This is a genomic window from Streptococcus sp. X13SY08, assembly GCF_001182825.2.
Lineage (GTDB): Bacteria > Bacillota > Bacilli > Lactobacillales > Streptococcaceae > Streptococcus.
In genome coordinates this window covers 519042-749727 of sequence record NZ_LFYO02000002.1, presented here as the reverse complement: position 1 = coordinate 749727, position 230686 = coordinate 519042, and the positions used below count along the sequence as shown (strand labels likewise).

Sequence of the window (230686 nt, the reverse complement as noted above, 5' to 3'; positions counted from 1 at the left end):
TTGGGTCAGAAAAATGGAAAGAAAAGCTTTTCTCACTTTACTTTTGAGCTATACGCAGGGGAATAAAAGGTCTGGAGACAGACTTTTTAAGGTAGAATACCTGAAAAGAAGAACGTGGAGGCAACATCGAAAACGTCATTTATGATGATTGATCGATGTTTGTCCCACTCTTTTTTCTTTATAGGATTTGATTCTGCGGTAGGAGTCCGCCACTTCATAGAGGACGATGAAAAATGAGGTAATGAGCAAGGCTTGTGCTAGCCAACCTGTCCAAAAGTGGAAGGAATTGTTGGCGATGGCAAGAATTATGATAGCTAGGCGAACAAGTATAAAGATTCTTGTCTTCATGAATGAAACCCTCCCTTGGTCTAAAATTTACTTGAGTAGAAGTGACCAAACCAAAATTTGATAGAATGCATGGACTGGAAATGAGTGACGTTTATTAGGTTGGAAGTAAGTGTATGTCTGAAGCGTGCTTGTCCGACTTATCTCATCAGAACGAATTCTTCAGAACCGGTTGGATGGATGGCTACTGTAGAGTCAAAATCGGCTTTGGTAGCTCCCATCTTTATGGCGATTGCGAAACCTTGCACCGTCTCATCGACACCGTAGCCGATGCCATGTAAGCCGACGACTTTTTCCTCTGGGCCAGCTATAACGAGCTTGAAGCGAGTCAATTGGCGGTGGTCAGCCATGGCTGTGTACATAGATGTAAAGTTAGAAGTGTAGCAGGACACTTGCTCTTTTCCATATGCTTCGATGGCTTCTTCTTCGGTCAAACCGACCGTTCCGATAGCAGGGTGACTGAAAATAACGGTTGGAATAGTGGAGTAGTCCATCTTCGCATTCGTTTTCCCATTGAAGAGTCGTTCAGACAAGGTACGGCCTGCTTTGATAGCGACAGGTGTCAATTCTTTCTCACCTGAAACATCGCCTAAGGCATAAATGCCAGGTGCAGTGGTTTCTTGGTACTCATTCACTTTGATATAGCCACGATCTGTTAATTCGACACCGGCAGCCTCCAGATTGAGCTGATCTACGTTAGGTTTACGACCAGCTGCCCAAAGGATTTGCTCTGCGCTGTGAGTACTACCATCTTCAAACGTAATTTGAATAAGACCGTTGTCCAATTTGTCTAATTTTTGTGGAACTTTATGAGTATGAAGGTTGGGACCGCTTTTAGCCATTTCTTCCATTAATGTTTCAACGATAGAATGATCAAAACTCCGCAATGGACGATCGCGACGGACGAATAAATCGGTTTCTACCCCTAACTGATGTAGGACACCAGCGATTTCTACAGCGACGTAACCGGCACCCACAACGGCAATAGATTTTGGCAGAGTTTTCCAAGCAAAAACATCGTCCGAAACAATTCCCAATTCACTTCCGGGAATGTTTGGAACAGTTGGCCGTGCACCTGTTGCGATGACGATATGCTTGGCTTTAATCAATTCCCCGTTGACTTCAACTGTATGATTGTCGACAAAGCGAGCGTAACCCTTAATTAGTTCCACGCCGTTTCGCTTAAAAGAGCCATCATAGGAATTGCGTGAACGCTCAATATAGGCTTCGCGGTTCTTTCGCAAGGTTGCAAAATCAAAGGTCACATTTTCTGATGTAAAGCCATACTCAGGACCATAATGGCGGATGGCTTCAGAAATAGTAGCTCCGTACCACATGATTTTCTTGGGAACACAACCAATATTAACACAGGTTCCGCCTAGTAAATTTCCTTCAATGACAGCGGCTTTAGCACCATGTTCTCCTGCTCTGTTCATGGTTGCAATACCACCAGAACCGCCACCGATTGCAATGATATCAAATTCTCTCATACGCTCTCCCTCGTTCATTTATTTCTGCCTTCATTTTAGCCTTTTTCAAGTTTTTCTGCAAAAATCTGCTACGCTTTCTTTATAGATTTGTGAGAGACTGTTCGATAAAACGCAGGAAACATTTTCTTGTTTTTTCTAAAATTATTTTATAAAATGCTTGCAAAATATTTTGTGTTGATGTATTATAAAATTAGTACAAGCATGCTACTTGAAAGAAAAAGGAGAAACCTATGTTTCAATCAAAAAAAGAGAAAATTGCTTTGTTTTCCAGTTTAGGAGTTGCAGGAGCAGCTCTAGTCGGTGGTGCTCTGCTTTTTGGCGGAAACGCAACACCTAGTGATACAGATGCATCAGTGATGCCATTGACTTACCATGTGGCTAAAGAAGGATCAATTGCCTCATCTACACTTTTGGCTGGTACAGTGTCAGCTGCGCAAGAACAGTACGTTTGTTACGACTCTTCAAAAGGTGATATTAGTGAGGTTAAGGTCAAACAAGGAGATCAAGTTCAGGTTGGTCAAGCCTTGGTCCAATATGATGTGACGGAATTGCAAGCCAATGTTGATACAGCAGTTAGAGGCCGTGATAAAATTGGACGCCAAATTCATGACTTGCGAACAAATGGTCAGACAGTTGATCTAACAGGAGATGCAAGCACGGATAATTCTGCCGTATCATCTGCACAACGAACAGTTGATATGCAGTTGCAAGATTTGAACGATGCTTATGCAGACGCGCAAGCAGCAGTGGATAAGGCAGTGTCAGCTGTTAACGAAGCAACTGTTACCAGTAATGTAGCAGGTACAGTGGTAGAAGTACATCAAGATATTTCAAAATCAAATACTAGCACCAACCAAACAGTTGTGCACATTGTTAACCAAGGAAGTTTGCAAGTGACAGGTAGCTTGACAGAGTACGATTTGGCAAATATTGCTGTTGATCAAGAAGTGAAAATTACTTCAAAAGTTTACCCAGAACAAACATGGACTGGTAAAATTAACTATATCTCTAACTATCCAGAAGGTGAACAACCATCATCATCAGCGGGTGGTTCTGCACCATCAGGTTCTAAATATCCATTCAAAGCCACTTTGACAAGTGAAGCTGGACCGCTCAAACAAGGTTTCACTGTTAACATTGAAGTGGTTAATAATACCAAACATATCTTGGTTCCAGTCACCGCTGTTGTGACAGAAGATGACAAAAACTTTGTGTGGACCATTGTAGATGGCAAAGCTAAAAAAGTAGAAGTGACCTTGGGCAATTCAGACGCTACCAACCAAGAGATTACAGCTGGCTTGAAAGCGGATGACCATGTCATTTCTATCCCAATGGATAGCTTAAAAGATGGTCAAGAGGTAGAAGCGAATGAAGAAACGGTTAATTAAGCTCAGCCACATCAATAAAAGCTATAAAAATGGGGACCAAGAACTGCATGTTTTGAAAGACACCAGTCTTGAAGTGGAAGAGGGTGAATTTGTCGCCATCATGGGACCATCAGGTTCTGGGAAGTCTACTCTTATGAACATTATTGGTCTCTTGGATCGATCTAGTTCTGGTCAATATTTTCTGGAAGAAACAGAAGTGAGTCAACTTTCTGGGAAAAAATTAGCGGAGGTTCGTAATGACCAAATTGGTTTTGTCTTCCAACAATTTTTCCTCTTATCCAAACTAAACGCTTTACAAAATGTGGAATTGCCTTTGATCTATGCTGGTGTTCCGAGTGCAAAACGTAAGGAATTATCCAAACAATTTTTAGAAAAAGTAGAATTAGCGGATCGGATGAAACACCTCCCATCTGAACTTTCAGGTGGACAAAAGCAGCGTGTAGCCATTGCGCGTGCCTTAGTGAATAGTCCAGCGATTGTACTTGCGGATGAGCCAACCGGTGCTTTGGATACCAAGACAGGAAATCAAATTATGGATTTGCTGACTGAGCTCAATCGTGAGGGGAAAACCATTATCATGGTCACGCACGAGCCTGAGATTGCAGAATATGCCACTCGAAAAATTGTTCTTCGAGATGGTGTTATTACCGAGGATGCACGCAAGGAGGTTCGCTAATGGAAAATTGGAAATTTGCCCTAAAATCCATCCTTGCCCACAAAATGCGGTCGCTGTTGACCATGTTGGGGATTATCATCGGTGTTACTGCAGTTGTGGTGATTGTTGCTCTTGGTAATGGTGTGAGTACTAACATTTCTGATATCGTAGGTGGAGACCAAAAAGATATCAATGTTTATTTCAATAATACACCAACAGAAACAACGCAAGATGGGCTTATGGCCTTTACAGAGGGGACAAATGTTAGCACGGAAGAGCAACCGACATTGACGGAAAATATCCTAAACGGACTGTTGACGGTTGATGGGGTGGATAATTATTATACGAGTAATTCAACCTCAAGTGAAGTGAGTTTTGGGAATAAGAAATCAGAAAATAGCTTTATAAAAGGTGTCAGTGATTCTTATTTCGATATCAAAAAATATGATGTAATTGCTGGAAGAAAGTTCACACAGAATGACTATACTAAATTTTCTCGTGTCATTATGTTGGATAAAGGACTGGCTGAGAAATTGTTTGGAGATGCTTCATCCGCTCTCAATCAAACAATCAGTTTTAAAAATCATAATTATCTTGTCATTGGTGTCTATAAAGATCCCGAGGCAGGAACAGGACCAAACTTAATGGGCGGCGCGTCTGGCGGTAACGCCGTTGTGACCAATACGCAATTGGTAGCAGAAGAAGGTGTTTCGGAAAATGCTGATCTATTTATACATACGGAAGATGTGGAACATGCTAGCGAAATCGGATATGCTGCGGCAGAGTATTTGACAAGAGCAACAGGACTAAAAGAAGCCAAATACGATATTTATGATATGTCAGCAGTAGCAGAACAGTACAGCAAAGCTATGAGTGGCATTACCCTCTTTATAGGTTCTGTTGCCGGGATTTCTCTCTTGGTCGGTGGTATCGGAGTGATGAATATCATGTTAGTATCGGTCACAGAACGCACGCGGGAAATTGGTCTGCGCAAGGCACTTGGTGCAACCAGAAGCAATATTTTGACACAATTCTTGATTGAATCCATCGTACTTACGACTCTCGGTGGGGGTATTGGGCTCTTATTGGCACAAGTCGTTGTGATTTTGGTCAACGTATCAGGTACCATGGGTGAAGGTGTCAAGGCTGTGATTTCAGTTCCAGTCGTGTTAGGTAGTCTTGCTTTTTCAGCAGCAGTAGGGATTGTTTTCGGTGTTCTCCCTGCAAATAAAGCCTCTAAGTTGGATCCTATCGAAGCCCTTCGTTACGAATAAGAATAATAGGAAAAAGTTCAGTCTCTTAAAAGGAGGTTCTCTATGAAGAAAGCGGCATTGCTTGGAATAGGCACGCTAGCGCTGTTCACTTTGCCAGCTTGTGGTAGCTGGTCAGATAAAGAAGCCAATAAGAGTGAGGAAATGGCGCGAGTATCAGAAGATGGAAATTTTTCAGTTGAGATTGGAGATAGTGAGATGATAACTGTCTTGAATGGAGATGGAAAAAAGTATTAGAGACAAAAAATCAAGATGTCTTGGAAGCATTTTCGGAGTATATCACTGATGAGATTGAAGAAACAGATTCTCCCTATGCAGTATTTGATAGTCCACCTAAAAATGCTATTGTAGATTATCAATATGTTCTCAAAACTAATTCTGGTAACAAAATTCATTTTTATCTCTATCAAGGTGAAGAGGATATTTATATTGAAAATATCCCGCTCATTGGCTCTATTAAGCTGCCGTTGGCAGAATCTGAACGCAATTGGTTAGAAACTCCTGAAACATGGCAAAAATAGGAAAATAGTGGGACAGAAATAGCTGAATGGATCTCCAACCGATTAGCGTTTCTTATGCTTGATTATCGGTCTAAAATACTCGCCTATTGCGATTTGAACAAGAAAAAGAGTCTGGGATGTTTGTCCCAAACTCTTTTTTGCAGTCTAGTTTTTATCTTCATTGATATCCAAATAGCTAGATTTCTGAGAGGAAACGTTTTTGTTGTAAATGTTACTAATTAACGATAAAATAAGATGAATAAATAAAATATGTCGCAGAAAAAATAATTGAAATTACTGCAACGCTTGTTTGGATTGTCTGTTTCTCCATTTATCAGTGGTTTTATGCTCATGAGCGGTTGATGGAAGTTGCTCGTCTCTATGGTGCATAAGTAGTACTGAGCGTGTATGTTTATTCTCGAAATAAACAGTAATATGCTTAAATGCTTATTTATTGCTAAAAATATTTTTTTACACTAAAACACGACTAGAAACTCCGCACATTTGGTGAGTTAGCTAGTCGTGTTTTTTGATGTCTATTATTTTGAAGTTTTCAAATGGATGAATTTTCCATCTTTTACTTCAGTATAACCTACTTGATCGACCAAAAATTCTTTCATTTTTTTGTAACTTCCTTGGTCTTCTTTGGGTAGTTGGTCACCGAGTTTAGGGATTTTAGCTAATTCAGCTGCATCAGCTTTTTCGTAGTCAATAGCCACTGTTTGGACAACATAGGTATCCTTGTAAGCTATCTTGTAAGACACCCCTTTAATGTTTGAATACTGAGCGAAACTATCTTGCATTAATTCTTTAGCTTCTTTGGCAGATTTGATGCCTAGATTAGAGTAGAGGTTGGTTGATTCGATGGTTTGCTGTAAAATTTCATCCTGACTATAGCGATAAGTAATACGTGAATCTGTCACTTCCGTGATTAATTGAAAATATCCTTTTTTTCCAGTAAGGGAAGAACAAGCTGTTAGTAGAAGGACAGCAAGTAAAGCAGTAAGAGAGAGAATAATTGATTTCTTCATAACAATATCCTTTTTTATAGTAGGTCTCAGTATAACAAAATTATTGTTAGATATCAATTTAGACTTATTTCAAAACCAGTATGGATTTGTTATAATGAATAAAAGATAAGTAGTGAAGCATAGATCATGATTGCCATTTACAATCCCAGTAAGCAGACATTTTTCAAAAACATCGTCAACTATCTAGCGAATCATGAAGAAGTTATTTTGCGAGAAATAAAAAGTGCATTTCCTGAAAAGAAAAATCTTGAGCACAGTTTAGAAGAGTATATTGATGCGGGCTATATTGTGCGTAACAATCGCCGCTATTCCAACGCTTTTGAGCTAGTGACAGACAATGATCAGCTAGCATTTGGTCAAGAATTTTTTATAGATACAGAATCGCCTGTTTTTGAAGACGTGAAGAAACGATTTATCTGGCAGGATTTGACTAATGAAACCAACGCGGTTATTTTGCGAGAAGCAGTAGATTTCTTGCAGGAAGAACTGACCTTGCAAGGGTATTTTTATCGCTTAAAAGAAGCTCTGCCATTGTCTCCAAAGCAACAAAAACTTTATGATTTGCTGGGTGATGTGAATCAAGCCTATGCACTCAAGTATATGACGACTTTTCTATTGAAGTTTGCGCGTAAGGAGCGGGTGATTCAGAAACGTAAGGATATTTTTGTCGAGGCATTAGCTATTTTGGGCTATATTGAGCCTGTTGATGCTCAGTCTTATACTTTGAAGATGGAGTTGGACAAGGAAAGAATGCTATTTACTTCTTGCTCAAACGCTTAGACTTTAGACTAGAATGGAACGTAAACATGTTGCTAGTATTAATAGTCATTGGGACATCATTTTTAGTTCCTTTATATTATGAAAAAGATGATATTTATAAGGATATTAAAAACCTTAGTGTTCTAAGGTTTTTTGCGTTTTTCACGGGAAAATTGTTCTTTTAGCTGATGGAGTCCAAATGCAATGTGGCGAGGATGATTTTCTTTCCAGATTTGATAACGGGTGTCAATCAAGAGTCGGATCATTCGATCTAGCATTTCTTGCTGCGCTGGCGTGAGATTTTTCTGATTTTGACGGATGAGACGTAGCTTTTGTAGTGTGTCAACAGTCAAATCGCCAAATCGATAGATGCCTGCTTGGGTAAGCATTCCGAAAATCAGGTCGAAAAATTCTTTTAATTCCTTTTCGGTCAAGCTAGACATCCAAGTTTTCAGGGTTAAGTCCATTTGCATGCTATTTGGTGAGACATTTTTGACGGGCACGAGTGCTCTACGTTTGACAGTCCAAGTGAGGAGAAGATGCTGTTTGAGACCTGTCACATTACTTTTTACGATATGAGTCTCTTGAGGCGTCAGGAACATTTTTCCAATTACGGATTGTTGGGGGATGATGGAAACAATCTTAGATTGAATTCGAGAAAAACCTTCTGAATCTAGTACGCTTTGGTGCAAGCCAGGACCGTCAAAATTGTAGACAGTGGTTACTTGATTTTGCAATGCTATGTCCTGCTGGCTAGCAGCATAGATGGCTAAATTACCTCCTTTGGAATGACCAGCAATTGTAAACATTCCTCTCGGGAGACTTTCTATCAATTTTTTCAAATAGTTTCGTGCGGAAGTTTGGGCAGGTATTTCGGTCATATAGGCCATATGAAAATCTTCCTTCCAACCGATGATGGTGTCATCTGTTCCTCGGAAAATGGCGAGATATTGATTGGGTTTCAGCTTAAAGCAAAGTGCTGCAAACTGTTTTTGCTGTTCCAGATTGTAATCATTGATATAGCCGAAAGCATGAAGATACTGAAAGCGGCGGCTTTTAGCTATCAAATCCATGAGTCGCAGACGTTCCTTGGTCACCATAGACAAGGGAGGATAGTGTCCTTGGAATTTTTCGTAGAAAAGATGAGCTAGCTTGTCTAGTCGAATGCTTTTTTCCACAGAAAAATCATAGGGAATTAATTCATCAAAGGGCAGATAAGCCAATTCAGTCAAGACAAGGATATCCAGCTCGTTGATCGCCAAATCATAAAAGGTGTCAAAGGAGGTTTCCTCCACGTAATTTAGTAAATTTCCCATAGCGTCTCTTTCTTGTTTCTCACCTCATTATAGCCTAGAGAAGAAAGTTTTGCAAAAACTGACAAAAGTGTGAAGTCAAAGCTACTCTTTTAACTATATTTTGAGGTGAAAATACTTTATAATAGAAAAAAGAACGAACGAAGGAGTGCCTCTATGCAAAAGATTTTAATTGTGGAGGATGATGCGACAATCAGCCATTTGGTGACGGAAAATTTGAGGAATTGGGGCTATGAAGTCGCAGAGGTAGAAGATTTTCAGGCTATTTTACAGCAGGTGAGAGATTTTAGTCCACACTTAGTATTACTTGATATTCCCTTGCCCTTTTTTAATGGCTATTACTGGTGTCAAGAGATTCGGAAAGAATCGCGTTTGCCTATCATTTTTCTATCTTCCCATGATCAACCTATGGATATTGTCATGGCTATCAATATGGGGGCGGATGATTATGTGACCAAGCCTTTTGATATGAGTGTTCTTTTGGCAAAGATTCAGGGACTATTGCGGCGTACCTATGACTTTATTGGCGAACAGACAGTTTTGATATTTGAGGATATTTCCTTGGATTTAAAGACCATGCAAGTGACGTTTGCTGGACAGACAGAGGATTTGACCAAAAATGAATTTCAAATTTTGCGGGTGCTATTTGAGAGGCCGCAAGTCATTGTCAGTCGCGACGAGCTCATGAAAGAGCTATGGAATAGCGATTTGTTCATTGATGACAATACTTTGACGGTTAATGTGGCACGCTTGCGGAGAAAGTTAGCGGATATGGGGTTGGAAAATTTGATTCTCACCAAAAAAGGAGTCGGCTATGGGATGGTTAAGCATGGCTAAAGATAAAAAAATGATTCGATTTTTTCTTTCTTGGATGCGAGACCGAGCGCCTTTCTTACTGGGATATGTTGGATTTTTTCTAATTTTACTCATGATTAGTCAGGTTTTTAACTTAGAACGAGAGTTGACGCGTTATGTATTACTCTTATTGTTCATTATTGCTCTTTTGACTAGTTTGGTTGATTTACTAGGACAGTGGCGCCTTGTTGAACGGATTCTTCATGACGAAATAGTCGTCTCAAGTAATGTAGCACAAGTCACTTTGCAAGAACGTTTAGCACAAGTTAGTCAACGCGTCAGGGAATTGGAATATCAGGTTCGTCAAGATCGTGAAGATTTAGAAGATTATTACACTATGTGGGCGTATCAGATGAAGACACCTATCGCGGCCGGCCAGCTTCTAGTGGCTGATTTAGAGGCGGGACGTCATAAGCAGGCCTTGACTCAAGAAGTTTTTAAAATTGAGCAGTATACAGGTCTGGTCCTCAACTATTTGCGTCTGCAGTCCTTTCACGAGGATTTGCTCTTGGAAAAGGCAGAGCTGGGTGGCTTGGTTCATCAGGTTGTCAAAAAATTTTCAATCTTTTTTATTCAACAGCAGATTAGTCTGGAATTGGGTAATCTTAATAAAATTCTCGTGACCGATAAAAAATGGTTTAGTCTCTTACTGGAGCAATTTTTATCCAATGCTGTCAAATATACACGAAATGGTAAGATTTCCATCTACTTAGATGGTGAAGATTTAGTGATTGCAGATACCGGTATTGGCATTGCTAAGAGCGATTTGGAACGGGTTTTTGACCGTGGATTTTCTGGTTATAATGGTCGGTTGACTCAACAATCATCTGGTTTGGGTTTATATTTATCGAGAAAAATCGCAGATCAGCTGGGTATTCCGCTGATCCTGACTTCAGAAGTGGGCGTAGGGACAGAAATTCGTTTGAGATTAAAACAGGAACAGTTGTCGCTAGATTAACGATGGGATTCTTACAAAAATGTAAGGAAAACGCAAGTTAAAGCTATGGTTGATGGAAGTGGAAAAGCGTAATATAAGGCTATAAACGAAAGATAAAAAGAGAGCTATCATGACACTTTTAGATGTGCAACATGTTAAAAAATTTACCAGTCTCGTTTCCAAGCTAACCAAGTCGAGGCGCTTAAGGATATCCATTTTACTGTAGATGAGGGTGAGTATGTCGCTATTATGGGTGAATCAGGTTCTGGTAAATCCACTTTGCTCAATATTTTAGCCATGCTGGATAAGCCGACCGCGGGAAATGTTTTGTTCAATGGTCAAGATACGCAGACTATTAAAAATAAAGATGTGTCAAATTTTCGTCGAGAAAAACTAGGATTCGTCTTCCAAGATTTCAATCTATTGGACACTCTGTCTGTTAAAGATAATATTCTCCTACCCTTAGCGTTATCACGGGTGCCTATTGGAGAAATGAACAAACGAGTGTTGGAAGTTCTTAATCAGCTTCACATTGCCAATCTAAAGGATAAAATGCCCTACGAAATTTCAGGTGGTCAGCAGCAACGGGTAGCAGTAGCGCGTGCAATCATCACCGATCCAGAAATTGTCTTAGCAGATGAACCGACTGGAGCTTTGGATTCCAAATCAGCTGCCACACTTTTGGATGTTTTTGATGCTATCAATGAGATGGGACAAACTATTCTCATGGTGACACATTCAACGACTGCAGCCAGCCGTGCCAAACGTATCATTTTCATACGTGATGGCATTCTCTATAACCAAATTTTCCGCGGAGATAAGACCGACCAAGAAATGTTTCAGGCTATCTCTGATACCTTAACCGTCATGGCGAATCGAGGTGAGTGATATGTGGAAAATGACACGGAACTTGGCCTGGTCCAATCTTTTAAAAAATAAAAGACTTTATTCCCCTTTTGCACTGGTAACGATACTCTCTGTTGCTTTATCCTATCTATTCATCTCCTTGACATTCAATCCTAACCTTGCTCAAGTATATGCTGGAGATGCTGTGGTACGGGTCATGAACTTTGGCATGGTCGTGGTCATGCTGGTTGTTGCCCTAACCGCTTTATATGCTAATAGTTTTGTCATTAAAAATCGTTCCAAAGAATTTGGTCTTTATAGCATTTTGGGGCTTGAGAAAAAGCATTTATTGTTGATGACGACCATGGAAACCATGATTTTTGCAGCTATAACTGTAGTGTTTGGTTTATTGCTTGGTGTGATTTTAGATAATTTATTTTATGCCATCTTACTAAAATTGATGCGGATGCCAGTTGTTTTGGTTTCCACTTTCCGGCTGTCGACTCTAGTCCTTGTCTGTCTTTACTTTGCAGCCATCTTTTCATTGACGTCTATTTTAAATGCGGGGAAATTAGGGCTAACCACTTCTTTGAATTTGGTTAGAAATCAGCGCAGAGGTGAGGGAAAAGCTGGACTTTTTGGATGGTTGTTCAGACCATTTTGGGGCTTATTCTCTTAGGAAGCGGCTACTATTTGGCTCAAAGTGTCCAGTCACCTGTTAATGCCATTGTCACTTTCTTTGTTGCTGTCATCCTAGTTATCGTCGCTACTTATTTGCTTTTTAATGCTGGTATTATTACTTTCTTGCACTTCTTGAAAGGTCGACCAAGCTACTATTATAAACCTACTAATTTTATCTCCGTTTCCAACCTGATTTTCCGTATGCGAAAAAATGCTATGGGTCTTGCCACCATCACCATTTTATCGACCATGGTGTTAGTGACTTTAGTTGGTGGTATCAATATTTTTACTGGCGGCTATGATTACGTGTCTCAACAAAATCCTAGTGATTTCAGAATCGAGCTAAGTAATGTGAGTCCCAAAGACGGTAGTCAAAATCTATCAAATGCAGAGCGAGTCCAGAATTGTAAGGACGGCTTATTGGAAAAAGCTAATCTGGGCAAGGTCACGAGCGATACTTATATCTATCGCATGAAATTTTTGAAATCCATTCAAGATGAGCAGCTCGAGACGGTCGATCAGGAAATCATATCTGGGAATTCTTTTGAAGTTCAGGGGCTGATGTATATCTTTTCAGTTCAAGACTATCAGAAAATGACTGGAAAAACCATTGAACTTTTAGATGGACAAGCTCTCTTTTTCGGAAATAATGTGTCCTTGAAGTCTGGTCAAGCTCTTTCTATTGATGGTCAAAAGGTAACCATTAAAGATGTTCTTTCAGAAAATTTCTTAACGGGAAAACTGTCAAGCTTTGCAAGCATGGTAACTCCACAAACCTATTATTTTGTTGTTCCAGATGTTGCAGCTTACCTAGATTCTAGTACAGAACAGTACTATATCGCGATTGATTCTGATTTGAGTGATGAGGAACAAATTTCTCGACAAGGTGATTTTAGTGATCTTGCGCGTAAGGGGTTGGATGCAACTGATTTTAATAGTGCCTTTTCTTATTCGGCTAGATCAGAAATGATTAAAGGATTCTTTGCCCTAGCTGGCTCCCTCTTCTTTATTGGGATGTTTCTATCATTGGCCTTCTTAATTGCAGCCATTTTGGTGATTTATTATAAGCAAATCTCAGAAGCATATGAAGACCGTGATCGATTTGTAATTCTGCAAAAAGTTGGCTTGGACAAAAGCCAAACTAAACGCAGCATCAGCAAGCAAGTGCTAACCGTCTTTTTCCTACCTATCGGTATGGCTGTACTGCACTTGGCCTTTGCCTACAAGATGCTCTATAAAATTCTAATTCTTCTAGGCGTAACCAATGAAGCCTATATGCTGCAGGTCACCGTTTTGACAGTTCTTGGATACGTAGGCATTTATTTGCTGGTTTATATGATTACTTCAAAATCCTATCACCGCATTATTGAGCAATAGAAAAGTAGCCCCTGTGGCTACTTTTTTGCCATAATTTGCTATAATATAGAAAATCAGACAGCAAGGAGAAATTCATGACATTTGAAGAAATTTTACCAGGACTCAAAGCTAAGAAAAAGTATGTGCGCACAGGATGGGGCGGAGCGGAGAACTATGTACAGCTCTTTGACACCATCGAAGTCAACGGCCAAAAACTAGAAGCAACACCCTATTTCCTTATCAATGTGACAGGTGAAGGGGAAGGATTTTCCATGTGGAGTCCGATCCCATGCGATGTACTGGCTGAAGATTGGGTGGAAGTGCATGACTAAGCGCGTCCTTATCACAGGCGTGTCCAGTGGGATTGGCCTTGCTCAGGCGCGTCTTTTTTTGGAAAATGGCTACGCAGTCTATGGCGTTGACAAGTCGGGTAAACCAGACTTGTCCCCTTTGACGGGAGAATTTTATTTTTTACAGTTAGACCTAGCGACAGATTTGGCCGCGCTCTACGATTTTGTAGCTGATGTAGATATCCTATGTAATACCGCTGGAATTCTCGACGACTATTTGCCTCATCTAGACCTTTCTGAAGATGTCTTTGAACAAGTTTGGACGGTGAATTTTTTAGCGGCTACTCGCATCACTCGTCATTATTTAGTCAAAATGGCGGAGAAAAAGTCAGGGATCATCATCAATATGTGCTCCATTGCTAGTTTTCTGGCAGGTGGCGGTGGCTCTGCTTACACGTCTTCTAAACATGCCTTGGCTGGCTTTACGCGTCAGTTGGCACTGGATTATGTCAAAGAAGGGATTCAAATTTTTGGCATTGCACCAGGCGCAGTCAAAACAGCTATGACAGCGGCTGATTTTGAACCAGGCGGCTTATCTGATTGGGTCGCAAAAGAAACCCCAATCGGACGCTGGACTGAACCGAGTGAAATCGCAGAGCTGACCCTCATGCTGGCTTCTGGCAAACTCGCCTCCATGCAGGGTGAAATCGTCAAAATGGATGGCGGTTGGAGCTTGAAATGAAAAAATACGTAGAAATCGGTCTAGGGAATATATGGTTTATCCGCACCGAATTTGAAAATGAAGATGGTAGAGAACATGAAGTTAAAGGAATTGCTGGTCCTATCAAACCGATCTCTTTCTATTTACGCTTGTGGCTAGGTCGGACGGTATATATTTTGGACCTGCGTGAGGGTTTTAAGAAACAGCATAAAAACCGAAAAGCCTTCAAACTGCTGGTTGGCATCGCCTCAAAGTAGCAGTAGGGGAAATCAAAATGACTCTGCTTATTTTAATAATTGCAATTGACAAGCAAGAAGGAAGAAAATATGACACCAGAAAAGATGTGGCAAGCTTATAAAGCTATCAATCCTGATATTGGTGATGAGGTGGATGCTTGGGCTTTTGGAGATGAGCCAGATACGTTAGCTCAGCTAGTTTTGGAAGGCGTAAAGACTGCGACAGCTTCTGATTATGACCAACACCTTTATTTCGATGAAGCCATTGGATAAATTGGTGATACCAGTCTGATTATGGATAGTCAAGGTAAGGCTGTTTGTATCATTGAGACGACGAAAATTGCTCTTGTTCCCTTTAAAGATGTTCCTAAAGAGCATGCAAAAAAAAGAGGGAGAAGGTGATTTGTCTTTGGAATATTGGCGTCGGGTTCATGTGGCATTATTTAGCAAATGGTTGGCAGAAATTGATATTCTTTTCTCAGAAGATAGTCTGATCGTTTGCGAAGAATTTAAAGTAGTTTATCCAGAGGGGAAATAAGGTGAAAAAATCAATCTTTATCTTACTAAGAGGATTGCGTATCCTAACAGCTTGTACGAATCAGACCAATATTTCAAAGGCAGAAGCAGCCATCACTCAAAAAAATCGGCGTCTGGCATCACTTATTCCAATCTTTTGGACTCAAACAGTCAAGCCGACTTGGCAAGAGCTTTGGAAAAAGAGTTGCCTAAAGTGGATGTTGACCGATTTTTAGAACAAGTGACGTTTTACAACGATCATGTACCGACAGACAGTTTAGTTCAATCGGGATATGGTCATTCAAAAGAACTTGTACCAGGGTATGATGTTGCTTCAATCAGTGAAAAATGGTTTCAACAATTTCCGAATTTTTCAGGTTTTAACTGTCGCTTGACTGCTTTTAGCTTACTCCACTCCTTGATATCGGTAAAAAACACCGGTGGTTTCGACGATAGCCTTCTCTTTACGGATAAGGATGCTATAGCATCTGCTCCCAAAAATAGTGCCTTTACAGATCGGGAAATAGCAGATTTTAAGACCCTTTTTGGGGCAGTTGCAACGGACAATATCACGGATACAACTCTTCATAGCCAAAAAGTCCAAGCTTACTGGAAGCAGCAGGGAGTTGAATTTCATACAGGAAATCTCCGCATGATTTCTGTCTGGTTTCATGACCAAATAGATCCAGATGCGACTAAATTATTTATTGGACATGTAGGTGTTTTAGTCCCAGCAGAAGAAGGGGTCTTATTCATCGAAAAAATTTCATTTGAAGATCCATATCAGGTCTTGAAATTTGCAAATGCAGAAGAGGTTGTGACCTATTTGATGGATAAATACGATGTGGATACAAGCGGCTCTACCAAACCATTTTTGATGGAGAATGACCAACCTTTATTAGTCGACAAATAAGATATTAGATCAACATGAAAAAAAGAGCCGAAAGGCTCTTTTTTAGTCTAGTTTCAAAGCATCTTGGTTAAATGGAATAGAGGAGTCATACGGATTGTGGCGAAGTTTGAAATGTTTGACATCTTGAATGGTCTGCGTACCTGCTAGTTGCATGACCATTTTCAATTCCTCGTTAATTTTTTCAAATACTTGTCGTGTACCAATGCTACCGCTCATGGCTAATCCATAGATAACAGGTCGTCCAAGCGCTACCAAATCAGCACATGATGCCAAGGCTTTAAAGACATGTTGGCCGCGACGAATGCCAGAATCAAAGACGATTGGAACACGTCGGTCAACAGCTTCTGCCACCTTTTGTAGAGAATCAAAGGCAGCAGGTCCCCCATCCAATTGACGACCACCGTGGTTGGTAACCCAAATACCAGAAGCACCAGCCCCTAGGGCACGGTACACATCTTCAGCACATTGAGGACCTTTGACATAGACTGGCAAGCCAGAGTATTGGGCAATGTATTCAACATCTTTTGGTGACAGGGCTTGCTTAGCAGATTTGTAGACATAATCCATGGTTTTTCCGGCACCATTTGGGAGGTATTGGTATTCTTGCACGATGGGCATACCGACTGGAAAGACAAAAGCATTACGTTTATCCACTTCGCGATTACCACCGACAGTAGCGTCAGCAGTAAGGACAATGGCTTTGTAACCTTCTGCCTTGACACGGTCCATGATATGACGGTTGATGGCATCATCTTTACTGTAGTAGAATTGGAACCAGTGAGGTGTCCCATCTAAGGCTTGAGAAATTTCCGGCAAGTCCATAGTAGCATAGGAGCTAGTGGTATAAATCGTTCCAAAATCACGAACTCCTTTAGCAGAAGCAGCCTCTCTTTGTTCATTGGCTAATTTGTGGGCAGCCACAGGTGCCATGATGATGGGAGAAGTCAATTTGTCGCCATCAAAGGTCACTTCAGTCGAAGGATTTTCAACCTCCTTAAGAGAATGCGGAACAATCAGTTTGTGATTGAAAGAGCGAATATTCTCATGTAATGTAAAAGTATCCTCTGCTCCGCTTGCAATATAGCCGAAAGCTCCCTTTGGGATAACTTGTTGCGCCATCTTTTCCAAATCAAAGACATTGATAAAATCAACAGGTCCCTCTGCTCTACTAGTAGCAAATGTCATCATATTTCTCCTTTTATAAAAAAATTGTAATTCGCAAATAATGAGAACTCTCACTGATGCAGATTATCACGGATTTTTTAATAATCAAGTAATTTGTCTGAAAATTGAAAACGTTAACTTTTTGATTGAAATATTCATGCAGTTTTCAAATGTACTTGTACAAAAGAAAAAATAAAATAGCTTTTGTGAAGACAGCCGTTTTTAATTGTAAGTGTGCTATAATAAAGAAAACGTGCAAAAGGAATTGACGATGATTACCAACGAAATAAAGAATAAAATTGATTCTCTTTGGGAAATGTTGTGGACAGAAGGATCAACAAATCCATTGACAAACATTGAACAATTGACCTATTTATTGTTCATGAAAGATTTAGATAACGTGGAACTTGTAAAAGAAGCAGATGCAACACTTTTAGGGATTCCATATAATGGTATTTTTCCAGTGGATAAGCCAGAATATCGCTGGAATGTATTCAAAAATATGGGGAATGCACAGAATATGTATCAGCTGATGCAGCAAGAAATCTTCCCATTTATGAAAACAATTCAGGGGAATCAAGATGATACTGCTTTTTCTAAATATATGAAAGATGGCATTTTCCAAATCAACAAACCTGCAACATTACAAAAAGCTATTGCTGCCTTGGATGATTTACCAACAGATGATAAGGATATTTAGGGGACACTTATGAGTACCTATTGTCTAAGCTTGCGCAAGCTGGAACAAATGGACAATTTAGGACACCTCGTCATATTATCAAGATGATTGTAGAGTTGATGCAACCTACGATTCATGATGTGATTTCCGATCCAGCCATTAGTTCGTCAGGCCTACCGTTCTTTTAATCAGTTGTTACCGGATCTTACACTTTGCAATTTGCTGGATAATCCCAAAACCGACCATACGAGCCGGATGGTTTTTTCAACCTATCCGACAATGCTCAATGCTATTGATCAGATAGAAGGTGAGCAACATGGAAAATTATTTACAGTAGGCCATTTTGATTTGATTATTATTGACGAATCTCATAGAAGTATTTATCAAAAATATAAATCGATTTTTGAGTATTTTGATGCCAAAGTTGTGGGATTAACGGCAACTCCTCGTGACGATATCGACAAAAATACATATCAATTTTTTATTCTTGAAAATGGTGTGCCTACTTACGCTTATGATTTGAAACAGGCTGTAAAAGACCATTATCTGGTTTCCTATCAATCGATTGAAACAAAGTTGAAATTACCGACAGATGGCTTGCACTATGATGATTTATCTGCTGAGGAACAAGCCTATTTTGATGATCAATTTGAAGATGATGTACCACCAAAAGACATTGATGGCAATGAGTTCAACTTTCGTATATTCAATCAATCTACTGTAGAGATTGTACTGCAGGAGTTGATGGAAAAGGGGTTTCGAACGGCATCAGGTGACGACATTGGAAAAACCATTATTTTTGCAAAAAATCACGCTCATGCTGACTATATTAAAGAAATTTTCCACCAGCGTTGTCCAGAGAAAGGAAATGATTACATAAAAGTCATTGACTATAGTGTAAAGCATTATCGGCAATTGATTGATGAATTTTCGATAAAAGAACAGGAGCCTCAAATTGCTGTATCGGTTGATACGCTGGACACGGGTATTGATGTTCCAGAGGTTGCCAATCTCGTATTCTTCAAAAAAATTCGCTCGAAGATTAAATTTTGGCAGATGATTGGTCGAGGAACACGTCTTTGCACTGACTTATATGGACCAGGCATAGATAAAGATTTGTTTTTCATTTTTGATTATGGAGATAATTTTGATTATTTCCGTGAAGATAGTCAGACAGGTATGGGAAATGAGGTTTTGCCATTGACACAACGACTCTATAATATTCGAGTCGATTTGATCCGTGAGTTGCGAGCTTCTCAGTTCCAGAATGCAGAACATCAGAAATTTAGAGAAGAACTGATTTCTCAAATAATCCACAAACTTCAGGGGTTAAATAATGAGGATTTTAGAGTACGAATGAACCTGAAAACAGTGATAGCTTATAGAAATTCAGAATCTTGGAATCAATTAGGAATCATTGAAAGTGAGGAAATTAAAAATAATCTTACTCCTTTGATACTTCCTGACGATGATGATGAGTTAGCCAAACGGTTTGATGTGTGGATGCATTGCATTGAATTAGCAACACTGGTTAATGGAAGTGCTAGTCTACACATTAAACAGGTTATTGTGACAGCTAAAAGTCTACAAGCGATTTCTAATATTCCTCAAATATTTGCAAAGTTAAGTCTAATAAAAGAGATTCAAAATGAAGAATATTGGTCAACTGTCACTATTCGAAAATTAGAAAAAATTCGAACAGCATTGAGGGATTTTCTGCAATTTATTGATAGAGATTCGAAAAAAATTTATTATACAAATTTTGAAGACGGAATTCTCTCTGTTGTTGATGATCAATAAGCACTCTTGGACGTCAATGATTTAAGGAGTTATCGTGAAAAAGTTGAGTACTATTTAAAAGAACATTTGCATCAAACAGCAGTCTATAAGCTTTATCACAATCAAGAATTAACGGAAACAGATGTCGAATCTTTGCAAGAAATATTCTGGAAAAAACTAGGATCAAAAGAGCAGTATGAGAGAGAATTTGCTTCTAAATCCGTTACACGATTGGTTAGGGAAATCGTTGGTTTAGATAGAAAGACAGCTATTGAAGCGTTTTCTCAATTTCTTACTAATCAAAGTTTGAATAGTAATCAAATTGAGTTTATTAAGTTGATTGTAGATTATATTATAAAAAACGGATATCTTGAAAAAGAGAAGCTCCAAAAAGAACCCTTTAAGTCTTTTGGAAGTTTAGTGCAGCTGTTCGAGTATCAACGCCCTGTGTTACAGAGTATTATCTATACAATTGATTCTATCAATGAGCATGCGGAGAAAGAAGTTTCTTAGTTGTACAAATCCAGCGCTTGCTGAATGTATATGATATAATAGAGTGATTTTAATCACTCTATTTTGTTTAAAGAGGAATGTATTATGAGCAATTACGCAATTATTTTAGCAGCGGGTAAAGGTACTCGCATGAAGTCAGATTTACCAAAAGTCTTGCATCAAGTAGCAGGAATTTCTATGTTGGAGCATGTTTTTCGTGCAGTAGCAGCTATTGAACCAGAAAAGGTTGAGACCATCGTGGGGCATAAGGCAGAGCTCGTTCAAGAAGTATTGGAAGGCCAGTCTCATTTTGCCCTCCAGTCTGAGCAATTGGGAACCGGACACGCGGTTATGATGGCTGAAGAAGCCTTGGCAGGTCTCGAAGGCCAAACTCTGGTTATTGCTGGGGACACGCCGCTCATCACAGGCGATAGCCTCAAAAATTTGATTCATTTTCATGTCAGCCATAAAAATGTGGCAACTATTTTAACGGCTCAAGCGGATAATCCATTTGGTTATGGACGTATTATTCGGAACGCTGATGGTGAAGTCCTTAAAATTGTGGAGCAAAAAGATGCCAATGATTTTGAAAAGCAAGTCAAAGAAATCAACACTGGAACTTATCTTTTGGATAACAAACGCCTCTTTGAAGCCCTAAAAGATATCAATACTGACAATGCTCAGGGAGAATACTATTTGACAGATGTCATTTCTATTTTCCGTAAGGCGGGTGAAAAAGTCGGTGCTTATACTTTGCGTGATTTTGATGAAAGTCTTGGAGTGAATGACCGTATCGCCCTTGCGACAGCCGAAAAAGTGATGCGTAAGCGGATCAATGAAAAGCATATGGTTAACGGAGTCACATTTACAAATCCAGAATCTACTTATATTGATATTGATGTGGAAATTGGCGCGGAAGCGGTGATAGAAGCCAACGTTGTGCTAAAAGGGAATACTTCGATCGGTGAGCGTACTGTTTTAACCAATGGCACGCGCGTGGTCAATAGCCAAATCGCTACGGATGTCGTTGTGTCTAATTCGGATATTGAGGATGCTGTGATTGAAACCGGTGTAACGGTGGGACCGTACGCCCATATTCGTCCAGGTTCTACTCTGGGAAAAAATGTTCATGTGGGAAACTTTGTAGAAGTTAAAGGATCAAGTCTTGGAGAAGGCACGAAAGCAGGACATTTGACTTATATTGGAAACGCTCAAGTTGGCAGTGATGTCAATTTTGGTGCGGGGACTATCACAGTCAATTATGATGGCAAAGGGAAATATAAGACCACCATTGGGAACAATGTCTTTATCGGCAGCAATTCGACCATCATTTCCCCGATTGAAATTGGGGATAATGCGCTCGCTGCAGCGGGTTCTACTATCACTAAAAATGTACCAATTGACGCAGTTGCTATCGGTCGTGGTCGACAAGAAAATAAAGAAGGCTATGCGAAACGCCTTCCTCATCACCCAAGCAAAAAATAAAGAAAAGGATGACAGGCTACCTGTCGGAAAATCGTATGCAATTTGAAGAAAAAACCATTCATCGTAAGGAAATTTTCAAGGGACACATTTTTGATGTTGTTGTGGATGATGTGGAATTACCGAACGGTCTCGGTCAAGCCAAGCGAGAATTGATTTTCCACAAAGGAGCTGTCTGCGTCCTTGCAGTCACCCCAGAAGATAAGCTTATTTTAGAGGTGAAGCTGGTAGCGAAGAAGCAGCCGCTCTGCGTGAATTGGAAGAGGAAACTGGTTATACATCAGATTCTTTGATGTTACTCTACGATTTTTACTCTGCCATTGGCTTTTGTAATGAACGTTTGCGCCTTTACTTAGCAGATAACCTGGTCAAGGTAGAAAATCCGCGTCCTCAGGATCAAGATGAAGTGATTGAGCTTTGCTATGTGACCCTTGAAGAAGCCAAAGAAATGATTACTTCAGGTCAAATCTGCGATGCCAAGACCATCATGGCTATTCAACATCTTGAATTGATGAGAAAGTAGGGGACCATGCGCAAACCACTTTTAACAGATGATATTATCGAACAAGCCAAACGGAAGAAACGATTTGGTTATTATGAGCCAGAGTTGGATGATCACTACGACGAATATGACGATGACTATGATGAAGACGAGTGGGACGAATTTCAGAACCAAGAAACCTATCATGGCTATGAGGAGGGTCAGACTATTCGAATTCCTGTTGAGCAATCTATTATCAAAAGCCGTCGCATTGAAACCATAAAAAAAGATCGGTTCCGCTCAAAGGTCAATAAAATCCTCTTTTGGGTCATTGTACTGGTCATTGGCTTCATTGTCGCCGTTATTTATTTTTAAATTAGAAAGAAGTTCATGAAATTTGGAATTATCGCGGCCATGCCGCAGGAGTTGAAGATTCTCCTACAATCATTGGAAAACCGTGCGGAAGAGACGATTTTGGGAAGGACCTATTACACAGGTTGTCTCGGTCAGCATGAGGTTGTCCTTGTTCAGTCAGGGATTGGAAAAGCCATGTCAGCCATGTCGGTCGCCATTTTGGCGCAGACATTTGCCGTAGATGCTATTGTTAATACAGGCTCAGCCGGCGCAGTAGCAGATGGGCTAGCAATTGGCGACGTTGTGGTGGCGGATAAATTAGCTTATCATGATGTGGATGTTACAGCTTTTGGTTATGCCTATGGGCAAATGGCAGGGCAGGAACTCTATTTTCCGGCAGATCAAGCCTTGCTTGAAAAGTTAGAGACCGTTTTAGCAGAGCAGGAAATCAACAGTCACATCGGATTGATCGCGACAGGGGATAGCTTTATTGCAGGTGCAGAAAAAATTGCGGATATCAAAGCACATTTTCCGGAAGTATTGGCAGTTGAAATGGAAGGAGCAGCTATTGCCCAAGCCGCTGTCAACGCAGGAAAACCATTCTTGGTCATTCGTACTATGAGCGACACCGCTCAGGGCGACGCTCACATTATCTTCGGCGAGTTCATTATTCAAGCAGGCGAGCGCTCAGCCCAAACTCTGTTGAGATTCTTAGCAAAATAAAAAGTCTGGATTATCCAGACTTTTTTCTTATTCAAAATGATAATCTTTGATGATTTCGATAGATTCAATTTTGACATCTGTCGTGGGCTTATCGCTACCATCTGTTTCAACAGCTGCGATTTTATCAACTACGTCCATGCCTTCAGCCACTTGACCAAAGACGGTATAGCCTCCATCCAAACTTGGATTGCCACCATTTTTGTAGGCTTCGATGATTTTAGCAGGGACTTTGCTGCTAGAAAGTTGGCTTGATGCGTCCGCAGGATTTTGATTGATGAAGAATTGGCTGCCATTTGTGTCTGCACCAGCATTTGCCATGGAAAGAGCACCACGGATATTGTATAAGAAAGCTGATGGCTCATTTTTGAAGCCATTTCCGGCATCTATCTTTTTATATTTTCCAGACCAGATCGATTGGCCTTCCATACCAGTTCCGTCAGGATCGCCACCTTGAATCATAAAATTATTGATGACCCGGTGGAAAATGACACCGTCATAATAGCCGTCTTTGGCATGAGTTAGGAAATTTTCCACAGCCAGCGGAGCTTGTTCTGGGAAAAGCTTCAAAGTGATATCGCCCATGCTGGTTTTGATGTTGACTGCAGCCTCATTATCTGCCACTTCAGAGGACAATTGTGGGAATTCTGCATTGGGATTGTTGATGGCATAAGCTAAATCTTTGGCATATTGGCTAGAAGCGGTCGTGTCACTTGATACCTCAGTAGAAGTTTGGTTTGCATTTGATTTCATTTCTTGGTTTTGGCTAGAACAAGCCGTCAAAAATAGGGCTGAGGCTAACCCAAGGTAGAGCATTTTTTTCATAAGAATCCTTTCTGAGTGAGAATGTCCGATTATAGTCCACATTATAGCACAAAAACGCCCTCTGTGATATACTAGACACACAAATACCACTCTAGCAAAGGAAAGATATGTACGAAGATTTTGAAAATAAACCCTATATTTGGCCAGAGCGTGACTTAGCAACAGAAGATTTTAAGTCTGTTCCAAAACGGAATATGGAATCCTTAGGAAATGACCTTCTGGCAGGTGATATTATTCTTTTATGGCGTATTGCCTTTGATACCTTCACAAATGAATCTTGGTTTCCTAAATACTTCGAGTATATTTATGGTATCAATGCACCTGAGCGTTTGAAAATGCTCCTAGACCGTGGATTTGCTTATGAAGAAACAGCTTTTGACTCTCTCAACCATCTCAATTCTAGTATGAAACGGAAAATATTGAAGGAAAATGGAGTGGCAGGACTGTCAAAAATGAAAGTGGCAGATTTAAACCAAGCTATCAAGGACAACTTGACTGAGGCTGAACTGGCTACCTATTTTACAGTACGTGGACTGAACTTAACTGAGAAGGGAGAAAGGGCTCTAGCAGCTAATCAAGAGGTGATTGATCGTCATCCTAAGAAGAAATTTTAAGAAGTAAAAAGGAGCTGAAGCGCTCCTATTTTCTATTTTTTAGCTTTATTGGCTTTTTTACTGATGTCTTTTTCAATAGCTTTTCATGCTTTAAAGGCTTCTTTAGCACGACTTGTAGCATCTTTTGTGCTTTCTGTTGCAGCTTTTTCAGGATTTTCTTTGACAAGTGCAATATAGTCAGCCTCCTCTTCTTTGATCGCCTTCATGTAATCTGCTTCCATAGCTTGGATTTTTTTCAATACATCGGCTTCATATTTTTTAGGATTTTTGGCAACCATATCGTAGATGTGAGAAACGGTCCAATACCAAGAGTTTTTATTGTAGTCTGTGCTGGTGTCTTGGTAGGCACTATAAGTGTCTGTGATGTTGCCATACTAAGGCAAGTAAGGAGCGTAACGTGGGCTACCAATAGATAACCACATGACACCTCCGCCTAATTCCGCAGGAACTTCTGGTTTGAGTTGAAAAATATGGGCTTCCATGACATTTTGATTGGAGATAGGATAAGCGTAACCGTCAATAGCATCTTTAGAGCTTGGTTTTCCTTTGCTATCCAATTCCATTTGGTCAAGTGGTTTAAGCTCTAAGTTTTCAAAACGGTTACGCTATAGAGCCATGGCGTCTTCTAAGTCAAACTTCTTATTGGTGCTTTGTAGAAGTTCGTAGTAATCGTCTCTATAAGTGACTTTACTATCAGGGTCCAGACTCTTGATACCAGAATAGGAACGAGAACGGTTGGCATCATCTAATGGTGGGTTGTAAGACTGTGCTACATGAAATTGCCCATCGATTTCTTTGTAGCTGTTAGCTGTTTTCGCGAGAGTTTCGATGTCTTTTGAGGCAATGACATGTTCATTATCTGAAAAATCTACATGGCCGAGGAAGAAAGTATTAGGAAAGACAGCAAACTTATCATCTGGGAACTTGATGGCAACATACTGATGGCCTGATAGGATTTCCATATACCAAATCCCTTCTTTATCAGCCAACACAAGAATATTACCTTCAGCAGTGCCCTTTTCATCTACCACTTTGGCAATCATTTCAATTCCTTCTCGAGCAGTTTTGACATGCGGCAAGATCAAACTAGCCATAGATGACTCGGCGAGACCATCTTCCACATAGGGATCGATGGCTAAGATTTTATTATTAGCTGAGGCAGAGACAGTGGCAGACATGGATACACCGAATTCATTAAAACCAGCTTCGTCTTAGCGCCAGCTTTATTTTTCTTAGCATCGTGGACGATAAAGGTTTTGTTGTGATGAGGTTCAAGATCCTCTGTTCGACCATAATAGGCTGTACCATCAGTGGTCAGATTTTTTCCGATAATAAAGCCCGTGCAAGCAAATGTTGTAGAAGAAGTGCTGGACAGTGCAAGAATGCTCAAGAATGTTAGAGCGGTTTTTTTACCTTTCATAAAAGGCACCTTCGTAAATGTTTTTCAATAAGATTATAGCGCTTTCGCAAAGAAAGTAATGTTAAATTTTTGGCAAAGGCAAAATAAATAAAGAAAATACAACAAAATGGATGCTTTCTGAAAAACTATCAAAAATGTGATAAAATAAATAAGATAAGACTTAGTAGAGGAAAATATGAAGAAAAATTCGAAAAAAGGAAAAGCTACTCGTCGTCCAACCAAGGCAGAGGTAGCACAAAGACAAAAGATTCAACAAGTTCTCTTGCGACTTTTGGGTGTTTTTTTATTGATTTTCGCGGCGACAAGATTGGGTGTTTTTGGTGTCACTGCCTATAATCTGGTCCGCTTTGTAGCTGGTTCGACGGCCTATCTTTTAATTGCAGGTCTGGTAATTCTGCTCCTTTTTGGACACAGGCTAGCGCGCCACGAGGGAGTCATTTCAGGATTTCTTTTGTTTATTGTGGGAATATTGGTTGAATTCCAAGCCTATATGGATTGGTATTTTAAGGGCGCTGATTTATTTGGTCAGACCTTTCAAGTTGCCATTTCTGAATTGACCAACTTCCGTGTTAGCCAATTTTTGGGTGGAGGAATGCTGGGTGCTCTCGTCTATATGCCCATTTCTTTTCTTTTTGCCAATGAAGGTTCCTTTTTAATCGGTGCCCTCTTGATCGCTTTTGGCCTATTTTTCATGAGTCCTTGGACAGTTTATGACTTAGCTGATTTTGTGGCTATGGCACGGGAAAAGCAAAAGGAACACGACCATGTGCGGGCTGAAAAACGCGCCATTCGCCAGGAAGAAAAGCGTCTTCGTATGGAAGCACAAGAAGCTGCGCGTGTAGAGGCGGAAGCTCAAGCTGCATTAGTAGCGGAAGAAGAGGCTTCTCGTCAGGCTTTACTGGAGTCAGAAGCAATGGAGAAGCGGGCTATCGATATGGAGACAGGAGAAATCCCATCTGGTTCAACTTTTGATGAGGAATTTTCAAGAGATTTCGAACCGCAGATTTCGACTTATGAGCCCTATGCGGATGAGATTGAAAACATTGATTATCCAGATTTTCCAATGGAAGATTTACCGTTCCAAACAGAAAATGAATTTCCTGTCCTCTTAGCTGAGGATGAGGAATTTCTAGAAGAGACGGAAGTAGTAACGCCTGTTCGCAAACAACCCACACTTAAAGAACGTTTAGCCTATAAATTACCATCTATTAATCTATTTGCCCCAGTTAAGGCGACTAGTCAAGTCAATGAGAAAAAATTAGTTCGCCATAATATCAAGGTCTTGGAAGATACCTTTGCCAGCTTTGGGATAAAAGTCGTTGTAGAACGCGCGGAAATCGGACCATCCGTTACACGCTATGAAATCAAACCAGCAGTTGGCGTACGTGTCAATCGGATTTCTAATTTGGCGGACGATTTGGCACTGGCTCTAGCTGCAAAAGATGTACGAATTGAGGCACCGATTCCAGGTAAATCTCTTGTCGGTATTGAGGTGCCAAATGCAGAGATTGCACCCGTTTCCTTCCGTGAACTATGGGAGCAATCAAAAACAGATGCTAACAAACTGTTGGAAGTTCCGCTTGGGAAGGCTGTTAATGGCTCTGCGCAGACTTTTGATTTAACTCGTATGCCGCATCTATTGGTAGCCGGATCAACTGGTTCAGGTAAATCGGTTGCGGTTAATGGGATTATTTCAAGTATTCTTATGAAAGCGCGCCCTGATCAGGTTAAATTCATGATGATTGATCCCAAAATGGTTGAATTATCTGTTTACAATGATATTCCGCATTTGCTGATCCCTGTTGTAACTAATCCTCGGAAGGCTAGCCGTGCCCTCCAAAAAGTGGTGGACGAGATGGAAAATCGATATGAGCTTTTCAGTAAAGTCGGCGTGCGAAACATCGAAGGATATAATGCCAAGGTGGAAGAATTCAATAGCCAGACGGAAGAAAAACAAATTCCCCTGCCGCTAATCGTAGTGATCGTGGATGAGTTGGCGGACCTTATGATGGTAGCCAGTAAAGAAGTCGAAGATGCCATTATTCGTTTGGGACAAAAGGCGCGTGCGGCTGGTATTCACATGATTTTGGCGACCCAACGTCCATCGGTTGACGTCATTTCCGGTCTCATCAAGGCAAATGTCCCATCTCGTGTCGCTTTTGCCGTTGCATCTGGAACGGACAGTCGGACTATCTTAGGTGAAAATGGGGCAGAGAAACTTCTCGGACGTGGCGATATGCTTTTCCATCCCATCGGTCAGTCTGCGCCTATGCGCTTGCAAGGTTCCTTTATTTCAGATGATGATGTCGAGCGTATCGTAACCTTTATTAAGGACCAAGCAGAAGCGGAGTACGACGAAAACTTTGATCCAGGAGAAGTATCTGAAAATGATAGTGATTCCTCGGGCAATGGCGGAGCTACTGAGGGAGATCCTCTTTTTGCAGAAGCAAAGGCTCTGGTTATTGAGACCCAAAAAGCTAGTGCTTCTATGATTCAAAGACGTTTGTCAGTTGGCTTTAACCGAGCAACTCGTCTCATGGAAGAATTAGAAGAGGCTGGCGTTATCGGACCAGCTGAAGGCACCAAGCCTCGAAAAGTATTGGAGAAATAACATGAACTCATCCAGCATCCATCATGTAGCCATTATCGGACGTGATTACGAAAAAACAAGAGAATTTTATGTGGACAAGCTTCGTTTTGAGCAATTGGATGAGCATATTCGTCCAGATAAAGATGACATCCTTTTTAATGTCAAAAAAGGAAATTTTGTGCTTGAAATTTTTATTAAGTCCCAAGCTCCCTTGCGGCCTATTATGCCAAATCCAGAGCATACAGGTTTGCGCCACCTCGCTTTTGCAGTCGACGATGTTGAAGCCTGTCTAGCTGAATTTGATCGCTTGGAAATCCCGCATCAAGGTCTTCGGATAGATGATTTTGATGGAAAGAAAATGGCTTTCTTCTTTGACCCAGATGGTCTGCCGCTTGAAATCCATGAATAGAAAAAACTGCCTTGCATTGCAAGGCAGTTTTGTTTAAGACTTAATAAAAAATAGTGAAATCATCAGAGCTAGATACATAAAAAAGGTCAGTAGAAAGCCTGCTCTCCAGAAAAATTTGAAAAAGCGATGATATGAAAATTCCCCACGTTGGAAAAAAAAATGAATCGCAATGGCGAGAGCTAGAAGTGACAAGGCTAGCACGAGATGGGGAAGTAGACTATGATAGAAAGCCTTGTCAGAGATGAGGTAAAATTCCACTGCAAACATGGGAAAGGCAATATCCGCAAAATTTCGCCCTTTTTTGCGCAAGCCAAAAAGTTTGACGATGATAATAGAAACCGTCAAGGTTAAAATCGGAAATAAAATTGCTGCAATTTTCAAGAATATCATAGTTTCATTCTATAAAAAATCTGGCAAAAAGTAAACTTTTATCTGGGAATTCATATTTTTATTTGACATTTTCTCCAATCTCTGTTAGAGTAGCAGAGTAATGAAGTGTTAAATGTATCTGGATTTGTTCCCTACCTTTTCTATTTTTTTACAAGAAGTTTTTTAGAAAGGTTGTGACAAACATGATGCAAGGTACTGTAAAATGGTTCAACTCAGAAAAAGGCTATGGCTTTATTTCTGCAGAAAACGGCGCAGACGTATTTGCCCATTTTTCAGAAATCCAAACAGATGGATTTAAGAAATTGGAAGATGGACAAGCGGTAACATTTGAAATCAAAGAAGGTCAAAAAGGCCCTCAAGCAGCAAATATTACTGTTGTTAAATAAGAATAGAGGAGAGCGCTGAAAGGCGTTCTTTTTTATGAAAAAATTAACTTTTTCTCTTGCTTTTTCTAAGGATAATCTGTATAATAGGAAAGTATGTGAAAATCACATACTTGTGGGAGGTAAAAATCTTTAATTACCGCAAAAACCACAATAGGAGGATTTTTAAGATGGCTAAGAAAGTCGAAAAACTTGTAAAACTTCAAATTCCTGCAGGTAAAGCTACTCCAGCTCCACCAGTTGGACCAGCACTTGGTCAAGCAGGGATCAACATCATGGGATTCACAAAGGAATTTAACGCTCGTACAGCTGATCAAGCTGGTATGATTATTCCAGTTGTTATCTCAGTTTATGAGGATAAATCATTTGATTTCATCACAAAAACACCACCAGCTGCTGTATTGTTGAAAAAAGCTGCAGGTGTTGAAAAAGGTTCAGGCACACCAAACACAATTAAAGTTGCTTCAGTAACTCGTGCGCAAGTACAAGAAATCGCTGAAACAAAAATGCCAGATTTGAATGCTGCAAACCTTGAGTCTGCAATGCGTATGATCGAAGGAACTGCTCGTTCTATGGGATTCACTGTTACTGACTAATCTGTCAGACAGCCCTAGACCCGCTCAACTTCATCAGATCCGATGAGTGACTGACGTGGGAGATGAAAGTCGTATGACCACATTACAAGGAGAATTAAAAAATGGCTAAAAAAAGCAAACAAATGCTTGCTGCTCTTGAGAAAATCGACAGCACAAAAGCTTACAGCGTAGAAGAAGCTGTAGCACTTGCAAAAGAAACTAACTTTGCAAAATTTGACGCAACTGTAGAAGTTGCTTACAACTTGAACATTGACGTTCGTAAAGCAGACCAACAAATCCGTGGCGCTATGGTATTGCCAAACGGTACTGGTAAAACTGCTCGCGTATTGGTATTTGCACGTGGTGCTAAAGCTGAAGAAGCTAAAGCAGCTGGTGCTGATTACGTTGGTGAAGATGACCTCGTTGCTAAAATCAACGGTGGTTGGTTGGACTTCGACGTGGTTATCGCTACACCTGACATGATGGCACTTGTTGGTCGTCTTGGTCGTGTGCTTGGTCCACGTAACTTGATGCCAAACCCTAAAACTGGTACTGTAACAATGGATGTTGCAAAAGCAGTTGAGGAGTCTAAAGGTGGTAAAATCACTTACCGTGCTGACAAAGCAGGTATCGTTCAAGCGGTTATTGGTAAAGTATCGTTTGAAGCTGACAAATTGGTTGAAAACTTCAAAGCTTTCAACGATGTTATCGTAAAAGCTAAACCAGCTACAGCTAAAGGTACTTACATCACAAGCCTTACAATCACTACAACACAAGGTGTTGGTATCAAAGTTGATACAAACTCATTGTAATTAGTAAAAATAAAAGATCATCTTCGGATGGTCTTTTTTGTGTTGAAATAGTATAATGAAGAAAGGGAGGTCAGTATGAAACAAGCCAATAAAGAAGAAATGTATAGCTACATTAGTCAGCTTTATAATTTACCAGATGGGATTATTTCAATTCAATTGAAAGAAATACTTTTTGACTTTGCTTCGCGTTTAGATAGGACGGAAAATCTTTATATTTTTGCGGGTCAATTATCAAGGTATGTGAATGTAGAAATAACTGCTTTGACGTATCGATCACCCAAAGAATTAGTAGACTTATCACGCTATCTCATTAGCTTAGCTGAAAATCGTCGTATGGCAGATATGGGACTTAGTAAGTACTAAAAGGAAGACTTGGTAATGAAACTAGATAAAAAATGAGATGGTTTGGATTTTTTCAAATTATTTTTATGATTTTTTAATGATGGTATGCAACATCACTATTGTGGCAATTGGTTCTATATTTGATCTATACAGTCATTGGGCTTATCTAGAGGAAGAATAATACTTTTAAAAAAGAAAATAAGAAAAATGGAGGAAAGCATATGAGTGATTACAAGAAACCAGTCGTTTGGCGTTGGGAAGATGAGAATGAAAATCGAGCAGGAAATCGCCCAACTGCGGGTAGTCGATTTGAACAAATCCTACCAAAAGGTGAAAAGCCTCTGCAAGTTTACTCATTGGGAACACCCAACGGGATCAAGGTAACTATTATGCTTGAGGAACTAAAAGCGGCAGGGCTTAACCTTGATTATGACCTGTTCAACATCAATATTGGTCAAGGCGATCAATTTGGTTCAGATTTTGTAGCACTCAATCCCAACTCAAAAATACCAGCTATGTTGGATCAAGAAACAGGAATTCCTGTTTTTGAATCTGCCAATATTCTACTTTATCTAGCTGAAAAGTATGGGAAATTGTTACCAAAGGATATCAAGCAAAAGACAGAAGTACTCAACTGGCTATTCTGGCAAACAGGAGCGGCCCCTTTTGTCGGTGGTGGATTTGGTCATTTCTTTCATTATGCGCCGACAGAGCAGGAATATCCTATCAATCGCTATACAATGGAAACCAAGCGTCAATTGGATTTGCTCAATCAATTATTGGCAGAGAGACCTTATGTAGCGGGGCAGGATTATAGCATTGCCGATATATCCATCTGGTCTTGGTATGGCCGATTAGTAAAGGATGAGGTTTATCCAGGAGCTGCAGCATTTTTGGATGCTTTTGCCTATCCACATTTACTCACATGGGCTGAAAAAATCGCGAAACGTCCAGCTGTTCAGCGAGGATTGGCAGCGGATTATCAATTTATTTAGCAAAAAACGATTAGGATTTTTCCTAATCGTTTTTCATTGTTTAAATTGTTTCCAGAGCGACTTTTCATAATAAAAGTGTAAACCAACAACGATGGCAATGCTGATGGCTAAGACGACAACACTAAGTTTCCACGGAAAAATAAGAGCATCATGATGAGCTGTCCACCCCCTCGGTTGAAGAGTTGGCTGACATTTTGCCATGTGAGTGTCAAATGTTTATAGTCTTTTTTGTAGTAGGAAAGCGAGGTTGGATAGGATGCTAGCATGATTCCTAGAACCAAGATGAAAATTAGGAAAGGGTGAAGTCCCGCAATCAAGCTAAATAATTCAAACGTTAGAACAGGTATAAGAGTTTGCACGGACCACAGGACAAAGAATTTTTGTCGCAGAAAATCGTGAAAATCAATTGGTAGTGTTTTTAGGAAATAGAAGTTATCTCGTTCTAGAGACATGCCCACCATGGTGAAAGCACCAGCAGTCATATAACCCAATGCCAGTCCGACAACGAGTACCAATCCAAAGAATTCTAATGAAACTTTAGAGAAGAAGTTGTTTCCATTTAGGAGTTGGGGAATAAAAAACATGAGAAACATAAAAGTGGACATGAAGCTAGTCATAATCAAGGTTGGGTCCTTGAGTGTACCCAAGTGATGTCGAATCAGAGTAGATTTTAGGCTGGCATTAGTATTGTTTTTCTTCTTGCGAACCGTCACTTTCTTGGTATCAATGGCGGCTAGTTGTTGGTAATATTGAGGAATAGCTTTTTTTACCATTAGGAAGCCGAAGAGGACCAGCATGGCTAGAAGTATCCCATAGTGCAAAAAGCTAGCACTTGAAAAAGGCGCGCGAGCAATGTGGTAAAAACCAACGATAACTGGGGTTACGGGTAAATCAGGAATGGCGTTTGCTTTATCCAAACCATCCATACTCATATTTTGCATGAAGAGGATCATCCCTACCGCACCGATGCTAGAAAGTAGCATAAGAGCAGTTGAAATCATATTCTTTTGACGCACTTTTATCAGCATACGTCCCAATATATGGACCAAAAAATTAGAAATGAAGATGCTTAAAAGAGCCAGTACGATGAATTGCAAGAGTGCAAATGGGACGGCAAGAAAAGCGTTTCCTAAAATCCTCCAGTAGCCGATGATGAACAGTGATAGAGTCGGCATCAGAAAGGCCAAGTTGAGCCCGATGGAGGATAGGAGCTTAGCTAGGTAGATTTCTCTTTCTGTCACTGGAAGTGGAAGATAGAGCTCAGTATCGTGACTGTTATAGAAGACCGAGAACATGGTAGAAAAAGCCGATGTAATGGACATGAGGAGGAAAATAAAAAGTTGGAATAGAGTAAAATAACAGCGAGTTGCTGAAACAGAATGGATTTGTAAGCTTCCTTTGGTTTTTTCAGAGGGTTTTTAGCATTTTTCTTGCGGACTTTTGCCAAAGCTTGTGGGTTGGAATAGAGGAGATTGACTTTAGTCAATTTCCAAACATGTTTCCAGTTCATCTTATTCACCTGCACTTTCTTGCGGCACATCCTCATCATGGCGGGCAATCAATTGTAGATAAATTGTTTCCAAGTTTTGGTCAGGATAGGCTTGACGTAATTTTTCCAAGGTTCCAATGAAAATCAATTCACCTTTTTTGAGGATTCCAATACGGTCGCATAATTGTTCTGCGACGGACAGGATATGGGTTGAAAAGAGAATGGTCCTTCCAGATTCTGCATGTTTGCGCATCATTTCTTTGAGGTCAAAAGAGGCCTGAGGATCTAGACCTGTCAATGGCTCATCTAAAATCCAAATATCAGGATTAGGAACGAGAGCACCGATGATAATGACTTTTTGGCGCATACCATGCGAGAAGGAATCAATGGTTTCATACTTGCGGTCCGCGATATCAAAGAGTTTAGTTAATTGATCGATACGTTGTTCTGCCACAGCCTTGTCTACATCGTAAATTTGCACCAAGAAATGCCAATATTCGTCGGCGGTAAGATTGAGGAAAATATCAGGTGAATCTGGCACATAGGCGATTTTTTTCTTGATGTCATTGCGATGCTCTGCTAAGTTCATCCCATCTACAAAAATCTGACCGCTTGTCGCTTCGATAATAGAAGTCAAGAGGCTGATGGTGGTCGTTTTTCCGGCACCATTATGACCAATTTCGCCGTTTTCAATGGTTAAATTGAGTCCTTTTAAAGCCAAGGTAGTGTCGTATTGCTTGCTGACTTGTTGAAATTCAATCATAAGTTCCTCCTGAAGTCTAAGTGACTATCTAGTTTTATTACACTATTTCATTCATACAAGTCAAGCGTTTTCAAAAAAAGAGTTTGGAACAAAAATCGTTCCAAACCCTTTTTGACTAGGGAATGCAGTAGTCGTGAAAAAGATTTGATAATCTGTAGGACTAGTCTTTCCCTGTACAATTCTTAGGTGTGTTAGCATCGAGCAACTTCAAACTTATGACCAGAGTTGAGATGTGAAATCTGGATTGCAAATTCTTTTTCCTGTCTATATTGCTGTTCAATTCATTTTTCAGCTTTAACGATCAATATCTTCCTCTTCTTGCCAAACTAAAAGGTCCATTAGGACCTCTTAACTACACGATATAAAATTCTTGATTTTTAAGGCTGATTTCACTAACAGTTGCGTATTTTTTGAGGGTTTTGAGATCGCTAGGGTGAGTGACCAAGGTAATTACAGCACCTTTTTTTCCCATTCGCCCTGTTCGACCAGAGCGGTGAGTATAAGTCTCTTTGTCGCGAGGGACATCAAAGTTAAGTATGCATTCCAAATTGTCAATATCCATGCCACGTGCTACCAAGTCAGTTGCTAAAAGAAGCGTTATTTGGTGCTCCTTGAAGCGCTCAATGATGACCTTGCGGAATTTGACATTGACATCGGAGGCAAGGGAGATAACATTAGCTTGGTTATAGCTTAAGCGTTCTTCAGCAGCTCCTAAGTCTGATAGACTATTAAAGAAGGTCAGGGCACGAAAATCAGGAAGATTGGAGAATTTACGTAACAATTCTAAGCGCTCACGTTTATCCACCATCATATAATAATGTTTGATATTGTCCAAGGGCTCGCGGGTCAAGTCAATAGTCACCAAATCATTTGCCAATTTATCGCGGTCGAATTTCGCTGTTGCACTCATATAAACTAGTTGATGGTCTTTGGGTACGTAATGAAGGATTTTTGCAACAAATTGGTACTGTGAATCACTAAATAATTCATCGAATTCATCCAAAATAATACTATTGATAGAGAGCATTTTTACTTTTTTAAGTTTGATGAGTTCGAAAATTCTTCCTGGCGTTCCAATCAGAATTTCTGGGTCTTTTTTGAGGCGTTCAATTTGTCGTTTTTGACTAGAGCCAGACAGGAAAAGTTGAGGAGTTAAGCCGATTGGCTCTGCCCAGGTTTTACAAACTTCAAAGATTTGTCCTGCCAATTCAGTGTTGGGAGCTAATATGAGCAATTGTTGCGCTTTCTTAGGAGTCGGCTTGAGCAAACTTGGCAGCAAGTAAGCCAAAGTCTTGCCTGTACCAGTGGGGCTAATTCCCAGAACATTTTTTCCTGATGAAATAGGCTCAAAAACCTCTTCTTGAATCGGTGTAAAGCTGGTAAAGTGCAGTTGATTTAACTGGTCTTGCCAGATTTGAGGGAGTTTATTGTACATGTGTATCCGCCTTAAAAATGATGCCTGCGTCTTGACGCATGGAGTAAAGAGTTTCGTGGACAACTTGTGCATCGCTCAACCATTTTTGAGCCAAATTCCAGTCCTGATTTTCAATTACTTGGGCAAATGCTAGCGTCTCTTCCTGCATTTGATGGCTGGCTGCTTGGATGGAAAGTTCAGTCGTACTTCCGTCATGTTTATGGAAAATAGCAGAGCTAATCCATTCACAAGAATCAAGCACCAAGGTGCCATCTGCTGTGTAAATTTCATTGCCACCAAAAGCAGAGATATTTTTCCCCGGACGAATGGTGACCTTAAAATCAGGGTACGTAAGAACGCCTGTTCCATTCAAATCTACAGAGTTAGGCAGCTGTTGTGCAGTATAAGTAGAAGCGTTTGGTTTACCTAGTAGCCCGACAGCTGCATAGAGGGTATAAACACCCAAATCCATGAGAGCACCACCTGAGAAATCCGCGGAGAAGATATTTGGAATCTTTCCTGCTAATAAATCTTTCATCTTGGAAGAATACTTGGCGTAGGTAAACTGTCCGCCCAAGATTGTCTGGCTGTCTAAAAATTCTCGGATGGTCGCAAAGGCTTTTTCGTGGTAATTGCGGGCTGCTTCCAATAAGAAAACATTATGTTCTTGGGCAGTCTTGGTGAGAATAGCTAGTTCTTCAAGGGTTGACACCATCGGCTTTTCCACGATAACATGCTTTTTAGCTTGCAGTGCAGCTTTTGCTTGCTCGAAATGAAGGGAATTTGGGCTAGCGATGTAAATGACGTCTAAGTCAGAAGAGAAAAACTTATTTACATCTGTAAACAATGTTATATTTTCATAGGATTGGGCGAAAGTTTTAGCTGTCTCCAATTTACGAGAATAGACAGCTGATAAGGTATACGAATGACTTAATGATACAGCTTTAATAAATTCATGACTGATTGGACTGGTTCCGATAATACCAAGTTTTAGCATCGAATCTCCTTTATAAATAGAATGGGTGATTTAGTAAGAGACTCCACATTTATATAAGAAAGAGCTTTCATAAAAAAAGTGGGAGAACTTCTACAATTATGAGGGTTCTATCTTTCATTATACCATGATTTCTGTTAAAATAGTGAGAGAACAAATTAGGAGAAAAAGATGACAAGAAAACCGATTATTATTGGTGTTACAGGTGGATCTGGAGGCGGTAAGACTAGTGTATCTCAGGCTATTTTAGCTAATTTTCCAGATGCAAAAATAGCTATGATTCAGCATGGCTCTTACTATAAAAATCAAGATCATTTGACCTTTGAAGAACGTGTCAAAACCAACTACGATCATCCTTTGGCTTTTGATACTGACTTCATGATTGAACAACTCAAGGAATTGATTGCTGGTCGTCCAGTGGATATTCCAATTTATGACTATACACAACATACACGCAGCGAAAAAACCCATCGTCGAGAGTCGCAAGATGTTTTTATCATCGAGGGGATCTTGGTTATGGAAGACGAGTGTTTACGTGATTTGATGGATATCAAAATCTTCGTAGATACAGATGACGATATTCGGATTATCCGTTGTATCAAGCGTGACATGATGGAGCGCGGACGTAGTTTAGAAAGTATCATTGAGCAGTACACAATCCAGAAGGAGTGACCAATGTCGTGCCTATCGACTTGATCAACACAAAAGTAGAAAGTATTTTAAGGGAGCGAAATTAAGTGCCAAAACAAAGAATGTTACCACATATTATTCTAGGAGTGATGTCTACGGGCGATGAATTTGTCCTAGGCAAACATATTGTAGAATATTTTCAAGCAGAAGTCGGAGAATTCTGGCAAGCTGCACATAGCCAAATTTATCCAGAATTGAAACGGATGACCAAAGATGGTTGGATTACAGTTCATCCTGTTCCTGGCAACATCAAGGAAAAGCAATATAGTTTGACAGACCTAGGTCGTGAAAAACTAAGTGAGTGGATGGAAGAACCAAACCGTGATACGCCACAGCACCGCGATATCTTTTCATTGAAAATGTTTTTCATTAAGAAAATGGATGACGAACGTATTCCAGGAATGATTGAAGAGCAAATCGAAGTCTTGAACAAACACCTCAAGCGTCTGGAAATCCGCAAGGATACTCTCTTTTCAGATCCAGAATTCATTTCCAACAACTACGGTCATTATTTGATTTTGAAACGTGCCATTGCGCGTAACCGTGCACAAATTGCCTGGTTAGAAGAAAATCTAGAAGAATATCGTATTTTACAAGCGAAGAGAAACTAGTCCGAAAGGATTGGTTTTTCTATTTGATAGTCAAGAGAGTCTGAAATCTATGGCAGAAGGAGGAAACTAGTCCAATATTTTGGCTAAATGAAATATAGAAGAATATGAACATTAAACAATTTTTCATGCTACTTTTATTATTTTGGAATGTTTTTAGCTTTCTAGTGTATGGCTTAGATAAAGGAAAAGCCAGAAAAGGGATCTATCGGATTTCAGAAAAAAAATTACTGCTAATAACCTATTTTTTTGGGGGCGTGGGTGCCTATATCGGTGCTTATTTCTTTCACCATAAGACAAGAAAATGGTATTTCCAGATAGCGTTCATTGCCGGAGTCATTCTTGATTTGGCTCTGTTTTATATCATCTGGTCTTGGCGTTGATGACCTACTGTGAAATCAATGAATCAGCTTATTAACGAAAGCGAAACGAATGATAGATGAGAGTTGACGAATTTCAACTCTTTTTTAGTCAATCTATGCTATAATAAGACCATGATGAAAAAAGAAAAAATTGCAGCGTATACATTATTAAATGCTCAGTTAGAGGCACTTTTAGAAGGTGAAACCAATGCTTTGGCTAATTTGTCCAATGCATCAGCCCTCTTGAACCAAGCTCTGCCTCGCTCGGTTTTTACAGGTTTTTACTTATTTGATGGGGAAGAATTGATTTCGGGACCCTTCCAAGGTGGTGTTTCCTGCGTTCATATTGCCCTTGGAAAGGGTGTCTGTGGAGAATCAGCTCAAAGACAGGAAACCATGATTGTTGAAAATGTAAAAACGCATCCCAATTACATTTCCTGCGATGCGACGGCTATGTCTGAAATTGTGGTACCTATGATGAAAAATGGTCATCTCTTGGGTGTGCTGGATTTGGATTCTGAAATCGTTGGTGATTATGATGCTATTGACTGCAAATACCTGAAGGCATTTGTGGACATCTTAGCTGAGAAAACGGAGTGGAATTTTGCTATGTTTGGAGAAAAAGACTGATGTACCAAGCCCTTTATCGTAAATACCGCAGCCAAACTTTTGAGGAAATGGTCGGTCAAGAAGTGGTAGCGACCACACTTCGTCAGGCTAATGAGCAGGGAAAAATTAGCCATGCCTATCTCTTTTCAGGTCCTCGCGGAACAGGTAAGACATCGGCTGCTAAAATCTTTGCCAAGGCTATGAACTGTCCCAATCAAGTGGCTGGTGAGCCTTGTAATGATTGCTATATCTGTAAGGCCATCACGGAAGGTAGTTTGGAAGATATCATTGAGATTGATGCGGCATCTAATAATGGTGTTGATGAAATTCGTGATGTCCGTGATAAGTCAACCTATGCACCCAGTCTTGCGACTTACAAAGTCTACATCATCGATGAAGTTCATATGTTGTCAACGGGGGCTTTCAATGCACTCTTGAAGACATTGGAAGAACCAACTGAAAATGTGGTCTTTATTCTGGCGACGACTGAATTACATAAGATTCCAGCGACTATTTTATCGCGCGTACAGCGTTTTGAATTCAAGTCCATCAAGACTATTGATATCAAGCGACATTTAGCTTGGATATTGGATAAAGAAGGCATTACTTACGACGATGAAGCCTTGTCTATGATTGCACGCCGTGCCGAAGGTGGTATGCGTGATGCCTTGTCTATCTTGGATCAGGCTCTCAGTCTCAGCTCTAATCAGCATGTGGAACTAGCAACTGCCGAGGAAATCACAGGTTCTATTAGCCTGCGTGCCTTGGATGATTACATGACCCATATTCGTGAGAGACGAGCGACCGAGGCATTGCAAAACTTGGAAACCATCTTTGACAACGGAAAGAGTATGACGCGCTTTGCAACCGACTTGCTCCATTACCTGCGCGATCTCCTCATGGTGCAAACAGGTGGTGACAATACGCATTCTAGTCAGGAATTTTTGGAAAACTTAACCTTGCCTAAGGAACGTATTTTCCATTTGATTGAGCAGGTTACCAAGGGATTAGAAGATATCAAGTCCAGCCCGCAACCAAAGATTTACGCAGAGATGATGACTATTCGGTTGACAGAAGAAGAAGTGCAAACGGCACCTGCATCTGATACGCCAGCGCCAGCCCATTTGTTGCAACAAATTTCCAACTTAGAACAAGAAGTCCAAAAATTGCAGGCACAGTTGGGACAATTATCCAGCCAACCAGTGGAAGTGAAGGCCGCATCTCGTAAGCCACAAGCTAAGAAAAAATACCGTTTGGATACCAATAAGGTTCATTCCATTTTGCAAGAAGCCATGGAAAATCCAAGTCAAGCTCGTGAAAATCTGACCCGCTTGCAAAATGCTTGGGGAGAGGTCATTGAGAGCTTATCGGGTGCCGACAAGGCACTCCTTATGCAGAGCAGACGATGAAAAGAGACAACCTCAATACCATGTTTGGTAATATCTTGAGCGCTGCTGCTGGATTCTCACCGCAGATTTTAGCCATTGCGCACGAAGATTGGACGGCCATTCGCGCAGAATTTTCTGCCAAGGCTAAAGGGCAAAAAGCTACACCAAAAGAGGAAGAAGCACCACTAGTTCCTCAAGGATTTGAATTTTTACAAGATGATGTGACCGTCTTGGAAGATTGAGGATGAAAGCAAGATAAAAGTCAGCCAAATGGCTGACTTTTTGCTATACTATAGCTATGAGATTTTCACAGTTTATATTCCTCGCTATTTTTACAGGACTCGCTACTTACTGAATGAATGATGCTATTTTGACTGGGCAATATTTTTGGGCTCTCTTATATGGATTTTTCGTCTTTCGTAATCCCCGATTTAGCTATCGCATCACCAAATTTATCCGTTTGGTCGAGCTATCTGGCCCCATCACCAAGAAGAAAGACTAATCTCTCCACCAGAGAGAATTTTTTCTGTCCCATTGTCCAGCTTGACTACCAGTTGGCCGTTTTTTGTTAGGTCAATAGCAGAACCACTATAGTTTATGCCTGTTTCTGCAAAGGTCACTTGTTTACCAAGAACGAGTGATTTTTCCTTGTAGAGAGTAAATAATTCATCTTCTGTCATATCAAAAAAATTTTGCCACATGCGGACGATGAGCTGGCTGCGCGTGATAGAAGGTTGTTCGGTGAAGAGACTGCCTGCCCGCTCTGCTATCTCCTGTGGAAAATCAGTCACATGAAAATTGATGCCAACCCCGATAATGAGGTCTGTGACAGTTTGGGACTCGATATCGGAGATGCCCTCTGTTAAGATCCCCGCAATTTTACGGTTGCCAAGATAAATATCGTTAACCCACTTTATCTGAGTAGATATTTCTGTTAGGTCTTCAATGGCGAGAGGTGGAGAGACATATAAATGCCGGCAGTATCGGTAAAAAAGGTGCGTCCAAATCGTCCTTTTGCAGCACCTTGCTGGGGAGCTAAATAAAGGCTAGGTGTGGCATGCCCTGCTTCCAGACCAGCGCGTGCGTCTATTTGTGTAGATTGACTTTTTTCAGAAATATGGACAGGGAATCCCAGTTCCGTTTCTAAATTTTCCTGAATATACAAGTCACCAGTACGCATGGTATATCCGCTATGACGAGAGGAGTCTATGGAGACACCTTTCTTTTCTAGTTGTTGAATTGCTTTCCAAACAGCTGTGCGAGAAATGCCCAATTCTTTGGCAATATCTTCGCCACTAATGGTCTGATGTTGATCAAGCAACATAAGATAAATTTTTTCGTAGGTTTTCATACTGTTAGTATACCATATACAGTTAAAATCCTTGGTTTTCAAGCCTTTAAGGAATTGGGGAAAAACGTTTTTGAATACGCTTTTCTACAGGTATAAAGTCAGCAGGATTTGTTTTAAAAGGGGCTCTATCTGGGGATCAAGGGACTTGGGCGACAGAAGAAAGTCATTTCCCGATGATTCAAATAAATTTTTTCATACTATTCTCGTTAAGTTATTTTTATTTTGCCTATGGCAGAAAAAAGAGATCAAATGGTATAATAGGATTCAGAAAAAAGGAGAAAATAATCAATATACTTGATTACATTGTGAAATTAACCAATACCCCATCTCCAACAGGCTTTACAACGGAGATTATGAACTATATCAAAGCTGAAGTAGAGAGCTTTGGCTATGAGGCTGTTAAGACACCAAAAGGTGGCGTCATGGTTTCTGTCAAGGGTTAAAATGACCAGTCTCACCGTGTGGTCACAGCACATTTGGATACACTTGGTACCATCGTTCGTGCGATTAAGCCTGATGGTCGCCTCAAAATGGATTTGGTGGGCGGATTTGGCTATCCATCTATCGAAGGGGAGAATTGCCTTATTCATGTTGCGAGCAATGGGAAAACCTATACAGGGACCATTCTTATGCACCAGACCTCCGTTCACGTTTATCATGATGCCAATACTGCTGAACGCAATCAGACAAATATGGAAATTCGTTTGGATGAAAAAGTGACCAATGCAGATGAGACGCGTGCTCTGGGCATTGAAGTGGGAGATTTTATTTCCTTTGATCCACGTACAACGGTAACAGAATCAGGATTTATAAAGAGTCGTCACTTGGATGATAAAGTCTCAGCGGCTCTCCTTATTCACCTCCTGAAAGTCTATAAAGAAGGAGGCGTGACGCTTCCATACACAACTCATTTTTATTTCTCAAATAATGAAGAAATTGGATATGGTGCCAATTCCAGTTTGCCAGCTAAGATGGTAGAGTACCTGGCAGTGGACATGGGAGCAACGGGGGGATGATCAGCAGACAGATGAGTACACGGTTTCTATCTGTGTCAAAGATGGATCGGGCCCCTACCACTATGAATTGCGTCAGCATTTAGTTGCCTTAGCAAAAGAAAACAACATTCCTTATAAATTGGATATTTGCCCTTACTATGGAAGTGACGCTTCAGCAGCCATGCGTGCAGGTGCTGATGTGAAACATGCCTTACTCGGTGCTGGTATTGAGTCAAGTCACTCCTATGAGCGCACTCATATGGATTCTGTTCAGGCAACAGAATCCATGGTAGATGCTTACCTCAAATCCAAAATGGTTGATTAAGACAAGAAAAAACAGGTTCGAGCACTCGAGCCTGTTTTGTTATTTTAAATATTGCCTGAGAAGGTGTCGCCATAGCAAAGTCACCAGCAGCATTGTATTTAGTCGTCAAATCACGATAGAATGATAAGTCGATATAAACTTTTTGGTCAGCGGGACAATAGAAAGGACCAGCTTGGGCACTACCAATATCGCATCCGCTAGTAGGTGTTTGACCATCATAGAGAACGAGAGTCGCTGGGGTGTAGGTCAATCCCTCATCAGCAAATGTCTGTTTCCAAAAATCTTCTGTCGAGCCAAAGACCTTGCTGACAAACTCCTCATCTTGATCGGAGACGGATGAAGTTGTCTGGCTGCTTTGGTAATTGCTTTGATAACTATTGGTTCCTAGTCCGATGAAATCTCCTAGCCCACTTCCTCCTGCAAAGACCATGAAGAGGATAATGACAATAGCAATCCATTTTCCTTTACCAGAAGACATGAGGAGACGAAGGAGCATACCCATGCCAGCGCTTGAACCACCACCTGAATAACCTCCAAATCCAGATGAGGACTAACCACGACGATCTTCCACGTTTTTACTTTGCTTTAAATCATCAATTTTCATATGATTCTCCTAGCTTTGCTTTATAGTTTTATTATATAGGAAGTTGCCTAAAAAGAAAAGTGAAAGGGCTTTATTTAAAGGTCTGTGTCACCGAAGCAGTTCCGTTTTCATAAGAAATACTTGCTCAGGCACCATTTACAAACGTGATTTGTGGAGGTAGGTGACCACAGTCAACATCATAGAGTATTGGAATCCCCAAATCTTGAGCCAATTCTTGATAAACATCAAGGTAGGAGTAGTCTGCTTGATCATTGTTCATGGGCGCGTGTTTGAGTATCTGTCGAGCGGACACGGTCTTGTTGCCAAGTACTAGGTAATACTTGGATAGTATACCCTCTTTCTTTCATCCGAGAAATGGCTTGTTCTAAGAGCGGATGCAATTCTTTAGAGACTCCTGACGAAGGAGCAGTGACACCGATTGTAGCTTGTTCTGAAAACGAAGGGTATCGAATCATAACAAGTCCTTTCTCATTTTAAATTCCATATATCCAAAACCGAATGGCAAAAAGTAGCAAGAGATGAAGGGGATAAAAGAGATAAAAGCCCCATTTGACCCAGATTGGTGAGTAACCGCGCTCGCCATTATAGGAAAGAAGGAGTGGGATGACGCAAAGAATTCCTAAGGCAGATAGTGGGAGATAGATAGACACCAACCCAGGATATTGGTAATAAGCTACCCAGTAGTTAAAAGACATGTAGAGCAAAAGAGCGATGAGTGGGAAAACTGGCCTTTTCTTTTGCGTCCGCATATAGTAAAAAAGGAAGATGAGAGGCACACCTTGTGGTCCCCAGTCAGAGTAAAAGGACAGTGCTGTAAAGACAATTAAGAGTATAAACTGTATTATTGGATGGCGGTAGCGTTCGTAAAAAATTAGATAAACCAAGCCTAAAACTAGCGTGAAAAAGATGTTATTGCCCCAGTTGAGTGGCTGTCCTCGGAGAACATCAAAGGCATAGTGAAATGGGAGCACAGATCTACGATTAAAAATGCCATGATTGGAAAGGTTAGAAACCCGATAAAAAGAGCTACATAATATACGGTTGGATGTGAAGCTTGCAGGGCAAAGGCATGTGCAATATGATTGAAAAACATGGCTCCAACTGCGATGAGTTTCAGATGAAAAGCATTTAAAAAGTAAGAAATTGATTTTTTTATTGGTGGGAAAGAAAAGAAATAGTATAATAGAGAAAAATGGAGGTGATCTATGTCAGATAATCGCTTAGCATGGGATCAATATTTTGCAGCGCAGGCGCTCTTGATTGCCAATCGAGCAACATGTAGACGTGCCAAAGTCGGTGCAGTTTTGGTCAAAGATAACAAGGTCATTGCGACTGGATATAATGGCTCTGTGTCGGGAACAGAGCATTGTTTGGATAATGGTTGTCTTATGGTAGATGGTCACTGTGTGCGGACCATTCATGCGGAAGTTAACGCTATCTTACAAGGAGCGGAGAGAGGTATTCCGCAAGGATTCACAGCCTACGTCACGCATTTTCCCTGCCTCAATTGCTCTAAACAGCTTCTACAGGTAGGATGCAAGCGCGTAGTCTATATCAATGAATACCGAATAGACGATTATGCCCGCTATCTTTATCAAGAGAAAGGTTGTGATTTAGTCCATTTACCATTAAAAGAAGTTAAGCAAGCTATTCTGGATGCAGATTTTATATAAATAAAGCAAATAGAAAAACGATTCAGTCTATGTTGCTAGTTGCTTTTAAAGGAGAATTTGTAATGATTTATTCTAAAAAACACAAAGAAGTATTTTAGAATGGATGAACTACTTGGTAAACTTTTTATTTCATTGTATCTTAATATTAAAAAGAATATAGACATGATCATTTAAGGAGGTAATGTAATGAAACATAATCCATTGTTGAAGGGTCTACTGCTTGTGATATTGCTCTTTGGTGGCTGGATGTTGGGAAGTCCAACTCCTCCTTTGCAGAGAATTTGGCTTTGGCTTGGAATTGGTCAAACGATTCCAGTTCAATGATGCAAGCTATCGAACAATTTTACGGTGAGAAATCAGATTACATTACCTATAAGAAAACTGGTGTTCTAAAAGGACAAATTGGTCATTATGAAAGTATGATTAATCCAGAATATCATCATATTGGTATGGGGACTTTTATTGGCAACAGTCAATACTACCGCTCATCCGCGCAAGCATTTTCGCTTAAAACTGGTTTAAATGAAAGTGCGACAGGACAATATGGATTAGTTTCTCAAACCATAGAAGTTCAGTCAAATCGTCTAAGAGATACGAAAATCGACCTAAAAACTCCTACTATTGGTGTCGGTACGACGCAGGTCGCTCAATTTAGTTACCAATACAATCATTGACGGTTTTCAAAATGGTAGCGTTGTGCCACAATTCCCAGCTATTCAATGGTCTTCATCTCAAACGACCATTGCCAAGGCAGATACAAATGGAATCATCACGGGGTTGAAGGCTGGAACGGCAACCATTACAGCGTTGGCGGAATTTCAGTGACTAAGGATATTGTTGTAGAAGCTTCTACTGCCAATCAACCAGCCACAGATCCGACAACGTCATTGGCAAATGCCATTGCTATGCATCGCCTTTACAATCAAAATAATCATGAACACTTCTACACTTCGAATATCAATGAGCGAGACACGCTGGTAAGAACCGGCTGGGGAATATATGAAGGGATTGGTTGGTATGCACTAACTAGCGGTGCACCAGTCTATCGTCTCTACAATAAATCGCTTAAAGACCATCATTACACCACCAGTGAAAACGAGAAAAATACTCTGGTTTCTGAATATGGTTGGACCGATGAAGGAGTCGCTTGGTATTCAGGTGGTTCTAAGCCACTTTATCGTCTTTTCAATCCTCGCCTAAAGTCTGGTTCGCACCATTATACCACCAGTGAAAATGAGAAAAATATGCTGGTTGACCAACATGGTTGGAAATACGAAGGCATTGCTTGGTGTGGTGTCAAATAAAATTGTAAAAAAATAGGTGCCAGATAGAAGGCACCTATTTTTTTACAGATACAAATGTTACAAGCTATAAGGGAAGAGATTGAATAAAACACTATGTAAAGGAAGTATTTCTCAGTAGGATAAAGCTCATCTTGTAACTATTTTTCTTTTGCTGCTATTATTTTTGGTCTGAATCCTTAGAAAATTCCTATTTCAGTGGTTTTTGTGGTACAATAGTAAACGTTATTGAGTCCCGATAAGACATTCTGAGAGAAGGAATACACTCGTAAAAACCAACTGTCTTTACTCGCAATAAATGTTGCCAGTAAAGAACTTTCTTTCAGTCGGTTCTTTGTAACTCAACACCATTGTCAGACATGTCGTCTTCGTCAATGGACGCTAACCACTATGGTGGTCTAGCTAGTTGCCTTGTTAGTTGAAATCTCACTTACGATCGAAGTTTGGTTTCACAGTCGTAACTCGCTAAATCTTATAGAGAGAAGCGAATAGGTAACTTCTTCTTTTATTCTCAGCACAACTGAGGAAAAAGTAAGAATCAAAAATTAGGGGGGACATTTTTATGTCAGAACGTAAACTTTTCACGTCTGAGTCAGTTTCGGAGGGGCATCCGGATAAGATTGCAGATCAGATTTCAGATGCTGTTTTGGACGCAATTTTAGCAGAAGATCCAGATGCACACGTAGCAGCCGAAACTTGTGTATATACAGGTTCAGTTCATGTTTTCGGAGAAATTTCAACCACTGCCTATGTGGATATTAACCGTGTGGTGCGTGACACGATTGCAGAAATTGGCTATACAAATGCAGAATATGGATTTGCTGCTGAGTCAGTTGGTGTTCATCCATCTTTGATTGAGCAGTCACCGGATATTGCTCAGGGTGTGAATGAAGCTTTGGAAGTACGAGATGGTGAGCAGGACGAACTTAGTCTAATTGGTGCAGGGGACCAAGGTCTCATGTTTGGATTTGCCATTGACGAGACACCTGAATTCATGCCATTGCCAATCTCACTATCACATCAATTGGTTCGTAAGTTAGCAGAACTTCGCAAGGATGGCACCATTAGTTACTTGCGTCCAGATGCCAAATCACAGGTAACTGTGGAATACGATGAAAATGACCAGCCAGTCCGTGTGGATACGGTGGTTATTTCGACTCAACATGATCCAGAAGTAACGAACGAACAAATTCGTGAAGATGTCATCAATCAGATTATCAAGGCAGTTATTCCAAGCAAGTATCTTGACGACCAAACGAAGTTTTTCATCAATCCTACAGGACGCTTTGTTATCGGTGGTCCTCAAGGGGATTCTGGTTTAACAGGTCGTAAAATCATTGTGGATACTTATGGTGGTTATAGTCGTCATGGTGGTGGCGCCTTCTCAGGTAAAGATGCGACAAAAGTGGATCGTTCAGCATCTTACGCGGCTCGCTACATTGCCAAAAACATCGTTGCTGCAGGCCTAGCTAAAAAAGCAGAGGTACAGCTGGCCTATGCTATTGGCGTGGCACATCCAGTCTCAGTACGTGTTGACACTTTTGGGACGTCCACTGTGTCTGAGTCAGCTTTGGAAAAAGCTGTGCGGGAGAATTTTGATCTTCGTCCAGCAGGGATCATTAAAATGCTTGACCTCAAACGCCCAATTTATAAACAAACGGCGGCTTATGGTCACATGGGACGCACTGATATCGAACTACCATGGGAAAAATTAGACAAGGTAGAATCTTTAAAAGCAGCAGTATTATAAGATAAAAGGAGTTGGCTTGCCAACTCCTTTTAAGTACAATTATAATGGTTTTTGCTCTTCTTTTGTTGCAGCCTCTTGAAGAAGGTGATTATAGTTATTTTCATCTTCTTGATTGTCGCGAACAACTTTTGAAACCGTGAAAGAAGAGGAGACCAGACCAACAGCTCCTATTAAATAGTAACCTTTAACCATAAGAGGTTCTTTAAGCGTGTAAAGACCAATTAAAATCAATGCAGCAAAGAAAAGGAAGGATCCCCAAGCCATAAAAGTGAAGGCAGGTGTGTTACGGTAGACTTTCTTTTTCATCTTATTCATAATATTCTCCAAAATATTTTCTGATAGGAATACTATAACCTAGATGGATAGAGAAAACAATACAATAAACTGTAACGGCGGAAGAAAAGGGATGATATCAGGTTTAGTGCTAGCGGTCTTTTGAAAATTATGGTACAATGAACCGTATGTCTAAATGACAAAATGAAGAAAGTGTTTTAGTTTGTATGAGAAAAATTGTAATTAACGGCGGAAGGCCTTTGAAGGGACAGGTCACAGTTAGCGGTGCGAAGAATTCAGTCGTAGCATTGATTCCTGCCATTATTTTAGCAGATGGAGTGGTGACACTAGACGGCGTTCCAGCTATTAGTGATGTAGATAGTTTGATTGATATCATGGAAACGATGGGGGCAAACGTTCGTCGCGATGGCGAAACACTGGAAATTGACCCACGTGGAGTCCAAGATATGCCGATGCCTTTTGGAAAAATCAATAGCTTGCGTGCATCTTATTACTTTTACGGTTCACTTTTGGGCCGTTTTGGTCGTGCAGTGGTTGGTTTACCAGGTGGTTGTGATTTGGGACCTCGCCCGATTGATCTCCATTTAAAAGCTTTTGAAGCTATGGGAGCTAGTGTCAGCTATGAGGGTGCCAATATGCACTTGGAATCAAACCCTGGAAAAATCCATGGTGCTCATATCTTTATGGATACAGTTAGTGTGGGTGCGACCATCAATACTTTATTGGCTGCGGTCAAGGCTGAAGGCCGCACAGTGATTGAAAATGCAGCACGTGAACCAGAAATTATTGATGTGGCGACTCTTTTGAACAATATGGGCGCCCATATTCGCGGTGCTGGAACGGATGTTATTGCGATTGAGGGTGTCAAAGAATTGCATGGCACACGCCATCAAGTCATTCCAGATCGCATTGAAGCAGGAACTTATATTGCTCTTGCAGCGGCAGCTGGAGAGGGAATTCAGATTAATAACGTCCTATATGAGCATTTGGAAAGTTACATTGCCAAGTTGGAAGAAATGGGCGTGCGAATGACTGTTTCACAGGATTCTATTTTTGTCGAGCAGCAAACGGATTTGAAGGCTGTTACGATCAAAACATCACCCTATCCAGGTTTCGCAACCGATTTGCAACAACCTATTACACCACTTTTGCTGAAAGCAAAAGGAAGTGGTCGTATCATTGATACCATTTATGAAAAACGGGTTGGTCAGGTGGCAGAATTGGCTCGTTTAGGAGCAGATATTCAAACGACAGGTTCCTACATTTCTTACAAAGGTGGAAATCGTTTATCGGGTGGTCCTGTGAAGGCGACAGACTTACGTGCTGGTGCAGCTATGGTCATAGCCGGTTTAATGGCTGATGGACAAACTGAAATTACCAATGTCGAATTTATCTTGCGCGGCTATTCTGATATAATTGAGAAATTGACAGACTTGGGTGCAGATATTCGTTTAGTAGAAGAATAAGGGGGGTTATCTCCTTTTTAGGCAACATACCATGGAGACGTTGACAAAATTGGCTCAATTTGCAGAGCTCGAAACTTCACGTCTTTATCTAAGGCCTGTTCGCTATAGATAGTGACGGACAAAATTTTTACAAAATTGCTTCTAACTCTGAGAATTTACGTTTTATTTTTCCTCAAATGATGAGCGAAAAAGAGAGTCAGCATATGCTAGTTCATATTTTTATGAAGGAACCCTTGGGAATTTGGGCAATTTGTCTGAAAGATAGTGTGCAGAATATGATCGGAGTTATTCGATTGGAGAAGCTGAATGTGCAAGCGAAACAAGCGGAAATTGGTTATTTTTTGTATCAGGATTTTTGGAATCAGGGCTTGATGACAGAAGCACTGCGAACCATTGTCTATCTTTGTTTTTATGAATTTAGTCTCCGAGAAATTTTACTAAGAACTCATTTGGAAAATAGAGCCAGCCAGCGTGTAGCAGAAAAAGTTGGTTTCAGAGCCAACCGACAATACAAGGGAAGTGACCGCTATACTCACAAAATGCGGGATTATAAGGACTTTATCATGAGGTCCTCGGATTTTAAATTAGAAGAGGAAGAAATAGAATGATTACTCTTAAATCACAACGTGAAATTGAAGCGATGGACCGAGCAGGTGATTTTCTTGCTAGCATTCATATCGGTCTACGTGATGTGATTAAACCAGGTGTGGATATGTGGGCAGTTGAAGAATATGTCCGCAAACGCTGTAAAGAAGGAAATGTGTTACCGCTTCAAATCGGTGTGGAAGGTCATTTGATGGACTATCCTTACGCGACTTGCTGTGGCTTAAATGATGAAGTAGCACATGCTTTTCCACGTCATTATTTGTGGACGTTTCAACCTCGGATTTTAACAATGTTGAGATGATGAAAGAATTCACTGAAAATTACAAGGGCGGTTTGGCGGATTCTTGCTGGGCCTACGCTGTTGGTCAAGTGTCCCAAGAAGTAAAAGATTTGATGGATGTGACCAAAGAATGCTTGTACATTGGTATCGAGAAAGCGGTCGTTGGCAACCGCATTGGGGATATCGGTGCAGCTATTCAAGAGTATGCGGAAAGTCGTGGCTATGGCGTTGTTCGTGATTTGGTAGGACACGGTGTTGGACCGACCATGCATGAAGAACCAATGGTGCCACACTATGGTCGTGCTGGTCGTGGACTCCGTCTTAAAGAGGGAATGGTCTTGACGATAGAACCAATGATCAACACTGGTACCTGGGAAATTGACACAGATATGGAAACAGGTTGGGCACATAAGACGCTTGATGGTGGACTATCTTGTCAATATGAGCACCAATTTGTTATTACCAAAGATGGACCTGTTATTTTGACGAGCCAAGGTGAAGAAGGAACCTATTAGAATAGTCAAGGAGTGAAAAAAATGGGAAGGACCCTGAGAGAATCGAAAGTTAAGAAATTTGTTTCTTCCTTTTTGAGTTTTTATCAGAGTGCAGAAACGGATATCACAAGTGTAGCAGTGGGTTACTATTTGACGGTCTCTATTTTCCCCATCCTTATGACGATGGCGAGCTTGTTGCCGTACTTGCAGTTTGATGTAAAGCAGATTTTAGATTTCATCAAAGATTTTATTCCTGTAAAACTTTATCCAACGGCTGCAAATATCGTCACATCTGTGCTCAGTAGACCTTCCCCTACTTGGTTGGGAATTTCCATTGCCACTACTCTATGGACTATCTCTCGTTCCATGAATGCCTTGCAAAAGGCATTTAATAAAGCCTATGGCGTTGAAAAGCACCGCGATATGATTATTAGCTACATCGTAGGATTTTTCTTGGGAGTAGCGATTTATGCTCTGATTACACTTAGTGCCATCATGGTTGCCTTTGGTAATACGCTTTTGCAGAGCTTGATCAATTGGTTGCAGTTGGAAGATGGATTTTTCCGTAGTTTGCTCAATCAAACAGAATTGGCTGTTTATGTGACCCTCTTTTTAGGGTTGGTCCTGCTTTACTTTTTCTTGCCAAATGTGCGCATACGTAAAATGCGTTTTGCTCTTCCGGGTGCCATCTTTGTTATGCTGGTCATGGGCACGGTAGGTCAATTTTTTGGTCTCTACGTTGAAAGTTACGCAGATAAATTATTGGACTTTCGCTTCGTGACGGCAGTGATTATTCTTGTCTTCATGTTGTGGTCTGTCTTTTTAGCTAATATTTTGATTATCGGTGCCGTTTTAAATGCGACTATTCAACACTATTTTGTAGATGAATTTACCCATCGCAGAGGAGATGTTATTTCCGTTTTCCAACGAATGAAACAAATTATAAGTAAAAAAGAAGAATCCTAATGTCTCATTAAGGTTCTTCTTTTTAGGATGATTTTTGTTGCAAATACAAGAAAATTCGCTATAATCACAAAGAGGGGGAGTGTCAGAAGAAACTCAATTGCTGGAGTCGTTTGTCGTGCACGGGTACAGCAATCGTGGGGATTCTTCTGTTAACTATGAAAGGAATAATTGAATCTATTGGCAAAAGGAGAAAAACATGAAAGTTATTGTTGATCAAGAGTTTTGGGACGTATTTCCAGATGCTCAAATTTCTATTTTAAATATTGTTGGTTTGGATAACCACATTGACGAGAGTAAGAATCCTTATTTTCAAGACTTGCTCACTAAAGCTAGTCAAAAGGCACAGGATTTTATTCAAGAAGAAAGCTTTACTGAAAATGATGTCATCAAAGAGTGGCGGGAAGCCTTCACCAAATTTAAAACCAAAAAAGGAGCTCGTTCTTCTATTGAAGCGCTTTTAAAACGGGTTAGCCAAGAACGTGATTTTCATCCTACCAATCCTTTAGTAGATCTCTATAACAGCATTTCACTTTCCTATGGCTTACCGTGTGGTGGTGAGGATGTGGACTGTATCGTTGGAGATATGCATCTCGGAAAAGCTAAGGGTGGCGAGGCACTTTTCCCATTGGGAGCAGAAGATGACTCTCCAGCTCTACCAGAAGAAATGATTTACTATGACGATAAAGGTGCGATTTGTCGTAATCTAAACTGGCGTGAAGCTAAAAGGACTATGTTGGCAGAAGACACCCAACATGCTGTTTTGGTGATTGAAGCCATCAATGACACACAAAAAGAGCGAGCGCAGGAAGCGGCACAGGCTCTTAGCAAACTATTGACAGATTATTTCGGGCAAGAGGTGTCCATCGTACACTTGACTACTGAACATAGGGAAGTAGAATTATAAATGAAAAAAGAGAATAGTGGACGGCTATTCTCTTTTTATTTTATTTGTCACCAGCAGTGAATACAAAGAGCTTACTGAGAACGTAATTGAAGACAATGACCAGAACTTGGGAGATTAAAGTAGCAACAGCATTGACCTTTTGGATATCGTGTCCAACAAATTGTCCAATGATTTGTGGGAATGCGTCCACGAAAATATAGGCTAGAACCATATCTAGGAATAAGGTCGAGATGCGGGCTAGCACAAATTTGATCATTCGTTTGAGCCAACCACTAGATTTTTGTTTGAAAACAATACGATCATTGGTAAAAAATGCGAAAGTGATAGCTACACAGTTGGCGATGAAGACCACTAGAAGTGTCTGCGGAATAATGGCAAACAAAATGGTCCGAGTGGCAATATAAACTAGTGTAGTAGCCACTCCGAAAACTAAATAGAGAAAAACTTCATTTTGCAGTAATTTTTTTAGATGTTTCATAGTGATAGTCTACCATTTTTTTGCTAAATATGCTATACTAGACGGGTTGTGAAAGCAACCCTTGGCACTTCCTCCCTTTAGCCAAGCATATTATACGCGGTTTAGCCGCCAAAGGAGAAACTTATGGATATAAATAAATGGACTGCTCGCGATCTGGCACAAACAGCGCTTGTTGCAGCGATTTACGTGGTACTGACCGTTACTCCACCGCTTAATGCAATTTCTTATGGAGCTTATCAGTTCCGCGTATCAGAAATGATGAATTTCTTGGCGTTTTACAAGCCTAAGTACATTGTCGGTATTACCATTGGCTGTATGATTTCCAATCTCATTGGCTTTGGCCCAGTGGATATGGTTGTTGGCGGTTTATCGACCTTGGTATTTGTGGCATTAGGTGTCCTTCTCTTTCATCGGTACATGGCAGAGCGGGTATTCGGGGGACTGTTTAACAAAGCCTTTTTCTACTTTTCACTTTTCTTTTCTTTGTCTATGTTTACCATTGCCTTGGAATTGAAAGTCTTATATGATTTACCATTTTTCTTCACTTGGTTTACGACAGGAATCGGAGAATTGGCATCGCTCTTGGTCGGAGCCCTTGTCATTGAAAAGTTAGCAAAAAAAATCGATTTTACAAAATAATGACCCAAAATGGGAGGCAGGTCTGAGAGCAATCTCAGGCCTTTTATTTGTGATTTAGAAGGCATGAAATAGCTTACAAGGCAATAATTCTTGTGATATAATAGACACTATGGAAGAAAAATATTTGAAAATCGCTCAAGATTTGGGCGTAACGATTAAGCAAATTGAAACGGTATTGACCTTGACATCCGAAGGCAATACCATTCCCTTTATCGCGCGCTACCGAAAGGAAGTAACGGGTAATCTGGATGAGGTTGTCATCAAGACCATTATCGATATGGATAAGTCTTTGACAGCTCTTTCTGAGCGTAAGGAAACAGTTCTTACGAAGATCCAAGAACTTGGGAAATTAACACCTGAGCTTGCAAAAGCTATTCAGGAAGCAGAAAAATTAGCTGATGTGGAAGAACTTTACTCTTTCCCTTGGCGCGCCTCATTCTACAAAATGTGTCAGATTTGGAAAAACAAGCTGAGAATTTTATGACTGAAGGATTTGACACAGCTGTTAGCTGTTTAGCTGGAGCAGTGGATATTTTAGTAGAAGCCATTTCTGAAAATACCAAACTACGTTCTTGGACTTATCAAGAAATTCTCCAAAACTCAGTCATCGTTTCAGAACTCAAAGATGCTGCAGCAGATGAAAAGTTAGTTTTTCAGATTTATTATGATTTCTCAGAAAAAGTCGCTAAAATGCAAGGATATCGTACTCTTGCTCTCAACCGTGGAGAAAAAATTGGGGCTCTCAAAGTTGGTTTTGAGCACAATCTGGATAAGATCTTGCGTTTCTTTGCAGTTCGTTTTCCACAAAAAAATGCCTACATTGAAGAAGCGATTGCTCAAGCTGTTAAGAAAAAAATCATACCAGCCATGGAACGTCGTGTACGTACAGAATTGACAGAAGAGGCAGAAGAGGGAGCCATCAAGCTTTTCTCTGAAAATCTGCGCAATCTCATCTTGGTACCACCTTTGAAAGGCAAGACTGTTTTGGGATTTGACCCTGCATTTCGTACAGGTGCTAAGCTTGCAGTGGTGGACCAAACTGGGAAACTGTTGACGACGCAAGTTATCTATCCTGTCAAACCAGCTTCAAACGGTCAGATTGCTCAAGCTAAAAAAGATTTAGCAGACTTGTTGGGGCAGTATGATGTTGAAATTATTGCTATCGGAAATGGGACTGCTAGCCGTGAATCTGAAAGCTTTGTAGCAGAAATTTTGACAGAGTTTCCGGATATTAGTTATGTTATTGTCAATGAAAGTGGCGCTTCTGTTTATTCTGCTTCTGAATTGGCACGTCATGAATTTCCAGATTTAACGGTTGAGAAACGCTCTGCTATTTCCATTGCAAGACGTCTCCAAGACCCACTAGCAGAGTTGGTTAAAATCGATCCAAAATCTATTGGTGTTGGTCAATACCAGCACGATGTGAATCAAAAAAAACTGAGCGAAGGTCTAGATTTTGTCTTGGATACGGTAGTCAACCAAGTCGGTGTCAATGTTAATACGGCTAGTCCAGCCCTCCTTGCTCACGTAGCAGGACTCAACAAGACCATTTCTGAAAATATTGTTAAGTACCGCGAAGAAAATGGTGCATTGAAAACCCGTTCTCAGCTGAAAAAAGTACCACGCTTAGGCGATAAAGCCTTTGAGCAAGCTGCAGGATTTTTACGCATTCCAAATGGCGACAATATCCTCGATAATACTGGTGTCCACCCAGAGTCTTATAAGGCAGTTGAGGAACTCTTTGATTTACTTGATATTGCTATTTTAGATGAAGCTGCTCAAGGTCGATTGCAGGCGGTAAATGTAGCTGAAACAGCGGAGAAATTGGGTATAGGTCAAGAAACTCTGAAAGATATTATCGCCGATTTGCTCAAGCCTGGTCGCGATTTGCGAGATGATTTTGCAGCTCCTGTTCTTCGTCAAGATGTTCTAGACTTCAAAGACTTGCAAATTGGGCAAAAATTGGAAGGCGTAGTTCGTAACGTTGTGGACTTCGGTGCCTTTGTTGATATCGGGATTCATGAAGATGGGCTCATTCATATTTCCAATATGAGCAAGACCTTCATCAAGCATCCAAGTCAGGTCGTGTCAGTGGGTGATTTGGTAACCGTTTGGGTGCACAAACTAGATCAGTCGCGTGAAAAGGTTAATTTGACCTTGGTGGCCTCTCGTGAATCTCACTGATTATGTTCAGCAAGTCTCTCTCGAAGATTTCGGAAAGCCTTTTAAGCATCAAGCGTATTGGAATAATCGATTGCGCTCCACAGGTGGACGATTTTTTCCGAAAGATGGTCATCTAGATTTTAATGTCCAAATGTTAGAACAACATGGTTTCGATGTATTTCGGAAGATTGTTCGACATGAACTTTGCCATTACCATCTTTATTTTGAGAAAAAGGGGTATAAGCATGGCGATCATGATTTTAAGGATTTGTTAAAAGCAGTTAATGGGTTGCGCTATGCACCAGCTTTGCCCTTGCAGGCTGGAATTGTTCGCTCCTATTATTGTCAGACATGTGGTCAAGTCTATGTGCGAAAGCGTCGTATTGACCTTGCTAAATACCGCTGTGGAAAATGCCGTGGTCTTCTTATCAAAGAATAAGTTTGAAATCAGTCCTTGGGCTGATTTCTTTTTCAGTGAGCATGCTATAATAGTATAGAGAATTGAGGTGAGTGTATGGGAAAAGAACAAGAAAAGCGCTTGATAGAGTTGTATGAAAAAGGTATCTTGACCAAGGAAGAGGCGAGAGCCTGTTTTTTAGAGTTGGCAGAAGAGGGCGATTTCACTTTTGTCGAGGAACGTTCCAAGCTCAATTTTACTCTTCCCAGCTTCAAGGTCTTTTCTTCCTCAAAACGTAAGCAAGAGTACAGTTTTGATACCATCGAAGCCATGACTATTCGCCTAACAGAAGGGCGGATTCACTTCATTAAAAATAAAAAAGATCAAATTCATTTGTCCATTTTGTATCCACATGAGGCGGATTTAGCTAAATTGGCACAAATTTTTATTGAGGAGGAGAAGCTGCTCTTTGAAACAGGATTGCCTTGTCAGTTAACGTTTGCCTTACCGGAAAAATGGATGTCGGTGTTAGATTTGGATCTGGGTTGCGCGGATGCACGCTTGGATTTTCTTCCTTTTGAAGATATTTCTATTCATAGTCAGACGAGCAAAAAACAACAGGATGTCCGTCTGACTTCTACAGGTAGTTTTTCTCAATTTATGACAATCCAGCTAGCACATGCCCATGTCCAAGTACAAGTTCCTAAAAAACAAGGTATTAAAGGACGAGTAGAAGGGGAGATAATTTTTTACATTTTCAAATGAGAACGACAGATGGTCTCTTAACGATGAAAGGAATATAGATGTTAGGATTTTATAAAGAACGACAAGGAAGATGGATTAGTGGTGTCTTTGCAGGTATTGCTAAGCGTTTTGTTTGGGATCCAAAATGGTTGCGTGCCTTGTTCTTGGCGATACTGATCTTTGTTGATCATAAATTTTTGTTAGTGCTTGCTTATGTAGCCTTAGCCTATTTTTTACCCTACAGACACCATGGCAGTAAAAACTCCAAAAGAAATGTGGGATGCCTATGACAAAGAAGGTCATCAAGTTAGGGGAGTCCTGCTTAATCGTGCAGCCTTCCCAGATGGAAGTGGCTGGTATCATATGGCTATCAATGTATGGGTCTGCCATGAGGATAATAGCTGGCTTTTTGTGAGACGCGCAGCGACAAAGGAACATCATCCCAATGTTTACGAAGTAGGAGCGGGTGGTTCTGTTTTGGCTGGTGAGACAGGGAGACAGGCAGCAGAGCGAGAGCTTACGGAAGAGACGGGCTTAGTGACCAAGGAATTGGAATTCCTTTTTGGGTTTAGTGAACCGCAACACTTGACCAATTTTGAAACCTATCTTGCAACAGTGTCTGGAAGCAAGGATATTCGTTATCAAGAGGGTGAAACGGACGACCATGCTTGGGTTACTAAGGAAGACTTGCCAGCTTTCTTAGAAAAGCAATTGGTTTTTCAAAATCAAAAAGAGCAAATATTGGACTATATACAGAAGGAAAGCGAGTAATCGCTTTTTTTTCATTTCTTTACAAAGGAAGAAAGCGTCTTCTTGTGATATAATGTTAGGGAATAGAAAAGAGAGGTAACTATGGTTGTTTTAGTAAAAGATTTGACGGACAATGTTCGTGTAGAATGCGCATATGGTACCGAAGAATCCTTGAAAAAAGAAATCAAAACGGCTGATATTTCACGTCCTGGGCTTGAAATGACGGGGTATTTTGATTACTATTCTCCTGAACGTCTCCAGCTGATTGGGATGAAGGAGTGGTCATATTTGATGGCCATGGCCAGTCACAATCGCTACCAAGTACTTCGACGAATGTTTCATCCAGACACGCCGGTTTTTGTGGTGGCGCGTGGTTTGGAGATTCCAGAGGAGATGTTTCAGGCTGCTAAGGAAGAAGATATTGCTATTTTGCAAGGTCACATGCCGACTAGTCGACTTTCTGGAGAATTAACCTCTTATCTAGATTCTCGTTTGGCTACGCGCACGAGCGTCCACGGTGTTTTGATGGATGTTTATGGCATGGGAGTCTTAATTCAGGGAGATTCTGGAATCGGTAAAAGTGAGACTGGCCTTGAGTTGGTCAAGCGTGGACACCGTATGGTAGCCGATGATCGCGTCGATGTCTACGCTAAAGACGATGTGACCCTTTGGGGTGAGCCTGCGGAAATTCTGCGCCACTTATTGGAAATTCGTGGCGTCGGTATTATTGACATCATGAGTCTCTATGGTGCCAGTGCTGTAAAAGAATCCTCCGAAGTTCAATTGGCTGTCTACCTCGAAAATTATGATAAAGGGAAAATCTTTGATCGGTTGGGAAATAGTGGCGATACCATTGAAATTGCGGGTATCGAAATTCCACAAATTCGTATCCCTGTAAAAACAGGTCGCAATATTTCCGTGGTCATTGAGGCTGCAGCCATGAATTATCGCGCGAAACAAATGGGCTTTGACGCAACCAAGAGTTTTGAACAGCGCTTAGCTTCTTTGATTGAAAAGAATAAGGAGGAGAACTAAGAATGGATCCCATTGCATTGAAATTGGGACCGCTAGAAATTCGTTGGTATGCACTCTGTATTGTCACTGGCTTGATTCTAGCAGTTTACCTAGCTTCTAAAGAAGCGCCGCGTAAGAAAATATCGTCCGATGATATCTTAGACTTTATCCTCATTGCCTTTCCCATCGCCATTATTGGAGCACGTCTTTATTATGTCATTTTTTCTTGGGATTATTATAAGGATCATTTGGCAGAGATTTTCGCTATTTGGAATGGGGGAATCGCTATTTATGGCGGTTTGATTGCAGGACTTTTAGTCTTGATTTTCTTCACTCGCCATCGCTTTATTGATACATGGGATTTCCTTGATGTAGCAGTTCCGCCTGTTATGATTGCACAAGCTATTGGTCGCTGGGGAAATTTCTTTAATCAGGAAGCCTTTGGTGCTAAAGTTGAACATCTGAACTATTTACCAAGTTTTATTCGTGATCAGATGTATATTGATGGTAGTTATCGTATGCCAACCTTCCTCTACGAATCACTTTGGAACCTTTTAGGGTTTATCATTCTTGTAATTCTGAGACGACGTCCACACTTCTTTAAACGTGGCGAAATCACTCTTTTTTACCTAGTTTGGTATGGAATTGGTCGTTTTGTGATTGAAGGGATGCGAACAGATAGTCTCATGCTTGGTGGTTTGCGTGTCTCTCAATGGTTATCTGCTTTCCTGATTCTCTTGGGAATTGGTTTATTCCTCTATCGTCGCAAAACAAAAGAACTCCCTTGGTATCAAGCCTAAATTGTTTTGTTGGTTAATTGTACCCTCTCATTTAAAAGGAGAAAATATATGATTATTGAAATTTCTGTTTTGTTAATTGCACTTGCTTTTGTAGCTATTGCAGTCTATGTCGTTCTATTATTGAAAAAGATTTCTGCAGTGACGGATGAAGCCCAGCAGACTTTGATGTATTAGTGGACGATGTCAATGGTAAGGTTGAAACTTTGAATCCATTATTTACAGCTGTTGCAGACTTATCTGTATCCGTTTCAGACTTGAATGCTTCAGCCCGTGGATTAACCTCAAAAGCAGCATCAGCTGGTAAGACAACTGCTAAAGTGGGTGGCTCGCTTTCAGCAATTAATGTTGTCTCATCTCTCTTTAAGAAGAAAGGAAAAAACAATGGCAAAGACATCTAAAGTATTGACAAGCTTGATTTTAGGTGCAGCAGGTGGAGCAGCAGCAGCTGTGTTTCTTGCAACTGAAACAGGCAAAAAATTTAAAAACAAGGCTGTTACTTTTGTTAAAGATTATCAAGAACATCCAGACGAAGTCAATGCAGACATCCTTCAGCGTGCCCAAGATTTGAAGGACCAGGCTGTTGACAAATATAATGAGGTCAAAGGACAGTTTGAATCTGGAGAATTGACAGTGGATGATTTAGTCCAAAATGGCAAAGAAAAGGCGACTGTCTTGAAAGATCAATCGCTTGAAAAATTTGGACAACTGAAAAGTAAATTAGCAGATCAAAAAGAATCTACTACAAAGGATATGGAAGAATTTGTAGAGGACGAAGTAGATCTCGCTGAAGATATTGTTGTCCAAGACGAAATCGAAATCAATTTATAAGAAAAAGCATTGGGCACCCAATGCTTTTTTGTCACTTTTGTAAAATCGTTTAGGAAGCTTTTTTCTTGTTGTAAACAAGGCAAGACTATTGACTTTGACTTTCTAAAAAAGAATCTCTGTCTCTACAAAGGAATAAATAAAAAAACGATCTAGCGACCGTATTTCTTTTTGCGAAACTTTTGGTATTGTCTTTTGGTAGCAAATTGTACCAACTTTAATCCTAGTGCACCAGTAGCAGTGGCTAAAATGAAAGCGATAAAAATTGGAATCTCTAACGTCAAATAAATATAAGCTGAAAAAACAGTAAGAATTGCAAAAATAGTAATATTTACGAAAAATAAAACTTCTCTTAACTGTTGTTGTTGATAATTGCTTGCATGGTATTCTTGGTAGCTGACCAGATTCTCTTTCGGGGTAGTGTTCTCATACTGGTGGTCAGACCTATAGTTTGGTAATGCCATAAGGTCTCCTTTATTTCTGCCTTACGATGATACCATAACATTACTGGTTTTATGTGTCAGAAATGTTACAGAATCATGACAAAGAAATGAGAAAAGTCAGATCATTAAAATCTCTGAAATCACTCATCACTATGCAAAGATTTTGATATACTATTCACATGAAAAATATAATCATTACAGCAACGGCAGAAAGCCTTGAGCAAGTTAAAGAACTTCTGGCAGCAGGAGTTGACCGCATTTATGTAGGTGAAGCGGACTATGCTCTTCGTTTGCCTAAAACATTTACTTATGAAGAATTGCGTCAAATAGCAGAGCTCGTTCACGAGGCTGGTAAGGAATTGACAGTCGCAGCCAACGCCCTCATGCACCAAGAAATGATGGATAATATCCAACCTTTCATGGAATTGATGAAGGAAATCAAAGTGGATTATTTGGTGGTGGGAGATGCAGGCATCTTCTATATCAATAAGCGTGACGGATACAATTTTAAGTTGATTTACGATACGTCCGTTTTTGTGACCTCTAGTCGCCAGATTAACTTCTGGAAAGACCATGGTGCAGTTGAAGCAGTCTTGGCGCGTGAGATTCCATCAGAAGAACTGTTCGATATCTCCGAAAATCTAGAAATTCCAGCAGAAATATTGGTCTATGGCGTATCTGTCATTCATCATTCAAAACGTTCTCTCCTCCAAAATTATTACAATTTTACCCACAGTGAGGAGACTGATAAGTCTAAAGAACGTGGTCTTTTCTTGTCAGAACCTGGCGATCCAAAAAGCCATCATTCTATTTTTGAAGACAAGCATGGGACCCATATTTTCATTAACAATGATATCAATATGATGAGTAAGTTGACTGAATTGGTGGACCATGGCTATTGCAACTGGAAATTGGACGGAATTTTCTGTCCAGGACAAAATTTTGTGGAAATCGCTAAGTTATTTGTCCAAGCAAAAGAAATGCTGCAAGCAGGTCCGTTCACTTACGATCAAGCCTTTTTATTGGATGAAGCTGTGCGTAAATTGCATCCGGCTGAGCATGGGTTAGATACTGGATTTTACGAATACGACCGCAATAAGGTCAAATAAATAAAAAAAGTGATGAAGATTGAGTTGCTGTTTCAAGGCTTCATCACTTATAAGATAAAGAAAAAACATCTTACTATCTTGTAAATAGGCAACTCTATGTCTGATGGCTACGTCACATCAGACAACGCCAATTCTTATGGGAAATTGGCTAAGAGTTGCACTAGATATCCGTAGAAAGATTGGCTTTCTACGGATATCGTCGGAGATGGGATATGTTTTTGTTAAAAATAAAATGAAACTTACTATCTTAAAAATAGAAAGAAAAAATTGATATGTCATTGATTATGGTGCAGACGCTGTCTTTGTAGGTGGTCAAGCCTATGGATTGCGTAGTCGTGCGGGAAATTTCTCCATGGAAGAATTGAAGGAGGGCATTGACTACGCGCATGCGCGCGATGCCAAGTTTTATGTAGCTGCTAACATGGTGACGCATGAGGGAAATGAAGAAGGTGCGGGTGCTTGGTTCCGCGAGTTGCGTGATTTGGGACTTGATGCCGTCATTGTTTCTGATCCAGCGCTCATTATGATTTGTGCAACAGAGGCCCCAGGCTTGGAAATCCATCTGTCTACTCAAGCCTCTTCAACCAATTATGAAACCTTTGAATTTTGGAAACAGTTAGGCTTGACACGTGTTGTCTTGGCGCGTGAAGTCACCATGGCAGAGCTAGCAGAGATTCGCAAGCGTACCAGCGTAGAAATCGAAGCTTTTGTTCATGGTGCTATGTGTATTTCTTACTCAGGACGCTGTGTTTTGTCTAATCACATGAGTAATCGCGATGCCAACCTTGGTGGCTGTTCCCAATCTTGTCGTTGGAAGTATAACCTCTATGATTTACCATTTGGGGAGGAACGTCGTTCCATCAAAGGAGAGGTGCCTGAAGAATTTTCCATGTCTGCAGTTGATATGTGTATGATTGACCATATTCCAGACATGATTGAAAATGGTGTGGATAGCCTTAAAATCGAAGGACGCATGAAGTCAGTTCACTATGTTTCTACTGTTACGAACTGCTATAAAGCTGCGGTGGATGCTTATTTGGAAAGCCCAGCTAAGTTTGAGGCCATTAAGCAGGATTTGATTGATGAACTGTGGAAAGTGGCGCAACGTGAATTGGCAACAGGTTTCTACTATCAAGCTCCAACCGAAAATGAACAACTTTTCGGCGCTCGTCGCAAAATCCCACAATACAAATTTATCGCAGAAGTTGTTGATTCTGATAAAGCAACGATGAAGGCTACCATTCGTCAGCGTAATGTCATCAATGAAGGGGACCAAGTGGAGTTCTATGGTTCAGGTTTCCGACATTTTGTGACGAACATTCAAGATTTGCATGATTCTGAAGGAATGCCAATTGATCGTGCCAATCGTCCAATGGAACTTTTGACTATTAATGTGCCTCAGGAAGTCTTTCCAGGAGATATGGTTCGTGCCTGCAAATCTGGTCTCATCAATCTTTACAAGGAAGATGGACAAGCCGTGACAGTACGAGCCTAATACTGAATCAAGCGAGCAGATGCTCGCTTTTTTGGTATTCCGAAACTCAAAAAGAGTGGAACCGTTTGTCCACTCTAAGAGTATGTGAGTTAATTTGCAGTGTTGCGGCGGCGGATGCTGAGATAGGCACTGCCAAAGAGGAGTAGAAATCCGCTAATAGCGATCATACTTGAATCTTCTTGTCCCGTAGTAGGGAGTTTTGCTGAGCTTGATTGAGAAGAAGATTAAGATTTGACACTCACCATTTGAACAGTAGCTTGTTGAGCATCTTTATGAGAAATGATGTGTGCTTGTCCAGTTTTATCCTCCTGTTCATCAGTAAATGCGGTCAAATCAATTCCGAAAATAGCGTTACTTACCCAACGATAGAAATGAATGGTATGAGTTTTGTTCAGTGGATTACCTGCGAAGATTGGTTGTCCCATAAAATCTCCACTGATGGCAACAGTCTTGTTGGCTAAACCTTCATAACTTGGCAGCAGGAATCGCTTCAATCCAGCTGCCCGAATTAGCATAGGAGAGTGCATTTGCATTGTAGCCACTAGTATATGGATTGCGATCATCTAAGCTGATGTTCATCAAACCTTCATAGGCATAGCCATTTTCTTCATCGTTCATGGCTGCATCAAATCCTGAGAGTAAACCAAGTTGCTCTAAGCGTGCCATGGCTACTCCGCCCATAATGATAACAGGTTTTTTGCCCAAAATATCCTTATCGAATTGGTCATTATCCAAGACAATGACATCGGCATCTTCTACATTTGTCACGACTTCAAATCCCATTTGCAATAAACCTAGTGTGACTTCTGAAACAGAGTGAAAGCCAAGACCTTGATTAGGATTACCAGGTGCGTAGATTTTCTTAGGTTTCATGACTTGCCCAATCGGTTTTTTATTGGTTGCTTGTGCAAATAATGGATAGAGGCCTACCAGCTCTTTGATAGTAGCTTGATCTACAATAAAGCCATCGTCTGTCAAGTAAACAGATTTTCCATTTTTAAGGGCGTAATTGACAGATTGGACAGCAGGAAGTGAGTTATTGGAAATAATATAATAGGATTGTTTACCTAATTCCGTAGTTCGAGGAGCTTGGGAAATGGTTACGGGACCTAATTTTCCATCGAATTGCCCTGCTTGATAGATAGCGTCAGCTTTGAAACCGCGCATAGCTGGGAAATTCATGACTAACTCGGCGTACATAGCAGGCCATTCAGATTCATTGGAACCTTTATAGAGCACATGGTTGGCATAGCCACGTTTGGCTTGTGCCATGTCAATGACCAAATCGCCTTTTTTGTATTCAGCAGTGTCTTCTGTTAACTGGCTGAGGAGAACACCATTACGACGGAAGTAATCAATCATTTTGAAGGCTTGGTCAATATCATTTTTGGCGGACAATTCCATCGGAATGACATAATAATCAGGGAAGAAAGTTGCGTGGTCACCCTTGATAAGGCCTTTGACCGTACCATCAACTGTTACCAGAGGTGTTTCTGCAGAAAGTGCTTCAACTTTATTGACATCGCGAGAATAGTAGCGCAAGCGATTGACCATCAACCTATCACTGTTTTGTAAATCATAATCAATTCCTGCAAGGACTGCAAAGAATCCAGCCTTGTAGGATTCTTGATTGGTTTCAGGGACTTCAATGGTGTGTCCTAAAATACCATGATAGAGTGCATAGACCGCAGTATAGCCTGAAAATGCATCATCCCATCCTGAACCGTAATCGAATTTCGGAATGATGTAACCTTCGTATTTAGAGTTGGTAATACCTGCTCGCCCCATAGCACGAGCTTCTGCAACCAAGTCATCTTCAAAGATATCGTATTCAAAGTTTGGGTCATGTGGAGGAGTAGCGGGTTCAATCAGAAATTCTTTGACAAAACCGTGGATATCAAAGACTGCGATCGGATTCCATTTTGTCATCTGTTCTACAATAGCTCTGGTTTCAGGATTGGTTTGATAACCTGTATCGCGATTTGGATCTAGCCCATTTGCCAGAGCTCGGGTATTATTGACATCCCCATCAGGATTTTCAGTGAAGTTGAAAAGTAATATGACTTTTTCCAGCAATTTCATGACATCAATTGTCACTTCTTTTGGTTGGTTATGTTCATCTACAGCTTGGTAGCGAATAAGGGATTTTTGAGCAAATTCTTTGAAGAGGCCCCGCACAACATCAATACCAGGCTGCTCATCAGCGTGTGTATTGTTGATGAGAATGGGTAATTTGTAGTCAAATTTTCCTTTACTTTGAGCTCCGCTATTTTCTTCTGTAACGAGCTCAATTGCTTCAGTTGTCGGCGCAGCAACTGGCTTAGGCTCATCAACAGGAGATACTTCGCCACTTAGATTTGTTTCCTGTTGGTTCATAGCAGAGCTGTCAGATGCGGTAGCTTCAAGCACTGTGGGCTGCGTAGTCAAGCTACTAGGTATGCTTGTATCCATGCTTTTGCTTGCTTCTTCTGCTTTTGCATGTTGGGCGAGTGCAAGGCTGCAGACCAATAAACAAGAAGTGGACACTCCTTTTAAAAGTGTCTTTTGTGCTACTGTAAACTTTTTCATGAGAACCTCCTTTTTACAGCGTTTGTAAACGTTTTTGACGATATTCTAGCACAATCAACTGATGAAAACAAGGTTGAAAATAAATATTATTATGCATAAAATGGAGCGTGTTGCATAATCATTAAAATAGATTGATTTAGTCGTTTGAATTATACAAAAATAAAAGTATATTGTACTATTTATAAAAAAATAAAAAGAAAAAATCTCCAAAATTGGAGATTCACTAAGATTATTTTGAAAACTTTTGTGAGTTGCGAATGGTATCAGGCACCATACGAATGCGTTTGATATCGTCAATTTGGATGATGCTTCCCATATTTTTTGAGAAATTCTTCAAGACCAAGCGTCTACGTTTTTCATCAAATTTAACAATGTCACCCGTGAAACTCTTATTGCCATAAATAACATGGACAGCAGCTCCCTTGTAGAGGGCTAATTGGATGGTATTGATGTGGTTGATTGCTTGCTCTTCTTGGGCATTGATAGTGATAGGTGCTAATGGTGATGCTGTATTTCCAACAAAATGATTGACATGCCCAACCAAGACTTCCAAAAACTTTTTCATGGTAAAATCCTTTCATCCCTGATACAATAATCTTACCAAATTTTTGAAAAAAGACAATATTTTTTCGAATATGTAATAGAGTAGTAAAGAAAGGACACATGTCTTATATCGGTTATGACATGTGAAATGATTCCAATATGGCAGATTTTACATTTGAAATTGAAGAAAAACTTTTGGTTCTATCTGAAAATGATAAAGGCTGGACCAAGGAGCTCAATCGCGTTTCCTTTAATGGGGCACCAGCAAAATACGACATCCGTACTTGGAGTCCTGACCACACTAAGATGGGGAAAGGCATTACGCTTTCCAACGAGGAATTTCAAGTTTTAGTTGATGCATTTTCCAAATAAAGAAAGAAGCTTACATAAAGTAGGCTTCTTTCTTTAGTGCGGGCTGAAGAGCTTTGGCGATGAGAATAACCACTACAATCTTCAGAATTCCGGTTAAAATAAAGGGAATAACCGTCCAAGCGAGTGTGTCTGTCCAACTAGCCCCATTGAAAAATTTGAAATATGCAGCGCCACCCAAGAGTACAAGCGCTACTCCGAGGCAATTTGCCAGAAAGATACGAATGATAGAGCTGTCTAGGTATGTGAGGTTTGCTGTCACCAGTGCGTAAATCAGAAATGCCCACAAAAAGCCACCTGTCGCACCAAAGAGTGCTTGAAAACCGCCACTTCCTCCAGCAAATACAGGAAGACCAATGGCACCTAGTGTTAAATAAAGTGCGACGCTAGCAACAGCTTCTTTAGGATAATAAAGCGTTGCAATCAGCCCGATAGCAAGTGTTTGTAGAGTAAAAGGAACTGGTCCTAGTGGGATACTGATTTGAGAGAGGGCAGCGATGAGAGCGGCCCCAATAGCAGCATAGGCAATAGATCGCGTAGATGAAGAATTCATTTTGTTATCCTTTTCTATTTTTTTGGTTAACAAAAGTTTAGCGATTTTTTAAGAAGAAGTCAATATCTTGTGGTCGGACGTCACAAACAAAAAAATCTTGGACAAAAATAGGCTGCCATTATCCTAAAAAATAAAAATGATCACAGTCCAAAGAACCTTGTCGTTCTTTTCTGTGATATAATAGAAAGGAATTTTTCCAGAATGAGGTAGTAAAGTGACAAAGAAAGAAAATAGTATGAAAACACGAAAAGAGAGCATGATTCCGCGTCGTTTGTATGTTCTGTTTGGTCTCGTAATTTTTCTGTTTTCAGTTCTTATTGCGCGTCTGGCATATATGCAAATTGTGAATCAGAAATTTTATAGCGATAAATTGACAACTGCGAGTCAAAAAACGATTACGAGCAGTTCTGTTCGTGGGCAGATTTACGATGCAAAAGGTATTACCTTGGTGGATAATCAGGTAGAGCAGGTGGCTGCTTTCACTCGATCCAATACTATGACGGCTCAACAGATTAAGCAAACAGCGCAGGAACTTATTCAATTTGTAACGGTAAATGATGTATCTGTTTCCGAGCGGGACAAGGCAGATTACTATTTGGCAGATAGTCAGACTTATCGTGATGTTGTGGCAAAATTGCCAAAAGACAAGCATTTTGATGCGGACGGCAATTTTTTACCAGAAGCAACGATTTATGCCAACGCCGTAGCCAGCTTGACGCCAGAGCAAATCACTTTTTCAGCAGATGAAGAAAAAATTGTTGAGCTCTTCACTCAAATGAATGCAGCGGGTTATTTTGAAACGGTCCATTTGGTGACCCAGCCCTTGACGGCAGAACAAATCGCTAAGATTGCTGCCGATGAAAAGAATCTTCCCGGTGTTTCTACCACAGCCAATTGGAATCGGGTCGTTTTGCCGACTTCGCTAGCTTCCGTCATCGGAACAGTGACAACAGAGCAAGCTGGTTTGCCACAAGAAGATGCCAAGGAATATTTGGAAAAAGGTTATGCCCTCAATGACCGTGTGGGAACTGCTTATTTAGAAAAGCAATACGAAGATGTTCTCCAAGGTCGACACGAGAAGAAAGAAATCGTGCTGGACCGAAATGGACAAGTGGAAAAAATTGAAACCGTACAAGAAGGTCAAAAGGGCGACAATATTAAGTTGACCATTGATCTTCAATTCCAAGATGGAGTCAATAATATTCTCAAGCGTCATTTTGATAGCGAATTAGCGACAGGTAGTGCCCGTTATTCCGCTGGTGTCTATGCGGTTGTGCTCAAACCTAAAACTGGCGATGTTTTAGCAATGGCTGGCTATAAGCATGATGTTGAGATCAATCAAGTAAAAGAAAATGCTCTCGGAACAGTGACGGATACTTTTGTACCAGGGTCTATTGTCAAGGCAGCAACCATTACTTCTGGCTGGGAAAATGGAGTGATTTCTGGGAATCAAGTCCTGACAGATCAGCCAATTCAGTTTGCAGGCGGAGCGCCGATTAATTCTTGGTTTACAGCCTATGGGAATCAAGATATCACAGCTGTTCAAGCCTTGCAATATTCATCCAATACTTATATGGTGCAAATTGCATTAAAAATGATGGGTCAACCATATAGTTATGGCATGTATCTAAGTGAGAATGAACAAGTCAATACTGCTATGGAAGAGCTTCGAAAATCCTTCGGTGAATACGGTTTGGGATCTTCAACGGGTATTGATTTGCCGCTTGAGTCAACAGGTTATTTGCCGTCGGAGTATGCTATTTCTAATTTTATTACCAACGCCTTCGGTCAGTTTGATAACTACACACCGATGCAAATGGCTCAGTATGCAGCAACAGTTGCTAACGGTGGTAAACGTGTCAGCCCACACTTAGTTCAAGGCATTTATAGCAATAAAGAAGACGGCTCACTTGGTGATTTAATCGAGGTTGTTTCTGGAAAAGAACTAAATCAAGTTGCTATTTCAGACCAAGATATGGATTTGCTGCAAGAAGGATTTTATCAAGTTGTAAATGGGACAAGTGGTTTTACAACTGGTAGAGCGATCTCTTATGGTGCTTCTGTTCCAATCAGCGCCAAAACGGGGACAGCCGAAACTTTTGTCACGACAGCAACGGGGCAAGTTTTGAATGCGGTCAATACCAATATCGTTGCCTATGCCCCAAGTCAAAATCCACAAATCGCGGTGGCGGTTGTCTTGCCAGACTTGACAGACTTGAATTCCTCTACTAGTAAGGCAATTACAACTGAAATTATCAATCTTTACGACTCGCTCTACCCTATGAATTAAGGAAATATATGTTATATCCAACTCCAATTGCCAAACTCATTGAATCCTACTCAAAATTACCAGGAATTGGTATCAAAACGGCGACTCGTCTAGCCTTTTATACTATTGGTATGGAAGATGATGTAGTCAATGAATTCGCCAAAAATCTTTTGGCAGCTAAACGTGAACTATCTTATTGCAACATTTGTGGAAACTTGACAGATCAGGATCCATGTGGGATTTGTCAGGACCAGACGCGGGATCAAACTACGATTCTTGTCGTGGAGGACAGCCGTGACGTATCCGCAATGGAAAATATTCAAGAATACCATGGACTCTATCATGTACTACATGGGCTCATTTCTCCTATGAATGGAGTAGGTCCAGATGATATCAATCTCAAAACCTTACTGAAGCGTCTCATGGATAATGAGGTCACAGAGGTAATTATTGCCACCAATGCAACAGCAGACGGCGAAGCAACCTCCATGTATATCTCTCGCGTCCTCAAGCCAGCGGGAATCAAGGTTACTCGTTTGGCACGAGGTTTAGCAGTAGGTGCAGACATCGAATACGCAGATGAAGTGACCCTGTTACGTGCCATTGAAAATCGGACAGAGTTATAGCTCAAGGAGGCTTAGTTTCTCATGGGCTAACGCCAAATCCCACGGGACTTTGGCTAAACTCTGCACTAAGTTTTCAAAATGAGTAAGGTCGACTCTTTTTGAAAACTGTCGCCGATTAAAGTTAGTTCGTCGCTAGCTATAGCTTATTGAAGCAAGGCTTTCAATGGGCTAACGCCAAATCCCATGAGAATTTGGCTAAACTCTGCACTTGATTTCATGAAATTGTCACAGTTAAAAATCAGACTTGAGACCGATGGAATATTTTTTGGAATGAGATATACTAAACTCAATCCTAAATATTTTCATAATCTCCTGAAGACACCAGCCAGACAGTTGGTGTTTTTCTGTTGCAATTTTGAAAAATAGTAGCCAAAAATGGACCGAATTGTTATAATGGAGAGTAACCGAGAAATTAGATTTTGAAATGAAAGTAGAGAGAATCATGTCTAAACAAACCTTAGTATTACTCTATGGCGGTCGTTCTGCGGAACGCGAAGTATCTGTATTATCCGCTGAAAGTGTCATGCGTGCTATCAATTATGACAAGTTTTTTGTCAAAACCTATTTCATCACACAAACGGGCGACTTTATCAAGACCCAAGAATTTTCAGAGAAACCATCTGCAGATGAAAAACTCATGACCAATGACACGATTGTGGCTGCACAAGCGATCAAACCAAGTGATATTTATGAAGAACAGGCGGTTGTTTTTCCAGTTCTCCACGGTCCCATGGGTGAAGATGGCTCTATCCAAGGCTTCCTAGAAGTTCTCAAAATGCCATATGTAGGAACCAATATCTTGTCTTCCAGCGTTGCCATGGACAAAATCACCGCTAAGCATGTCTTGGAGTCAGCTGGTGTGCCACAAGTGGCCTATACTGTATATGTTGAAGGTGCTGATTTGGAAAAAGCTATCGCAGATACATTTCAAAAGCTATCCTTCCCTATTTTTGTCAAACCAGCCAACATGGGCTCATCAGTCGGTATCAGTAAAGCAGAAAATGAAGTGGAACTTCGCTCTGCTATTGATTTGGCTCTCAAATATGATAGTCGAATCCTTATTGAACAAGGTGTCTTGGCGCGTGAGATTGAAGTTGGACTCCTTGGAAATGCTGATGTCAAAACGACAGAAGCAGGTGAGGTGGTAAAGGATGTAGCCTTTTATGACTATCAGGCCAAATATATTGACAACAAGATAACCATTGATATTCCAGCGCAGATTGATAAGGCGATTATGGACCAAATGCGTGATTATGCTGCAAGAGCCTTTCGTGCAATCGGTGGATGTGGCTTGTCTCGCTGTGATTTCTTCCTAACGGAAAGTGGAGAGATTTTCCTCAACGAACTTAACACCATGCCGGGGTTTACCCAGTGGTCTATGTATCCTCTTCTTTGGGAAAATATGGGACTTGCTTATCCAGATCTCATCGAAGAATTGGTGCATCTTGCGCAAGAAATGTTTGACAAACGTGAAAGCCATCTGATTTAGTCTTTTCAAAATATGATATAATAAAGGAGCGTGAGCTCCTTTTTGTGAGCCAGTCGGGACAAAGAAAGGATGACGGTAGCAACCGTCAAAATCATAAAAATGAAATTAACTTTACATGAAATAGCAAATGTGGTTGGTGCTAAGAATGATGTGACTATTTTTGAGGATGTAGCTGTTGAAAAGATAGAATTTGATTCGCGTTTGATTGGAGAAGGAGATCTCTTCTTACCCCTTCAAGGTGCGCGTGATGGTCATGATTTTATCGAAGTTGCTTTTGAAAATGGAGCAGTAGCGACTTTCTCAGAAAAAGAAATGTTAGCACATCCTCACCTATTGGTAGACAACTGTTTAACAGCTTTTCAAACTTTGGCGGCCTATTATTTAGAAAAAACAAGAGTCGATGTCATTGCAGTGACTGGATCAAATGGCAAAACGACCACTAAGGATATGATTCACGATATCCTAGCAACGACTTATAAAGCTTACAAAACGCAAGGCAATTACAACAATGAAATTGGGCTACCTCATACAGTCCTCCATATGCCTGATGATACAGAAAAAATTGTCTTGGAAATGGGGCAGGATCACATGGGAGATATCCATCTTCTTTCCGAGATTGCTAAGCCGAAATTGGCCGTTGTGACCTTAATTGGTGAAGCTCATTTGGAATTTTTTGGCAGTCGTGACAAGATTGCTAAAGGCAAACTCCAAATTGCGGACGGGATGACCAGTGGTTCCACTTTAGTAGTGCCTAGTGATCCTATCGTAGATCCCTACTTACCGATGGACCGTCATGTGGTACGTTTTGGAGAAAGAGCAGAGCTGTCTGTGTCAGAGTTATGGGAATACAAGGACCGCTTGATCTTCGAGACCAATTTCCTAAATGGCACGATTGAGCTTCCGGTGACTGGAAAATACAATGCGACAAATGCTATGGTGGCAGCCTATGTAGCCAAGCTTGAAGGCGTATCAGAGGACAATATCCTCTCGGCGCTCCGCCATTTACAACTGACCAAAAATCGAACCGAATGGAAAAAAGCTGGCAATGGTGCAGATATTTTATCAGACGTTTACAATGCCAATCCGACAGCCATGAAACTGATCTTGGAGACTTTTTCTAGTATTCCTGCCAATGATGGTGGCAAAAAAAAGGTCGTTTTGGCGGACATGAAAGAGTTGGGACCAGATTCAGTGGCCCTTCATAATCAGATCATCATGAGTTTAGCACCCGACCTGATTGACACAGTGATTTTTTATGGGCAAGACATAGCAGAGCTAGCACAATTGGCTAGTCAAATGTTCCCTATCGGGCATGTGTATCACTTCCAAAAATCTGACGAGATGGACCAGTTTGACCACATGCTGGAAAAAATCAAAGACATTCTTCAACCCAAGGATCAAATCCTGCTCAAAGGTAGCAATTCTATGAATCTCAGTAAGATTGTCGAAGAGTTAGAAAAATAAGCTTAAAAATCACTAGGAACTTCTAGTGATTTTTTGGTATAATGGAAAACAGCGAAAAAGAAAAGGAATAGTCATGAATCATTTTTTCCAAATTCAGAAAGAGCAAGCCCCGATGTTAACTTTATTTTGGCATGTTAGTTTGCTAGCTGTGATGCTGATTTTAATCGTTTTTTCTTATAAATACTATTCAAATCAAAGATTTGTACGTTTTTTTCAATTTCTTCAGATTCTTCAATTGATTAGTCTCTATTCTTGGTATAGCTGGGGACATTTTCCGTTGGGAGAGAGTTTGCCTCTTTATCATTGTCGTATTTGTATGTTTGCTATGCTATTGTTACCGACTGGAAAAATCAAGCAATATTTAGCCTTGCTAGGGATAGGTGGTGTGACCATGGCTTTGATTTATCCTGTCATGGATGCCTACCAGTTCCCTCATCTTACTATCTTTTCATATGTAATTGGCCACTATGCTTTATTGGTCAATTGCCTGGTCTATTTATTAAAACATTATGATTCAAGTGCTTTAACTCTCAGACAAATTGCTGGTTGGACATTTGGTTTGAATTTATTTTTGATTTTTGCAAATGTTTTGACAAAGGGAAATTATGGCATGCTCATGGATCCGCCCTTGATTAGTGGTCATCTGCTATGGCTGAACTACTTGGTGATCAGTCTTGTTCTGGTGACGGTGATTTGCCTCCTTAATGGATTATTTGGTCAATTATTCGAGCGCACGCGAGAAAATATAACTGTAGAAAAGTGATTGACAAGAAGTATCATTGAAAAAAGGAAGGTTTTTGGGTATAATAAGAGAGTTGCAAAGTGTGCAGCTCTTTTTTGCTGTGCGTTAATAAAGAGGGAATTCCAGTGTAAATAGTCATTAGAAATCAAATAGAAAAACGACAACCTAGCTCTGCTATGAAACAAAGAAAAAGGAACGAATATGTCATTACAAGACGAAATTAAAAAACGCCGAACTTTTGCTATCATCAGTCACCCAGATGCTGGTAAAACAACAATTACAGAACAATTGCTCTATTTTGGGGGTGAAATTCGCGAGGTGGGTACCGTAAAAGGGAAGAAAACTGGTAATTTCGCAAAATCCGACTGGATGGATATTGAGAAGCAACGTGGGATTTCTGTCACCTCATCTGTGATGCAGTTTGACTATGCAGGAAAACGTGTTAATATTCTTGACACACCTGGACATGAGGACTTTTCTGAAGATACTTACCGTACCTTGATGGCGGTGGATGCTGCGGTCATGGTTGTTGACTCTGCCAAAGGTATTGAGGCGCAAACGAAAAAACTTTTTGAAGTTGTCAAACACCGCAATATTCCAGTCTTTACCTTCATCAATAAATTGGATCGTGATGGACGTGAACCCTTGGATTTGTTGGAAGAATTGGAAGAAGTGTTGGGTATTGCTAGCTATCCTATGAACTGGCCAATTGGGATGGGAAAATCTTTTGAAGGTCTTTATGATCTGCACAATAAGCGCTTGGAGCTCTATCGTAGTGAAGAACGTTTTGCTAGTCTGGAAGAGGGGGATCAACTTTTTGGAAACAATCCATTCTATGCACAAGTCTTAGAAGATATCGAACTCTTGCAAGAAGCAGGGAATGAATTTTCACAGGAAGCGATTTTTAATGGAGAATTGACACCCGTCTTCTTCGGTTCAGCCTTAACAAACTTTGGTGTGCAAACCTTCCTAGATACCTTCTTGGAATTTGCGCCAGAACCTCATGGTCATAAGACAGTAGATGGAGAGATCATTGACCCATTAAACAAAGATTTTTCAGGCTTTGTTTTCAAAATTCAAGCCAATATGGATCCTAGACACCGTGACCGCATCGCCTTCGTACGCGTAGTTTCAGGTGAATTTGAACGTGGTATGTCTGTTAATCTACCTCGTACAGGAAAAGGAGCTAAGTTATCCAACGTGACACAGTTTATGGCAGAATCGCGTGAAAATGTGGAGAATGCAGTTGCTGGTGATATTATCGGGGTTTACGATACAGGAACTTACCAAGTTGGTGACACTCTAACGGTAGGTAAAAATAAATTTGAATTTGAACCATTGCCAACCTTTACACCAGAGATTTTCATGAAGGTTTCTGCTAAGAATGTCATGAAGCAAAAATCCTTCCACAAAGGAATTGAACAATTGGTACAAGAAGGAGCTATTCAGCTCTATAAAAATTACCAAACGGGCGAGTATATGCTTGGTGCCGTTGGTCAGCTTCAGTTTGAAGTTTTCAAACACCGCATGGAAGGCGAGTACAATGCCGAGGTAGCGATGACGCCAATGGGTAAAAAGACTGTTCGCTGGATTAAGCCAGAAGACTTAGACGAGCGCATGTCTTCAAGTCGTAACATTCTGGCCAAAGACCGCTTTGATCAGCCTGTCTTCCTCTTTGAAAATGACTTCGCCCTCCGCTGGTTCGCTGATAAATATCCTGATGTGGCGTTAGAAGAGAAGATGTAGAAAAGGTCCGAGGGACCTTTTCTAGTGGCGGATGAGGAAACACGGAGTGTTTCTACCTCTCCGCAAGCTTTGAAAATCAAGTTAAAACAGCGTTAAGTCGCTTCGATGAACTTCAGTTCTATCTTCAGCTCCTTGCCTAGTTTTATTCTTGACTTTCTTTGCCTATTGTCTTACTCACAAGGCTCTCCAAAAAAATCAAGCGATAATTTGTTGACAGCTACTGCGTACAGAATTAGGGTGCTTTTCTAGTGAGGATTAGAAAAAGTTGAATGGCTTTTCTACATCAGTGCACAGTCTACAAATAGATTGTCTCTAGTTGGAGCTGGGAAGACCGCAGGTCAGTCAGTATTCCAATTGGACATTGCAATTATATCTAACAAGTCTGCAAGGCTTGTTTTCTTTTATTTTTAATCTATTTTAATGTGTGCTATACTATTTTTAGAAGAAAGCAGGTGGAATATGAAGGAAGCATTATTAGTTGTGAATCCAAGTGCAAGGGGCGAAAAGGCAAAAGAATTTAAGGAGCAAGCCCTTGCTAAATTGGAGCAATTTTTTGACAAGGTTCAAGTCAAAGAGACTAAAAAGGGTGGCGACGCTCGTGATTTTGCACGCCAAGCTGCTCGGGATGGCCTAGATACCGTCATTGTGATGGGAGGCGATGGGACAGTGAATGAAGGAATTTCAGGTCTAGCAGAGGAAGACTATCGTCCGAACTTTGGTTTTTTCCCATTGGGAACGGTCAACGATCTGGCGCGTACTTTAAAAATCCCTCTTAATCCTGCAGACGCCATTGAGGCATTTGATGTATCAAAAACCAAGCCACTTGATATCGGAAAAATCAACGACCACTATTTCATGAACGTGGTAGCCATCGGTATCATTCCGGAAGCTATCAATGGTGTTTCTGTGGAAGAAAAAACTAAGTTTGGGAAGTTAGCTTACTTTATGTCTGGCTTTAAAAATATGATGCAATCTACTAGCCATGATTTTACACTTACCATTGATGGACAGGAAAAAAACTTAACTTCATCTACTATTTTGGTTGGTTTGACCAATTCTATTGGTTGGTTTGAGACACTCTTACCTGACGCAAAGGTGGATGATGGACTCTTGCACCTCATTTACTTAAAAGATGGTACTATGCTGCAATCTCTCCAAGCACTTCCTAGTCTAGTCAGCGGTGTTTCCGCGTCTAATGATAATGTTGGATGCCTGACCTTCAAGGAAGCCACGATTTCTACAAGATTTTGCCATCTCACCTGACTGTTTATGTATCAGAAAAAGCCTGATTTCAGGCTCTTTTACTCTTTAAATTCATTTTAGTAATGCTTTTAATTGCTGTTCGAGTTGGGCAGTTTCTGCGATTTCAAGATAAAATTTTCCGCCGCCCTCTATCAATTTTTTGATGAAAGGGAGTCGTTTAAGAGTAGGGTGTACTTGCGTGCTAGGCCATTGGAGGATGATATGATCATCCAAGGGAATCGTAACAAATGGTAACTTCAATTTATCTAAGCGCTCTTGTAGCGCTTTTTGTTTGGTCAAAAATTGGCTGCGCAATTGCCCTGTATTGCGAGCAAACATGCCATTGTCAATGTAAAGAGATAGCGCCTTTTGCATGATAAGATTGGTGTCATAGTCAATCAGAGACTTGAAACGCAGAAAATCTGCAACTAAATCATGAGGCAGAACGCATCAGTATCCAAATAATGTAGCGGAACTTGCCTTGTGCTATCAAAATCTGCTAAATAATCATCCTCGATGATATAGACTTGATATTGTTCTGCCAAGCGAACAATTTCTTTTTTTTGCTCTAAAGTATAAGAGGATCCTAATGGATTATGGAGTCGTGGAATGGTGTAAAAGAAGCGGAAATTTCCAGTTGCAAAGTAATTTTCCAGTTTTTTCAAGTCTATTCCTGAGAAATCGCGTTCAATCGTTTCATAGGGTAAATCCTGCTTATCCAAGAGTGCCTGCATACGATCGTAGGTTGGATCTTCAAGGAGAATCTTGGCGTTTTTTTGAGAATGGCAGAGCTGGGTTAGAATATGGAGTGCCTGTTGACTACCAGAGGTGATGACAAGCTGTTCTTTTTTTGCGTAGACATCATAATCCACTAGCAAGTGCTGTAAGGAGACGATTAATTCTTCTAAACCTTCCTGTTGATGGTAGTAGTTGAAGAGGTAATTTTCTCGCCCAACTAAACTTTCATTGAGGCAAGTCCGAAAATCCTGATAAGGAAGAAGAGCAAAATCGTCTGGATTGAGCTGAGCTTCCTGCTCCTGAAAATCCTTATCTTCCAAAATGTAGTAGCCGCTTTTTTCTATAGCATAGATTTTATGGAGGTATTTCAGCTCCAACATGGCTTTTTGAACCGTATCTTTACTACAATGATAGGTCTCACTTAATTTACGGATGGAAGGCAGTTTTTGCCCTCGTTTGAATTGTCCATTATCAATTCCTTTAGTAATGTCTTTTACAATTGTCTGATAAATCGCCATAAGCTGTCCCCGTACAGATATGAATTTCCTCTATTGTACCGCAAAACGATTTCCATTACAATAAAAAGAAAACTGGAAAGGAATCTTATGGCCAAGCGTATCATAGTCGCCAATGATCTTCCTGGTATTGGAAAAGTTGCCTTGGCGGCCAGTCTTCCCATACTGAGTGCCTGCCAGATTGAAACAGCTATTCTGCCCACGGTTCTCCTATCCTCACATACAGGTGGATTTTCTCAGCCTCATATTGTTGATCAGACCGAGCTTATGGCACCGTTTTTAGGACAATGGCAGAGCCTAGAGCTTGAGCTGGATGGTATATTGATTGGCTATTGTCGTAGCAAGAAGCAGCTAACTCAGCTAGAGGATTTTGCCAGAAAAAACCAAGTTCCTATTGTGTTAGATCCTGTAATGGGGAATCATGGGCGTTTGTATTCTGGATTTACCCAAGACTATGTCCTACAAATGCGTCACCTAGCTCAATCAGCGGATGTTCTGATACCCAATTTGACGGAAGCAGCGCTTTTAACAGATCAAGCATATCTGGGGGGCACATACGAAGAGAAAGATGTGGCAAAATTACTTCATGAACTAGCAACATTAGGAGCCAAAAAGATTATTCTAACAGGAATTTCTTTTGAGAAGGATCGGATTGGCCTTGCCTATTTAGATGCTAGAGAGGATCATCAGCAACCACATTACATCATGACTTCTCGGAAAGTAGGACATTTTTTTGGAACAGGAGACATCCTATCAACTTTAATCGCAGTGGCTTTTGTAGAGAATATTGAGTTGCGGGATGCCTTTCCAGTCTTCCTTAGATTTTTAGACCAAGCTCTAGCTTCCACCATAGAAATAGATAGAGACCGAAAATGGGGAGTCTTTTTTGAACCTCATCTTGGTCAACTCGCTCTTGATATTCAAGCCTTAAATGAAAGAAAATAGAAAGAAGAATATTTATGAAAAACAAATCCCTCCGTACACTTGTCGAGACCAGCCTCTTTGCCACTCTGATTTTTATTAGTGTCTATGCTTTGCGGATTCCAGTTGGCGCTCAGTTTATTCACTTTGGAAATGCTCTGGTTGTAGTTGGCGTTTTGCTTTTTGGTTCCAAGCGAGGGGCCCTTGCAGCAGCGATTGGTTTAGGAATGTTTGATTTACTGACAGGCTATGCTTCAGTGGTTTGGATTACCATTTTAGAATCTCTCGTCGTCTGCTTGGTTCTTCAGCAGGAATAATCGCTGCCGTTACTAAAATTATTCTTAATCTTTTCAAGTATACTTTGACAGGTGTGCTGGTGGTTAATCTTGATGTAGCTTCATCATTTGTTGCGGCGATTGCTAAAATTACAGGAACCTTTGGCTCAGCCCTTGTGACCGTCATCTCGGTACCTATTCTCTATCCTATTTTAAAAAATATGATGAAGAAGTAATCTAATATTCTGCGAGAAAGTTATTTTGTTTCTCATGAATCTGTTTTTCGATTATAAGACCATAATAAAATACTCCTGAGTCTAGCGTGTAGATTCAGGAGTATTTTTTATACCATTCTTATCAGTACTATTTTTGTTGTTATTCGTGCGTCTATCCTTTTTCTTTTGCAGAAAAATGTAACCCCACAGCGGTAGCAAACAAGATCATACCGTAGGCACCCATCATATTTGTAGAACTGTTACGATGTTCACCAGTGCTGGGCAAGTGTTTTCCAGTGTTAGCAGATAAGGTTACAGGTTGTGTAGCAGTATCAGCTTTTGTTGACTCAGTAGCATTACGCTTAGGATTGATAGTGAGTTTGTTGTGACATTAGCTTCTAATGATAGTGTCTTTGTTTCAATGGCATGGTCAGTTCCTTGTTCAACCTTGGTAACGACAATAGTTTTATCGGCTGAGGTTGCATTTTTTGCCTCAATCTTTAACGGCTGGACCTCTCTAGAAACAGTTTCTTTAGGTTGTCCATTTTCGACGGTCCAAATACGGGTGATCGTGATTTTATTGACACCATCTTCAGTTGATTCAACGCTGTTTAACCGTTTTTCACCATCTGTGATGGTAACATTTGGTTTGGCTACATGGTACACTTCGTCCAGTGTATAAGTTGTATCATAGGTGCGTTGGATAATACCTTGATTGCCATCAAGAAGCTCCCATTTAGTTTCTATAGTTGGTTTTGCACCTAATAATATCTTATGATTTTGGACAGCAATGGCTTTTTCAACTGAGCGTGGGACTAAAATGTGATCGCGCTTTTGTTCAAATAATTTATTATATAATGCCGCAAAATAACCTTCCATTTTAGCCCAAGGATTGGCTAAACGATCTGCAAACGTTTCACGGATTATTTGATCAACACCATCTTTGTCCATTTCAACGGGAATGACACCATCTTGTCCACTGAGGTGAGCAGTTTGTAAATCTTGTTGCGTTAAACGGATATATTGGGTATAAGGTTTTCCATAAAAACGTTTCATTAAATACTGTGACCAGCCTTCAGCAAAAGCCTCAGCGTTTGGTTGGTTACGATTTTCTGGACTTTGTTGACTGACGTATTCCCATATATTCTGATTTGTTGGGAAATAAGTGGACCATAAATCAATAAACTCTTTGGTACTAGAGAAACCGTAAACATGCTGACTTGGTTGATTTTCAATGGTTTGATTTTTGTTTAAATCTGTTTTTTCTAAAATAGTACCACTGGATGTATCAATAACGTGACCTAATTCGTGGAGCAATGTTGCCAATAAAGATTTCGGGTTTTTATTTGCTTCTTCTCTATCTGAATAAATTAAGTTAATTTGTTGGTTATTAGATACATAACCTAATGTAGATAGATTCATGGTGCCATCATCAACAATCCAATTAACGCTTGTAAACATACGACGGACTTCAGTTGGTAGTTTATCTTTCACTAATTGGTCAACTTCATTTCGAACATCGGCTTTATCTGTTGACCCGACCCAATCTAAGCGAATATAATCGCGTGCGTTATTATAACGACGTGTGATTTGTTCAAAATTGGTTTTAACTTTGTTGTATTCTTGTTGCTTCGCATCATCGAACTTGTTAAGTTTCGTTAGTTCAGTTTTTGCTAATTCTACACGCATCATATCAGCTTTTAAATCTCCATACATAGCGTCAGTGATACGTGTGGAATCATAAAAGCGTTCGTAATCATCTGCAGCTGTATCTTCATTAGATTCTGTTAAGCCACCGTTACCGACGTTTGCCAAATGGAAGTTATGAGCGACGTTATTAATATCTTGAGACGATAATATAAATATATTATCATACAATACTCAATCGTCTGTCATAGAGTATTTTTGACGGAATTCTGTATTTGTAGGATTTAAAGATTCTGATGTTAACTTGATGTTTGCTTGGTCGTTTCTTAATTCACCAACTTGCATAATCTCACGAATGGTCGTTTCTTGTGCAGACATGGTAGCAGCATCTGGTTCTTTTTCTGTAAATAATTTATTTTCAGCTACAATAATTCGATCACTTGGGACTTCGTTGTCATTATTTGTGGTCCAAAAGGAATCATCAGTCCATTTGGATGTTTGATCTTTAGTATGATGATGAAAGCAAGGCATCATCTGTGACAGTTTCAATTTTATAGACGGTTGAAGTAGAAGTTCCTCCATCATGTCCTTCAATAGTCACATCTTGACCATATGGTGTATTCACATCTAATTCATATTCAGTTTTTGCTGGCTCCGTAGTTTGGATCTGTTCATTTGAAGGAGGAGTACCAACTTCTTGTGTAGTAGGGGTTGGATCGACGCGAGTTTCTGTAACGTCACCATTATCAGTTGTGGTTAGTTCAATTTTACCTGGTGTACCTTGTTCTACTGTTTTTTCTTCATCTAAAGGCAATGTTTCTGATGGGATGTATACAATCGGACTTTCGACAGGAATGGAAACGTGACAACATCCAATAGAATGCTGTATGGTGACAAAGTTAGTTTACTGCATTATAAATATAATTTCAAATTTTTAGCATCAAAAATTGTATAAAATTTCATTATGGTTGCTATTCTATAAATTTTTAGATTAATTATTAAATCAGCAAACACAACAATGATAGCGGCTGCAATATAAAAATAGAAAATATAGATATAAATATTTATGCGCAAAAGAATTCAAGAGAAGTATACTGGATAATAGAGGTAATAATGAAATAGCAGGGAATGTTGCTTCTAGTCAAGCGGATATGTTTTGATTGAGGAAAAGGACTGTGAAATTCTGCTTGGAAATAAAAAGGGCTTAGCTCATATCTTTCTGTCAGGATGATAAAAATTGCTTTAACCTATTCTCAAGAGTTTGAACCTCTAGCCACTGAGTACTTTCAAACAAATCATAAAAAAAGAGTTTGGACTAAAAGTAGTTCCAAATTCTTTTTTAATTCATACAAAAGACAATAGCACCATATTGGAGAAGGCTAGCCAAGATGATAAAGAGGTGCCAAATCATGTGGAAATAGGGACGTTTCTGGGCGTAGAAGATAGCACCGATGCTGTAAGAAAGTCCTCCTGCTAACATCAGTAGCCAAAATGCTGAACCTGTTTGTGATACGATAGCAGGAAAGATTATGACAACCAACCAGCCCATGATGAGGTAAAGAGTCAGGCTGAATTTTTCATTCACCTTTTTTGCAAAAATTTTATATAAAATACCAAAGGCGGTCGTTCCCCACTGAATGGTCAAAATGAGGTACCCGAGCCAATTATTCATCAGTGTTAACACTACTGGAGTGTAGCTGCCGGCAATGGCGATATATATCATACTATGGTCAATAATCCGTAAAATATATTTGTGGAGACTGCCATAGGACATGGAATGGTAAATGGTCGACGACAGAAACATGAGAAAAAGACTGACAATAAAGATAGATACGCCGACTGCTTGGATCATCCCCCCATGATTATAGCTATAAATAGCAGAAATAGGTAGTAGAATCAACATAAGGAGCGAGCTGATAGCGTGGGTCACGGCGTTGCCAATTTCCTCTCCAAAAGACAATTGTTTGGAGAATCTAAAGGTTTGATTCATCTTGAACCTCCTCCAATTTTTGCATAGTTTGTAAGGTTTTTTGATAAGAGCGAATGGTCGCACAGGCGTGGGCAATCACGGGATGGACCTCCGATTGACCTTCTTGCAGGCAGGTCATAAAATCATCATAGAGCAAATCCGCCGACCGTTCTTTTGATAGCAGGTCAATCATGGCGCAAATATCTGCAATGGCAAAAACAGCCTTCGCAAGACTGATGACGATGAGGCGCGCCACATGGTGCTGATTGTATTTTTTCTTGATGGGTTTTTCCAGATGACCATGCTTGACATAATTATTAATCATGGAAGGTGTCAGTGGTTTTTCGTTTTTGGAAATAGCAGAGATGGTCTGCTCATTGACGTAGAGCAAAACTTGGTCTAAATATAGATCAAGTTGCGGTAGCTCTACCCATTTTGGCAATTTTTTCATAAGCACCTCTAGTTAATCTAGTTTTAATAACTAGATGATATCATTTTTGAAAAATATTCGCAAGAAAAAAGTGAAAGTCAAAAAATATGCTACAATAAAAGCATGAAAATCTTACTTCCAAATGCTAAAGAATTAAATACTAATTTAGATAATAGTCCCTTTGAACACTTGTCTGTGGCTAGCCAAGCAGTCCTCGATGTTCTCTTAGCCATGTCTGAGAAGGAGTTGGCACATTTCTTCAAAATTAATGTCGATAAGGCACAGCTAGAATGGGATCGTTTCAGACGAATAGTAGCCCAACAAGCTAAATCCTACCCAGCTTGGCAGCTCTATGATGGTCTCATGTACCGCTATATGAAGCGGACAGATTTGACGAATGAGGAAATCAACTATCTCCGCCAGCATGCCTTTATCACAACTGGACTTTATGGTCTTATCAATGTCTTTGATTTGATTTCGCCTCATCGCTTGGATTTTCAAGGCAGTTTAAAAATTGGCAAAACTTCTCTCAAACAATATTGGCGCAGCCAGTATGATGAGATCGTTGCAGATGATGACCTTATTTTATCGCTTTTATCTTCCGAATTCGAAGGCGTCTTCTCGCCAGTCATTCAAGAGCGTATGGTCAAGTTAGTTTTTATGGAAAATCGTGTTGGAAGTCTCAAAGTTCATTCTACTATTTCCAAAAAGGGGCGCGGGCGCTTTTTGTCGTACATGGCGGAGCAACAAATTCAGAGAATTGAGGATATCAAACAATTTAATGCTGATGGATTTTCTTATCGAGAAGATTTGTCAGAGGATAGGAAAATTGTCTTTGTAAGAAATGTTGACTAAAAAGAGAGTGGGATGAAAATTGGTAAATCATTGTAAAATGATGGTTTACCAATTTTGTCTCCACTTTTTATTTTTAGATAATACATTTAAAAGTTCTATCTCTAGATTTCTTTATTCCCATCTCTGCACACTTGATTAGGGGAATTGCTATCCCTTTGGGTGGAAGGAATAAGAACTTCCCATCAGCCATTGCATAGAACAACTATTACTCAAAAAATGAACCGAGGCTGGGATTTTATCCCAGCCTATTTGACTCTATTTTTACATTCATTTCTCCAATTTATTGTTGTAATTTTAGTAAATTGGAGGTGGAGTTAGCTACTGAAACAGGATATCAAGTTACTTGACAGTGACGTTTAAGCGGATGATAAAAAACAAAGACGTTGATATATCAAAGTTTTTAACTTATTTTTGTATCTTGACAAATCTTCTAATCTATTTTACAATCCAAAATTGTATTATATATATAACACAGAAATACAAATGCAACAACAAGGAGGTTATTTGTTTAATGAAGCAAATAAAAATTTGTCGTTATTCGACATTTGCAGTAGCAGTATTGGCTAGTGTTAGCTTATCAGTAGGAGTATCAGTGTCGGCAGTTGAACCTGCGGAATCTTCTATTTCTAATTCAGTCGCGGTAAGTCAAACAGAGAGCAAGCAGATTCCAACGGTTGACTCATCTTCACAGTTTTCAAAACAAGAGAACACGTCAGCTATTGGAGAAACAACCACTGTGTACAATGTTAAGGGGGTTCAAGAAACTGTCTGGGCTGAGGATGTAAAAGCACCGGCGATATCTGAATTCACAGAAGATACAGAAGACAAAGGTATTTACCGTACAGAATACAAAGAAAATCAAGGCTGGTACGATATTACTAAGGACCAAAACAATGGAATAGATCGTTTGCTTTGTGGTCCTGCAACGGCAGGAAATATGCTTCACTGGTGGTTTGACCAAAACAAAGAAGAGATTGCGCAATTTATAAAAGAGAAACCAAACCAAACCAAACAAAATTGGTGGTAAATGGGGAAACTGCTTTTGATTTACAGGAAGCTATCAACACAAAAAATTCTCAAACGGATAGTGCATTATTTAAATATTTCCGTGAGAAAGTTTTCAAAGATCTTTCGAGCAAAGGTCATGGAATCATGTCGGATATTGCCTTAGATTTATTCATCAATGGTTACCGTATTAATTACGAAAAAGGACAGTATCAAAACCCAACTGATACGACTACAGACAAAGGAAAAGCAATGGCAGGTGCTTTCTTCCAAGATATTTTTAAACGTGGAAGCGAAGCAACACATTTGACGAAGCGCTATGATTTGAAAAATATGGATATTGTCCAATTTGGAGAATTAATCAAACAGGAGTTGAAGTCAGGAAAAGCGTTAGGTTTATCTCATACTTATAACAACAACCATATCAGTCATGTAATCAATGTTTGGGGAGCTGATTTGATAAGTCAGGAAAAATCACTGCCATCTACGTAACAGATTCTGATGCCAATACCAACGTAGGCATGCGTCGTTACCTTGTAGCAGATATTGGACAAGGGGGAAGTGTTTCTGGAAAAGCCATTACAGTTGACAATAAAGGTGCCCAAGTAATCAATCTCTTCACGTTGTCAAGTGGAAAAGAGCAATGGACGAAATATTTCGCTGGAAAGTAATGTATTGAAAGAGTGAAGACTCAAAAAGGGGGGCGATCAGACGCGAATTTAGAAAACAGTAAAATGTTCATCTAGGAACGCTAAGTCAAACTTCACCCGCACGGCAATTTCAGATATTGAGAAACGAGACTTCGTTAAAAAATATCCGCCGTATCACAATCTTCTGTGAAACCGAAAGCAATCATCAGCCCTGTTCAACCACAATATTCAAGGGCAGTAGCAACAGCAAAACCTTCTATTTGGGAACCATCTGACAGTTGGTATGGACGGAAGGTTAGGTTTAACAGTGGATAAAATAGAAATAAGATTTTTGCGGAAAACATCAATCTGCAAAACCAATCCAATAAGAAAGTCATCTTTTGCTTATGTTAAGGCGATGGATGACTTTTTTTATTCTTTTTAACTTTAAAATAAACAGAGACTCGTCTCAAAGGAGCAACCTAACACAAGCTTTAGATAAAAAAGCCAGCCCCCTTTAGGACTGACTAGTGATACGTGACTCATTTAGCTGATAAGAGAACGTTTAGTCTGATATTCTTTATTTGATGGAAGAGATAATCGCTTCCATAGTTGGTCGCAAAGGTTCAACTTCAGACGGTAAAGTTCCGAAAAATAAAGTAATCAATTGTTCATTGATATGAACAATGTAGACATTGATAGCTGTATTCCAAGTTGGGTCGCTGGAGTCGATATATTCAATCAAGTAGGCTTGGTGCTGACCGACAGTAACGGGAGTAAGTTGGGGATTTTCAGAAACGTTGGCAGCATATTCTTGAGCATAAACTGCTAAATCAACGGTATAGCCCGTGGTGGATTGACTAAATACTCCAAAATTGACTTGCTTGTCTATCGACGAATAGTAAGCACTGTTAGGATCTTGGTTGGCATCTTTATTATATTTCCAAATACTCAGAATGGAGGCAGTCAAATGGTTGTTTGGTATAGGAATAGTTTGGTCCAAAACAGCTGCTTTACTTTCAACAGATAGATTCTTCCAGTCTTTTATAGCCGCTTCAAGATATTTTTTTGTTGCCGCTTGATTTTCTTTGGGACTTTGAAAGTTAATTAAGTGATAAGAGTCTCCCTCTTCGTAATAGGAGATATAGACGATATTTTTTATTCCAAATTCAGTAATCGTCTTTTCAATAAGATAGCCTGTTTTTCCTTCAATTGTCGCTTCCTTTGGGATGGCATTTTTTAATTGCTCATTTGTTTGTGAGTTTTTTAAATCGTAAGTCACGAATTCTGCCAAGCTGAGTTGGATGTCGTTTTTTGAAAATTGATGGGCAAAAAAAATAGGCATCTTTCAAAGGGGATTCAAGAGCAATACTATTTTTGGGAGAAGTAACAATTTTTTCAGGATTGTTTTGTTGAGACCAACCTTTTGGGGCTTGAACTGAAAAACGACCGGAATCTGCTACAAATTGCTCTGTACGAATTTCTTGATGATTATTCACAGCATTCAGAGAAGAAGTGATTTCTGGTTTTTCAGATTTGGTGGACTTAGAATCAGTCGACGAACAAGCGGTAAGTGCTAGTAAGCTTAATCCGAGTCCAGCAAGGTAATAGATGTTCTTTTTCATAGACGTTCCTCCTCCATCATCATAGCACAAGACAAAGTGCTTTTCAAGATACAAAAAACCTGATTTAATCAGGTTTTTTGTCGTATGGGATGTCTATTAGTTAGATTTTATTCATTAGACACTATCAATTGTATTTTACCAGCTAGCTTCAGTAGCAACTGGACCTTTTTCAATAGCTGCAAGAAGAGCATCTGCTTGTTTTTCAAGATTTGCAACAACTTCTTCAGTAGGAATGAATTGTCCGTCCATCCAAGCTGAATCGTTGACTTTTGTCATTGTCACTTCATTAATAAATTGTGTACGGATAAATGGAAGAAGGGCGCGATATTGAGCGGCAGCTTGTTCGTGACCACCATTTGCTAAGATAGAGACTGTAGAAAATTTATCGTGAAGAATTGACGGATTATGTGGATCTGACAAATCAAGTGCACGACTCAACCAGTCAAGAGCATTTTTCACGACGCCTGGGATAGCAAAGTTGTAAGTTGGTGAGAAAATCCAGATGGCATCTGCTTCACTAACCAGTTGGCGAGCAGCAGCGATTTCTGGCAACACTGGTGTTTCCAAATCTTGGTTAAACAATGGGAATGTGCTAAGATCAAGGCAAGAAACTTCTGCTTTCCCCTCGAGCGCTTTTTCACCAGCTTTGGCAAATTGTTGTACGAAAGAACCTTTGCGCAGTGAACCAACTAAAAACAATACTTTTGTCATATCTGACTCCTTAAAATAAAAATATTTTTTAAACAATAGTAGTAGCCTACCAAAAATATCGCTAATTAGCAATAGTCTTTGACTTAATTTTTAAATTTTTTCAAAATAGTTGCTAATTGTTCCTGCTCTTCATCAGTTAAAACAGAAAAAATAGAACCGATATTATCGTAATGCTCCGGCAAAATAGCGGCAATCAGTTCTCGACCTTCGGGAGTTAAACTCACACGGAAGGCACGTTTGTCTGACGGATCAGGAACTTTATTGATATAGCCATCGCGAATCATATTTTTTATCACGACGGTCATATTGCCAGAAGTGCTCAAGAGTTTTTCAATTAAATCTTGAATCCGCAAATCTCCCTTGTTGTAGAGTGCCTCCAATACTCCAAATTGAGCAAAGGTAAGATTGTTTTTGGTGATTGTTTCTGCCTCTTGCTTGCGAATGACACCGGCAGCACGGCGGAGTACAACTAGGCTGTGCAATGCTGTTTTGTGTTGTTCTAATGATTGTTCAATTTTATCCATACTACCATTTTAGCGCTAAATCGTGATTTTTTCAATCATAATTATATGGAATTGTGAAAAAATATCGATCTAATTTCAATTGAAAGTATTTTGGGAGAAAAAATTAAAAACCTCTCCGAGAAAGAATAGTAATTCAAGTGAAGTTATAGTATAATATTCTTGATATGAAAAATTCTAGAAGAAGAGAAAATCAATCTGGCTTTCCTATTTGGAAGCAGATGTTTATTGGTTGTTTGATCATACTTATTGTCGTTTTGTTTTCATTCTTCTTTATTTTAGAAGAGACAGCAAAGCCGTTTCAAGAGGCTGAAAATGTGGCTGTGACGATCGCCAAGCAATATGTAGATTTGAATGACATTATTCAGGTAGAGATTTATAATGGCAGTCAGACTTATTACAGTGTGATAGGGCGCAACCAAGACGGTCAAGAATTATTGGTTTTAGTGCCTCAGCAATCATCAGATATCTATGTTTATGATATGGCAAATGGGATTTCTAAGGAAAAAGCAGAGCAAATAGCGAAAGAAAATGGTGCTGACCAAGTTGAAAAATCCACGTTGGGATATGAGAAGAATCGTGCGATTTGGGAAGTCAAGGCTGGAAGAACTTATTATCTGATTGATTTTGAAACAAGTCAGTTGCTCGAAAAGGAGGGAATATGACAAGATTATCCAACCGTGTTCTTGAAACGGAAGAGAGCATAACCTTGGCAACAAGCCAGCGCGCGCGTGACTTGCAGGCGGCAGGAAAAGACATTATTATGTTGACGCTTGGAGAGCCTGATTTTGTGACGCCAAAGCACATTCAGGATGCAGCAATTGCTTCTATTAAAGATGGCAGTGCTAGTTTTTACACTGCTGCTAATGGCTTACCAGCATTGAAGTCTGCTATAGGAAACTATATGGAAAATTTCTATGGCTATAAGGTTGCTCCTAATCAAATCATGGCAGCAACGGGTGCTAAGTTTGTCCTGTATGCCTTTTTTATGTCTATTCTGAATGAAGGAGATGAAGTCATTATTCCGACGCCTTATTGGGTGTCTTATGCAGACCAAATCCAGATGGCACAAGGGAAATCGATCTTTGTCGAGACAAAGGAAGAGCATGATTTTAAAGTTACAGTAGACCAATTGAAAGCTGCTTGGACGCCGAAAGTAAAAGTCCTCTTGATTAATTCACCCTCCAACCCAACTGGTATGATTTATAGTCGAGAAGAATTAGAAGCTATTAGCAACTGGGCAGTTGAAAAAGATATTTTGATATTAGCAGATGATATCTATGGTCGCTTGGTTTACAACGGCGCGACCTTCACCCCGATTTCGACCATTTCTGAAGCCATTCGTGCACAGACCATCGTGGTCAATGGGGTTGCCAAATCCTATGCCATGACAGGCTGGCGCGTGGGCTTTGCAGTGGGAAATCCTGACATTATCGCTGCTATGTCAAAAATCGTCAGCCAAACCACGTCCAACTTGACGACGGTTGCCCAGTATGCAGCCATTGAAGCCTTTACAGGTACACAAGAGCCAATTGAAGACATGCGCCAAGCCTTCGAGGAACGCCTCAATACCATCTATCCTCTGTTAGCAGATATTCCAGGGTTTAAAGTGACGAAGCCACAGGGAGCCTTTTACTTATTCCCGAATGTTAAAAAGGCAATGGAAATGAAGGGATTCACGGATGTGACCGCCTTTACAGAAGCTATTCTAGAAGAAGCAGGTGTTGCTTTGGTAACAGGTGCTGGCTTCGGTGCTCCTGAAAATGTTCGTCTTAGCTATGCGACAGATCTTGACACGCTAAAAGAAGCTATCAAACGTATCAAAGAATACATGGAAAGAGCTTAAGATTAGTTCTGCTATTGACCAAAAAATAAAAAGAAAAGAGAAATCATGACTAGAAAATTAGTAACAATCAGTGCAGTGCCTGAACATGTCGGGCAAGAAGTAACCATCGGTGCTTGGGTTGCCAACAAATCTGGTAAAGGTAAAGTTGCCTTTCTACAACTCCGTGACGGCTCTGCCTTTTTCCAAGCAGTTGCTTTCAAGCCAAACTTTATTGAAAAATTCGGTGATGAAGAAGGGGCCGCTAAATTTGATATCATCAAACGTCTTAGCCAAGAAACTTCTGTCTACGTGACAGGTGTGGTGAAAGAGGATGAACGTTCCAAATTCGGTTATGAACTGGATGTGACGGACCTTGAAGTCATTGGCGAGTCAGTGGATTATCCCATCACTCCAAAAGAGCACGGGACGGACTTTCTCATGGATCATCGTCATTTGTGGCTCCGTTCTCGCCGTCAAAATGCCATCATGCAGATCCGTAACGCGATCTTGATGGCTTCGACAGAATTCTTTGATAAAAATGGTTTTATCAAGTTTGATAGCCCAATCTTGTCAGGAAATGCTGCTGAAAATACGACGGAGCTCTTTGAGACAGACTACTTTGGCAGCCCAGCTTTCTTGAGTCAATCAGGTCAGCTTTACCTTGAAGCTGGGGCTATGGCTCTTGGTCGTGTCTATGACTTTGGTCCTGTTTTCCGTGCCGAAAAATCAAAAACGCGTCGTCACTTGACAGAGTTTTGGATGATGGATGCCGAGTATCCCTTCCTATCACACGATGAATCGCTTGATTTGCAAGAGGCTTATGTAAAAGCTCTCATCCAAGGTGTTTTGGACCGTGCGCCACAAGCCCTTGAAACGCTTGAGCGCGATGTAGAGGCATTGAAACGCTATGTGGCTGAGCCTTTTAAACGTGTTTCTTATGATGATGCTATCTCACTTCTGCAGGAACATGAAGCAGATCAAGATACCGATTATGAACATGTGGAACATGGTGATGACTTTGGCTCACCACATGAAACATGGATTTCAAATTGTTTTGGCGTGCCAACCTTTGTGGTCAACTATCCAGCAAGTTTCAAAGCATTCTACATGAAGCCTGTTCCTGGTAATCCTGAGCGCGTACTTTGTGCGGATCTTTTGGCACCAGAAGGATACGGTGAAATCATTGGTGGCTCTGAACGTGAGACAGACTATGATAAACTCACGGCTAAGATTGAAGAAGAAGGTTTGAATCCAGCAGATTACGATTTCTATCTTGACCTTCGTAAATACGGTTCAGTACCTCACTGTGGATTTGGACTTGGTTTGGAACGGATGGTGACCTTCGTAGCGGGAACCAAGCATATCCGCGAAGCCATTCCATTCCCACGTATGTTGCACCGCATTAAACCTTAAAACAAGAAAAACAGCATCGGATAATTTCCGTGCTGTTTTTCTTTTGTGGTCTTAAGATATTTGCATTTTCCTACCCTAAAAGGAGAAATAATATTGACGTGCACGGTTTAACTGTTACAGCGGAAAAAATAAGTTTTTGTAAGATTGTTTTGCTAATAAAACTTATAAAAAATAGCATTTATTTTTATATCTAATAAGAAAAAAGACAATGAGGATATTGTTGAGGGAAAGAATAATTTTAACCTCTGTATTATTGTATGTATGAAATAGTACGTTGATTTTAATAAAAAAGTGTGATTAAATAATACTCGATACTCCCTTTGGATATTGAAAAAGAATATGAACAACATCACTATTAGGAAAAGAATTCGGAATGATGAAATCAGTTTCGCGTTCTTTTGTGTGTCTTGATAGTGATAAGGAGGTATATATGGAAAAGAAACAGCGATTTTCGCTGAGAAAATATAAGACGGGCATAGCTTCTGTGTTACTTGGGAGTGTCTTTTTAGTTGGTGCACCTACAATTGCAGCACAAGAAAACGCCGAAGTCACTACTGATCCTGTGGAAGTAGTAGAATTAACAAAACTCATGCCAAATGGTTATTATCTAGAAGGGTTTGTTCGTTTTGAAAACGCAAATCAAAGTGATAAAGATCAAGTGCATATTCCATTTGTTGGTTTTAGAGGAGAATTTGAAAACTTAGCAGTTATTGAAGAGGACATCTATCGCTTAAAAGAAAAGCAACAAAAAGGTTTCTACTTTGAAGAATCGGATGTCAAAGATGAGATTTACATCGGAAAACATTTTACTGGACTGGTAATGATCGGATCAGATGTCAATGTGTCAGCAGGCAATTCATTTGATAATGGGCTTCATACGCTTGGAACTTTCCGAAACAAAGATGGTAAATTTATTCTTGAGAAAGATGCTTCAGGAAAAGTAGTACTAGCTATTTCACCAAACGGAGACAACAATCAGGATTTTGTGGCTTTTAAAGCCGTCTTTTTAAGAAAATATCGTGGTCTGAAATCCAGTGTCTATGCTGCAGATGATAAAACATTGAGCCTTCCCTTGTGGGAAAGTGCTGACGCTCAAAACGGAGATAAAAACTTCAACAGTGATGTTCGTTTCCCTAAATCAACAACCTTACTAGAGTTGGAATTTAATGGGAAAGATACTTCGGGAGCGGACTTGCCAGATGGTCGTTACCAATATGTCCTTTCTTACTATTCAGATGTGGTTGGTGGCAAGCAACAAAAAATGATTTTTGATATCGTTGTTGACCGTGAAAAACCAATACTGACAAGCGCAAGTTATGATCCAAAGACCAAGAAATTCAAAGCAGCTGAAGTGCGTGACAAAGGACAAGCGGGTATCTTGCGAGATAGTGTCTTTTATTTGACTAAAAAAGATGGGAAAAACTATACTGTCTCTATCAATGATGCTTATAAATATGTTACAGTTGGGGACAACAAGCAATTTGTTGAACGAGAAAAAGGTGGTTCCTACCTTTTACCTTTGGATAAAGCTAGTCTAGAAGATTTCTATTACATGGTAGAAGATTTTGCTGGAAATATTGCTATTGCTAAAATCAGTCAGCATATGCCAACGTCTCGAGGTCAAGAAACGGTGACATTTGAATTGACAGATGGTGGCTACCAGCATAAGGTAACATTAGTAGATCATCTTGAAATGACATATCAAGATACAGGTTTAGTGACTAATTAATCAACTATTTTAATCAGTGGCCGTAATACTCCACGCAGTGTACTGGCAAAACTTGGTAAAGATGTCAAGATTTCGCCTAACGAAGATGGAAATAAAGATTTTGTTGGTTTCAAAGGTTTGCCAAACAAGACTTATCGAAACTTAAAGGTAGAAGTATTTGCTCAAGAAAACCACTTGATGAAAGATCCTACATGGTCCAGTCAAAAAGGAGCGACAGTTTCACGAGTTGAAACAACTGCCTGAACTGGCACCAGAACAAATGGTAAGAAAGTTCTATCTGGAAACTATATCTATCTCATCAGCTACACCATTGAAAATGGTCAAGAGCAACAGGAACGATTCATGGTTCGTGTCAGCCATCAAAAACCTGTTCTGACGGCTGGAAATTTCCGAAAAGAAGGAGATAAAGAATTCTTCACACCAGACAAACCATTCATCGCCAATCAAGTGGCTATCGTTAGAGAAGAAGTCTTCTATCTTGAGAAAAAGATGGACGTGCTTACCAAATTGAAACGGAAAATGATGTGATTACTGTGGTCGATCGCAAAGTTATGATTGAAAAAAATGCTGATGGTTCCTATACCATTCCTAAAATTGAAGGTGTATTGCCAGCAGATTACTATTACTTAGTAGAGGATGAAGCGGGAAATATTTCCTACAGCAACTTTGCCGTATTGCGTGAGTTGCAAGAAGGTGAAGGGATTTTAAATATCAAGCTTCTCTATAGCAATGTAGCTGAGGATCCAAAATTTGACATTACTTACTTGATTCACGATGAAGCTGGAAATGCTATCGAAAAATTAAACTACTATGATAACAGAACTACCAGCCTTCGTTTGCCATTTGGAAAATACTCAGTGGAATTAGTGTCCTATGATGCCAACGGCGCTGAATTGTTAACACCAAAAACTCTTGCTTTTGAATTGACTAAAGACAAAAAATTCGAACAAGTTCAATTCCAGTTCAGTAAATCAGATTCAGCTCTAGTGAGAATCGTGTTTGACCAAATCCTACCAGAGGGTAGCAAGGTCATGCTACGAGCCCAAGATGGTCAATTAGTTGAACTGGACCAGTCCTTGTATGTGCCATCAGCTTATGGTAAATCTGTGAGAGATGGGCATTATGAAATTCTTGTCGAATTGCCAACAGGATATCGGGTATCAGGTGCACAAAGCCTATAAGCAGTACAAACAGAAGTCGTTGAGATTTTCCTACGGTTGGAAACGGACAGTCACGAAATTGCCCTCCCGGCGCAAACAGGAGATAAACCAGCTGTTACTCTTGCAACCCAGCAGGCGCCAGGAAATAAAGCGGCGCTAGCTTCAACTCAAGAAAAAGGATCTGTCTTGCCACATACTGGGGATAAAGTTAATTTAACATGGACTTTAGTGGGATTGGGAGCATTGATCCTTAGCGCTATCTTTGGTTTCAGAAGAAGAAAATCAAAAAGATAGAGTTAAACTCTAGAACCCCTTTCATAAATTGGTCTCCATGTGTTCATTCTACTGAACATTTGTTATAATAAAGTAAGAAAATGAATGAGGTAAGTAGCATGAAAACGATTCACACAGACAAAGCGCCTGCAGCCGTTGGTCCCTACGTTCAAGGAAAAGTGGTTGGAAACTTCCTTTTTGCCTCTGGTCAAGTGCCCTTGTAGCCAGAAACGGGAGAAGTAGTCGGAGAGACGATTCGAGAGCAAACAGAGCAAGTGTTGAAGAATATTGCAGCAATTTTGACTGAAGCTGGATCTGATTTTGATCATGTTATCAAAACCACTTGCTTCTTGAGCGATATGAATGATTTTGCTGCATTTAACGAAGTTTACGCAACCGCGTTTTAGACTGATTTTCCAGCACGTTCAGCTGTGGAAGTAGCTCGTTTGCCACGTGATGTTAAGGTTGAAATCGAAGTCATTGCTTTAGTGGAAGAGTAATGCGATTGGAGAGTATTAGAAAGGGAAAATGTATGTCTGAGAAATTGCAACTGGTCATTTTGACGGGGATGAGTGGTGCAGGTAAAACTGTCGCCATTCAATCTTTTGAGGACTTGGGTTATTTTACGGTGGATAACATGCCACCTGCCCTTTTACCAAAATTTTTAGAATTGGTTTGTCATAGTAGTGACAACGATAAGATAGCCGTAGTTGTTGATATGCGTAGCCGTTCATTTTTCACGGAAATTCGTGATATTTTGGATGAGTTGGAAGTGGCAGAGGATTTAGATTTTAAAATTCTCTTCTTGGATGCGACCGATAGTGAATTAGTGGCACGTTATAAGGAAACACGGCGCAGCCACCCATTGGCTACGGATGGTCGTGTACTTGCGGGTATTCAGCTAGAGCGAGAGCTGTTAGCCCCACTTAAAAATATGAGCCAAAATGTGATCGATACGACAGAATTAACACCTCGGAGTCTTCGTAAGGAAATCTCAGATCAATTTTCGAATACGGATCAACCGTCTGCCTTTCGTGTGGAAGTTGTTTCCTTTGGTTTCAAATATGGTTTGCCATTAGATGCTGATTTGGTTTTTGATGTGCGTTTCTTACCAAATCCTTACTATCAAGTAGAATTGCGAAATTTGACTGGTTTAGATCAACCTGTTTATGATTATGTCATGAACCATCCGGAGTCAGAAGATTTTTATGGTCATTTGCTGGGCTTAATTGAACCAATTTTGCCGGGCTATCAGAAAGAGGGCAAGTCTGTGTTGACCATTGCTATCGGATGTACTGGTGGTCAGCATCGTAGCGTTGCCTTTGCCAAACGTTTGGCAGATGACTTAGAGAAAAATTGGACGGTCAATCGAAGCCATCGTGATAAGGATCGCCGTAAGGAAACGGTGAATCGCTCATGAGAAAGCCTAAAATAACAATCATAGGTGGGGGAACAGGCATTCCCGTTATCCTCAAAAGTCTGCGGGATAAGGACGTGGATATTACAGCAATTGTCACGGTAGCAGACGACGGGGGGTCATCTGGTGAAATTCGTCAGATTTTACAGATGACGCCTCCAGGGGATTTACGTAATGTTCTTCTGGCCATGAGTGATATGCCAAAATTGTATGAACGAATTTTTCAGTATCGTTTTGCAGAGAATGCTGGTGTTCTAGCAGGACATCCACTAGGAAATCTATTGATTGCTGGTATTTCAGAAATGCAGGGTTCAACCTATAATGCCATGCAACTGCTGTCAAAATTTTTCCATACAACTGGTAAGATTTACCCATCCAGTGAAAATGCTTTGACTCTTCACGCTGTCTTTACAGATGGTCATGAGGTAGTTGGAGAGAGTAAAATCGCAGATTATAAGGGGATGATTGATCATGTCTACGTAACCAATTCCTATAATGACGATGAGCCGACTGCCAGCCGAAAAGTGGTGGATTCCATTCTGCAAAGTGATATGATTGTGCTAGGACCGGGCTCACTCTTTACTTCCATTTTGCCAAATCTGATGATTTCAGAAATTGGTCAGGCTTTAAGAGAAACATCCGCAGATGTTACTTATGTCTGCAATATCATGACGCAGCGCGGGGAGACTGAGTTTTTCACGGACAGCGATCATGTGCGCGTGCTCAATCAACATTTGGGACAAGACGCCATTGATACCGTCTTAGTGAATATTGAGCCGGTGCCACAGGATTATATGGAAACCCATCAGTTTGATGAATATTTGGTGCAGGTGAAGCATGATTTCGCAGGTTTGCAGCAACAAGCTAAGCGTGTCATTTCATCTAATTTCCTTCGTTTGGAAAATGGCGGAGCCTTCCATGATGGTGATTTTGTCGTTGAGGAATTACTGAAAATTATTCAGGTGCGGCCATGAGTTTTACTGTACATGTTAAAGAAGAACTCTTGGTCCAGTCTAAGATGGAAAAAAGTGAATTAGCAGCCATTATCAAATTATCTGGCAGTTTAGGCTTGGCCAGTGGCGGATTGACTCTGTCTATCATGACGGAAAATGCTAAAATTGCCCGTCATATCTATGAAATGCTGCATCAATTTTATGAAGTGAAGGCAGATATTCGCCATCATCAGAAAACCAATTTACGGAAAAACCGTGTTTACACCGTATTTTTGGAAGATGGTGTCAATGATATCCTCAATGATTTGCATTTAGCAGACAACTTTTTTGGACTAGCGACAGGAATTGCTCCTGAGATTTTGGAAAACGATTCTTGGAGTCAGGCTTACTTACGCGGCGCCTTCTTAGCCAGTGGTTCGGTCAAGGATCCTGAAAAAGGACGCTATCAGCTGGAAATTGCCTCGGTTTATAGCGATCACGCTCATGATTTGGCACAGCTTTTGCAGAAATTTTTGTTAGACGCCAAGGTAATAGAGCGCTCCAAAGGGACCATTACTTATTTGCAGCGAGCGGAGGACATCATGGATTTTCTTCTGGTCATTGGAGCTGAAGAGGCTAAAACGGAGTTTGAAAATGTCAAGCTGATGCGGGAAGCGCGGAATGACCTCAATCGGGCTAATAATGCGGAGACAGCTAACATCGCCCGTACAGTAACCGCTAGCATGAAAACTATCAATAATATTGCTAAAATTATGGAAACCATCGGCTTGGATCAACTGCCGGCAGATTTGCAAGAAGTGGCGCAGCTGCGTATTCAGCATCCTGATTTTTCCATTCAGCAATTGGCAGAAATTTTAACCAATCCCATTACAAAAAGTGGCGTCAATCATCGTCTGCGGAAAATTAATAAGATTGCAGATGAAATAGAGCAATAAAAAATGAACCTCAGTTAGATAGATTCTAGCTGAGGTTTTCTTGTTCTCTTAATTGTTTTTGGTGTTGGCGAAGATAGTCCAGTCGTCCATGACAGCCTAATTGCTCTAAAATTCTTGTTGCCATTTGCATCATGGATTTTCCTTTGGTTACTTGCTCAGTCAAATAGCAGTAGTAGCAACCTAGATAGAACGTAAAGAAGACACGGGAGATCAGATTTTGTTCATCGAACCCCTTCTTTTCTAAAACAGTAGCAAATTCATCCATTATATCCTTGCGTTTTTCTAAACAGGCTAGAAATAAGGTGTTAGAGACGATGCTCTCTTCTATAGCAGCAGATGAACCTTGTGAGTATTCCTGAAGATTGTCTGCAATAGGCTTTGCAAATATCATACTATCCTATCTACAAAATAGCTTGATTTTTTGCCATCTATTCCCTCTTTTTTCTATTGTATATATAAAAAATCTGCTAAAATAGCAGTAAATCATGAAAGCGAGATTAACTATGAAAAAGTTAGAAATTTTTGATCAAATTGTAAAAATTATGAAAGAGGACTAGGACTCTTCGACCAAAAAGGATATTGCAGGGGCAAATCCAGAAAGATTCCGCGCACAGATCTCGGAAGATATGTCTGATGACGAATTTCTCTACCTGGCTAAGACCTATCTGGCTAGCTTTGGCATCTTGAGTCATGTGGGTATTTCTTACAAAAGTAGTAAGCCCTATGGTTTTGCCCTTAGAAAACATAAAGATGCACTCTATGTTACTCGGAGTTTACCCTCAACCAACCTAATTAAGGGCGATAAAATTACTCATATAGAGGGGCTGATCATTGAAGATGTCTACCAAAAGCATGTTGATTTTTTTACTAGTAAAAAAGCAGAGCGTCAGTTTCAAGAGTGGGCTTATTTAGTCAAACATGCTGCACACATCACCCTCATCCGTGATGGAGAGAAGCGGGCAGTGCAAGTAGCGGAACCTGTGGATTCTGAACACATTGGCAAGAAATTTGATAGCTACTATCTGAATGAGCAGACCTACTATATGAAAATAGAAAATTTCATGGATGAAGTAGATATTATGGCGCTCTACGATCAAGCTTTTCCAAAACTAGAGAAAGTCGAAAATCTGATCATTGATGTGCGAGTGAACAATGGTGGAACCGATTCACTCTATTTTCCTCTTTTTCAATACTTTTTACCAGCAGGTAAAGTATTTTCTTCCTTAGATGATGATGGGATTGAAAGTGGAATGGAATCGCTTTACACTCCGACAAATGTGGCGCATCGATTGGTCTCCTTTGACTTGTTTTTGAAGCAAGATGGAGTGAGCCAAGAGACTATTGACTTTATTGGTGGTCTGAAAAAAGACATGCTAGAAAATCAAGATAAGGGCTATGTTGTTTATCATCATGATGGCGAATTTTTCCCAGAATTGGTTGGAAAGGAAGACAGTCCCAAGCATGTCTACATCTTATCGGATATAAACTGCGGCTCTTCTGGGGACAACTTTGTTGATACGCTGAAAATGATGCCCAAAGTAACAGTTGTTGGCAGACCGACCTTGGGGATTTTGGATTATTCCAACTGTGCCTTGGTGGATTTTGATCAGTTTGAGATGATTCACCCAACCTCGCGTAATCTCTGTGTGGATTCTGGCAATGGAATGAATGACATCGGTGTCTTGCCTGATATCGAAATCCTTTGGACACCCGATATGATTCATGAGGACAAAGATTTAGCTCTTGTGATGGATTTGATTGAAAAGGGAGAAATTCCTAAGTAGCTGGATCAGTAATTTTATAAGTTTTGTCAAGGTTTTACCTTTACAAGTGCAGCCTTTTCTTGTATAATATTCTTTGTGTGTAATGGACGCACGAAAATACAGTTTATCCGCTGGGTTTAAAAGCACCTAAGATTGACAAAGATAGGAGAAAAAACATGAATCCATTAATCCAAAGCTTGACTGAAGGTCAACTTCGTACTGATATCCCATCATTCCGTCCTGGTGACACTGTTCGCGTTCACGCGAAAGTTGTCGAAGGTAACCGCGAACGTATCCAGATCTTTGAAGGCGTTGTAATCGCTCGTAAAGGTCAAGGTATCTCAGAAATGTACACAGTACGTAAAATTTCTGGCGGTATTGGTGTAGAACGTACATTCCCAATCCACACTCCACGTGTTGATAAAATCGAAGTTGTACGTTACGGTAAAGTACGTCGTGCTAAATTGTACTACTTGCGTGCTCTTCAAGGTAAAGCAGCGCGTATCAAAGAAATCCGTCGTTAATTCAAGATACCAAGGGCGTCTGGAAATCGACAGAAAATTAGAAAACTGCCTTGGGAGATACTCACAAGGCAGTTTGTCTTTTTCTCGAAATGGTCCGCCTGAGTACAATTTGGATTACAAGGTTCTCGAGTGAGAGCCTTTTTATTTTTTGCACAGCTTGTAGGTTGAACTCAATTACCATTCGGATTCTAGCCCCTCGTATGGGATCTTTTTGGCTTTTATTGAAGAGATAATTCCCTACAGTCCATTCGTTGTACGTAACTTTTCAAAAAAATTACAAGTCATTTTCATTGATATACATAGGTACCTATGTTAATGTTTATATAGGAAGCTATGGAAAGGAGTCAAATATGGAAGAAAAACTTAGTATTTCAGTTCTCATCAAACGGGCTAGTTTACAGTTGGAAAAACAGGCAAATGCGATGCTAGCACCGCTTGATTTAACAACATCACAATGTAAGATTTTAAAATATTTGTATCGTCAACCGAATTTATCTGTCAATCAGAAGCAGATTGAGGACCAATTTTCCATGACAAATCCGACAGTTACGGGTATCATTCAGAATCTTGAAAAGAAGGAGCTAGTCTATCGTCAGCCCAATCCCGATGATGCACGGAGTAAGGTTCTAGGATTGACATCCGACAGTTTGGCTTTAAAGTCCGAGCTTGACCATATTTGGCAAACGATTGATAATCAATTTACGAATCCATTGACGGATGAACAAAAAGAAGTACTGCGCCATTTACTTACTAAGTTAGCTGAAGAATGACGCATTCCAAAATAGTTTGAATGGTTTTCGTTTAATATATAGAAAGAAGTAAACTGACATTTGCTATTTAGCTGTGTTGGTTTTTAGATTAGAGAAATATATGTCATCAGAAACACATGATATCCATGGCAAACCCTACAATAGAACTGCCATGTTAATGCTTTTATTGATTGGGACCTTTGCTGGGGTGCTCAATCAAACCAGTTTAGGGACCGCTATTCCGACCTTAATGGAAAGTTTTGATATTCAAATATCTACGGCTCAACAAGCGACAACTTGGTTCCTCTTAACAAATGGGATTATGATTCCAGTATCCGCCTATTTAGCCACGAAATTTTCGACTAAATGGCTCTTTACAGTAGCCTATTCCTTGTTGACCATTGGACTTTTAATTGATTCCTTTGCTCCAACTTCTAATTGGACCATTTTCTTACTTGGTCGCATCATTCAGGCGTCAGCTGTTGGGATTACATGCCTTTGATGCAGGTTGTCATGGTCAATATTTTTCCGCCTGAAAAACGTGGTGCAGCTATGGGAATTAACGGGCTTGTTGTGGCACTTGCGCCGGCTATTGGTCCGACACTTGCTGGTTGGATTTTAAAAGAAAATTTTGTTTTATTTGGGACAGCTTTGGAATGGCGCGCTATTTTCGTTTTACCATTGACGATCTTGATCATCGTAACCTTGCTTAGTCCATTTGTACTACATGATGTGGTTCCAAATCGACCTATTACGCTGGATTTTCTATCATTAGTGTTGTCTATTATTGGTTTTGGTACTTTCTTGTGGGGCTTTACAAACGTTGCCTCTGATGGTTGGAGCAATTTTAGTCATGTCATTCTACCAATTTTCATTGGTGTGGTGGTGATCGCTCTGTTTATGATGCGCCAATTAAAATTGGAAAAACCATTCCTAGATGTTCAGGTCTTTAAAGTCAAACAATTCTCCGTTACAACTGCGGCGATTGCTCTTTCAATGATGGCCATGATGGGTGTTGAAATGATGCTGCCTTTGTATTTGCAAAATGTTCATGGATTATCTGCTCTTGATTCTGGACTTGTCTTACTTCCAGGCGCTTTGGTGACAGGTATTGTGGCGCCAATTGCGGGACGTGTGTACGATAAAGTTGGTGCTCGCCGCATGACAATCGTTGGATTCACCATTCTGGGTATCGCGACAGTTCCCTTTGTTTTTTTGACGGCAAGTACTGCCGATCATTTTATCACACTCCTGTATGCTGTACGCATGTTTGGAATTGGGATGATTATGATGCCTTTGACGGCCAGCGCTATGAGCGCCTTGCCTCCGCGTGAAGTGGCTCACGGAACAGCTGCCAATAATACTGTTCGTCAAATTGCTTCAGCTATTGTTGTTGCCCTTTTGTCCAGTGTCACACAAAATATCATTTCCAATAATACACCTGCTAAGACTTTGCTGACTAAAAATCCTTTAGCCTACGCTGAGAAGATGATTGATGCCAGCCTTACTGGTTTTCATGTGTCTTTCATCCTCGGATTTAGTTTTGCAGTGATTGGTGTTGTCGTAGCACTCATGCTTCATCGCGGGAAAGTCATTGAGAAAGATGGAGGAGTATCATTATGATGATCTTTATTATTATAGTTGCAACCAGTTCAGTTTTTGCCTCTTGGATGCTGGTTGAAAAAACGGGATTACGCTATCTATTGGGGACCATTTCTATGGTGGTATTTATGACTTCGATTGCCCTTTTGACGGATCATTTCACTCATCATACTGGAATGGTGGTGAAAACTAGCGAGACTACAAAAGAAATCTACTCAGCAGCGGGTTCTGAATCTCCCTTTGGTCTCCTGATTCAACAAGAAGTGGGTACAGATTCGGATAATTATGTGCTGGTCTATCGCGATAAAGAAGAGGATCAAGAAGCAAAGGCGCATTTTGTTCCTAAGAAAGATGAGCCTATCGAGTCTGTCAAACAAAGAAAGGGTTACCTATCAAGAAGCCGATGTCGACAAAGCAACTGTCACCACAGTGACAAAACGCTATGTTTGGAAATCAGATGTTGCAAAGCTCTTATATGGTTTTGGTAGCGAAGAGGGAGAGCTTGTTTCACGTGAGATTACATCAACCGTTCCCAAGGATAGTTGGATAGTTGTTTCCAAGGAACAAGCAGAGTGATTACCAGAATTGGCTCAAAAAGCTCTGCTATTATCCTAAAAATGAAAAAATATAGTACAATAGGAAAATAGAAAGCGAGAGAGCTATGTCAGAAATAAAGAAAAAAATTCCGTCTGTGATGTCGGATTTATGACAAGAAATTGTTGAGGGACCAGAGGCGATCCGTAAGTGTAGCGGTATCAATATTTATGGACGTCGTATCCGTTCGATTCTGTTTACGACAGACGTGGCCATCATTGCAAATCACAATGCAGATGCTATTTTAGCGGTTTATCCTTTTACACCGAATCCTGCCATTTTGAAATCAATCATGATGGTGGCATCCGTTCCTATCTTGGCAAGTGTCGGGGGTGGTTTGACGCGTGGGACTCGCTCTGCCAATATGAGTCTTTTTTCCGAGTCTGAGGGTGCTTTTGCGGTAGTAGTGAACGGACCGACAACGGTTAAAACGATTGGAAAAATCAACAGCATGGTGGACGTTCCTATTATTTACACAGTTGTTTCGGAGAACTCGGATATTGATGCTCGGATTAAGGCAGAAGTGGATATTTTGAACGTCAGCTGCGGTACAGAAATTCCAAGAGTAGTGGCTAAAATCCGTGAGCAGTATCCTGATTTTCCAATTATCGCAACCGGTGGCCCAACGCCAGAAAGCATTGAGGCAGTGATTGCTGCGGGCGCTAATGCGGTGACCTACCCCCCCACCAAGTAACGGAGAATTGTTCAAGAAAAAGATGGAAAAATACCGACACTAACGCCAATAATAATGCAAGTGATTGTCAGGTACTAGCGCAGGCTTCCTCTTCAGGAGAAAGCCTGTTGATTTTTATAGTGGCGCCAGATAGGATGGACAACGCTATTGTTCACGAATTCTGATAATTTGTCAGGGTCGCTTGCGTATAAGTGTTAGATGCATTTTTAAACTGGCATTGAGGTTGTTGCGAAGGATTGAGGGGAAACTTTTCTATTAGGTGATTGAGTGTGATATCAGAAATGGTCCCTAAACGTTTATTTGATTAAGTAGTGCTATGTTTTGCAATCTAGGTATTCAGTTATTATCAGGCAATGTTTGAAAAAGTCTGTGTAAAGGTTTATAATTTAAATGCCTTTCTTTATTTATTGTTCTTGCTTTCTCAAATTTACTATGATAGAATTGTTAGGCTACTTCCCTTAGTTAAATGGATATAACAAATTCCTCCTAAGAATTAGTTGTTGGTTCGATTCCAGCAGGGGAGATTGATATATACCAAAACCCTTGTTTTACAAGGTTTTTTAGTATTTTTTTAAAAGTCTTACACGAAAAGAGCGCCACAATTGTATGTTGGCGCTTGAGTTTTATTTTGGGATCTTCGTTTTTAAGGCTTTCTTGAAAACGGTGATTTGAAGTGGTAGGGCATCGCTTTTGTCACCGTCAATGCGAGAAAATGGAATGGTGCGTTTGCTGGAAGAAAGGGAGTAGATGGTTAGCTCATTGGTATCGAAGTGGTACATTTCAGTGAAATCTTCAAATTGCCCCTTGCGTATCTTTTTCAAATGCCACAGTAATTTCCAGAGATGAATTTCTTTAAGAGAAAAGACGCGGATGAGTCCATCGTTATAGGAAACATCAGGTGCAGGAACTTGAAATCCTGCTATGGTACTTGTTAGAGTGATCAATAAAAGCTTGGTTTTCAGCATCTTGGTGTAGCCTTGATGAAGTACTTGGATGCGATAGGATTTGTTGTGGCGTATAACTTTGTAAGCATCTTTGACATAAGCTAGAGGACCTAGTTTCCGTTTTGCTTGCGAGGTCACACCTGCAGCAATATCCGCGAGAATTCCTAAGGTCAAGCTAGAAATCATATAGGTATCGTTGACTTTTGCTAAATCAAACTCGGTCGTCTCACCAGAGAGCAAATTTTCCAAGGCTGCCTCCAGTTGAAGAGGGATTCCAAGGGCTTTGGCGAAATTATTGATAGTTCCAGTCGGGATGATGCCGATAACGCTGTGACCGCCCCCCTCGTAGACGCCGCCGCAAATTTTATTGATAGTCCCATCGCCACCAAGCGGAATCACCATGTCTACCTTTTCCAGCGTAGCTTTTTTTGCTAAATCAAAGGCTTCTTGTGGACTTTTAGGTTGTACGAAGAGAAGGTTTTCTTCTGTGAAACCATTTCTTAGAAAGAATGATTTCATTTGTTGAATCACAATATCCTTATCTTGATTTCCAGATGTAGGATTATAAAATACAGCAATTCGTTTCATAAAAAAACCTTTCTACTCTAGTTACTGATAGATGCTAGCCTTGCGATTGCAGAGATGGGCGATGACCATTACTGGAGCGTAGAGGAGGATGTATTGGTATCCAAATACTTCGCAGGCAATGAAAATTGGGGCAATAAGTGTATTAGTAGCGGAGCCAAAAACAGCCATATAGCCTAGACCAGCAGCTAATGCTAGAGGAAGACCCAGAAATTGAGCCATGATTACTCCAGCGCTTGCTCCTATGGCAAAGAGTGGCGTCACCTCACCACCTTGAAATCCTATAGCTAGGGTTAGACAGGTCAAGATAATTTTTAAGAGCCAATCATAAGCTAATACTTCTTGACTATTTAAACTGGCATCAATCAAATTGGTTCCAAGTCCTGCATATCTTCCTTGGAAAAGGAGTATCATCAAGATGGACAGTCCAATACCACCTAGGAAAATTTTTAGAAAGGGATTTGGCACCCATTTTTCCAAATAAAATTTAGATTTTTTCAATAGGAAAATAAACATTCTTCCAATATAACCAAAGGCAATGCCCAGTAAAAGAAGAGCTAACCACTGCTGACTGCTTATTGTTACAAAATCAAGTGGATGCGTAAACTTTTCCAAACCAAGTAAATGGGAAGTTTGGCTAGCTGTCAGTGCTGCAATGAGAGCAGGAAGAGTCATCCACCATTTTGGCTTGTAGAGTTTCAAGACTTCAAAAGCAAAGAAAAATGCGGCAAGAGGTGTTTGAAATAGCCCAGCAAAACCAGCGGCAATCCCTATGACGAGGAAAATCTGAGAAGAATCTTCTAGCTTAAAGCGTTTGCCAATCTGATGAGAAAGTGTAGCACCAATCTGAACAGCAACTCCTTCACGCCCGGCAGAACCTCCAAAGAGGTGAGTCAACCAAGTTGAAATAGCCACTAAAGGAACCAAACGCAATGGAATATGGTTGTTTTCTTTACGACCAGTAGCCAGCACAAGTCCCATTCCTTTTTGAAGAGATAGTCCCAAACGATGGTAAAACCAGATAATTACGAGACCAACTACTCCCAAAAAAGGGATAAGCCAGAGGAAGTAGTGGCTGCGAAATTCTCCGATGAAAAGCAGAACGCGTCCGAAAATAGTATTGACTACCCCAACGCTTACTCCAATGAATAAGCTGGAAAAGAGGATAAGGAATGCGTATTTAATTTTCAAACTGGTTCTCCTTGAAATGCCATTTTTATTTCATTAGTATAGCAAAAAAGAAGTGGTTTGACCACCTCTTCAATAGTTTACCAGCTGGCTTTCTTCACACCCGGAAGTTGCCCTTTATGAGCCAACTCACGGAAAGTAATACGGCTGACACCAAATTTACGCATGTAAGCATGTGGACGTCCATCCGTCATATCACGGTTTTTCAAACGATTAGGGTTTGAATCACGTGGCAATTTACGGAGGGCTTCATAGTCGCCTTTTTCTTTTAATTCACGGCGCAATTCTGCATATTGTTCAATGAGTTTGACTTGTTTGTGGTAACGGGCAATTTTAGATTTTTTAGCCATGGGAATCTCCTTTTAAAATGTATTTAACTAGTTAAGTATAACATGTTTGAAAAAAATACAAGAAAAAACGATGAAAAATCATCGTTTCATTATTAGCCCAGTGCTGCCACCAAATCGGTCGCAAATTTTTCCAAGTTCGCAATATCTTCGTCTTCCGCTGCCAAGTCTACTTTTACATTTTCAGCACCTTTTTTAGCGCCGCAAGAAGCAAACATAGCGTCAAAATCATCTACCGCGCTGCAGAAATCATCGTAGAATGTATCGCCAGATCCACAGACACCATAGATTTTACCTGTCAAATCCAAATCCGCCAAATCTGTATAGAAGTCAACAATTTCATCAGGCAATTCGCCATCTCCACCATATGAGTAGGTGTAGCTCGCCACAACGATGATGTCCGCTTCTAAGATTTCTTCGGTTTCTACTGTTGTACATTCGTCGTTATGGACTTCAAGTCCCAATTCTTCTAATTTACTTGCGACGATATCCGCAATTTCTTCAGTATTACCAGTCATGCTGGCATAGACAATTTTTGCGAGTGCCATGATTTCCTCCATAAAATGAAACATAAAATTACTAGATAACCCATTATAGCATATTTTCAGGTTTTTCAACAAACGACTTTCAAAGCAATCCAGCAAAAATAAAGGGAAATATGTTAAAATAAGAGGATGACCAAAAGAAAGAATAAAGAATGATCAGGGAAAGTGAGAATGTTATGTCTGTATTTGAAGAGATGTTAGCCAAAATAAATGAATTTGAGACCATTATTATCCATCGTCACCAGCGACCAGATCCAGATGCTATTGGTAGTCAAATGGGACTCAAGGCTATTCTGGAGAAAAATTTTCCTGAGAAACGCATTTTAGCAACAGGCTTTCAGGAGCCTACACTTGCGTGGATGGCGGAAATGGATCAGGTTTTGGATGCGGATTACAAAGGAACTCTCGTCATTGTAACAGACACCGCTAATACTGAACGAATTGATGATGAGCGGTACAATCTGGGTGATTTTTTAATAAAGATTGACCATCATCCAAATGATGATGCTTATGGAGATTTACTGTGGGTGGACACAAGGGCTAGTTCGGCCAGTGAAATCATCACCCAATTTGCGCAAGAGATGAAGCTAACCTTAACTGATCAAGCAGCGGCGCTTCTGTATGCAGGAATCGTGGGAGATACCGGACGTTTTCTCTATCCTGCAACGACCAGTCGTACTTTTCAAGTAGCAGCTTATTTGCAGACCTTTGATGTGGATTTTGCAAGTATTTCTCGTCGTATGGATGAGATGAACAGCCGTGTTGCTAAGCTCATGGGCTATGTGTATGATCATTTGGAAATTGATGAAAACGGGGCAGCGCGTGTCTTATTAACGCAAGAGACGTTGGTACACTATCAAGTGACGGATGCTGATACAGCAGGTATTGTCAGCTCACCAGGTCGCATGTCTGATGTCAAAACATGGGCGATTTTTGTGGAGCAAGTGGATGGCTCTTACCGTGTTCGTCTGCGCAGCAAGACAGTACCAATTAATGAAATTGCTAAGCGTCATGGAGGTGGCGGACATCCTCTTGCCAGCGGAGCCAATTCCTATTCCTTAGAAGAAAATGATGCAATCTACAAAGAAATCAAAGAGGCGGTGGCGCATGGAAGCAAATAGTCGCTCCGTCCGGCTGATGGGGACTGTAATTGAGGTCAAGATTTGGCATGAAAACCCTGAGCCCATTTTGGATCAGGTGGAAGAAATGCTCTATCTGTATAAGAACCGTTTTTCAGCCAATGACTTGACTTCTGAACTCATGGAAGTTAATCTCAACGCAGGTGTTCAGCCAGTTCCCGTTGCGCCAGACCTCTATGAACTGATTGCGCTCGGTAAGGAGCATACCTGTGCACCAAACAGTCATCTCAATATTGCCATTGGCCCCTTGGTGCAGGCCTGGAGGATTGGTTTTTCGGATGCACAGGTGCCTGACCAAGAAACCATTGATAGAGCACTGGAACTCATCCGTCCAGAGGATATTGAATTAGATCCTGAATTTCAACAGGTTTATTTGAAAAAACAAGGGATGTTGATTGATCTCGGGGCTCTTGCCAAAGGATATATTGCAGATCGAGTTGTTGATTTCCTCAAGCGTGTTGGTATCCAACAAGGTCTCATTAATTTAGGTGGGAATGTCTTGACCTTCGGAAAAGCTAGTCACAATGAAGATGGGCTATGGCGTATTGGTATTCAGAATCCGACTATGCCACGGGGGAATAACATTGCTGTTATTAAAACCGGTGAGGAATCAGTTGTCACCTCTGGTATTTACGAACGCACCTTTGAGGTTGAAGGCAAGACCTATCATCATATTTTCGATAGCCAGACCGGCTATCCTGTTGAAAGCGATGTAGCAAGTATCACCATTGTCTCTCAAAAATCAATAGATGGCGAAATTTGGACAACTAGACTTTTTGGATGTTCTGTTCGTGATATCCTTGAAGAAGTCAATCAAGTGGAAGCTATTGAAGTTATTGTGGTTACCAAAGATCAAAAAATGTTTTGTACTCAAGGGTTACGAGAACGTTTTATGTAAGAGAAATAAAAAAAGAAAGGGGAAAACATGAGATTGTTGGCACTGGCTGGGACTAACTCTGTCTCCTCCACCAATCGCCAAATGATTGCTTGGATAGCAAAAGAATGCAAAGAAGTAGAGGTGGTAGACCTAGATTTTCTACCACTTTTTGATGGTTCAAAGGTTCAAGATAGTAGTGTAGACGATTTCATTTCTGTCATCAAAGAAGCAGATGGATTGATCATTTCAACGCCCGAATACGATCATTCTGCACCTGCAGTTTTGCTAAATGCACTAGCTTGGTTGACAAACGAGCAAAACCATTTATGGAGAAAACCAATTTTCTTGCTCAGTGCGTCTTACGGTAGGTTGGGCGGCATTCGTGCGCTCGAACAATTGCGTCAAGTACTGACGTCAGATACCGTACAAGCATACGTTTTTTATCAGACCTTTAGCTTATCTCAGTCACTACAGGCTTTTGACAAAATTGGACAATTGTTAAATGATGGTGTGGCGGCTAGGCTGAAAAAGAATTTGCGGGAATTCCTATCAACTATAGATTCAAAAGGAGGACCGTTAGCATGAATATTCTTGGGATAGCGGGCTCTCTTATAGAAGCTCCATCACAAACAGCATTATTTAAGAATATACAGAAAAATCTGAGTGATCCTATTGAGTTCAACTTGATAGATATTGAAGGCATTCCATTGTTCAGCCGTGAAAAGTACTGGGAAGATGCTGACAAGTTAGTCCAAATCAACGAACTTATTTCGCGAGCTGATGCGGTTATTTTATCAGTAGCTGAATGCAATCGAACCATTGAACCAGCTTTGAAGAGTGCCTTGGAGTGGCTATCCTATCAGATTCATCCTCTTCGAGATAAGCCTGTTATGCTCATCGGTTCCTCGTCTGATTTCTATGGGACGGCTTATGCGCAACCCATTATCCGACAAATTTTAGCAGCACCGGGAGTTGGTGCGCATGTTTTTTCAGGGCATGAGTTTTTGCTGGGTCATGCAGTTCAAGCTTTTGATGAACAAGGCATCCTAATAGAAACAAAGACGTCTGATTTTTTAGTGGCTTGTTTACAAGATTTTCTGGCTTTTAGCCAAGCCAGCATTTCTGCCAAAGAAGGAAAGAGATCAGCGCAGCCTATTGTCTTAAAAGAAAATGAAGAGCATCCTATCACTGAGGAAGACAGTGAATGGTTGAAACCATATATTATAGAAAATAGCTCTGAGACACTATCCATCGTCCAGACGGATACAGATGCTGGAGCCTCTGAGCGTGACGATCATGTCATTGTGCCAGATGACCTGACAACAGATGCAGATAGTGGTGCCTCCATTTCCTAAAAAAAAATAAAACTTTTTCTTGCAATATCAGGCATAATCTGGTATAATAAACGAGTTATAATCTATGGCTCGAAAAGAGACCATGGCAGAAAGGAATTTTTTTAAAGATGAGAAAAGACATTCATCCTGAATATCGCCCTGTTGTCTTCTTGGACACAACTACTGGTTACCAATTCCTTAGCGGTTCTACTAAGAACTCTAATGAAACGGTTGAATTTGAAGGTGAAACATACCCACTTATCCGTGTGGAGATTTCATCAGACTCACACCCATTCTATACTGGACGTCAAAAGTTCACTCAAGCAGATGGACGCGTGGACCGTTTCAACAAAAAATACGGTCTTGCAGACAAAAACGCTGCAAAATAAAAAAAGAATTAACAGCCACTCCTTTTACGAGGAGTGGTTTCTTTTTTGTTTTGATTCGATATGGAATAAGCAAATCTATTAAATTTTTGCTATAATGTACCTAGAATTATTTTGCAGAAGGTATGAGGAATTTCATGTCGAGAGTGAAGGGCTCTATTGAGAGTCGAATTGATTATAGCTTGATTTTGCCAGTCTTTTTTTTACTAGTCATTGGGATTGTTTCAGTTTATATTGCTGTTAGTCAGGACTATCCAGAACGTATTTTTTCAGTCGTTGGCCAGCAGTTGATGTGGGTAATGCTAGGAATTGTCTTATCGGGCTTGGTTATGTTTTTCAACACCAAGTTTCTTTGGAAAATGACCCCATTCCTCTACCTATTGGGGATTGCTCTCATGATTTTGCCACTCTATTTTTACAGTCCAAGTTTAGTGGCATCAACAGGTGCCCAAAACTGGATTACGATTAATGGAGTCACTCTGTTTCAACCTTCGGAGTTTATGAAAATTTCTTACATTATCATGATGGCGCGTGCAATTGTGAGTTTTCATAAACGGTATCCCCAGCCCGCAGTAAAAGAGGATTTTCTTTTATTAGGTTATTTACTTCTATACACTCTGCCTGCATTAATCTTGCTTTACTTGCAAAGTGACCTTGGGACCGCCTTGGTATTTTTGGCTATTTTTGCTGGTATGACCCTCTTGTCAGGTGTTTCGTGGAAAATTCTCGCGCCTGTCGTGATGGTTGGTGTTGTTGGGTTGATTGGATTTTTGGTGTTTTTCTTATCACCAAATGGAACTAGTCTTTTGCATGATTTAGGAATGCCAACCTATCAGATTAATCGAATTACAGCCTGGCTAGATCCGTTTCGAAATGCTCGGTCAACAACTTATCAGCAGGCGCAAAGTTTGATTGCTATTGGTAGTGGAGGATTGAAGGGGATTGGTTTTAACCAGACTAATTTGCTCATTCCTGTGCGAGAAAGTGATATGATTTTCACGGTCATCGGTGAAGACTTTGGTTTTATAGGTGGTGTCGCCTTGATTGGTCTTTATCTCCTGTTGATTTACCGCATGCTCCGAATCACGCTCAAGTCCAATAATCGCTTTTATACTTATATTTCAACTGGCTATATCATGATGGTGCTTTTCCATGTGTTTGAAAATATTGGCGCAGCAACGGGACTATTGCCTTTGACTGGTATTCCTCTACCTTTCATTTCACAAGGGGGATCGTCCATGATTTCTAATTTAATTGGCGTAGGTTTGGTACTATCCATGAGTTACCAGCACCATCTCTTAGAAGAAAAACGCCGCAATAAATCACGTGCATACAAAAAAATCACAATCAAACGTGTAGAAAGTTAGGTGGTTCTATGACAAAAGTAGCAGTTCTTTTAGCAAACGGCTTTGAAGAAATCGAAGCTCTCACTCAGGTCGATGTTTTCCGTCGCGCAGAAATCGAGTGTGATATGATTGGCTTGACAAGTCAGCAAGTTGTTGGTTCACACGACATCCTCGTTCTTGCGGATAAGGTATTTGATGGAGATTTGTCAGCTTATGACATGATTGTCCTTCCTGGTGGTCTTCCTGGTGCAAGCAATCTCCGTGACCATAATGGTTTGATTAGAGAGTTGCAAGCAGCTGCTCAATCTGACAAGTATGTGGCAGCCATTTGTGCAGCACCGATCGTGCTGGATCGTGCGGGACTACTTGATGGCAAAAATTATACCTGTTTCCCTGACCAAGAAGAGGAAATAAAATCTGGAAACCATGTAGAAGAAATTGTCGTTGTGGATGGCAATATTATCACCAGTCGCGGTGCCGGAACGAGTTTGGCATTTGTTTACAAATTAGTGGACCTCTTGGGTGGCGACGGTAAAGCATTATCAGAGCGTATGGTCTACAATGAATTATTCAAGTAATCTACTAAGAAAGGTCTGGTCGGACCTTTCTTTTAATTAGGAAAAATCTGGAAAATATGATATAATAGAGGGCACTATTATGGCGTGTTGTGCGCTTGAAAAGGAAGTAACATGACAGAAGAAATCAAAGATTTAAAGGAAAAAGCTCAGGAATATGATGCCAGTCAGATTCAGGTTTTGGAAGGCCTAGAAGCTGTTCGCCTACGTCCAGGGATGTATATTGGTTCCACTTCAAAAGAAGGATTGCATCATTTGGTATGGGAAATAGTCGATAATTCGATTGACGAAGCTTTGGCCGGATTTGCGACCCACATTGAGCTCTTCATCGAAGAAGACAATTCCATTACAGTTGTTGATGATGGACGCGGGATTCCTGTTGATATTCAAGAAAAAACAGGTCGTCCAGCGGTTGAGACAGTATTCACTGTGCTTCATGCTGGAGGAAAATTCGGCGGTGGTGGCTACAAAGTTTCTGGTGGTCTCCATGGGGTTGGTTCTTCCGTTGTAAATGCGCTTTCGACTCAATTGGATGTAAAAGTGCATAAGAATGGTCAGATCCATTTCCAAGAATACCGTCGTGGTGAAGTTGTCGCTGACTTGGCAATTATTGGTGAGACGGACCAACATGGAACGACCGTTCACTTCACACCAGATCCTGAAATCTTTACAGAAACGACTGAATTTGATTTTGCTAAACTCAACAAGCGCGTTCAAGAATTAGCCTTTTTGAATCGTGGATTGCGCCTGTCTATTACTGACAAACGTCAAGGTTTGGAACAAACCAAAGAATATCACTATGAAGGTGGGATTGCTTCCTATGTTGAATATCTCAATGAAAACAAGGATGTGATTTTTGAGAAACCTATCTATACAGATGGTGAAATGGACGATATCACAGTCGAAGTGGCTATGCAGTATACCACGTCTTACCATGAAAATGTAGTCAGCTTTGCTAATAATATCCACACTCATGAGGGTGGAACACATGAACAAGGTTTCCGTACAGCCTTGACACGTGTCATCAATGATTATGCCAAGAAAAATAAAATCCTCAAAGAAAATGAGGATAATTTGACAGGTGAGGATGTACGTGAAGGATTGACTGCAGTTATTTCTGTCAAACACCCAAATCCTCAGTTTGAAGGACAAACTAAAACAAAACTTGGAAATAGCGAAGTCGTTAAAATTACCAATCGCCTGTTTTCTGAAGCCTTTAGTGATTTCCTTTTGGAAAATCCACAAGTGGCTCGTCGTATTGTCGAAAAAGGGATTTTAGCAAGTAAAGCTCGTATCGCAGCTAAGCGTGCGCGTGAGGTAACCCGTAAAAAATCAGGTTTAGAAATTTCCAATCTTCCTGGTAAATTAGCAGATTGCTCTTCAAATAACCCGAGTCAAACTGAACTTTTCATCGTTGAGGGGGATTCTGCCGGTGGTTCAGCTAAATCAGGTCGTAACCGTGAATTCCAAGCTATCTTGCCAATTCGCGGTAAAATTCTCAACGTTGAAAAAGCTAGCATGGATAAAATTCTTGCAAACGAAGAAATTCGCAGTCTCTTCACTGCAATGGGAACTGGTTTTGGTGCAGAATTTGATGTGTCTAAGGTTCGTTATCAAAAATTGGTGATCATGACCGATGCCGATGTCGATGGAGCCCACATTCGTACACTTTTGCTGACTCTTTTTTACCGTTACATGCGTCCAATCGTGGAAGCAGGATATGTTTACATTGCCCAACCACCTATTTATGGTGTGAAAGTGGGAAGTGAAATCAAAGAATATATTCAACCTGGCGTTGACCAAGAAGAGCAATTGCAGGCCGCTTTGGAGCGCTTTAGTGAAGGTAGATCTAAGCCAACTATTCAGCGTTATAAAGGTTTGGGAGAAATGGATGACCACCAATTATGGGATACCACTATGAATCCTGACAATCGTCTGATGGCACGTGTTTCTGTTGATGATGCAGCGGAAGCGGATAAGATTTTTGATATGCTGATGGGAGATAAAGTTGAACCTCGTCGGGAATTTATCGAAGAAAATGCTGTTTATTCAACACTTGACGTCTAAAAATCTGAAAAAACAAGTGCAAGTACTGGAAAAGTGTGGTATAATAAGGCGATATTTTCCAGTAAATATTAATATCGAAGGAGATTTACATGTCAGGTGTATCTAGTGGAACAATTGTCTTAATTATTACGATTGTTGTTATCTTAATTATTGCGTACATCGCTGCCCTCATCGTTCGTAAAAGCAATTCTAGTCGTCTTGCTGCTTTGGAAGATCGTAAAGAAGAGCTTTTTAACCTTCCAGTCAATGACGAAGTAGAAGCAGTGAAAAGCCTACATTTGATTGGTCAAAGTCAAGTGACTTTCCGCGAATGGAACCAAAAGTGGGTTGACTTATCATTCAATTCATTTGCGGATATTGAAAATCATATCTTTGAGGCTGAGGGATACAATAACGCTTTTCGTTTCGTTAGTGCAAAAAATGCTATCGAAAGCATCGAAAGCCAAATTGATCTTATCGAAGAAGACATTCATTCTATCCGTCATAGTTTGTTGGAATTGAAAGAACAAGAAGAAAAAAATTCAGGTCGTGTCAAACATGCTTTGGATTTATTTGATGCCTTACAGGACTCTGTTCGCGAACATGCCGACAGCTATGGTGAGACTTTACCAGAAATTGAAAAACAACTCAAAAATATCGAAGTTGAATTTTCTGAGTTTGTGATGTTGAATTCATCAGGCGATCCAATTGAAGCTTCTGAAATCCTAGATAAGACAGAAGAACATATGATTGCTCTTAACCAAATCATGGATCGTATTCCAGCGCTGGTAGAAAAAGTTGATGTCAGCTTCCCAGACCAATTGGATGATTTGGAATCTGGTTACCGTAAATTAGTAGAACAAAATTACCTCTTTACAGAAACTGATATTGAGTCTCAATTCCAAGAAGTTCGTGTTGCTATCCGTGAAAATACTGCCCTCATCGTATCCTTTGATTTAGATGCAGCAGAAGCGGAAAATGCGGCGGTGCAAGAACGAATTGATCACCTTTATCAACTCTTTAATAAAGAAATTGAAGCACATCGGGCAGCTAGCAAATTGAGTACGACTCTTCCTAAATTCTTGGAGCATACTCTTCAAAATACCAATAACTTGATATCTGAAGTAGAACGTTTAAGTCAACGTTATTTATTGGCAGAAAGCAAACTTTCTCGCATTCATCACTTATCTAATCGCCTATCTTCGCTTGAGTTAGACATTAAAGAGAGTGTTGAAGAAGTGAAACACCCACAGATTGCTTACTCTATCTTGGAAGACCGCATGGATCATGCCTCTATCACATTAAAAGATATGGAAGAAGAGCAACTGGTTCTTGCTGAATATCTTGAATCTCAAGAAGCTTCCGAAAACAATGCTCGTAACAAAGCTGCCCTTTACATCAATAAGTTGCATACACTTAAACGCTACATGGAAAAACGTAATTTACCTGGTATTCCAGAGAGTTTTCTTTCAACTTTTTTCCGTACGAGCGATCATGTCGAAGCTTTGCTTGCTGAGTTGGATTATAAGCGTATCAACGTGGAAATCACAAATCGCTTGCTAGAAAGTGCGACATATGATATCAATGAATTGGAAGAGATTGCTTACAATATTGTTCAAAATGCAACATTAACAGAGCAGTTGCTGCAATATTCTAATCGTTATCGCTCATTTGATCAGAGCATTCAAAAAGCTTTTGATCGTTCATTGGCTATTTTCGAGAAAGAATATGACTATCAGGCTGCCTTCGAAGAAATCTCATTTGCTCTTGAAACAGTTGAACCTGGAGTAACAGAGCGTTTTGTAAACTCTTACGAGAAAACGCGTGAGATGATTCGTTATTAAAAAAAAGCCCAAGGGCTTTTTTTTATTTTGTAAATAGAGATGATTTTGGTACAATTGAGCAAATACAAAAGGACATAGGAGGCGATATGGAAGTAAAGGGTTTATTGGTCGTGGACGTGGATAGTACACTCATCATGGAAGAAGGCATTGATTTATTAGGAGAAGAGGCAGGTGTAGGTCAGCAAGTGGCGCAAATAACAGAGCGCGCTATGCAAGGGGAAATGGATTTTAGGGAGGCGCTGGAGGCGCGAGTATCTTTATTGAAAGGCTTAGAAGTAGATATTTTTGATAAGATTGCTCAGCGAATCCATTTTACTTCTGGTGCTAAGCAATTGGTCAATACACTGCATCAAATGGGTTACAAAGTTGGTCTAGTATCAGGAGGATTTCATGAAACCATAGACCCTCTGGCAGCTCAATTGGGGATTGATTACGTTAAAGCCAATCGTCTAGAAGTAGAAGGTGGTCGCTTGACGGGACGCTTAGTGGGTTCTATTGTTACCAAAGAAACTAAGCAGGTATCGGTATAGCCTTTTGTGCGAAACCTATTGTAGAGAAACAAGCACCTTTTCAAATTACTAAGCGAGATTTATCACTTGTTTTAGATATCATTCCAAAATAAAAAAATCCTTCTGTTGTGAAAGTCGGAGTTTCTTTGTCTTGTATGATAGTCTAAGTGAACCATCATTCTAACTAACTTTTCTGGTCAACATCACTAGGAGCATTTTTTACTATATCAATGAGAAGCGGAGGTAGCAGATGATTTTATTTACTCAAGAAGACCAAACTGATTTTTTTAATAGCGTATTTGATTGCCAATATCGAAAAAATTTTGGTAAAGAAAATGACCCTGATGCTTCAGAGTCATTTACGATTATAATGAAAAGTGGTGAGCAGAACATTGCTGCTATGTCCTGTCATCGTTTGTACCAAACCTTGAAAATAGTTGACTTTGCAGTCGATTCGGATTTTCAAAGGCAAGGAGTTGGGACGAAAATGATAGAATTTATCCAGCGTTTTGCTCTCGAGAAGGAGATCTTGACTGTGATATTGACTACTCGTTCCTACCAAGCTAAAGATTTCTATCTCAAGCACGGTTTCGAGATTTATGGTCAGCTTGTAGATGTGCCTTTTAAAGACTGTACCACTTATTACATGGCACTGCGACTAGCCAAATAATTTTTTCCAGAAAGATATTTTTTTAGGTGTCTTTTCTTCTTGATTTTCAGTGCTCGTATTTTGCGGAAAAACGGTCTCTAAACCAATATCTTCCAAATCTAAAGCATGGTCACTATGGAAAAGTAGAGCATATGGAGAATCCGCTGTCGCTTCATCAATAATTGCTGTCTGTATTCCTTGATCCTGTGCTATCTTCATATAAGAGACTTGCAAAAAATCAGATAACCTTGGAGAAATCTTAAGGAAGAGAGGTTGATAATGCATCAATTTTTTGCAGAGTAAATCAAACTGAGTTTGAACTTGATCGGAAATAGCCTCTTCAAAAGAAAGGGCTAGAACTACTCGCTCACGAAAGGTACCTAAGTAACGTTTCTGCTGGTCAGGATCCAAGCGATTTTCACCTGTTGCTTTTTGTAAAATCGTTTTATTTAAATCAGTCATGAAACCAGTATAACATAAAAGGAAAAATAGAAAAAGGCAAACGTTTACACGCGTTGAGAACGCATTTTCCCTTGAAAAAAACTCGATTTTACAGTATGATAGTAATGTAACTAATTAAAACTCAAAGGAGAGTAATAGAATGTCAATTATTACTGATGTTTACGCTCGCGAAGTCCTTGACTCACGCGGTAACCCAACACTTGAAGTAGAAGTTTATACTGAATCAGGTGCTTTCGGACGTGGTATGGTTCCTTCAGGAGCATCTACTGGTGAGCACGAAGCAGTTGAACTTCGCGATGGTGATAAATCTCGTTACCTTGGTCTTGGTACACAAAAAGCTGTTGACAACGTAAACAACGTGATTGCTGATGCAATTATCGGTTTCGACGTACGTGAGCAACAAGCTATCGACCGTGCAATGATCGAACTTGACGGTACTCCAAATAAAGGTAAATTGGGTGCAAATGCAATCCTCGGTGTGTCTATCGCTGTAGCACGTGCTGCTGCTGACTACCTTGAAGTACCACTTTACACTTACCTTGGCGGATTCAACACTAAAGTATTGCCAACTCCAATGATGAACATCATCAACGGTGGTTCTCACTCAGATGCTCCAATCGCTTTCCAAGAATTCATGATCGTACCAGTTGGTGCTCCATCATTCAAAGAAGGTCTTCGTTGGGGTGCAGAAGTGTTCCACGCTTTGAAAAAAATCCTTAAAGCTCGTGGTTTGGTAACTGCAGTTGGTGACGAAGGTGGTTTCGCACCTAAATTTGAAGGAACTGAAGACGGCGTTGAAACAATCATCGAAGCGATCGAAGCAGCTGGTTACGTAGCTGGCGAAGAAGGCATCATGATCGGTTTTGACTGTGCATCATCAGAATTCTACGACAAAGAAAACAAAGTTTACAACTACGCTAAATTCGAAGGTGAAGGTGGAGCTGTTCGTACATCTGCAGAACAAATCGACTACCTTGAAGAGTTGGTAAACAAATACCCAATCATCACTATCGAAGATGGTATGGATGAAAATGACTGGGATGGCTGGAAAGCTTTGACTGCTCGCCTTGGCGGACGTGTTCAATTGGTTGGTGACGACTTCTTCGTTACAAACACTGAATACCTTGCGCGCGGTATCAAAGAAAACGCTGCTAACTCAATCCTTATCAAAGTAAACCAAATCGGTACATTGACTGAAACTTTCGACGCTATCGAAATGGCGAAAGAAGCTGGTTACACTGCTGTTGTATCACACCGTTCAGGTGAAACTGAAGATTCAACAATCGCTGACATCGCAGTTGCAACAAACGCAGGTCAAATCAAAACTGGTTCATTGTCACGTACTGACCGTATCGCTAAATACAACCAATTGCTTCGTATCGAAGATCAACTTGGTGAAGTTGCAGAATACAAAGGTATCAAATCTTTCTACAACTTGAAAAAATAATCTAAATTGATGGATGAAAATAGACTTGAGAAATCAGGTCTATTTTTTCGTTCTATGGTAAAATAGGGCTAGAATGTGAGGTGTCGTATATGAGATCTGCAAATAAATGGATTAAAGAACTGAGTATGGGAGCACATATTGAAGGTGGTTATTTTAAGGAAGTGCTGAAATCGGCTGATAAGATTGAGAATCGTGCCTTATATACCAGTATTTATTTTCTGCTTGAAGAGGATAATCCATCCCATTTTCATCGGTTAACAGCGGATGAGGTTTGGTATTTTCATGATGGAGAACCCTTAACCATTCATATGATCCATCCAGATGGTAGCTATGAGGCGGTTCAATTGGGGAAGGAAATTTCAGCAGGTCAAGTTTTGCAATATTGTGTTCCCAAAGGGACTATTTTTGGATCCAGCGTGGATGGGAATTACGCTTTAGTCAGTTGCATGGTTGCTTCTGGTTTTGAATACAGTGATTTTGAATTGTTTGAACGTACACAACTATTGAAAGACTATCCTGAATACGCGGATGTTATTGAGAAATTGACACGGGATGAGTAGCTATGGAATCGTGGTTGTTTTTTGATCTTGGTTCAACTTTGCTAGATGAACAGAATGCCTACAAATCATACTCAGAGCGTTGCGCATAGCAACTACAAGATGTTGGTCTTGATGCCACTGCAGATATGTTTTACCAAAAGCTGGAGTCTATTTCTCGCCAAGGAGGAGAACCGATTGCGGAAGCTTGGGATTATTTTGCAGCGAAAATAGTAGAACGTCCGCTATGGAGTCATGAGGAGGAGAAGCTTTATCCTGATACAATACCAGTGTTGAGAACATTACAGAAAAGCTATTCATTGGGGATTATTGCTAATCAGGGACCAAACTTAGAGAATCGTTTAATAGAATTGGGGATCCGGCACTATTTTCAAGTAGTTGTAGGTTCAAGTGATGTAGGTATGAAAAAGCCAGAGATTGATATCTTTGTTTATGCTTTAAAACAGGCAGGTATTTCATTCGAAAAAGCAACTTATATTGGTGGCCGAGTTGATAATGATATAGTACCAGCCAAACAGTTGGGTATGGGAGCGATTCGTATGTTACAAGGACTTGGTGCGTTGGATCCTGAAAATGAAGAGTATCCAAGCGATATCAAGGTTGGTAAGTTATCTGATCTATTGACAATTTTTAATTATGAAAAACCCTCTCAGATTGTACTGCACCCCAAAAGTTAGACATAAAATCTAACGATAGGGGTGCTATTTTTATGAAATTAAGTTATGACGCCAAAGTTCAAATCTATGAATTACGTCAAAATGGTGAGACCATTCAGTCTTTATCAGAAAAATTTGGTATTGCAGAATCCGATCTCAAATATATGATTCGCTTGATTGATAGGTATGGGGTAGCCATTGTTCAAAAAAGTAAGAATAGTTACTATCCTCCAGAACTGAAGCAAGAGATAATAGATAAAGTTCTGATTGAGGGCCAATCTCATAAACAAACATCCTTAGATTATGCTTTACCAAATTCTAGTATGCTTTCAAGGTGGATAGCGCAATACAAGAAAAACGGCTATACTATTCTTGAGAAAGCAAGAGGGAGACCACCAAAGATGGGACGAAAACCAAAGAAGACTTGGGATCAGATGACAGAGTTGGAACGACTACAAAAAGAATTAGACTACCTTAGAGCGGAGAATGCTGTTCTAAAAAAGCTGAGAGAATACCGCTTGAGGGACGAAGCAAAGCTCAAAAAGCAACAGAAATCATTCAAGAATTAACTAATCAGTTTTCTCTAGAAACTCTACTTGAAATCCTTGATTTATCGCGATCCACCTATTACTATCAAGTGAAGCGATTGGCTCAAGGAGATAAGGATATAGAACTAAAGGAGCTCATTCAAAACATCTATGATGAACATAAGAGGAATTACGGTTATCGTCGCATTCATCTAGAGTTGCGTAACCGAGGACTTGTGATCAATCACAAGAAAGTTCAGCGCTTAATGACAATGATGGGCTTAAAAGCTCGTATTCGCCGTAAGCGCAAGTATTCATCATACAGAGGAGAAGTTGGTAAAAAGGCTGGAAACCTCATCAATCGTCAGTTCCATGCTTCTAAACCTTATGAAAAGTGTTATACCGATGTGACAGAGTTTGCTTTAGCAGAAGGTAAACTATACTTATCCCCCGTTTTGGATGGTTACAACAGCGAGATTATTGACTTCACCATTTCTCGTTCCCCAGATTTAAGACAGGTTCAAACCATGCTGGAGAAGGTCTTTCCAGCTAAATCGTACGGTGGCACAATCCTTCATAGTGACCAAGGCTGGTAATATCAGCACCAGTCTTATCATCATTTTTGGGAGACCAAGGGGATTCGTCCCTCCATGTCACGTAAGGGAAATAGTCCTGATAATGGGATGATGGAGACCTTCTTTGGAATTCTCAAATCTGAAATGTTTTATGGTCTCGAGACATCTTATCAATCCCTTAATGAGCTTGAGCAAGCTATTACAGATTATATTTTTTACTACAACAACAAACGAATTAAAACAAAACTAAAAGGACTTAGTCCTGTTCAATACAGAACTAAATCCTTTTAATAATTATTTGTCCAACTTTTGGGGGTCAGTACATTTGAGAGGAGGTTATTTTATTTACCAAAAATACCTTTTACTTTGTCTAAGACGCCACTGACTGCTTCATTGCCTTCAAGGAGGGCTTTGGCATTACTGAGATATTCACCGAGATCATCCTTGTGCTCTTCGATGAAAGCTTTAGCACCGTCAATATCTTTATCGGCGATGAGTCCTTTCACCTTGTCAAATAATTCTGTTGGATTCATAGGAAACTCCTTTATGTTTTTCTTTTATTAAACATCGATTTTCTTATTTTTTCAAGCAATCAGCACTATTTTTTAAAATCACAAAGAATATAGATTAGATATAGAAATTACCATCTGAATCAGCGGGGTTAAAGATAGCCAAAATTCCTTCGATTACTCCAATGAAACCTGGAATAAAAGTCCAGCAGAAGATTAAATAGAGAATTCCCTTTCCGGTTTGTCCAGTATAAAATTTGTGTAAACCAAACTCGCCTAAAAAGAGGGCCAATAAAATGTAGATCACCTTGTTAACTTTTCTTTTCATGTTATTCTCCTGTTAACATTCCATTTCTAAAATCGCAACAGCTTCTGGAACTACAAAATCGTGTGATAGTTCGGTTAGACGTCCCGTTTCGGCATTGCGCGAAAAGACTGTAACATTGTCACTATCTTGATGAGCAACGATGACGTATTTTTGATCTTTTGTAAGGATGAAGTCGCGAGGTATTTGACCGAGAGATGGAACAATCTCAACCAAATCTAAACTCGCATCACCTAGCGTTTTGTAGACGGCGATAGAATCATGACCGCGGTTTGAAGCATAGACGAATTTCCCATCAGCGGAAATGCGAATAGCAGCTGTACCATTGAAATTCATAAAATCATCAGGCAAGGTTGAGATGGTTTGCATCAATTCAAATTGCCCAACGCTATCATAAATGAGGACTTCAATGGTTGAGTTGAGTTCGCAGATTAGATAGGCAATCTTAGCTGTTGGATGAAAGACGATATGGCGGGGGCCAGCACCTGGTGTAGCATTATATGTGTCAAGTAGAGTTAATTTTCCTGCATCTGAAACACGATAAGTCACAATCTGGTCGGTGCCTAAATCACAAGTCAAGAGGTAGTTATCTGGCGTCAAGTCGGCATAGTGAACATGAGCAGATGCTTGATTTTTATGAGGGCCATGACCCTCATGAGTGTGGCTATCTGTTAGTTCTAATCCGCCATTATCTAAAATTTTGTAAACTAAAACTTGCCCCTTGTGGTAGTTAGCACCGTAAACAAGATTGCGTTCTTCATCCACGGAAACATAGCAGAGCGGAGCCCCCTCCTGAACGACATGATTGATGAGCTGCCCTTCACGAGTGTAGGCGGCGATACCCCCGAGATCATTTTCAGCCCCTACAGCGTAAAGATAATTTGCTTCTGACAGTGCCAGATAAGTTGGACTAGGCTCTTTGGCCAATAAAAGACGATTGGTTAGTTTTCCAGTTTTCGCATTAAAATCTGCCGTGTAGATCCCTTCGGAGCTGTGGCGGGTATAGGTGCCAAAATAAATGGTCATAGCACTTTCCTGCTTTCTTTCGAGTATCAATTTGCTTTGATTATATCATAATTCATAGAGAATGTCCTATGCTCCCTTGGTTTCTCTTGGTAAAAAATAGACAGAACATGGTACAATAGAAGAAAACAATAGATAGAGGATTGTCATGGAAGAAAAACGTAAAAAATTCTATTCTTCTTGGTTCTTTCAGTGGTTTGTCAACAATCAAGTTGTCACTTTTTTTCTGATTTTATTGCTGATTTTATTAACTATTTTCGTCTTTACCAAGATTAGTTTCGTCTTTAGACCGATTGGTGATTTTTTATCTATCATCATGTTGCCAATGATTATGACAGGATTGCTGTATTATTTGCTCAATCCGATTGTGGATTGTTTAGAAAAATATAAGGTCTCCCGTACAGTAGGGATCTCGATCTTGTTCGTCTTAATCGCTTTACTTTTGGTTTGGGGCTTGGCAGTTGCAATTCCTAATATTCAAGAACGCATAAAGAATTTCTCGCATAATGTTCCGGATTATATTCAGGAACTCGAGGGGCGTGTAACGAATCTTTTGCAAGATGATCAGTTCGCCCAATTCCGCCCGACAGTTATCGAAGTTATGAATAACCTCAATGATCAGATTCTTTCTTTTGCGCAACGTCTATCGTCCAATGCTGTAGATTGGGCTAGCAACCTCATTTCAACTGCTTCGCAAATTGTTGTGGCGATTCTGATTATGCCCTTTATTCTCTTTTATTTACTACGCGATGGGAAGCAACTGAATGGTCACATCACGCAATATTTGCCAGTTAAATGGCGCTTGTCTATCAGTACAGTTTTGACAAATGTCAATGCGCAGTTGTCCAATTATGTTCGTGGGCAGGTGACTGTGGCTATCATTGTAGCAGTGATGTTTTCGGTACTTTTTCTGATTATTGGCTTACCTTATCCAATTACCCTTGGAATTGTCGCTGGATTTTTGAACCTGATTCCTTACGTAGGTTCATTCTTAGCCATGATTCCAGCCATTATTCTAGGAATTATAGCTGGTCCTTTTATACTGGTTAAGGTTTTGATTGCCTTTGCGATCGAGCAGACCATTGAGGGACGTTTTGTGACACCGCTAATTATCGGAAGCTCACTCAGCATTCACCCCATTACTATTCTCTTTGTACTTCTTACGGCAGGGCAAATGTATGGTGTTTTGGGTGTGCTCTTGGGGATTCCAATTTATGCCTCCATCAAGGTTGTCTTGCAGGCTATTTTCCAATGGTACAAAATTTATAGTGGCTTATATATTGAAGAAATTGTAGTAGAAGAGGAAATGAATGAACAATAGTGAAAAAATGCTGGTTTCTCTTGACCAGCAGGATTTGGCCCGAGCTAATAAATATTTTAAGAAAGCTTTGGTTCAGGACGATGCAGAAGTTATCCTAGAATTAGCGAATTATTTGGAAACTATTGGTTTCTATCCTCAGGCTAAGGAAGCTTATTTGCAGTTGCGAGAAGAGTTCCCAGAAGTGCTCTTGAATTTAGCGCAGATTGCCAACGAGGACGGGGATACAGAAGAAGCCTTTAGTTATCTGGAAGAGATTCAACAGTCCAGCCCCTTTTATCTGGAGTCTCTGGTGGTTAAGGCAGACCTTTACCAGTCAGAGGGATTGACGGATGTGGCGCGTGAGAAGTTGCTAGAAGCAGAAAATTTATCTGATGAGCCCATTATTTCCTTTGGTTTAGCGGAATTAGAAATGGAATTAGGTCTTTTCAAAGAAGCCATCCACCATTATGCTTTGTTGGATAACCGAGATATCTTGGAGCAGACAGGAGTTTCGACTTATCAACGTATTGGTATTGCCTATGCCAGCTTAGGCAAGTTTGAAGCAGCGATTGAATTCTTGGAAAAAGCGGTTGAACTAGAATATGATGACCAGACCGTCTATGAACTTGCGACTATTTTATATGACCAAGAAGAATACCAAAAAGCTAATTTATGCTATAAACAGCTGGACACCATCAATTCTGATTTTGAGGGATATGAATATGCCTACGCTCAGTCTCTCCACGCTGAACACAATATCAAGGGCGCGCTAGCTATACTTCAAAAAGGTTTAGCTAAAAATGAATTTGACAATCAGCTCCTGCTCTTAGCTTCTCAGTATGCCTATGAAGCACATGAAGAAAAAGTGGCGGAAGAATATTTGTTAAAGGCAAAAGAGCAAGCAGAAGATCTCAATGAAATCATCCTGCGCTTGACAAATCTTTATTTAGAGCAGGAACGCTTCGAGGAAGTGGTAGCACTAGACCAAGAGGATTTGGACAACGTCTTGGCGCGCTGGAATATCGCCAAGGCTTACATGGCTTTAGAAGATGATGGTAGAGCGCTTGAAGCTTTCGAGAGTCTTTCAGAGGAGTTAGGTCAAAATCCAGAATTTTTGGCAGACTATATTGCTATCTTACGTATTCATGGTCGTGTGAATGAGGCCAAAGAATATGCTCATCGCTATCTTCATTTAGTGCCAGATGATGTGGTTATGCAGGAATTTTACAATCAAGAATAGAAACTATGGAAGTGAATAAATTATTTCAATACAATACCTCGGGAGCTCTGATGGCAGGACTTTACAGTGGGACTTTGATAATCGGTGAATTACGGATCAGGAATTGCAAGAGCGTATTGAGTCTTATTATGATGGAGGAAATCTTTTTCGTTCTCTTAAAATAAAGGGGAATTTTTTCCATATGCATGTGCGAATGATTCCTAAAACGACCGGAGAAAAAAGTTTGTAGAAGTAGCTAGTCATCAGCCAGAATACCGCGCAGAAAATATTTCAGGGACTATTGTCGGTATTTGGACGCCAGAAATTTTCCATGGTATCAGTGTGGCGGGCTACCATTTGCATTTTATTTCGGATGATTTGAGCTTTGGTGGGCATGTTATGGACTATAGCATCACAGAAGGAATAATTGAAATAGGGGCGGTTGATCAGTTGGATCAACGTTTTCCCATCCAAGATCGCAAATACCTTTTTGCTAAATTTAAGGCTGAGGAAATTCGCGAGGACATTGAACAGTCAGAATGATAATGACAAGAATGTAGAATGCTAAAAAACGAACGTTTTATATTGCGTAAACGTTGTTTTTTGAAAATATACAAGATAAATGAAAACAAGATCTCTTGTTTTCGTTTTTGTTTTATAAAAATCGAACATTCCTCAAATAAGGTGTTCACAAAACATGAGTTGTGGTGTATAATGAGGGTATCAGAATATACGGAGGATATTATGGGAAAGAAACCTATTTTATTGTTTTCTAGCTTGATTTTAACAGCTGCTTTGAGTAATCAACTAGTCGCTCAAGCTGTGAGCGATGCCGCTGTAACAGAACCCACTGTAGAGGCAGTGGCAGAAGGACCCGTTGAAACCAGTACAAGTAGTTCTGCTATTTCTACGGATTCGACCGACTCTACAAAAACAGTTACAAGTTCTCAAACAGAAACTGTCCCGTTAACGACTGTGGCATCTTCTAAAGATGAAACACCAGTAGCAGAATCAGCACCTGTTGTTGAGACAATCCCTGCTGTAGAGACAGTACCTGTTACAGAAGCAGCTCCCGCTATGACTAGTGGAGCAGTTACTATACTTCATACCAACGATATTCATGGTCGGATTGAAGAAGGCAAGGGTGTTATCGGCATGGCGAAATTGGCAACTATTGTCAACCGATATCGTGCTGGTGGGACAACATTACTCTTGGACTCAGGAGATGCATTTCAAGGGATGCCGATTTCAAATAGCACCAAGGGTGCGGATATGGCTGAAATCATGAACCAGATTGGCTATGATGCTATGGCCGTTGGGAATCATGAGTTTGACTTTAGTTTAGAACAAGCACTGAAGTATAAAGAAACATTGAAATTTCCACTGTTGAGTGCTAATACCTATGTGAACGGCGCTCGTCTTTTCCAAGCATCCACTATCATTGATAAAAATCCTGCTGTTCAAGGGGATGAATTTGTTGTTATCGGTGTGACAACTCCTGAAACTGCTGCAAAAACTCACCCAAATAATATTAAGGGTGTCACCTTTGAGGATCCTATCTCTGAAGTCAATAAAGTGATTGATGAAATTGAAAGCAAAGCAAAAGCAGAAGGTAAAACCTACAATAAATATGTCGTCTTGGGGCACTTGGGTGTAGATGCAACGACTCCAACAACCTGGCAAGGAACCGCTTTGGCGCAAGCTTTATCAACTAATGCAGCACTGAAAGATAAAACAGTCGTTGTGTTGGATGGTCATTCTCATACTGCTCTAACTGCTACGTATGGCAATGTGACTTATAACCAGACAGGCAGCTACCTCAATAATATTGGTAAAGTCACACTGGAAAGTGACAAGGTTTTGAAAGCGGGTCTCATCACGGCCGCAGAGACTGCAAATACAGTAGCAGATCCAACTATCGCTGCTAAAATAGCTGCCATTAAAGCTAAATATGAAGCTGAAAATGCCACTGTCGTGATTGATAACAACCCTGTTGAATTGAACGGCGAACGCTCTAATGTACGTGTTCAAGAAACCAATTTGGGAAATATTGTTGCCGATGCTCTTCTTGATTACGGTCAAACAGGTTTTGCCAATAAAACTAACTTGGCAGTGACCAATGGTGGTGGTTTACGTGCGACGATTGCTAAAGATAAACCAGTGACTAAAGGGGATATTATCGCAGTCTTGCCATTTGGTAATATTATTTCTCAAATTACTGTGACCGGCCAGCAAATCCAAGACATGTTCAAGACGTCCTTAAGTGCTGTTCAGCAAAAAGATGCAACAACTGGTCAACCAATTATCGGTCGTCAGGGCTTGCCGCTTTTAGAGGCAAATGGTGCTTTCTTGCAAATAGCTGGTGCTAAAGTATACTATGATACCAATCTTGAACCAGAAAAACGTATCTTGGGTATTCAAATTTTTAATCCAGAAACAGGTGCCTATGAAGCGCTTGACTTAGCGAAAACTTATTATTTAGCAACCAATGATTTCTTGGCTGCTGGCGGTGATGGTTATACTATGCTTGGTGGTGCGCGTGAAGAAGGTCCATCTATGGATGTCGTCTTTGCAGATTACTTGAAGGAAAATAGCGCAGCGTTGAGCAATTATAGTGAAATCAACCCTAACAGTCGGAGCATCGTTATTGACTCAACCAAAGATACAGATGGTGATGGGGTCTTGGATTTCCAAGAACTGCTTAATGGAACCGATCCAGAAAAGGCAGAACTTCAAGCTCAGCCAACTCCAGATGGGCAAGGAAACAATTCAGGCGGTGAAAACCAAGATCAAGATGGTGTAGTCGGCGTTAGCGATATGGGTGGAAAAGTTGGTTCGGTTGGTCAACGTAAGGTTCTTCCAAAAACAGCTGTAAGCTCATCTCCAATGACTTTCTTAGCAGGTATTTTCATGATGTTTGCTACCCTCATTGTAGGATTTTCAAAGAAAACTTCAGAAGAAGATTAATTTAAAATAATAAAAAGAGCGTGGGACAAAAATCGGTAGACCATCCTAAAATGATAATATCGATTTTTTCCTACTCACAAAGTGAAACAAGGCTAGATTTTTGTTCTAGCCTTTTTTAGTTTACTTTTATAGCTTGATAAGCTATTCAGAGTCTAAATGCAATGGAAATTCCTGAAATAATCTATCGTCATGAAAAAATATAAGAGTCTCTAGAATAGCTCCTATCAAAGCGAACGATGATGAAAACGAGCGAGCGCATATGGAGTACGATTGGGATAACCAATCTTTGACCATTATCTATAATGTCCTTAATCGAACGAAAGATGAGAACCACCACGAGACAATTCCTGTCAAGAATAAAGAGATTTTCAGCATTTACAATGAAAATAATGCCTACATCATTGATTTGATGGACCGCTATCTGATTAAAAATCCTCAGATTTCCGTCTATAAGTTTCTCTTTGTCAGTTTATCTATTATTTCAGAGACTTATTTTCCATATATAGAAGAAATGGACAAGAGTAAGGATCAAATTAATCGCCAGCTTCGCAAGCGGACGACAAAGAAATATTTGCTAGCGCTGTCGGATATTGAGACAGGAATGGTTTACTTAGTATATGCTGCTAATCAAAATGTAGTCTTGTTGGAGCAATTAAAAGCACAGGCTTCTTGTAAGCGGCTGGATGGAATTGAGAAGGAGCAGCTGGAAGACTCTATTATTGAGGCGCGCCAGCTATACAGTATGACCCAAATCAATGCTCAGGTTTTGCAACAGCTGTCGTCAACTTATAATAATATTTTGAACAACAACCTGAATGATAATATGACTACTCTGACCATTATTTCCATTGTTTTAGCAGTTATCGCCGTTATCACAGGTTTCTTTGGAATGAATGTTCCACTGCCTTTGGCTGATGAGGAACATGCATGGATCTATATTATCATTTCCAGTGTTGTTCTCTGGTTGATCATTGTAGCTATTTTGCGTTATATTGTTTCAAAAAAATCATCACAAACCTCGGCTACTCGAGGTTTTTGTTTTCTTTATCCTGTCCCTGACTTTTATGGATGGTTTATACTGACATTCAGAAATAGGATGAGTGTTCATTTTAGAGTCACTCCCATCCCAAATAATTGACAAAGGCAGTCAATGATGATAGGCTATAACAAGTTCGATGTAAGAAGAAAATATAGGATTAAAGGGGATTTAAAGGCTCGAATTGCTCTTTCGAGCGCTCCGTTGTTCGCCAAATAGTTGGCATAGGAACAGAGTGCGTATAAGATGAAAGTATCCAATATGAGAGCTATCTAGAGCGAATGTAAAATAGGAGAAATAATGATACAGTTTAAAGAAGTCTCAAAGACTTATAAAGATTTGGAAATTTTAAAATCGGTCAATTTACATATCAAAACTGGAGAATTTATGGTCTTAGTTGGTCCTAGTGGCTCAGGGAAAACGACCATGCTTAAAATGGTTAATCGTCTGATTGAACCTTCAAGTGGAGAGATTTACGTAGATAATCGTCCCGTTCATGAGCTTAATCTTCGGGATTTGCGTCTTGAAATTGGCTATGTGTTGCAGCAAATTGCTCTTTTTCCAAATCAGAGCGGTTAGCTAAAACTAAAGAATTGCTTAATCGGGTCGGATTGCCAGCCGAGGACTATCTGCACCGTTATCCACGTCAATTGTCTGGGGGTGAGCAGCAGCGCGTCGGCATTCTGCGTGCGATTATCGCGGAGCCTAAAATTCTTTTAATGGACGAACCATTTAGTGCCTTAGATGCGATTTCTCGTAAACAATTGCAAGAAATAACCTCGGAATTACATCGTGAGTTTGGGGTGACGACCATTTTCGTGACCCATGATACTGATGAGGCGCTGACCTTGGCAGATCGAATTGCTGTTTTGCATGAGGGAGATATTGTCCAGTGTGCTGAACCAGAGATTATTTTACAGCAGCCGACCAATCAGTTTGTGGCAGATTTGTTTGGAGGTGCTAGTCATGGCTGATTTCTTATCCATCTTTCACATGCGGTTGGGTGAGTGGGCGACAGCTTTGTTGGAGCATCTCCAACTCTCACTTTTGACCCTTTTGATTGCAATTTTCCTAGCCATTCCGATTGCAATTTTGCTCAGTCCTTTTAAGAAAATAGCAGAGCTCTTTTTGCAGATTGCTGGCGTCTTTCAGACCATTCCATCCTTGGCGCTTTTGGGACTCTTGATTCCTCTCATGGGAATTGGGACTTGGCCAGCTTTGACGGCCTTGATCATCTATGCTCTTTTTCCTATTTTGCAAAATACCCTGACGGGGCTTGCCGAAATTGACCCCAATTTGGTAGAAGCAGGAACGGCCTTCGGGATGACCAAATGGGAACGTCTCAAAAAATTCGAAATTCCTTTAGCTATGCCTGTTATCATGTCGGGAATCCGAACGTCCGCAGTCATGGTCATCGGAACAGCGACTCTAGCAGCTCTCATTGGAGCTGGCGGTCTAGGAACCTTCATCTTGTTAGGGATTGATCGTAATAATGCCAGTCTTATTTTAATCGGAGCTATTTCATCTGCGATTCTAGCTGTTCTCTTTAACTTTGTTCTTAAGTTGCTAGAAAAAGCTCGACCGCGGACGATTCTTATTAGTCTATTGGTTATGATTTTAGGCTTATTTGGCTCGTACGCACCAGTGATTTTTCCTAAAATGCAATCAAAGGAAACGATAGTGATTGCTGGGAAGTTGGGACCTGAGCCGGAAATTCTGATTCATATGTATGAGCTCTTGATTGAAGACGGAACTGACTTGAAGGTAACGGTAAAACCGAACTTTGGGAAGACAAGTTTCCTTTATGAAGCCCTTAAATCTGGGGATATTGATATTTATCCAGAATTTACGGGAACGGTAACCTCCAGTCTCTTGACCAACTCACCCAAAGTTTCAAATGACCCGAGAGAGGTTTTTGAAGTAGCACGTGATGGCATTGCTCAGCAAGATAATTTGGTATTGCTCGAACCCATGTTTTATCAAAATACCTACGCAGTTGCAGTTCCAAAAGATTTAGCAGATCAATATCAGTTAACCACTATATCGGATTTAAAAGCAGTCGAAAATGACTTCAAGGCTGGTTTTACTTTGGAGTTCAATGACCGTGAGGATGGCAACAAGGGATTGCAGAGTTTGTATGGATTGAAGTTGCAAGTATCCACCTTAGAGCCTGCTTTACGTTATCAAGCTATTCAAGCAGGGAATATCCAGATTACGGATGCCTATTCAACAGATGCGGAAATTGTTAAATACGACTTGAAAGTCTTAGAAGATGACAAAGAGCTCTTTCCACCCTATCAGGGAGCTCCGCTATTGCGCCAAGAGCTTCTAAAAAAATATCCTGAGTTGGAGAACGTTTTAGGGAAGCTAGCAGAAAGAGTGCCGAACAAGTTGCGCGTGCTTATCTAACGGATCAAGGTTTGCTCAAATAGAAGAAGACTATTACAGGTGTAATAAGACATCTAGTGCCGAGATCTGGCGAAAGTGAAAGTTTTTTCATGCGGTAATGGATTAAGTTTTTGACCCATATCATAGTTTGATGGAACAAAAATTTCTCAAAGTACTTGGATTTTTTTAAGTAAGTAATTTCCGGTTACACCGACTAAGAATCCGGATAAAATGCCGCTAAAAGCTAAAATTGGTAGGTAGTTGAGGACCATCCAAGATTGGGCAATGAAAGCAAAAACAAGGAGCTGACCCATATTGTGCATAATACCACCTAGTGTGGAAATCCCAATGATACTAACTCGCTTGGATCCCAGTAGCTTCATAGTCGTCATGACAAGGTAGCTGAAAACGGTCCCCGATAGGCTATATAAAAAAGTTGAAAATGTTCCGCTCAAAAATGTAGAAACAAAGAGGCGGAGGCCGATGACTTTCATATTATCACGAGGTGGCAGGGTAAAGATGGCGATGATAGTGACGAGGTTTCCAAGACCTAGTTTTGCCCCAGGAGCAAAGGTAAATGGAGAAGGGATAGCACGTTCCATCACAGAAATCACAATCGCTTGGGCTGCCAACATGGTGATAAATGTCATCTTCTGGTAATGCTTACTCATGAGAATCCTTTATCGGTAAAATCAATATTCTACTATTTTATCACAAAAAGATTAAATTTAAAAAATTATCACTAAATAAAAATTTATTTTTCAAAAATAGACTTGATAATTTTGTCACAATGATTTATACTAATAAATAGTGATATAAATAATATCGGATCGCAGACTGGTAAAATAATCTCGATCCAACAAAAAGGAGAAACGTCGTGACAAAAGACATCGTGGTTGTCGGTGCTGGATATGCTGGTATTTCGGCAGCACAGACATTGGCAAAAAAATTCAAGAAAGATCAAGATATTAACATTACTTTGATCGATAAGAATTCTTTCCATACCTACATGACAGAATTGCATGAAGTTGCAGGAGGACGCGTTGAATCAAACGCGATCAAGTATGACCTCCAACGCATCTTCAAAAAATATCCAAAAGTAAAATTGGTGACTGATAAAGTTGTCAGCATTGATTATGATAAAAAAGAAGTCGTTGCTGAGCACCAAACGCTTTCGTTTGATTACCTTCTTTTAGCTATGGGCGGCGAGGCAAATGACTTTGGTACGCCAGGTGTCAAAGAGAATGGATTTACACTTTGGTCTATCAAAGCAGCAGAACGCTTGCACGATCACATCCTAGAATCTTGCCAAAAAGCTATGGATGAGCATGATACTGCAAAACGTCGTGCCCTCTTGACGTTCACTGTTATCGGTGCTGGATTTACCGGTATCGAAATGATTGGTGAATTGGTTGATTGGATTCCTGTTCTTGCGAAAGAATTTAAATTAGACGAAGATGAATTCTCACTCAAAGTGGTTGAGGCTATGCCAACCATCCTCAACATGGTCACAGAAAAAGAACAAATCAAAACACGTAAATACCTTGAGAAAAAAGGTGTTGAATTGATTCTCAGTGACGGCGTGACAAGCGTTGACAAAGATGCTTTGAACTTGTCATCAGGGCGTGTTATTCCAACTTATACCTCTATCTGGATAGCTGGTGTCAAAGCTAACACAGATGCGGCCGATTTTGAAATTGAACAGGCGCGTGCGGGTCGTTTGGTGGCTAATGAGTACATGGAAGCTAAAGGCAAGGAAAATGTCTACGTTGCTGGCGACTTGGTGTATTACGAAGATCCAAATAAAGGTGGACGCCCAACGCCACAAATCGTACAAGCAGCTGAGCAAACAGGCCACACTGCTGCCCACAACATCATCGCAGCTATCACAGGTGGCGAAAAGCATGCTTTCAAAGGTAAATACGATGGCTTCATGGTGTCAATTGGTTCAAAATATACAGTTGCATATGTCTATGATAAATTCCATGTATCTGGCTTTGTCGCGAGTGCCATGAAACACTTCAGTAACTTGCTTTACTTCTTCGGAATCCGTAGCTTCTACAATATTGGTGCTTACCTTCGTCATGAATTCTTTGATATTAAACACAAACGCAATATGTTTGGCGGTATGACATCAAGTAAAGGAAATAACCTTTGGATGGTCGTACTTCGTGTTTACTTTGGTTCAATGTGGCTCTTTGAAGGAATTAAAAAAGCCTTTGGTCTCTTTGGTACCGATTCATGGCTAGGTGACAAGGTTGTCTTCCCATTCCCATGGTTGCAAGCAGCTGAAGCAACATCTGGCGCTTCTGAAGCAGCTAGTGAAACAGCTGGCGCAGCAGAAGGAGCAGCACAAGCAGCTCATCAAGTATTTAGTTTGAATTACACTTATGGTGAAGAGCCAATGCAAGTATTGAAAGAGATGCCAGATTGGTTTGCCTCTATCATGAAGTTTATGATGTCAAACCAAGAAGTTGCCCTCTTCATGCAAAAAATGATGACCTTCATGGAAATCGCCATCGGTCTTGCTTTGATTGCTGGGCTCTTCGTATGGCTAGTTAGTGCATTGACAGTTGCTCTTGTAGCGATGTTTAGCTTGTCTGGTATGTTCTTCTGGGTTAACATGTGGTTTGTTCCAGCTGCAATCGCTTTGATGAGTGGTGCAGGTCGTGCTTTTGGTTTGGATTATTGGGTAATGCCATGGGTCGGTAAGAAACTAGACCGCTGGATATACGGTAAACCAAGACATATCTATGGATTGAAAAAATAGGCATTTCTTGCTATGCTAAATAAAATGAAAAGTTAGCATTATCCATGATGAACCGATCATTGGTAATGCTAACTTTTTTGAAATAAAGGGGAAAATCGTGGTTCATCCTATTTGGAATGATCGACCTGCGGTGGAGCAGGGATTGAAAAGTGTAAAAGAGATTATTAAAAATGAACTGGGAAGCACTCATCCTCAGGTCAAGGACAAGATTTTAACCTATTTGAATGCTTCAGGAAAATACGTTCGAGCTGGTCTCACTTTAATGGTAGGGCAAGCAGTGGATGGTCAGGTCAAAGAAGCTAAACTTTATTTTGCGGCTTCGATTGAAGTCTTGCATTTGGCTACTCTCATTCACGATGATGTGCTTGACGAAGCAGATACTCGGCGAGGGATTGTCGCCATGCATAAGACCTATTCCAATCGTATTGCCATTTATGCAGGTGACTATTTGTTAGCCTACTCTACACGGCTGTTGAAGAAGGGAATTGAGCTTCTCGGAGTTCGTGAGGAGGAAAAAAATCTCGTTCGGATATGCGGATGAAGGACTACCTTAAGCAAATCAAGGGAAAGACAGCTTTTCTATTTGCTTTTGCTTGCCAATTGGGGGCGTGGACTGTTCCAGCAAACCGTCCTCAAATGCGCGCTGCTTTTAATGCAGGTCAAGCGATTGGTATGGCTTTTCAACTGTCTGATGATCTCTTGGATTATCAGGTCAAAAAAGTCGATATGGGTAAACCGCAGTTGCAGGATATACAAAATGGCATCTATACAGCTCCGCTATTATTTGCCATGGAGGAAAATAAGGGAATCCGTGAGTTGATTTCTCGTCATGAAGAGAAGGATTGGCAACATGAAGAATTGGTCCAGTTGGAGGAGTGGATTGCAGAGAGTTCAGGGTATGCTAGAACGGAGCATTTGATTGCTGCTTATTTAGCCAAGAGTCAGATTTTCCTGAGCAAAATTCCTGCTACTGAAAGCCTATCTTTGAATGTTTTTCTTGAAAAAGTAATGGGACGAAGATTTTAAAAAAGATAAAAAATGATGGAGTGAAGTTCTCCTTTTACTGACAAAAATATCACTAAACAAAGTGAAAAAAGTAACATTTTTATAGACAAAACTATGAGTTAGTGATATAATAAATCTATCAGCGGAAAACGCTTTAAAAAAGGAGAAATTTCACATGAAATTGAAAAAAGTTTTTGCAGGTCTTGTATTGTTTGGTGCTACACTTACTTTGGTAGCTTGTGGTAGCAACTCTTCTACAAAAGAAAGTTCATCAGAAGCTTCTAGCTCAAAAGTAGCGGAAAGTTCATCTTCAGAAGCAATGGCAACTGAATTGAAAGATGGTAAATATATGGGTGAATCTGACTACGATGAACGTGGTTGGAAAGTAGTTGATACAATCGAAGTTAAAGACGGCAAAATTGTATCTTCAGACTTTGGTTATGAAAACAAAGACGGCAAACGTAAAGCTGATGATGAAGAATACAACACAAACATGAAAGCTAAATCAGGTGTTTCTTCTAAAGAAGCTACTGACAAATTGAATGCTCAATTGATTGAAACACAAGATGTTGATTCAGTGGAAGTTGTATCAGGTGCAAGTCACACTTCAGCAAACTTTACAATTGCTACAAAAGCTCTTCTTGAAGCAGCTGCAGCTGGAAACACTGAAAAAGTTATGTTTGATTTAGGTGAATAATCTCCGAATCAATGATACAATAAAAGGAGTGGGACATCCCAGTCCTTTTTTATTGAGAGGTTTTTATGAAGAAAATTTTAACGTTGATAACGATGATGCTGGCGCTTTTATTTCTCGCAGCTTGCCAGTCCCAGTCTAAAGGAATAACCTTGCCGGTAGTAAAAGATCCGCTGACGCGGACAGAATCTTTGCTCCACACGGTAGTCCAACTAAGCATTTATCATGAGAATCAAGAAGAAACCATGGATGGAGCTATCGCTTTGATTAAAGAGTTAGAAATGCTCTTGGCACCGACCGGGGAGGATTCTGATGTCTATAAAATCAACCAAGCTGCAGGAAAAGAAGCGGTCAAGGTCGATCCAAGAACCTTTGAACTGATTAAGGCGGCACAGGAACGTGCTAAGTCGAGTGATGGTCGCTTTGACATTTCAATTGGTATCGTCAATCAACTTTGGAAAATAGGATCAGAAGATGCACGCGTGCCTGCACCAAGTGAAATTGAGACCGCTCTGCCATTTGTGGACTATAAAAAAATCCAACTTGATGAAAAGAATCAAACGGTTTATGTCGAAACAGGCATGGCTTTAGAGCTTGGAGCTATTTCAAAAGGTTATATTGCGGATCAGGTCAAGGCTTTTCTTGCTTCAAAAGGCGTGACAACCGCCATTATCAACTTGGGTGGGAATGTGGTTGTTATGGGAACTTCTCCAAATAACGAAAATGGGTGGAAAGTAGGGGTACAGGGCCCTGATGAGACACGCGGTGCAACAGTGGGCTCTGTGTATCAAACCAATCGCTCTATCGTGACATCTGGTATTTACGAGCGCTTTTTAGAAGTCGATGGCAAAATTTATCATCACATCTTGAATCCTCAGACAGGTTATCCTGTTGAAAATGATATTTCAGGCGTGACCGTCTTTACGGATACCTCAACTGAAGGAGATGGTTTGTCAACGGCACTCTTTACCTATGGTATTGAGGAAGGTTTAAAGTATGTCAATAGCCAAGATGGCATAGAAGCTGTTTTCATTGATAAGGAACATGGAGTTCATCTCAGTGATGGACTCAAGGATTCATTTGAACTAAGTAACAAGGAGTATCATCTTGCGGACTAATGGATTAACGTTACCAGTTTTCTTAGAATTTGTTGAGTTAAAAACCAAGGTCGCTAGTTTTTCCCCTATGGTAATTGGTTTTTTGTGGTCAGCTTATGCTTATGGTCAACTCAATTGGCTGAATACAATTGTCTTTGTCATTGCGGTGCTCTGCTTTGACATGTGTACGACCGCCATCAACAATACAATGGATTATAAAAAAGCAGTGGATGTGGCCTATAAAGAAGAGGAAAATGTCATCGGTAAGAATGGTTTAGATTATCAACATGTGCTGATGATTATCTTTACCTTATTTGGGATTGCAACTGCCTTTTCACTTATTCTCGTTTGGCTGACAGATTTAATGCTTTTGCCAATTGGTGTCCTTTGTTTTTTGATTGGAATTTTTTACACTTTTGGACCCAAGCCTCTGTCACGTTTGCCGCTTGGTGAAATTTTCTCTGGCGTCACCATGGGGTTTGGGATTTTCTTCTTGGCAGTCTATATTCAAGATCCAAGTGATTTTCTAGTTTCCTATTGGGGTTCATTTGGAATCGGCAATATAGATTTTTTCTGGTTGGAGACTTTGAAGATTTTCTTCATGAGTTTGCCGCTCGTCTCTTTGATTGCGAATATTATGCTGGCTAATAATCTCTGCGACTATGAGCAAGATGTGCGCAATCATCGCTTTACCTTGGTGCATTACATTGGAAAAAAAGTGGTCTAAAACTTTATTTGATTCTCAGTATTATGCCATGGATGTTATGGATAATCTACTGCTTGACAGGTTTCTTACCTATTTGGGCACTGATCGGTCTCTTAGCCTTTGTCCCATTTTCTAAAAATCTTCACCATTTCTTGCAAAAGCAAATCAAACGCGAAACCTTTATCAATTCCATCAAGAATTTTGTCCTTTTCTCAGGCCTTTATCTCTTGGTGCTGGTCATCGCCGTTTTTATTGGTTAAAAAAATCGACTTGAAATTCCAAGTCGATTTTCTTATATCGGTAAAATGAGTTCATCATCAGGACCATCATCGTCATTCCCTCGTTCCTGAATTTCGATGATCAATTGATGAGGAAGGCAGACAAGAATTTGTCCTTTTTTGCTAATCCAGCCTGTATTAACTGCAATTTGGTCGGGACTGTTATCCTCTCTAACGCGGATAGCTCCATCCTTTATTTGGACAATATTATATTGTCCCTCATTAGGGTAATAGGTAACCTCTTGATTTTTAGAATGTTGGGGATCGAGTGACCATTTATCGACAATTTCTCCATTGATTTTGACGACAGCAACCAATTGACTACCAGATGGAGTCTGGTTGGCGGTAAAAGCCGTCACAACAGCAGGAGTAAAGGACAAAAGTACAGCTAAACCGATGAGAATGTAGTCGAAAGGCCGAAACTGTTTTAAAATTTCTTTCATGATATTCACTTTCTAACTTATCCTTCTATTCTATCATAAATATTCTTTGATGCAGAGAATTTTCTGGGTTAATTTCAGGTGAAAAAATTATGTGAATTCGTGAGCATATCCTTTGTCAACGTTCTCACGATACTATATAATGGAGAATGTAAAAAAATATTTTTTTGAAAGTGAGATTTTACATATGGCTAAAATCGTTGTTGTTGGTACGAACCACGCTGGTACAGCAAGTATCAAAACTATGTTGTCGAACTACGGTTCAGAAAACGAGATCGTAACATTTGACCAAAACTCAAACATCTCATTCTTGGGATGTGGTATGGCACTTTGGATTGGTGAGCAAATTGATGGTCCAGAAGGTCTCTTCTACTCTGATAAAGAACAATTGGAAAAACAGCTCTTGTTGACGGTAAAGAACATGTTGAATCATACGATAAATTGGTTCTTGCAACTGGTTCACAACCAATCGTTCCTCCAATCAAAGGTGTGGAATTGAAAGAAGGTTCACGTGAATTTGAAGCAACTCTTGAAAACCTTCAATTCGTTAAATTGTACCAAAACTCTGCAGATGTTATTGAACGCCTTGAAAAACCAGGTATCGAGCGTGTAGCAGTTGTCGGTGGTGGTTACATCGGTGTAGAACTTGCTGAAGCTTTCCAACGTAAAGGTAAAGAAGTTGTTCTTGTAGATATCGCTGACACTGTTATGGGTGCATACTATGACCGCGATTTCACTGCAATGATGAACAAAAACCTTGAAGATAACGGCGTAAAATTGGCTCTTGGTCAAGCAGTTCAAGCTATTGAAGGTGACGGTAAAGTGGAACGTCTTGTGACTGACAAAGAAACATTTGACGTTGATATGGTTATGATGTGTGTTGGCTTCCGCTACGATAACGCACGTGATGACGTAAGCTACATCGCTCTTGCATCAAATGCTGTTCGTACTGGTATTGTTGCTGCACACAACGCTTGTGGTCATGAATTGGAAGGTGTTGGTGTTCAAGGTTCAAACGGTATTTCAATCTTTGGCCTGAACATGGTTTCAACTGGTTTGACAGAAGAACGTGCTAACCAAGCTGGTTACAATGCTGCAGTTGCATCATTCAACGACCTTCAAAACGCCGTGTCCTTGGTTGCCAAATGGTATCACGTGAAGACATGTCAATGGGTATCCACATGTTCTCACTTGCAATCATGAAACACGTGAAAATCGAAGAACTTTCACTCATGGATATCTTCTTCTTGCCACACTTCAACAAACCTTACAACTACATCACAATGGCAGCACTTTCTGCTGAGTAATTGTGACTTAGGACCTTCGGGTCCTTTTTTCTTTTTGGTCAATAGTAGGGCGGTTGTAGATAAGGCGTAGCAAAATTGAGACAAAATATCCCAAGTTTGCTAGACTGGAATTATTATAAAGAAACGCGAGGGAATGCCATGAAAACTTAAGATTTAATTGTTATCGGATTTGGTAAGGCCGGAAAGACCTTAGCTGGGAAAATGTCTAGCCTTGGCAAAAAGGTTGCTTTGATTGAAAAAGATTCAACCATGTATGGTGGAACTTGTATCAATATTGGCTGCATCCCGACTAAAACACTCATTCATGCAGCTGAGGAAAACTTGACCTTCGCCCAAGCTATGGAATTAAAAGAAACGGTTGTCACTCGACTTCGTGGGAAAAACAAAGCTGCGCTAGAAGGCGCAGGAGTGGACCTTTACTAAGCGACAGCACGCTTTTTAGACAATAAGATCCTTGAAATTTCTGGTGGTAACGAAGTTGAACAATTGACAGCTGAAACCATTGTCATCAATACAGGTGCGGTGTCAAATGTCCTTCCAATTCCAGGATTATTGGAATCTGAACATGTAGTAGATAGCACGGGCATTCAGCGTTTAGAAGAACAACCAAAACGCCTAGGTATCATCGGCGGTGGTAATATCGGCCTTGAATTTGCCAGCCTCTATGGTCGCTTGGGCAGTCAAGTGACTGTTTTTGAAGCAGGTTCAGCTATCTTGGCTCGCTATGAGAAAGTTGCTGCAGATTTGGCTCAAGAGTATTTGGAAGAAGATGGCGTGGCATTTGTAGTGGATGCCAAAGTAGAAAAAGTTGCTAACAAAGGGCAAGAAGTTGTCCTAACGGTCAATGGACAAGAACACACATTTGATGTCGTCATGTATGCTTTAGGTCGTAAACCTGCTACGGAAGGACTCGGCTTAGAAAATACGGATATGGAGTTGATAGAGCGCTGTGCGGTCAAAGTAGATGATTACTGTGAATCGACAGTCCCAGGTATCTACGCTGTTGGTGATGTGAATGGTGGCCTGCAATTTACTTACACCTCCCTAGATGATTTCCGTATTGTCCTTGGTAGATTGACTGGAAATGGAGAATATAACCTATCTAAACGTTCAAACGTGCTAAACACTCTCTTTATTGAGCCTGCTCTATCACAAGTGGGGATGACGGAAAAAGCAGCACAAGAAGCAGGACTCCCATACCAAGCGAATGAATTGCGAGTAGCCAATATGCCGCGTGCCCATGTGAATAATGATCTTCGTGGTATTTACAAGGTTATCGTCCATACTGAAACCAAGGAAATCCTCGGAGCAACTCTTTTTGCACGAGGTTCACAGGAGCTGATTAACCTTATCAAGATGGCTATGGTCTCAATGATGTCTTCAATTTTTAAGAGAAAGAAAACTGACCCTCTAGAGGTCAGTTTTTTCAATATAGGAATTTGGGCTATAAGGGCTAGCATCAAATGAGATTGGTTTTTGAAGAATAGCTTGCGCTAATTGCCAGCCGATGAAGGGACCAGATGTCAAACCTGATGATCCAAGTCCGCTGGCTACTTGCACATTGGGCTGATCTATCAATGGTCCGAAAAATGGTGAATAATCAGATGTGTAAGCGCGTGTTCCGATTCGAGTTGCAGAGATATCGTAGTCTTTGAGGGCTGGAATAAATTCCTCGGCAGTGGCTTTCATGTGGGAAATTTTCTCTTCATCTAAGGTTAAATCATAGCCCATATCATCTTCATGTGTGGCACCGATTACTAATTTTCCATTTTCAAATGGTAGAATATCAATTTCGCCATGTAACATACATCCTGGCCAATCATCAGTTGCAAAATGAGTTTGAATTTCCAGCAATTGCCCTTTTTGTGGTCGGACATCGACGTGGTAACCTAGTGGTTCTAGCAAGTCAGGTAACCATGTTCCGACAGTCAAAATGAGCTTGTCACAGCTTAAGATTCGGCCTTGAACTTTTACCTGACAAGAGGAAGCGAGCTGTGCCTTACCATAAAGAATCTCTCCTCCGTTTTGGATGAAGGCACTTTGCAATTGATCCAGCAAAAGTCCACCATCTACTCGTCCTCCACCACTGGCTAAAATAGCACCTTGATCCGTTTCTAATTGGGGAATAACTTGCGCAAGTTCTTGAGATTGGTAAAGCTCTAAATCACCAATCATTGGTGCATCGACCAAACGTTTATGGGCAATTTTTTCTAGCTTTTTTAGTAGTTTTTCTTGATTTTTGAAAACTAGAGTCCCAGTTTGCTTGTAGGGAGCAGGTTTAAAGCTAGATTTCTCTAAGTCCGCCATTAATGTTGGGTAAAAAGCTGCGCCTTGCGAGGTGAGCCGATACCATTCTTTGTTGCGTCGTTGGGATAGCCAAGGGCAGATGATACCAGCAGCTGCGCGTGTTGCGCTACCTGTGCCCTCATCAATCAGAGTGACCTTTACAGTCGGTTCTTTTGAGAGGTAGAAGGCCGCTGTTGAGCCAACAATGCCTCCTCCAATAATGATGATTTCTTGTTTCATGACATTATTATAGCATAAAACAAGCTAGTTTCTTTCTTGGCGCCAACATGTTACAATGTTGTTAGAAGGATAGTATCAAGGAGTATGAAGTGGCTGAAAATCTATATCCAGAAGTTTTAGTAAAAGGAAGCGGTGCGATAAAGGTAGCGACGGTTGGTGACAGCTTAACTTACGGCTATGGCTTAAATGACCGAAACATCGAAGCCTACCCATCTATTTTAGCAGATAAATTAGGTTCACGCTATCAGGTCCATAATTTCGGCCTGAGTGGACGTTCCCTACAAACTACTTCAGATTTTCCCTACTTCGAGGAAGATAATGCGAAGTTATCTCTGCTGAGTGAACCAGATATGGTTGTTGTCATGATTGGTAGCAATGATAGCCGGGGCCCATATTGGAACAAGGAACGCTTTACAGTAGAGTACCGTCAAATGGTCGAGCGCTACCAGTCGTTAGTCAGTCAGCCAGATGTCTTTGTGGTCGTTCCACCATTTGTACCAACCAGTCGCTTCGGTCTTAATAATGCCATCATAAAAGAAGAATTGCAGGTTATTATTCCACAAATTGCTGAAGAAGTTGGGGCTCATTCCATCAATCTGTACCCTTTGACAGAGGGACATTTGGAGTATTATAGCGACGGCTTACACTTGAATTACTCAGGGAACCAGATTATCGCAGAGGAGATTTTTTCACAACTCATAAAATGAAAGGTCTACTTTTCTGCGAAAATATGCTATACTAGTTAGTAGATTTATGATGAATATTGAGGGAGTTTATGGTAAAAAGGGATTTAATTAGGCAAATTGTTTTTACAATTTTATTGGTTGTTGGTATCATCGGATTAAGAATCTGGTTTTTTGAACCTGTGACGATTAACGAGCAAATGGCCAATGATTATTTTGAAAAAGATCAACTGATCTTGGCGATTAAAAATGACAATCTGACTTATGGTGATTTTGTACTTTACGAAGAGGAGGGGCAGCGATATGTGGGACGTATCATTGCTCTTGAAGGTGATAAGGTAACCTACATGGACGATGTCCTCTACCGGAATGATCTGATTGTGGAAGAAGCTTATCTGGACCGTCCGCGACATCAAGAATATTTTACAGAAGATTTAACAATCTCAACCATTACAAAAGGAAAGAGCGATGTTGTCACTCCACACGCCTATCTTGTTCTTAACGATGTTCGGACAGACAAGCGAGATAGTCGAGAATTTGGACTCATTACGCAGGATCAAATCATTGGACGTATGGCATTTCGTGTCACACCTCTGAAAAAATTTGGATTTATTGAAATAGGGCTAGCCAAGTAAGCTGGTTCTTTTTATTGAATTTTTAGGACTATACCAATTTTGTGTTTGACATCTTATCTATCTTTTTATATACTGTTAATGCTTGGTTTTAGTTGTCGTTAAAGGGCTATACCAATTTATAAAATGTTAGAAAGAATATCAGCTTTGGCTGATGGAGAAAATATATGTGTGGAATTGTCGGAGTTGTCGGGAATGCAAATGCAACAGATATCTTAATTCAGGGGTTGGAAAAGTTAGAATACCGTGGTTATGATTCAGCAGGTATTTTTGTGACAGGTGCTGGTAATGGGCGCTTGGTCAAATCAGTTGGTCGTATTGCAGACTTGGCTGCTAAAGTTGGTGAGCATACAGAGGATATGGCAGGTATCGGACACACACGCTGGGCAACTCATGGCAAACCAACAGAGGACAATGCCCATCCTCATACCTCGCAGTCAGGTCGTTTTGTTTTGGTACACAATGGTGTGATTGAAAACTACTTGGAAATTAAAGAAACTTACTTAGCGGGTCATACCCTCAAGGGTCAAACAGATACAGAAATTGCTGTGCACCTCATTGGTTCATTCGTTGAAGAAGGAGGATTGTCAGTTCTTGAAGCCTTTAAAAAAGCTCTTCATATTATCCAAGGATCATACGCTTTTGCTTTGATTGATTCTCAAGATGCAGATACTATCTATGTCGCTAAAAATAAATCACCACTTTTGATTGGTTTGGGTCAAGGCTATAACATGGTCTGCTCAGACGCCATGGCCATGATTCGTGAAACTAGCGAATACATGGAAATCCATGATAAAGAATTGGTTATTGTCAAAAAAGATAGCGTTCAAGTCATGGCCTATGATGGCAATCCAATCGAACGTGCAAGCTACACAGCTGAATTGGACTTGTCAGATATTGGTAAAGGAACTTATCCATTCTATATGCTCAAAGAAATTGATGAGCAACCAACTGTTATGCGTAAATTGATTTCAACTTATGCAGATGAAAATGGACAAATGACGATTGATCCAGCTATCATCAAGGCTGTTCAAGATGCGGATCGTATCTACATCCTCGCAGCAGGTACTTCTTACAACGCTGGTTTTGCTTCTAAAAATATGTTGGAAACTCTTACGGATACACCAGTAGAATTAGGTGTGGCTTCAGAATGGGGCCACCACATGCCACTCTTGAGCAAGAAACCATTGTTTGTTCTTTTGACTCAATCTGGTGAAACAGCTGATAGCCGTCAAGTATTGGTAAAAGCTAATGAAATGGGTATTCCAAGTTTGACCATCACAAACGTGCCAGGTTCAACTCTTTCTCGTGAAGCAACGCATACTATGTTGCTCCATGCAGGTCCTGAAATCGCGGTAGCCTCAACCAAAGCTTATACAGCACAAATTGCTGCTCTTGCTTTCTTGGCAAAAGCAGTCGGTGAAGCTAACGGAAAAGCAGAAGCAAAAGAATTTGATTTAGTGCATGAATTGTCCATCGTGGCACAGTCCATCGAAGCAATTTTGTCAGAAAAAGATGTCATCGCTGAAAAAGTGGAAGCTCTCTTGTCCACAACACGCAACGCTTTCTACATCGGTCGTGGTACAGACTATTATGTGACCATGGAAGCAGCGCTCAAGCTCAAAGAGATTTCTTACATTCAGACAGAAGGCTTCGCGGCCGGTGAGTTGAAACACGGTACGATTTCCTTGATTGAAGATGGAACGCCGGTTATTGCCTTAATTTCTTCTAATGAGCAAACAGCTGCACATACACGTGGTAATGTGGCGGAAGTAGTCTCTCGTGGTGCAAACGTCTTGACAATTGTCGAAGAAGATATGGCGCGTGAAGGTGACGATATTGTCCTCAATCAAGTTCACCCATTCTTGGCCCTTATTTCAATGGTCATTCCGACTCAATTGATTGCCTACTACGCATCCCTTCAACGTGGTCTCGATGTAGATAAACCACGTAATTTGGCAAAAGCCGTTACAGTTGAATAAGATAAGAAGATTTGGATTTTCCAAATCTTTTTTTAATTTTTTCGTGCAAAATTCTTGACATCTATTTCAAAAAGACATATCATTAACTAGTGATAAAAATAAATGAATTTCAAGGAGAAACCTCATGGTTAAAAAAATTGGTCTTATTCTTGGAAGTCTTCGTCAAGATTCAAATTCTCAAAAAATTGCAGATTCTTTGAAAGAGTTGTTTCCAGCAGATGTTGAATTAACTCAAATCGAGATTAGTGATTTACCTCTTTACAACCCTGATTACGACGAAGAAGGCGGTCAGTTACCAGAAAGCTATACGCGTTACCGCAATCAAGTGAAGGAACAAGATGGCTTGATTTTCATCGTTGCTGAATACAATCGTGGTTTGACTGCTGCCTTGAAGAACGCCGTTGACGTTGCTTCTCGTCCGCTAGGAGACGGTGCAATGGGTGGTAAACCTGCCTTGATCGCTTCTCATTCTACAGGAAATGTATCTGGTTTTGGTGTTAACCATCAACTCCGCCAAAGCTTGGTGTTCTTGGATATTCCAGTATTGGCAAAACCAGAATCTTACTTGGCGCAAGCTCATACTTTGTTTGGTGAAGATAATAAACTCAACAATGAAGGTACAAAAAACTTCTTGCAAACTGTTGTAAATACTTACTTGACATTCGCAAATCGTTTTGTGGACTAAGAATATCGCTCTATATACTAAGAACTAGGTTTTCTAGTTCTTTTTTGTTACAATATTCATATGAATGAAATCATCAAACACAAGTTGGAGTTATTGCCAGATAGTCCTGGCTGCTACCTCCATAAAAATAAATACGGAAAGATTATCTATGTTGGGAAGGCCAAGAATCTGAAAAATCGGGTACGGTCTTATTTTCGTGGGAGTCATGATACCAAGACAGAAGCATTGGTATCGGAAATTGCAGATTTTGAGTTCATCGTGACCGAATCCAACATCGAAGCTCTGCTATTGGAAATCAATCTGATCCAAGAAAACAAGCCCCGATATAACATCATGCTTAAGGATGACAAATCTTATCCTTTCATCAAGATTACGAATGAGCGTCATCCACGTCTGATCATCACGCGACAAATCCGAAAGGATGGCGGTCAATATTTTGGTCCCTATCCCGATGTCAATGCAGCTAATCAGACCTTGAAATTGCTGGATCGCCTCTATCCATTTCGCAAGTGTAAAATGCCAGAAAATAAATTTTGTCTTTATTATCATCTTGGACAATGTTTGGCGCATGGCGACAATATGCCTAGTCGTGAAGACTACGCTAAAATGGCGACAGAAGTCAGCCAATTTTTGACAGGACATGACGATAAAATCGTTCATCAGTTGCAAGAGAAAATGAAAGCGGCGGCGGGAGCGATGGAATTTGAAAAGGCAGCTGAATACCGTGACCTCATCCAATCCATTGCTACTCTACGCACCAAACAACGAGTGATGGCACAGGATATGCAGAATCGCGATGTCTTTGGTTATTACGTGGATAAAGAATGGATGTGTGTTCAGGTCTTCTTTGTCCGTCAGGGCAAGCTGATTGAGCGGAATGTCAATCTTTTTCCATACTATAGCGATGCGGATCAGGATTTTTTGACCTATATCGGGCAATTTTACCAAGATCAGCAACACTTGATTCCTAATGAAATCTTTATCCCACAGGATATTGACGAAGAAGCGGTACGGGCCTTGGTGGATACCAAAGTGGTCAAGCCCCAGCGTGGTGAGAAGAAGCAGTTGGTCAATTTGGCTATCAAAAATGCCCGTGTCAGTTTGGAGCAGAAATTTAATTTACTAGAGAAAAATCTGGAAAAAACACAAGGAGCCGTTGAAAACATCGGTAATCTTCTCGGTATCCCGACCCCTATTCGTATCGAGGCTTTTGATAATTCCAATATTCAAGGGACCAGTCCAGTCTCTGCCATGGTCGTTTTTGAAAATGGCGTGGCTAACAAGAAGGAATATCGAAAGTATAAAATTAAAACCGTTCAAGGACCAGATGACTACGCCTCTATGCGTGAAGTCTTGCGCCGCAGATACAGCCGTGTAGAACGGTATGGATTGACTCCGCCTGATTTGATTATCATTGATGGTGGTCAGGGACAAGTCAATATTGCTAAAAATGTCATTGAAAATGAACTGGGCATGTCGCTTCCTATTGCTGGTTTGCAGAAAAATGATAAACACCAAACACATGAATTGCTCTATGGGAATCCTCTGCAAGTAGTCCCCTTAGAGCGAAATTCTCAAGAATTCTTTCTCTTGCAACGCATCCAAGATGAAGTGCACCGCTTTGCTATTACCTTTCATCGCCAACTTCGCAGTAAAAATTCTCTCAGCTCTAAGCTAGATGGTATTGATGGTCTAGGTCCAAAGCGCAAACAAACTCTTCTCAAATATTTCAAGTCTATCAATAAGATTCAGGCGGCATCTGTGCAAGAAATCGCGGAAGCTGGCGTGCCTTACAAGGTAGCAGAAGCGGTTAAGGTGAGGTTAGGAGAGGAGGAGCATGTCAACTGAATTTATTGTGATTGGGATGACCTTTCTGACCTTATATATTGTCTTGGTTTTAGTAAGCTTTCCCTTCTCACAAACGAGTTTTAGGGAACATCTATTTTCAGCAAAAGCAGGGATTCGTCTCAATCCTAAAAATCGCTTAGGGTGGTTAGTGTATCTTCTACTATTGTTGGTTGCCGTTGGGCTCATTTTCAATTTATTTCTAGCATGATGGAGCTAGCTGGTCATTGAAATAATCCAATATTCATGGTAGAATAGAGAATAATCTTTAGAGTGGAATGGAGAAGCTTGTGGCTTTTGGAGAAGAAAAACACAAAAAATCAACCTTTGAAAAAGTGGTATGGATTGTTGTCATCACCATGGTGATTGTCACAGTCGCTGGTCTTTTGTTGCCAGCAATCAGTGCTTTGATCTAGATTGATGTAAAAAGACGCTGAAAGGCGTTTTTTTTAAGATATTGACGCTAATAAAGAAGAAGTGAAGAAAGGAATAGGACGTCCTTCGAGTTTAAAAGTAAAATTGAACTCGGACTAAAAACGTCGGGAAAAAGATGGACCATTTGGTGTGTTATCACACCAAGCTGCTCCCCTATTTTCCTCTCGTTTTCTTAGCGTCCTTAGTATCTTATTTTATGAGTATGTTTTTGGATACTGCCAAGATTAAGGTCAAGGCAGGTAAGGGTGGCGATGGTATGGTGGCCTTTCGTCGGGAGAAGTATGTGCCAAATGGCGGTCCTTGGGGCGGTGATGGTGGTAAGGGTGGCTCTGTCATTTTCCGCGTGGACGAAGGGTTGCGCACATTGATGGACTTTCGTTACAATCGCCAATTTAAGGCTCAAGAAGGTGAAAAAGGCATGACCAAGGGAATGCATGGTCGTGGTGCTGAGGACTTGATCGTTCGCGTTCCGCAAGGAACAACTGTGCGTGATGCAGAAACTGGTAAAGTCATCACAGACTTGGTGGAAAATGGTCAGGAATTTGTCATTGCTAAAGGTGGTCGTGGTGGTCGCGGGAACATTCGCTTTGCGACGCCAAAGAATCCAGCGCCAGGGATTTCTGAAATTGGGGAACCTGGCGAAGAACGCCAGTTGGAATTGGAATTGAAAGTGTTGGCAGACGTTGGTCTGGTGGGCTTCCCATCCGTTGGAAAATCAACTCTTCTCAGCGTCATTACCTCTGCAAAACCAAAAATTGGGGCCTATCATTTCACGACCATTGTGCCAAATTTGGGCATGGTTCGTACTAAATCTGGTGAATCTTTTGCTGTTGCAGATCTTCCTGGATTGATTGAAGGAGCTAGCCAAGGTGTCGGTTTGGGGACACAATTCCTTCGTCATATCGAGCGTACGCGTGTTATCTTGCATGTCATTGATATGTCGGCAAGTGAAGGTCGAGATCCTTATGAAGATTATGTAGCCATTAATAATGAGCTGGAGGCTTATAATCTGCGCCTCATGGAACGTCCGCAAATTATTGTGGCCAATAAGATGGATATGCCTGAGTCGGAAGAAAATTTGAAAGAATTCAAAGAAAAATTAGCAGCTAATTATGATGAATTCGATGAATTGCCAATGATTTTCCCAATTTCTAGTTTGGCTCACCAAGGGTTGGAAAATCTCTTGGAAGCAACGGCAGAGCTGCTTGACAAGATGGACGAATTCCTTCTTTACGATGAATCTGAATTCCAAGAAGAGGAAGTTTACTACGGATTTGACGCAGACGAGCCTGAATTTGACATCAATCGTGACGATGACGCATCATGGATTCTCTCTGGGGAGAAATTGGAGCGCCTCTTCACGATGACTAACTTTGATCGTGACGAATCTGTCATGAAATTTGCCCGTCAGTTGCGTGGAATGGGGGTTGACGAGGCCCTTCGCGCGCGTGGTGCCAAAGATGGTGATATCGTCCGTATTGGCAAGTTTGAATTTGAGTTTGTAGATTAACTTCGCAACTATCTATCTGTGCGGCAGTAAGCCACTACAGATAGTACGATAGGCTCTATTTGAGCCTATCTAGCGAACTTACTAACTGCGGAGAAACGAAACGGTAATATCGACCGTTTCTCCTCCGTGTCGTAGGTCAGCCCCTTCAACCGAAAATAGGGAGCGGGGGGACTATCTATCTTTTTTGCACAGAATGTAGGCCATGTTCAACTGGATTAACGTTGGAAGTTCTTCTAGGCACAGGTGTGCCTGAAGAACTACGGGAGCCACTATGGTGGACTTCCTACCAACCTTACTAACTACAGAGAAATAGTATTATCGACTGTTTTTCCTCCGTGTCGTAACCTGTTTAGAATGGCTAGTTTCTAAAGAAACTGCCGTTCTACGGAAGGTCCTATATCTGGATGTTCTCAAGCGCCTTGCTAACTAAAAACATGTATTCACAAATCTTATCTAAGAAGTTTGTTAAGATAATAGTTACTGAAAAGGTTAGTAAGACGACAGTTGCCGCTGTGGTGATAAGATTATTGCCCTAGAAGGGTAATAATCATGGGGATTTTCGAGACCTTAAGCTCGGAAACTAGGCATGGAACGACGGAGTCGGTCGCTGCCGTCCCCGCCACTTAAGGCAGGCTGTCAAAAAATTGTATTAGTTGACTTCATAAGTCAAAAAATTCTACAGGAGGTCAGTCATGGGTGATAAACCGATATCCTTTAAGGACAAGGATGGCAATTTTGTTTCGGCAGCCGATGTCTGGAATGCTGAAAAATTAGAAGAACTCTTCAATAAGCTCAATCCCAATCGTAAACTTCGCTTGGAGCGTGAGCGATTGGCAAAAGAAGTGTCTGAAAAGGCATAGGAGTAAAACCCTATGCCTTTTTATCTGTTTCAATAAGCTGATACTGATCCAACAAATAAATCTGTTCTGCAACTTCCTCAATATACTTTCTATCATGAGATACGCTGATAATAGCGCCAGGAAACTCTCTCAATAATTGACGAATGAGTGGCTGGCTGGTTGGGGAAAAGTGACGAGTAGGCTCGTCTAAAACCAAGACATTGTTGCCTGCTAAGACCATTTTAGCTAAAAAGAGTTTGGCTTTTTGTCCGCCAGATAAATCTGAGACAGAATGTAGGATTTCGTCTCTGGTAAAACGTAGGCTAGCCAGTAGGGTTCTGGATTGTTCTGGCTCAGCAACGTCGGATAAAAATTCAATAGCAGATTGATTGCTACTCAAAAGATCTTCATAGTTTTGTGACATATAGCCCAGGGATAAGTCATCCCTTGCTCTCCGTTCTTCCAAGATTTGCTTAAGTAAACGGGTCTTCCCAATCCCATTTTGTCCTATGATGACCAAGTTATCTTGGCCACGAATGAGCAAATCCACCATTTGACCGTTTTCCAATTTGTATTCTGTCCAATGGAGTAAAACTTTACTAGCAGGAAGTGGAATAATATCTGAAAAGAAGAGCTTGATGGCATCCATATCTTGCGGGATTTCAGTGAAGTTTTCAGCTTCTTGCTCTAATTTCTTTTCTTGCGATAGCATGATTTTCATTTTTTTGGCTAAAAGACGACCAGCTGCACTATCACGTGTATTGCGCAAATTATGCTCTACGCTCTGGTGTAAACGATGATGTCGGGCCATCTTCTTATCATGCTCTTCGCGTTCCTTGTTGGCTTGCTGTAGTTGGCGCTCAAAGGTATCAAGGCGCTTTGCTCTATAGTTCGCATAGTTTCCATGGACATAGCTAGCGCGGGGAGTCGTGCGTTTTTTCAGTAATTCGAGATGCAGGATAGCAGTCGCTGTGTGTTCCAAAAATGTTTCATCATGAGAAATGAAGAGGATTGTCTTGTCAGAAAGGGTAGATAAGGTTTGCTTACCTTCTTCAAATCGGTCCAAATCTAACTGGAAACGCTCTGCTATTTTATAAAAAAGTGAAAAGTCAAAAAGGCTGTAGTCGGTATCAGAGTAGAGAAAGTTATCAACGGTTTGAACCATCTGATCGGGGGTCAGACTCTGTGGCAAGTAGCCAATGCGATCAAAGCGATTGATGATGTCACCGTCAATGGTCACATAGTTGGATACTTGGTCGGAGGCGATGAGTGTCTTGATCAGGGTGGACTTACCAGTGCCTTCTTCACCGATAATAGCTAGCTTATCTCCAGGATTAAGGATGAGGTTAAGATCCTTGATTAGTTCCTGCAAATCTTTTTGATGCGTGATAGTTAAGTTGTGTGTCTGTAGCATAAAATCTCCTTTCTACTCTTTTAAAATCAAAAGGTACTTGGTTATCTCGTCTTGATGAAAGTCAGTTCTATTTGCGACTTTGGTACCTTGTCTCTTTTTAATTTTATTTGAGTATGAACAGCTAAAAACTCCCTACCTTATCAAGTAGGGAGTCTAGAGTTCTGCTAGTTTTTGAGGGAGAAATAGGCCAAAAAAGACACATTCAACCACAGAAAAGAAGCCATTATGGCTTGGGGTTACAGCAGGGCACACTAAAAAACCAAACCTGATAAGGCTTATCAGGTTTGGTTTCTTAGTTGCGCATTGCTCTTGTACCTCCAGAGATTTACTAGCTTCAGTATAACAAACATTGAAAGCGATATCAAATGGTGTTATACTAGTTGCATGAAAAAAATAATCATTATTGGCTGTCCTGGATCAGGTAAATCAACCTTAGCAAGAAAGTTAGCTGAAAAGACAGATCTTCCCCTAACACATTTAGATCTGCTTTATTGGCAATCTGATAAGACAACGGTGGAAGAGGATCTGTTTGTGGAGCGTCAGAAGAGTGTCTTACGACAAGGGAAATGGATTATTGATGGCAACTATGGCGCTAGTTTGGAAATGCGAGTTGCAGCCTGTGATACCATTATTTTTCTAGATTTCTCAGTTGAGGATTGCTTGGCTGGCGTGCGAGAGAGAATTGGTAAAAAACGTCCAGATATGCCGTGGATTGAAACAGAAGAAGACCAAGAATTTCTGGAATTTATTCAGTCTTTTGGTCAAACCAGTCGTCCAAAAATTCTTGCTTTGATAGAGCAATATCCAGAAAAATCTACGATTATCTTAAAAAATAGGAAGGCTGTTCAAGATTTTTTGAACGACATAAAACCGGAACTCTTTTGAGCTCCGGTTCTTTTTATACATTCAAAACCTTGTCTAAAAATTCTTTGAGACGTGGATGTTGTGGATTGTCGAAGATTTGTTCAGGTGTGCCATCTTCAAGGAATTCGCCGCCATCTGTGAAGATAACGCGATTGGCAACTTTACGGGCGAAGCCCATCTCGTGCGTAACAATCAGCATGGTCATGCCTTGCTCTGCTAAGTCCTTCATAACGTTGAGAACGTCACCAACCATTTCAGGGTCAAGGGCAGAAGTAGGCTCGTCAAAGAGCATGATATCTGGATTCATTGCCAAAGCGCGGGCAATTGCCACACGTTGTTTTTGACCGCCAGAGAGACTGTCAGGCATAGCGTCACGTTTGTCAGCCAATCCAACCTTCTCCAACAACTCCATACCAACGCGTTCGGCTTCAGCCTTGTTAAAGAGTTTGTGTTCAATTGGAGCAAAGGTGATATTTTCCAAAACAGTCATATGTGCGAAAAGGTTGAAATGTTGGAATACCATACCGACATTTGAGCGAAAAGCATCAACATCTGTTTTTTTATCTGTCAAGTTGAATCCATCTACCATCACATGACCACTAGTAATGGATTCTAGCAAGTTCATGGTCCGTAAGAAGGTAGATTTTCCTGAACCAGAAGGTCCGATAATACAGACCACGTCCCCTTCGTAAAATTTAGCAGAAATACCTTTCAGGACTTCATTTTTACCGTAGTATTTGTGCAAATCTTCTACGTTGATCTTTAATTGAGCCATTATTTGCCTCCTTTTTCAAGTTTACGTGCCAAGCGAGTCAAGAGTGTGATAACCACGAGGTAGATAATCGCCAAAATCGCATACATACGGAAGGATTGGTAGTTACGAGCGATAATAATTTTACCAGCTTGGAACAATTCCACCAAACCGATGGCAGAAATGATAGTTGTATCTTTCAATGTGATAACAAATTGGTTGATAAAGTTAGGGAGCATGAGTTTTGCAGCTTGTGGCAAAATAATTTTACGCATGGTTGTGCCATAGGAAATTCCCAAACTGCGTGATGCTTCCATTTGTCCAGCAGGAACGGCTTGGATACCACCGCGAACGATTTCTGCGATGTAGGCACCAGAGTTGAGTGAGAGGGCAATGGTGGCGGCTACGAAGTCATTGATTGGGCTTTGTTGACCTGTCATGGATTCAATCAAGTTTGGAATACCCCAAAAGATGAAGGCAGCCACAATCATGAGTGGGATACCGCGAACCACATCGACAAAAACCGAAGCGAGTAAACGTAGAGATTTGAATGGACTAACGGCAAACATACCGAAGATAATACCGATTAAAATCGCAATGGCAAATGAAAGCAAAGCCAAACCGATAGTAATACCTAGACCAGATAGAAGCTGACCATAGTTATTTTTTAATAAGCCCCAAATAGTTGATTCATCTACTTTTGAGCTCGCTTTCGTATCAGTAGACGTCTCTGTATTGAAATATTTGTTCATAATGGCATCGTATTCGCCGGATTCAACCAAAGCAGCCAATCCATTATTAAACATTTGCACCAATTCTGGGTTACTACCTTTTTTCACAGCAAAACCAATGGTTCCAGCAGCAATTCCTTCGAGTGGCGTCTCAAAGTTACGTCCTTGTTGGATTGCGTAGAGCAATACTGCTTCATCATCCATGAGAGCATCAATCGAGCCATAATTTAAACTATCGTACATGGTCGAAGCTTCATCGAACGCTTTTAAAGTATAGCCAAATTTGTTTTCATTTTCTTCTAGATAAGCATAAGAAGAAGTACCATTTTTGGCACCGACTGTCTTTCCTTTTAAATCTTCGTAACTAGCAACAGTGCTACCTGATTTAACTGCTAAAAGAATATTCGAGGTGTAATAAGCATCCGAGAAGTCAAAAATTTTCTTACGAGCATCTGTGATGGTCATTCCTGCAATGACTGCATCCGCTTGACCAGCTTGAACGGCATTGAGGGCAGCATCAAAACCAGGATTTTGAATTGTAATTGTAAAATCTTGATTTTCAGCAATAGCTTTAATCAATTCAATATCGATTCCAGTATATTTTCCATCTTCACCTTGGTATTCAAATGGAGCAAATGAAGAGTCAGATGCGATAGTGTAAGAAGCTTTCACTACTTCGGCTTTTTTAGAAGCATCACCAGTGAGACTTAAGCGAGAACCGTAATCCTTTTTTGATTCAGAAGAAGTTGTCGAGTCTCCGAGCCATTTGCTCATGATTTCTTGATAAGTTCCGTCTTTTTTCATTTCAGCCAGAGCTTTGTTGAAATCTCCTACTAAGTATTCGTACTTACTCCCTTTTTTGACAGCAAATCCGAAGGAACCAATCGCTTCACCGTCCATATCAATGCTGATATCTTGACCTTGTTGAATAGCGTATTGAATCACAGCTTCGTCATCCATGACAGCATCAACAGCACCAGTTGAGAGGCTATTGTACATGGTGTCACCAGTATCAAAGTTTTTGACAGTGTAACCATATTCTGACTTCTTTTCATCCAAGAAAGCCTGAGCAGCTGTGCCATTTTTTACGCCGACAGTCTTGTCTTTCAAGTCTTTGTATGAGGTAACAGGATTTTTCTTGGTCGTTGCAATGACGATAGAAGTATCAAAATAAGGGTCAGAGAAGGTAAATACTTTTTTACGAGCTTCTGTAATGGTCGTTCCTGCCATGAGGGCATCAGCTTGTCCAGATTGAACTGCATTGACCGCCGCATCAAAACCAGGGAAATTTTGATTAGTTGTCCAGCCAGAACGCTTGGCAACTTCATTGATAATATCAACGTCTAATCCTTTATAAATTTGGTCAGAGTCCTTGAACTCAAAAGGTGCATAGGTCGAGTCAAAAACAATATCAATTGTATCATCGGCTTTTACACCTGTAAAAATAAAGAATAATGGCAAAACAGTTGCCATTAGCATCAGCAATTTTTTCTTCATTTCAAATCTCCTTCTTACTAGATATGAATAGTACTATACCACAAAAAAGAAAATTCTGCAAATTTAACAATTTCTCATGTTAGAAAATATAACATTTGCTTGTGTTTTATACTATTGACAGCTTTTTGTATTCGTTTTATAATATGATTGTATTAGATAAACAACTCAAAAGGAGGAAAATATGAACAAAAGAATCTTAGAAGTCCAAACGACTCTCTGTCAAAAAATGCCTGCTTGGCTGGTAGCTATTTTGACACCAGTCATGGTTCAAGTTTTATTTACCGTCGGTAGTATATTGTTTTTCACGGCACTCACCTTCCTTGCGGTCACTTACTTCACCATGACGGGAACGCTGGATAAGGTAGCTGGTGGAATTGCTATTCCATTGCATCTTCAGTTGTTGAGCTTTGGTATGGTGGCACTGTTACTCTTTATCTGGGTAAAATGGGTTGAAAGACGTCCGATTTCAAGTCTTGGTTTTTTCAGCAAGAACTGGCTGAAAGAGCTTGGTCTTGGTTTCTTGGTAGGTTCTGCATAATTCAGCCTAGCTCTCTTCCTTGTTTACTTACTTGGTGGTGTTCAATTTTCAGGGAAGGATTTTTCCATGAGCACTGTCATCTATGTTCTTTCCACTATTCCGTTTTGGCTTTTGCAAGGTGGTACAGAAGAATTACTCACGCGTGGCTGGTTGTTGCCTGTCTTGAATAAGTGAACAAATCTTGCTATTGCAGTTGGAATTAGTAGCTCCCTCTTTGGATTAATGCATCTGGCAAACGATAACGTGACCTTCTTATCCATCTTGAGCATTGTTTTATCTGGTGTAACGATGGCGCTCTACATGCTCAAACGTGATAATCTCTGGAGTGTCATTGGGCTTCACGGTGCCTGGGATTTTATCCAAGGAAACGTGTATGGGATCGCGGTTTCAGGGACAGATGTGGGTTCATCTATTTTCCATTTTGCCAATAAGACTAGCGCTCCTGAGTGGGTTTTTGGTGGTGGATTCGGTACGGAAGGAAGTTTGATTACTTCTCTTGTTGAACTCCTTTTTATCGCCTATCTATGGCACAGTCTCAAAAAAGAAAAATCGCAAGCAGTCTAGATCCTCTAGGCTGTTTTTCTTTCCCATAAAAATAGTTGTTTTGTGGTAGAATAAGAGATAAGATTGACTAGAAAGTAGCCATTTAGGTAATTTTGGTAGTAAAATGATAGAAAGAAGAGATGACCGACCATTTGAGTTGGTATCAAAGTATGAACCGTCTGGAGATCAACCACAGGCGATTGAGCAGCTGGTGGACAATATTGAAGGCGGTGAAAAAGCACAGATTCTGCTTGGTGCGACGGGGACAGGAAAGACCTACACCATGAGTCAAGTGATTAGTAAGGTCAATAAACCCACGCTTGTCATCGCTCACAATAAGACCTTGGCAGGGCAACTTTATGGCGAATTTAAGGAATTTTTCCCTAATAATGCGGTGGAATATTTCGTGTCCTACTATGATTATTACCAGCCTGAGGCCTATGTACCGTCATCCGATACTTATATCGAAAAAGATAGTTCGGTTAATGATGAGATTGATAAGCTCCGGCATTCTGCGACGTCCAGTCTTTTAGAGCGCAATGATGTGATTGTAGTGGCATCTGTTTCTTGTATCTATGGTCTCGGATCGCCCAAAGAATATGCGGACTCTGCTGTTTCCTTGCGCCCTGGGCAAGAGATTTCTCGGGATCAGTTGCTCAATCAGCTGGTAGATATTCAGTTCGAACGCAATGATATTGATTTCCAACGTGGTCGTTTTCGTGTGCGAGGGGATGTGGTCGAAATTTTCCCAGCTTCTCGTGATGAGCATGCCTTTCGTGTCGAATTTTTCGGTGATGAAATTGACCGTATCCGTGAAATTGAAAGTCTGACAGGAAAAAGCTTAGGTGAAGTGGATCATTTAGTGCTTTTTCCAGCCACTCACTTCGTAACCAATGATGACCACATGGAAGTCGCTATTGCTAAAATTCAAGCCGAACTAGAAGAACAACTCAAACTCTTTGAATCAGAAGGCAAACTCTTAGAAGCTCAGCGATTGAAGCAAAGAACGGAATACGACATTGAAATGTTGCGGGAGATGGGCTATACCAACGGTGTCGAAAACTATTCCCGTCATATGGATGGTCGTAGCGAGGGGGAACCACCCTACACACTATTGGACTTTTTCCCAGAAGATTTTCTGATTATGATTGACGAGAGTCATATGACCATGGGGCAGATTAAGGGCATGTACAATGGAGACCGCGCCCGGAAGGAAATGCTGGTCAACTATGGTTTCCGTTTGCCGAGTGCATTGGATAATCGTCCTTTGCGCCGAGAAGAATTCGAAAGCCATGTGCATCAAATCGTCTATGTTTCTGCTACGTCTGGTGACTATGAAAATGAACAGACCGATACGGTTACTGAACAAATCATCCGTCCGACGGGGCTCCTGGATCCAGAAGTAGAAGTTCGTCCGACCATGGGACAAATGGACGATTTGTTAGGTGAAATCAACATTCGTGCTGAAAAAGGAGAGCGGACCTTTATCACCACGCTGACCAAGAAAATGGCGGAGGACTTGACAGATTATCTCAAAGAAATGGGGGTCAAGGTCAAGTACATGCACAGTGATATTAAAACCTTGGAGCGTACGGAGATTATTCGTGACCTGCGTTTGGGTGTATTTGATGTTCTCATCGGAATCAATTTGTTGCGCGAGGGTATCGACGTGCCAGAGGTAAGTTTAGTGGCTATTTTGGATGCGGACAAAGAAGGTTTCCTTCGTAACGAACGTGGACTGATTCAGACCATTGGTCGTGCAGCACGTAATTCTGAAGGTCATGTTATTATGTACGCAGATAAGATTACGGACTCCATGCAGCGCGCCATGGACGAGACAGCCCGCCGTCGGGAAATTCAGATGGCTTACAATCAAGAGCACGGTATTGTTCCACAAACCATCAAGAAAGAAATCCGAGACCTTATTGCTATCTCTAAAAATAGCAGCAGCGATGATAGTCAGGAAGCCGTTGGTTACAGCAGTATGAACAAAAAAGAGCGCCAAGAGGCCATCAAAAAACTGCAAAAACAAATGCAGGAAGCCGCAGAGCTGCTTGACTTTGAATTGGCAGCCGAGATCCGCGACGTAATCTTGGAATTGAAGGCAATGGATTAATTTAAAAAGTCGTGCAAAAAGCTTATGATAAACCAAAACTGGAAACCAAATTCCCGGCGTGGAATGATAGTTTTCAGTTTTGGTTTTTTAAAAATGAATAAAAATACATTTTGTTGTTGACAGGTGCATAAAAATAAAATATAATGGACACTATCATCATTAAGGAGGATGCCATGAGCACTGAAAATAATAAAGTCCGACGATGCCTGACATCGTATAGTAATAAAAAAAGAATCAAAGAATCGTATAAAAATGGAATAGAGGAAACGAAGATGAATATTAAAAAAATGATGATAGTCGGACTGACACTTGTAGCAGGATTGAGTTTGGCAGCTTGCTCGTCAGAGCAATCATCACAAAATGAGTTAGAAAAAATCAAGGAAAAAGGAACCATAGTTGTAGCAACTAGCCCAGATTACGCACCATTTGAATTCCAAACACTGGTTGATGGAAAAAATAAAATTGTTGGAGCAGATATTTTGTTGGCCAAGAAGTTTGCGGATGAATTGGGGGTTAAATTAGAAGTTTCGCCAATGAATTTTGATAACGTCTTAAATAGCGTCCAGTCTGGTAAGGCAGATATTGCTATTGCGGGGCTCAGTTATTCAGAAGATCGTGCTAAGGTATTTGACTTCACGAATGTTTATAATTCAGCAGATAATGTTCTTTTAGTCAAATCGGATACTGTGAATGATTATGCAAAAAATGCCGATTTAGCCTCTAAAAAATTAGCGGTTCAAAAAGGAACAATTCAAGAAGTGTATGCTAATGAAAATCTGACAGATTCTAGCGTCATTTCCTTAACAGTTCTAGGTGAAGCCATCAACGAACTGAAGAATGGAAAAGTAGATGCTATCTTATTGGACGCAGCAGTAGCGGAAGGTTATGCAGCTCAAAATCCCGATTTGGCTGTTTCCACAATGACGTTTGAAGAAGCTCAAAATGATGGAAAAGTTGTGGCTATGCCAAAGGATAGTCCAGAATTAAAGGAAGCACTCGACAAAATCATTAAGGAAGTAGTGGACGCGGGTGCCTACGACAGTTATTTGGAAGAAGTTTCTAAATACACAGTCGTGGAGTAACATCTCTATAACAGGAAGAGATAAAAAATAGAGCAAAGTTTTACTTTTGCTCTATTTTTTTATGCAATCATCCCAAATGATAAGACGTAGTGCATGCCACTCAACTATGCGGATATGGGAGTAAAACAGTCTAGTAGATTGTCTTGGGGCAGTATCTGAAAATGAAAAAGTGCTGAAAAATCGAATTTCTATGAAATGACCGATTTTTCCCGCTCTCGATTTATTGAACAAGATATTTACTTGTGTTTTTTTGTTTTAGAATCTTTCGCGTTAAACTCCTTACTTTATTCGTTTGAGATAATAAGTTGTCAAGCGTGGAATCGTGATATTTGCCCCGTCCCCCCAGTTGCAATGCTGAAAGTTTCAGTTGGAATAGTGCTAGAATGCTAGAAGAAAAGACTAGTTCATAAATTGCATTCTCTGGTAAGTCAAGTGGTAGGTTGAAAATATCTGTATCATTAAAATTGTTGACGACGAGAATTTCTTCCTCATCTCCATAGCGACAGAAGGCGCAGCAGTTAGCATCCCCATCAATGCGTGCCCAGCGAAAGCCCCTCTCGTGCGCCTGATAATCATAACGCCAGAAAGCCTCGTGAAAAGAGTGTCAGAGCCCAGTCCATTTCCCTGTCCTCATTCCATTCGCGAATATGCCCCCCCACTCATTGCCCATAAAGAGCAATTTTTTCCAGGATGAGCAAAATAAAAGCTATAATAAGCGCGTGCTAGACGGAAACGATCTTCGTAATCTCCATCTATTTTTTCTACGATGGAATGTTTACCATGGACAACTTCATCGTGAGACAGTGGCAACAAAAACTGTTCGCTTGGATTGTAATACATACCAAAAGTGATTTCGTTGCTGTGGTATTTGCGAGCATAGGACGGACGACTCATGTATTTGAGGGTATCATTCATCCAACCCAAATCCCATTTCATATCAAATCCCAATCCCCCTTGTTCCAACGAATGCGTTACTTTTGGATAGGCTGAAGAATCCTCCGCAATCATGACAACACCTTTGAAGTCTGTGTGAACAAGTGCAGTGACACGTTTGATAAAATCAATAGCAGGACCGTTGGTTTTATCAGGATCTGTCTCGCCACGCCAATAAAGTAAGTAGGAGAGCGCATCTACGCGAATGCCATCGAAGTGATAATTGTCTAGCCAGTAGGTCATGTTGGAAAGCAAGAAAGAACGAGTCACTCCCTTGCTGAGATCAAAATTAGCTGTTCCCCATTGGTGGTTTTCGCGGTCATATTCTTCTTGGTACTCGTAGAGCCAAGAACCATCAAATTGATAGAGACCATGGGCGTCCTTACAGAAATGAAGAGGCACCCAGTCTAATATAACACCAATCCCAGCTTGGTGACATTGATCAATCAGATATTTGAGTTCATCTGGATTGCCGTAGCGACTAGCAGGACTATAGTAGCCTGTCACTTGATAGCCCCAGGAAGCGTCCAGTGGATGTTCTGTGATGGGCAAGAGTTCAATGTGAGTAAAATGATTTTCCTGGACATATGCGATGAGTTGCTCTGCTATTTCCTTATAGGAATAAAAAGTAGATGCTCCTGTGTCCGTATCATCCGCATTAAGGACTTTCTTACGCCAAGATCCTAGATGGACTTCATAGATAGAAAATGGAGCTGTTTTGTAGTCAAAGTCCACTCGATCTTGCATCCAATGGTTGAAATCACCTACAAGATAGACGGCAGCAGCATTTGGCGCATAAAGTCGAAATTGCCAACCGATAACTTTGTTGCCTTGCCTAACAATGTGAGCTCCCATTTTTTCAAAAAATCGAGCGTGCTCACCAGTGTGAAGACAATAAAGGTCTAGATCACTAAAGGTACTCATTTTGTGTCCTTTCTTTCTGAAAAGGAGTGTATCAGTTAAGTTTTGTTTTACTCCTAGAGGCTTTGCCGGCATTAGCCAGTAGTTTCGTTATAAAGGTTATAAAGCAAGATCTATTTTCAGAAGGAGCCATCTAGCTGACATCTGCCTTCTTAGGATTTTCTGTTTAAATGATCCAGTCTTTAGATTTATTGTAGGTAGATGCCTAATACAATATTTTTCTATTAAGTGATTAGCAGACGCTATTCCTTTTTGTGAAAGTAATTCATTATAGCATAAAATCAAGAAAAATGAAAGCGCTATCTTTAATAAAAGCAAACAATTTCTAAAAATATCTAAAATTTTTTCACATTTATTGCAAAAAAGTATGTGACCATTAAAAATTGACTTCTTCAAGGAGATAATTGATGAAGTGTTCACCCGTGTTTGATAAATTAGATTTTTCGTGTTGAATAATAGATGAGTTCAATGTCGGTATCTACATCCAGTGGGATGGCAACGATGTTATCACCATTCAAATTGCTGTTTAAAATCCCTGTTGTAATAGTATAGCCATCTAGCCCTATCAACAGATTGAAGAGAGTTGCTCGGTCAGAAACGACGATGGATTTTTTATGATGTTCTTGAGACAGGATTTCCTCAGAGAAATAAAAGGAATTGTGAATCCCTTGTTCATAACTCAAATATGGGAATTCCACCAAATCTTCCAAGGTCACACGCTCTTTTTCTGCTAAAGGGTTGGTTTTACTGACAAAAATATGGGGGGTGCCTTAAAGAGTGTTGTAACCTTCAAGTGGCTATCATCAAAAAGCTTGGACAAAACATCACGGTTGAAATCGTTGAGAAATAGCACGCCAATTTCAGAACGGAAATTTTTGACATCATCTATGATTTCCCAAGTTCGTGTTTCCCGCAAGAAAAGTTCGTAGTCTTCCATATCTGTCTTCTTGAGAAGAGAAACGAAAGCATTGGCCACGAAGGCATAGTGTTGGGAGGATACGCTAAAGCGCTGACGTTTGGGACCAGTCTTCTTATATCGTTCTTCCAAGAGAGCGCAGTCTGCTCAATGATTTGGCGAGCGTAAGAAAGGAATTCCATCCCATCTCTTGTCAAGTTGTCAAGGTTATCCCTTTGGGATGGCGGTGAAAAATCTCAATCCTCATTTCTTTTTCTAAATCACGAATAGCATTAGACGGGCTAGGTTGGGCGATGAAAAGTCGCTTGGCAGCCTCGTTCATACTGCCTATTTCTGCGACCTTGATAACGTATTCTAATTGTTGTATTCTCATATGTTTAGTTTACCTCAAAAACAGTGCAGAATCAACTCCTCATGAGCTTTAGTATAGAAAAGTTGCTTGATGATTCGTTTGACTTTTTTCTGAAAATGTGCTACAATTTTAGCGTTGTAATCCAAAAAATAATAGGATGGGACTCTTCAAAGATTATGAGTAGAAAAAAACATTCAAAAAAACATTCAAAAAAACAAAAAAATAGTTCTCAATTTTATTTTATAAATTGGGGGCTTTTCGTGCTTTCAACAATTCTTTCGGCAATGGTCGCCTGCTACATGTATAAGTACAGCTTTTTAGCCTTTCGGAATATTAACCTGATTTATGCAGCCGTATTGGCTATTGTTTTTTTTGTCGCTTTAGTGACTCTCTTGAGAAAAAAAGGCCGGATTTTACTGATGGTGCTGTTATTGTTAACCAATTTAGTGACTGGTATGGCCTTATATGCTTTTAAATCAACTGCTGATTTTTCGAAGAAAATTAATAACACAGCTAGCATTTCAGAAATAGAAATGAGTGTGCTGGTTCCTGCGGACAGTGCTATTGCGGATGTTAAAGAGTTGACGACAGTCTTAACACCATTGAGAAGTGACCAAGCTAATATTGAAGAATTATTAACTCACATTCAGTCGGATAAAAATGTTACCTTGATTCCACAAGAAGTTGATTCATATCAGTCCGCTTATGATCAAATCATGTCGGGGTCGGCGCAAGCCATGGTCATGAATGGTGCCTATGAAAGCTTGCTCGAAATCGCTTATCCTGATTTTAAAGAGAAAGTTAAAAAGATTTACTCATATACTTTAACTAAGTCTGTAGCGCCAGAGGATCAAGCTAGTCAGGAACAAGCGACAAAATCGGGTGTCTTCAATATTTATGTCAGCGGGATTGATACTTATGGTTCCATTTCAACAGTTTCTCGCTCAGACGTCAATATCATTTTAACAGTCAACGTGAATACTCATAAAATTTTATTGACAACTACGCCTCGCGATTCCTATGTTCAAATCCCTGATGGAGGTGGAAATCAATACGACAAGCTGACACATGCAGGTATTTACGGTGTAGAAGCATCTGTGAAAACATTGGAAAACCTTTACGGTATTGACATCCAGTATTATGCGCGCATTAACTTTACCTCTTTTTTGAATTTGATTGATTTACTTGGTGGAGTTGATATTATGAATGACCAAGCCTTTGTTGCAGGAGGAAACGACTTCCCTGTTGGAACAGTTCATTTGAACTCTGAAAAAGCACTTGTTTTTGTTCGGGAACGTAAGTCATTGGAGAGCGGAGATAACGATCGCGGTCGTAACCAGATAAAAGTTATCTCAGCCATTATCAATAAATTAGCTTCAGTTGATTCTATTGCTAATATCTCATCTGTTGTGACAGGGCTTCAAAATTCGGTTCAGACCAATATGGATTTAGAAACTATAATGGCAATTGCCAACAAGCAACTATCGTCCGGAAGCAAGTTTAATGTGACTTCTCAAGATGTGACTGGAACGGGTTCGACAGGAGAACTTCCATCCTACGCTATGCCAAATGCGGCACTCTACATGTATTCGCTTGATCCTGCAAGCGTAGAAGCTGCTAAGCAAAGAATGTCTGCTATCGTGGAGGAATAGGTACCATGATTGATATTCACTCACATGTTATTTTCGGTGTAGATGATGGTCCGGACACAATAGAAGAAAGTCTTTCTTTGATTGGAGAAAGCTATCGTCAAGGAGTTCGGACTATTGTAGCGACTTCCCATCGTCGAAAAGGAATGTTTGAGACACCAGAAGACGTGATTGCCCGAAATTTTTCGGCAGTACAAGAAAAAGTAGTTGTAGAATTTCCAGATATGACCCTGTGCTATGGTGGAGAGCTCTATTTCACTACTGATATATTAGAAAAGTTAGCAAGCAATCAGTTTCCGAGAATGCATGGAACCAAATTTGCATTGATCGAGTTTAGTATGGGAACGCGCTTTGAAGATATGCAGCAAGCCTTGCAAGCATTGGCGATGATAGGAGTGACCCCTATCATCGCTCATATCGAACGCTATATGGCGCTCGAGTTTAATAAAGAACGTGTTCAGAGTTTAATTGACATGGGTTGCTATACTCAGATTAATAGTTCGCATGTTCTGAAACCAAAATTATTTGGAGATAGTCATAAAGTGTTTAAAAAAAGAGCTGCATATTTTCTCAAAGAAAATATGGTCCATTGTGTTGCTAGTGATATGCATAATCTCACCAGTCGACCGCCATTTATGGAACAAGCTTACAAATTGATAAAAAAAGACTACGGTAGCAAGCGCGCCGAAGACCTTTTTAAAACGAACCCTGCCACCTTATTGGCAGATAAATATGTATAATTAGGAGTTATGATGAATCAACAAGGAAATCAAATAGTAGAAATTGACGTTCTTTATTTATTAAAGAAAATGTGGGGAAAAAAAGTGTTTGTTGCATTTACTGCCATATTGTTCGGCGTACTTTCGTTGATTTTTACTGTTTTTGTTGTCCAACCGAAATATACCTCAACCACTCGCATCTATGTGGCCAATAATACAACAGATGGAGTGACGGCCCAGGATTTACAGGTGGGAGGGTACTTAGTTAATGACTATCGTGAAATTATCACCTCTCGCGATGTTTTATCAGAAGTCATCGCGAGCGACGCACCAACTATGACACCGGGACAACTGGCAGGGATGTTATCTATTTCTGTTCCTACAGATACTCGCATTATCTCTATTTCCGTTAATAGTGACAGTCCACAACGTGCTCAAAAAATTGCTAATCGTATCCGTGAAGTTGCCTCTGCTAAAATCAAAGCTGTTACTCAGGTTGATGATGTGACGACTTTAGAGGAAGCCCAACTTCCAAGTGACCCTTCTTCACCAAATGTTGAAAGAAATGTTTTTCTTGTTGCGGTATTCGGCGGAGGATTGGCGGTTATGTTTGTTCTATTGCGAGAAGTTTTAGATGATCGGGTGAAACGTCCTGAAGATGTAGAAGAAGTTCTTGGAATGACCCTTATTGGTGTTGTGCCAGATGTGACGAAGATGTAAGAGGTGAAAAAATGATAAAAATGGAAATCGTCAAGTCTAAGTATGACGAATTAAAGACCTTACACGAGTATTACAACTCAATTATTACAAATGTCCAATTTAGTGGACGTGATTTGAAGAAAATCGTTGTGACTTCTGTTCAACCAAACGAAGGAAAAACAACTACATCAATCAATATGGCAATCACTTTTGCGGAAGCAGGATACAAAACGCTTTTAATTGATGCGGACACCCGTAATTCGATTATGTCTGGAATTTTTCGCGCCAGTGAGCGATTTGAAGGACTCACCAGCTTTTTAACAGGAAATGCCCAGCTTCCTGATGTTGTTCATGAGACAAGCGTCTCTAATCTGATGGTCGTACCATCAGGGAAAATGTCTCCAAATCCAACCAATTTGCTTCAAAATAGCCAATTTAATTATATGATGGATAATCTATCCAACATATTTGATTATATTATTGTTGATACGGCACCGATAGGGTTAGTTATTGATGCAGCCATTATTGCTAAAAAATGTGATGCTAGTCTCATCGTCACAGCAGCTGGAACCACAAAACGCCGATTTGTGCAAAAAGCGAAGGAACAGATGGAACAAAGTGACGCTCAGTTCCTCGGTGTTATCTTGAATAAAGTTGATTTACGAAAAGAAAACTATGGTTCTTATGATGGTTATGGAGCATACGGAGCTTATGGAAAACAAAAGCATAGTAAGGTTAGAAGACGTAAGTAGTGAGTTTGAATAAATAGTGCTACTTTAGTCAACGGTTGATGTTTATATTGGATTAAAGTAGTACAGGGGATGATGGGAATGAAACGAAGCCATAAAAAAATGATATTGATGTTGGTAGATAGTTTGATATTAACTATCTCCCTTCTAACGAGTGTGTATTTTATAAGAGGATTTGAATCAAATCTTAATTTACAGCGTTTTTTGATTTCTGTAACTGCCTTGCTCGTAACTTTTTTAGTCGTGGCCAATTTAACAAAGATTTATTCTATCATTGCTCATTTTACAGATGATAAAACCTCTTTTAAAATACTGGTGACAGTTTTTATTAGTTACTTAGCGACATTTTTGATTAATCGTCTCTTGTATGCTCAAGTGATTCGACGGTTACCTTTCTTAGGTTTTATTTTTGCAAGTATTTTGATTATTGGATCACGTTTTATATGGCGATTAATAGTAGAATATCGACCTGAAAAAAATCGACTACCAAATGCTAAAAAGACCTTAGTGGTTGGTGCAGGAGCTGGTGGAGAACTCTTCTTACGAACCGTTCAAAAGCACCGTTCAGATATTGTTGTCGTAGGTTTGATTGATTCAGATCCTAATAAAAAAGGGACCTATTTAGTTGGCAAACAAGTACTTGGAAATCGACGTGATATTCCGAAATTAGTAAAGGAATATGAGATAACCGAGGTTGTTATTGCTATTCCATCGCTACCGGGAGATGATCGAGAAGAAATCGTTGATATCTGTAACAGCATTCCCGTTTCAGTCTATAATATGCCGAGTATCGAAGATATGATACTTGGGAAGGCAACCAGTAAACAACTGAAGGAAATTGATACCGTTGATTTATTAGGTAGAGATGAAGTAAAGTTGGAACAAAGTTCGCTGGCTGACTATTTTTCTGGAAAAACGGTCCTAGTTACTGGAGCAGGTGGCTCAATTGGTTCAGAAATTTGTCGTCAGGTTTCTATCTTTAAACCTAAAAAATTACTACTTCTTGGACATGGAGAAAATTCTATTTACTTAATTCATCGAGAATTAGTTGGTCAGTATAAGGGAGAAATTGAAATTGTGCCGATTATTGCTGACATCCAAGATAGAAGTCTTATTTTCGATTTAATGTCTCGATATAAACCTGATGTAGTGTACCATGCCGCTGCACATAAACATGTTCCGCTGATGGAATATAATCCCAAAGAAGCTGTGAAGAATAATATTTTTGGCACAAAAAATGCAGCAGAAGCAGCAAAAGCAGCTGGCGTTGCAAAATTTGTAATGGTCTCTACAGATAAGGCTGTTAATCCACCAAATGTTATGGGAGCTACTAAGCGCGTAGCTGAAATGATTGTGACCGGCTTAAACGAGGTAGGGAAAACACAATTTGCGGCGGTACGGTTTGGCAATGTACTGGGAAGTCGTGGGAGCGTGGTTCCTGTTTTCAAAGAACAGGTTGCAAAAGGTGGACCGGTGACGGTAACTGATTTTAGAATGACCCGTTATTTTATGACCATCCCTGAAGCCAGTCGTTTGGTGATTCAAGCAGGTCACTTGGCAAAAGGTGGCGAAATTTTTGTCCTTGATATGGGAGAGCCAGTTAAAATTTTTGATTTAGCTAAGAAGGTCATTAAACTTAGTGGCTACAGTGAAAATGAAATTGAAGTTGTTGAATCAGGAATTCGTCCAGGTGAAAAATTGTACGAAGAATTATTGTCGACAAAAGAACGTGTCAGCGAACAAATTTATGAAAAAATTTTTGTTGGAAAGGTTACCACTAAATCGAACGAAGAGGTGGCAGAATTTATCTCACAACTTCCAGATTTAAACGAAAGAAATCTAAAATCACATTTGATTTCGTTTGCGAAACAGGAGTAGAAATGTATCCAGTATTGAAAAGGATTTTGGCAATTATTATTTCAAGTTGTGCGATTGTTCTTTTAAGTCCAATCTTATTGTTGGTAGCTATAGCTATAAAATTAGACTCTAAAGGACCCGTTCTATTTAAACAAAAGCGCGTAGGAAAAAATAAATCACATTTTATGATTTATAAATTTAGAAGTATGTATATAGATGCACCATCTGATATGCCTACACACATGTTGAAAGATCCAACAGTAATGATTACTAAGGTTGGGGCATTTTTGAGAAAAACCAGCTTGGATGAGTTGCCTCAATTGTTCAACATTTTTAAAGGAGAAATGGCCATAATTGGACCAAGACCTGCTCTTTGGAATCAATTTGATTTGATTGAAGAACGAGAACATTATGGCGCCAATGATATAAGACCTGGATTGACTGGTTGGGCGCAAATTAATGGACGGGATGAACTTGAGATTGAAGAGAAGTCTAAATTAGATGGTTACTATGTTCAAAATATGAATTTTATTTTAGATTTAAAATGTTTCTTCGCAACCTTTATAGGTGTTTTTAGAAGTGAAGGTGTTGTTGAAGGTGGAACAGGAACTAAGGAAGGAGAACAATGAAAAAAGTACTTATTACTGGGGCTAATTCATATATTGGAGGAAGTTTAATTACTTATTTAGGCAACCAACCTGAATATATTTTTGAAGAATTAGATGTTCGAACAGATAGTTGGAAAACATTCGATTTTTCAAGATATGATGTTATTTTCCATGTTGCAGCGATTGTACATAAAAACGAAAAAAGCGTTAATCCAACTTTGTATGATAAGGTTAATAAGGAACTTCCCATTGAATTGGCAACAATAGCTAAAAAATCTGGTGTTGGTCAATTTATTTTTCTAAGCAGTATGAGTGTCTACGGGAATAAAGAAGCTGTAATTACTCAACAGACCCCTGAAAATCCATCTACTTTTTATGGAAAAAGCAAACTTGCTGCCGAAAATGGATTAAAGGAGCTAGATGATAATAGTTTTAAAGTGTTGATAATTCGACCTCCAATGGTATATGGACCAAAAGCTACTGGGAACTATACTCGATTATCAAAGTTAGCTCAATTTACATCTATTTTTCCTAAGTTTGAAAATCAACGTAGTATGATTTTCATTGATAATTTATCTGAATTCATAAAACAAGGAATAGATAGAGAAGTATCTGGTCTCTTTTTTCCGCAAAATAGTGAATTTGTTAATACAAGTCAGTTGGTAAAAATGATTCGGGAAGTCAATGGCAAAAAGACTTTATTAGTTTCTCTATTAAATCCAATTGTTGGAGCACTCATGAGTGTGAACCAAATCAATAAAATGTTTGGAAGTCTCGTGTATGATAAAACAATAAGCCAATATGATTTTAAATATCAAATCCGAAGTTTTGAAGAGTCTATAAAATTAACAGAAGTAGTATAGGAGAGGGATATTGGAAGAGAAGTACGCTTTGATTGTGGCCAGCGTTGCATCCATGATTGAGCAGTTTAATATGCATAATATTCGACTTTTGCAAGAGCAAGGTTATACAGTTCATGTTGCGGCAAACTTTGAAAAAGGTAACACCATTTCTAATGAACGAATGGTACAATTAAGGAAAGAATTAGCTGCTCAAAATGTGCAGTTCTTTCAAATTGATTTCAGCAGAAATGCATTTGATATTAGAGGGCATGCGAAAGCCTATTCTCAGTTAAAAAAGATTAGTAAACTCTACGATTACTCTATTATGCATTGTCATTCTCCGATTGGTGGAGTTGTTGCAAGACTTGTCTTCAGAAACACACCAACCAAGGTTATCTACACCGCGCATGGTTTTCATTTTTTTCAGGGCGGAAAGAAGTTGGAGTGGTTGTTATTTTATCCTGTAGAGTATATTTGTTCTTATTTTACAGATGTATTGATTACAATTAATAACGAAGATTATCAAGTAGCAAAAGGGAAATTTCATGCGAAGCAAGTCTATAAAATTAATGGTGTTGGTATTGAATTGGAGAAATTCATAAGTAATCGGGGTGACAAGGAAGAAATACGGAAACAGTACCATATAAAACAAGATGATTTTGTTTTATTCTCTATAGGAGAATTAAGTGATCGAAAAAACCATATTGTAATTTTAGAGGCTCTTAAAGAAATAGAGGATCCAACAATAAAATATTTTATTATTGGTCAGGGTAGAAATCAAGAGAAATTGGAACAATTTATATCAAAGAATCAATTAGACAAGAATGTATTTCTATTAGGTTACCAAAAAAGAGTTGATCAGATTTTACCAATGGCTGATTTATTTTGTTTTCCTTCAAAGCAAGAGGGTCTTCCTGTTGCTTTAATGGAAGCTATGGCAACAGGACTTCCTTGTTTCGTTAGTGATATTCGTGGAAATAACGAATTAATTGATGAGAATGGGGGGGTGTTACATTCTCCAATGGATATAGAAGAAGTACAAAATAAACTAAAAATTCTCAAAGAATCTAACCTAGAGGCTATGGCAATGTATAATTTGGAGAAAATTAAGGAATTTTCAATTACTGAGGTTGCAACGGATATGAATGAGATTTATAAAATATTTAATATGAAATAAGGAAGTTGGAAATGAAAGTTCGATTCATTGATTTTATGAAGGTTTTTTTTGCTCTTTTTCTCTTTTTAAAACCTTTCTATTTTTTTTCTAGTGGTACGTTACAAATAGGCGATATTTGTTTTCTACTTTCATTTTCTTTATATCTATATATGGTTAAGGATTCAAGAATGGAATTAGAAACAATAGATATACCACTTTTCCTTTTTGTGGCTAGTGTTATTTTAATAAATAGCATTTATTTTTTGATAAATACTAGTTCAGACTTTTTAGTATCCAGTATTTATTACATATATAACTTGTTTGTCATTATTGTATTTAGATTTTTAATGGAAGAAAAGTCTATTTATAACCTCTTAAATAGGGTTTTAAAGTTAAATCTATGGGTACAGCTAGTCGCCTTTGGAGTTGGATACGGATTTTATGCACCGGGACGTTTTATGGGGACATATAATGATCCTAACCAAATGGGATTTGGAATTGTAACAACATTTGCTTTGTTGCTGCTTCTAAATAAAGTATACAGGGTGAAGTACCTGTGGTTTTATTACTGTCTATCTTTTTATTTAGTACTGACTACAAACTCATCAGGAATGATTTTATCAATTCTTATTCTTCTGATTGCTTACTTATTGAATTTCTATGAAGCTTTAAATATTAAAGGAAATAGAATTTTATATTGGTTATCAGGAATAGTTGCTGTATTTAGTTTTACTTTGCTCGTTATTCTTAACTTTCAAGCAGTAAGTAGTGAGTTTTTTGAACTTTTTAGTCGAATACTTTATAAATTAGAAGGAAAAAGCTTGTTTAAAGCATATATTTCTGATAGAGAACTCTTTCCTCTCCTAAATGCTCCTGAAAAAATTTTGTACGGAGCGGGGGAGGGAATGTGGGCACGTTATGGACGTGGAAATGAAATGCATGCCACCTGGCTATCCTTGCTTTTTTGTTACGGCATTATTCCTTATAGTTTATTATGTACTTGGGTGTACAAAAATATTAGAAGAAGTTACTATTCAAGTTTTGTTGTCTATCTAGCATTTTTTCTAGAAGGATTGACTTTAGTAAATCATCGACAACCATCTTTTTGGATGTTGTTTGCTTTTGGAGCTATAGTAAGTTCAAAAAAAGCGAGTGAAAATAAAAATTTGAATGGTAATCATTTAGAATAATAGTAGGAGTGAAGATTTGGAAAAAATACAAAAAAAGCACAATCCCTTGATTAGTTTGATTATTCCTGTATATAATGGTGAACACTATCTCAAGCGCTGTCTAGATAGTGTCATTAGTCAAAGTTATAAAAATTTAGAAATCATTCTGGTAAATGATGGTTCGACAGATGCTAGTTTAGATATTTGTGAGCAATATTTACATCAAGATAATCGTATAAAAGTCATTACACAAAATAATCAAGGACAATCTGCAGCAAGGAATAAAGGATTAGATGTATGTTTGGGAGAGTTTATTTCTTTTTTGGATAGCGATGACTGGATAGGTGAAGACTATATTCAAAATCTTTATTCAATACTTGTGGAAGAAGGTGCTGAACTTGCCATTACTGGGTTGCAGATTGTTTTTGAAAATTCTGCATTTGTAGTTCAAAAAGAAACAGTGAGAAAAGTTTTGGTAAGGGATGAAGCGATAAAAGAGTGTTGTATGAACAATTATCAGTCAAGCGTCTGTGTAAAACTATATAAAAGAGAGATATGGGAAAATCTTCGCTTTCCAGTGGGAGAAATTTTCGAAGATTATCTGCTTTCGATAAAAGTTTTAGAGAAAGTAAATAAAGTAGTTCTAAGCAATTCATGTGATTACGCCTATTTTCAAAGAAATGATAGTACGATGAATAAAAAAATTGATAAAAGAATATTATTGATGTTTCAGCGATTTGATGAAGTTTTTGAAATACTTACAGGCATGACTGAAAAGTTTGAAGCTTATGCAAGATACAATATTTTATCACATAGTATTGGTTGGTTTAGAAGAACACATTCAGATATAGATTTACAAAAAAAATTTTTTAAGAAAATTGAAAATAACAGAGATTTATTTTTTGCTATTAAACAAAAAAAATATGGGAAGTTTTTTGTAGAGTTATTTTCATACCTAGGTTTTCCAGTATGTCGTTTTTTTAATAGATTATTAATGAGACATACAATTCGATTAAGAGAAAAATGAAAAATAGAGTAAAAGATATTAATTGTGAGTTTTCAAATAACTTTTTTAGAATATACTGTTTATCTGTAGATTAATTATTATAAAAGAGAGGTAAATTGTATGAAAGTATCTATAATCGTACCTGTTTATAGAGTAGAAAAATATTTAAAGAAGTGCATCGATAGTATATTGGAGCAAACCTATGAGAATTTGGAAATTATTTTAGTGAATGACGGTTCGCCAGATAGATGTGGTCAAATTTGTGATAATTATGCCACTTTAGATTCTCGTATAAAAGTTATCAATAAAGAGAATGGAGGGCTTAGTGATGCTAGGAATAAAGGTGTAGAGGTAGCAACAGGAGACTATATTAGTTTTGTAGATAGTGATGACTATATTGATAAAAACTATATTAGAACTATGGTTGATGCATTATTACGAACGAATGTGGAATTGATCTGTGTGACACATGAAAAGTTTTTTCATGAAGATGATAGTATGGTTAAAGTTCCCGAAATAGAATGTGAGTTAATGACAGCTTATGAGGCATTAAACGGAAAAAATTCTCGACACTTTATTACAGCTTGGGGGAAGCTTGTAAAAAGGAGTATTGTAGAAAAATATCCATTCCCAATAGGGAAATTACATGAAGATGAATTTGTCACATACAAGTATATTTTAGAGACCTATAATCGAAGTGTAGCATTTTTAAATATGCCGCTTTATTATTATCGACAACGTGAAGATAGTATTATTGGACACAGAAATAGTAATTTTTCAGTATCAAATCTGGATGCAATAGAAGCATATTTGGAAAAAATAGACTACATAAAAAAAATTGGTATAGATGAATCCTTTGTTGTAAGAGATTATTTAATAATTAGTAGTCGTTGTTTAAAAAATATGAAGAAATATCAAGTTAATTATGATATTAAAAAGTTAATCCAAATGCGAAATAGCTACTATAAACAATATTTTCTAAAATTCAATTTGATTGAGCATTTAAGAATTATAAAAGCTTACTTTTTATGAAATTTGTAAATTAAATATTTTCAATAAAAGATATTGGAAATTATATTACTGTAGTAAGGTGCTGTCATCTATTTAATCTCAAAAATGTGATAGTATTGAAGAAATATAGAGTTAAAAGATAGTAGGAGTTATGGAAAATACGGTTGAGAATGTCTATATCTGCCATACGGTATACCATTTATTAGTGACGCTCTGTAAGTTAGATTTATCACAAAAAAATAAGTTGATTTTATTTGATAAGATTCTTCAACGAGATGAACTAACGCAAAAAATACAGCAAATTGGATTTGAAGTTCACGGATATTCGGAATCGGATTTATGTTTTTGTGATTTTAAGAACAGTAAGGCAATAAAGTTATTTTTATTTAATGATTGGACGAATGTAGGGGCTTTTTTTAGAAAAAATAAAATTGAGTATCATCTGATCGAGGATGGATATAACTATTTTTCTATGAATGTTTACAAAAAAAAGACGAAGTTTCTTATTAGAGCTTACTACAAACTATTTAAAAAAGATGAACGTCCTTTAGGTTATTCGCGTTTTTGTAAGTCTATTGAGGTTAATTCTTTAGCGGTTATTCCGCGGGATAGTCGTTGGAAGAAATTTGTCAGTGTTTCAAGAACAGAACTTTTTGAGAAAATTCCATCAAAAAATCGTCAGTTAATATTTACATTATTTCATGTAGAGAAATTTCATATTAAAAGTCAATCAGTCTTGGTCTTGACACAACCACTAGCAGCTGATAGATGGTATAAGACAGTTACTGAAAATTTTCAAACTCTAAATGAACAGTTTGACTATTATCAAAAAATTATCGAAAAATATCGTACGTTAGGCTATACTGTATACCTGAAAGTGCATCCTAGAGATAAAGTAGACTACAGTTCGCTAGATGTTATATTGCTACCACAAAATATACCAATGGAACTTTTAGATATGGTATGTGACCAAAAATTTAGTATAGGAATTACTCATTCGTCAACTGCTCTTGATTTTTTAAATTGTGTAGAGGAAAGAATTACCTTATTTGATTTGAAAGGGATGAAATGAACATAAAAAAGCTCATGACCTCAGGTTTCTTGTATACACTGGGAAATATATTTGTACAGGCAATTGGATTTATCACTCTTCCTATTTACACTCGCATTATTTCTCAAGAGGTATTCGGAGAGTTTAGTTTATTCTCTTCCTACATGAGTATCTTTATGTTGGTGATTGGTTTGCAGGTTTCTGGTTCCTTAAGTGCAGCAAAAGTAAAATATGCGAATGAGTATGATCGTTATGCTGTCAGTGCCTTTCATTTTTCGAGCTTATTTGCTTTTAGTTTGGTCTTACTAATACTTTTATTTCGAAAATTATTGGGAGACGTATTCGGTTTTTCTGAACAAGTTATTGTTCTCTTAGCTGTCCAAACATTCAATGGATATTGTTCTGGTTTTTTGGGAGCATATTTTATCCAAAAACAAGAGAGCGTCGCTAATTTTTTGTTGTCCTTTGGTAGTGCAATTGTAAATACTATAATTTCTATAGGGTTGATTACAGTGATGACAGATGATTTCTTGGCACGCGTCTATGGAGGAATTATTCCAAGTAGCATCCTAATGTTAATCGCTATAGTTTATTTCCAAAAGAAAAGGGAATCCTTTTTTGATAAAGATTATCTTTCTTTCATTCTAATGATTTCTCTTCCTCTGATTTTTCACCAGCTTGGGCATTTGGTTCTCAATCAATTGGATCGAATTATGATTTGGAAAATGTTATCTGTTAAGGAAGTAGCCATCTATAGTTTTGGATATACAATGGGAATGATTATTCAGACAGTGTTAAATAGTATCAATATGGCTTGGATTCCTTGGTTTTTTGAAGCTAAGAAAAAAGAAAATGAACAACTACGCTGCTATGTTTTGCGCTACTTAGCCTTTGGTTTGTTCTTAACCTTGGGATATTTGACAATTTTTCCTGATTTAACTTTGATTATGGGAGGAGAGAAGTACAGTCAGAGTATTGATTTTATAGCAATGATTATCATTAGTTATTTCTTTGTTTTTCTTTATACTTTCCCAGTTAATATTCAATTTTACCATGCGAATACTAAGATGATACCTATCGGTACTATTGCAGCAGGTATAGTTAATGCTATCCTGAACTATTTTTTTATTCCAAAGTTTGGAATCTATGGAGCTGCAGTAGCAACTGTATTATCCTACCTATGTTTACTGATTTTTCATCATCTAATCTCTAGGAAACGATATCAGTATGATGAAGTCACCGTTAAAATGTTTAGTATTTTATCAATAATTGCACTTGGTTATGCTTTGTTAATGAATCAATTTTCACATAGTTTGCCTGTGAGATGGACTTTTGGTGCGATGGTTGTCATCGGTTATATTATTTACTTTAATGAGGATATAAAGGTGCTTCATTCACTAGTTATTAAAAAGAAGAAGGAGGAGAAATAAATGGTTTATATTATTGCAGAAATTGGTTGTAATCACAATGGTGATCTAGAACTGGCTAAAAAAATGGTAGACGTAGCTATTGAATGTGGGGTCGATGCTGTTAAGTTTCAGACCTTTAAAGCAGAGAAGTTGATCTCAAAATTTGCTCCTAAAGCGGAGTATCAAAAGGCAACGACAGGGACTACTGACAGCCAGCTTGAGATGACAAAACGTTTGGAGTTGAGTTTCGATGAGTATTTAGAAATACGTGACTATGCACTAGCAAAAGGAGTGGATACTTTTTCAACACCTTTTGATGATGAATCTTTGGAATTTTTGATTTCAACAGATATGCCAGTTTACAAAATTCCATCAGGGGAAATTACAAACTTGCCTTATCTTGAAAAAATTGGGAAACAAAAGAGAAAAGTTATTCTTTCTACGGGAATGGCCACAATGGATGAAATTCATCAAGCAGTTAATATTCTTCGTCAAAATGGAACGGCGGATATCTCTATTTTGCACTGTACCACTGAATACCCTACACCTTGCTCTTCTTTAAACTTGAATGTTATTCATACCCTTAAAAAGGAGTTTCCGGAGTTAGTGATTGGTTATTCAGACCATTCAATCGGCTCTGAAGTACCGGTTGCAGCAGCAGCTATGGGGGCTGAAGTGATTGAGAAGCACTTTACAATAGATACAGAAATGGAAGGACCAGACCACAAAGCGAGTGCAACACCAGAGATTTTGTCGGCGCTAGTAAAAGGTATTCGTATCATTGAACAGTCTTTAGGAAGATTTGAGAAGATACCTGATCCAGTTGAACAAAAAAATAAGATTGTAGCTCGGAAGTCAGTTGTTGCTATAAGAAGGATTAAAGAAGGTGAAGTATTTACAGAAGAAAATATCACTGTTAAACGTCCAGGTAACGGTATTTCACCGATGTTTTGGTATGACCTTCTAGGCAAAGAAGCACAGGAAGATTTTGAAGAAGATGAAGTTATTCGTGATTCCCGATTTGAAAATCAGCTTTAGGATCCTATTTGTACTATCAACTTAACAGAATGGATATGTAGGTGAATGAATATGAAAAAAATATGTCTAGTCACAGGCTCACGTGCGGAGTATGGTATTATGAAGCCTTTGATTCAAAAATTGTCTGATGATACGGATGTTACCTTAGATATCATCGCGACGGCTATGCATCTAGAGGAAAAATATGGAAATACTTATCGTCAAATTGAACAAGATGGTTTTCCTATTGCTTATAAGATTCCTTTGCATCTGATTGATACTCAAAAAGCAACTATTTCAAAGAGTATGGCCAAATTACAGTTAGCTTTGACAGACATTTTTCAAGAAAAACAATATGATTTAGTGGTCATTTTAGGTGATCGTTATGAGATGTTACCGGTTGTAAATGTTGCTCTAATTTATAATATTCCAGTTTGTCATCTGCATGGCGGCGAAACATCGCTTGGAAATTTTGATGAATATATTCGTCATGCTATTACGAAAATGAGCCATTTGCATCTTGTGGCTGCTGAAAAGTTTCGCAATCGAGTGATCCAAATGGGAGAGCAACCTCAATATGTTATCAATACAGGTTCATTAGGTGTAGAAAATGCTCTATCTATTCCTTCTTTATCTAAAAATCTATTAGAGGAACAGCTTGGCATTCGACTCGAAGAATCTTACCTCGTTGTTCTTTACCACCCTGTAACTTTTGAAGAAGGATTGTCTATCGGAGAACAAATGTCCCTTGTGTTAGATGCTTTGGATCGTTGCGGAAAGCAGTGTATCTTCATCGGATCAAACTCAGACACAGGCTCTGATGAGATTGGAAAGGCTATAGAGGATTATCTGAGTGAACATGAAAATAGCCATTGTTTTGCTTCCCTTTCAACACAACAGTATCACTCGTTGATTCGCCATTCAATGGGGCTCGTAGGAAATTCTTCTTCAGGTTTAATTGAAGTCCCATCTTTGAATAAGGCAACTTTGAATATTGGTGACAGGCAAAAAGGGCGTTTGAGTGGAAAAAGTGTTTTAAATGTTCCAGTAGATAGTGATAAAATTTATAATGGGATTCAATCATTGGCTCATCAATGTGATTTTACAAATCCTTACTTCCAACCTAACGCATCTAGCCGTGCATTTATGGCTATCAAAGATTATTTAGCAGAAGAATCATCCATTTCACAGGCGTTTTATGATTTAGAAGAGGAGCAGGCTGAATGAAGAAAAAGTTAGCATTTTTAGGGGCTGGTAGCCATGCAGATGCGATTATTCCTGTTGTTGATCAGTTAACCTATGAATTTATTGGCTTTTTTGATGATAAAAATATTTCTGAGCACGATGGTTATCCCGTTTTGGGAAAGATGTATGATGTATTGAAGTTTTTAGATAGTGGCACAATTGATGCTGTGTTTATTACGATTGGCGATAATGCTAAAAGACGTGAATTGTTCGACTACGTTGCCAAAGATTATTATGAATCCATCATCAATATTATTAGTCCAAATGCCTTAGTCTTGACTCCTGAAAGTATTTGTGGTAGAGGAATCTTTATAGGTTTTGGCGCATTTGTTGGTTCGAAAGTGCAGTTGTTTGATAATAACGTTTTGAATACAGGTGCATTAATAGAGCACCATACGATTGTGGGACCGCACTGTAATATCGCTCCTAATGCGACGATTAATGGCCTTTGTAAAATTGAAGAACAAGTATATGTTGGTAGCGCTAGCGTCATCATCCAGACATTGAAAATTGCATCAAAAACCACAATAGGTGCTGGTACGGTTGTTGTTAAGGACATTGTAGAAAGTGGAACTTATGTTGGGGTCCCATCAAAAAAAATAAAGTAGAGATTTAATTATGAAACCAATTTGTATTATTCCTGCACGTTCTGGTTCAAAAGGATTACCTGATAAGAACATGCTCTTCTTAGCTGGAAAGCCAATGATTTTCCATACAATTGATGCAGCGATTGAGACCGGCTTATTTGAAAAAGAAGATATTTTTGTAAGTACTGATTCTGAACTCTATCAAGATATCTGCTTGGAACGTGGTATTTCAGTCGTGATGAGAAAGCCTGAATTATCGACAGATACGGCGACTTCATTTGATGTGATGGAAGATTTTTTGATGGATTATGAAGAGGATCAAGTATTTGTCATGTTGCAAGCAACGTCACCTTTAAGAAAAGCTTGGCATATCAAAGAAGCAGTTGACCATTATGATACTCATAATGTCGATAATGTTGTTAGTTTTTCTGAAGTTGAAAAACATCCGCGCCTGTTCTCAACGTTATCAGAAGATGGCTTTGCTCAAGATATGGTTGGAGTTGATAAGAACTACCGGAGACAGGATTTACAAACTCTCTATTATCCAAATGGGGCAATTTATATTTCCAATAAGCAAAGCTATTTGGCAAACAAAAGTTTCTTTACACCAAAAACTTATGCTTACAAGATGGCAAAAAAATTTTCTGTAGATGTGGATACTCGAGATGATTTTATTCAGGTTATTGGTCACGTTTTTTTTGACTATGACCGTAGAGAAAAAGAAAACAAAAAAATCTATCGTAAAGGTTTTAAAAACTTATTTGACTCTCAAGCAACATGCTTGATTTTAGGCGACTCTAGATGTGTAAACATAGACATAGATAAATATGTAAATTATTCTCAAGGCGGATTAACGTTAGCGACTTTGCTGGAAAATCTTGATATCATTTTATCGGATGAGGTTAGGGAAGTTTTCTTATCTGTTGGCGTGAATGATTTAATTACAAATTATCCTACTGATGTGATTTGTGAACATTTTAAAAGGTTTTATACACTGTTAGAGTTGAAAAAAATTAAACTTCGTATGACAACGATTGGTTATACTCTTTTCAGAGAAACTGTAAAAAATAGTGATATAAAACAAATTAATAATTGGCTTGAATATTTTTGCAGGGACAAGATGATTGATTTGCTGGATATCAACGAATATATTGCAAAAGATGGTAGGTTGGATTATCACAAGACCACAGATGGACTACATTTTAACAAATCCACTGAAAGTGATTTAAAGGAAAAAATTCAGGAATTTTTAACGAGTGATTCAGCGTATTAGACAGAACTTTAATGTATTCTAGAAAACGAGGGAACAGATCGATTATCAATAGTGAGCAATGAATCAATGTCCTACTTTCTTTAGACTACTTATCCTAGAAAGACAGTTACTTTGTCATCCGTTCATTCATTGTACTCTATATTCTTTTATAGAATTAGAATATCTGTTGAGGGAATTACATGACCTTATTTGGAGAATGGATGTAGGAGAAATGGAGGTTTTATGATAGAGAAACGACCGATTATTGCCCTTGATTTTGCTTCTTTTGATGCGGTAAAATCCTTTCTAGCTCTCTTTCCTGAGGATGAAAAGCTCTATGTCAAGATTGGTATGGAACTCTTTTATGCTTGTGGCCCAGAGATTGTTACTTATGTGAAATCACTGGGGCATAGTATTTTCCTTGACTTGAAGCTGCATGATATTCCTCATACGGTTAAATTTGCTATGAGAGTTTTGGCAGATTTAGGGGTCAATATGACCAATGTGCATGCGGCGGGTGGCGTAGAAATGATGAAGGCTGCGCGGGAAGGTTTTGGTCCGACGGGAATTCTGATTGCGGTGACACAGTTGACATCAACTTCAGAAGCGCAGATGAAGTCCTTCCAAAATATCCAGACCAGATTGACCGATTCTGTTTGCCACTATGCGCAGATGACGGCGGAAGCTGGGCTAGATGGAGTGGTTTGCTCTGCTCACGAAGTGGAGCACATCAAGTCCATCACCTCGGGAAACTTTATCTGTCTGACACCTGGTATTCGACCAAATGGCTCTGCTATTGGTGACCAAAAACGTGTCATGACGCCGAGCGAGGCGCGTGCGATTGGAAGTGATTTTATTGTCGTTGGGCGTCCGATTACGCAGGCGATTGATCCTGTAGCAGCCTATCATGAGATTTACGAGGAGTGGAATAGTTCATTCGCACTCCATCAGACTATTTGAAACAATACGAAAGGAATGGAATCCGAATGGGAAACTTAGAATCCAACTGAATCGACGTGTGTGCTAGTACGCAGCAGTCGCTTTCTCAGATTCTATCACTTTTTCGGAGTTCTAGGTATCAATATTATGACACTTGCTACAAAAATCGCATCAGATTTATTAGACATCAAGGCGGTTTACTTGCAACCTGACAAGCCCTTTACATGGGCTTCTGGTATCCAGTCACCAATTTACACTGATAATCGCATTACCTTGTCTTATCCTGAAACACGGACTTTGATTGAAAATGGCTTTGTGGAAACAATCAGAGAATATTTTCCAGATGTTGAAGTGATTGCAGGAACAGCAACAGCGGGCATTCCACATGGTGCTATCATTGCTGATAAGATGAATTTACCATTTTCATATATTCGATCTAAACCCAAAGACCACGGTGCAGGTAACCAGATTGAAGGACGCGTCATAAAGCACCAGAAAATGGTGATTATTGAGGATTTGATTTCGACTGGTGGCTCTGTTTTAGATGCTGTCAAAGCTGCACAAGCCGCTGATATTGAGGTTTTAGGTGTTGTGGCGATTTTCACCTATGAATTACCTACAGCTCAAGAAAACTTTGAAAAAAAGGGTGTCAAATTAGTGACTTTGTCCAATTATAGCGAGCTAATCAAAGTTGCAAAAGTTCAAGGTTACATTGACGTGGGTGGTTTAATTTTACTCAAAAAATTTAAGGAAGACCCAGAAAATTGGCAACATTGAGAAAGGTGGGAAGACCCGCTTTTTTGTGATTGTGTTATAATGGGAACGTTAAAATTTAAAAGGAAAAGTGGGTAGGGCATATTGAAGGCGATTGAGACAATTTTTTTCGGACTATTAGGTGGTGTCATGTTGGTTGTCACTCTCTTTTGGCTCTGGTCTAGTTTATCTTGGTTTAATATATTAGAACTCAACATTCGTCTACCCATTTTACTTAGTCTTGCTTTGGTAGCATTTCTTTTTCATAAGCCAATTTCATGGTTTTTGCAAAAGGTATACAGTTGGATATGCCATCATAAAATATGGGTTATCGTCCTAGCCATTCTCTTTCAGATTTCCCTACTTTTGTCGGCCAACATGATGATTCGCTCTGATGCGGCAGTTGTTTACCTTGGAGCAGCCAAGCTGATGCCGCCAGATTTAATTGCCCGCTATCTGACGCGAAATCCCAATAATATTGCACTTTTTCTCTACGAACGATCTCTTTTCAATTGGTTTGATTCCCAAAGCGCTTTATGGATTTTGCAGTTTTTGAATATTCTTTATGTCCATGTATCAGGTTATCTTTTCTATCGAACGGCTCGAGATTTTTATGGGCAATCGCTTGGAGATAAGGTTTTTCTGTTTTACCTTGTGCTGATTGGTCTGACTCCCAAATTTATGGCGATGTATTCGGATATTCTGGTTCTGCCTTTGTTAGGTATTCAGCTCTATTTGATTCTCTATTTTGTCAAACATTTGGAGAGTCAGCTCATGATCTGGTGGCAGGTGGTCCTTTTGGGCATCATTACTGCTTTGGGAATTGCTTTACGTCCGACGGCAGCAATTCTTGTCATTGCATTTTTTATCATTTTATTTTTCAAGAAGCAATGGAAAAAGATGGCCATTTTCTTTCTTTTCTTTACCCTTTCCTTTTCAGGGACATATGGGCTCATTCAATTGTCTATTAGCAATCAAAAAGAAGTTGTCTTACTTGATGGTAAAGGCTTGTCTAAAAATCTGTTGACCTTTGTCAATCTTGGTCTCACCTTTACAGGGACTGACCAAAAGGATATGAAAAAGGGGTTGGAGAGCTATTTGCCTAAGGAAGAACGTAGTAACTACAACAATGGGCTATTCAATAACGAGCATCAGCTGGCTGAAATTAAGCGACGCTTGCATGAATACACCCCTGTGACTTTTTGGCAGCATATCTTGGAAAAGCAGTATCGTACGACTGCTCAGGGAAATCTCAATTGGATTTACAAGGACGCTAAGCGTGAGAAGACAGCTTATGTGAGTCCTTTAGCCCAATATACAAAAGGGAATCCTCTTGCTAAGTTTTTCCGTGACTATTTCATCTATACGGACCAAGAAAACTTTAAATACTATGATTTCTTTATCCAGTTGATTTGGGTCTTGTTCGTATTAGGAGTTGTTTTCTTTTATATAAAAATAGCAGAGCGTTCTATGGAGCGAGTTCTCTCTCTAGCTCTATTTGGTGGTTTACTTTTTCTTCAGATTTTTGAAGGTGGCAAATCACGTTACCTGATTCAATTCTTACCTCAGATGTTATTGATTGCTGCCATAGGGTGGGAAAATATCTTAGTCTGTAAAAGAAAATTAGGTAGAAACCGAATAAACCATTGAAGGAAACTGCTGGCTTTTGAAAAGTCAGCAGTTTTAGTGTACAATGTTGACAAGAAAGTACGAGGTCTTTATGCTGATATCTGTTGTTGTTCCTTGTTTTAATGAGGAAGAAGCACTACCTATTTTTTACCAAAGAATGGAAACAGTACGGGCGAGTATGGACTATGAACTGGAGTATATTTTTATTAATGATGGTTCCAGGGATAATACCTTGCAGGTCTTGCGAGAGTTACAAGGGGCAGACAAGGCAGTTCGGTATTTGTCGTTCTCAAGGAATTTTGGCAAGGAAGCAGCCCTATATGCAGGTTTGCAGGCGGCAAAGGGGGCCTTGGTTACTGTCATGGATGTTGATTTGCAGGATCCACCAGAATTGTTAAAAGAAATGACAACTTTACTAGAGGCAGATGCGGATTTAGACTGTGCTGGCTGTCGTCGAGCGACACGGGATGGTGAGCCACCGATTCGTTCATTCTTTGCGCGTCTCTTTTACCGGATAATCAACCATATTTCGAATGTAGAACTGGTAGATGGAGCACGCGATTTTCGTCTTATGCGTCGTCCAATGGTGGATGCTATTTTGGAAGTAACAGAATATAATCGCTTTTGTAAAGGAATTTTTGCTTGGGTTGGTTTTAACACCGTTTATTTGCCTTATAAAAATGTAGAGCGTGTGGCTGGTGAGACTTCTTGGAGTTTCTGGTCCTTATTACGCTATTCTATGGAAGGTATTGTGAACTTTTCTGATACTCCCCTTGATATTTCATCTTTTGTTGGATTTTTCACCTTTTTACTTTCTCTTATTGGTGCAGCAATCGTTATCTTTAAAACGCTTGCGTATGGCGATCCGACCATTGGTTGGCCTTCAGTCATTTGTATCATTTTGTTTGTAGGGGGGATTCAGCTCATGACCATTGGCGTTTTAGGTAAATATATATCAAAAATTTTCTTGGAAACAAAGAAACGTCCTTTGTACTTAGTGAAGGAAAAAAGCGAGTAGTAGAGTGAGGAAAAACAATGGAACATTCAAGTTGGCATGATTTAATCAAGGCGGAATTGCCTGAACATTATTTTGGAAAAATCAATGACTTTTTGGATAAGGTCTACCAAAGTGGAACCATTTATCCATCGCGTGACAAGGTATTTGCTGCGATTCAAACCACAGCTTTAGAAGACGTTAAGGTCGTGATTTTAGGGCAGGATCCATATCATGGACCGCACCAAGCGCAAGGCTTATCCTTTTCCGTACCGAATGATTTACCACCTCCGCCATCTCTCCGAAATATTCTGGAAGAATTAGCAGCAGATGTTGGTGTCAAGAAAGATCATGATTTGACGCCTTGGGCATTGCAAGGTGTGTTATTGCTCAATGCTTGCTTAACAGTCCCTGCAGGAAATGCAAACGGTCATGCGGGTTTGGTTTGGGAGCCATTCACGGATACCGTCATCAAAGTGGTCAATCAGAAGAAAGAGCCTGTAGTTTTCATCCTATGGGGTGGATATGCACGTAAGAAAAAAGCTCTGATTACGAATCCTCAGCATTTGATTTTGGAAAGTGCACATCCAAGTCCCTTGTCCTCTTATAGAGGATTTTTTGGGAGTCGTCCATTTTCAAAAACCAACGATTTTTTAGAAAAAACAGGGCAGCTGCCCATAGATTGGACCAAGTAAATGGTAGAATTAGCAACGATTTGTTATATCGATAATGGTAAGGAGTTTTTGCTCCTGCATCGCAATAAAAAGCCTAACGATGTCCATGAGGGCAAATGGATTGGAGTCGGGGGCAAATTTGAAGCGGGAGAAACGCCAGAAGAATGCGCAAAACGCGAGATTTTAGAGGAGACAGGCCTCCTAGCAAAGGAATTATCCTTACAAGGCATCATTATTTTTCCCGAATTTACACCAGAAAATGACTGGTATACCTATGTGTTTCGAGTGAAGGATTTTGAAGGCCAAGTCAAAGAATGTGACGAGGGAACCTTGGAATGGGTGCCCTATGATGAAATTTTGAAGAAACCAACTTGGGAAGGGGATTTAACCTTTTTATCTTGGATTTTAGAAGAAAAACCATTTTTTTCAGCCAAGTTCTCTTATGTGGACAATAGTTTAAGAGATCAAAGTGTCGTTTTTTATGAAAGGAAAGCTTAAATGACAGAATTGAACATCACAGATTGGCAGGCTTATTTGGCCAATCGCTACGCAGGTGGTCAGGAGCAGTCGCTTTTCATGAAGCTGGTTGAAGAAATGGGTGAAGTTGCCGAAGTCCTCAACCAAAAAGCTGGACGGAAGGCAACAGAAGTGGAAGACTTACAAAAGGAACTTGGGCTTGAACTAGTTGATGTGATTCATTATGCGGTAGCCATTGCAGCAGTCAACAATTTGAATCTAAATCAATTGATTTTTGAAAAGGATGAAAGAGCCTCTGTCAAATATGGACACACGATGAACCTTACAAAGTTTTTAGCTAAAAAATAGGAGAAAGCCAATGTTATTGATCAAAAATGGTCGTGTCATGGATCCCAAATCTGGTCTAGATAAGGTTATGGATGTCTTGGTTGATAAGGGAATTATTCAGAAAATGGGGGAAGTCCTCCATGATGAGGGTGCCCAAATCATCGATGCGACAGGCTTGATTGTGGCTCCAGGTTTAGTTGATGTTCATGTGCATTTTCGGGAGCCTGGTCAAACACACAAGGAAGACATTCATGCAGGGGCTTTGGCTGCAGCCGCGGGCGGCTTTACCTCTGTTGTCATGATGGCCAATACCATGCCGACTATTTCATCGATAGAGATTTTGAAAGAGGTTCTAAGCTCCGCTGCCAAAGAAGCTATTCACGTCCATACGGTTGCCACCATTACCCATGAATTTGACGGTCAGCATTTGACGGATTTTGCAGGTCTCATTGAAAATGGTGCTGCCGCTTTGTCTGATGATGGTATACCTCTGACAGATGCAGGAGTGGTGCGTAAGGCCATGCAAAGAGCTGCAGATTTGGATATTTTGCTGTCCCTTCACGAGGAAGACCCGCTGTTAAATGGTATTCTGGGTCTCAACGAATCCATTGCAGCTAAACATTTTCATATTTGCGGCGCAACTGGTGTGGCCGAATACAGTATGATTGCGCGGGATGTGATGATTGCCTATGAAACGCAGGCAAAGGTCCATATTCAGCACTTATCTAAGGCAGAGTCGGTCAAAGTAGTCGAATTTGCCCAGAGATTGGGTGCAAACGTCAGTGCAGAAGTAGCGCCCCAGCATTTTTCACGGACGGAAGATTTGCTAGTGACTAAGGGTGCTAGTGCCAAGATGAATCCACCCTTACGCACCGAAACGGATCGCTTGGCTCTTATTGAAGGCCTTAAATCGGGGATTATTTCTGTCATCGCGACAGACCATGCACCTCATCATGCTGATGAAAAAAATGTTGCAGATGTGACCAAGGCTCCATCTGGTATGACTGGCTTGGAAACTTCCTTATCGCTTGGTTTGACTCATTTGGTCGAAGAGGGACATCTGGCACTCATGGAATTGTTGCAAAAAATGACCATCAACCCTGCTAAACTGTATGGCTTAGAAGCTGGCTTTTTTGCTGAAAATAGCAAAGCTGATTTGGTCATTTTCTCTGATAAGGAGACAAGAGTGGTCAGTGAGAACTTCCATTCCAAGGCAGACAATTCTCCCTTTATCGGTGATACGTTGACGGGTGTGATCAAATATACCATCTGCGATGGGAAAATCGTTTTTCAAGCATAAAAAAATGACGAGCCCCTGCTCGTCTTATTTTTTTGGATTCTGTTTGGAAAGATTGAGTCCAAAAGGAACTAGATTTTCTTTGCCTTGCAAAATACGTTCGATATTTTCTTTATGTCGGATGATAATAACCGATGCAATCAGAATAATGAGAATGGTGAAAATGAGGTCATATTCTGGAAGAATGAATCCTATAGCGGGGAAAAGGAGCACTCCAAGGATGCCAACCACTGAAACTGTCACGCTGGACAAGGAAATCATACCAAATAGGAAAAGTGTAACGGCAAAAACGACGGCGAGGAAGAAGAGAAAGTTTGGTGCAAAGCCCAATAAAACTCCCGCACTAGTTGCCACAGCTTTTCCGCCTTTAAATTGGGCAAAAACTGGGAAAGTATGTCCTAAAACGGCAAAAAAACCAACAACAAGTGGAGAAACCGCTACTCCACCAAACCAAATTGGTAATAGTACAGCTAGTGTCCCTTTTAACATATCTACGGTGAGGGTGATTGTTCCTGCTTTTTTCCCCAGAATTCGGAATGTGTTGGTTGTTCCCATATTGCCAGAGCCGTGTTCTCTTAAGTTGGTATTGTAAAATCGTTTTCCAATCCAAAGGCCAGTTGGGATGGACCCTAACAAATAAGCAATCAAAATAAAAAGTAATGTTTCCATGGAACTATTATACCATAAAGCCCATTTTGTAAGACGCTTAATCTCTTATTTATAGGAAACAGAAGAATTGTTTTGCAAATTTTGGAAAAAACTTGTAATATAGAAAAGATGAATACATTTGGAGGCTCTTTTGGCTAAAAAAGAAATAAATTTACAAAACTATAATGATGATGCCATTCAGGTACTAGAAGGATTGGATGCGGTCCGTAAGCGTCCTGGTATGTATATCGGGTCGACCGATGGTACTGGACTTCATCACCTTGTCTGGGAAATCGTTGATAATGCAGTCGATGAAGCATTGTCTGGTTTCGGTGATAAAATTGAAGTCACTCTCAATAAGGACGGTTCTGTCAGTGTAACAGATAGCGGTCGTGGGATGCCTACAGGAAAGCATGCTATGGGTCTTCCAACGGTTGAGGTTATCTTTACCGTTCTCCATGCCGGTGGTAAATTCGGTCAAGGCGGCTATAAGACTTCTGGTGGTCTTCACGGTGTGGGATCCTCAGTCGTCAATGCCTTATCAGCATGGCTAGAAGTAGAAATTACGCGTGATGGTGCGGTTTATAAACAAGGCTTTGAAAATGGTGGGAAACCAGTTACAACATTGAAAAAGATAGGCACTGCACCTAAGTCTAAAACGGGAACAAAAGTCACTTTTATGCCCGATGATACGATTTTTTCAACGACTGATTTCAAATTCAATACTATTTGTGAACGTCTCAAGGAATCAGCTTTTCTCTTGAAAAATGTGACAATGGTGCTGACAGATCTTCGTGGAGATGATCCTGTTCAGGAATCCTTCCAGTATGAAAATGGGGTTCAGGATTTTGTGTCTTATCTCAATGAAGACAAGGAATTGTTGACGCCTGTCATTTATTTTGAAGGACAAGATCAAGGTTTCCAAGTTGAGATTGCCATGCAGTACAACGATGGATTTTCTGATAATATCCTATCCTTTGTTAACAATGTCCGTACTAAGGATGGCGGTACCCATGAAACAGGTCTCAAATCTGCCATTACGAAAGCGATGAACGACTATGCTCGGAAAACTGGTCTGCTCAAGGAAAAAGACAAAAACTTAGAAGGTTCAGACTACCGTGAAGGCTTGTCAGCGGTGCTATCTATTCTGGTTCCTGAGGAACATTTGCAATTTGAAGGACAAACCAAAGATAAACTCGGCTCGCCACTGGCTCGTCCAATTGTGGATGGGGTTGTTTCCGAAAAATTAACCTTCTTCCTTTTGGAAAATGGAGAATTGGCTTCTAATCTCATTCGTAAGGCTATTAAGGCGCGGGATGCCAGAGAAGCGGCGCGTAAAGCTCGTGATGAAAGCCGAAATGGCAAAAAAAATAAGAAGGATAAGGGTCTCTTGTCTGGTAAATTAACGCCAGCCCAATCCAAAAATGCCAAGAAGAATGAGTTATACCTAGTCGAGGGGGATTCAGCCGGTGGTTCTGCTAAGCAAGGGCGCGACCGCAAATTCCAAGCCATTTTGCCACTCCGTGGTAAGGTTTTGAATACCGAAAAAGCCAAGATGTCGGACATCCTCAAAAATGAAGAAATCAATACTATGATTTATACCATTGGGGCAGGAGTTGGTGCTGATTTTAGCCTAGATGACATCAATTATGATAAAATTATTATAATGACAGATGCGGATACAGATGGTGCCCACATTCAGACCCTGCTTTTGACATTCTTTTATCGCTACATGCGTCCCCTTGTTGAAGCTGGCCATGTTTACATTGCTCTACCTCCTTTGTACAAGATGTCCAAAGGGAAAGGCAAAAAAGAAGTGGTCGAGTATGCTTGGAGCGATGGCGAGTTAGAAGAACTTCGTCAAAAATTTGGCAAAGGGGCGATGCTTCAGCGTTACAAAGGTCTTGGTGAAATGAATGCCGATCAACTTTGGGAAACGACTATGAATCCTGAGACACGGACTCTCATTCGTGTGACCATTGATGATTTGGCGCGTGCCGAACGTCGCGTATCTGTCCTTATGGGGGATAAGCCAGCCCCACGCCGCCAATGGATTGAAGATAATGTCCGATTTACATTGGAGGAGAACACTGTCTTTTAAAAAAATCGACCTCTCACTCTGAAAATTTCACGATTTTCCACCTCTCAAAAAAAGGAAGTAACCTATGAAATTCTTTCGTTTTAATCAGAAAAAAGCTGTGCAAGAACTTGAAAAAGGTCTCGAAAAATCAAAAGTTCTTTTGAAAAACCAAAATAAATTAGAAGCATTTTTAGAAGAATTAGAAGAAAAAATGAAATCTGTTCCCCTTGTTGGAAAGTATTTGTCTATCTTACCAGTCCTGACTTCAATGGTACGCGCGTATCTCACAAAAGAATATGACAAGGCACCAGTTGGTGCTATTGCGGCGATTGTCAGTGCACTTGTTTACTTTGTATCACCAATCGACGTAATCTTAGACGGTATTCCATTCCTTGGTTTCTTGGATGATGCAGCCGTTATTGGTGCCTGCCTTAAATTAGTTCAATCTGATGTTGATGACTATAAAGCATGGCGCGCGCAACGCCAAAACCATATTCTTGAGGGGTAAGCTTTTGTAAAATAGAGGATAAAAGGAGTAACCAAGTTGCTCCTTTACTTGAGAAGATTAACACTATTTCAATTAAGACAAGCGTGTTCAGTTAATTTTTCAAACCGAGCACGTTCTAAAGATTTGAGAAAATCATAGATGCTCCTTGTGTGCAACACATGGCGTTAATTCTCTATTTTTCTACCGCGCTGTCTTTATCTTACTAAAAAAGAATCGAATACGGGACTAAAAACTAAATGAGGAAAGCGCTGTTTTCCTCATTTACGGATTAAAACAATCCACTGAACTGTTTTAACGTCCCTTTGCTCTTTGTATCTTATGAAAGGAATTGAATACGCCCTGAAAGCTTTGGAAAAAAGATAGATATCCCTTGTGTGCTAGCCACACTGCGGAGGTCTCCTATTTTTCATTTACTTTCTTAACGGGTTTTATATCCTATGTCTAACATTCAAAACATGTCCCTTGAGGACATCATGGGAGAGCGCTTTGGGCGCTATTCCAAATACATTATTCAGGAGCGTGCGCTTCCTGATATTCGTGATGGGCTTAAACCTGTTCAGCGACGCATCCTTTATTCTATGCATAAGGATGGCAATACTTTTGAAAAAGGCTACCGCAAATCAGCTAAATCAGTTGGTAATATCATGGGGAATTTTCACCCCCATGGCGATAGCTCTATTTATGATGCCATGGTCCGTATGTCTCAGGATTGGAAAAACCGTGAAATCTTAGTTGAAATGCACGGAAACAACGGTTCTATGGATGGAGATCCACCTGCGGCTATGCGTTATACTGAGGCTCGCTTGTCGGAAATCTCAGGCTATCTTTTGCAGGATATCGACAAGAAGACTGTGCCTTGGGCTTGGAACTTTGACGATACGGAAAAAGAACCAACTGTCTTACCTGCTGCCTTTCCAAATCTTTTGGTCAACGGAGCGACAGGGATTTCTGCTGGCTACGCAACGGATATTCCACCGCATAATCTGGCGGAAGTGATTGATGCTGTGGTCTATATGATTGACCATCCGACTGCTAAATTGGACAAGCTAATGGAATTCTTGCTTGGACCAGATTTTCCAACGGGTGGCATTATCCAAGGTAAGGATGAAATCCGCAAAGCCTACGAAACGGGGAAAGGGCGCGTGGTTGTCCAATCTCGCACCGAAATCGAAGATCTCAAAGGCGGCAAACAACAAATCATCGTGACGGAGATTCCATACGAGATTAATAAATCAGTCTTGGTTAAGAAAATTGACGATGTCCGTGTTAATAACAAGGTACCTGGCATTGCTGAAGTGCGTGATGAGTGGCCATTGACAACTTTACGCCACGTCAAGTTGGTTTGGTCAAAATTTTGTCCAGCTATATTGCTCACCGTAAGGATATTATTGTGGCAAGGTCTAAGTTTGACAAGGAAAAAGCGGAGAAACGTCTTCATATCGTAGAAGGTGTCATTCGTGTGATTTCTATTTTGGACGAGGTTATTGCTCTCATCCGTCGGAAGAGCAAGCCGAGGCTATCGTGACCTTGCAACTCTACCGTTTGACCAATACAGACATCGTAACCTTGCAAGAAGAAGAAGCAGATTTGCGTCAGAAAATTGCAGAGCTGGCAGCCATTATTGGTGATGAGCGTACTATGTACAATGTCATGAAGCGTGAACTTCGTGACATCAAGAAAACCTTTGGCAATGCTCGTCGTTCTGAATTGCAAGCTCAGGCGGTTACCATTGAAATTGACACCGCCAGTCTGATCGTGGAAGAAGAGACATTTGTCAGTGTCACTCGTGGCGGTTACATCAAGCGGACTAGTCTGCGTTCTTTCAATGCATCAACTATTGATGAAATCGGAAAACGGGATGACGATGAATTGATTTTCTATGCACAGACTAAGACAACTCAGCATCTGCTGATGTTCACAACCTTAGGCAATGTTATTTATCGTCCTGTTCACGAATTGACCGATATTCGTTGGAAAGACATCGGTGAGCATTTGTCGCAGACCATTACTAACTTTGCGACGGATGAAGAAGTGCTCTATGCAGAAATCGTTGATACTTTTGAAACGGGTACTTATTTCGCAGTGACCAAGTTGGGGCAAATCAAGCGCGTGGAGCGTAAGGAATTCACTCCGTGGCGAACTTATAAGTCCAAATCAGTCAAATATGCTAAAATCAAGGATGATAGCGACAGCATCATTGCAGTATCGCCTATTCTCATGGATGATGTGCTGCTGGTAACGCACAATGGTTATGCTCTGCGATTTAATATCGAAGAAGTACCAGTTGTCGGTGCCAAAGCGGCAGGTGTCAAGGCCATTAACCTCAAGGATGGGGATGTGGTGCAGGCGGCCTTTATTGCCAATACCAAGTCCTTCTATATCCTCACACAGCGTGGTAGCGTCAAACGGACAGCGATAGATGATATTCCGCTTGCTAAGCGGGCTGGTCGTGGTCTTCAAGTCTTGCGTGAGCTCAAGAGTAAGCCTCATCGCATCTTTATGGCAGGACCCGTTTTTGCGGAAAATAGCGGAGCGGAATTGGATTTGTTTGCGACTGAGCCAGTCAAGAGTGAAGAGCAAATTCTCCTTGTCACCTCTAAAACAGGCGACACCAAAGAAATCAATTTGTCTGATTTGGGAATTTCTGAGCGGACAAGCAATGGCAGCTTCATCTCAGACACCATTTCAGATCAGGAAGTGTTTGCGGCTAAGATAAAATAAAAAACGAAAGACAGGTTGGATTTTCTCCATCTTGTCTTTTTGTGTTACAATGCTAGTGAAAGAAAACGAAAAGGAGAATACAATGACAAGTGTAAAACGTTTGATCGAAAGATTTGTGCCCGAGCACTATGATTTATTTTTAGATATCAGCCGTGAAAGCAAAAGTTTTTCAGGTCGAGTCATCTTTACTGGTGAAGCAAAAGCAGAAAGAATTTCTCTTCATCAAAAGGATTTGACCATTGCAGCCGTCCGATTGGCTGAAACTGAATTGAAATTTACCATGGATGATGCCAATGAGGCTCTGCATATTGATCTTGGAAAGACTGGTGCAGTCGAGTTAACCTTAGAATTTTCGGGTCGTATCACTGATAATATGACAGGAATTTATCCGTCCTACTACACAGTTGATGGGCTGAAGAAAGAAGTCATTTCGACCCAGTTTGAGAGTCACTTTGCGCGTGAAGCCTTCCCGTCTGTAGATGAGCCAGAAGCCAAAGCAACCTTTGATTTTTCGGTAAAATTTGATCAAGAAGAAGACGAAATCGCCCTTTCAAATATGCCTGAAATCAAGAGCGACGAGCGTAAGAAAACTGGAGTTTGGACCTTTGATACGACACCCCGTATGTCTTCTTACTTACTAGCATTTGCGCTAGGAGATTTGCATGGGAAAACCGCTCATACCAAGAATGGCACTTTGGTTGGCTCTTATGCAACAAAGGCTCATCAGTTGAGCGAGTTGGATTTCTCTTTGGATATCGCAGTGCGTGTCATCGAATTTTATGAAGATTATTTTGGTGTTCGTTACCCGATTCCACAATGTTTGCATGTTGGTTTACCAGATTTCTCTGCAGGTGCTATGGAAAACTGGGGTCTTGTGACCTATCGTGAAGTGTATTTGCTGGTTGATGAAAATTCTACTGTATCTAGCCGTCAGCAAGTTGCTCTCGTGATTGCTCATGAAGTTGCCCACCAATGGTTCGGTAACCTTGTCACCATGAAGTGGTGGGATGACCTTTGGCTTAACGAGTCCTTTGCCAATATGATGGAGTATGTTGCTATTGATGCCATTGAGCCAAGTTGGAATATATTGGAACATTTCCAAACGAGTGGTATCCAAGCAGCTTTGAAGCGTGATGCCACAGACGGTGTGCAATCAGTGCATGTCGAAGTCCACCATCCTGACGAGATTAATACCCTCTTTGATGCGGCCATCGTCTATGCAAAAGTTAGTCGTCTCATGCATATGTTGCGTCGTTGGTTGGGTGATGAGGATTTCCGCAAAGGATTGAAGATTTACTTCGAACGTCATCAGTATGGAAACACCGTTGGTCGTGATTTGTGGAATGCACTTTCTCAAGCTTCAGGTCGTGATGTAGCAGGATTTATGGATTCATGGTTAGAGCAACCTGGGTACCCATTGGTGACAGCGACAGTTGAAAACGATCAATTGATCTTGACTCAGGAGCAGTTTTTCATCGGTCAAAATGACCCTAAAGGACGCCTCTGGCAAGTTCCTCTAAACAGCAATTGGACTGGCTTGCCGGATACTCTGACAGAAGAAAAATTAGTGATTCCAAACTTCAGTCAGTTGGCAAGCCAAAATAGCGAAGCTCTGCAATTGAACACAGATAACACAGCACACTATTTGACTGCCTATGAAGGACATCTCATGGATGAGTTATTGACTTCTTGGGAAAATCTAGATAAGATTTCTAAATTACAAGTCTTGCAAGAACGCCGATTCTTAGCTGAAAGTGGTGTCATTTCTTACAGTGAATTACTTCCTTTGGTCGCTAATTTGACAGATGAGCAAGATTCAGCAGTTTTAGGTGCTATTTCGCTAGTTTTAGGTGGCTTACAACGATTTACTGATGAAGGTACGCCTGAAGAAAAAGAATTTAAAGAACTAGTCGCTCATATTTTTGCTAAAAATTATGACCGTCTTGGTTTTGAGAAGAAAGATGGCGAATCAGATGAAGATGAATTAGTACGAGGATTCGCAGTGGGCTATATGCTCTATGCAGATCATGAGTCAGCCGTTGAACGTGCGAAAGAAATCTTCCAACAATATAAAGACAATATTGCAGCGATTCCAGCGGCTATTCGTGCAGATGTATTGATTAACCAAGTCAAACATGCTGAAAGCAAGGAGTTGACAGACTTGCTCTTACAAGCCTATATTGATACCAACGATGGTATTTTCCAACGCCAATTGGTAGCAGCTCTTGCGGAAACTAAGGAAGAATCAGTCCTAACAACCTTAGTTGCTGCTTTTGAAAATAAAGACATTATCAAACCACAAGACTTATCGCTTTGGTACTCTAATTTCCTTCGCAAGCCTTTCTCTCAAGAAATGGTGTGGACTTGGGCGCGTGATGATTGGGATTGGATTAAAGCTGCTCTAGGTGGCGATATGAGCTTTGACAGCTTTGTTGTAATCCCAGCAGCTATCTTTAAGACAGAAGAACGCTTGGCAGAATATAAAGCCTTCTTTGAGCCACAATTGACGGATATGGCTCTCAGTCGTAACATTGAAATGGGTATCAAAGATATTCAAGCACGTATTGACTTGGTTGCAAAAGACAAAGAAGCAGTGTTGTCAGCGCTTAAAAATAGTGTTAAATAAAAGAAGTGGGTGATTCCTCTTCTTTTCGTTTATAGAATTTTCTGAAAATCATTTGATTTTTTTAGATAGAAGCGATACAATACATTTTATAATTGACCTGAAAAGATAAAGGGGAGAACTTATGACAGTAGATATTGATTGGGAGAACCTTGGATTTTCCTATATGAAATTGCCTTATCGTTTTTTAACGACTTACAAGGATGGAGAGTGGGCAGAAGGTGGTTTGACCGAGGATGCGACTTTGCATATCTCTGAAAGTTCGCCTAGCTTGCATTATGGGCAGCAGGCGTTTGAAGGACTCAAAGCTTATCGGACAAAAAGCGGAAGCATTCAATTATTCCGTCCAAATCAAAATGCGGAGCGTTTGCAACGAACGGCAGATCGCTTACTCATGCCGCAAGTGCCAACGGATTTATTTATTAAAGCCTGTAAAGAAGTGGTCAAAGCCAATCATGAATATGTCCCGCCCTATGGTTCAGGTGGGACACTTTACCTTCGTCCCCTTTTAATTGGAGTTGGGGATATTATTGGCGTCAAACCTGCGGAAGAATACATTTTTACTGTATTTGCTATGCCTGTTGGAAATTATTTCAAAGGAGGCTTGGCTCCGACTAATTTCCTTATTCAAGAAGATTATGATCGTGCTGCTCCACATGGAACAGGCGCTGCTAAGGTCGGAGGCAACTATGCTGCCAGTCTCTTACCTGGACAAGTGGCTAAAAAAGCTGGATTTTCTGATGTGATTTATTTGGACCCTGCAACTCACACTAAGATTGAAGAAGTGGGTTCTGCCAATTTCTTTGGCATCACAGCCAATAACGAATTTATTACACCTATTGGTCCATCCATCTTGCCATCTATTACAAAATATTCTTTGCTTTATTTAGCAGAGCATCGTTTAGGCATGACTGCCATTGAGGGCGATGTGAGAGTGGATGAGTTAGATAAATTCGTCGAGGCAGGTGCATGTGGTACGGCAGCTGTTATTTCGCCTATTGGTGGAGTACAGCATGGTGATGACTTCCATATCTTTTACAGTGAAACAAAAGTTGGTCCAATTACCAAGAAACTCTATCATGAATTGACTGGCATCCAATTTGGAGATATTCAAGCTCCAGAAGGTTGGATTATTCCCGTTGAAGTTTAAATATGAGCTTTTGTTCTACAAATAAATACCTTCAATTAATTCCTTGCTCATAACTAGATGAAATAAAATTACCACGCATTAGAAAACGCTTTCTTTTAGAGAGAAAATGGTAGAATGGATTAATCGTAATTTACTATTTTGGAGATAGTTAAAATGGCAGAGCTCACGTTGTTCTTAGGATTGTTATTAAATATAATTTACCTTAGCCTTGCTATTACAGCAGTAGTTTGTCTTGTAAAAATAACCAGATTACTCTCGAATAAAAACAGAGACAAAAAGTAAGGAAACATCATTTTCCAGTATGGTTTAATACTTATCACTAAGAAGAGGCTTGCACTTGCAAGCTTTTTCTAATTTTTGTACAATAAGACAAGTTAGAAAATAGAGAGGTTATGTCAGTCACATGAGTAAAAAAGATAAAAAAATTGAAATCCAAATCAGCGAATCCACAGTAAAAGTCGGAAATGAGAGCTATGAAGGCTACCAATTGACCATTGGAAAAAAGGTGATTGGAGAGATTGCAGAACTTGGCGAAGCAAACTTTGCAGTGCTTAAAAATGGCAACACCGAAAGTTTTTATAAAAAACTCGAAAAGGCTGTCGGAAATATTATTGAAAATTACAATTTAAGTAATTAAAGACTTGTAATAGCCATTGTTTTATGATAAAATAGTGGCTGTTAGTGTTATGGAAAGATAGCGAAGAGGCTAAACGCGGCGGACTGTAAATCCGCTCCTTCGGGTTCGGGGGTTCGAATCCCTCTCTTTCCATAGTTAGGATACAAAGGACCTTAAAAATCCGTATGAAAATAGGGGACTAACGTAGTGTCTAAAGACACTAGGAAGTCTATATTTTTCACTAGGATTTTAGTCCATGTTCAACTAACAAGATACGTAGCCGTTAAGAAATCTACAGAAAAATAGAAAATCACCGAAGTGAACCTTGGTTTACAAGGAGATTTATCTTTTTTCCGAGATTTTAGGCGGAGTTCAGTTGTAGATAAACTGATAATGTATCTAAGTTTTGGGGTATAGCCAAGCGGTAAGGCAAGGGACTTTGACTCCCTCATGCGTTGGTTCGAATCCAGCTACCCCAGTCAAGGTATTAGAGGAGACTCTAATTCGTCAAAGAAGCTTTTGTTGTCCTTGCGTATGCCTTAAATAAAATATATTTTATGTTGAGTCTGGAAGACTCGATTGTCGGAGGTTATTTTTCTAATGAACGAATTTGAAGATTTGTTGAACAGTGTAAATGAAGTTGCAACAGGTGATGTGGTAACTGCAGAAGTATTGACAGTGGATGCTGGTCAAGCTAACGTAGCTATCTCAGGTACTGGTGTTGAAGGTGTCTTGACTCTTCGTGAGTTGACAAACGATCGTGATGCTGACATCAACGACTTGGTTAAAGTTGGTGAAACACTTGAATTGCTTGTTCTTCGTCAAGTTGTTGGTAAAGATACTGACACTGTTACTTATCTTGTATCTAAGAAACGTTTAGAAGCACGTAAAGCATGGGACAAGCTTGTTGGTCGTGAAGGTGAAGTAGTTAACGTTAAAGTGACTCGCGCTGTTAAAGGCGGACTTTCAGTTGAATTTGAAGGACTTCGTGGATTTATTCCAGCTTCAATGATTGACACTCGTTTCACTCGTAACACTGAGCGTTTTGTAGGTCAAGAATTTGATGCAAAAATCAAGGAAGTTGATCCAGCTGAGAACCGTTTTATCTTGTCACGTCGTGACGTAGTTGAAGAAGAAGCTGCAGCAGCACGTGCTGAAGTATTTGGTAAATTGGCTGTTGGAGAAGTTGTAACTGGTACAGTTGCACGTATCACAAGCTTTGGTGCTTTCATTGACCTTGGTGGTGTTGATGGATTGGTTCACTTGACTGAATTGTCACACGAACGCAACGTTTCACCTAAGTCTGTTGTATCTGTTGGTGAAGAAGTTGAAGTTAAAGTATTGGCTATCGACGAAGAAGAAGGTCGTGTATCACTTTCACTTAAAGCTACACAACCTGGACCATGGGATGGTGTTGAGCAAAAATTGGCTCAAGGCGATGTGATCGAAGGTAAAGTGAAACGCTTGACTGATTTCGGTGCTTTCGTTGAAGTGTTGCCAGGTATCGATGGTTTGGTACACATTTCACAAATTTCACACAAACGTGTTGAAAATCCAAAAGATGCATTGACTGTAGGTCGAGATGTAACGGTTAAAAGAGCGTCCAGTACGCGAAGAAAATGCTTCATCTGAAGAAGGTGAAAAACGTCAATCACGTCCAGCTCGTCGTCCAAAACGTGACTACGAATTGCCAGAAACTCAAACTGGTTTCTCAATGGCTGACTTGTTCGGCGATATCGAATTGTAATTTGATTTATACAAGTAAAGATAGAAGGGGCTGGGGACATTTGTTCCAGCCTCTCTCTTTCCACCCTTAGTGTAATGGATATCACGTAAGATTCCGGTTCTTGAGATGGGGGTTCGATTCCCTCAGGGTGGATTAGAATCACTTAAAAAAGCCTGATTTAATAGGCTTTTTTTGTTGTTTGTCCAGAATTTGTCCCAGATCTGGATAAGTTACCCTTTTTTACCACGATTCATTTGTTAAATTTGTTATTCTGTGAAAAAAAGTTTTATAATAAATTAGTGATAATTGAATAAAGCCACTAGTTTTTTTATTTTTTAGTAGGAGGTTCTTTCGTATATAAGGTGTTATTATCTCATGTAAAAGAATATAAGCGATCGTCGATACTTGCTTCTCTTTGCATGATGATTGAAGTTATGTTTGAGTTATCGATCCCCTTTTTAATGGCACTGATTATTGATGAGGGTGTAACAACCGGTAATATGGAGAAGATTCTAATTTATGGTGCTTTGATGGCGATTGCGGCAGTCTGTTCTCTCTTTTTGGGGCGCGCTTCTAGTAAATACGCTGGGTTAGCCTCTGCAGGTTTTGCCAAGAATTTGCGCAAGGCCCTTTTTGAAGATGACCGATGTGACCAATGTTCAAAATGCTTATCAGATGGTCATTCGGGTCTGTGTGCGTGCACCGCTCAATTTGATTTTCGCTATCTGCATCGCTTTTTATATCAATGCTGAAATGGCTATGATTTTCATCTATGTTGCCATTTTTTTAGCGACAGTTCTAGCAATTGCCCTCAAACTTGGTTTTCCGCTTTTTCGTAAGGTCTTCAAATCCTACGATGCTCTAAATAGTAGTATTCAGGAAAATATTACCAATGTCCGTGTGGTTAAATCTTATGTAAAAAGAAGACCATGAGACTGAGAAGTTTAAACATGCTTCTGCTCGGATTTATAAGATGTTTATTCAGGCGATTCGGATTGTGATGGTCAATAATTCAGCGATGATGTTGGCAACTTATGCCTCCATTATCGGCATTTCATGGATGGGGGCTAAATTGATTGTGGCAGGGCAGTTCACAACGGGTGAATTGACATCTATGTTTGCCTATGCCACGACTATTCTTATGTCTTTGATGATGTTCACCATGATTTTTGTCATGTTGGCTCTCTCGATGGCATCTTTTGAGCGGATTGTAGAAGTTTTGGAAACAGAATCTTCCATCATATCACCTGTGAATGCCGTGACAGAAGTAGCAGATGGTTCTATTGAATTCGATCATGTGACCTTTGGTTATGCTGATGCGGATGAAAAACGTGTTCTAACCGATATCAATTTATCTATCAAATCAGGGGAAGTGATTGGTATTCTAGGTGGAACTGGTTCTGGTAAGACTAGCCTTATTCAACTCCTGCCAAGGATGTACGATGCTAAAACAGGTCATGTCCGAGTTGGTGACCGTGATGTTAAAGAGTACGATTTAGATATTTTGCGTAAAGAGGTAGCTATGGTTCTTCAGACCAATGTTCTCTTCACAGGAACCATCAAAGAAAATATGCGTTGGGGAAACAAAAATGCGACAAAGGACGCATTATTGAACGTGGGAACCACGAGGAATTAATGAAGCAGCGTGGTACCTATTATCGCCTCTATACAGGCGGACTTGAGATTGATTAAAACTGTAAAAAGAGGCTGAGAGCCTCTTTTTACATGTTGTTTTTATTGGAAAATGGTAAAATAGGACCATCAAATGAGATGAATGAGGAGAAATGAATGCTACACTTTGAAAATGACTACAATAAAGGGGCTCACCCCGCACTCTTAGAAGCTTTGCTATTGACAAACGATGAAGGGATGTCTGGCTATGGAATGGATACTTACACACAGTCCGCTGTTGAGAAAATTCGTTTGGCGACCAAGTGTCCAGAGGCACAAGTTACCTTTTTAGCAGGAGGAACGCAAACCAATCAGATTGTGATTAATAGTATGTTGGCAAGCTATGAGGGGGTGATTGCAGCTGATGCAGGACATATTGCTGTCCATGAAGCGGGAGCCATTGAGTTTTCGGGACATAAGGTTTTGACCTTACCTCATCAAGAAGGGAAAATTTTTGCCCAAGATGTTGCACAATATTTAGCGGATTTTTATACAGATGGTAATCACGAGCACATGGTATTTCCTGGGATGGTCTACATTTCCCATCCGACCGAGTATGGTACGCTTTATAGCAGAGAAGAGTTGATAGATTTGGCAGCGGTCTGCCGAGAGTATCAGATTCCACTTTTCATGGATGGTGCGCGTCTGGGATACGGTTTAGCGGCCAAAGATACGGATCTTGATTTGGTAGCCATAGCAGAGCTGACAGATGTTTTTTATATCGGTGGCACTAAAATGGGAGCCTTGATTGGAGAAGCAGTTGTCTTTACCAAGCAAAATCAGCCTAAACATTTTACGACTATTGTCAAACCGCATGTATGAAAAATTGGGGCAGCATGCCATTGATATGGCGGAAGCTTTGAAAGTCATTTTAGAGAAGAAAGGGTATGAATTTTATCTCAAATCTCCGACTAATCAGCAATTTGTCATTGTGGAAAATAGCCAGTTAGAGCGATTAGACCATGCGGGAATTGTCTACGGTTTTTGGGAAAAATACGATACTGACCACACTGTTATCCGATTTGCCACTAGCTGGTCAACGACAAGAAAAGACCTCGAAGCACTCGAACAAAGATTATAAAAAGATAAAAAGGTATTGGGTTGTGTCTCCAATACCTTTATTTATGATGGTGAAATTTGGTCAGTTTCTACATTTGCGTCAGTGCTAGGTTCTGTTTTTTCTATTGCAATCTCGCTTGAAGAAGACGTAGTGGAACTTGACGGATGTAGTGAATTTTCTGTCGTGGAAGAATTTTTTACTGTCGTGGTAGTTGATGGCATAGTTTCTTGCGTGGGGACACTGGATGAACGAAAGGATGAGGAGTGTTCTTTAGGATCAGAGTAGATAATGACGGTCTTAGCGGTCGTCTGGTCAGATGGAGCTGCTTTTGCTTGTGTGGTAAACGTATAAATGGTAATGGTTGCGGTAATCATTCCCAAGAGCGATGCCATAGTTGTGATTATTTTTTGTAAATAGGAAAGATGCGGCCTTTCTCTTTTAGAAGTCGGAGTAGAAGCCTTGTACTTTTCTTTTCGTGATGGTCGTCTCATGATTTCTCCTTTTCAGGGACTATTGTCATGCATTTTCTTTAAAGAAAACTTAAAATCTATTCTCCAAAGAATGGTAAGAAGACGCTAAAAGTGGTACAATAATAAGTTGTAGAAAAGGAAGAAATATGATTTATTTTGATAATGCAGCAACGGCTCAGGTCTATCCAGAGGTACTCCGGACCTATACAGAAGTTGCGACGAAAATTTTTGGAAATCCATCTAGTCTCCATAGTCTCGGGGACCAAGCGACACGGATTTTAGAGGCTTCTCGTGGACAAATAGCAGAGCTATTGGGTAAGAAAAGTCAGGAAATTTATTTTACTTCTGGTGGTACAGAAGGGGATAATTGGATCGTTAAGGGAGTTGCCTTTGAAAAGGCAGCTTTTGGGAAGCACATCATTGTGTCCGCAGTAGAACATCCAGCTGTCAAAGAATCGGCTCTTTGGTTGACCAGTCAGGGATTTTCTGTAGATTTGGCACCAGTTGACAAGAATGGCAAGGTGGATTTGGCAGCACTGGAGCAGCTCATTCGCTCCGATACCGTCTTAATATCTGTCATGGGTGTCAACAATGAAATAGGTGCGATTCAGCCTATCCAAGAAATAGCAGAGCTTTTAGAGAATAAGCCAACCATTTCTTTTCATGTGGATGCTGTTCAAGCAATCGGAAAAGTAGATTTGACAACATTTTTGCCAGAGCGCGTTGATTTCGCCACATTTTCAGGGCATAAATTTCACTCTGTCCGGGGTGTCGGTTTTGCCTATATCAAGGAAGGCAAGCGTTTAGCTCCGCTATTGACCGGAGGAGGGCAAGAAAACGATCGTAGATCGACAACTGAAAATGTTGCAGCAATTGCAGCAACAGCTAAAGCACTGCGCGTAACCATGGAAAAAGCTCCAGAAGCCAATCGGAAAATCTCTGCTATGAAGCAAATCATTTTGGAAGAGTTGAACCACTATGACGACGTGACGATTTTTTCTGAAATGGAAGGATTTGCGCCAAATATCTTGACCTTTGGTATAAAAAATATTCGTGGCGAAGTGATTGTCCATGCCTTTGAAGAACATCAGATTTATATTTCAACGACTTCTGCTTGCTCCTCTAAGGCTGGCAAACCTGCTGGAACCTTGATTGCCATGGGAGTTCATCCAAAAATCGCTCAAACAGCGGTGCGGATTAGTTTGGATGATGACAATGACATGAGTCAAGTGGAGCAATTTTTGACTATTTTTAAACAAATTTACACACAGACTAAGAAAGTGAGATAGATGAACTATTCAGAAATTATGGTTCGTTACGGTGAATTGTCTACAAAGGGTAAGAACCGTATGCGTTTTATCAATAAATTAAAAAACAATATTCAAGAAGCCTTGGTTATTTATCCTGATGTGACGGTTTACTTTGATCGAGATCGTGGGCATGTTTACCTGAATGGAACGGATTATGCGCCAGTAGCAGATTCGCTCAAAAAGATTTTTGGGATTCAAAATTTTGCACCGTCCTATAAGATTGAAAAGTCAGTATCAGCTCTAAAAGAAGCAGTGCAAGATATCATGAAAGATATTTACCAAGAAGGTATGACTTTCAAGGTTAGCAGCCGTCGAAGTGATCATTCCTTTGAATTGGATAGTCGTGATCTCAACCATGCGCTTGGTGATGCAATATTTGATGTTATTCCATTTGCCAAAGCACAAATGAAGTCGCCAGATATTACTTTGCGTGTGGAAATTCGTGAAGACGCGGCTTATATTTCCCATGAAGAAATCAAAGGGCCTGGCGGTTTGCCAGTTGGAACCTCTGGTAAGGGTATGCTTATGCTGTCAGGTGGTATTGACTCGCCTGTTGCGGGATATTTGGCACTGAAACGTGGAGTGGATATTGAAGCGGTGCATTTTGCCAGCCCGCCTTATACTAGTCCTGGAGCTCTTAAAAAAGCCCACGATTTGACTCGGAAATTGACAGTTTTCGGTGGCAATATTCAATTCATCGAAGTACCATTTACAGAAATTCAAGAAGAAATTAAAGCCAAGGCACCTGAAGCCTATCTGATGACCCTGACCCGTCGCTTTATGATGCGGATCACGGATGCCATTCGTGAGCAGCGCAATGCCTTGGTCATTATCAATGGTGAAAGCCTTGGTCAGGTGGCTAGTCAGACTTTGGAATCTATGCAAGCCATCAATGCGGTAACCAACACGCCGATTATTCGTCCTGTCGTCACGATGGATAAACTGGAAATTATTGATATTGCTGAGAAGATTGATACGTTTAAAATTTCTATTCAGCCATTTGAAGATTGTTGTACCATTTTCGCGCCAGATCGTCCTAAGACCAATCCAAAAATCAAAAATGCAGAACAATATGAGGCACGCTTGGATGTTGAAGGATTGGTTGAACGAGCTGTTGCAGGCATTACCATCACAGAAATTACATCTAAAGAAGAGGCAGTGTATGATGTCCAACATTTAATTGAGGATTTACTATAATACCCTAAAAGGAGATTTTTTATGGAAGAATTATTTCCCTATCGTCCCATGAATCTGTACCAGAATTATCTGGAAGCTAGTCAATTATATACTGATTGCGCTATGGTCTTTGATTTGCCCCCTTGTGGCATTTCCAGAGCTAGGAACGGAGACGACTTACGCTGAGACCCATGCAAATATTTCTGACAATCATAAGGTCTACATTCCGGATTTATTGGCAGTGGAAAAAGCGTCTGTAGAGCACACTCCGCTTCCTGAAGATCAAATCGCTTATATCACACATACATCAGGGACAACGGGTATCCCAAAATTGATTTGCCATTCGGCTAATACTATGGGCTGGCGCACAAAATATCAAAAGACTATTTTGAACAATTTGCCTGATCGTCGTATCGTAGGTTTCCGTATTTCACCTGTTCATTCACGGTACAATATCGGAATGTCTTCTCTTATGCTCATGGGCTTTCCTTTGTTGGCTCTTTCAACGCACAAACGCGAAACAGTCGAGCGACTCTTTGGTAAATATCAGCCGCAAGCGGTAGAAACCCATCCCAATCATTTTGTCCAATGGGCAGATATTGCACGTGAAAATCCAAGTGTATTTGCAAAGACGCATTATTACCACTCTACCTTTGATGCTATCAATAATGCTACCATGCTGGCTTTTTTAGAAGCTGCTGATTCAGATGAGGCTATTTTCCTACAAATCTATGGTCAGAGCGAATGTGGCCCCATGATTTTGAAACCACATACCAAGGAAAGTTTGCAGTATTCTGATGCGCGTGACATGGGAGTTGGTCTGGGTGATTTAACCAAGGCACGGATTGCTGACGCTGAGGGGAATCCTTTGCAAGTTGGTCAAAATGGGCATATCCAGCTCTTTTCTCGAGGCCGAGCGATTACCTACTATTAAGGAAGACCAACGTTTCCAAGACAATGTTTATGACGAATGGTGGGACAGTGGAGACTATGGCTCTATGGATGAAAATGGGCACCTCTATCTAAAAGATCGTCAAGTAGATATGATTGATACCATTGATAGCACGCTGGCATTGGAAGACTGCCTCTTGGACCAATTAGATTTCTTGTCAGAAGTTGTCTTTGTGCGCGACCCGCTCAAGAAACCACAGCCATTTTTGGCGGTTAAAGAAAATCGTGAGATGGATATGGATGCTTGGTTTGCTGCCATTTCCAATATGCCATATTTTAACAGTCCGATTATTTTGCCTTACGATGAATTGCCAAGGACAGCAACCATGAAAGTTCAACGTCTCAAAATGGAAGAGTGGTTGAAAGAAGGAAAATTTGCTTAAATTTTCGATTATATACTAACTTTTTCTTGTCAAATAAGTAGAAGAATGCTATACTTATAGAGTTGACTATGCACACCTGTGCAACCGCACGACCACCGTTTTAAGCAGTTTCGGACTCACGGTGCTAGGCGAGTCTTCACAATTAAGGGGAAACCCGTAAAATCCATAGGAGGTGCATAATGAGCACATATGCAATCATTAAAACTGGCGGTAAACAAGTTAAAGTTGAAGCTGGTCAAGCTATCTACGTTGAAAAGTTGAACGCAGAAGCAGGTCAAGAAGTGACTTTTAACGAAGTTGTTCTTGTTGGTGGCGACAAAACTGTTGTCGGAACTCCACTTGTTGAAGGAGCTACTGTTGTTGGTACTGTTGAAAAACAAGGCAAACAAAAGAAAGTTGTATCATATAAATACAAACCTAAAAAAGGTAGCCACCGTAAACAAGGTCACCGTCAACCATATACAAAAGTTGTTATCTCAGCCATCAACGCGTAAGGCGCTTAGCTTAACAACTGTCATCACAGAATTTTCGGAGGAATATAAGTTATGTTAAACTTGAATCTTACTCAATTAAACCTCTTCGCCCACAAAAAAGGTGGAGGTTCAACGTCAAACGGTCGTGATTCACAAGCGAAACGCCTTGGTGCGAAAGCTGCTGACAGCCAAACTGTATCAGGTGGTTCAATCCTTTACCGCCAACGTGGTACTAAAATCTATCCAGGTGCGAACGTAGGTCGCGGTGGAGATGATACTCTTTACGCTAAAGTTGAAGGCGTTGTACGCTTCGAACGTAAAGGTCGCGATAAAAAACAAGTCTCAGTTTACCCAATCGCTAAATAATGACGAGAGAACTTCCTGTTTCAGGAGGTTCTTTTGCTTATTTTTATTGTTTACAGGAGAGAATTGAATGGACCAATGAATTAACTTCATTACAAAAAGCAGCTGCAAAAAGCTTGATAAAGGAAGTTATGTCCCATGATGGACTTTTCAGAGAACCCTACTTGTCAAATCAATTCAATTTTGATGTGCTCATGCCTGCTTTTTTTATTGCTTATGTAGAAAGCCAACTTGTGGGACTCTTGACAGTCTATGCGGACGATGAAGAAGCAGAGCTATGCCTTTTGGTGGCACTTGATTGGCGAGGTCAAGGTATCGCAAAAGCACTTTTTGAAACCTTTAAACGTGAAATTGCAGCATACTCTATCGATAGTGTTAGTCTCATTATAGAGAGACGATTTTTAGAGAATAATCCTAATCTTTTAGAGCATTGGAATGTTACCCTTGAAAGGGATAGTGAGTACTGGCTAGGACGGGGACGGATACCATTTGTCATGCAAAAGTGCCCTGATTTGATGGTAACAGCAGCAGAAGCAAAATATGTAGGATCCATTGCTCAATTTCAAGCACAAGCATTTGGTAATCCGATGGACCAGAGTCTTCGCTATGCACAAAAAGCAGTGGAAGATGAGGAATGCTTACTCTATTTGGTCTTAAATGATAATCGAGTCATGGCTTCTTGTACAGTAGACATTTCGAGTGATAGCAATTACCTATTTGGATTGGCCGTGGCAGACGGTTTTCGTGGACAGGGAATTGGGACCTATTTAGTTCAGTCTTTGATTAATGAGCGAATTGCAGATGATACTCGTCCCTTCCAAATTACGGTGGAATCCGACAATCCAGAGGCACGCAAACTATATGAACGCCTCGGTTTTGAACAACAGACGGAAGTCTTGCATGTAAAAGCAAAATCATTTGTAAAACATTAAAAAGGCCTTCTTTGCCAACGACGGTCCTGTTGAAAGGCTGGCGAGTCTGATCTGTTTTGGCTATTTTTTTGCTAGGAGCAGGGCGTGATATGTCTGGTAGAGTGGACATTGGTCTTGTCTATAGCTAGCTCAAGGGACAATCTGAATCAAATAGTGACGAAAACAAAGAGGAGAGCACTTTAGAGGCACTTCTCTTTTATCTTTTTATGGTATAATAAGAAAAAATTTACAAAGGATGTCAAGTGATGAATATTCAGCAATTACGGTATGTTGTAGCCATTGCCAATAGTGGGACTTTTCGTGAGGCGGCAGAAAAGATGTTTGTTTCTCAGCCGAGTTTATCTATTTCTGTGCGTGATTTAGAAAAGGAATTGGGGTTTAAAGTTTTTAATCGGACCAGCTCAGGAACTTTTTTGACGCGTCGTGGAATGGAATTTTATGAAAAAGCGCAGCGTTTGGTGAAAGGGTTTGATAGCTTTGAACATCTTTATCTCCAGCCAGAAGAAGAGTGGGCAGAATTTTCTATTTCCAGTCAACACTATGATTTTTTGCCACCTTTGATTACAGAGTTTTCGCAAAAATTTCCTGAATACAAAAATTTTCGTATTTTTGAATCAACAACGGTGCAGATTTTAGATGAAGTATCGCAGGGACATAGTGAGATTGGTATTATTTATCTCAATGCGCGCAATGTCAAAGGGATTATGCAAAAGTTAGACAAGTTGCATCTGCAAGTGAAAGGATTGAATATCAAGACTTAGTAGGTTTGCCAACGGTTCGATTTACGCAAGAGAAAGAAGAGTATCTTTATTATTCGGAGAATTTCTTTGATACATCGGACTCTTCGGTGACCTACGATGTGACGGACCGTGCTACTTTGAATGGTATCTTAGAGCGCACAGATGCCTATGCGACAGGTTCTGGCTTTCTTGATAGTGAGAGTGTGCATGGGATTACCGTTGTTCCGCTTAAAGATGACATGGAAAATCGAATGGTATACGTAAAACGTGAAGATACAGACTTGAGTCCGTGTGCACAAGATTTTATAGATGTTATGCAAGCATATTTTGATAAGAAAAAAGGATAAGAATGAGACAGTTGCAAATATCACGTTAGATAGCAAGAAAGACTTTCTTCCTGGCTTGATGAGTCTAGCTTATTTGCGAAACTATGGTGCTGCTTATTCTATGCTGCAAAATCAGCAGTGGTTTTTCACTGTGGTGACAGTGGTTGTCATGGTAGTAGCAGTTTATTATTTTGTGAAAAATATCAAAGGTAGTTTGTGGTTGTTGAGCGGTCTGAGTTTGATGATTGCAGGTGGCTTGGGCAATTTTATTGATCGTTTGCGTTTGGGGTATGTGGTAGACATGTTTCATTTGGATTTTGTTAATTTTCCAGTGTTCAACGTGGCTGATAGCTGCTTGACGGTGGGTGTTATTCTTTTGTTTGTCCATATTCTATTAGAGGAAAAGAATGAGAAGTATGAAAGTTAGAGTTGAAATAGGCGGTGTTCGTCTGGATAAGGCCTTGGCCGATTTGACAGAATTATCCCGCGCGGTTGCCAATGAGCAAATCAAGGCAGGACTAGTTTTGGTGAATGGCCAAGATAAGAAAGCTAAATATAGTGTACAAGCTGGCGATGAGATTAGTTATCAAGTGCCAGAGGTGGAAGAAGTAGAATATGTAGCTGAAAATATTCCTCTAGAGATTGTTTATGAAGATGCAGATGTCGCTGTGGTCAATAAACCGCAAGGCATGGTGGTCCACCCATCAGCTGGTCATACTTCTGGCACTTTAGTCAATGCACTCTTGTATCGCATTAAAGATTTGTCTGGTATCAATGGGGTCTTGCGACCAGGAATTGTGCATCGGATTGATAAGGATACATCTGGCTTACTCATGATTGCTAAGAATGACCAAGCCCATACGGCTCTGGCAGAGGAGTTGAAAGCTAAAAAATCTCTGCGTAAATATATAGCTATTGTGCATGGGAACTTACCAAATGATCGCGGCGTTATTGAAGCACCAATTGGTCGTTCTGAAAAGGACCGTAAGAAACAAGCAGTGACAGCAAAAGGAAAAGATGCCATTACGCGTTTCCAAGTTTTGGAACGATTTGGTGACTATACCTTGCTGGAATTGACCTTGGAAACAGGTCGGACCCATCAAATTCGTGTGCACATGGCTTATATTGGTCATCCGGTGGCGGGAGATGAAGTCTACGGACCTAGAAAGACACTCAAGGCGCATGGACAATTCTTGCACGCGCAGACACTAGGATTTACCCATCCAAGGACGGGAGACTTGGTCACATTTACGGCTGAAGCGCCAGCTATTTTCCAAGAAACTCTTGAAAAACTCAGAAAAAAAAGTCAGTTATAAGAAAAACGCGTGGTTTTCTTTTTTTGTAAGCCTTATCAATCTTGCCCATACTGTGTGAACATGGTATACTAGAATCTAAATGAATAAGTGCAAGAAATTGCCAAAAGGAGATGAAATGGAAACTTTACCAAATTGCCCAAAATGTAATTCTGAATATGTCTATGAAGACGGATCGCTCTTAGTTTGTCCTGAGTGTGCCTACGAATGGAATCCTGATGAAGTTGTTGAAGAAGACGGTGTAGTAGAATGGATGCTAACGGAAATCGTTTGGCGGATGGTGACACCGTTACGCTCATCAAAGATTTAAAAGTCAAAGGTGCTCCTAAAGATTTGAAACAAGGTACGCGCGTGAAGAATATTCGTATCGTCGAAGGCGATCACAATATCGATTGTAAAATTGACGGCTTTGGTGCCATGAAACTCAAATCAGAATTTGTTAAGAAAATTTAAATATAAGACATGTAGGCTCGGTTATCCGGCCTCCTTTTTGCAACAGAAAGAAAACTATGAAACATCAAATTATCCTATTTATTTCCCGCATTTTATTGGCTGTTTTGGCAGTAACAGGGACAACGATTGAAATCGTTAAGTTTGGCCCAGGTATGTTTATGTACTACACTGTCTTGTCCAACCTTTTGGTGTCCATTTTCTCTGTTTATATGGTTTATGCCATGTGGCAGAAGAAGGATTTACAGAGCCAGTCCTTTCTCAGAATAAAAGCTGCAGTGACTATGTCTATTATGATTACCTTTGTAATCTACCATCTTTTGCTAGCTCCGATTGCGGACAACTTCTGGCGCATTGAAAATATTCTGTGTCATTATATCGTGCCTCTTTATTTCTTTTTGGATACTCTATTCGTGGATAGAGGTCGTCAGTATAAGTGGTTTGATCCGATTTGCTGGACTGCTCTTCCACTAGCCTATATGGCTTTTGCTCTACTCAACGGTCTGTTTCTCAAAATTCCAATTCCAGATGCTAAAGATAGTCCATTTGCTTATTTTTTCCTCAATGTGACCAAGTACGGCTGGCAGTATGTTCTGACCTATGCGGGGATTATCTTTGTAGCTTATCTTGTGTCTGGTTATATTTTTTATGGATTAAAATCCATCTCTTTGAAACGTTTCAATGAGAAGCGCAGGAGTTTGTTCATTTTAGAATAAAAATAGAGCTGCGGTAGATTTTGTTCGTTTTTTAAGAAGTTTCTGTGGAAATTCTAGAATATGATTTGCTAAAAGATATAAAGTTTGCTATACTGGTTCCAATGAAAATCCTTTAATGCTGTCCAGAGAGACAGTCAAGGAGCATGACTAGAATGAGGGACAGAGTATGTGCCCATATTTTTCGACGTCTCCTTGAAAAGGGAGATGTTTTTTTCATATACAAGGAGGATTTATGAAAACAAAAGAAATTGTTGATGAGATGACCATGAAACGTGCCATCACTCGTATCACTTATGAGATTATCGAGCGCAATAAGCAGTTAGATAAAATTGTACTTGCAGGGATTAAGACACGGGGAGTCTTCATCGCGAAACGGATTCAAGAGCGTTTGAAGCAGCTAGAAGGAGTTGAGGTACCTGTTGGGGAATTGGATACCAAGCCTTTCCGTGATGATGTTAAAATGGAGCGAGATACGACAGTAATGACAGCAGATGTGAATGATCGTGATGTGATTTTGGTCGATGATGTGCTCTATACAGGTCGGACTATCCGCGCAGCTATTGATAATGTGGTCTCTCTTGGTCGTCCATCTCGTGTGAGCTTGGCAGTTTTGGTAGACCGTGGTCATCGTGAGTTACCTATTCGGGCAGACTATGTAGGCAAAAACATTCCGACAAGTCGAATGGAAGAAATTATTGTTCACATGTCTGAAATTGATGGCAAGGATGAAGTTCTCTTAGTAGAAGCGACTTAGTTGTCGATTTCTCAACTTTTTTCCTGGCATCTCTCGGATGATTCAGCTCTCTCAAAAAGGAATAGGTATCAAGATGACAATCACAAACGGTAAAGTATCCCTCAAGCACTTGGTTACAATGGAAACTCTCTCCAACGAAGAAGTTCTCGGTCTCATTCAGCTCGGTTTAGCTTTTAAAGCTGGAGAAGTTGATTTTGTGCATGATCGAAAGTATTTTGCTTCTAACCTCTTTTTTGAGGACTCCACTCGGACTCATAAATCTTTTGAAATGGCAGAGCTTCGTCTCGACATGGGCATGATTGATTTTGACGCACGGACTAGCTCAGTCAATAAGGGAGAAACGCTCTACGATACGATCTTAACCATGAGTGCCCTTGGAGTAGATATCTGTGTTGTTCGTCACCCAGATGTGGATTACTATAAGCAATTGATTGATAGTCCGACTATTCAAACTTCCATCATCAATGGTGGCGATGGTTCCGGTCAACATCCAAGCCAGTCCTTGCTAGATTTGATGACGATTTATGAAGAATTTTCTTCCTTTGAAGGTTTAAAGATAGTGATTGCAGGAGATATTACCCACTCACGAGTTGCTAAGTCTAATATGCAGATTTTAAAACGCTTGGGGGCAGAGGTTTTTTTTGCAGGTCCTATAGAATGGTACGCAGAAGAATTTGATGTCTATGGTCAGCACGTAGCTATGGATGACATTGTCGAAGAGATAGATGTCCTCATGCTCTTGCGCGTGCAACATGAGCGCCACGATGGTCAAGGGAGCTTCTCAAAAGAAGAGTACAACCACTTGTATGGATTGACGGATGAAAGATACAAACGATTGAAAGAGAATGCCATTGTTATGCATCCTGCACCCGTTAATCGTGATGTAGAAATTGACGACCACTTAGTAGAGGCGCCTAAGTCACGCATCGTTCGCCAAATGCAAAATGGTGTCTTCGTGCGGATGGCGATTTTAGAAGCAGTTTTGAATGGAAAGGCTTAATGTCACACACCGAACGTTAAATAACTTCTGGGAAACTAGACGAAAGGAAGAAGATGAAGCGATTATTGATTTTAGAGGATGGAACTGTTTTCGAAGGGAAAACCTTCGGAGCAGATATAGACGTAACTGGAGAGTTGGTTTTCAGTACAGGGATGACCGGCTATCAGGAGTCTATTACTGACCAATCTTACAATGGACAGATTTTGATCTTCACCTATCCTTTGATTGGAAATTATGGGATTAATCGTGATGATTATGAATCCATTACGCCCACTTGTAAGGGAGTAGTGGTTGCGGAAGTTGCACGGCGTGCTAGTAACTGGCGTAACCAAATGTCCCTAGATGAATTTTTAAAAGTTAAACGTATTCCAGGGATTTCTGGAATTGATACGAGGGCATTGACTAAGATCATTCGTGAGCATGGGATTATGAAAGCGACTATGGCAGATGTAGGAGATAGCTTGGACCATTTGACGGATCAGCTGCGAGCGACTGTTTTACCAAGCAATAATATTGAGCAAGTTTCCACTAAGACCCCCTATCCAGCTCCTGGGATTGGGAAAAATATTGTGCTGGTTGATTTTGGGCTTAAGCATTCGATTCTGCGCGAATTTGCCAAGCATCAGTGTAATGTGACCGTTGTACCCTTTGATACAACTGTGGAAGAGATTCTTCATTTAAATCCTGATGGAGTCATGTTGTCAAATGGGCCTGGGAATCCTGAGGATGTGCCAGGGGCACTGGAAATGATTCGTGGTGTACAAGGAAAAATACCTATTTTTGGAATTTGTATGGGACACCAACTCTTTAGTTTGGCAAATGGTGCGACGACCTATAAAATGAAGTTTGGACATCGCGGTTTCAATCATGCAGTACGTGAAATTGCGACAGGTCGAGTTGATTTTACTAGTCAAAACCATGGTTACGTCGTTGAACGGGAGACCTTACCAGATTGTCTGATGGTGACGCACGAGGAAATCAACGATAAAACTATCGAAGGTATTCGTCACCGACATTTCCCAGCCTTCTCTGTACAATTTCATCCGGATTCAGCGCCAGGTCCACATGATGCCAGCTATCTCTTTGATGAATTTTTAGAGATGATTGATGCATTTCAAGCAGAAAGGTTGAATCGCTAATTGTCAGACTAGGCGAATCTCTATGGAGGTGTAGCTAGCTCACACACTAGCACCAACACCTATTATCATTGAATAGATGTTGATTCGTCAAAGTATTATTTAATGTCACCCAGTGAGGTGACGAATAGAAAGGAGAGAGGGGAGTAAACTGTATTTGGTCCAACTGAATACGGGCTACGGACACAGCCAAAAAGATAGTTTTTCCTAGAACCTTGGGGTTCTTTGTCAAAACTCCTATTTTGGCTGTGTCCGCTTAGCGCCCTTAATATCTTATACATGCCAAAACGTTCTGATATTAAAAAAATTATGGTGATTGGGTCTGGTCCGATTGTTATTGGACAGGCAGCGGAATTTGATTACGCGGGAACTCAGGCTTGTCTTGCCTTGAAAGAGGAGGGATACAGCGTTGTTCTTCTCAACTCCAATCCAGCTACCATTATGACGGATAAAGAAATTGCGGATAAGGTTTATATTGAGCCTATCACGCTGGAGTTTGTGATTCGCATCTTGCGCAAGGAGCGCCCAGACGCTCTATTACCTACACTTGGTGGACAAACGGGTCTCAACATGGCGATGGAATTATCAAAGATAGGGATTCTGGATGAGCTTGGTATTGAGCTCTTAGGAACCAAATTGTCTGCTATTAATCAGGCAGAAGATCGTGACCTCTTCAAACAACTGATGGAAGATTTGGAGCAGCCTATTCCTGAATCTAAAATCGTAAATACGGTTGAAGAAGCTCTTGCCTTTGCAGTGGGAATCGGCTATCCTGTCATTGTTCGTCCTGCTTTTACTCTTGGTGGAACCGGTGGAGGAATATGTGCCAACGAAAATGAGTTACGTGAAATTGCTGAAAATGGATTGAAATTGTCGCCTGTGATTCAATGTTTGATTGAGCGGTCCATCGCTGGTTTCAAGGAAATTGAATACGAAGTCATGCGAGATGCGGCTGACAATGCGCTGGTAGTCTGCACCATGGAAAACTTTGATCCGGTGGGAATTCACACGGGCGATTCTATTGTATTTGCACCGACACAGACGCTATCTGATGTCGAACATCAAATACTCCGAGACGCCAGTTTGAAAATCATTCGAGCTCTTAAAATCGAGGGGGGCTGTAATGTTCAGCTGGCGCTTGATCCCAATAGTTTTAAATACTATGTCATCGAGGTTAATCCTCGTGTGTCTCGAAGCTCTGCTCTTGCCTCAAAAGCGACAGGATACCCAATCGCTAAAATAGCTGCCAAAATAGCTGTCGGGCTCACGCTTGATGAGATGATTAACCCTGTCACAGGAACCACTTACGCCATGTTTGAGCCTGCCTTGGACTATGTAGTGGCAAAGATTCCACGCTTCCCGTTTGACAAATTCGAGCATGGCGAACGTCGTCTTGGGACGCAAATGAAGGCAACGGGCGAGGTTATGGCTATCGGTCGTAACATCGAGGAGGTTCTCCTCAAGGCCTGTCGTTCTCTTGAAATTGGCATTTACCACAACGAAATGCTAGAACTGAAGGGGGCAACCGACGACCAGCTGTTTGAGAAAATCGTTAAGGCTCAAGACGACCGACTCTTCTATGTGTCAGAGGCTATCCGCCGTGGATTTACCATTGAAGAAATAGCAGAGCTGACTAAGATTGATATCTTTTTCCTTGATAAATTGCTTCATATTTTTGAAATAGAAGAAGACTTGAAAAATTCCGTTGGAGATTTAGAGCTTCTCAAAGAAGCTAAGCGGAATGGCTTTTCAGATCGTCAAATTGCTGAGCTTTGGAATAGGACAACGGAAGCTATTCGTAAACTTCGTAGGGAAAATAAGATTCTTCCGGTCTACAAGATGGTGGATACTTGTGCTGCTGAGTTTGAATCCACGACCCCCTATTTTTACTCAACCTACGAGTGGGAAAATGAATCTATTCGTTCAGAAAAAGAATCTATACTAGTTCTTGGTTCTGGACCGATTCGTATTGGTCAAGGTGTTGAATTTGACTACGCCACAGTTCACTCGGTTAAAGCGATACAGGCAGCAGGCTATGAAGCTATTATCATGAACTCAAACCCTGAGACAGTTTCAACAGATTTTTCTGTATCCGACAAACTCTACTTTGAGCCACTAACTTTTGAAGATGTTATGAATGTGATCGAATTGGAGCAGCCAAAAGGAGTAGTGGTTCAATTTGGTGGTCAAACAGCTATTAACTTGGCAGAAAGCTTGGCAAATGCAGGTGTCACAATTCTAGGTACGCAGGTGTCGGACCTAGACCGTGCTGAAGACCGCAATCTCTTTGAAAAAGCCCTTAAAGTTCTAAGATTGGGTTCCCAGTCTTGGTACGTCCCTCGTATGTCTTGGGTGGTCGCGCTATGGAAATCCTTGAAAATGAAGAGGATCTCCGTTCTTATATGCACACTGCGGTGAAAGCTAGCCCAGAGCATCCCGTTCTTATTGATTCCTACATCGTAGGAGGTGAGTGTGAAGTGGATGTTATTTCAGACGGGAAGGACGTTCTCATTCCAGGAATTATGGAACATATTGAGCGTGCAGGTGTGCACTCGGGTGACTCTATGGCTGTTTATCCGCCACAAAGTTTGTCAGCTAAGGTGCAAGCCACTATTGCGGATTACACCAAGCGCTTGGCGATCGGTCTAAATTGCATCGGTATGATGAATATTCAATTTGTCATTAAGGAAGAGACAGTCTATGTCATTGAGGTTAATTCTCGTGCTAGTCGGACCGTACCTTTCTTATCTAAAGTAACCAACATTCCAATGGCACAAGTAGCCACAAATCTCATCTTGGGCAAATCCTTAGCTGAGCAAGGTTATGAAGACGGACTTTATCCTGAATCTAGTCAAGTACACGTGAAAGCCCCTGTCTTCTCCTTCTCCAAGTTAGCAAAGGTAGATAGTCTCCTTGGTCCTGAAATGAAATCGACTGGTGAAGTCATGGGTTCAGATCTTACGCTAGAAAAAGCTCTTTACAAGGCTTTTGAAGCTAGCTATTTTCACTTATCTGACTACGGAAATATAGTCTTTACCATCGCTGATGACAGTAAAGTAGAAGCACTCGCTTTAGCCAAACGTTTCGATGCTATCGGCTATAGCGTTCTTGCGACAGAAGGGACAGCTAAATTTTTTTCGAAGAATGGTTTGGATACTCGCCTGGTTGGAAAAATCGGGGAGACTACCAATGATATTCCCCATTTGGTGCGTAGCGGTCAAATACAAGCCGTTGTAAATACAGTCGGTACCAAGCGAACAACGGATCGGGATGGCCGAATCATTCGCAGCTCTGCTATTGAACAGGGTGTACCACTCTTTACAGCACTGGATACGGCAGAAGCCATGCTCAAGGTGATTGAGAGCCGCGGATTCACTACACAGGCTATTTAGAAATACTAGGAACTTATCAATAGAAAGTGTAGAAACATTCAAGTCTTGATGACAGAAAATCACATAGGTTTGCTAGCGAGATTAAAAATCATTTTTCTTTTCTTATCTTATTCTGACAATCATGTAAGGGGTTCCAATTGCATTTTCAAGAGAGTTTTGATAGACTGATGGTAGAAAGTTTCGAGGAGGAATTCACATGGAAATTTTATTTGAAGAAGCAAACGAACGTTCCGTAGCATTGGACGGTGGAAAAGAAATTGGAGAGTGTACATTTATCTCATCTGGTGATAAATGTACCATCAATCATACATTTGTGGAGCCAACTTATGAAGGACGTGGGATTGCTCGTCAATTGGTAGAAAAGATTATTGATGTGGCACGTGAGCGCAATCAAAAAGTGGCTGCAACCTGTCCTTATGTTGTTGCTCTTTTCCAAAAAACAGATAAATACGACGATGTTGCAGTAAAATAAATAGATAAGGCAGATTTGAGGGGTCAAATCTGCTTTTTTGAGCATATTTTTTTGATATTACAACTAACTAGTGATATATTGGTTTCAACAGAAAGAGTCTGTTAGAAAAATGAATCAGACATAATGGAGGAAACAGCATATGACACATCACGTACTTTTAGGGATTCACCACGTGACAGCTATGACCAAGGACGTTGAAAAAAATTATCACTTTTTCACAGAAGTGTTGGGCATGCGTTTGGTTAAAAAGACTGTGAATCAAGACGATATTCATACCTATCACACCTTTTTTGCAGATGATAAAGGTTCGGCTGGGACGGATATGACCTTCTTTGATTTTCCAAATAATCCGCAGGGAACCCGGGGGACAAATGGTATTACTCGTATTGGATTCCGTGTGCCCAATGATGCAGCATTGGATTATTATCTAGATCGTTTTAATGAATTTGGTATCAAACACGATGGCATTATCAATCTTTTCGGGCACAAAGCTCTGCCATTCGAAGAAGAAGATGGACAACGCTACCAATTGGTGTCTGATGAGCACAATCAAGGTGTAGCAGCTGGTCAGCCATGGAAAGAGGGACCGGTGCCTACAGATAAGGCGATTTACGGCTTAGGACCAATTGAAATCACAGCATAGCGTCTTATTTTAAAGATTTTAAAGTTTTCTTGATGCAAGTTTATGGCATGCGCGTGGTAGAAGACGGCGAAGATTTTAGCCTTTTAGAGGTCGGACAAGGCGGTCACGGAGGTCAGGTCATTTTGCGTAAAGACGAAACCAGCCCTCAAGAAAGACAAGGCTATGGCTTGGTACACCATGTCTCATTCCGCGTGCCAGACAATGCTGCTATCAAAGTGTGGGCTGAAAAATACCAGACTCTCAATATTCCAAATTCTGGATTAGTAGATCGTTTTTATTTTGAAGCTCTCTATGCACGCGTCGGTCATATCTTGATTGAGATTTCGACTGACGGACCTGGCTTTGCAACAGATGAACCTTACGAAACCTTGGGTGAACGTTTGTCCTTACCACCGTTTTTGGAGCCCAAACGTGAGATGATTGAAGCGACGGTTCGTCCATTTAATACGAGCCGTACTCATAAATAAGATATCTACTGTATGAAAAAACTGAATCGAATTCATCATATCAGTGCCATTGTGGGCAATGCTTATCAAGCATTAGAATTTTATCAGGACATTCTTGGACTCGAATTGGTCAAGCAGACGGTGAACTTTGACGGCGGTAAGAGTTACCATCTCTATTTTTCGAGTCAAGAGGTCAACGAAAAATTTCTATTCACTATTTTCCCTTGGGAGAATGCTGAAGCTGGTATGAAAGGGAGCGATCAAGGTGGTCGGATTGCCTTTGAGATTCCCAAAGGATCTTTGGGACAATGGCAGAGCTATCTAGCAGAAAATGATGTAGATAGTCATATTGATAGTTGGTTTGATCAACCAGCCTTGTATTTTCACGATAAACAGGGACTTGATTTAGCCTTGGTTGAAGGACAAAAAATAGAGGACAATTGGGCTATTCTTGGTTTTTATGGCATGATGATGGAAAGTGATCAGATAGTTGCTAGTCAAGAATTTTTGCAAGATTATTTTGATCTATCGGCAATTGAAGAAAATGAGAATTTTATTCGTCTCGTATTAGCTGATTCGTCGCAACAAGAGCTTTTGTTACCAAAAACTAGAATGGCTAGAGGAAAATTCGGGCCTGGAACCGTTCATCATATAGCCTTTGCAGTGTCAAATCAGAAGGATTTGCTAACCTATCGTCAAGCATTTGAAAATGTCTGCTTCACGCCAACTGTTGTGCGAGATCGTAAGTATTTTGAGTCTGTTTATCTACGAGAACCTGGTAAGGTAATTGTCGAATTAGCGACGGAGGAGCCTGATCTCACTGTAGATGAAAGGCTAGAAGAGTTAGGACGATCCTTGCAACTTCCACAAAAGTATGAGAATCGTAGACAGCAGATAGAAGCACAGCTGTTGTCCTTAAAAAGATAAAAAACCAAAGATAAAAAATTGAGGAGATGTCATGATTTCAATGGACCAATCGGCTTTGACCAAGCAAGAAATGTACAAAATAATGATTGGTACCGTCATTCCGCGCCCTATTGCCCTGGTGGCGACGCTCGGTGAGCAGGGACGGTTATCGGGGCCCTTCAGTTTTTCTAATATTGTCAGTTATAAACCGCCGCTGACTTCCATCAGTATTCAGCGAAAAAATGGGCAGCTCAAGGATACGACAGCCAATATTCTGCGAACGAAGGAAGCAGTTGTTCACAGTGTTTCCAAATCTATTTTGAAAAGTGTTAATGAGACAGCTCGTGAGTTAGCACCTGATGAGAGTGAGCTGAACTATACGGATTTTGATCTTATGATGTCAGAGACGATGAAGACACCTGGTATCCTACAGGCTTTGGCGCGGTTTGAAACCATTTTACACCAGCATATTCCAATTCAAGATGAAGAGGGGCAAATTGTTGCAGACTTGTTGCTTCTTAAGATTCAGCATCTTCATTTAAGTGAAACAGTTTATCAGAATAGCTATATTTTAGCAGATCAATTAGAACCTATGAGTCGACTGGCGGGAAATGATTACGCGGAGCTGGGCGAGAAAACAACCATGGAGCGACCGAAATAAGGAGAGAAAATGGAATATATTTTTCAAAAAGGAAAGCATGGAGTACCTACCTTTGTCCTCTTGCATGGAACGGGTGGGGACGAGGAGAATTTGTTGCCTATCGCGCATTTTTAAATACGGAAGCAAGTGTCATCAGCTTGCGAGGTGACGTGAATGAACAGGGAATGTTGCGCTTTTTCAAACGTCTGGCAGAAGGGCAGTATGATGTGGAAGGTTTGCATGCACGTGGCTTGAAGTTGATGCAGTTTCTGACAAAGCTGGCTAAACAAGAGGATGTAGACTTGTCGGAGATGATCTTGGTTGGTTTTTCAAATGGTGCCAATATGGCCGTCAATCTGCTCCTACAAGACCAATCTCCCTTTCAAAAGGCTATGCTTTTTTCACCCATGTATCCTGTAGATGTTACTCATTTGCAAGAGGGAAAACAGCATACTAAGGTATTTTTATCCCTCGGAGAAGTGGATCCAATTGTTCCATTATCAGAGAGTAAGCGTGTGGTAGAGATATTTGAAGAACGCCATGCAGAAGTTGACATTTTCTGGGGACGAAGCCATGAAGTCAGCCTCCAAGCTTTAGAGGTTGCTAAGGATTGGTTGAAACATTTAAAATAGGCAAGGAGTGAGAATATGAAAATCATTCGACATATACATGCTTGTGTGGAAGTTCTTGTGGATGAGACACGAATCATCATTGATCCAGGAGAATTCGGAATACCTGATTCACTTGACCAAGCAGATGCTATTTTGATTACTCATCATCATTTTGACCATGTAGATCAAGAACGAATCAAAAAATTAGTAGAGAAAAAGCCACATATAAAAGTTTTTGGACCGTCAAGTTTTGCTGATGACGTAGATTTTCCAGTAACGATTGCCAAAGAGGGAGACGATTTTTCTGTCGGTGATGCTCGAATTTCCGTCCATGGACAGTTTCAGGACATTGCCAACCTAGCGGATGATCCTATTGAAAATGTCGGCTATCTCATCAATGATTTTCTTCTTCATCCAGGGGATGCTCTTCCCAAAATTGAGGATAGTCCTGCTGTTCTATTGCCAATGGCTGCGCCTTGGGTCAAAACAAGGGATATTCAGACTTATTTACGTAACTATAAGCCGCGTTTTATATTACCCAATCATGATTTGATTTTGAATGACATGGGACGGGAATTCTCTCTTAAAACCTTTGAGCAATTAGCTAAGGAAATTGACGCGACTGTCTATGGTTTGCAACCTGGTCAATCTATTGAATTTGAATTGAATCAATAATGAGAGAGAGTGAGACAAAAATCGGTCATTTCGTAGAGATTCGATTTTTAGTACTTTTTCAATTTCGGATATTGACCTAAAACAGTCTACTAGACCGTTTTACTCCCACCTCTGCACAGTTGATTAAGAGGGCACTATCTCTTGTAGCGTAAGGGATGAGAATTTCCAATCCATCACTGTGTTGAACATTTTCTAGATCATCTTACAATCACCACCAGTCTGGGAATGGCTCCCGACTTGGTGGATGTGGCGCAAAAAAATGCTCAGGAACTCGGGATTCCTTACCAAGAGCGCCAAAAGCAATCACTCAAAAAACTCTTACAAAATAAGGATGCTATCTTAGTAGTTTATAAGGATCGCTTGGTCTTGGAACAAGCGAGTGGACACAGTCTTTATTTTCACCCAGCCAGATACAGCCATGTTGCGCATCAAGTCTGCGCGTGATCCACTCTTAGAAATCATTGGACGAAAACACCAGACAATATTGGATTGCACAATGGGAATGGCCTCGGATAGTCTGGTTATGGCGAGTGCTGGTCATCAAGTGACCGCTTTAGAGTCACAATTTTTGACTTATTTCATCATATCACGAGGACTCGCCACTTTTGATAGTGGAAATCCTGAGCTGAATAAAGCAATGCAGAGTATAAAAACGATTCACGCTGACAGCCTTGATTTTCTTAAATCTGCTAAGAACAATGCCTATGATGTCCTCTATTTTGATCCTATGTTTTCAGAAAAGATTACTGAATCAACTAATCTAGACGGTCTCATTGAGCTAGCAAATCAGCAGAAGCTAACTCAAGAAATGATAGCAGAAGCCAAGCGTGTAGCAAGAGAAAAGATTATTGTCAAAGCTCATTTTCGTGACAAAGTATTTGAAGAATTTGTCTTTGAGCGCTTGGTGCGTCCCAATCAGAAATTTCACTATGGTGTGATGAGATTAAATGGAAGTTTATTGACAGAGGTTAAATGTGAATAGGATGATAGTGCAGATAGATAGCAAGCAAAACGATATAAGTTATCAGGATTCAGTGAAGTAAAAAATTTTTAGACTGTCAAGAAAAAAACTTGACAGTCTATTTTTTTGTGTTATAATAGTTAAGGTAAATAGCTGAGCTATTACCAAAATGAAATTAAACTAAAGAAAAGAGACTTTACAAAATGGCAGTAAAAATCCGTTTGACTCGTATGGGTTCTAAGAAAAAACCTTTCTACCGTATCAACATTGCAGACTCACGTGCACCACGTGATGGTCGTTTCATCGAAACAATTGGAACTTACAACCCACTTGTTGCTGAAAATCAAGTAACATTGAAAGAAGATCGTATCCTTGACTGGTTGGCTAAAGGTGCACAACCATCTGATACAGTTCGCAACATCCTTTCAAAAGAAGGCGTATTGAAAAAATTCCACGACGCTAAATTTTCTAAATAATCACTAAAAGCGAGAGCGAGACATACTTATGGACATGATTGAAAATCTTATTATCGCCATTGTGAAACCATTGATTTCACAGCCAGATAGCTTGACGATTAAAATCGTTGATACACCTGAATTCTTGGAGTACCATTTGGACTTGGATCAGTCTGATATCGGTCGTGTAATCGGTCGGAAAGGTCGTACCATTTCTGCGATTCGTACGATTGTTTATTCTGTCCCTACAAATGATAAAAAAGTACGTCTTGTGATTGATGAAAAATAAAGGAGAAGCTGAGATTCGTCTTGGCTTTTTTTGATTGTTTAAAAAGAATTCATTCTCAACATCTTTTTTTAAAAAACGGTTGACATTTCCTTTTGTCCTTGTTAAACTCATTCTATAACCTTAACCGGTTAATTATTTTGCGCACTTAATTAACTAGTTAAATAAAAGGGGTACAAAAGTGAAAAAATCTCATATTGCTTTAGCAGCAAGTTCTGTATTGATGGCAGCATCTTTGACAGTCGTAGACAGCCTACCGTTATCGCTGCGGAGACACCTGCAGTTTCAGAAACGACTGGGACATTCCGTTTTGTAGCAACAGTTGTTGATGAAAATAGTCTGGCTCTTGCAGGTAAGTCTGTGCTTGTTTCAGATACTACTAGTGGAAATCAACCGATTGAAACTGTGACGACTAATGACAAGGGACAAGCAGTCTTTTCCGCACTTCCAACTAATCACAGTATTAGTGTTACAGTGAATGGTATTGTACAGGGTTACACCCTAAGAACTAGCGAAGCTGGTAGTCAATTATTTGCTAGCTTCACCGCAAAAGGTCAAGGTGTAGGCAATCCTACTTATAGCAAACAAGCAGCTATTATTACTGTGCGAAATGAAGATGGTGAACCTCTCAAAGATCAAACAGTTACCTTGAAAACTCAAAATGGTCGCGTGATAGAAACCATTACAACGGGTGTGGATGGTGTTGCCAAGTTTACAAAAGAATTGATGGACGGTACATTCTATACTTACGAAGTCAATAACAAAGCACTCGGGCAAATCATGCCTGGTGATGACATCAGCGCTTATTTGAAAGCGGACCAAATCCTAGCTAAATCTGAGGACAAAGACAGTAAATCTGACATTGACTCAGCCGATAAGGTAGAAGCTTCAGAGGAAAAAGCTAGCGCAAATGCTGCTTCCGCAACCGCTACTAAAGTCACACCAAAAGATGGAAAGAAAGCATTGCCATCAACAGGTGAAACGACATCTGTTGTCTGGAATCTTTTAGGAATTACTTTAGCAAGCGTGGTAGGCTTTATGCTTTCCCTTCGAGCAAAAGGTATGCTCAAAAAATAAACCATTCGTGATCATAGATTTCCCTCGACCTAGCCAGTCGGGGGTTTTTGTTAGGATTGCTATTTTCCATTTCTTGTGAAAAGTCAGTGAAAATGTTAAAATAAAGTCAAATTGTTTTAGGAATTGAGAGAAAATCAGAAATGAATTATTTTAATGTGGGAAAAATCGTCAATACGCAAGGACTGCATGGGGAATTGCGGGTCATGAGTGTGACGGATTTTAC

211 protein-coding genes, 3 tRNA genes, 43 pseudogenes, 1 riboswitch and 1 other annotated feature (1 of these 259 running past the window's edge) are annotated in these 230686 nt (G+C 40.1%); of the genes and pseudogenes, 199 read left to right on the top strand and 58 right to left on the bottom strand.

The window, feature by feature from the left end; translation table 11 throughout:
• Positions 1–135: 135 nt before the first annotated feature.
• Positions 136–348, bottom strand: a complete 213-nt coding sequence (locus AEX56_RS08445) for a hypothetical protein (protein WP_131542018.1) — start codon at positions 346–348, stop codon at positions 136–138.
• A 137-nt stretch (positions 349–485) separates the two neighbouring features.
• Positions 486–1835: a glutathione-disulfide reductase gene (gene gorA, locus AEX56_RS04465; RefSeq protein WP_049618265.1), complete on the bottom strand. Its 1350-nt coding sequence runs from the start codon at positions 1833–1835 to the stop codon at positions 486–488.
• Positions 1836–2065: 230 nt separating this feature from the next.
• On the opposite strand from gorA, the gene AEX56_RS04460 reads away from it, so the two are divergent.
• From AEX56_RS04460 to AEX56_RS04440, 5 genes are read left to right on the top strand one after another with little or no spacing between them, the layout of a single operon-like run.
• A complete protein-coding gene (locus tag AEX56_RS04460) occupies positions 2066–3223 on the top strand; it encodes an efflux RND transporter periplasmic adaptor subunit (RefSeq protein WP_049618043.1) in 1158 nt (385 codons plus the stop codon).
• Complete coding sequence (locus AEX56_RS04455) at positions 3204–3899, top strand: ABC transporter ATP-binding protein (RefSeq protein WP_049618042.1); 696 nt, start codon at positions 3204–3206, stop codon at positions 3897–3899. Before AEX56_RS04460 ends, AEX56_RS04455 begins: the two co-directional genes overlap by 20 nt.
• On the top strand, positions 3899–5152 hold the full coding sequence (locus AEX56_RS04450) for an ABC transporter permease (protein WP_049618041.1): 1254 nt from the start codon (positions 3899–3901) through the stop codon (positions 5150–5152). The genes AEX56_RS04455 and AEX56_RS04450 overlap by 1 nt, the downstream gene beginning before the upstream one ends.
• A gap of 42 nt (positions 5153–5194) precedes the next feature.
• Complete coding sequence (locus AEX56_RS04445; protein ID WP_049618040.1) at positions 5195–5386, top strand: hypothetical protein; 192 nt, start codon at positions 5195–5197, stop codon at positions 5384–5386.
• 20 nt (positions 5387–5406) lie between these two features.
• Positions 5407–5670: a hypothetical protein gene (locus AEX56_RS04440; RefSeq protein ID WP_049618039.1), complete on the top strand. Its 264-nt coding sequence runs from the start codon at positions 5407–5409 to the stop codon at positions 5668–5670.
• 518 nt (positions 5671–6188) lie between these two features.
• Here the strand turns inward: AEX56_RS04440 and AEX56_RS04435 are convergent.
• The gene (locus tag AEX56_RS04435; RefSeq protein WP_049618038.1) at positions 6189–6680 is read right to left on the bottom strand and encodes a DUF1307 domain-containing protein; all 492 of its coding nucleotides are present in this window, start codon (positions 6678–6680) and stop codon (positions 6189–6191) included.
• A gap of 126 nt (positions 6681–6806) precedes the next feature.
• Here AEX56_RS04435 and AEX56_RS04430 point away from each other — a divergent pair, with 126 nt between their 5' ends.
• Positions 6807–7460, top strand: a complete 654-nt coding sequence (locus AEX56_RS04430) for a DUF1803 domain-containing protein (protein ID WP_049618037.1) — start codon at positions 6807–6809, stop codon at positions 7458–7460.
• Between the two features lie 122 nt (positions 7461–7582).
• Here the strand turns inward: AEX56_RS04430 and AEX56_RS04425 are convergent, their stop codons facing one another.
• A complete protein-coding gene (locus tag AEX56_RS04425; protein ID WP_049618036.1) occupies positions 7583–8755 on the bottom strand; it encodes an Mbeg1-like protein in 1173 nt (390 codons plus the stop codon).
• Between the two features lie 153 nt (positions 8756–8908).
• Between AEX56_RS04425 and AEX56_RS04420 the strand changes: the two genes are divergently transcribed.
• The 10 genes and pseudogenes from AEX56_RS04420 to AEX56_RS04380 all read left to right on the top strand — a co-directional run bounded on the left by AEX56_RS04420 (position 8909) and on the right by AEX56_RS04380 (position 16103).
• Positions 8909–9589, top strand: a complete 681-nt coding sequence (locus AEX56_RS04420; protein WP_049618035.1) for a response regulator transcription factor — start codon at positions 8909–8911, stop codon at positions 9587–9589.
• Positions 9567–10565 (top strand): sensor histidine kinase, encoded by a 999-nt coding sequence (locus AEX56_RS04415; protein WP_236682971.1) that lies wholly within the window; start codon positions 9567–9569, stop codon positions 10563–10565. Before AEX56_RS04420 ends, AEX56_RS04415 begins: the two co-directional genes overlap by 23 nt.
• Positions 10566–10674: 109 nt before the next feature.
• Positions 10675–11432, top strand: a pseudogene (locus AEX56_RS04410) (ABC transporter ATP-binding protein).
• A gap of 1 nt (position 11433) precedes the next feature.
• Entirely contained in the window at positions 11434–12069 is a 636-nt protein-coding gene (locus tag AEX56_RS08960) for an FtsX-like permease family protein (RefSeq protein ID WP_236682970.1), read from the top strand.
• Positions 12033–13448, top strand: coding sequence for an ABC transporter permease (locus AEX56_RS04405; RefSeq protein ID WP_236682969.1), 1416 nt, complete (start codon positions 12033–12035; stop codon positions 13446–13448). The genes AEX56_RS08960 and AEX56_RS04405 overlap by 37 nt, the downstream gene beginning before the upstream one ends.
• 74 nt (positions 13449–13522) lie before the next feature.
• Positions 13523–13759 carry a DUF2829 domain-containing protein gene (locus AEX56_RS04400; protein ID WP_049618033.1) on the top strand — a complete coding sequence of 79 codons (237 nt, stop codon included), beginning with the start codon at positions 13523–13525 and terminating at the stop codon, positions 13757–13759.
• The gene (locus AEX56_RS04395; RefSeq protein WP_049618032.1) at positions 13752–14459 is read left to right on the top strand and encodes a 3-oxoacyl-ACP reductase; all 708 of its coding nucleotides are present in this window, start codon (positions 13752–13754) and stop codon (positions 14457–14459) included. The genes AEX56_RS04400 and AEX56_RS04395 overlap by 8 nt, the downstream gene beginning before the upstream one ends.
• Complete coding sequence (locus tag AEX56_RS04390; protein WP_049618031.1) at positions 14456–14695, top strand: DUF3977 family protein; 240 nt, start codon at positions 14456–14458, stop codon at positions 14693–14695. Before AEX56_RS04395 ends, AEX56_RS04390 begins: the two co-directional genes overlap by 4 nt.
• Before the next feature lie 69 nt (positions 14696–14764).
• A pseudogene (locus tag AEX56_RS04385) lies at positions 14765–15212 on the top strand (ASCH domain-containing protein).
• Between the two features lie 51 nt (positions 15213–15263).
• Complete coding sequence (locus AEX56_RS04380; RefSeq protein ID WP_053351182.1) at positions 15264–16103, top strand: DUF4300 family protein; 840 nt, start codon at positions 15264–15266, stop codon at positions 16101–16103.
• 42 nt (positions 16104–16145) lie between these two features.
• Here the strand turns inward: AEX56_RS04380 and lctO are convergent, their stop codons facing one another.
• Positions 16146–17291, bottom strand: coding sequence for an L-lactate oxidase (lctO, locus tag AEX56_RS04375; protein WP_049618028.1), 1146 nt, complete (start codon positions 17289–17291; stop codon positions 16146–16148).
• Between the two features lie 247 nt (positions 17292–17538).
• Between lctO and AEX56_RS04370 the strand changes: the two are divergent.
• The 6 genes and pseudogenes from AEX56_RS04370 to AEX56_RS04340 form a co-directional block, all read left to right on the top strand.
• Positions 17539–18119: pseudogene (locus tag AEX56_RS04370) on the top strand (type I restriction-modification system subunit M N-terminal domain-containing protein); the annotation flags it as partial.
• Positions 18106–20238, top strand: a pseudogene (locus tag AEX56_RS04365) (type I restriction-modification enzyme R subunit C-terminal domain-containing protein); the annotation flags it as partial. The pseudogenes AEX56_RS04370 and AEX56_RS04365, both read left to right, overlap by 14 nt.
• A gap of 84 nt (positions 20239–20322) precedes the next feature.
• Entirely contained in the window at positions 20323–21702 is a 1380-nt protein-coding gene (glmU, locus tag AEX56_RS04355; RefSeq protein WP_049618027.1) for a bifunctional UDP-N-acetylglucosamine diphosphorylase/glucosamine-1-phosphate N-acetyltransferase GlmU, read from the top strand.
• Positions 21703–21737: 35 nt separating this feature from the next.
• Positions 21738–22222, top strand: a pseudogene (locus AEX56_RS04350) (NUDIX hydrolase).
• Positions 22223–22228: 6 nt separating this feature from the next.
• Positions 22229–22555 carry a cell wall synthase accessory phosphoprotein MacP gene (macP, locus tag AEX56_RS04345; protein WP_049618026.1) on the top strand — a complete coding sequence of 109 codons (327 nt, stop codon included), beginning with the start codon at positions 22229–22231 and terminating at the stop codon, positions 22553–22555.
• A gap of 15 nt (positions 22556–22570) precedes the next feature.
• Positions 22571–23257 carry a 5'-methylthioadenosine/adenosylhomocysteine nucleosidase gene (locus AEX56_RS04340; protein WP_049618025.1) on the top strand — a complete coding sequence of 229 codons (687 nt, stop codon included), beginning with the start codon at positions 22571–22573 and terminating at the stop codon, positions 23255–23257.
• Positions 23258–23284: 27 nt separating this feature from the next.
• Here AEX56_RS04340 and AEX56_RS04335 read toward each other — a convergent pair whose 3' ends face one another.
• On the bottom strand, positions 23285–24079 hold the full coding sequence (locus tag AEX56_RS04335) for a peptidylprolyl isomerase (RefSeq protein WP_049618024.1): 795 nt from the start codon (positions 24077–24079) through the stop codon (positions 23285–23287).
• A 107-nt stretch (positions 24080–24186) separates the two neighbouring features.
• Here AEX56_RS04335 and AEX56_RS04330 point away from each other — a divergent pair, with 107 nt between their 5' ends.
• Positions 24187–24693 carry a hypothetical protein gene (locus AEX56_RS04330; protein WP_049618023.1) on the top strand — a complete coding sequence of 169 codons (507 nt, stop codon included), beginning with the start codon at positions 24187–24189 and terminating at the stop codon, positions 24691–24693.
• Between the two features lie 83 nt (positions 24694–24776).
• Here the strand turns inward: AEX56_RS04330 and AEX56_RS04325 are convergent.
• A pseudogene (locus AEX56_RS04325) lies at positions 24777–26113 on the bottom strand (C69 family dipeptidase).
• A gap of 175 nt (positions 26114–26288) precedes the next feature.
• Between AEX56_RS04325 and AEX56_RS04320 the strand changes: the two are divergent.
• Positions 26289–28724, top strand: a complete 2436-nt coding sequence (locus AEX56_RS04320; RefSeq protein ID WP_049618022.1) for a DNA translocase FtsK — start codon at positions 26289–26291, stop codon at positions 28722–28724.
• Between the two features lies 1 nt (position 28725).
• Complete coding sequence (gene gloA2 / locus AEX56_RS04315; protein WP_049618021.1) at positions 28726–29112, top strand: SMU1112c/YaeR family gloxylase I-like metalloprotein; 387 nt, start codon at positions 28726–28728, stop codon at positions 29110–29112.
• Positions 29113–29145: 33 nt separating this feature from the next.
• Here the strand turns inward: gloA2 and AEX56_RS04310 are convergent, their stop codons facing one another.
• Entirely contained in the window at positions 29146–29502 is a 357-nt protein-coding gene (locus AEX56_RS04310) for a DUF3397 domain-containing protein (protein ID WP_049618020.1), read from the bottom strand.
• A gap of 182 nt (positions 29503–29684) precedes the next feature.
• On the opposite strand from AEX56_RS04310, the gene AEX56_RS04305 reads away from it, so the two are divergent.
• From AEX56_RS04305 to yghU, 5 genes are all read left to right on the top strand, one after another.
• Positions 29685–29888, top strand: coding sequence for a cold-shock protein (locus AEX56_RS04305; RefSeq protein WP_049618019.1), 204 nt, complete (start codon positions 29685–29687; stop codon positions 29886–29888).
• 167 nt (positions 29889–30055) lie between these two features.
• A complete protein-coding gene (gene rplK, locus AEX56_RS04300) occupies positions 30056–30481 on the top strand; it encodes a 50S ribosomal protein L11 (protein WP_049618018.1) in 426 nt (141 codons plus the stop codon).
• A gap of 101 nt (positions 30482–30582) precedes the next feature.
• A complete protein-coding gene (rplA, locus tag AEX56_RS04295) occupies positions 30583–31272 on the top strand; it encodes a 50S ribosomal protein L1 (protein WP_049618017.1) in 690 nt (229 codons plus the stop codon).
• A 75-nt stretch (positions 31273–31347) separates the two neighbouring features.
• Positions 31348–31635, top strand: a complete 288-nt coding sequence (locus AEX56_RS04290) for a hypothetical protein (protein WP_173554778.1) — start codon at positions 31348–31350, stop codon at positions 31633–31635.
• A gap of 200 nt (positions 31636–31835) precedes the next feature.
• Positions 31836–32609, top strand: coding sequence for a glutathione-dependent disulfide-bond oxidoreductase (gene yghU / locus AEX56_RS04285; protein ID WP_049618016.1), 774 nt, complete (start codon positions 31836–31838; stop codon positions 32607–32609).
• A gap of 107 nt (positions 32610–32716) precedes the next feature.
• Here yghU and AEX56_RS04280 read toward each other — a convergent pair whose 3' ends face one another.
• The 4 genes from AEX56_RS04280 to AEX56_RS04265 all read right to left on the bottom strand — a co-directional run bounded on the left by AEX56_RS04280 (position 32717) and on the right by AEX56_RS04265 (position 37272).
• Positions 32717–33931 carry an ABC transporter permease gene (locus tag AEX56_RS04280; protein WP_152907865.1) on the bottom strand — a complete coding sequence of 405 codons (1215 nt, stop codon included), beginning with the start codon at positions 33929–33931 and terminating at the stop codon, positions 32717–32719.
• A 189-nt stretch (positions 33932–34120) separates the two neighbouring features.
• Complete coding sequence (locus AEX56_RS04275; protein WP_049618014.1) at positions 34121–34861, bottom strand: ABC transporter ATP-binding protein; 741 nt, start codon at positions 34859–34861, stop codon at positions 34121–34123.
• Between the two features lie 352 nt (positions 34862–35213).
• Positions 35214–36296, bottom strand: coding sequence for a DEAD/DEAH box helicase (locus tag AEX56_RS04270; RefSeq protein WP_049618013.1), 1083 nt, complete (start codon positions 36294–36296; stop codon positions 35214–35216).
• The gene (locus AEX56_RS04265; protein WP_049618012.1) at positions 36286–37272 is read right to left on the bottom strand and encodes a Gfo/Idh/MocA family protein; all 987 of its coding nucleotides are present in this window, start codon (positions 37270–37272) and stop codon (positions 36286–36288) included. Before AEX56_RS04265 ends, AEX56_RS04270 begins: the two co-directional genes overlap by 11 nt.
• A 168-nt stretch (positions 37273–37440) precedes the next feature.
• Here AEX56_RS04265 and udk point away from each other — a divergent pair.
• The 6 genes and pseudogenes from udk (at position 37441) to AEX56_RS08225 (ending at position 41428) form a co-directional block, all read left to right on the top strand.
• Positions 37441–38006, top strand: a pseudogene (udk, locus tag AEX56_RS04260) (uridine kinase).
• 15 nt (positions 38007–38021) lie between these two features.
• Complete coding sequence (locus AEX56_RS04255; RefSeq protein ID WP_443031011.1) at positions 38022–38570, top strand: PadR family transcriptional regulator; 549 nt, start codon at positions 38022–38024, stop codon at positions 38568–38570.
• 104 nt (positions 38571–38674) lie between these two features.
• Positions 38675–38950, top strand: a complete 276-nt coding sequence (locus AEX56_RS04250; RefSeq protein WP_049618010.1) for a DUF1294 domain-containing protein — start codon at positions 38675–38677, stop codon at positions 38948–38950.
• Positions 38951–39061: 111 nt separating this feature from the next.
• Complete coding sequence (locus AEX56_RS04245) at positions 39062–39559, top strand: GAF domain-containing protein (RefSeq protein ID WP_049618009.1); 498 nt, start codon at positions 39062–39064, stop codon at positions 39557–39559.
• Positions 39559–41168: pseudogene (dnaX, locus tag AEX56_RS04240) on the top strand (DNA polymerase III subunit gamma/tau). Before AEX56_RS04245 ends, dnaX begins: the two are co-directional and overlap by 1 nt.
• A 113-nt stretch (positions 41169–41281) precedes the next feature.
• On the top strand, positions 41282–41428 hold the full coding sequence (locus AEX56_RS08225; RefSeq protein ID WP_131542022.1) for a DUF3272 family protein: 147 nt from the start codon (positions 41282–41284) through the stop codon (positions 41426–41428).
• Here the strand turns inward: AEX56_RS08225 and AEX56_RS04235 are convergent.
• Positions 41409–42277: pseudogene (locus tag AEX56_RS04235) on the bottom strand (HTH domain-containing protein). The gene AEX56_RS08225 and the pseudogene AEX56_RS04235 overlap by 20 nt on opposite strands.
• A 305-nt stretch (positions 42278–42582) precedes the next feature.
• Here AEX56_RS04235 and AEX56_RS09375 point away from each other — a divergent pair.
• Positions 42583–42720 (top strand): hypothetical protein, encoded by a 138-nt coding sequence (locus AEX56_RS09375; protein ID WP_330218249.1) that lies wholly within the window; start codon positions 42583–42585, stop codon positions 42718–42720.
• Between the two features lie 18 nt (positions 42721–42738).
• Positions 42739–43597: pseudogene (locus AEX56_RS04230) on the top strand (M42 family metallopeptidase).
• On the opposite strand, the pseudogene AEX56_RS04225 reads toward AEX56_RS04230, so the two are convergent.
• The 4 genes and pseudogenes from AEX56_RS04225 to AEX56_RS08220 all read right to left on the bottom strand — a co-directional run.
• Positions 43575–44108, bottom strand: a pseudogene (locus tag AEX56_RS04225) (neutral zinc metallopeptidase); the annotation flags it as partial. The pseudogenes AEX56_RS04230 and AEX56_RS04225 sit on opposite strands and share 23 nt — an antisense overlap.
• Before the next feature lie 217 nt (positions 44109–44325).
• Positions 44326–44460: a hypothetical protein gene (locus tag AEX56_RS08440; protein ID WP_131542024.1), complete on the bottom strand. Its 135-nt coding sequence runs from the start codon at positions 44458–44460 to the stop codon at positions 44326–44328.
• Positions 44450–44656: an LD-carboxypeptidase gene (locus AEX56_RS04220; RefSeq protein ID WP_049618008.1), complete on the bottom strand. Its 207-nt coding sequence runs from the start codon at positions 44654–44656 to the stop codon at positions 44450–44452. Before AEX56_RS04220 ends, AEX56_RS08440 begins: the two co-directional genes overlap by 11 nt.
• An 18-nt stretch (positions 44657–44674) precedes the next feature.
• Complete coding sequence (locus tag AEX56_RS08220; protein WP_160315174.1) at positions 44675–45172, bottom strand: TraX family protein; 498 nt, start codon at positions 45170–45172, stop codon at positions 44675–44677.
• 234 nt (positions 45173–45406) lie between these two features.
• Between AEX56_RS08220 and AEX56_RS04210 the strand changes: the two genes are divergently transcribed.
• The 6 genes from AEX56_RS04210 to metK all read left to right on the top strand — a co-directional run bounded on the left by AEX56_RS04210 (position 45407) and on the right by metK (position 48925).
• Positions 45407–45874 carry a deoxycytidylate deaminase gene (locus tag AEX56_RS04210; protein WP_049618006.1) on the top strand — a complete coding sequence of 156 codons (468 nt, stop codon included), beginning with the start codon at positions 45407–45409 and terminating at the stop codon, positions 45872–45874.
• Positions 45875–46060: 186 nt separating this feature from the next.
• Positions 46061–46198 (top strand): hypothetical protein, encoded by a 138-nt coding sequence (locus AEX56_RS08570; RefSeq protein WP_160315173.1) that lies wholly within the window; start codon positions 46061–46063, stop codon positions 46196–46198.
• Positions 46195–46548 carry a hypothetical protein gene (locus tag AEX56_RS04205; protein WP_049618005.1) on the top strand — a complete coding sequence of 118 codons (354 nt, stop codon included), beginning with the start codon at positions 46195–46197 and terminating at the stop codon, positions 46546–46548. Before AEX56_RS08570 ends, AEX56_RS04205 begins: the two co-directional genes overlap by 4 nt.
• A gap of 22 nt (positions 46549–46570) precedes the next feature.
• Complete coding sequence (locus AEX56_RS08565) at positions 46571–46699, top strand: Ig-like domain-containing protein (protein ID WP_160315172.1); 129 nt, start codon at positions 46571–46573, stop codon at positions 46697–46699.
• On the top strand, positions 46696–47178 hold the full coding sequence (locus AEX56_RS04200) for a hypothetical protein (RefSeq protein WP_053093926.1): 483 nt from the start codon (positions 46696–46698) through the stop codon (positions 47176–47178). Before AEX56_RS08565 ends, AEX56_RS04200 begins: the two co-directional genes overlap by 4 nt.
• Positions 47179–47737: 559 nt before the next feature.
• Entirely contained in the window at positions 47738–48925 is a 1188-nt protein-coding gene (gene metK / locus AEX56_RS04195) for a methionine adenosyltransferase (protein ID WP_049618004.1), read from the top strand.
• A gap of 39 nt (positions 48926–48964) precedes the next feature.
• On the opposite strand, the gene AEX56_RS04190 is transcribed toward metK, so the two are convergent.
• Positions 48965–49240, bottom strand: a complete 276-nt coding sequence (locus tag AEX56_RS04190; protein ID WP_049618003.1) for a YiaA/YiaB family inner membrane protein — start codon at positions 49238–49240, stop codon at positions 48965–48967.
• A 185-nt stretch (positions 49241–49425) separates the two neighbouring features.
• Here AEX56_RS04190 and AEX56_RS04185 point away from each other — a divergent pair, with 185 nt between their 5' ends.
• The 5 genes and pseudogenes from AEX56_RS04185 to AEX56_RS04165 all read left to right on the top strand — a co-directional run bounded on the left by AEX56_RS04185 (position 49426) and on the right by AEX56_RS04165 (position 53935).
• Positions 49426–50685, top strand: coding sequence for a UDP-N-acetylglucosamine 1-carboxyvinyltransferase (locus AEX56_RS04185; RefSeq protein ID WP_049618002.1), 1260 nt, complete (start codon positions 49426–49428; stop codon positions 50683–50685).
• A gap of 31 nt (positions 50686–50716) precedes the next feature.
• A pseudogene (locus AEX56_RS04180) lies at positions 50717–51293 on the top strand (GNAT family N-acetyltransferase).
• Positions 51290–52086, top strand: a pseudogene (gene map / locus AEX56_RS04175) (type I methionyl aminopeptidase). The pseudogenes AEX56_RS04180 and map overlap by 4 nt, the downstream one beginning before the upstream one ends.
• Before the next feature lie 72 nt (positions 52087–52158).
• Complete coding sequence (locus AEX56_RS04170) at positions 52159–53031, top strand: YihY/virulence factor BrkB family protein (RefSeq protein WP_236682968.1); 873 nt, start codon at positions 52159–52161, stop codon at positions 53029–53031.
• Between the two features lie 196 nt (positions 53032–53227).
• Positions 53228–53935 carry a B3/B4 domain-containing protein gene (locus AEX56_RS04165; RefSeq protein ID WP_049618000.1) on the top strand — a complete coding sequence of 236 codons (708 nt, stop codon included), beginning with the start codon at positions 53228–53230 and terminating at the stop codon, positions 53933–53935.
• Positions 53936–53975: 40 nt separating this feature from the next.
• Here AEX56_RS04165 and AEX56_RS04160 read toward each other — a convergent pair whose 3' ends face one another.
• Positions 53976–54413 carry a GtrA family protein gene (locus tag AEX56_RS04160; protein WP_049617999.1) on the bottom strand — a complete coding sequence of 146 codons (438 nt, stop codon included), beginning with the start codon at positions 54411–54413 and terminating at the stop codon, positions 53976–53978.
• A gap of 28 nt (positions 54414–54441) precedes the next feature.
• Positions 54442–54539, top strand: a riboswitch (PreQ1 riboswitch).
• Between AEX56_RS04160 and AEX56_RS04155 the strand changes: the two genes are divergently transcribed.
• The 10 genes and pseudogenes from AEX56_RS04155 (at position 54537) to AEX56_RS04110 (ending at position 61748) form a co-directional block, all read left to right on the top strand.
• Positions 54537–55052 carry a QueT transporter family protein gene (locus tag AEX56_RS04155; RefSeq protein WP_131542027.1) on the top strand — a complete coding sequence of 172 codons (516 nt, stop codon included), beginning with the start codon at positions 54537–54539 and terminating at the stop codon, positions 55050–55052. Its footprint overlaps the riboswitch before it by 3 nt.
• A gap of 109 nt (positions 55053–55161) precedes the next feature.
• Positions 55162–57236 (top strand): annotated as a pseudogene (locus tag AEX56_RS04150) (helix-hairpin-helix domain-containing protein).
• Positions 57223–57654: a SprT family protein gene (locus AEX56_RS04145; protein ID WP_049617998.1), complete on the top strand. Its 432-nt coding sequence runs from the start codon at positions 57223–57225 to the stop codon at positions 57652–57654. Before AEX56_RS04150 ends, AEX56_RS04145 begins: the two are co-directional and overlap by 14 nt.
• Positions 57655–57729: 75 nt before the next feature.
• Entirely contained in the window at positions 57730–58377 is a 648-nt protein-coding gene (locus AEX56_RS04140; protein ID WP_053093925.1) for a hypothetical protein, read from the top strand.
• A 38-nt stretch (positions 58378–58415) separates the two neighbouring features.
• Positions 58416–58646 (top strand): PspC domain-containing protein, encoded by a 231-nt coding sequence (locus tag AEX56_RS04135; protein WP_049617997.1) that lies wholly within the window; start codon positions 58416–58418, stop codon positions 58644–58646.
• Complete coding sequence (locus AEX56_RS04130) at positions 58606–59127, top strand: NUDIX domain-containing protein (RefSeq protein ID WP_053093924.1); 522 nt, start codon at positions 58606–58608, stop codon at positions 59125–59127. The genes AEX56_RS04135 and AEX56_RS04130 overlap by 41 nt, the downstream gene beginning before the upstream one ends.
• A gap of 81 nt (positions 59128–59208) precedes the next feature.
• Entirely contained in the window at positions 59209–60141 is a 933-nt protein-coding gene (gene hprK, locus AEX56_RS04125) for an HPr(Ser) kinase/phosphatase (protein ID WP_049617996.1), read from the top strand.
• A 2-nt stretch (positions 60142–60143) separates the two neighbouring features.
• On the top strand, positions 60144–60920 hold the full coding sequence (gene lgt, locus AEX56_RS04120; RefSeq protein WP_049617995.1) for a prolipoprotein diacylglyceryl transferase: 777 nt from the start codon (positions 60144–60146) through the stop codon (positions 60918–60920).
• A gap of 51 nt (positions 60921–60971) precedes the next feature.
• Positions 60972–61318: pseudogene (locus AEX56_RS04115) on the top strand (DUF948 domain-containing protein).
• Positions 61302–61748, top strand: a complete 447-nt coding sequence (locus AEX56_RS04110) for a YtxH domain-containing protein (RefSeq protein WP_049617994.1) — start codon at positions 61302–61304, stop codon at positions 61746–61748. The pseudogene AEX56_RS04115 and the gene AEX56_RS04110 overlap by 17 nt, the downstream one beginning before the upstream one ends.
• A gap of 149 nt (positions 61749–61897) precedes the next feature.
• Here AEX56_RS04110 and AEX56_RS04105 read toward each other — a convergent pair whose 3' ends face one another.
• Positions 61898–62209 (bottom strand): DUF3270 family protein, encoded by a 312-nt coding sequence (locus tag AEX56_RS04105; RefSeq protein ID WP_049617993.1) that lies wholly within the window; start codon positions 62207–62209, stop codon positions 61898–61900.
• Positions 62210–62367: 158 nt separating this feature from the next.
• Between AEX56_RS04105 and AEX56_RS04100 the strand changes: the two genes are divergently transcribed.
• Positions 62368–63297 carry a peptidase U32 family protein gene (locus AEX56_RS04100; protein WP_049617992.1) on the top strand — a complete coding sequence of 310 codons (930 nt, stop codon included), beginning with the start codon at positions 62368–62370 and terminating at the stop codon, positions 63295–63297.
• 277 nt (positions 63298–63574) lie between these two features.
• Positions 63575–64792, top strand: a pseudogene (locus tag AEX56_RS04095) (peptidase U32 family protein); the annotation flags it as partial.
• A gap of 89 nt (positions 64793–64881) precedes the next feature.
• Here the strand turns inward: AEX56_RS04095 and AEX56_RS08955 are convergent.
• The 4 genes and pseudogenes from AEX56_RS08955 to AEX56_RS04080 all read right to left on the bottom strand — a co-directional run bounded on the left by AEX56_RS08955 (position 64882) and on the right by AEX56_RS04080 (position 67925).
• A complete protein-coding gene (locus tag AEX56_RS08955; RefSeq protein WP_236682999.1) occupies positions 64882–64959 on the bottom strand; it encodes a hypothetical protein in 78 nt (25 codons plus the stop codon).
• Between the two features lie 57 nt (positions 64960–65016).
• On the bottom strand, positions 65017–65307 hold the full coding sequence (locus AEX56_RS09370) for a hypothetical protein (RefSeq protein WP_330218248.1): 291 nt from the start codon (positions 65305–65307) through the stop codon (positions 65017–65019).
• Positions 65276–67066, bottom strand: a pseudogene (locus tag AEX56_RS04085) (zinc carboxypeptidase); the annotation flags it as partial. The pseudogene AEX56_RS04085 and the gene AEX56_RS09370, both read right to left, overlap by 32 nt.
• Positions 67067–67589: 523 nt before the next feature.
• Entirely contained in the window at positions 67590–67925 is a 336-nt protein-coding gene (locus AEX56_RS04080; RefSeq protein ID WP_049617991.1) for a hypothetical protein, read from the bottom strand.
• A 137-nt stretch (positions 67926–68062) separates the two neighbouring features.
• On the opposite strand from AEX56_RS04080, the gene AEX56_RS04075 reads away from it, so the two are divergent.
• Complete coding sequence (locus tag AEX56_RS04075) at positions 68063–68275, top strand: YdbC family protein (protein WP_049617990.1); 213 nt, start codon at positions 68063–68065, stop codon at positions 68273–68275.
• A 10-nt stretch (positions 68276–68285) separates the two neighbouring features.
• Here the strand turns inward: AEX56_RS04075 and AEX56_RS04070 are convergent, their stop codons facing one another.
• On the bottom strand, positions 68286–68825 hold the full coding sequence (locus tag AEX56_RS04070; RefSeq protein ID WP_049617989.1) for a biotin transporter BioY: 540 nt from the start codon (positions 68823–68825) through the stop codon (positions 68286–68288).
• Between the two features lie 235 nt (positions 68826–69060).
• Here AEX56_RS04070 and pbp2b point away from each other — a divergent pair, with 235 nt between their 5' ends.
• Together pbp2b and recR are read left to right on the top strand one after the other, a co-directional pair.
• A complete protein-coding gene (pbp2b, locus tag AEX56_RS04065; protein ID WP_049618258.1) occupies positions 69061–71115 on the top strand; it encodes a penicillin-binding protein PBP2B in 2055 nt (684 codons plus the stop codon).
• 8 nt (positions 71116–71123) lie between these two features.
• Positions 71124–71720 (top strand): recombination mediator RecR, encoded by a 597-nt coding sequence (gene recR / locus AEX56_RS04060; protein WP_049617988.1) that lies wholly within the window; start codon positions 71124–71126, stop codon positions 71718–71720.
• A gap of 143 nt (positions 71721–71863) precedes the next feature.
• Here the strand turns inward: recR and AEX56_RS08560 are convergent, their stop codons facing one another.
• Entirely contained in the window at positions 71864–72010 is a 147-nt protein-coding gene (locus AEX56_RS08560) for a hypothetical protein (protein WP_160315171.1), read from the bottom strand.
• Positions 72011–72162: 152 nt separating this feature from the next.
• On the opposite strand from AEX56_RS08560, the gene AEX56_RS04055 reads away from it, so the two are divergent.
• From AEX56_RS04055 to AEX56_RS04035, 5 genes are all read left to right on the top strand, one after another.
• Positions 72163–73209 carry a D-alanine--D-alanine ligase gene (locus AEX56_RS04055; protein ID WP_049618257.1) on the top strand — a complete coding sequence of 349 codons (1047 nt, stop codon included), beginning with the start codon at positions 72163–72165 and terminating at the stop codon, positions 73207–73209.
• Between the two features lie 99 nt (positions 73210–73308).
• Complete coding sequence (locus AEX56_RS04050) at positions 73309–74673, top strand: UDP-N-acetylmuramoyl-tripeptide--D-alanyl-D-alanine ligase (RefSeq protein WP_049618256.1); 1365 nt, start codon at positions 73309–73311, stop codon at positions 74671–74673.
• Between the two features lie 73 nt (positions 74674–74746).
• A complete protein-coding gene (locus tag AEX56_RS04045) occupies positions 74747–75436 on the top strand; it encodes a YwaF family protein (protein ID WP_049617987.1) in 690 nt (229 codons plus the stop codon).
• Between the two features lie 180 nt (positions 75437–75616).
• Positions 75617–77161 (top strand): peptide chain release factor 3, encoded by a 1545-nt coding sequence (locus AEX56_RS04040; RefSeq protein WP_049617986.1) that lies wholly within the window; start codon positions 75617–75619, stop codon positions 77159–77161.
• 459 nt (positions 77162–77620) lie between these two features.
• Entirely contained in the window at positions 77621–78424 is an 804-nt protein-coding gene (locus AEX56_RS04035; protein WP_053093921.1) for a diacylglycerol/lipid kinase family protein, read from the top strand.
• Between the two features lie 51 nt (positions 78425–78475).
• Here the strand turns inward: AEX56_RS04035 and AEX56_RS09520 are convergent, their stop codons facing one another.
• Together AEX56_RS09520 and AEX56_RS04025 are read right to left on the bottom strand one after the other, a co-directional pair.
• Positions 78476–78778, bottom strand: a complete 303-nt coding sequence (locus AEX56_RS09520; RefSeq protein ID WP_443031010.1) for a hypothetical protein — start codon at positions 78776–78778, stop codon at positions 78476–78478.
• Positions 78779–78831: 53 nt separating this feature from the next.
• Entirely contained in the window at positions 78832–79659 is an 828-nt protein-coding gene (locus AEX56_RS04025) for an aminotransferase-like domain-containing protein (protein WP_053093919.1), read from the bottom strand.
• An 87-nt stretch (positions 79660–79746) separates the two neighbouring features.
• On the opposite strand from AEX56_RS04025, the gene AEX56_RS04020 reads away from it, so the two are divergent.
• A complete protein-coding gene (locus AEX56_RS04020) occupies positions 79747–80601 on the top strand; it encodes a pyridoxamine kinase (protein WP_049617985.1) in 855 nt (284 codons plus the stop codon).
• A gap of 14 nt (positions 80602–80615) precedes the next feature.
• A pseudogene (locus AEX56_RS04015) lies at positions 80616–81088 on the top strand (ECF transporter S component).
• Between the two features lie 151 nt (positions 81089–81239).
• Here AEX56_RS04015 and AEX56_RS09515 read toward each other — a convergent pair.
• From AEX56_RS09515 to AEX56_RS03990, 6 genes are all read right to left on the bottom strand, one after another.
• Entirely contained in the window at positions 81240–81440 is a 201-nt protein-coding gene (locus tag AEX56_RS09515) for an LPXTG cell wall anchor domain-containing protein (protein ID WP_131542153.1), read from the bottom strand.
• Positions 81380–82882, bottom strand: coding sequence for a hypothetical protein (locus tag AEX56_RS04010; protein WP_049617984.1), 1503 nt, complete (start codon positions 82880–82882; stop codon positions 81380–81382). Before AEX56_RS04010 ends, AEX56_RS09515 begins: the two co-directional genes overlap by 61 nt.
• A 66-nt stretch (positions 82883–82948) precedes the next feature.
• Positions 82949–83248 (bottom strand): hypothetical protein, encoded by a 300-nt coding sequence (locus tag AEX56_RS04005; protein ID WP_049617983.1) that lies wholly within the window; start codon positions 83246–83248, stop codon positions 82949–82951.
• Entirely contained in the window at positions 83220–83528 is a 309-nt protein-coding gene (locus AEX56_RS04000) for a hypothetical protein (protein ID WP_049617982.1), read from the bottom strand. Before AEX56_RS04000 ends, AEX56_RS04005 begins: the two co-directional genes overlap by 29 nt.
• 525 nt (positions 83529–84053) lie before the next feature.
• The gene (gene trhA, locus AEX56_RS03995; protein WP_049617981.1) at positions 84054–84704 is read right to left on the bottom strand and encodes a PAQR family membrane homeostasis protein TrhA; all 651 of its coding nucleotides are present in this window, start codon (positions 84702–84704) and stop codon (positions 84054–84056) included.
• The gene (locus tag AEX56_RS03990; RefSeq protein ID WP_049617980.1) at positions 84688–85134 is read right to left on the bottom strand and encodes a DUF1836 domain-containing protein; all 447 of its coding nucleotides are present in this window, start codon (positions 85132–85134) and stop codon (positions 84688–84690) included. Before AEX56_RS03990 ends, trhA begins: the two co-directional genes overlap by 17 nt.
• A 102-nt stretch (positions 85135–85236) precedes the next feature.
• Here AEX56_RS03990 and yaaA point away from each other — a divergent pair, with 102 nt between their 5' ends.
• The 3 genes and pseudogenes from yaaA (at position 85237) to AEX56_RS09230 (ending at position 87644) form a co-directional block, all read left to right on the top strand.
• Positions 85237–85968 carry a peroxide stress protein YaaA gene (gene yaaA / locus AEX56_RS03985; protein WP_049617979.1) on the top strand — a complete coding sequence of 244 codons (732 nt, stop codon included), beginning with the start codon at positions 85237–85239 and terminating at the stop codon, positions 85966–85968.
• A 511-nt stretch (positions 85969–86479) separates the two neighbouring features.
• The gene (locus AEX56_RS09235) at positions 86480–86995 is read left to right on the top strand and encodes an IdeS/Mac family cysteine endopeptidase (protein WP_049617978.1); all 516 of its coding nucleotides are present in this window, start codon (positions 86480–86482) and stop codon (positions 86993–86995) included.
• Positions 86989–87644, top strand: a pseudogene (locus AEX56_RS09230) (IdeS/Mac family cysteine endopeptidase). The gene AEX56_RS09235 and the pseudogene AEX56_RS09230 overlap by 7 nt, the downstream one beginning before the upstream one ends.
• Positions 87645–88182: 538 nt before the next feature.
• On the opposite strand, the gene AEX56_RS03970 reads toward AEX56_RS09230, so the two are convergent.
• The 4 genes from AEX56_RS03970 to AEX56_RS03955 all read right to left on the bottom strand — a co-directional run bounded on the left by AEX56_RS03970 (position 88183) and on the right by AEX56_RS03955 (position 90462).
• Positions 88183–88884, bottom strand: coding sequence for a hypothetical protein (locus AEX56_RS03970; protein WP_049617976.1), 702 nt, complete (start codon positions 88882–88884; stop codon positions 88183–88185).
• On the bottom strand, positions 88850–89227 hold the full coding sequence (locus AEX56_RS03965) for a hypothetical protein (RefSeq protein ID WP_049617975.1): 378 nt from the start codon (positions 89225–89227) through the stop codon (positions 88850–88852). The genes AEX56_RS03970 and AEX56_RS03965 overlap by 35 nt, the downstream gene beginning before the upstream one ends.
• A 135-nt stretch (positions 89228–89362) precedes the next feature.
• Complete coding sequence (locus tag AEX56_RS03960; RefSeq protein WP_049617974.1) at positions 89363–89938, bottom strand: NADPH-dependent FMN reductase; 576 nt, start codon at positions 89936–89938, stop codon at positions 89363–89365.
• A gap of 83 nt (positions 89939–90021) precedes the next feature.
• A complete protein-coding gene (locus AEX56_RS03955; RefSeq protein ID WP_049617973.1) occupies positions 90022–90462 on the bottom strand; it encodes a MarR family winged helix-turn-helix transcriptional regulator in 441 nt (146 codons plus the stop codon).
• Between the two features lie 233 nt (positions 90463–90695).
• Between AEX56_RS03955 and AEX56_RS03950 the strand changes: the two genes are divergently transcribed.
• The 11 genes and pseudogenes from AEX56_RS03950 (at position 90696) to whiA (ending at position 100164) form a co-directional block, all read left to right on the top strand.
• A complete protein-coding gene (locus AEX56_RS03950) occupies positions 90696–91124 on the top strand; it encodes a cell wall elongation regulator TseB-like domain-containing protein (protein WP_236682966.1) in 429 nt (142 codons plus the stop codon).
• The gene (locus AEX56_RS03945) at positions 91121–92305 is read left to right on the top strand and encodes a pyridoxal phosphate-dependent aminotransferase (protein WP_049617971.1); all 1185 of its coding nucleotides are present in this window, start codon (positions 91121–91123) and stop codon (positions 92303–92305) included. The genes AEX56_RS03950 and AEX56_RS03945 overlap by 4 nt, the downstream gene beginning before the upstream one ends.
• A gap of 45 nt (positions 92306–92350) precedes the next feature.
• Entirely contained in the window at positions 92351–93697 is a 1347-nt protein-coding gene (asnS, locus tag AEX56_RS03940; RefSeq protein WP_049617970.1) for an asparagine--tRNA ligase, read from the top strand.
• A gap of 430 nt (positions 93698–94127) precedes the next feature.
• Positions 94128–95321, top strand: a pseudogene (locus AEX56_RS03935) (YSIRK-type signal peptide-containing protein); the annotation flags it as partial.
• A gap of 447 nt (positions 95322–95768) precedes the next feature.
• Positions 95769–95954: a hypothetical protein gene (locus tag AEX56_RS03930; RefSeq protein ID WP_053093917.1), complete on the top strand. Its 186-nt coding sequence runs from the start codon at positions 95769–95771 to the stop codon at positions 95952–95954.
• On the top strand, positions 95951–96607 hold the full coding sequence (locus AEX56_RS03925) for a hypothetical protein (RefSeq protein ID WP_053093916.1): 657 nt from the start codon (positions 95951–95953) through the stop codon (positions 96605–96607). Before AEX56_RS03930 ends, AEX56_RS03925 begins: the two co-directional genes overlap by 4 nt.
• A 36-nt stretch (positions 96608–96643) precedes the next feature.
• Entirely contained in the window at positions 96644–96880 is a 237-nt protein-coding gene (locus AEX56_RS03920) for an LPXTG cell wall anchor domain-containing protein (protein WP_053093915.1), read from the top strand.
• A gap of 98 nt (positions 96881–96978) precedes the next feature.
• Positions 96979–97359, top strand: a pseudogene (locus tag AEX56_RS03915) (RidA family protein).
• 32 nt (positions 97360–97391) lie between these two features.
• Positions 97392–98279 carry an RNase adapter RapZ gene (gene rapZ / locus AEX56_RS03910; RefSeq protein WP_049617969.1) on the top strand — a complete coding sequence of 296 codons (888 nt, stop codon included), beginning with the start codon at positions 97392–97394 and terminating at the stop codon, positions 98277–98279.
• Positions 98276–99250 carry a YvcK family protein gene (locus AEX56_RS03905; RefSeq protein ID WP_049617968.1) on the top strand — a complete coding sequence of 325 codons (975 nt, stop codon included), beginning with the start codon at positions 98276–98278 and terminating at the stop codon, positions 99248–99250. Before rapZ ends, AEX56_RS03905 begins: the two co-directional genes overlap by 4 nt.
• A complete protein-coding gene (gene whiA, locus AEX56_RS03900; protein ID WP_049617967.1) occupies positions 99247–100164 on the top strand; it encodes a DNA-binding protein WhiA in 918 nt (305 codons plus the stop codon). The genes AEX56_RS03905 and whiA overlap by 4 nt, the downstream gene beginning before the upstream one ends.
• Before the next feature lie 25 nt (positions 100165–100189).
• Here whiA and AEX56_RS03895 read toward each other — a convergent pair whose 3' ends face one another.
• A complete protein-coding gene (locus tag AEX56_RS03895) occupies positions 100190–100555 on the bottom strand; it encodes an Rgg family transcriptional regulator (RefSeq protein WP_049617966.1) in 366 nt (121 codons plus the stop codon).
• A 235-nt stretch (positions 100556–100790) separates the two neighbouring features.
• Between AEX56_RS03895 and AEX56_RS03890 the strand changes: the two genes are divergently transcribed.
• The 7 genes and pseudogenes from AEX56_RS03890 to AEX56_RS03865 all read left to right on the top strand — a co-directional run bounded on the left by AEX56_RS03890 (position 100791) and on the right by AEX56_RS03865 (position 106133).
• Entirely contained in the window at positions 100791–101948 is a 1158-nt protein-coding gene (locus AEX56_RS03890) for a S41 family peptidase (RefSeq protein ID WP_049617965.1), read from the top strand.
• Between the two features lie 155 nt (positions 101949–102103).
• Positions 102104–102451, top strand: coding sequence for a 50S ribosomal protein L19 (gene rplS, locus AEX56_RS03885; RefSeq protein WP_049617964.1), 348 nt, complete (start codon positions 102104–102106; stop codon positions 102449–102451).
• 350 nt (positions 102452–102801) lie between these two features.
• A complete protein-coding gene (locus tag AEX56_RS03880; protein WP_049617963.1) occupies positions 102802–103221 on the top strand; it encodes a MarR family winged helix-turn-helix transcriptional regulator in 420 nt (139 codons plus the stop codon).
• Positions 103222–103321: 100 nt separating this feature from the next.
• Positions 103322–104823, top strand: a pseudogene (locus tag AEX56_RS03875) (MDR family MFS transporter).
• Positions 104820–105290 carry a DUF4811 domain-containing protein gene (locus AEX56_RS09510; protein WP_240788819.1) on the top strand — a complete coding sequence of 157 codons (471 nt, stop codon included), beginning with the start codon at positions 104820–104822 and terminating at the stop codon, positions 105288–105290. The pseudogene AEX56_RS03875 and the gene AEX56_RS09510 overlap by 4 nt, the downstream one beginning before the upstream one ends.
• Positions 105232–105378, top strand: coding sequence for a DUF4811 domain-containing protein (locus tag AEX56_RS09505; protein ID WP_443031009.1), 147 nt, complete (start codon positions 105232–105234; stop codon positions 105376–105378). The genes AEX56_RS09510 and AEX56_RS09505 overlap by 59 nt, the downstream gene beginning before the upstream one ends.
• Before the next feature lie 139 nt (positions 105379–105517).
• Positions 105518–106133: pseudogene (locus AEX56_RS03865) on the top strand (hydrolase).
• Between the two features lie 580 nt (positions 106134–106713).
• Here the strand turns inward: AEX56_RS03865 and AEX56_RS03855 are convergent.
• From AEX56_RS03855 to AEX56_RS03840, 4 genes are all read right to left on the bottom strand, one after another.
• Entirely contained in the window at positions 106714–107622 is a 909-nt protein-coding gene (locus tag AEX56_RS03855) for a diacylglycerol/lipid kinase family protein (RefSeq protein ID WP_049617962.1), read from the bottom strand.
• Positions 107623–107643: 21 nt separating this feature from the next.
• Positions 107644–108810 (bottom strand): chloride channel protein, encoded by a 1167-nt coding sequence (locus tag AEX56_RS03850; protein ID WP_236682964.1) that lies wholly within the window; start codon positions 108808–108810, stop codon positions 107644–107646.
• 77 nt (positions 108811–108887) lie between these two features.
• Positions 108888–109157, bottom strand: coding sequence for a 30S ribosomal protein S14 (gene rpsN, locus AEX56_RS03845; protein ID WP_049617960.1), 270 nt, complete (start codon positions 109155–109157; stop codon positions 108888–108890).
• Between the two features lie 92 nt (positions 109158–109249).
• Positions 109250–109702 carry a flavodoxin gene (locus tag AEX56_RS03840; protein WP_049617959.1) on the bottom strand — a complete coding sequence of 151 codons (453 nt, stop codon included), beginning with the start codon at positions 109700–109702 and terminating at the stop codon, positions 109250–109252.
• Between the two features lie 173 nt (positions 109703–109875).
• Between AEX56_RS03840 and AEX56_RS03835 the strand changes: the two genes are divergently transcribed.
• From AEX56_RS03835 to AEX56_RS03785, 11 genes and pseudogenes are all read left to right on the top strand, one after another.
• On the top strand, positions 109876–110820 hold the full coding sequence (locus tag AEX56_RS03835; RefSeq protein WP_049618254.1) for a DHH family phosphoesterase: 945 nt from the start codon (positions 109876–109878) through the stop codon (positions 110818–110820).
• Positions 110807–111736, top strand: a complete 930-nt coding sequence (locus AEX56_RS03830) for an FAD:protein FMN transferase (protein WP_049617958.1) — start codon at positions 110807–110809, stop codon at positions 111734–111736. The genes AEX56_RS03835 and AEX56_RS03830 overlap by 14 nt, the downstream gene beginning before the upstream one ends.
• Before the next feature lie 27 nt (positions 111737–111763).
• Positions 111764–112300, top strand: a complete 537-nt coding sequence (locus AEX56_RS03825; RefSeq protein ID WP_049617957.1) for an NADPH-dependent FMN reductase — start codon at positions 111764–111766, stop codon at positions 112298–112300.
• Positions 112297–113070, top strand: a complete 774-nt coding sequence (locus AEX56_RS03820; protein WP_049617956.1) for an NADPH-dependent FMN reductase — start codon at positions 112297–112299, stop codon at positions 113068–113070. Before AEX56_RS03825 ends, AEX56_RS03820 begins: the two co-directional genes overlap by 4 nt.
• Before the next feature lie 107 nt (positions 113071–113177).
• On the top strand, positions 113178–113438 hold the full coding sequence (locus tag AEX56_RS03815; protein ID WP_049617955.1) for a type B 50S ribosomal protein L31: 261 nt from the start codon (positions 113178–113180) through the stop codon (positions 113436–113438).
• Between the two features lie 143 nt (positions 113439–113581).
• Complete coding sequence (locus AEX56_RS03810) at positions 113582–114802, top strand: FtsW/RodA/SpoVE family cell cycle protein (protein ID WP_049617954.1); 1221 nt, start codon at positions 113582–113584, stop codon at positions 114800–114802.
• An 8-nt stretch (positions 114803–114810) separates the two neighbouring features.
• Positions 114811–115359 (top strand): DJ-1 family glyoxalase III, encoded by a 549-nt coding sequence (locus tag AEX56_RS03805; RefSeq protein WP_049617953.1) that lies wholly within the window; start codon positions 114811–114813, stop codon positions 115357–115359.
• 111 nt (positions 115360–115470) lie between these two features.
• Positions 115471–117423 (top strand): DNA topoisomerase (ATP-hydrolyzing) subunit B, encoded by a 1953-nt coding sequence (gyrB, locus tag AEX56_RS03800; RefSeq protein ID WP_049617952.1) that lies wholly within the window; start codon positions 115471–115473, stop codon positions 117421–117423.
• An 89-nt stretch (positions 117424–117512) separates the two neighbouring features.
• Entirely contained in the window at positions 117513–119246 is a 1734-nt protein-coding gene (gene ezrA / locus AEX56_RS03795) for a septation ring formation regulator EzrA (RefSeq protein ID WP_049617951.1), read from the top strand.
• An 86-nt stretch (positions 119247–119332) separates the two neighbouring features.
• A pseudogene (gene serB, locus AEX56_RS03790) lies at positions 119333–119868 on the top strand (phosphoserine phosphatase SerB).
• Positions 119869–120005: 137 nt separating this feature from the next.
• The gene (locus tag AEX56_RS03785) at positions 120006–120425 is read left to right on the top strand and encodes a GNAT family N-acetyltransferase (protein ID WP_049617950.1); all 420 of its coding nucleotides are present in this window, start codon (positions 120006–120008) and stop codon (positions 120423–120425) included.
• Here the strand turns inward: AEX56_RS03785 and AEX56_RS03780 are convergent.
• Positions 120414–120866 (bottom strand): YueI family protein, encoded by a 453-nt coding sequence (locus tag AEX56_RS03780; RefSeq protein ID WP_049617949.1) that lies wholly within the window; start codon positions 120864–120866, stop codon positions 120414–120416. The two genes, AEX56_RS03785 and AEX56_RS03780, sit on opposite strands and share 12 nt — an antisense overlap.
• 139 nt (positions 120867–121005) lie before the next feature.
• On the opposite strand from AEX56_RS03780, the gene eno reads away from it, so the two are divergent.
• The 4 genes and pseudogenes from eno to AEX56_RS08205 all read left to right on the top strand — a co-directional run bounded on the left by eno (position 121006) and on the right by AEX56_RS08205 (position 124919).
• Entirely contained in the window at positions 121006–122313 is a 1308-nt protein-coding gene (gene eno, locus AEX56_RS03775) for a surface-displayed alpha-enolase (RefSeq protein WP_049617948.1), read from the top strand.
• Positions 122314–122402: 89 nt separating this feature from the next.
• Complete coding sequence (locus AEX56_RS03770) at positions 122403–122873, top strand: cupin domain-containing protein (RefSeq protein WP_049617947.1); 471 nt, start codon at positions 122403–122405, stop codon at positions 122871–122873.
• Positions 122874–122998: 125 nt separating this feature from the next.
• On the top strand, positions 122999–123547 hold the full coding sequence (locus tag AEX56_RS03765; RefSeq protein ID WP_049617946.1) for an HAD family hydrolase: 549 nt from the start codon (positions 122999–123001) through the stop codon (positions 123545–123547).
• Between the two features lie 32 nt (positions 123548–123579).
• Positions 123580–124919: pseudogene (locus tag AEX56_RS08205) on the top strand (IS3 family transposase).
• Positions 124920–124969: 50 nt separating this feature from the next.
• Here the strand turns inward: AEX56_RS08205 and AEX56_RS03745 are convergent.
• From AEX56_RS03745 to AEX56_RS03735, 3 genes are all read right to left on the bottom strand, one after another.
• On the bottom strand, positions 124970–125161 hold the full coding sequence (locus AEX56_RS03745; protein ID WP_049617942.1) for a hypothetical protein: 192 nt from the start codon (positions 125159–125161) through the stop codon (positions 124970–124972).
• Positions 125162–125255: 94 nt separating this feature from the next.
• Positions 125256–125465, bottom strand: coding sequence for a TM2 domain-containing protein (locus tag AEX56_RS03740; RefSeq protein WP_049617941.1), 210 nt, complete (start codon positions 125463–125465; stop codon positions 125256–125258).
• 12 nt (positions 125466–125477) lie between these two features.
• Positions 125478–126488: a lactonase family protein gene (locus AEX56_RS03735; protein ID WP_049617940.1), complete on the bottom strand. Its 1011-nt coding sequence runs from the start codon at positions 126486–126488 to the stop codon at positions 125478–125480.
• Positions 126489–126633: 145 nt separating this feature from the next.
• On the opposite strand from AEX56_RS03735, the gene AEX56_RS03730 reads away from it, so the two are divergent.
• The 7 genes and pseudogenes from AEX56_RS03730 to AEX56_RS03700 all read left to right on the top strand — a co-directional run bounded on the left by AEX56_RS03730 (position 126634) and on the right by AEX56_RS03700 (position 135416).
• On the top strand, positions 126634–127806 hold the full coding sequence (locus AEX56_RS03730) for an AI-2E family transporter (RefSeq protein WP_049617939.1): 1173 nt from the start codon (positions 126634–126636) through the stop codon (positions 127804–127806).
• Positions 127796–129025 carry a tetratricopeptide repeat protein gene (locus AEX56_RS03725; protein WP_049617938.1) on the top strand — a complete coding sequence of 410 codons (1230 nt, stop codon included), beginning with the start codon at positions 127796–127798 and terminating at the stop codon, positions 129023–129025. Before AEX56_RS03730 ends, AEX56_RS03725 begins: the two co-directional genes overlap by 11 nt.
• Positions 129026–129030: 5 nt before the next feature.
• Positions 129031–129547, top strand: a pseudogene (locus AEX56_RS03720) (acetolactate decarboxylase).
• 201 nt (positions 129548–129748) lie between these two features.
• Positions 129749–131971, top strand: coding sequence for a 5'-nucleotidase C-terminal domain-containing protein (locus AEX56_RS03715; RefSeq protein ID WP_053093914.1), 2223 nt, complete (start codon positions 129749–129751; stop codon positions 131969–131971).
• A gap of 199 nt (positions 131972–132170) precedes the next feature.
• Positions 132171–133109, top strand: coding sequence for a magnesium transporter CorA family protein (locus AEX56_RS03710; protein ID WP_330218254.1), 939 nt, complete (start codon positions 132171–132173; stop codon positions 133107–133109).
• A gap of 198 nt (positions 133110–133307) precedes the next feature.
• A pseudogene (locus tag AEX56_RS03705) lies at positions 133308–133981 on the top strand (ATP-binding cassette domain-containing protein).
• Positions 133974–135416, top strand: a complete 1443-nt coding sequence (locus AEX56_RS03700; RefSeq protein WP_443031008.1) for an ABC transporter permease/substrate-binding protein — start codon at positions 133974–133976, stop codon at positions 135414–135416. The pseudogene AEX56_RS03705 and the gene AEX56_RS03700 overlap by 8 nt, the downstream one beginning before the upstream one ends.
• A gap of 146 nt (positions 135417–135562) precedes the next feature.
• On the opposite strand, the gene AEX56_RS03695 is transcribed toward AEX56_RS03700, so the two are convergent.
• Entirely contained in the window at positions 135563–136066 is a 504-nt protein-coding gene (locus tag AEX56_RS03695; protein ID WP_049617937.1) for a Gx transporter family protein, read from the bottom strand.
• A 206-nt stretch (positions 136067–136272) separates the two neighbouring features.
• Between AEX56_RS03695 and AEX56_RS03690 the strand changes: the two genes are divergently transcribed.
• The 6 genes and pseudogenes from AEX56_RS03690 (at position 136273) to AEX56_RS03670 (ending at position 141927) form a co-directional block, all read left to right on the top strand.
• Positions 136273–138165 (top strand): NAD(P)/FAD-dependent oxidoreductase, encoded by a 1893-nt coding sequence (locus AEX56_RS03690; protein WP_049617936.1) that lies wholly within the window; start codon positions 136273–136275, stop codon positions 138163–138165.
• A gap of 97 nt (positions 138166–138262) precedes the next feature.
• A complete protein-coding gene (locus AEX56_RS09225) occupies positions 138263–138706 on the top strand; it encodes a polyprenyl synthetase family protein (protein ID WP_269082015.1) in 444 nt (147 codons plus the stop codon).
• Positions 138703–139191, top strand: a complete 489-nt coding sequence (locus AEX56_RS09220) for a polyprenyl synthetase family protein (protein ID WP_269082014.1) — start codon at positions 138703–138705, stop codon at positions 139189–139191. Before AEX56_RS09225 ends, AEX56_RS09220 begins: the two co-directional genes overlap by 4 nt.
• A 154-nt stretch (positions 139192–139345) precedes the next feature.
• Entirely contained in the window at positions 139346–139867 is a 522-nt protein-coding gene (locus AEX56_RS03680) for an FMN-binding protein (protein ID WP_049617935.1), read from the top strand.
• Between the two features lie 65 nt (positions 139868–139932).
• Positions 139933–140982: an FAD:protein FMN transferase gene (locus AEX56_RS03675; protein WP_049617934.1), complete on the top strand. Its 1050-nt coding sequence runs from the start codon at positions 139933–139935 to the stop codon at positions 140980–140982.
• A pseudogene (locus AEX56_RS03670) lies at positions 140972–141927 on the top strand (1,4-dihydroxy-2-naphthoate polyprenyltransferase). The gene AEX56_RS03675 and the pseudogene AEX56_RS03670 overlap by 11 nt, the downstream one beginning before the upstream one ends.
• 32 nt (positions 141928–141959) lie before the next feature.
• Here AEX56_RS03670 and AEX56_RS03665 read toward each other — a convergent pair.
• Positions 141960–142388 carry a NusG domain II-containing protein gene (locus tag AEX56_RS03665; protein WP_049617933.1) on the bottom strand — a complete coding sequence of 143 codons (429 nt, stop codon included), beginning with the start codon at positions 142386–142388 and terminating at the stop codon, positions 141960–141962.
• A gap of 184 nt (positions 142389–142572) precedes the next feature.
• Here AEX56_RS03665 and AEX56_RS03660 point away from each other — a divergent pair.
• Both AEX56_RS03660 and AEX56_RS03655 read left to right on the top strand, forming a co-directional pair.
• Positions 142573–143692, top strand: a pseudogene (locus AEX56_RS03660) (FAD-dependent oxidoreductase).
• Positions 143693–143848: 156 nt separating this feature from the next.
• A pseudogene (locus AEX56_RS03655) lies at positions 143849–145159 on the top strand (FAD-containing oxidoreductase).
• Here AEX56_RS03655 and AEX56_RS03650 read toward each other — a convergent pair.
• Positions 145103–146218, bottom strand: a complete 1116-nt coding sequence (locus AEX56_RS03650) for an NAD(P)/FAD-dependent oxidoreductase (RefSeq protein ID WP_049617932.1) — start codon at positions 146216–146218, stop codon at positions 145103–145105. The pseudogene AEX56_RS03655 and the gene AEX56_RS03650 sit on opposite strands and share 57 nt — an antisense overlap.
• Positions 146219–146307: 89 nt before the next feature.
• Here AEX56_RS03650 and AEX56_RS03645 point away from each other — a divergent pair, with 89 nt between their 5' ends.
• The 9 genes from AEX56_RS03645 to AEX56_RS08430 all read left to right on the top strand — a co-directional run bounded on the left by AEX56_RS03645 (position 146308) and on the right by AEX56_RS08430 (position 154850).
• Positions 146308–146925: a GDSL-type esterase/lipase family protein gene (locus AEX56_RS03645; protein WP_049617931.1), complete on the top strand. Its 618-nt coding sequence runs from the start codon at positions 146308–146310 to the stop codon at positions 146923–146925.
• Positions 146926–146993: 68 nt separating this feature from the next.
• On the top strand, positions 146994–147536 hold the full coding sequence (lepB, locus tag AEX56_RS03640; protein WP_049617930.1) for a signal peptidase I: 543 nt from the start codon (positions 146994–146996) through the stop codon (positions 147534–147536).
• Between the two features lie 164 nt (positions 147537–147700).
• Positions 147701–149515: a glutamine--fructose-6-phosphate transaminase (isomerizing) gene (gene glmS, locus AEX56_RS03635; protein ID WP_049617929.1), complete on the top strand. Its 1815-nt coding sequence runs from the start codon at positions 147701–147703 to the stop codon at positions 149513–149515.
• 124 nt (positions 149516–149639) lie between these two features.
• Entirely contained in the window at positions 149640–150200 is a 561-nt protein-coding gene (locus AEX56_RS03630) for an NADPH-dependent FMN reductase (protein ID WP_049617928.1), read from the top strand.
• 60 nt (positions 150201–150260) lie between these two features.
• On the top strand, positions 150261–152048 hold the full coding sequence (uvrC, locus tag AEX56_RS03625; RefSeq protein ID WP_049617927.1) for an excinuclease ABC subunit UvrC: 1788 nt from the start codon (positions 150261–150263) through the stop codon (positions 152046–152048).
• Positions 152038–152256 carry a hypothetical protein gene (locus AEX56_RS03620; protein WP_049617926.1) on the top strand — a complete coding sequence of 73 codons (219 nt, stop codon included), beginning with the start codon at positions 152038–152040 and terminating at the stop codon, positions 152254–152256. The genes uvrC and AEX56_RS03620 overlap by 11 nt, the downstream gene beginning before the upstream one ends.
• 79 nt (positions 152257–152335) lie before the next feature.
• The gene (locus AEX56_RS08200) at positions 152336–152461 is read left to right on the top strand and encodes a DUF4044 domain-containing protein (RefSeq protein ID WP_049617925.1); all 126 of its coding nucleotides are present in this window, start codon (positions 152336–152338) and stop codon (positions 152459–152461) included.
• 215 nt (positions 152462–152676) lie between these two features.
• The gene (gene obgE, locus AEX56_RS03615; protein ID WP_049618250.1) at positions 152677–153990 is read left to right on the top strand and encodes a GTPase ObgE; all 1314 of its coding nucleotides are present in this window, start codon (positions 152677–152679) and stop codon (positions 153988–153990) included.
• Positions 153991–154682: 692 nt separating this feature from the next.
• Positions 154683–154850, top strand: a complete 168-nt coding sequence (locus tag AEX56_RS08430) for a hypothetical protein (protein WP_049617924.1) — start codon at positions 154683–154685, stop codon at positions 154848–154850.
• A 10-nt stretch (positions 154851–154860) separates the two neighbouring features.
• Here AEX56_RS08430 and AEX56_RS03605 read toward each other — a convergent pair whose 3' ends face one another.
• Positions 154861–156243 (bottom strand): ATP-binding cassette domain-containing protein, encoded by a 1383-nt coding sequence (locus AEX56_RS03605; protein WP_049617923.1) that lies wholly within the window; start codon positions 156241–156243, stop codon positions 154861–154863.
• A 384-nt stretch (positions 156244–156627) separates the two neighbouring features.
• Here AEX56_RS03605 and AEX56_RS03600 point away from each other — a divergent pair, with 384 nt between their 5' ends.
• Positions 156628–157128 (top strand): AAA family ATPase, encoded by a 501-nt coding sequence (locus AEX56_RS03600; protein ID WP_049617922.1) that lies wholly within the window; start codon positions 156628–156630, stop codon positions 157126–157128.
• A gap of 13 nt (positions 157129–157141) precedes the next feature.
• Here the strand turns inward: AEX56_RS03600 and AEX56_RS03595 are convergent, their stop codons facing one another.
• Both AEX56_RS03595 and AEX56_RS03590 read right to left on the bottom strand, forming a co-directional pair.
• A complete protein-coding gene (locus AEX56_RS03595; protein WP_049617921.1) occupies positions 157142–157882 on the bottom strand; it encodes an amino acid ABC transporter ATP-binding protein in 741 nt (246 codons plus the stop codon).
• Positions 157882–160086 (bottom strand): ABC transporter substrate-binding protein/permease, encoded by a 2205-nt coding sequence (locus AEX56_RS03590; RefSeq protein WP_049617920.1) that lies wholly within the window; start codon positions 160084–160086, stop codon positions 157882–157884. Before AEX56_RS03590 ends, AEX56_RS03595 begins: the two co-directional genes overlap by 1 nt.
• A 181-nt stretch (positions 160087–160267) precedes the next feature.
• Between AEX56_RS03590 and AEX56_RS03585 the strand changes: the two are divergent.
• From AEX56_RS03585 to AEX56_RS03575, 3 genes and pseudogenes are all read left to right on the top strand, one after another.
• Positions 160268–161188: pseudogene (locus AEX56_RS03585) on the top strand (CPBP family intramembrane glutamic endopeptidase).
• A gap of 103 nt (positions 161189–161291) precedes the next feature.
• Positions 161292–163283 (top strand): excinuclease ABC subunit UvrB, encoded by a 1992-nt coding sequence (uvrB, locus tag AEX56_RS03580; RefSeq protein WP_049617919.1) that lies wholly within the window; start codon positions 161292–161294, stop codon positions 163281–163283.
• Between the two features lie 272 nt (positions 163284–163555).
• Positions 163556–164365 (top strand): transporter substrate-binding domain-containing protein, encoded by an 810-nt coding sequence (locus AEX56_RS03575; RefSeq protein WP_049617918.1) that lies wholly within the window; start codon positions 163556–163558, stop codon positions 164363–164365.
• Between the two features lie 220 nt (positions 164366–164585).
• Here AEX56_RS03575 and AEX56_RS08935 read toward each other — a convergent pair whose 3' ends face one another.
• The 3 genes and pseudogenes from AEX56_RS08935 to AEX56_RS03565 all read right to left on the bottom strand — a co-directional run bounded on the left by AEX56_RS08935 (position 164586) and on the right by AEX56_RS03565 (position 167508).
• Entirely contained in the window at positions 164586–164846 is a 261-nt protein-coding gene (locus tag AEX56_RS08935; protein ID WP_236682997.1) for a hypothetical protein, read from the bottom strand.
• A gap of 149 nt (positions 164847–164995) precedes the next feature.
• Complete coding sequence (locus AEX56_RS03570; RefSeq protein ID WP_236682963.1) at positions 164996–166153, bottom strand: alpha-amylase family glycosyl hydrolase; 1158 nt, start codon at positions 166151–166153, stop codon at positions 164996–164998.
• 442 nt (positions 166154–166595) lie between these two features.
• Positions 166596–167508: pseudogene (locus AEX56_RS03565) on the bottom strand (LysR family transcriptional regulator).
• A 155-nt stretch (positions 167509–167663) separates the two neighbouring features.
• Between AEX56_RS03565 and cpsA the strand changes: the two are divergent.
• The 25 genes from cpsA (at position 167664) to AEX56_RS03440 (ending at position 192606) form a co-directional block, all read left to right on the top strand.
• A complete protein-coding gene (cpsA, locus tag AEX56_RS03560; RefSeq protein WP_049617917.1) occupies positions 167664–169139 on the top strand; it encodes an LCP family glycopolymer transferase CpsA in 1476 nt (491 codons plus the stop codon).
• A 5-nt stretch (positions 169140–169144) separates the two neighbouring features.
• Positions 169145–169876, top strand: coding sequence for a capsular polysaccharide biosynthesis protein Cps4B (gene cps4B, locus AEX56_RS03555; RefSeq protein ID WP_049617916.1), 732 nt, complete (start codon positions 169145–169147; stop codon positions 169874–169876).
• A gap of 12 nt (positions 169877–169888) precedes the next feature.
• Positions 169889–170575, top strand: a complete 687-nt coding sequence (locus tag AEX56_RS03550) for a Wzz/FepE/Etk N-terminal domain-containing protein (RefSeq protein ID WP_049617915.1) — start codon at positions 169889–169891, stop codon at positions 170573–170575.
• 11 nt (positions 170576–170586) lie between these two features.
• A complete protein-coding gene (locus AEX56_RS03545) occupies positions 170587–171306 on the top strand; it encodes a tyrosine-protein kinase (RefSeq protein ID WP_049617914.1) in 720 nt (239 codons plus the stop codon).
• A gap of 72 nt (positions 171307–171378) precedes the next feature.
• On the top strand, positions 171379–173181 hold the full coding sequence (locus tag AEX56_RS03540; protein WP_443031015.1) for a polysaccharide biosynthesis protein: 1803 nt from the start codon (positions 171379–171381) through the stop codon (positions 173179–173181).
• Between the two features lie 2 nt (positions 173182–173183).
• Positions 173184–173789, top strand: coding sequence for a sugar transferase (locus AEX56_RS03535; RefSeq protein ID WP_049617912.1), 606 nt, complete (start codon positions 173184–173186; stop codon positions 173787–173789).
• Complete coding sequence (locus tag AEX56_RS03530; protein ID WP_049617911.1) at positions 173786–174631, top strand: NAD-dependent epimerase/dehydratase family protein; 846 nt, start codon at positions 173786–173788, stop codon at positions 174629–174631. The genes AEX56_RS03535 and AEX56_RS03530 overlap by 4 nt, the downstream gene beginning before the upstream one ends.
• 10 nt (positions 174632–174641) lie before the next feature.
• A complete protein-coding gene (locus tag AEX56_RS03525) occupies positions 174642–175787 on the top strand; it encodes a glycosyltransferase (RefSeq protein WP_049617910.1) in 1146 nt (381 codons plus the stop codon).
• Between the two features lie 11 nt (positions 175788–175798).
• Positions 175799–176956 carry a hypothetical protein gene (locus AEX56_RS03520; RefSeq protein ID WP_049617909.1) on the top strand — a complete coding sequence of 386 codons (1158 nt, stop codon included), beginning with the start codon at positions 175799–175801 and terminating at the stop codon, positions 176954–176956.
• Between the two features lie 16 nt (positions 176957–176972).
• A complete protein-coding gene (locus AEX56_RS03515) occupies positions 176973–177962 on the top strand; it encodes a glycosyltransferase family 2 protein (protein ID WP_049617908.1) in 990 nt (329 codons plus the stop codon).
• 99 nt (positions 177963–178061) lie between these two features.
• A complete protein-coding gene (locus tag AEX56_RS03510) occupies positions 178062–178973 on the top strand; it encodes a glycosyltransferase family 2 protein (protein ID WP_049617907.1) in 912 nt (303 codons plus the stop codon).
• A 130-nt stretch (positions 178974–179103) separates the two neighbouring features.
• A complete protein-coding gene (locus tag AEX56_RS03505; RefSeq protein ID WP_049617906.1) occupies positions 179104–180024 on the top strand; it encodes a glycosyltransferase family 52 in 921 nt (306 codons plus the stop codon).
• Entirely contained in the window at positions 180021–181433 is a 1413-nt protein-coding gene (locus tag AEX56_RS03500) for an oligosaccharide flippase family protein (protein WP_049617905.1), read from the top strand. The genes AEX56_RS03505 and AEX56_RS03500 overlap by 4 nt, the downstream gene beginning before the upstream one ends.
• On the top strand, positions 181434–182450 hold the full coding sequence (gene neuB, locus AEX56_RS03495; RefSeq protein WP_049617904.1) for an N-acetylneuraminate synthase: 1017 nt from the start codon (positions 181434–181436) through the stop codon (positions 182448–182450). It begins immediately after the preceding gene.
• A 51-nt stretch (positions 182451–182501) separates the two neighbouring features.
• On the top strand, positions 182502–183656 hold the full coding sequence (gene neuC / locus AEX56_RS03490; RefSeq protein WP_049617903.1) for a UDP-N-acetylglucosamine 2-epimerase: 1155 nt from the start codon (positions 182502–182504) through the stop codon (positions 183654–183656).
• Entirely contained in the window at positions 183653–184282 is a 630-nt protein-coding gene (locus AEX56_RS03485; protein ID WP_049617902.1) for an acetyltransferase, read from the top strand. Before neuC ends, AEX56_RS03485 begins: the two co-directional genes overlap by 4 nt.
• A 10-nt stretch (positions 184283–184292) precedes the next feature.
• Positions 184293–185534 carry a cytidylyltransferase domain-containing protein gene (locus AEX56_RS03480; RefSeq protein ID WP_049617901.1) on the top strand — a complete coding sequence of 414 codons (1242 nt, stop codon included), beginning with the start codon at positions 184293–184295 and terminating at the stop codon, positions 185532–185534.
• Positions 185535–185756: 222 nt separating this feature from the next.
• Entirely contained in the window at positions 185757–186473 is a 717-nt protein-coding gene (gene pyrF, locus AEX56_RS03475; RefSeq protein WP_049617900.1) for an orotidine-5'-phosphate decarboxylase, read from the top strand.
• A gap of 126 nt (positions 186474–186599) precedes the next feature.
• A complete protein-coding gene (gene pyrE / locus AEX56_RS03470) occupies positions 186600–187229 on the top strand; it encodes an orotate phosphoribosyltransferase (RefSeq protein WP_049617899.1) in 630 nt (209 codons plus the stop codon).
• A 126-nt stretch (positions 187230–187355) separates the two neighbouring features.
• Positions 187356–188855 carry a glycosyltransferase family 39 protein gene (locus AEX56_RS03465; RefSeq protein ID WP_131542045.1) on the top strand — a complete coding sequence of 500 codons (1500 nt, stop codon included), beginning with the start codon at positions 187356–187358 and terminating at the stop codon, positions 188853–188855.
• A 70-nt stretch (positions 188856–188925) separates the two neighbouring features.
• Complete coding sequence (locus AEX56_RS03460) at positions 188926–189852, top strand: glycosyltransferase family 2 protein (protein ID WP_049617897.1); 927 nt, start codon at positions 188926–188928, stop codon at positions 189850–189852.
• Positions 189853–189869: 17 nt separating this feature from the next.
• Complete coding sequence (locus AEX56_RS03455; RefSeq protein ID WP_049617896.1) at positions 189870–190523, top strand: uracil-DNA glycosylase; 654 nt, start codon at positions 189870–189872, stop codon at positions 190521–190523.
• A complete protein-coding gene (locus tag AEX56_RS03450) occupies positions 190524–191000 on the top strand; it encodes an NUDIX hydrolase (RefSeq protein WP_049617895.1) in 477 nt (158 codons plus the stop codon).
• Positions 191001–191327, top strand: a complete 327-nt coding sequence (locus AEX56_RS03445; protein ID WP_049617894.1) for a MazG nucleotide pyrophosphohydrolase domain-containing protein — start codon at positions 191001–191003, stop codon at positions 191325–191327.
• Positions 191328–191337: 10 nt separating this feature from the next.
• Complete coding sequence (locus tag AEX56_RS03440; protein WP_049617893.1) at positions 191338–192606, top strand: dihydroorotase; 1269 nt, start codon at positions 191338–191340, stop codon at positions 192604–192606.
• Positions 192607–192630: 24 nt separating this feature from the next.
• Here AEX56_RS03440 and plsY read toward each other — a convergent pair whose 3' ends face one another.
• Entirely contained in the window at positions 192631–193272 is a 642-nt protein-coding gene (gene plsY, locus AEX56_RS03435; RefSeq protein WP_049617892.1) for a glycerol-3-phosphate 1-O-acyltransferase PlsY, read from the bottom strand.
• Between the two features lie 130 nt (positions 193273–193402).
• Here plsY and parE point away from each other — a divergent pair, with 130 nt between their 5' ends.
• From parE to AEX56_RS03370, 13 genes and pseudogenes are all read left to right on the top strand, one after another.
• Entirely contained in the window at positions 193403–195352 is a 1950-nt protein-coding gene (gene parE, locus AEX56_RS03430; protein WP_049618249.1) for a DNA topoisomerase IV subunit B, read from the top strand.
• Between the two features lie 64 nt (positions 195353–195416).
• Positions 195417–195839, top strand: a complete 423-nt coding sequence (locus AEX56_RS03425; protein ID WP_049617891.1) for a YkvA family protein — start codon at positions 195417–195419, stop codon at positions 195837–195839.
• Between the two features lie 437 nt (positions 195840–196276).
• Positions 196277–198560, top strand: a pseudogene (locus AEX56_RS03420) (DNA gyrase subunit A).
• A gap of 82 nt (positions 198561–198642) precedes the next feature.
• Positions 198643–201186 carry a M1 family metallopeptidase gene (locus AEX56_RS03415; protein ID WP_049617890.1) on the top strand — a complete coding sequence of 848 codons (2544 nt, stop codon included), beginning with the start codon at positions 198643–198645 and terminating at the stop codon, positions 201184–201186.
• Positions 201187–201307: 121 nt separating this feature from the next.
• Complete coding sequence (locus AEX56_RS03410; protein WP_049617889.1) at positions 201308–202333, top strand: branched-chain amino acid aminotransferase; 1026 nt, start codon at positions 201308–201310, stop codon at positions 202331–202333.
• A gap of 403 nt (positions 202334–202736) precedes the next feature.
• Entirely contained in the window at positions 202737–202970 is a 234-nt protein-coding gene (locus tag AEX56_RS03405; RefSeq protein ID WP_049617888.1) for a DUF2969 domain-containing protein, read from the top strand.
• Positions 202971–203021: 51 nt separating this feature from the next.
• Positions 203022–203102 (top strand) — tRNA-Tyr (locus tag AEX56_RS03400).
• 254 nt (positions 203103–203356) lie between these two features.
• A tRNA-Gln gene (locus tag AEX56_RS03395) sits at positions 203357–203428 on the top strand.
• 121 nt (positions 203429–203549) lie between these two features.
• Positions 203550–204696: pseudogene (rpsA, locus tag AEX56_RS03390) on the top strand (30S ribosomal protein S1).
• Between the two features lie 60 nt (positions 204697–204756).
• Positions 204757–204828: transfer RNA gene (locus AEX56_RS03385), tRNA-Arg, on the top strand.
• Positions 204829–205094: 266 nt separating this feature from the next.
• A pseudogene (locus tag AEX56_RS09360) lies at positions 205095–206287 on the top strand (ABC transporter ATP-binding protein); the annotation flags it as partial.
• Positions 206269–206367 (top strand): annotated as a pseudogene (locus tag AEX56_RS09500) (ABC transporter ATP-binding protein); the annotation flags it as partial. The pseudogenes AEX56_RS09360 and AEX56_RS09500, both read left to right, overlap by 19 nt.
• A 96-nt stretch (positions 206368–206463) precedes the next feature.
• Positions 206464–207427: pseudogene (locus AEX56_RS03370) on the top strand (threonine aldolase family protein).
• Between the two features lie 41 nt (positions 207428–207468).
• Here AEX56_RS03370 and AEX56_RS08415 read toward each other — a convergent pair.
• Positions 207469–207897: a DUF6556 family protein gene (locus AEX56_RS08415; protein ID WP_131542049.1), complete on the bottom strand. Its 429-nt coding sequence runs from the start codon at positions 207895–207897 to the stop codon at positions 207469–207471.
• A gap of 125 nt (positions 207898–208022) precedes the next feature.
• Here AEX56_RS08415 and AEX56_RS03360 point away from each other — a divergent pair, with 125 nt between their 5' ends.
• From AEX56_RS03360 to rimM, 26 genes and pseudogenes are all read left to right on the top strand, one after another.
• The gene (locus tag AEX56_RS03360; RefSeq protein ID WP_049617886.1) at positions 208023–209165 is read left to right on the top strand and encodes a cysteine desulfurase family protein; all 1143 of its coding nucleotides are present in this window, start codon (positions 208023–208025) and stop codon (positions 209163–209165) included.
• Positions 209166–210383, top strand: a complete 1218-nt coding sequence (thiI, locus tag AEX56_RS03355; protein ID WP_049617885.1) for a tRNA uracil 4-sulfurtransferase ThiI — start codon at positions 209166–209168, stop codon at positions 210381–210383.
• Positions 210384–210404: 21 nt separating this feature from the next.
• Positions 210405–211696 (top strand): annotated as a pseudogene (locus AEX56_RS03350) (AMP-binding protein).
• A 72-nt stretch (positions 211697–211768) separates the two neighbouring features.
• Positions 211769–211842 (top strand) — a sequence feature (ribosomal protein L21 leader region).
• A gap of 33 nt (positions 211843–211875) precedes the next feature.
• A complete protein-coding gene (gene rplU, locus AEX56_RS03345) occupies positions 211876–212190 on the top strand; it encodes a 50S ribosomal protein L21 (RefSeq protein ID WP_049617884.1) in 315 nt (104 codons plus the stop codon).
• Between the two features lie 51 nt (positions 212191–212241).
• Positions 212242–212535, top strand: a complete 294-nt coding sequence (gene rpmA, locus AEX56_RS03340) for a 50S ribosomal protein L27 (RefSeq protein ID WP_049617883.1) — start codon at positions 212242–212244, stop codon at positions 212533–212535.
• Complete coding sequence (locus AEX56_RS03335) at positions 212535–213464, top strand: GNAT family N-acetyltransferase (protein WP_082326165.1); 930 nt, start codon at positions 212535–212537, stop codon at positions 213462–213464. Before rpmA ends, AEX56_RS03335 begins: the two co-directional genes overlap by 1 nt.
• Positions 213465–213709: 245 nt before the next feature.
• Positions 213710–214551, top strand: a pseudogene (locus tag AEX56_RS03330) (LysR family transcriptional regulator).
• Positions 214514–214957: a signal peptidase II gene (gene lspA / locus AEX56_RS03325; protein WP_049617882.1), complete on the top strand. Its 444-nt coding sequence runs from the start codon at positions 214514–214516 to the stop codon at positions 214955–214957. The pseudogene AEX56_RS03330 and the gene lspA overlap by 38 nt, the downstream one beginning before the upstream one ends.
• A complete protein-coding gene (locus AEX56_RS03320; RefSeq protein ID WP_049617881.1) occupies positions 214947–215846 on the top strand; it encodes an RluA family pseudouridine synthase in 900 nt (299 codons plus the stop codon). The genes lspA and AEX56_RS03320 overlap by 11 nt, the downstream gene beginning before the upstream one ends.
• A gap of 115 nt (positions 215847–215961) precedes the next feature.
• Positions 215962–216296: pseudogene (locus AEX56_RS03315) on the top strand (zinc ribbon domain-containing protein YjdM).
• Between the two features lie 56 nt (positions 216297–216352).
• On the top strand, positions 216353–217009 hold the full coding sequence (locus tag AEX56_RS03310; protein ID WP_049617880.1) for a Pr6Pr family membrane protein: 657 nt from the start codon (positions 216353–216355) through the stop codon (positions 217007–217009).
• A gap of 232 nt (positions 217010–217241) precedes the next feature.
• Positions 217242–217763 carry a bifunctional pyr operon transcriptional regulator/uracil phosphoribosyltransferase PyrR gene (gene pyrR, locus AEX56_RS03305; RefSeq protein WP_049617879.1) on the top strand — a complete coding sequence of 174 codons (522 nt, stop codon included), beginning with the start codon at positions 217242–217244 and terminating at the stop codon, positions 217761–217763.
• 73 nt (positions 217764–217836) lie between these two features.
• Positions 217837–218763, top strand: coding sequence for an aspartate carbamoyltransferase catalytic subunit (locus AEX56_RS03300; RefSeq protein ID WP_049617878.1), 927 nt, complete (start codon positions 217837–217839; stop codon positions 218761–218763).
• 53 nt (positions 218764–218816) lie between these two features.
• On the top strand, positions 218817–219902 hold the full coding sequence (locus AEX56_RS03295) for a carbamoyl phosphate synthase small subunit (protein ID WP_049617877.1): 1086 nt from the start codon (positions 218817–218819) through the stop codon (positions 219900–219902).
• A gap of 276 nt (positions 219903–220178) precedes the next feature.
• Positions 220179–223291 (top strand): annotated as a pseudogene (gene carB / locus AEX56_RS03290) (carbamoyl-phosphate synthase large subunit).
• 196 nt (positions 223292–223487) lie between these two features.
• The gene (locus AEX56_RS03285; protein WP_049617876.1) at positions 223488–223763 is read left to right on the top strand and encodes a GNAT family N-acetyltransferase; all 276 of its coding nucleotides are present in this window, start codon (positions 223488–223490) and stop codon (positions 223761–223763) included.
• Between the two features lie 139 nt (positions 223764–223902).
• Positions 223903–224873: pseudogene (locus AEX56_RS03280) on the top strand (VOC family protein).
• A 12-nt stretch (positions 224874–224885) separates the two neighbouring features.
• Positions 224886–225779 carry a VOC family protein gene (locus tag AEX56_RS03275; RefSeq protein ID WP_049617875.1) on the top strand — a complete coding sequence of 298 codons (894 nt, stop codon included), beginning with the start codon at positions 224886–224888 and terminating at the stop codon, positions 225777–225779.
• Between the two features lie 31 nt (positions 225780–225810).
• Positions 225811–226419 (top strand): flavin reductase family protein, encoded by a 609-nt coding sequence (locus AEX56_RS03270; protein WP_049617874.1) that lies wholly within the window; start codon positions 225811–225813, stop codon positions 226417–226419.
• Positions 226420–226568: 149 nt separating this feature from the next.
• Positions 226569–227030 (top strand): alpha/beta hydrolase, encoded by a 462-nt coding sequence (locus AEX56_RS03265; RefSeq protein WP_236682960.1) that lies wholly within the window; start codon positions 226569–226571, stop codon positions 227028–227030.
• Between the two features lie 15 nt (positions 227031–227045).
• The gene (locus AEX56_RS03260; protein WP_049617873.1) at positions 227046–227684 is read left to right on the top strand and encodes an MBL fold metallo-hydrolase; all 639 of its coding nucleotides are present in this window, start codon (positions 227046–227048) and stop codon (positions 227682–227684) included.
• Between the two features lie 225 nt (positions 227685–227909).
• Positions 227910–228666, top strand: a pseudogene (locus AEX56_RS03255) (class I SAM-dependent methyltransferase).
• A gap of 182 nt (positions 228667–228848) precedes the next feature.
• Positions 228849–229121 carry a 30S ribosomal protein S16 gene (gene rpsP, locus AEX56_RS03250; RefSeq protein WP_049617872.1) on the top strand — a complete coding sequence of 91 codons (273 nt, stop codon included), beginning with the start codon at positions 228849–228851 and terminating at the stop codon, positions 229119–229121.
• Positions 229122–229149: 28 nt separating this feature from the next.
• Complete coding sequence (locus AEX56_RS03245) at positions 229150–229389, top strand: KH domain-containing protein (protein WP_049617871.1); 240 nt, start codon at positions 229150–229152, stop codon at positions 229387–229389.
• 357 nt (positions 229390–229746) lie between these two features.
• Positions 229747–230463 carry an LPXTG cell wall anchor domain-containing protein gene (locus tag AEX56_RS03240; protein ID WP_053093910.1) on the top strand — a complete coding sequence of 239 codons (717 nt, stop codon included), beginning with the start codon at positions 229747–229749 and terminating at the stop codon, positions 230461–230463.
• A 140-nt stretch (positions 230464–230603) separates the two neighbouring features.
• Positions 230604–230686: the 5' portion of a ribosome maturation factor RimM gene (rimM, locus tag AEX56_RS03235; RefSeq protein ID WP_049617870.1), read on the top strand. The gene runs 436 nt beyond the window's last position; the window shows 83 of its 519 coding nt (coding positions 1–83); it begins with the start codon at positions 230604–230606; the stop codon falls past the right edge of the window.

Bases quoted from the DNA above. Each gene is read 5' to 3' on its own strand.
- AEX56_RS08445 (WP_131542018.1), bottom strand. From the start codon at position 348: ATGAAGACAAGAATCTTTATACTTGTTCGCCTAGCTATCATAATTCTT.
- gorA (WP_049618265.1), bottom strand. From the start codon at position 1,835: ATGAGAGAATTTGATATCATTGCAATCGGTGGCGGTTCTGGTGGTATT.
- AEX56_RS04460 (WP_049618043.1), top strand. From the start codon at position 2,066: ATGTTTCAATCAAAAAAAGAGAAAATTGCTTTGTTTTCCAGTTTAGGA.
- AEX56_RS04455 (WP_049618042.1), top strand. From the start codon at position 3,204: ATGAAGAAACGGTTAATTAAGCTCAGCCACATCAATAAAAGCTATAAA.
- AEX56_RS04450 (WP_049618041.1), top strand. From the start codon at position 3,899: ATGGAAAATTGGAAATTTGCCCTAAAATCCATCCTTGCCCACAAAATG.
- AEX56_RS04445 (WP_049618040.1), top strand. From the start codon at position 5,195: ATGAAGAAAGCGGCATTGCTTGGAATAGGCACGCTAGCGCTGTTCACT.
- AEX56_RS04435 (WP_049618038.1), bottom strand. From the start codon at position 6,680: ATGAAGAAATCAATTATTCTCTCTCTTACTGCTTTACTTGCTGTCCTT.
- AEX56_RS04430 (WP_049618037.1), top strand. From the start codon at position 6,807: ATGATTGCCATTTACAATCCCAGTAAGCAGACATTTTTCAAAAACATC.
- AEX56_RS04425 (WP_049618036.1), bottom strand. From the start codon at position 8,755: ATGGGAAATTTACTAAATTACGTGGAGGAAACCTCCTTTGACACCTTT.
- AEX56_RS04420 (WP_049618035.1), top strand. From the start codon at position 8,909: ATGCAAAAGATTTTAATTGTGGAGGATGATGCGACAATCAGCCATTTG.
- AEX56_RS04415 (WP_236682971.1), top strand. From the start codon at position 9,567: ATGGGATGGTTAAGCATGGCTAAAGATAAAAAAATGATTCGATTTTTT.
- AEX56_RS08960 (WP_236682970.1), top strand. From the start codon at position 11,434: ATGTGGAAAATGACACGGAACTTGGCCTGGTCCAATCTTTTAAAAAAT.
- AEX56_RS04405 (WP_236682969.1), top strand. From the start codon at position 12,033: ATGGTTGTTCAGACCATTTTGGGGCTTATTCTCTTAGGAAGCGGCTAC.
- AEX56_RS04400 (WP_049618033.1), top strand. From the start codon at position 13,523: ATGACATTTGAAGAAATTTTACCAGGACTCAAAGCTAAGAAAAAGTAT.
- AEX56_RS04395 (WP_049618032.1), top strand. From the start codon at position 13,752: ATGACTAAGCGCGTCCTTATCACAGGCGTGTCCAGTGGGATTGGCCTT.
- AEX56_RS04390 (WP_049618031.1), top strand. From the start codon at position 14,456: ATGAAAAAATACGTAGAAATCGGTCTAGGGAATATATGGTTTATCCGC.
- lctO (WP_049618028.1), bottom strand. From the start codon at position 17,291: ATGATGACATTTGCTACTAGTAGAGCAGAGGGACCTGTTGATTTTATC.
- glmU (WP_049618027.1), top strand. From the start codon at position 20,323: ATGAGCAATTACGCAATTATTTTAGCAGCGGGTAAAGGTACTCGCATG.
- macP (WP_049618026.1), top strand. From the start codon at position 22,229: ATGCGCAAACCACTTTTAACAGATGATATTATCGAACAAGCCAAACGG.
- AEX56_RS04340 (WP_049618025.1), top strand. From the start codon at position 22,571: ATGAAATTTGGAATTATCGCGGCCATGCCGCAGGAGTTGAAGATTCTC.
- AEX56_RS04335 (WP_049618024.1), bottom strand. From the start codon at position 24,079: ATGAAAAAAATGCTCTACCTTGGGTTAGCCTCAGCCCTATTTTTGACG.
- AEX56_RS04330 (WP_049618023.1), top strand. From the start codon at position 24,187: ATGTACGAAGATTTTGAAAATAAACCCTATATTTGGCCAGAGCGTGAC.
- AEX56_RS04320 (WP_049618022.1), top strand. From the start codon at position 26,289: ATGAAGAAAAATTCGAAAAAAGGAAAAGCTACTCGTCGTCCAACCAAG.
- gloA2 (WP_049618021.1), top strand. From the start codon at position 28,726: ATGAACTCATCCAGCATCCATCATGTAGCCATTATCGGACGTGATTAC.
- AEX56_RS04310 (WP_049618020.1), bottom strand. From the start codon at position 29,502: ATGATATTCTTGAAAATTGCAGCAATTTTATTTCCGATTTTAACCTTG.
- AEX56_RS04305 (WP_049618019.1), top strand. From the start codon at position 29,685: ATGATGCAAGGTACTGTAAAATGGTTCAACTCAGAAAAAGGCTATGGC.
- rplK (WP_049618018.1), top strand. From the start codon at position 30,056: ATGGCTAAGAAAGTCGAAAAACTTGTAAAACTTCAAATTCCTGCAGGT.
- rplA (WP_049618017.1), top strand. From the start codon at position 30,583: ATGGCTAAAAAAAGCAAACAAATGCTTGCTGCTCTTGAGAAAATCGAC.
- AEX56_RS04290 (WP_173554778.1), top strand. From the start codon at position 31,348: ATGAAACAAGCCAATAAAGAAGAAATGTATAGCTACATTAGTCAGCTT.
- yghU (WP_049618016.1), top strand. From the start codon at position 31,836: ATGAGTGATTACAAGAAACCAGTCGTTTGGCGTTGGGAAGATGAGAAT.
- AEX56_RS04280 (WP_152907865.1), bottom strand. From the start codon at position 33,931: ATGTCCATTACATCGGCTTTTTCTACCATGTTCTCGGTCTTCTATAAC.
- AEX56_RS04275 (WP_049618014.1), bottom strand. From the start codon at position 34,861: ATGATTGAATTTCAACAAGTCAGCAAGCAATACGACACTACCTTGGCT.
- AEX56_RS04270 (WP_049618013.1), bottom strand. From the start codon at position 36,296: ATGTACAATAAACTCCCTCAAATCTGGCAAGACCAGTTAAATCAACTG.
- AEX56_RS04265 (WP_049618012.1), bottom strand. From the start codon at position 37,272: ATGCTAAAACTTGGTATTATCGGAACCAGTCCAATCAGTCATGAATTT.
- AEX56_RS04255 (WP_443031011.1), top strand. From the start codon at position 38,022: ATGTTACCACATATTATTCTAGGAGTGATGTCTACGGGCGATGAATTT.
- AEX56_RS04250 (WP_049618010.1), top strand. From the start codon at position 38,675: ATGAACATTAAACAATTTTTCATGCTACTTTTATTATTTTGGAATGTT.
- AEX56_RS04245 (WP_049618009.1), top strand. From the start codon at position 39,062: ATGATGAAAAAAGAAAAAATTGCAGCGTATACATTATTAAATGCTCAG.
- AEX56_RS08225 (WP_131542022.1), top strand. From the start codon at position 41,282: ATGAATGATGCTATTTTGACTGGGCAATATTTTTGGGCTCTCTTATAT.
- AEX56_RS08440 (WP_131542024.1), bottom strand. From the start codon at position 44,460: ATGAACAATGATCAAGCAGACTACTCCTACCTTGATGTTTATCAAGAA.
- AEX56_RS04220 (WP_049618008.1), bottom strand. From the start codon at position 44,656: ATGATTCGATACCCTTCGTTTTCAGAACAAGCTACAATCGGTGTCACT.
- AEX56_RS04210 (WP_049618006.1), top strand. From the start codon at position 45,407: ATGTCAGATAATCGCTTAGCATGGGATCAATATTTTGCAGCGCAGGCG.
- AEX56_RS08570 (WP_160315173.1), top strand. From the start codon at position 46,061: ATGAAACATAATCCATTGTTGAAGGGTCTACTGCTTGTGATATTGCTC.
- AEX56_RS04205 (WP_049618005.1), top strand. From the start codon at position 46,195: ATGATGCAAGCTATCGAACAATTTTACGGTGAGAAATCAGATTACATT.
- metK (WP_049618004.1), top strand. From the start codon at position 47,738: ATGTCAGAACGTAAACTTTTCACGTCTGAGTCAGTTTCGGAGGGGCAT.
- AEX56_RS04190 (WP_049618003.1), bottom strand. From the start codon at position 49,240: ATGAATAAGATGAAAAAGAAAGTCTACCGTAACACACCTGCCTTCACT.
- AEX56_RS04185 (WP_049618002.1), top strand. From the start codon at position 49,426: ATGAGAAAAATTGTAATTAACGGCGGAAGGCCTTTGAAGGGACAGGTC.
- AEX56_RS04165 (WP_049618000.1), top strand. From the start codon at position 53,228: ATGAAAGTTATTGTTGATCAAGAGTTTTGGGACGTATTTCCAGATGCT.
- AEX56_RS04160 (WP_049617999.1), bottom strand. From the start codon at position 54,413: ATGAAACATCTAAAAAAATTACTGCAAAATGAAGTTTTTCTCTATTTA.
- AEX56_RS04155 (WP_131542027.1), top strand. From the start codon at position 54,537: ATGGATATAAATAAATGGACTGCTCGCGATCTGGCACAAACAGCGCTT.
- AEX56_RS04140 (WP_053093925.1), top strand. From the start codon at position 57,730: ATGGGAAAAGAACAAGAAAAGCGCTTGATAGAGTTGTATGAAAAAGGT.
- AEX56_RS04135 (WP_049617997.1), top strand. From the start codon at position 58,416: ATGTTAGGATTTTATAAAGAACGACAAGGAAGATGGATTAGTGGTGTC.
- AEX56_RS04130 (WP_053093924.1), top strand. From the start codon at position 58,606: ATGGCAGTAAAAACTCCAAAAGAAATGTGGGATGCCTATGACAAAGAA.
- hprK (WP_049617996.1), top strand. From the start codon at position 59,209: ATGGTTGTTTTAGTAAAAGATTTGACGGACAATGTTCGTGTAGAATGC.
- lgt (WP_049617995.1), top strand. From the start codon at position 60,144: ATGGATCCCATTGCATTGAAATTGGGACCGCTAGAAATTCGTTGGTAT.
- AEX56_RS04110 (WP_049617994.1), top strand. From the start codon at position 61,302: ATGGCAAAGACATCTAAAGTATTGACAAGCTTGATTTTAGGTGCAGCA.
- AEX56_RS04105 (WP_049617993.1), bottom strand. From the start codon at position 62,209: ATGGCATTACCAAACTATAGGTCTGACCACCAGTATGAGAACACTACC.
- AEX56_RS04100 (WP_049617992.1), top strand. From the start codon at position 62,368: ATGAAAAATATAATCATTACAGCAACGGCAGAAAGCCTTGAGCAAGTT.
- AEX56_RS08955 (WP_236682999.1), bottom strand. From the start codon at position 64,959: ATGATCGCTATTAGCGGATTTCTACTCCTCTTTGGCAGTGCCTATCTC.
- AEX56_RS09370 (WP_330218248.1), bottom strand. From the start codon at position 65,307: ATGCTAATTCGGGCAGCTGGATTGAAGCGATTCCTGCTGCCAAGTTAT.
- AEX56_RS04080 (WP_049617991.1), bottom strand. From the start codon at position 67,925: ATGAAAAAGTTTTTGGAAGTCTTGGTTGGGCATGTCAATCATTTTGTT.
- AEX56_RS04075 (WP_049617990.1), top strand. From the start codon at position 68,063: ATGGCAGATTTTACATTTGAAATTGAAGAAAAACTTTTGGTTCTATCT.
- AEX56_RS04070 (WP_049617989.1), bottom strand. From the start codon at position 68,825: ATGAATTCTTCATCTACGCGATCTATTGCCTATGCTGCTATTGGGGCC.
- pbp2b (WP_049618258.1), top strand. From the start codon at position 69,061: ATGAAAACACGAAAAGAGAGCATGATTCCGCGTCGTTTGTATGTTCTG.
- recR (WP_049617988.1), top strand. From the start codon at position 71,124: ATGTTATATCCAACTCCAATTGCCAAACTCATTGAATCCTACTCAAAA.
- AEX56_RS04055 (WP_049618257.1), top strand. From the start codon at position 72,163: ATGTCTAAACAAACCTTAGTATTACTCTATGGCGGTCGTTCTGCGGAA.
- AEX56_RS04050 (WP_049618256.1), top strand. From the start codon at position 73,309: ATGAAATTAACTTTACATGAAATAGCAAATGTGGTTGGTGCTAAGAAT.
- AEX56_RS04045 (WP_049617987.1), top strand. From the start codon at position 74,747: ATGAATCATTTTTTCCAAATTCAGAAAGAGCAAGCCCCGATGTTAACT.
- AEX56_RS04040 (WP_049617986.1), top strand. From the start codon at position 75,617: ATGTCATTACAAGACGAAATTAAAAAACGCCGAACTTTTGCTATCATC.
- AEX56_RS04035 (WP_053093921.1), top strand. From the start codon at position 77,621: ATGAAGGAAGCATTATTAGTTGTGAATCCAAGTGCAAGGGGCGAAAAG.
- AEX56_RS09520 (WP_443031010.1), bottom strand. From the start codon at position 78,778: ATGCAAAAGGCGCTATCTCTTTACATTGACAATGGCATGTTTGCTCGC.
- AEX56_RS04025 (WP_053093919.1), bottom strand. From the start codon at position 79,659: ATGGCGATTTATCAGACAATTGTAAAAGACATTACTAAAGGAATTGAT.
- AEX56_RS04020 (WP_049617985.1), top strand. From the start codon at position 79,747: ATGGCCAAGCGTATCATAGTCGCCAATGATCTTCCTGGTATTGGAAAA.
- AEX56_RS04005 (WP_049617983.1), bottom strand. From the start codon at position 83,248: ATGATGCCTTGCTTTCATCATCATACTAAAGATCAAACATCCAAATGG.
- trhA (WP_049617981.1), bottom strand. From the start codon at position 84,704: ATGAATCAAACCTTTAGATTCTCCAAACAATTGTCTTTTGGAGAGGAA.
- AEX56_RS03990 (WP_049617980.1), bottom strand. From the start codon at position 85,134: ATGAAAAAATTGCCAAAATGGGTAGAGCTACCGCAACTTGATCTATAT.
- yaaA (WP_049617979.1), top strand. From the start codon at position 85,237: ATGAAAATCTTACTTCCAAATGCTAAAGAATTAAATACTAATTTAGAT.
- AEX56_RS09235 (WP_049617978.1), top strand. From the start codon at position 86,480: ATGAAGCAAATAAAAATTTGTCGTTATTCGACATTTGCAGTAGCAGTA.
- AEX56_RS03965 (WP_049617975.1), bottom strand. From the start codon at position 89,227: ATGAAAAAGAACATCTATTACCTTGCTGGACTCGGATTAAGCTTACTA.
- AEX56_RS03960 (WP_049617974.1), bottom strand. From the start codon at position 89,938: ATGACAAAAGTATTGTTTTTAGTTGGTTCACTGCGCAAAGGTTCTTTC.
- AEX56_RS03955 (WP_049617973.1), bottom strand. From the start codon at position 90,462: ATGGATAAAATTGAACAATCATTAGAACAACACAAAACAGCATTGCAC.
- AEX56_RS03945 (WP_049617971.1), top strand. From the start codon at position 91,121: ATGACAAGATTATCCAACCGTGTTCTTGAAACGGAAGAGAGCATAACC.
- asnS (WP_049617970.1), top strand. From the start codon at position 92,351: ATGACTAGAAAATTAGTAACAATCAGTGCAGTGCCTGAACATGTCGGG.
- AEX56_RS03930 (WP_053093917.1), top strand. From the start codon at position 95,769: ATGGTTCGTGTCAGCCATCAAAAACCTGTTCTGACGGCTGGAAATTTC.
- rapZ (WP_049617969.1), top strand. From the start codon at position 97,392: ATGTCTGAGAAATTGCAACTGGTCATTTTGACGGGGATGAGTGGTGCA.
- AEX56_RS03905 (WP_049617968.1), top strand. From the start codon at position 98,276: ATGAGAAAGCCTAAAATAACAATCATAGGTGGGGGAACAGGCATTCCC.
- whiA (WP_049617967.1), top strand. From the start codon at position 99,247: ATGAGTTTTACTGTACATGTTAAAGAAGAACTCTTGGTCCAGTCTAAG.
- AEX56_RS03895 (WP_049617966.1), bottom strand. From the start codon at position 100,555: ATGATATTTGCAAAGCCTATTGCAGACAATCTTCAGGAATACTCACAA.
- AEX56_RS03890 (WP_049617965.1), top strand. From the start codon at position 100,791: ATGTCTGATGACGAATTTCTCTACCTGGCTAAGACCTATCTGGCTAGC.
- rplS (WP_049617964.1), top strand. From the start codon at position 102,104: ATGAATCCATTAATCCAAAGCTTGACTGAAGGTCAACTTCGTACTGAT.
- AEX56_RS03880 (WP_049617963.1), top strand. From the start codon at position 102,802: ATGGAAGAAAAACTTAGTATTTCAGTTCTCATCAAACGGGCTAGTTTA.
- AEX56_RS09510 (WP_240788819.1), top strand. From the start codon at position 104,820: ATGATGATCTTTATTATTATAGTTGCAACCAGTTCAGTTTTTGCCTCT.
- AEX56_RS03855 (WP_049617962.1), bottom strand. From the start codon at position 107,622: ATGAAACGAATTGCTGTATTTTATAATCCTACATCTGGAAATCAAGAT.
- rpsN (WP_049617960.1), bottom strand. From the start codon at position 109,157: ATGGCTAAAAAATCTAAAATTGCCCGTTACCACAAACAAGTCAAACTC.
- AEX56_RS03840 (WP_049617959.1), bottom strand. From the start codon at position 109,702: ATGGCACTCGCAAAAATTGTCTATGCCAGCATGACTGGTAATACTGAA.
- AEX56_RS03835 (WP_049618254.1), top strand. From the start codon at position 109,876: ATGTCTGTATTTGAAGAGATGTTAGCCAAAATAAATGAATTTGAGACC.
- AEX56_RS03830 (WP_049617958.1), top strand. From the start codon at position 110,807: ATGGAAGCAAATAGTCGCTCCGTCCGGCTGATGGGGACTGTAATTGAG.
- AEX56_RS03825 (WP_049617957.1), top strand. From the start codon at position 111,764: ATGAGATTGTTGGCACTGGCTGGGACTAACTCTGTCTCCTCCACCAAT.
- AEX56_RS03820 (WP_049617956.1), top strand. From the start codon at position 112,297: ATGAATATTCTTGGGATAGCGGGCTCTCTTATAGAAGCTCCATCACAA.
- AEX56_RS03815 (WP_049617955.1), top strand. From the start codon at position 113,178: ATGAGAAAAGACATTCATCCTGAATATCGCCCTGTTGTCTTCTTGGAC.
- AEX56_RS03805 (WP_049617953.1), top strand. From the start codon at position 114,811: ATGACAAAAGTAGCAGTTCTTTTAGCAAACGGCTTTGAAGAAATCGAA.
- gyrB (WP_049617952.1), top strand. From the start codon at position 115,471: ATGACAGAAGAAATCAAAGATTTAAAGGAAAAAGCTCAGGAATATGAT.
- ezrA (WP_049617951.1), top strand. From the start codon at position 117,513: ATGTCAGGTGTATCTAGTGGAACAATTGTCTTAATTATTACGATTGTT.
- AEX56_RS03785 (WP_049617950.1), top strand. From the start codon at position 120,006: ATGATTTTATTTACTCAAGAAGACCAAACTGATTTTTTTAATAGCGTA.
- AEX56_RS03780 (WP_049617949.1), bottom strand. From the start codon at position 120,866: ATGACTGATTTAAATAAAACGATTTTACAAAAAGCAACAGGTGAAAAT.
- eno (WP_049617948.1), top strand. From the start codon at position 121,006: ATGTCAATTATTACTGATGTTTACGCTCGCGAAGTCCTTGACTCACGC.
- AEX56_RS03770 (WP_049617947.1), top strand. From the start codon at position 122,403: ATGAGATCTGCAAATAAATGGATTAAAGAACTGAGTATGGGAGCACAT.
- AEX56_RS03765 (WP_049617946.1), top strand. From the start codon at position 122,999: ATGTTTTACCAAAAGCTGGAGTCTATTTCTCGCCAAGGAGGAGAACCG.
- AEX56_RS03745 (WP_049617942.1), bottom strand. From the start codon at position 125,161: ATGAATCCAACAGAATTATTTGACAAGGTGAAAGGACTCATCGCCGAT.
- AEX56_RS03740 (WP_049617941.1), bottom strand. From the start codon at position 125,465: ATGAAAAGAAAAGTTAACAAGGTGATCTACATTTTATTGGCCCTCTTT.
- AEX56_RS03735 (WP_049617940.1), bottom strand. From the start codon at position 126,488: ATGACCATTTATTTTGGCACCTATACCCGCCACAGCTCCGAAGGGATC.
- AEX56_RS03730 (WP_049617939.1), top strand. From the start codon at position 126,634: ATGGAAGAAAAACGTAAAAAATTCTATTCTTCTTGGTTCTTTCAGTGG.
- AEX56_RS03725 (WP_049617938.1), top strand. From the start codon at position 127,796: ATGAACAATAGTGAAAAAATGCTGGTTTCTCTTGACCAGCAGGATTTG.
- AEX56_RS03715 (WP_053093914.1), top strand. From the start codon at position 129,749: ATGGGAAAGAAACCTATTTTATTGTTTTCTAGCTTGATTTTAACAGCT.
- AEX56_RS03700 (WP_443031008.1), top strand. From the start codon at position 133,974: ATGGCTGATTTCTTATCCATCTTTCACATGCGGTTGGGTGAGTGGGCG.
- AEX56_RS03695 (WP_049617937.1), bottom strand. From the start codon at position 136,066: ATGAGTAAGCATTACCAGAAGATGACATTTATCACCATGTTGGCAGCC.
- AEX56_RS09220 (WP_269082014.1), top strand. From the start codon at position 138,703: ATGAAGGACTACCTTAAGCAAATCAAGGGAAAGACAGCTTTTCTATTT.
- AEX56_RS03680 (WP_049617935.1), top strand. From the start codon at position 139,346: ATGAAATTGAAAAAAGTTTTTGCAGGTCTTGTATTGTTTGGTGCTACA.
- AEX56_RS03675 (WP_049617934.1), top strand. From the start codon at position 139,933: ATGAAGAAAATTTTAACGTTGATAACGATGATGCTGGCGCTTTTATTT.
- AEX56_RS03665 (WP_049617933.1), bottom strand. From the start codon at position 142,388: ATGAAAGAAATTTTAAAACAGTTTCGGCCTTTCGACTACATTCTCATC.
- AEX56_RS03650 (WP_049617932.1), bottom strand. From the start codon at position 146,218: ATGAAACAAGAAATCATCATTATTGGAGGAGGCATTGTTGGCTCAACA.
- lepB (WP_049617930.1), top strand. From the start codon at position 146,994: ATGGTAAAAAGGGATTTAATTAGGCAAATTGTTTTTACAATTTTATTG.
- glmS (WP_049617929.1), top strand. From the start codon at position 147,701: ATGTGTGGAATTGTCGGAGTTGTCGGGAATGCAAATGCAACAGATATC.
- AEX56_RS03630 (WP_049617928.1), top strand. From the start codon at position 149,640: ATGGTTAAAAAAATTGGTCTTATTCTTGGAAGTCTTCGTCAAGATTCA.
- uvrC (WP_049617927.1), top strand. From the start codon at position 150,261: ATGAATGAAATCATCAAACACAAGTTGGAGTTATTGCCAGATAGTCCT.
- AEX56_RS03620 (WP_049617926.1), top strand. From the start codon at position 152,038: ATGTCAACTGAATTTATTGTGATTGGGATGACCTTTCTGACCTTATAT.
- obgE (WP_049618250.1), top strand. From the start codon at position 152,677: ATGAGTATGTTTTTGGATACTGCCAAGATTAAGGTCAAGGCAGGTAAG.
- AEX56_RS08430 (WP_049617924.1), top strand. From the start codon at position 154,683: ATGGGTGATAAACCGATATCCTTTAAGGACAAGGATGGCAATTTTGTT.
- AEX56_RS03605 (WP_049617923.1), bottom strand. From the start codon at position 156,243: ATGCTACAGACACACAACTTAACTATCACGCATCAAAAAGATTTGCAG.
- AEX56_RS03600 (WP_049617922.1), top strand. From the start codon at position 156,628: ATGAAAAAAATAATCATTATTGGCTGTCCTGGATCAGGTAAATCAACC.
- AEX56_RS03595 (WP_049617921.1), bottom strand. From the start codon at position 157,882: ATGGCTCAATTAAAGATCAACGTAGAAGATTTGCACAAATACTACGGT.
- AEX56_RS03590 (WP_049617920.1), bottom strand. From the start codon at position 160,086: ATGAAGAAAAAATTGCTGATGCTAATGGCAACTGTTTTGCCATTATTC.
- uvrB (WP_049617919.1), top strand. From the start codon at position 161,292: ATGATAGAAAGAAGAGATGACCGACCATTTGAGTTGGTATCAAAGTAT.
- AEX56_RS03575 (WP_049617918.1), top strand. From the start codon at position 163,556: ATGAATATTAAAAAAATGATGATAGTCGGACTGACACTTGTAGCAGGA.
- AEX56_RS03570 (WP_236682963.1), bottom strand. From the start codon at position 166,153: ATGGGAGCTCACATTGTTAGGCAAGGCAACAAAGTTATCGGTTGGCAA.
- cpsA (WP_049617917.1), top strand. From the start codon at position 167,664: ATGAGTAGAAAAAAACATTCAAAAAAACATTCAAAAAAACAAAAAAAT.
- cps4B (WP_049617916.1), top strand. From the start codon at position 169,145: ATGATTGATATTCACTCACATGTTATTTTCGGTGTAGATGATGGTCCG.
- AEX56_RS03550 (WP_049617915.1), top strand. From the start codon at position 169,889: ATGAATCAACAAGGAAATCAAATAGTAGAAATTGACGTTCTTTATTTA.
- AEX56_RS03545 (WP_049617914.1), top strand. From the start codon at position 170,587: ATGATAAAAATGGAAATCGTCAAGTCTAAGTATGACGAATTAAAGACC.
- AEX56_RS03540 (WP_443031015.1), top strand. From the start codon at position 171,379: ATGGGAATGAAACGAAGCCATAAAAAAATGATATTGATGTTGGTAGAT.
- AEX56_RS03535 (WP_049617912.1), top strand. From the start codon at position 173,184: ATGTATCCAGTATTGAAAAGGATTTTGGCAATTATTATTTCAAGTTGT.
- AEX56_RS03530 (WP_049617911.1), top strand. From the start codon at position 173,786: ATGAAAAAAGTACTTATTACTGGGGCTAATTCATATATTGGAGGAAGT.
- AEX56_RS03520 (WP_049617909.1), top strand. From the start codon at position 175,799: ATGAAAGTTCGATTCATTGATTTTATGAAGGTTTTTTTTGCTCTTTTT.
- AEX56_RS03510 (WP_049617907.1), top strand. From the start codon at position 178,062: ATGAAAGTATCTATAATCGTACCTGTTTATAGAGTAGAAAAATATTTA.
- AEX56_RS03505 (WP_049617906.1), top strand. From the start codon at position 179,104: ATGGAAAATACGGTTGAGAATGTCTATATCTGCCATACGGTATACCAT.
- AEX56_RS03500 (WP_049617905.1), top strand. From the start codon at position 180,021: ATGAACATAAAAAAGCTCATGACCTCAGGTTTCTTGTATACACTGGGA.
- neuB (WP_049617904.1), top strand. From the start codon at position 181,434: ATGGTTTATATTATTGCAGAAATTGGTTGTAATCACAATGGTGATCTA.
- neuC (WP_049617903.1), top strand. From the start codon at position 182,502: ATGAAAAAAATATGTCTAGTCACAGGCTCACGTGCGGAGTATGGTATT.
- AEX56_RS03485 (WP_049617902.1), top strand. From the start codon at position 183,653: ATGAAGAAAAAGTTAGCATTTTTAGGGGCTGGTAGCCATGCAGATGCG.
- AEX56_RS03480 (WP_049617901.1), top strand. From the start codon at position 184,293: ATGAAACCAATTTGTATTATTCCTGCACGTTCTGGTTCAAAAGGATTA.
- pyrF (WP_049617900.1), top strand. From the start codon at position 185,757: ATGATAGAGAAACGACCGATTATTGCCCTTGATTTTGCTTCTTTTGAT.
- pyrE (WP_049617899.1), top strand. From the start codon at position 186,600: ATGACACTTGCTACAAAAATCGCATCAGATTTATTAGACATCAAGGCG.
- AEX56_RS03465 (WP_131542045.1), top strand. From the start codon at position 187,356: ATGTTGGTTGTCACTCTCTTTTGGCTCTGGTCTAGTTTATCTTGGTTT.
- AEX56_RS03460 (WP_049617897.1), top strand. From the start codon at position 188,926: ATGCTGATATCTGTTGTTGTTCCTTGTTTTAATGAGGAAGAAGCACTA.
- AEX56_RS03455 (WP_049617896.1), top strand. From the start codon at position 189,870: ATGGAACATTCAAGTTGGCATGATTTAATCAAGGCGGAATTGCCTGAA.
- AEX56_RS03450 (WP_049617895.1), top strand. From the start codon at position 190,524: ATGGTAGAATTAGCAACGATTTGTTATATCGATAATGGTAAGGAGTTT.
- AEX56_RS03445 (WP_049617894.1), top strand. From the start codon at position 191,001: ATGACAGAATTGAACATCACAGATTGGCAGGCTTATTTGGCCAATCGC.
- AEX56_RS03440 (WP_049617893.1), top strand. From the start codon at position 191,338: ATGTTATTGATCAAAAATGGTCGTGTCATGGATCCCAAATCTGGTCTA.
- plsY (WP_049617892.1), bottom strand. From the start codon at position 193,272: ATGGAAACATTACTTTTTATTTTGATTGCTTATTTGTTAGGGTCCATC.
- AEX56_RS03425 (WP_049617891.1), top strand. From the start codon at position 195,417: ATGAAATTCTTTCGTTTTAATCAGAAAAAAGCTGTGCAAGAACTTGAA.
- AEX56_RS03415 (WP_049617890.1), top strand. From the start codon at position 198,643: ATGACAAGTGTAAAACGTTTGATCGAAAGATTTGTGCCCGAGCACTAT.
- AEX56_RS03410 (WP_049617889.1), top strand. From the start codon at position 201,308: ATGACAGTAGATATTGATTGGGAGAACCTTGGATTTTCCTATATGAAA.
- AEX56_RS03405 (WP_049617888.1), top strand. From the start codon at position 202,737: ATGAGTAAAAAAGATAAAAAAATTGAAATCCAAATCAGCGAATCCACA.
- AEX56_RS08415 (WP_131542049.1), bottom strand. From the start codon at position 207,897: ATGAGACGACCATCACGAAAAGAAAAGTACAAGGCTTCTACTCCGACT.
- AEX56_RS03360 (WP_049617886.1), top strand. From the start codon at position 208,023: ATGATTTATTTTGATAATGCAGCAACGGCTCAGGTCTATCCAGAGGTA.
- thiI (WP_049617885.1), top strand. From the start codon at position 209,166: ATGAACTATTCAGAAATTATGGTTCGTTACGGTGAATTGTCTACAAAG.
- rplU (WP_049617884.1), top strand. From the start codon at position 211,876: ATGAGCACATATGCAATCATTAAAACTGGCGGTAAACAAGTTAAAGTT.
- rpmA (WP_049617883.1), top strand. From the start codon at position 212,242: ATGTTAAACTTGAATCTTACTCAATTAAACCTCTTCGCCCACAAAAAA.
- AEX56_RS03335 (WP_082326165.1), top strand. From the start codon at position 212,535: ATGACGAGAGAACTTCCTGTTTCAGGAGGTTCTTTTGCTTATTTTTAT.
- lspA (WP_049617882.1), top strand. From the start codon at position 214,514: ATGTTATGCAAGCATATTTTGATAAGAAAAAAGGATAAGAATGAGACA.
- AEX56_RS03320 (WP_049617881.1), top strand. From the start codon at position 214,947: ATGAAAGTTAGAGTTGAAATAGGCGGTGTTCGTCTGGATAAGGCCTTG.
- AEX56_RS03310 (WP_049617880.1), top strand. From the start codon at position 216,353: ATGAAACATCAAATTATCCTATTTATTTCCCGCATTTTATTGGCTGTT.
- pyrR (WP_049617879.1), top strand. From the start codon at position 217,242: ATGAAAACAAAAGAAATTGTTGATGAGATGACCATGAAACGTGCCATC.
- AEX56_RS03300 (WP_049617878.1), top strand. From the start codon at position 217,837: ATGACAATCACAAACGGTAAAGTATCCCTCAAGCACTTGGTTACAATG.
- AEX56_RS03295 (WP_049617877.1), top strand. From the start codon at position 218,817: ATGAAGCGATTATTGATTTTAGAGGATGGAACTGTTTTCGAAGGGAAA.
- AEX56_RS03285 (WP_049617876.1), top strand. From the start codon at position 223,488: ATGGAAATTTTATTTGAAGAAGCAAACGAACGTTCCGTAGCATTGGAC.
- AEX56_RS03275 (WP_049617875.1), top strand. From the start codon at position 224,886: ATGAAAAAACTGAATCGAATTCATCATATCAGTGCCATTGTGGGCAAT.
- AEX56_RS03270 (WP_049617874.1), top strand. From the start codon at position 225,811: ATGATTTCAATGGACCAATCGGCTTTGACCAAGCAAGAAATGTACAAA.
- AEX56_RS03260 (WP_049617873.1), top strand. From the start codon at position 227,046: ATGAAAATCATTCGACATATACATGCTTGTGTGGAAGTTCTTGTGGAT.
- rpsP (WP_049617872.1), top strand. From the start codon at position 228,849: ATGGCAGTAAAAATCCGTTTGACTCGTATGGGTTCTAAGAAAAAACCT.
- AEX56_RS03245 (WP_049617871.1), top strand. From the start codon at position 229,150: ATGGACATGATTGAAAATCTTATTATCGCCATTGTGAAACCATTGATT.